This is a genomic window from Mycobacterium sp., assembly GCF_965230835.1.
GTDB lineage: Bacteria > Actinomycetota > Actinomycetes > Mycobacteriales > Mycobacteriaceae > Mycobacterium.
Genome location: NZ_CBDDLW010000002.1, coordinates 2882189 through 3112874 on the forward strand (window position 1 = coordinate 2882189; position 230686 = coordinate 3112874).

General features: G+C 62.7%; 214 protein-coding genes, 5 tRNA genes, 8 pseudogenes and 3 riboswitches (2 of these 230 cut by a window edge). Of the genes and pseudogenes, 122 read left to right on the forward strand and 105 right to left on the reverse strand.

All coding sequences use genetic code 11. The annotated features are described in order from the left end of the window. The 4 genes in view from ACO07W_RS13675 to ACO07W_RS13690 are tightly spaced (at most 35 nt apart) and all read right to left on the reverse strand, a layout consistent with a single transcriptional unit that may run on beyond the window. Positions 1–624 carry the 5' portion of a DUF58 domain-containing protein gene (locus ACO07W_RS13675; RefSeq protein ID WP_421843939.1) on the reverse strand. It extends 249 nt beyond the left edge of the window, so 624 of the gene's 873 nt are visible here — the first part of the coding sequence; its start codon is at positions 622–624; its stop codon lies beyond the left edge, outside the window. Positions 625–630: 6 nt separating this feature from the next. Continuing rightward, a complete protein-coding gene (locus tag ACO07W_RS13680; protein ID WP_421843941.1) occupies positions 631–1632 on the reverse strand; it encodes an AAA family ATPase in 1002 nt (333 codons plus the stop codon). A 35-nt stretch (positions 1633–1667) separates the two neighbouring features. Next, positions 1668–2909: a hypothetical protein gene (locus tag ACO07W_RS13685; protein ID WP_421843943.1), complete on the reverse strand. Its 1242-nt coding sequence runs from the start codon at positions 2907–2909 to the stop codon at positions 1668–1670. A gap of 31 nt (positions 2910–2940) precedes the next feature. Beyond that, complete coding sequence (locus ACO07W_RS13690) at positions 2941–3162, reverse strand: sensor domain-containing protein (RefSeq protein WP_421843945.1); 222 nt, start codon at positions 3160–3162, stop codon at positions 2941–2943. Positions 3163–3256: 94 nt separating this feature from the next. Here ACO07W_RS13690 and ACO07W_RS13695 point away from each other — a divergent pair, with 94 nt between their 5' ends. Then, a complete protein-coding gene (locus ACO07W_RS13695) occupies positions 3257–4531 on the forward strand; it encodes an IS256 family transposase (RefSeq protein WP_421845918.1) in 1275 nt (424 codons plus the stop codon). A gap of 80 nt (positions 4532–4611) precedes the next feature. On the opposite strand, the pseudogene ACO07W_RS13700 reads toward ACO07W_RS13695, so the two are convergent. Both ACO07W_RS13700 and ACO07W_RS13705 read right to left on the reverse strand, forming a co-directional pair. Then, positions 4612–5115: pseudogene (locus tag ACO07W_RS13700) on the reverse strand (sensor domain-containing protein); the annotation flags it as partial. Further along, positions 5116–5697 carry a sensor domain-containing protein gene (locus tag ACO07W_RS13705; RefSeq protein WP_421843947.1) on the reverse strand — a complete coding sequence of 194 codons (582 nt, stop codon included), beginning with the start codon at positions 5695–5697 and terminating at the stop codon, positions 5116–5118. 883 nt (positions 5698–6580) lie between these two features. Here ACO07W_RS13705 and ACO07W_RS13710 point away from each other — a divergent pair. The 3 genes and pseudogenes from ACO07W_RS13710 to ACO07W_RS13720 all read left to right on the forward strand — a co-directional run. Further along, a pseudogene (locus tag ACO07W_RS13710) lies at positions 6581–6817 on the forward strand (mammalian cell entry protein); the annotation flags it as partial. Positions 6818–6834: 17 nt separating this feature from the next. Next, positions 6835–7560 carry a mammalian cell entry protein gene (locus ACO07W_RS13715; RefSeq protein WP_421845985.1) on the forward strand — a complete coding sequence of 242 codons (726 nt, stop codon included), beginning with the start codon at positions 6835–6837 and terminating at the stop codon, positions 7558–7560. Beyond that, a complete protein-coding gene (locus ACO07W_RS13720) occupies positions 7560–8051 on the forward strand; it encodes a mammalian cell entry protein (protein WP_421843949.1) in 492 nt (163 codons plus the stop codon). Before ACO07W_RS13715 ends, ACO07W_RS13720 begins: the two co-directional genes overlap by 1 nt. 63 nt (positions 8052–8114) lie before the next feature. Here ACO07W_RS13720 and ACO07W_RS13725 read toward each other — a convergent pair whose 3' ends face one another. The 4 genes from ACO07W_RS13725 to ACO07W_RS13740 form a co-directional block, all read right to left on the reverse strand. After that, on the reverse strand, positions 8115–8693 hold the full coding sequence (locus tag ACO07W_RS13725; protein ID WP_421843951.1) for a hypothetical protein: 579 nt from the start codon (positions 8691–8693) through the stop codon (positions 8115–8117). 126 nt (positions 8694–8819) lie between these two features. Beyond that, positions 8820–10286, reverse strand: coding sequence for an alpha,alpha-trehalose-phosphate synthase (UDP-forming) (locus tag ACO07W_RS13730; protein WP_421843953.1), 1467 nt, complete (start codon positions 10284–10286; stop codon positions 8820–8822). After that, on the reverse strand, positions 10287–10451 hold the full coding sequence (locus tag ACO07W_RS13735) for a hypothetical protein (protein WP_421843955.1): 165 nt from the start codon (positions 10449–10451) through the stop codon (positions 10287–10289). Positions 10452–10514: 63 nt separating this feature from the next. Then, a complete protein-coding gene (locus tag ACO07W_RS13740; protein ID WP_421843957.1) occupies positions 10515–10817 on the reverse strand; it encodes a PadR family transcriptional regulator in 303 nt (100 codons plus the stop codon). A gap of 173 nt (positions 10818–10990) precedes the next feature. Between ACO07W_RS13740 and ACO07W_RS13745 the strand changes: the two genes are divergently transcribed. Further along, the gene (locus tag ACO07W_RS13745) at positions 10991–11758 is read left to right on the forward strand and encodes a sulfite exporter TauE/SafE family protein (RefSeq protein WP_421845987.1); all 768 of its coding nucleotides are present in this window, start codon (positions 10991–10993) and stop codon (positions 11756–11758) included. A gap of 22 nt (positions 11759–11780) precedes the next feature. On the opposite strand, the gene ACO07W_RS13750 is transcribed toward ACO07W_RS13745, so the two are convergent. After that, the gene (locus tag ACO07W_RS13750) at positions 11781–12533 is read right to left on the reverse strand and encodes an AraC family transcriptional regulator (protein ID WP_421843959.1); all 753 of its coding nucleotides are present in this window, start codon (positions 12531–12533) and stop codon (positions 11781–11783) included. 54 nt (positions 12534–12587) lie between these two features. Between ACO07W_RS13750 and ACO07W_RS13755 the strand changes: the two genes are divergently transcribed. Both ACO07W_RS13755 and ACO07W_RS13760 read left to right on the forward strand, forming a co-directional pair. Beyond that, on the forward strand, positions 12588–13157 hold the full coding sequence (locus ACO07W_RS13755) for a class I SAM-dependent methyltransferase (protein WP_421843961.1): 570 nt from the start codon (positions 12588–12590) through the stop codon (positions 13155–13157). 138 nt (positions 13158–13295) lie between these two features. Further along, positions 13296–13787, forward strand: coding sequence for a PAS domain-containing protein (locus tag ACO07W_RS13760; RefSeq protein WP_421843963.1), 492 nt, complete (start codon positions 13296–13298; stop codon positions 13785–13787). Between the two features lie 48 nt (positions 13788–13835). On the opposite strand, the gene ACO07W_RS13765 is transcribed toward ACO07W_RS13760, so the two are convergent. Then, a complete protein-coding gene (locus ACO07W_RS13765; protein ID WP_421845988.1) occupies positions 13836–14273 on the reverse strand; it encodes a DoxX family protein in 438 nt (145 codons plus the stop codon). A 123-nt stretch (positions 14274–14396) separates the two neighbouring features. Here ACO07W_RS13765 and ACO07W_RS13770 point away from each other — a divergent pair, with 123 nt between their 5' ends. The 4 genes and pseudogenes from ACO07W_RS13770 (at position 14397) to ACO07W_RS13785 (ending at position 17879) form a co-directional block, all read left to right on the forward strand. Continuing rightward, positions 14397–15092: a phosphate ABC transporter ATP-binding protein gene (locus tag ACO07W_RS13770; RefSeq protein ID WP_421843965.1), complete on the forward strand. Its 696-nt coding sequence runs from the start codon at positions 14397–14399 to the stop codon at positions 15090–15092. Next, complete coding sequence (locus tag ACO07W_RS13775; protein ID WP_421843967.1) at positions 15089–15907, forward strand: ABC transporter permease; 819 nt, start codon at positions 15089–15091, stop codon at positions 15905–15907. The genes ACO07W_RS13770 and ACO07W_RS13775 overlap by 4 nt, the downstream gene beginning before the upstream one ends. A gap of 122 nt (positions 15908–16029) precedes the next feature. Then, positions 16030–16965 carry an enoyl-CoA hydratase gene (locus ACO07W_RS13780; RefSeq protein WP_421843969.1) on the forward strand — a complete coding sequence of 312 codons (936 nt, stop codon included), beginning with the start codon at positions 16030–16032 and terminating at the stop codon, positions 16963–16965. A 71-nt stretch (positions 16966–17036) separates the two neighbouring features. Beyond that, positions 17037–17879: pseudogene (locus ACO07W_RS13785) on the forward strand (SDR family oxidoreductase). 49 nt (positions 17880–17928) lie between these two features. Here ACO07W_RS13785 and ACO07W_RS13790 read toward each other — a convergent pair. Both ACO07W_RS13790 and ACO07W_RS13795 read right to left on the reverse strand, forming a co-directional pair. Further along, on the reverse strand, positions 17929–19452 hold the full coding sequence (locus ACO07W_RS13790) for an LCP family protein (protein WP_421843971.1): 1524 nt from the start codon (positions 19450–19452) through the stop codon (positions 17929–17931). 270 nt (positions 19453–19722) lie between these two features. Continuing rightward, positions 19723–19965 (reverse strand): hypothetical protein, encoded by a 243-nt coding sequence (locus tag ACO07W_RS13795; RefSeq protein ID WP_421843973.1) that lies wholly within the window; start codon positions 19963–19965, stop codon positions 19723–19725. Positions 19966–20291: 326 nt separating this feature from the next. Here ACO07W_RS13795 and ACO07W_RS13800 point away from each other — a divergent pair, with 326 nt between their 5' ends. From ACO07W_RS13800 to ACO07W_RS13840, 9 genes are all read left to right on the forward strand, one after another. Then, positions 20292–20981, forward strand: a complete 690-nt coding sequence (locus tag ACO07W_RS13800) for a GAP family protein (RefSeq protein ID WP_421843975.1) — start codon at positions 20292–20294, stop codon at positions 20979–20981. 280 nt (positions 20982–21261) lie between these two features. Beyond that, positions 21262–22065: an MFS transporter gene (locus ACO07W_RS13805; RefSeq protein ID WP_421843977.1), complete on the forward strand. Its 804-nt coding sequence runs from the start codon at positions 21262–21264 to the stop codon at positions 22063–22065. Between the two features lie 60 nt (positions 22066–22125). Then, positions 22126–22407, forward strand: a complete 282-nt coding sequence (locus ACO07W_RS13810; protein ID WP_421843979.1) for a transposase — start codon at positions 22126–22128, stop codon at positions 22405–22407. 29 nt (positions 22408–22436) lie between these two features. After that, a complete protein-coding gene (locus tag ACO07W_RS13815) occupies positions 22437–22607 on the forward strand; it encodes a hypothetical protein (RefSeq protein WP_421843981.1) in 171 nt (56 codons plus the stop codon). 56 nt (positions 22608–22663) lie between these two features. Continuing rightward, positions 22664–23808, forward strand: a protein-coding gene (locus ACO07W_RS13820; protein WP_421840069.1) for an IS3 family transposase whose coding sequence is annotated in 2 segments (ribosomal slippage) — positions 22664–22931 and positions 22931–23808 — 1146 coding nt in all. Because the reading frame shifts where the segments join, the coding sequence is not laid out codon by codon here. Positions 23809–23843: 35 nt separating this feature from the next. Beyond that, positions 23844–24557 carry an IS3 family transposase gene (locus ACO07W_RS13825; protein WP_421843983.1) on the forward strand — a complete coding sequence of 238 codons (714 nt, stop codon included), beginning with the start codon at positions 23844–23846 and terminating at the stop codon, positions 24555–24557. A gap of 61 nt (positions 24558–24618) precedes the next feature. Then, a complete protein-coding gene (locus ACO07W_RS13830) occupies positions 24619–25197 on the forward strand; it encodes an MFS transporter (RefSeq protein WP_421845990.1) in 579 nt (192 codons plus the stop codon). 40 nt (positions 25198–25237) lie between these two features. Continuing rightward, positions 25238–26248, forward strand: coding sequence for an agmatinase (gene speB / locus ACO07W_RS13835; RefSeq protein ID WP_421843985.1), 1011 nt, complete (start codon positions 25238–25240; stop codon positions 26246–26248). A gap of 223 nt (positions 26249–26471) precedes the next feature. Continuing rightward, complete coding sequence (locus ACO07W_RS13840; RefSeq protein ID WP_421843987.1) at positions 26472–27698, forward strand: aminopeptidase P family protein; 1227 nt, start codon at positions 26472–26474, stop codon at positions 27696–27698. A 36-nt stretch (positions 27699–27734) separates the two neighbouring features. On the opposite strand, the gene ACO07W_RS13845 is transcribed toward ACO07W_RS13840, so the two are convergent. Next, positions 27735–27806 (reverse strand) — tRNA-Thr (locus ACO07W_RS13845). A 21-nt stretch (positions 27807–27827) separates the two neighbouring features. Then, a complete protein-coding gene (locus tag ACO07W_RS13850; RefSeq protein WP_421843989.1) occupies positions 27828–28562 on the reverse strand; it encodes a hypothetical protein in 735 nt (244 codons plus the stop codon). Positions 28563–28720: 158 nt separating this feature from the next. Here ACO07W_RS13850 and phoP point away from each other — a divergent pair, with 158 nt between their 5' ends. Then, positions 28721–29443 carry a two-component system response regulator PhoP gene (phoP, locus tag ACO07W_RS13855; RefSeq protein WP_421843991.1) on the forward strand — a complete coding sequence of 241 codons (723 nt, stop codon included), beginning with the start codon at positions 28721–28723 and terminating at the stop codon, positions 29441–29443. A 49-nt stretch (positions 29444–29492) separates the two neighbouring features. Then, positions 29493–30992, forward strand: coding sequence for a sensor histidine kinase (locus tag ACO07W_RS13860; protein WP_421843993.1), 1500 nt, complete (start codon positions 29493–29495; stop codon positions 30990–30992). Here ACO07W_RS13860 and ACO07W_RS13865 read toward each other — a convergent pair. Continuing rightward, a complete protein-coding gene (locus ACO07W_RS13865) occupies positions 30964–31368 on the reverse strand; it encodes an HIT family protein (protein WP_421843995.1) in 405 nt (134 codons plus the stop codon). The genes ACO07W_RS13860 and ACO07W_RS13865 overlap by 29 nt on opposite strands. A gap of 345 nt (positions 31369–31713) precedes the next feature. Here ACO07W_RS13865 and ACO07W_RS13870 point away from each other — a divergent pair, with 345 nt between their 5' ends. Further along, positions 31714–32388, forward strand: coding sequence for a maleylpyruvate isomerase family mycothiol-dependent enzyme (locus ACO07W_RS13870; protein ID WP_421843997.1), 675 nt, complete (start codon positions 31714–31716; stop codon positions 32386–32388). Between the two features lie 59 nt (positions 32389–32447). Here the strand turns inward: ACO07W_RS13870 and ACO07W_RS13875 are convergent, their stop codons facing one another. After that, on the reverse strand, positions 32448–33641 hold the full coding sequence (locus tag ACO07W_RS13875; RefSeq protein ID WP_421843999.1) for an NAD(P)/FAD-dependent oxidoreductase: 1194 nt from the start codon (positions 33639–33641) through the stop codon (positions 32448–32450). Between the two features lie 113 nt (positions 33642–33754). On the opposite strand from ACO07W_RS13875, the pseudogene ACO07W_RS13880 reads away from it, so the two are divergent. The 3 genes and pseudogenes from ACO07W_RS13880 (at position 33755) to ACO07W_RS13890 (ending at position 37588) form a co-directional block, all read left to right on the forward strand. Continuing rightward, positions 33755–35029, forward strand: a pseudogene (locus tag ACO07W_RS13880) (IS256 family transposase). A gap of 365 nt (positions 35030–35394) precedes the next feature. Next, positions 35395–36732 carry an IS256 family transposase gene (locus ACO07W_RS13885; RefSeq protein WP_421844001.1) on the forward strand — a complete coding sequence of 446 codons (1338 nt, stop codon included), beginning with the start codon at positions 35395–35397 and terminating at the stop codon, positions 36730–36732. Between the two features lie 49 nt (positions 36733–36781). Beyond that, positions 36782–37588 carry an SDR family NAD(P)-dependent oxidoreductase gene (locus tag ACO07W_RS13890; protein WP_421839996.1) on the forward strand — a complete coding sequence of 269 codons (807 nt, stop codon included), beginning with the start codon at positions 36782–36784 and terminating at the stop codon, positions 37586–37588. A gap of 157 nt (positions 37589–37745) precedes the next feature. On the opposite strand, the gene ACO07W_RS13895 is transcribed toward ACO07W_RS13890, so the two are convergent. Together ACO07W_RS13895 and ACO07W_RS13900 are read right to left on the reverse strand one after the other, a co-directional pair. Continuing rightward, a complete protein-coding gene (locus tag ACO07W_RS13895; protein WP_421844003.1) occupies positions 37746–38369 on the reverse strand; it encodes an AAA family ATPase in 624 nt (207 codons plus the stop codon). Positions 38370–38453: 84 nt separating this feature from the next. Continuing rightward, positions 38454–39728, reverse strand: a pseudogene (locus ACO07W_RS13900) (IS256 family transposase). Between the two features lie 303 nt (positions 39729–40031). Between ACO07W_RS13900 and ACO07W_RS13905 the strand changes: the two are divergent. Continuing rightward, complete coding sequence (locus ACO07W_RS13905; protein ID WP_421844005.1) at positions 40032–41480, forward strand: hypothetical protein; 1449 nt, start codon at positions 40032–40034, stop codon at positions 41478–41480. Positions 41481–41486: 6 nt separating this feature from the next. Here ACO07W_RS13905 and ACO07W_RS13910 read toward each other — a convergent pair whose 3' ends face one another. From ACO07W_RS13910 to ACO07W_RS13945, 8 genes are all read right to left on the reverse strand, one after another. Further along, positions 41487–41915, reverse strand: a complete 429-nt coding sequence (locus ACO07W_RS13910; protein ID WP_421844007.1) for a ketosteroid isomerase family protein — start codon at positions 41913–41915, stop codon at positions 41487–41489. A 28-nt stretch (positions 41916–41943) separates the two neighbouring features. Continuing rightward, positions 41944–43071 carry an NDMA-dependent alcohol dehydrogenase gene (locus tag ACO07W_RS13915; protein ID WP_421845991.1) on the reverse strand — a complete coding sequence of 376 codons (1128 nt, stop codon included), beginning with the start codon at positions 43069–43071 and terminating at the stop codon, positions 41944–41946. Between the two features lie 81 nt (positions 43072–43152). After that, a complete protein-coding gene (locus ACO07W_RS13920; RefSeq protein ID WP_421844009.1) occupies positions 43153–43746 on the reverse strand; it encodes a nuclear transport factor 2 family protein in 594 nt (197 codons plus the stop codon). Next, positions 43743–43955, reverse strand: coding sequence for a ferredoxin (locus tag ACO07W_RS13925; RefSeq protein WP_421844011.1), 213 nt, complete (start codon positions 43953–43955; stop codon positions 43743–43745). The genes ACO07W_RS13920 and ACO07W_RS13925 overlap by 4 nt, the downstream gene beginning before the upstream one ends. Beyond that, positions 43952–45328, reverse strand: coding sequence for a cytochrome P450 (locus ACO07W_RS13930; protein WP_421844013.1), 1377 nt, complete (start codon positions 45326–45328; stop codon positions 43952–43954). The genes ACO07W_RS13925 and ACO07W_RS13930 overlap by 4 nt, the downstream gene beginning before the upstream one ends. Beyond that, positions 45325–46155 (reverse strand): SDR family oxidoreductase, encoded by an 831-nt coding sequence (locus tag ACO07W_RS13935; RefSeq protein ID WP_421844015.1) that lies wholly within the window; start codon positions 46153–46155, stop codon positions 45325–45327. Before ACO07W_RS13935 ends, ACO07W_RS13930 begins: the two co-directional genes overlap by 4 nt. After that, positions 46156–47373, reverse strand: coding sequence for a cytochrome P450 (locus ACO07W_RS13940; RefSeq protein WP_421844017.1), 1218 nt, complete (start codon positions 47371–47373; stop codon positions 46156–46158). Next, positions 47370–48017, reverse strand: coding sequence for a TetR/AcrR family transcriptional regulator (locus ACO07W_RS13945; RefSeq protein ID WP_421844019.1), 648 nt, complete (start codon positions 48015–48017; stop codon positions 47370–47372). Before ACO07W_RS13945 ends, ACO07W_RS13940 begins: the two co-directional genes overlap by 4 nt. Positions 48018–48227: 210 nt before the next feature. Between ACO07W_RS13945 and ACO07W_RS13950 the strand changes: the two genes are divergently transcribed. Genes ACO07W_RS13950 through purD form a run of 5 tightly spaced genes read left to right on the forward strand, consistent with a single transcriptional unit; the run spans position 48228 to position 53186 of the window. Further along, positions 48228–49706 (forward strand): aldehyde dehydrogenase, encoded by a 1479-nt coding sequence (locus ACO07W_RS13950; RefSeq protein WP_421844021.1) that lies wholly within the window; start codon positions 48228–48230, stop codon positions 49704–49706. 11 nt (positions 49707–49717) lie between these two features. Then, positions 49718–50482, forward strand: a complete 765-nt coding sequence (locus tag ACO07W_RS13955; protein WP_421844023.1) for an SDR family oxidoreductase — start codon at positions 49718–49720, stop codon at positions 50480–50482. A gap of 45 nt (positions 50483–50527) precedes the next feature. Then, complete coding sequence (locus tag ACO07W_RS13960; protein WP_421844025.1) at positions 50528–51430, forward strand: NAD(P)-dependent oxidoreductase; 903 nt, start codon at positions 50528–50530, stop codon at positions 51428–51430. Between the two features lie 12 nt (positions 51431–51442). Next, on the forward strand, positions 51443–51886 hold the full coding sequence (locus ACO07W_RS13965; protein WP_421844027.1) for a carboxymuconolactone decarboxylase family protein: 444 nt from the start codon (positions 51443–51445) through the stop codon (positions 51884–51886). A gap of 31 nt (positions 51887–51917) precedes the next feature. Continuing rightward, the gene (gene purD, locus ACO07W_RS13970) at positions 51918–53186 is read left to right on the forward strand and encodes a phosphoribosylamine--glycine ligase (RefSeq protein ID WP_421844029.1); all 1269 of its coding nucleotides are present in this window, start codon (positions 51918–51920) and stop codon (positions 53184–53186) included. On the opposite strand, the gene ACO07W_RS13975 is transcribed toward purD, so the two are convergent. Together ACO07W_RS13975 and ACO07W_RS13980 are read right to left on the reverse strand one after the other, a co-directional pair. Further along, entirely contained in the window at positions 53183–54766 is a 1584-nt protein-coding gene (locus tag ACO07W_RS13975; RefSeq protein WP_421844031.1) for a gamma-glutamyltransferase family protein, read from the reverse strand. The genes purD and ACO07W_RS13975 overlap by 4 nt on opposite strands. A 101-nt stretch (positions 54767–54867) precedes the next feature. Beyond that, positions 54868–55779 (reverse strand): alpha/beta hydrolase, encoded by a 912-nt coding sequence (locus ACO07W_RS13980; RefSeq protein ID WP_421844033.1) that lies wholly within the window; start codon positions 55777–55779, stop codon positions 54868–54870. A gap of 42 nt (positions 55780–55821) precedes the next feature. On the opposite strand from ACO07W_RS13980, the gene ACO07W_RS13985 reads away from it, so the two are divergent. Beyond that, on the forward strand, positions 55822–56457 hold the full coding sequence (locus ACO07W_RS13985; RefSeq protein ID WP_421844035.1) for a TetR/AcrR family transcriptional regulator: 636 nt from the start codon (positions 55822–55824) through the stop codon (positions 56455–56457). 4 nt (positions 56458–56461) lie between these two features. Here ACO07W_RS13985 and ACO07W_RS13990 read toward each other — a convergent pair whose 3' ends face one another. Continuing rightward, entirely contained in the window at positions 56462–57199 is a 738-nt protein-coding gene (locus ACO07W_RS13990; RefSeq protein ID WP_421844037.1) for a DUF429 domain-containing protein, read from the reverse strand. A gap of 55 nt (positions 57200–57254) precedes the next feature. On the opposite strand from ACO07W_RS13990, the gene purB reads away from it, so the two are divergent. The 3 genes from purB (at position 57255) to ACO07W_RS14005 (ending at position 61833) form a co-directional block, all read left to right on the forward strand. After that, positions 57255–58682 carry an adenylosuccinate lyase gene (gene purB / locus ACO07W_RS13995; protein ID WP_421844039.1) on the forward strand — a complete coding sequence of 476 codons (1428 nt, stop codon included), beginning with the start codon at positions 57255–57257 and terminating at the stop codon, positions 58680–58682. Positions 58683–58804: 122 nt separating this feature from the next. Next, the gene (locus ACO07W_RS14000; protein WP_421844041.1) at positions 58805–59698 is read left to right on the forward strand and encodes a phosphoribosylaminoimidazolesuccinocarboxamide synthase; all 894 of its coding nucleotides are present in this window, start codon (positions 58805–58807) and stop codon (positions 59696–59698) included. After that, positions 59695–61833 (forward strand): S9 family peptidase, encoded by a 2139-nt coding sequence (locus ACO07W_RS14005; protein ID WP_421844043.1) that lies wholly within the window; start codon positions 59695–59697, stop codon positions 61831–61833. Before ACO07W_RS14000 ends, ACO07W_RS14005 begins: the two co-directional genes overlap by 4 nt. A 24-nt stretch (positions 61834–61857) precedes the next feature. Here ACO07W_RS14005 and ACO07W_RS14010 read toward each other — a convergent pair whose 3' ends face one another. Further along, positions 61858–63471 (reverse strand): DHA2 family efflux MFS transporter permease subunit, encoded by a 1614-nt coding sequence (locus ACO07W_RS14010; protein ID WP_421844045.1) that lies wholly within the window; start codon positions 63469–63471, stop codon positions 61858–61860. Between the two features lie 232 nt (positions 63472–63703). Here ACO07W_RS14010 and ACO07W_RS14015 point away from each other — a divergent pair, with 232 nt between their 5' ends. Both ACO07W_RS14015 and ACO07W_RS14020 read left to right on the forward strand, forming a co-directional pair. After that, positions 63704–64408, forward strand: a complete 705-nt coding sequence (locus tag ACO07W_RS14015; protein ID WP_421844047.1) for a DUF2334 domain-containing protein — start codon at positions 63704–63706, stop codon at positions 64406–64408. A gap of 45 nt (positions 64409–64453) precedes the next feature. Then, positions 64454–66127, forward strand: coding sequence for an FAD-binding dehydrogenase (locus tag ACO07W_RS14020; protein ID WP_421844049.1), 1674 nt, complete (start codon positions 64454–64456; stop codon positions 66125–66127). 37 nt (positions 66128–66164) lie between these two features. Here ACO07W_RS14020 and ACO07W_RS14025 read toward each other — a convergent pair whose 3' ends face one another. After that, positions 66165–66803 carry an MBL fold metallo-hydrolase gene (locus ACO07W_RS14025; RefSeq protein WP_421844051.1) on the reverse strand — a complete coding sequence of 213 codons (639 nt, stop codon included), beginning with the start codon at positions 66801–66803 and terminating at the stop codon, positions 66165–66167. On the opposite strand from ACO07W_RS14025, the gene ACO07W_RS14030 reads away from it, so the two are divergent. The 3 genes from ACO07W_RS14030 (at position 66780) to purQ (ending at position 68481) form a co-directional block, all read left to right on the forward strand. Continuing rightward, positions 66780–67505, forward strand: a complete 726-nt coding sequence (locus ACO07W_RS14030) for an ATPase (RefSeq protein ID WP_421844053.1) — start codon at positions 66780–66782, stop codon at positions 67503–67505. The genes ACO07W_RS14025 and ACO07W_RS14030 overlap by 24 nt on opposite strands. A 65-nt stretch (positions 67506–67570) precedes the next feature. After that, the gene (gene purS / locus ACO07W_RS14035) at positions 67571–67810 is read left to right on the forward strand and encodes a phosphoribosylformylglycinamidine synthase subunit PurS (RefSeq protein ID WP_421844055.1); all 240 of its coding nucleotides are present in this window, start codon (positions 67571–67573) and stop codon (positions 67808–67810) included. Beyond that, on the forward strand, positions 67807–68481 hold the full coding sequence (purQ, locus tag ACO07W_RS14040) for a phosphoribosylformylglycinamidine synthase subunit PurQ (protein ID WP_421844057.1): 675 nt from the start codon (positions 67807–67809) through the stop codon (positions 68479–68481). The genes purS and purQ overlap by 4 nt, the downstream gene beginning before the upstream one ends. Before the next feature lie 34 nt (positions 68482–68515). Here purQ and ACO07W_RS14045 read toward each other — a convergent pair whose 3' ends face one another. The 3 genes from ACO07W_RS14045 to ACO07W_RS14055 all read right to left on the reverse strand — a co-directional run bounded on the left by ACO07W_RS14045 (position 68516) and on the right by ACO07W_RS14055 (position 71391). Continuing rightward, positions 68516–68995: a hypothetical protein gene (locus tag ACO07W_RS14045; protein WP_421844059.1), complete on the reverse strand. Its 480-nt coding sequence runs from the start codon at positions 68993–68995 to the stop codon at positions 68516–68518. 259 nt (positions 68996–69254) lie between these two features. Continuing rightward, the gene (locus tag ACO07W_RS14050; protein ID WP_421844061.1) at positions 69255–70733 is read right to left on the reverse strand and encodes a flavin-containing monooxygenase; all 1479 of its coding nucleotides are present in this window, start codon (positions 70731–70733) and stop codon (positions 69255–69257) included. A 109-nt stretch (positions 70734–70842) separates the two neighbouring features. After that, the gene (locus ACO07W_RS14055) at positions 70843–71391 is read right to left on the reverse strand and encodes a hypothetical protein (protein WP_421844063.1); all 549 of its coding nucleotides are present in this window, start codon (positions 71389–71391) and stop codon (positions 70843–70845) included. A gap of 63 nt (positions 71392–71454) precedes the next feature. Here ACO07W_RS14055 and ACO07W_RS14060 point away from each other — a divergent pair, with 63 nt between their 5' ends. Then, a complete protein-coding gene (locus tag ACO07W_RS14060; RefSeq protein ID WP_421844065.1) occupies positions 71455–72048 on the forward strand; it encodes a hypothetical protein in 594 nt (197 codons plus the stop codon). Between the two features lie 153 nt (positions 72049–72201). On the opposite strand, the gene ACO07W_RS14065 is transcribed toward ACO07W_RS14060, so the two are convergent. Both ACO07W_RS14065 and ACO07W_RS14070 read right to left on the reverse strand, forming a co-directional pair. Continuing rightward, positions 72202–73233 carry a TIGR03619 family F420-dependent LLM class oxidoreductase gene (locus ACO07W_RS14065; protein ID WP_421844067.1) on the reverse strand — a complete coding sequence of 344 codons (1032 nt, stop codon included), beginning with the start codon at positions 73231–73233 and terminating at the stop codon, positions 72202–72204. Positions 73234–73498: 265 nt separating this feature from the next. Then, positions 73499–73954, reverse strand: a complete 456-nt coding sequence (locus tag ACO07W_RS14070) for a cupin domain-containing protein (protein ID WP_421844069.1) — start codon at positions 73952–73954, stop codon at positions 73499–73501. A 640-nt stretch (positions 73955–74594) separates the two neighbouring features. On the opposite strand from ACO07W_RS14070, the gene ACO07W_RS14075 reads away from it, so the two are divergent. The 5 genes from ACO07W_RS14075 to ACO07W_RS14095 all read left to right on the forward strand — a co-directional run bounded on the left by ACO07W_RS14075 (position 74595) and on the right by ACO07W_RS14095 (position 81303). Next, positions 74595–75707 (forward strand): ATP-binding protein, encoded by a 1113-nt coding sequence (locus ACO07W_RS14075; RefSeq protein ID WP_421844071.1) that lies wholly within the window; start codon positions 74595–74597, stop codon positions 75705–75707. Then, positions 75700–76101: a hypothetical protein gene (locus ACO07W_RS14080; RefSeq protein WP_421844073.1), complete on the forward strand. Its 402-nt coding sequence runs from the start codon at positions 75700–75702 to the stop codon at positions 76099–76101. The genes ACO07W_RS14075 and ACO07W_RS14080 overlap by 8 nt, the downstream gene beginning before the upstream one ends. Positions 76102–76187: 86 nt before the next feature. Next, positions 76188–77462 carry an IS256 family transposase gene (locus tag ACO07W_RS14085; protein WP_421840071.1) on the forward strand — a complete coding sequence of 425 codons (1275 nt, stop codon included), beginning with the start codon at positions 76188–76190 and terminating at the stop codon, positions 77460–77462. Between the two features lie 169 nt (positions 77463–77631). Beyond that, positions 77632–78912 carry a helix-turn-helix transcriptional regulator gene (locus tag ACO07W_RS14090; protein WP_421844075.1) on the forward strand — a complete coding sequence of 427 codons (1281 nt, stop codon included), beginning with the start codon at positions 77632–77634 and terminating at the stop codon, positions 78910–78912. A gap of 30 nt (positions 78913–78942) precedes the next feature. Beyond that, complete coding sequence (locus ACO07W_RS14095; RefSeq protein ID WP_421844077.1) at positions 78943–81303, forward strand: ATP-binding protein; 2361 nt, start codon at positions 78943–78945, stop codon at positions 81301–81303. On the opposite strand, the gene ACO07W_RS14100 is transcribed toward ACO07W_RS14095, so the two are convergent. Together ACO07W_RS14100 and ACO07W_RS14105 are read right to left on the reverse strand one after the other, a co-directional pair. After that, on the reverse strand, positions 81223–82530 hold the full coding sequence (locus ACO07W_RS14100) for an ISL3 family transposase (RefSeq protein ID WP_421843061.1): 1308 nt from the start codon (positions 82528–82530) through the stop codon (positions 81223–81225). The genes ACO07W_RS14095 and ACO07W_RS14100 overlap by 81 nt on opposite strands. 212 nt (positions 82531–82742) lie before the next feature. Further along, entirely contained in the window at positions 82743–82940 is a 198-nt protein-coding gene (locus tag ACO07W_RS14105) for a hypothetical protein (protein ID WP_421844079.1), read from the reverse strand. A 165-nt stretch (positions 82941–83105) separates the two neighbouring features. Here ACO07W_RS14105 and ACO07W_RS14110 point away from each other — a divergent pair, with 165 nt between their 5' ends. Then, positions 83106–83630: a hypothetical protein gene (locus ACO07W_RS14110; RefSeq protein ID WP_421844081.1), complete on the forward strand. Its 525-nt coding sequence runs from the start codon at positions 83106–83108 to the stop codon at positions 83628–83630. Positions 83631–84087: 457 nt separating this feature from the next. Beyond that, positions 84088–85509: a WS/DGAT/MGAT family O-acyltransferase gene (locus ACO07W_RS14115; protein WP_421844083.1), complete on the forward strand. Its 1422-nt coding sequence runs from the start codon at positions 84088–84090 to the stop codon at positions 85507–85509. A 41-nt stretch (positions 85510–85550) separates the two neighbouring features. Here the strand turns inward: ACO07W_RS14115 and ACO07W_RS14120 are convergent, their stop codons facing one another. The 5 genes from ACO07W_RS14120 to ACO07W_RS14140 form a co-directional block, all read right to left on the reverse strand. Further along, entirely contained in the window at positions 85551–87305 is a 1755-nt protein-coding gene (locus ACO07W_RS14120) for a patatin-like phospholipase family protein (protein ID WP_421844085.1), read from the reverse strand. Beyond that, positions 87302–88297: an ATP-binding cassette domain-containing protein gene (locus tag ACO07W_RS14125; RefSeq protein ID WP_421844087.1), complete on the reverse strand. Its 996-nt coding sequence runs from the start codon at positions 88295–88297 to the stop codon at positions 87302–87304. The genes ACO07W_RS14120 and ACO07W_RS14125 overlap by 4 nt, the downstream gene beginning before the upstream one ends. 3 nt (positions 88298–88300) lie before the next feature. Then, positions 88301–89350, reverse strand: a complete 1050-nt coding sequence (locus tag ACO07W_RS14130; protein ID WP_421844089.1) for an ABC transporter permease — start codon at positions 89348–89350, stop codon at positions 88301–88303. 367 nt (positions 89351–89717) lie between these two features. Continuing rightward, a complete protein-coding gene (locus ACO07W_RS14135) occupies positions 89718–90488 on the reverse strand; it encodes a hypothetical protein (RefSeq protein WP_421844091.1) in 771 nt (256 codons plus the stop codon). A 575-nt stretch (positions 90489–91063) separates the two neighbouring features. Beyond that, positions 91064–92566: a hypothetical protein gene (locus tag ACO07W_RS14140; protein ID WP_421844093.1), complete on the reverse strand. Its 1503-nt coding sequence runs from the start codon at positions 92564–92566 to the stop codon at positions 91064–91066. Between the two features lie 488 nt (positions 92567–93054). On the opposite strand from ACO07W_RS14140, the gene ACO07W_RS14145 reads away from it, so the two are divergent. The 8 genes and pseudogenes from ACO07W_RS14145 (at position 93055) to ACO07W_RS14180 (ending at position 105640) form a co-directional block, all read left to right on the forward strand. After that, positions 93055–94329: an IS256 family transposase gene (locus ACO07W_RS14145; RefSeq protein ID WP_421840071.1), complete on the forward strand. Its 1275-nt coding sequence runs from the start codon at positions 93055–93057 to the stop codon at positions 94327–94329. Positions 94330–94615: 286 nt separating this feature from the next. Beyond that, positions 94616–95233 (forward strand): annotated as a pseudogene (locus ACO07W_RS14150) (PAS domain-containing protein); the annotation flags it as partial. 12 nt (positions 95234–95245) lie between these two features. Beyond that, positions 95246–96523: a putative bifunctional diguanylate cyclase/phosphodiesterase gene (locus ACO07W_RS14155; RefSeq protein WP_421845992.1), complete on the forward strand. Its 1278-nt coding sequence runs from the start codon at positions 95246–95248 to the stop codon at positions 96521–96523. A gap of 255 nt (positions 96524–96778) precedes the next feature. Beyond that, on the forward strand, positions 96779–100033 hold the full coding sequence (locus ACO07W_RS14160; protein WP_421844095.1) for a LuxR C-terminal-related transcriptional regulator: 3255 nt from the start codon (positions 96779–96781) through the stop codon (positions 100031–100033). Positions 100034–100253: 220 nt separating this feature from the next. Then, the gene (locus ACO07W_RS14165; RefSeq protein ID WP_421844097.1) at positions 100254–101555 is read left to right on the forward strand and encodes a M18 family aminopeptidase; all 1302 of its coding nucleotides are present in this window, start codon (positions 100254–100256) and stop codon (positions 101553–101555) included. A gap of 86 nt (positions 101556–101641) precedes the next feature. Next, a complete protein-coding gene (gene purL / locus ACO07W_RS14170; protein ID WP_421845993.1) occupies positions 101642–103942 on the forward strand; it encodes a phosphoribosylformylglycinamidine synthase subunit PurL in 2301 nt (766 codons plus the stop codon). A gap of 25 nt (positions 103943–103967) precedes the next feature. Continuing rightward, positions 103968–104609 (forward strand): CPBP family intramembrane glutamic endopeptidase, encoded by a 642-nt coding sequence (locus tag ACO07W_RS14175; protein ID WP_421845994.1) that lies wholly within the window; start codon positions 103968–103970, stop codon positions 104607–104609. Positions 104610–104683: 74 nt separating this feature from the next. Next, the gene (locus ACO07W_RS14180; protein WP_421844099.1) at positions 104684–105640 is read left to right on the forward strand and encodes a phosphodiesterase; all 957 of its coding nucleotides are present in this window, start codon (positions 104684–104686) and stop codon (positions 105638–105640) included. On the opposite strand, the gene ACO07W_RS14185 is transcribed toward ACO07W_RS14180, so the two are convergent. Together ACO07W_RS14185 and ACO07W_RS14190 are read right to left on the reverse strand one after the other, a co-directional pair. After that, positions 105555–107183 carry a stealth family protein gene (locus ACO07W_RS14185; RefSeq protein ID WP_421844101.1) on the reverse strand — a complete coding sequence of 543 codons (1629 nt, stop codon included), beginning with the start codon at positions 107181–107183 and terminating at the stop codon, positions 105555–105557. The two genes, ACO07W_RS14180 and ACO07W_RS14185, sit on opposite strands and share 86 nt — an antisense overlap. Before the next feature lie 453 nt (positions 107184–107636). Beyond that, positions 107637–108845: an MCE family protein gene (locus tag ACO07W_RS14190; RefSeq protein ID WP_421844103.1), complete on the reverse strand. Its 1209-nt coding sequence runs from the start codon at positions 108843–108845 to the stop codon at positions 107637–107639. 19 nt (positions 108846–108864) lie between these two features. Here ACO07W_RS14190 and ACO07W_RS14195 point away from each other — a divergent pair, with 19 nt between their 5' ends. The 3 genes from ACO07W_RS14195 (at position 108865) to purM (ending at position 112102) form a co-directional block, all read left to right on the forward strand. Continuing rightward, entirely contained in the window at positions 108865–109254 is a 390-nt protein-coding gene (locus ACO07W_RS14195) for a sterol carrier family protein (RefSeq protein ID WP_421844105.1), read from the forward strand. A 142-nt stretch (positions 109255–109396) separates the two neighbouring features. Further along, positions 109397–110944, forward strand: coding sequence for an amidophosphoribosyltransferase (purF, locus tag ACO07W_RS14200; protein ID WP_421844107.1), 1548 nt, complete (start codon positions 109397–109399; stop codon positions 110942–110944). A 63-nt stretch (positions 110945–111007) separates the two neighbouring features. Further along, positions 111008–112102: a phosphoribosylformylglycinamidine cyclo-ligase gene (purM, locus tag ACO07W_RS14205; RefSeq protein WP_421844109.1), complete on the forward strand. Its 1095-nt coding sequence runs from the start codon at positions 111008–111010 to the stop codon at positions 112100–112102. 110 nt (positions 112103–112212) lie between these two features. Here the strand turns inward: purM and ACO07W_RS14210 are convergent, their stop codons facing one another. Together ACO07W_RS14210 and ACO07W_RS14215 are read right to left on the reverse strand one after the other, a co-directional pair. Beyond that, complete coding sequence (locus ACO07W_RS14210) at positions 112213–112407, reverse strand: DUF3073 domain-containing protein (protein ID WP_421844111.1); 195 nt, start codon at positions 112405–112407, stop codon at positions 112213–112215. 148 nt (positions 112408–112555) lie between these two features. Further along, entirely contained in the window at positions 112556–113659 is a 1104-nt protein-coding gene (locus ACO07W_RS14215) for a YgfZ/GcvT domain-containing protein (protein WP_421844113.1), read from the reverse strand. A 76-nt stretch (positions 113660–113735) separates the two neighbouring features. Between ACO07W_RS14215 and ACO07W_RS14220 the strand changes: the two genes are divergently transcribed. Then, complete coding sequence (locus tag ACO07W_RS14220; protein WP_421844115.1) at positions 113736–114626, forward strand: aminodeoxychorismate lyase; 891 nt, start codon at positions 113736–113738, stop codon at positions 114624–114626. A 257-nt stretch (positions 114627–114883) separates the two neighbouring features. On the opposite strand, the gene ACO07W_RS14225 is transcribed toward ACO07W_RS14220, so the two are convergent. The 7 genes from ACO07W_RS14225 to lmeA form a co-directional block, all read right to left on the reverse strand. Further along, complete coding sequence (locus ACO07W_RS14225) at positions 114884–115546, reverse strand: FABP family protein (protein ID WP_421845995.1); 663 nt, start codon at positions 115544–115546, stop codon at positions 114884–114886. Between the two features lie 155 nt (positions 115547–115701). Continuing rightward, positions 115702–116004 carry a DUF1416 domain-containing protein gene (locus ACO07W_RS14230; protein ID WP_421844117.1) on the reverse strand — a complete coding sequence of 101 codons (303 nt, stop codon included), beginning with the start codon at positions 116002–116004 and terminating at the stop codon, positions 115702–115704. Between the two features lies 1 nt (position 116005). Continuing rightward, entirely contained in the window at positions 116006–116839 is an 834-nt protein-coding gene (locus tag ACO07W_RS14235) for a sulfurtransferase (RefSeq protein WP_421844119.1), read from the reverse strand. Continuing rightward, positions 116799–117062: a DUF4395 family protein gene (locus ACO07W_RS14240; RefSeq protein WP_421845997.1), complete on the reverse strand. Its 264-nt coding sequence runs from the start codon at positions 117060–117062 to the stop codon at positions 116799–116801. Before ACO07W_RS14240 ends, ACO07W_RS14235 begins: the two co-directional genes overlap by 41 nt. Before the next feature lie 181 nt (positions 117063–117243). Next, positions 117244–117312, reverse strand: a complete 69-nt coding sequence (locus ACO07W_RS14245; RefSeq protein ID WP_421845998.1) for an Ms5788A family Cys-rich leader peptide — start codon at positions 117310–117312, stop codon at positions 117244–117246. A gap of 50 nt (positions 117313–117362) precedes the next feature. After that, the gene (locus tag ACO07W_RS14250; RefSeq protein WP_421844121.1) at positions 117363–117794 is read right to left on the reverse strand and encodes a thioredoxin family protein; all 432 of its coding nucleotides are present in this window, start codon (positions 117792–117794) and stop codon (positions 117363–117365) included. Beyond that, the gene (gene lmeA, locus ACO07W_RS14255; RefSeq protein ID WP_421844123.1) at positions 117791–118603 is read right to left on the reverse strand and encodes a mannan chain length control protein LmeA; all 813 of its coding nucleotides are present in this window, start codon (positions 118601–118603) and stop codon (positions 117791–117793) included. The genes ACO07W_RS14250 and lmeA overlap by 4 nt, the downstream gene beginning before the upstream one ends. A gap of 195 nt (positions 118604–118798) precedes the next feature. Here lmeA and ACO07W_RS14260 point away from each other — a divergent pair, with 195 nt between their 5' ends. The 4 genes from ACO07W_RS14260 to pstB all read left to right on the forward strand — a co-directional run bounded on the left by ACO07W_RS14260 (position 118799) and on the right by pstB (position 122809). Beyond that, the gene (locus ACO07W_RS14260) at positions 118799–119563 is read left to right on the forward strand and encodes a winged helix-turn-helix transcriptional regulator (protein ID WP_421844125.1); all 765 of its coding nucleotides are present in this window, start codon (positions 118799–118801) and stop codon (positions 119561–119563) included. Then, positions 119560–120519, forward strand: coding sequence for a mycothiol synthase (mshD, locus tag ACO07W_RS14265; RefSeq protein WP_421844127.1), 960 nt, complete (start codon positions 119560–119562; stop codon positions 120517–120519). Before ACO07W_RS14260 ends, mshD begins: the two co-directional genes overlap by 4 nt. Before the next feature lie 330 nt (positions 120520–120849). Beyond that, on the forward strand, positions 120850–121971 hold the full coding sequence (gene pstS / locus ACO07W_RS14270; protein WP_421844129.1) for a phosphate ABC transporter substrate-binding protein PstS: 1122 nt from the start codon (positions 120850–120852) through the stop codon (positions 121969–121971). Between the two features lie 61 nt (positions 121972–122032). Next, positions 122033–122809 (forward strand): phosphate ABC transporter ATP-binding protein PstB, encoded by a 777-nt coding sequence (gene pstB / locus ACO07W_RS14275; protein WP_421844131.1) that lies wholly within the window; start codon positions 122033–122035, stop codon positions 122807–122809. Here the strand turns inward: pstB and phoU are convergent. From phoU to ACO07W_RS14300, 5 genes are all read right to left on the reverse strand, one after another. Next, positions 122806–123465: a phosphate signaling complex protein PhoU gene (phoU, locus tag ACO07W_RS14280; protein ID WP_421844133.1), complete on the reverse strand. Its 660-nt coding sequence runs from the start codon at positions 123463–123465 to the stop codon at positions 122806–122808. The genes pstB and phoU overlap by 4 nt on opposite strands. 56 nt (positions 123466–123521) lie before the next feature. Then, on the reverse strand, positions 123522–125729 hold the full coding sequence (locus tag ACO07W_RS14285) for an LCP family protein (protein ID WP_421844135.1): 2208 nt from the start codon (positions 125727–125729) through the stop codon (positions 123522–123524). Positions 125730–125922: 193 nt separating this feature from the next. Beyond that, positions 125923–127056, reverse strand: coding sequence for a tRNA dihydrouridine synthase DusB (gene dusB / locus ACO07W_RS14290; protein ID WP_421844137.1), 1134 nt, complete (start codon positions 127054–127056; stop codon positions 125923–125925). A 6-nt stretch (positions 127057–127062) separates the two neighbouring features. After that, positions 127063–128085, reverse strand: coding sequence for an acyl-ACP desaturase (locus ACO07W_RS14295; RefSeq protein WP_421844139.1), 1023 nt, complete (start codon positions 128083–128085; stop codon positions 127063–127065). A gap of 196 nt (positions 128086–128281) precedes the next feature. Further along, positions 128282–128887 carry a TetR/AcrR family transcriptional regulator gene (locus ACO07W_RS14300; RefSeq protein ID WP_421845999.1) on the reverse strand — a complete coding sequence of 202 codons (606 nt, stop codon included), beginning with the start codon at positions 128885–128887 and terminating at the stop codon, positions 128282–128284. A gap of 144 nt (positions 128888–129031) precedes the next feature. On the opposite strand from ACO07W_RS14300, the gene ACO07W_RS14305 reads away from it, so the two are divergent. After that, positions 129032–130015: an oxygenase MpaB family protein gene (locus tag ACO07W_RS14305; RefSeq protein ID WP_421846001.1), complete on the forward strand. Its 984-nt coding sequence runs from the start codon at positions 129032–129034 to the stop codon at positions 130013–130015. 39 nt (positions 130016–130054) lie between these two features. Here ACO07W_RS14305 and ACO07W_RS14310 read toward each other — a convergent pair whose 3' ends face one another. The 6 genes from ACO07W_RS14310 to ACO07W_RS14335 all read right to left on the reverse strand — a co-directional run bounded on the left by ACO07W_RS14310 (position 130055) and on the right by ACO07W_RS14335 (position 134909). Further along, positions 130055–130258 carry a zinc transporter Slc39a7 gene (locus ACO07W_RS14310; protein ID WP_421844141.1) on the reverse strand — a complete coding sequence of 68 codons (204 nt, stop codon included), beginning with the start codon at positions 130256–130258 and terminating at the stop codon, positions 130055–130057. A 48-nt stretch (positions 130259–130306) separates the two neighbouring features. Continuing rightward, entirely contained in the window at positions 130307–130687 is a 381-nt protein-coding gene (locus ACO07W_RS14315; RefSeq protein ID WP_421844143.1) for an ArsR/SmtB family transcription factor, read from the reverse strand. Between the two features lie 50 nt (positions 130688–130737). After that, the gene (locus ACO07W_RS14320) at positions 130738–131238 is read right to left on the reverse strand and encodes a nucleoside deaminase (protein ID WP_421844145.1); all 501 of its coding nucleotides are present in this window, start codon (positions 131236–131238) and stop codon (positions 130738–130740) included. 214 nt (positions 131239–131452) lie between these two features. Continuing rightward, entirely contained in the window at positions 131453–132265 is an 813-nt protein-coding gene (locus ACO07W_RS14325; protein WP_421844147.1) for a TIGR04255 family protein, read from the reverse strand. Positions 132266–132768: 503 nt separating this feature from the next. Next, positions 132769–133752 carry a TIGR03617 family F420-dependent LLM class oxidoreductase gene (locus tag ACO07W_RS14330; protein WP_421846002.1) on the reverse strand — a complete coding sequence of 328 codons (984 nt, stop codon included), beginning with the start codon at positions 133750–133752 and terminating at the stop codon, positions 132769–132771. Continuing rightward, a complete protein-coding gene (locus ACO07W_RS14335; RefSeq protein WP_421845748.1) occupies positions 133683–134909 on the reverse strand; it encodes an IS110 family transposase in 1227 nt (408 codons plus the stop codon). Before ACO07W_RS14335 ends, ACO07W_RS14330 begins: the two co-directional genes overlap by 70 nt. 377 nt (positions 134910–135286) lie before the next feature. Between ACO07W_RS14335 and ACO07W_RS14340 the strand changes: the two genes are divergently transcribed. The 4 genes from ACO07W_RS14340 to ACO07W_RS14355 all read left to right on the forward strand — a co-directional run bounded on the left by ACO07W_RS14340 (position 135287) and on the right by ACO07W_RS14355 (position 139310). Then, positions 135287–135466: a hypothetical protein gene (locus ACO07W_RS14340; RefSeq protein ID WP_421844149.1), complete on the forward strand. Its 180-nt coding sequence runs from the start codon at positions 135287–135289 to the stop codon at positions 135464–135466. A 259-nt stretch (positions 135467–135725) separates the two neighbouring features. Then, the gene (gene solA, locus ACO07W_RS14345; RefSeq protein WP_421846003.1) at positions 135726–136922 is read left to right on the forward strand and encodes an N-methyl-L-tryptophan oxidase; all 1197 of its coding nucleotides are present in this window, start codon (positions 135726–135728) and stop codon (positions 136920–136922) included. 33 nt (positions 136923–136955) lie between these two features. Next, on the forward strand, positions 136956–137636 hold the full coding sequence (locus tag ACO07W_RS14350; RefSeq protein ID WP_421844151.1) for a sensor domain-containing protein: 681 nt from the start codon (positions 136956–136958) through the stop codon (positions 137634–137636). 399 nt (positions 137637–138035) lie between these two features. Continuing rightward, positions 138036–139310: an IS256 family transposase gene (locus ACO07W_RS14355; RefSeq protein WP_421840071.1), complete on the forward strand. Its 1275-nt coding sequence runs from the start codon at positions 138036–138038 to the stop codon at positions 139308–139310. A 282-nt stretch (positions 139311–139592) separates the two neighbouring features. On the opposite strand, the gene ACO07W_RS14360 is transcribed toward ACO07W_RS14355, so the two are convergent. Continuing rightward, positions 139593–139665: transfer RNA gene (locus ACO07W_RS14360), tRNA-Lys, on the reverse strand. Between the two features lie 124 nt (positions 139666–139789). Here ACO07W_RS14360 and ACO07W_RS14365 point away from each other — a divergent pair. The 3 genes from ACO07W_RS14365 (at position 139790) to ACO07W_RS14375 (ending at position 140076) form a co-directional block, all read left to right on the forward strand. After that, positions 139790–139862, forward strand: a tRNA-Glu gene (locus tag ACO07W_RS14365). A 37-nt stretch (positions 139863–139899) separates the two neighbouring features. After that, positions 139900–139976: transfer RNA gene (locus tag ACO07W_RS14370), tRNA-Asp, on the forward strand. Positions 139977–140002: 26 nt separating this feature from the next. After that, positions 140003–140076, forward strand: a tRNA-Phe gene (locus tag ACO07W_RS14375). A 35-nt stretch (positions 140077–140111) separates the two neighbouring features. Here the strand turns inward: ACO07W_RS14375 and ACO07W_RS14380 are convergent. Further along, positions 140112–140629: pseudogene (locus tag ACO07W_RS14380) on the reverse strand (site-specific integrase); the annotation flags it as partial. An 85-nt stretch (positions 140630–140714) separates the two neighbouring features. Here ACO07W_RS14380 and ACO07W_RS14385 point away from each other — a divergent pair. Then, the gene (locus ACO07W_RS14385) at positions 140715–141656 is read left to right on the forward strand and encodes a hypothetical protein (RefSeq protein WP_421844153.1); all 942 of its coding nucleotides are present in this window, start codon (positions 140715–140717) and stop codon (positions 141654–141656) included. A 44-nt stretch (positions 141657–141700) separates the two neighbouring features. On the opposite strand, the gene ACO07W_RS14390 is transcribed toward ACO07W_RS14385, so the two are convergent. Both ACO07W_RS14390 and ACO07W_RS14395 read right to left on the reverse strand, forming a co-directional pair. Continuing rightward, positions 141701–142903, reverse strand: coding sequence for an exonuclease domain-containing protein (locus ACO07W_RS14390; RefSeq protein ID WP_421844155.1), 1203 nt, complete (start codon positions 142901–142903; stop codon positions 141701–141703). 235 nt (positions 142904–143138) lie between these two features. Next, complete coding sequence (locus ACO07W_RS14395; RefSeq protein WP_421844157.1) at positions 143139–143804, reverse strand: hypothetical protein; 666 nt, start codon at positions 143802–143804, stop codon at positions 143139–143141. Positions 143805–144140: 336 nt separating this feature from the next. Here ACO07W_RS14395 and ACO07W_RS14400 point away from each other — a divergent pair, with 336 nt between their 5' ends. Further along, positions 144141–144827, forward strand: coding sequence for a hypothetical protein (locus ACO07W_RS14400; protein ID WP_421844159.1), 687 nt, complete (start codon positions 144141–144143; stop codon positions 144825–144827). Positions 144828–144932: 105 nt separating this feature from the next. Here ACO07W_RS14400 and ACO07W_RS14405 read toward each other — a convergent pair whose 3' ends face one another. Beyond that, entirely contained in the window at positions 144933–146423 is a 1491-nt protein-coding gene (locus ACO07W_RS14405) for a rolling circle replication-associated protein (protein ID WP_421844161.1), read from the reverse strand. 285 nt (positions 146424–146708) lie between these two features. Here ACO07W_RS14405 and istA point away from each other — a divergent pair, with 285 nt between their 5' ends. The 3 genes and pseudogenes from istA to ACO07W_RS14420 all read left to right on the forward strand — a co-directional run. Continuing rightward, positions 146709–147944, forward strand: coding sequence for an IS21 family transposase (istA, locus tag ACO07W_RS14410; RefSeq protein WP_421839994.1), 1236 nt, complete (start codon positions 146709–146711; stop codon positions 147942–147944). Further along, on the forward strand, positions 147944–148735 hold the full coding sequence (gene istB / locus ACO07W_RS14415) for an IS21-like element helper ATPase IstB (protein ID WP_421839995.1): 792 nt from the start codon (positions 147944–147946) through the stop codon (positions 148733–148735). The genes istA and istB overlap by 1 nt, the downstream gene beginning before the upstream one ends. Positions 148736–149018: 283 nt before the next feature. Beyond that, positions 149019–149270 (forward strand): annotated as a pseudogene (locus ACO07W_RS14420) (IS256 family transposase); the annotation flags it as partial. Between the two features lie 88 nt (positions 149271–149358). Here ACO07W_RS14420 and ACO07W_RS14425 read toward each other — a convergent pair. Then, positions 149359–150387, reverse strand: a complete 1029-nt coding sequence (locus tag ACO07W_RS14425; protein WP_421844163.1) for a hypothetical protein — start codon at positions 150385–150387, stop codon at positions 149359–149361. A gap of 352 nt (positions 150388–150739) precedes the next feature. Between ACO07W_RS14425 and ACO07W_RS14430 the strand changes: the two genes are divergently transcribed. The 3 genes from ACO07W_RS14430 (at position 150740) to ACO07W_RS14440 (ending at position 153752) form a co-directional block, all read left to right on the forward strand. Beyond that, the gene (locus ACO07W_RS14430) at positions 150740–151210 is read left to right on the forward strand and encodes a hypothetical protein (RefSeq protein ID WP_421844165.1); all 471 of its coding nucleotides are present in this window, start codon (positions 150740–150742) and stop codon (positions 151208–151210) included. Positions 151211–151888: 678 nt separating this feature from the next. Then, entirely contained in the window at positions 151889–152812 is a 924-nt protein-coding gene (locus ACO07W_RS14435) for an SAM-dependent methyltransferase (RefSeq protein ID WP_421844167.1), read from the forward strand. Between the two features lie 136 nt (positions 152813–152948). Continuing rightward, positions 152949–153752 (forward strand): class II aldolase/adducin family protein, encoded by an 804-nt coding sequence (locus ACO07W_RS14440; RefSeq protein ID WP_421844169.1) that lies wholly within the window; start codon positions 152949–152951, stop codon positions 153750–153752. Between the two features lie 56 nt (positions 153753–153808). On the opposite strand, the gene ACO07W_RS14445 is transcribed toward ACO07W_RS14440, so the two are convergent. Further along, positions 153809–155371, reverse strand: coding sequence for a multicopper oxidase family protein (locus tag ACO07W_RS14445; protein WP_421844171.1), 1563 nt, complete (start codon positions 155369–155371; stop codon positions 153809–153811). Positions 155372–155496: 125 nt separating this feature from the next. Next, positions 155497–155751: a CBU_0592 family membrane protein gene (locus ACO07W_RS14450; protein WP_421844173.1), complete on the reverse strand. Its 255-nt coding sequence runs from the start codon at positions 155749–155751 to the stop codon at positions 155497–155499. 19 nt (positions 155752–155770) lie between these two features. Continuing rightward, positions 155771–155838: riboswitch (guanidine-III (ykkC-III) riboswitch) on the reverse strand. A gap of 96 nt (positions 155839–155934) precedes the next feature. Between ACO07W_RS14450 and ACO07W_RS14455 the strand changes: the two genes are divergently transcribed. Next, complete coding sequence (locus tag ACO07W_RS14455; protein WP_421844175.1) at positions 155935–156714, forward strand: M15 family metallopeptidase; 780 nt, start codon at positions 155935–155937, stop codon at positions 156712–156714. A 97-nt stretch (positions 156715–156811) separates the two neighbouring features. Further along, the gene (locus tag ACO07W_RS14460; RefSeq protein WP_421844177.1) at positions 156812–157624 is read left to right on the forward strand and encodes a methyltransferase domain-containing protein; all 813 of its coding nucleotides are present in this window, start codon (positions 156812–156814) and stop codon (positions 157622–157624) included. Positions 157625–157633: 9 nt separating this feature from the next. On the opposite strand, the gene ACO07W_RS14465 is transcribed toward ACO07W_RS14460, so the two are convergent. Both ACO07W_RS14465 and ACO07W_RS14470 read right to left on the reverse strand, forming a co-directional pair. Next, positions 157634–158506: a proline iminopeptidase-family hydrolase gene (locus ACO07W_RS14465; RefSeq protein WP_421846004.1), complete on the reverse strand. Its 873-nt coding sequence runs from the start codon at positions 158504–158506 to the stop codon at positions 157634–157636. 198 nt (positions 158507–158704) lie between these two features. Further along, positions 158705–160219, reverse strand: coding sequence for a multicopper oxidase family protein (locus tag ACO07W_RS14470; RefSeq protein WP_421844179.1), 1515 nt, complete (start codon positions 160217–160219; stop codon positions 158705–158707). 166 nt (positions 160220–160385) lie between these two features. Here ACO07W_RS14470 and ACO07W_RS14475 point away from each other — a divergent pair, with 166 nt between their 5' ends. The 3 genes from ACO07W_RS14475 to ACO07W_RS14485 all read left to right on the forward strand — a co-directional run bounded on the left by ACO07W_RS14475 (position 160386) and on the right by ACO07W_RS14485 (position 163395). Beyond that, positions 160386–160799, forward strand: a complete 414-nt coding sequence (locus ACO07W_RS14475) for a hypothetical protein (RefSeq protein ID WP_421844181.1) — start codon at positions 160386–160388, stop codon at positions 160797–160799. 158 nt (positions 160800–160957) lie between these two features. Next, a complete protein-coding gene (locus tag ACO07W_RS14480; RefSeq protein ID WP_421846005.1) occupies positions 160958–162106 on the forward strand; it encodes a PLP-dependent cysteine synthase family protein in 1149 nt (382 codons plus the stop codon). Then, on the forward strand, positions 162106–163395 hold the full coding sequence (locus tag ACO07W_RS14485) for an MFS transporter (RefSeq protein WP_421844183.1): 1290 nt from the start codon (positions 162106–162108) through the stop codon (positions 163393–163395). The genes ACO07W_RS14480 and ACO07W_RS14485 overlap by 1 nt, the downstream gene beginning before the upstream one ends. A gap of 54 nt (positions 163396–163449) precedes the next feature. Here the strand turns inward: ACO07W_RS14485 and ACO07W_RS14490 are convergent, their stop codons facing one another. Then, positions 163450–163938: a winged helix-turn-helix transcriptional regulator gene (locus ACO07W_RS14490; RefSeq protein ID WP_421844185.1), complete on the reverse strand. Its 489-nt coding sequence runs from the start codon at positions 163936–163938 to the stop codon at positions 163450–163452. An 89-nt stretch (positions 163939–164027) separates the two neighbouring features. Between ACO07W_RS14490 and ACO07W_RS14495 the strand changes: the two genes are divergently transcribed. The 3 genes from ACO07W_RS14495 to ACO07W_RS14505 are packed head-to-tail and all read left to right on the forward strand — an operon-like array spanning position 164028 to position 166690. Continuing rightward, positions 164028–165188, forward strand: coding sequence for an acyl-CoA dehydrogenase family protein (locus ACO07W_RS14495; RefSeq protein ID WP_421844187.1), 1161 nt, complete (start codon positions 164028–164030; stop codon positions 165186–165188). A 57-nt stretch (positions 165189–165245) separates the two neighbouring features. Further along, positions 165246–166262 carry an NADP-dependent oxidoreductase gene (locus ACO07W_RS14500; RefSeq protein ID WP_421844189.1) on the forward strand — a complete coding sequence of 339 codons (1017 nt, stop codon included), beginning with the start codon at positions 165246–165248 and terminating at the stop codon, positions 166260–166262. Continuing rightward, the gene (locus tag ACO07W_RS14505; protein ID WP_421844191.1) at positions 166259–166690 is read left to right on the forward strand and encodes a hypothetical protein; all 432 of its coding nucleotides are present in this window, start codon (positions 166259–166261) and stop codon (positions 166688–166690) included. Before ACO07W_RS14500 ends, ACO07W_RS14505 begins: the two co-directional genes overlap by 4 nt. Before the next feature lie 42 nt (positions 166691–166732). Here ACO07W_RS14505 and ACO07W_RS14510 read toward each other — a convergent pair whose 3' ends face one another. Continuing rightward, complete coding sequence (locus ACO07W_RS14510; protein WP_421844193.1) at positions 166733–167569, reverse strand: SDR family NAD(P)-dependent oxidoreductase; 837 nt, start codon at positions 167567–167569, stop codon at positions 166733–166735. 193 nt (positions 167570–167762) lie between these two features. On the opposite strand from ACO07W_RS14510, the gene ACO07W_RS14515 reads away from it, so the two are divergent. Next, positions 167763–168938 carry an acyl-CoA dehydrogenase family protein gene (locus ACO07W_RS14515; protein ID WP_421844195.1) on the forward strand — a complete coding sequence of 392 codons (1176 nt, stop codon included), beginning with the start codon at positions 167763–167765 and terminating at the stop codon, positions 168936–168938. A 118-nt stretch (positions 168939–169056) separates the two neighbouring features. On the opposite strand, the gene ACO07W_RS14520 is transcribed toward ACO07W_RS14515, so the two are convergent. The 3 genes from ACO07W_RS14520 to ACO07W_RS14530 all read right to left on the reverse strand — a co-directional run bounded on the left by ACO07W_RS14520 (position 169057) and on the right by ACO07W_RS14530 (position 173391). Further along, entirely contained in the window at positions 169057–170403 is a 1347-nt protein-coding gene (locus tag ACO07W_RS14520) for a PPE family protein (RefSeq protein WP_421844197.1), read from the reverse strand. Between the two features lie 479 nt (positions 170404–170882). After that, positions 170883–170969: riboswitch (Fluoride riboswitch) on the reverse strand. A gap of 184 nt (positions 170970–171153) precedes the next feature. Then, positions 171154–172695 (reverse strand): long-chain-fatty-acid--CoA ligase, encoded by a 1542-nt coding sequence (locus ACO07W_RS14525; RefSeq protein ID WP_421844199.1) that lies wholly within the window; start codon positions 172693–172695, stop codon positions 171154–171156. Between the two features lie 120 nt (positions 172696–172815). After that, positions 172816–173391, reverse strand: a complete 576-nt coding sequence (locus ACO07W_RS14530; protein ID WP_421844201.1) for a TetR/AcrR family transcriptional regulator — start codon at positions 173389–173391, stop codon at positions 172816–172818. Between the two features lie 51 nt (positions 173392–173442). Between ACO07W_RS14530 and ACO07W_RS14535 the strand changes: the two genes are divergently transcribed. The 3 genes from ACO07W_RS14535 (at position 173443) to ACO07W_RS14545 (ending at position 176192) form a co-directional block, all read left to right on the forward strand. After that, a complete protein-coding gene (locus ACO07W_RS14535; protein WP_421844203.1) occupies positions 173443–174297 on the forward strand; it encodes a phytanoyl-CoA dioxygenase family protein in 855 nt (284 codons plus the stop codon). Positions 174298–174736: 439 nt separating this feature from the next. After that, positions 174737–175180: a universal stress protein gene (locus ACO07W_RS14540; RefSeq protein ID WP_421844205.1), complete on the forward strand. Its 444-nt coding sequence runs from the start codon at positions 174737–174739 to the stop codon at positions 175178–175180. A gap of 382 nt (positions 175181–175562) precedes the next feature. Then, positions 175563–176192: a fatty-acid--CoA ligase gene (locus tag ACO07W_RS14545; RefSeq protein ID WP_421846006.1), complete on the forward strand. Its 630-nt coding sequence runs from the start codon at positions 175563–175565 to the stop codon at positions 176190–176192. A 198-nt stretch (positions 176193–176390) separates the two neighbouring features. Here the strand turns inward: ACO07W_RS14545 and ACO07W_RS14550 are convergent. Both ACO07W_RS14550 and ACO07W_RS14555 read right to left on the reverse strand, forming a co-directional pair. Beyond that, a protein-coding gene (locus ACO07W_RS14550) for an IS3 family transposase (RefSeq protein WP_421840069.1) occupies positions 176391–177535 on the reverse strand; the annotation gives its coding sequence in 2 pieces (ribosomal slippage) (positions 176391–177268 and positions 177268–177535; 1146 coding nt in all). A gap of 40 nt (positions 177536–177575) precedes the next feature. Further along, positions 177576–179246, reverse strand: coding sequence for an alpha-keto acid decarboxylase family protein (locus ACO07W_RS14555; protein WP_421844207.1), 1671 nt, complete (start codon positions 179244–179246; stop codon positions 177576–177578). An 83-nt stretch (positions 179247–179329) separates the two neighbouring features. On the opposite strand from ACO07W_RS14555, the gene ACO07W_RS14560 reads away from it, so the two are divergent. The 4 genes from ACO07W_RS14560 to ACO07W_RS14575 are packed head-to-tail and all read left to right on the forward strand — an operon-like array spanning position 179330 to position 181894. Then, positions 179330–179770 (forward strand): SRPBCC family protein, encoded by a 441-nt coding sequence (locus ACO07W_RS14560; protein ID WP_421844209.1) that lies wholly within the window; start codon positions 179330–179332, stop codon positions 179768–179770. A 22-nt stretch (positions 179771–179792) separates the two neighbouring features. Then, positions 179793–180872 (forward strand): CaiB/BaiF CoA transferase family protein, encoded by a 1080-nt coding sequence (locus ACO07W_RS14565; protein ID WP_421844211.1) that lies wholly within the window; start codon positions 179793–179795, stop codon positions 180870–180872. A 59-nt stretch (positions 180873–180931) separates the two neighbouring features. Beyond that, positions 180932–181399, forward strand: a complete 468-nt coding sequence (locus ACO07W_RS14570; protein WP_421844213.1) for an SRPBCC family protein — start codon at positions 180932–180934, stop codon at positions 181397–181399. Positions 181400–181438: 39 nt separating this feature from the next. Further along, on the forward strand, positions 181439–181894 hold the full coding sequence (locus ACO07W_RS14575; protein WP_421844215.1) for an SRPBCC family protein: 456 nt from the start codon (positions 181439–181441) through the stop codon (positions 181892–181894). On the opposite strand, the gene ACO07W_RS14580 is transcribed toward ACO07W_RS14575, so the two are convergent. After that, positions 181887–183107 carry a pyridoxal phosphate-dependent aminotransferase gene (locus ACO07W_RS14580; protein ID WP_421844217.1) on the reverse strand — a complete coding sequence of 407 codons (1221 nt, stop codon included), beginning with the start codon at positions 183105–183107 and terminating at the stop codon, positions 181887–181889. The two genes, ACO07W_RS14575 and ACO07W_RS14580, sit on opposite strands and share 8 nt — an antisense overlap. A gap of 188 nt (positions 183108–183295) precedes the next feature. Between ACO07W_RS14580 and ACO07W_RS14585 the strand changes: the two genes are divergently transcribed. The 4 genes from ACO07W_RS14585 (at position 183296) to ACO07W_RS14600 (ending at position 190687) form a co-directional block, all read left to right on the forward strand. Beyond that, entirely contained in the window at positions 183296–184507 is a 1212-nt protein-coding gene (locus ACO07W_RS14585) for an acetyl-CoA C-acetyltransferase (protein ID WP_421844219.1), read from the forward strand. A 42-nt stretch (positions 184508–184549) separates the two neighbouring features. Next, positions 184550–186697 carry a 3-hydroxyacyl-CoA dehydrogenase NAD-binding domain-containing protein gene (locus ACO07W_RS14590; RefSeq protein WP_421844221.1) on the forward strand — a complete coding sequence of 716 codons (2148 nt, stop codon included), beginning with the start codon at positions 184550–184552 and terminating at the stop codon, positions 186695–186697. Positions 186698–187043: 346 nt separating this feature from the next. Beyond that, complete coding sequence (locus tag ACO07W_RS14595) at positions 187044–189620, forward strand: heavy metal translocating P-type ATPase (RefSeq protein ID WP_421846007.1); 2577 nt, start codon at positions 187044–187046, stop codon at positions 189618–189620. A 77-nt stretch (positions 189621–189697) separates the two neighbouring features. Then, positions 189698–190687 (forward strand): LLM class F420-dependent oxidoreductase, encoded by a 990-nt coding sequence (locus ACO07W_RS14600; RefSeq protein ID WP_421844223.1) that lies wholly within the window; start codon positions 189698–189700, stop codon positions 190685–190687. A gap of 21 nt (positions 190688–190708) precedes the next feature. Here the strand turns inward: ACO07W_RS14600 and ACO07W_RS14605 are convergent, their stop codons facing one another. Beyond that, entirely contained in the window at positions 190709–192358 is a 1650-nt protein-coding gene (locus tag ACO07W_RS14605; RefSeq protein ID WP_421844225.1) for a DNA repair helicase XPB, read from the reverse strand. Positions 192359–192418: 60 nt separating this feature from the next. Continuing rightward, positions 192419–194683, reverse strand: a complete 2265-nt coding sequence (locus ACO07W_RS14610; protein WP_421844227.1) for a helicase-associated domain-containing protein — start codon at positions 194681–194683, stop codon at positions 192419–192421. Positions 194684–194754: 71 nt separating this feature from the next. On the opposite strand from ACO07W_RS14610, the gene ACO07W_RS14615 reads away from it, so the two are divergent. The 4 genes from ACO07W_RS14615 to ACO07W_RS14630 are packed head-to-tail and all read left to right on the forward strand — an operon-like array spanning position 194755 to position 196396. Then, positions 194755–194955 (forward strand): hypothetical protein, encoded by a 201-nt coding sequence (locus tag ACO07W_RS14615; protein WP_421844229.1) that lies wholly within the window; start codon positions 194755–194757, stop codon positions 194953–194955. Between the two features lie 9 nt (positions 194956–194964). Next, positions 194965–195495 carry a cyclic pyranopterin monophosphate synthase MoaC gene (gene moaC, locus ACO07W_RS14620; RefSeq protein ID WP_421844231.1) on the forward strand — a complete coding sequence of 177 codons (531 nt, stop codon included), beginning with the start codon at positions 194965–194967 and terminating at the stop codon, positions 195493–195495. Next, a complete protein-coding gene (locus tag ACO07W_RS14625) occupies positions 195492–195974 on the forward strand; it encodes a MogA/MoaB family molybdenum cofactor biosynthesis protein (protein WP_421844233.1) in 483 nt (160 codons plus the stop codon). The genes moaC and ACO07W_RS14625 overlap by 4 nt, the downstream gene beginning before the upstream one ends. Further along, positions 195971–196396, forward strand: coding sequence for a molybdenum cofactor biosynthesis protein MoaE (locus tag ACO07W_RS14630; RefSeq protein WP_421844235.1), 426 nt, complete (start codon positions 195971–195973; stop codon positions 196394–196396). The genes ACO07W_RS14625 and ACO07W_RS14630 overlap by 4 nt, the downstream gene beginning before the upstream one ends. A gap of 107 nt (positions 196397–196503) precedes the next feature. On the opposite strand, the gene ACO07W_RS14635 is transcribed toward ACO07W_RS14630, so the two are convergent. The 4 genes from ACO07W_RS14635 to ACO07W_RS14650 form a co-directional block, all read right to left on the reverse strand. Then, positions 196504–197679, reverse strand: a complete 1176-nt coding sequence (locus ACO07W_RS14635; RefSeq protein ID WP_421844237.1) for a transglycosylase family protein — start codon at positions 197677–197679, stop codon at positions 196504–196506. Between the two features lie 9 nt (positions 197680–197688). After that, a riboswitch (cyclic di-AMP (ydaO/yuaA leader) is annotated at positions 197689–197869 on the reverse strand. A gap of 239 nt (positions 197870–198108) precedes the next feature. Next, complete coding sequence (locus ACO07W_RS14640; protein WP_421844239.1) at positions 198109–198387, reverse strand: MoaD/ThiS family protein; 279 nt, start codon at positions 198385–198387, stop codon at positions 198109–198111. Positions 198388–198390: 3 nt separating this feature from the next. Then, positions 198391–199485, reverse strand: coding sequence for a GTP 3',8-cyclase MoaA (gene moaA, locus ACO07W_RS14645; RefSeq protein WP_421844241.1), 1095 nt, complete (start codon positions 199483–199485; stop codon positions 198391–198393). Between the two features lie 8 nt (positions 199486–199493). Then, positions 199494–199886, reverse strand: a complete 393-nt coding sequence (locus ACO07W_RS14650) for a YccF domain-containing protein (protein WP_421844243.1) — start codon at positions 199884–199886, stop codon at positions 199494–199496. Between the two features lie 163 nt (positions 199887–200049). On the opposite strand from ACO07W_RS14650, the gene ACO07W_RS14655 reads away from it, so the two are divergent. Together ACO07W_RS14655 and ACO07W_RS14660 are read left to right on the forward strand one after the other, a co-directional pair. After that, entirely contained in the window at positions 200050–200457 is a 408-nt protein-coding gene (locus tag ACO07W_RS14655; RefSeq protein ID WP_421844245.1) for a cold-shock protein, read from the forward strand. Between the two features lie 310 nt (positions 200458–200767). Continuing rightward, entirely contained in the window at positions 200768–202687 is a 1920-nt protein-coding gene (locus ACO07W_RS14660; RefSeq protein ID WP_421844247.1) for an acyl-CoA dehydrogenase family protein, read from the forward strand. Positions 202688–202861: 174 nt separating this feature from the next. On the opposite strand, the gene ACO07W_RS14665 is transcribed toward ACO07W_RS14660, so the two are convergent. Further along, positions 202862–203491: a TetR/AcrR family transcriptional regulator gene (locus ACO07W_RS14665; RefSeq protein ID WP_421844249.1), complete on the reverse strand. Its 630-nt coding sequence runs from the start codon at positions 203489–203491 to the stop codon at positions 202862–202864. A gap of 98 nt (positions 203492–203589) precedes the next feature. Here ACO07W_RS14665 and ACO07W_RS14670 point away from each other — a divergent pair, with 98 nt between their 5' ends. Both ACO07W_RS14670 and ACO07W_RS14675 read left to right on the forward strand, forming a co-directional pair. Next, complete coding sequence (locus tag ACO07W_RS14670; protein ID WP_421844251.1) at positions 203590–204702, forward strand: 2Fe-2S iron-sulfur cluster-binding protein; 1113 nt, start codon at positions 203590–203592, stop codon at positions 204700–204702. 19 nt (positions 204703–204721) lie between these two features. Further along, positions 204722–205975 carry a ferritin-like domain-containing protein gene (locus ACO07W_RS14675; RefSeq protein WP_421844253.1) on the forward strand — a complete coding sequence of 418 codons (1254 nt, stop codon included), beginning with the start codon at positions 204722–204724 and terminating at the stop codon, positions 205973–205975. Positions 205976–206083: 108 nt separating this feature from the next. On the opposite strand, the gene ACO07W_RS14680 is transcribed toward ACO07W_RS14675, so the two are convergent. Next, entirely contained in the window at positions 206084–206572 is a 489-nt protein-coding gene (locus ACO07W_RS14680; protein WP_421844255.1) for a DUF2771 domain-containing protein, read from the reverse strand. 11 nt (positions 206573–206583) lie between these two features. Next, complete coding sequence (locus ACO07W_RS14685) at positions 206584–208224, reverse strand: MFS transporter (RefSeq protein WP_421846008.1); 1641 nt, start codon at positions 208222–208224, stop codon at positions 206584–206586. 137 nt (positions 208225–208361) lie between these two features. On the opposite strand from ACO07W_RS14685, the gene ACO07W_RS14690 reads away from it, so the two are divergent. Further along, positions 208362–209180 (forward strand): DUF3027 domain-containing protein, encoded by an 819-nt coding sequence (locus tag ACO07W_RS14690; protein ID WP_421844257.1) that lies wholly within the window; start codon positions 208362–208364, stop codon positions 209178–209180. Here ACO07W_RS14690 and ACO07W_RS14695 read toward each other — a convergent pair. Next, positions 209177–209632 carry an SRPBCC family protein gene (locus tag ACO07W_RS14695; RefSeq protein ID WP_421844259.1) on the reverse strand — a complete coding sequence of 152 codons (456 nt, stop codon included), beginning with the start codon at positions 209630–209632 and terminating at the stop codon, positions 209177–209179. The two genes, ACO07W_RS14690 and ACO07W_RS14695, sit on opposite strands and share 4 nt — an antisense overlap. A gap of 43 nt (positions 209633–209675) precedes the next feature. Beyond that, complete coding sequence (locus tag ACO07W_RS14700; RefSeq protein WP_421844261.1) at positions 209676–209951, reverse strand: DUF2530 domain-containing protein; 276 nt, start codon at positions 209949–209951, stop codon at positions 209676–209678. Between the two features lie 100 nt (positions 209952–210051). On the opposite strand from ACO07W_RS14700, the gene ACO07W_RS14705 reads away from it, so the two are divergent. Genes ACO07W_RS14705 through ACO07W_RS14715 form a run of 3 tightly spaced genes read left to right on the forward strand, consistent with a single transcriptional unit; the run spans position 210052 to position 211639 of the window. After that, entirely contained in the window at positions 210052–210483 is a 432-nt protein-coding gene (locus ACO07W_RS14705) for a MarR family transcriptional regulator (protein WP_421844263.1), read from the forward strand. Continuing rightward, on the forward strand, positions 210480–211346 hold the full coding sequence (locus tag ACO07W_RS14710; RefSeq protein ID WP_421844265.1) for a TrmH family RNA methyltransferase: 867 nt from the start codon (positions 210480–210482) through the stop codon (positions 211344–211346). Before ACO07W_RS14705 ends, ACO07W_RS14710 begins: the two co-directional genes overlap by 4 nt. A gap of 11 nt (positions 211347–211357) precedes the next feature. Then, positions 211358–211639: a DUF2537 domain-containing protein gene (locus tag ACO07W_RS14715; protein WP_421846009.1), complete on the forward strand. Its 282-nt coding sequence runs from the start codon at positions 211358–211360 to the stop codon at positions 211637–211639. Here ACO07W_RS14715 and sepH read toward each other — a convergent pair. Both sepH and serC read right to left on the reverse strand, forming a co-directional pair. Beyond that, positions 211636–212484: a septation protein SepH gene (gene sepH / locus ACO07W_RS14720; RefSeq protein WP_421844267.1), complete on the reverse strand. Its 849-nt coding sequence runs from the start codon at positions 212482–212484 to the stop codon at positions 211636–211638. The two genes, ACO07W_RS14715 and sepH, sit on opposite strands and share 4 nt — an antisense overlap. 170 nt (positions 212485–212654) lie before the next feature. Continuing rightward, positions 212655–213779, reverse strand: coding sequence for a phosphoserine transaminase (gene serC / locus ACO07W_RS14725; protein ID WP_421844269.1), 1125 nt, complete (start codon positions 213777–213779; stop codon positions 212655–212657). Positions 213780–214028: 249 nt separating this feature from the next. Here serC and ACO07W_RS14730 point away from each other — a divergent pair, with 249 nt between their 5' ends. Further along, the gene (locus tag ACO07W_RS14730) at positions 214029–215051 is read left to right on the forward strand and encodes an AurF N-oxygenase family protein (protein WP_421846011.1); all 1023 of its coding nucleotides are present in this window, start codon (positions 214029–214031) and stop codon (positions 215049–215051) included. Positions 215052–215073: 22 nt separating this feature from the next. Beyond that, the gene (locus ACO07W_RS14735; RefSeq protein WP_421844271.1) at positions 215074–216765 is read left to right on the forward strand and encodes an FAD-dependent oxidoreductase; all 1692 of its coding nucleotides are present in this window, start codon (positions 215074–215076) and stop codon (positions 216763–216765) included. Positions 216766–216816: 51 nt separating this feature from the next. Here ACO07W_RS14735 and ACO07W_RS14740 read toward each other — a convergent pair whose 3' ends face one another. Beyond that, on the reverse strand, positions 216817–217938 hold the full coding sequence (locus ACO07W_RS14740; RefSeq protein WP_421844273.1) for a citrate synthase 2: 1122 nt from the start codon (positions 217936–217938) through the stop codon (positions 216817–216819). A gap of 103 nt (positions 217939–218041) precedes the next feature. Between ACO07W_RS14740 and pdxH the strand changes: the two genes are divergently transcribed. Both pdxH and ACO07W_RS14750 read left to right on the forward strand, forming a co-directional pair. Beyond that, positions 218042–218668, forward strand: coding sequence for a pyridoxamine 5'-phosphate oxidase (pdxH, locus tag ACO07W_RS14745; protein WP_421846012.1), 627 nt, complete (start codon positions 218042–218044; stop codon positions 218666–218668). Between the two features lie 218 nt (positions 218669–218886). Then, positions 218887–220182 (forward strand): citrate synthase, encoded by a 1296-nt coding sequence (locus tag ACO07W_RS14750; protein WP_421844275.1) that lies wholly within the window; start codon positions 218887–218889, stop codon positions 220180–220182. A gap of 17 nt (positions 220183–220199) precedes the next feature. Here ACO07W_RS14750 and ACO07W_RS14755 read toward each other — a convergent pair whose 3' ends face one another. Further along, positions 220200–221807: a phytoene desaturase family protein gene (locus ACO07W_RS14755; RefSeq protein ID WP_421844277.1), complete on the reverse strand. Its 1608-nt coding sequence runs from the start codon at positions 221805–221807 to the stop codon at positions 220200–220202. A 175-nt stretch (positions 221808–221982) separates the two neighbouring features. Here ACO07W_RS14755 and ACO07W_RS14760 point away from each other — a divergent pair, with 175 nt between their 5' ends. The 3 genes from ACO07W_RS14760 to ACO07W_RS14770 are packed head-to-tail and all read left to right on the forward strand — an operon-like array spanning position 221983 to position 223688. Then, the gene (locus ACO07W_RS14760) at positions 221983–222981 is read left to right on the forward strand and encodes an OmpA family protein (RefSeq protein WP_421846013.1); all 999 of its coding nucleotides are present in this window, start codon (positions 221983–221985) and stop codon (positions 222979–222981) included. Positions 222982–222993: 12 nt separating this feature from the next. Then, the gene (locus tag ACO07W_RS14765; protein WP_421844279.1) at positions 222994–223146 is read left to right on the forward strand and encodes a hypothetical protein; all 153 of its coding nucleotides are present in this window, start codon (positions 222994–222996) and stop codon (positions 223144–223146) included. 47 nt (positions 223147–223193) lie between these two features. Further along, entirely contained in the window at positions 223194–223688 is a 495-nt protein-coding gene (locus ACO07W_RS14770; protein WP_421846014.1) for a hypothetical protein, read from the forward strand. A 22-nt stretch (positions 223689–223710) separates the two neighbouring features. On the opposite strand, the gene ACO07W_RS14775 is transcribed toward ACO07W_RS14770, so the two are convergent. From ACO07W_RS14775 to ACO07W_RS14785, 3 genes are all read right to left on the reverse strand, one after another. After that, positions 223711–225051: a HAMP domain-containing sensor histidine kinase gene (locus tag ACO07W_RS14775; RefSeq protein WP_421846015.1), complete on the reverse strand. Its 1341-nt coding sequence runs from the start codon at positions 225049–225051 to the stop codon at positions 223711–223713. A gap of 34 nt (positions 225052–225085) precedes the next feature. After that, complete coding sequence (gene prrA, locus ACO07W_RS14780) at positions 225086–225796, reverse strand: two-component system response regulator PrrA (protein ID WP_421844281.1); 711 nt, start codon at positions 225794–225796, stop codon at positions 225086–225088. A gap of 171 nt (positions 225797–225967) precedes the next feature. After that, positions 225968–226408, reverse strand: coding sequence for a MarR family winged helix-turn-helix transcriptional regulator (locus ACO07W_RS14785; protein ID WP_421844283.1), 441 nt, complete (start codon positions 226406–226408; stop codon positions 225968–225970). Positions 226409–226715: 307 nt separating this feature from the next. Here ACO07W_RS14785 and ACO07W_RS14790 point away from each other — a divergent pair, with 307 nt between their 5' ends. Then, positions 226716–227396, forward strand: coding sequence for a hypothetical protein (locus ACO07W_RS14790; RefSeq protein WP_421844285.1), 681 nt, complete (start codon positions 226716–226718; stop codon positions 227394–227396). Positions 227397–227631: 235 nt separating this feature from the next. On the opposite strand, the gene ACO07W_RS14795 is transcribed toward ACO07W_RS14790, so the two are convergent. Further along, positions 227632–228480, reverse strand: a complete 849-nt coding sequence (locus tag ACO07W_RS14795; RefSeq protein WP_421844287.1) for a hypothetical protein — start codon at positions 228478–228480, stop codon at positions 227632–227634. Between the two features lie 96 nt (positions 228481–228576). Further along, entirely contained in the window at positions 228577–230070 is a 1494-nt protein-coding gene (locus ACO07W_RS14800) for a carboxyl transferase domain-containing protein (protein WP_421844289.1), read from the reverse strand. A gap of 26 nt (positions 230071–230096) precedes the next feature. Here ACO07W_RS14800 and ACO07W_RS14805 point away from each other — a divergent pair, with 26 nt between their 5' ends. After that, a protein-coding gene (locus ACO07W_RS14805; RefSeq protein ID WP_421844291.1) for an enoyl-CoA hydratase crosses the window boundary here: on the forward strand, positions 230097–230686 show its 5' portion. 142 nt of this gene lie beyond the right edge of the window; 590 of the gene's 732 nt are visible here — the first part of the coding sequence; its start codon is at positions 230097–230099; its stop codon lies beyond the right edge, outside the window.

Sequence of the window (230686 nt, forward strand, 5' to 3'; positions counted from 1 at the left end):
GTCGGAGATCATTGCCCACATAACCTCGTGTCGTCCGAAAAGCCCCTGCAGCGCTGTGGCTAGTCGATCATCGACGTCTGGTTCGTCGGAGACCACGATGATTAGCATTCGGCGCCGGTAACCGGTTGCTACGTAGTCGATTTGGGTGGTGATGTCGCTGGTGGCCGGCTGGCTGAGGGTATGGTTGTAGAAGCGGTGTAGTAGGTGTTCGATATGCGTTTCGCCGCGGCGCGCGCGAATAATGGCGCTACCGCGTGAATCTCCGAAAACCATGCCGAGCTCATCGGATCGACCTAGCGCGATCAGGCCAAGGGCGCCCATCACGTGCAAGGCGATGTCGCGTTTGAATTCTCCGCTGGGCGCCAGCGCAGCCGTGTTCCGGCCCGCGTCAGCAATCAACAGGATCTTGTGGTGCTTTTCGGAGACGTAGCGTTTGATCAGCACCGAGCCCGAGCGCGCGGACGCTTTCCAGTCGATGTCACGGATATCGTCACCGGCGACATAGGGTCGCAGGTCGTCGAATTCGAGGCTGCGGGTATGCAGCAACGTGTAGCGGCCTCCTTCGAGAAGGCCGCGGGTGTCGGTGCCGAAATACATCTTGGCTCGATTGAGGTGTTTGCCCATGATGAGCTACGGCACCCGAACGGCTTGTAGCGCCGCGTCGACGACGACGTGGGGGGTGATTTTCGCGGCGCTGGCCTCAAAGCTCAATATCAGCCGGTGTCCGAGGACCCGGTGGGCCAGATGCTGAATGTCCTCGGGGCGAACGTGGTTGCGGCCTCGCAGCAAAGCTAGGGCACGCGCGCTTTCACAGAATGCGATCGTGGCTCGTGGGGAGGCCCCGTACTCAAGGACCCGGGCCAGCTGCGGCGGCAGCGATTGCGGGGTACGAGTGACAGCCACCAGCTGGCTGGCATACTGCATCAGCAGCGGATCCATGTGAATGCTGCGCACCACCGTTTGCAGGCGGCGCACATCTTCCAAGCCGATCACAGCATCGACGGTGCGTTCTTTGTCGTAGACCCCGGCATCGCGGCGCACCATTACCTCCACTTCCTCTTGGGCGGTGGGGTAGCGCAGGATGTCTTTGAGCATGAATCGATCAGTCTGCGCCTCGGACAATGGATAGGTGCCCTCTTGATCGACCGGGTTTTGAGTGGCGATCACCAAGAACGGCTGTGGGATCGGGTACACGGTTCCCGCGATCGTCGTCTGGCGTTCCTCCATGGCTTCGAGCATCGCGCTCTGGGTCTTCGCGCTCGATCTGTTGATCTCGTCGAGCAACACGATGTTGGCGTGCACGGGGCCCAGTTGAGTAGCAAAAGAATTGGTCGCTGACTCATAGACTTGGGTGCCCAAAATATCGCTGGGCAACAAATCCGGAGTGCATTGGATACGCTGGAACTGACCATGGATCGACTCCGCGACCACGCGTGCCGCGGTGGTTTTCGCAAGCCCAGGGACACTTTCGATCAAGATATGGCCACCGGCCAGGAGCCCGATCAGCAGGGACTCACGTAGATTGTCTTGGCCCACGACCTTGCTGGTAAAGGCCTGCGCCAGCGCTGCCAGGCTGCGCTGGGCGGCATCAATGTCCTGTTGGCTGGGTTGAATTCTTGTAGCAGTAGTCATCGTGGCCTCTCACCAACAAACGAATCGGATAAGGTTCATCGGAATTTCAGTTCTGGCGGACTTTTCGCCATGTCAGCTGTTCCCGAAACGAACTTTGTAGCGTCGCCCTGCTTGGTTGTGCCGCGGGTGGTCTCGACGGTGATCGGTACGGTGATCTCCCCCGCAAAGTTCAACACGAGTCGGTAGGGGTCAAAGCTGTCGAAATTGACTCCGCTGATATTGGCTGGTCCCCACGTGGCCGTCGCTTCGACAAGCCCGTAGGAATCCAGGTGTAGCGGGCAGCCGGGCGGCGCCAGCAGGTTCGACTTTTGGCAATCGGACATTGCGGCTTTCAGCTGGTCTCGTGCTGCGTCGCGCCCCTTATCGGACAGCGTGAATTTCGGTTGTACCCATGTTGCGCTCGCCAATGAAATCTGGTCGAGCAAAAGGGGTTTAGCTGCCACCGTCATGTATGGGTTGGTGCTGCCGATGTCGATCCAACCGGGAAAGACGTACACCGTGGAGTCGCCGGTTGGCTTGCCGAAGAACGTGACTGTCTTCCCGGCCGCATCGCCACCAACGATCGCGCTGGGCGCGATCTTGATCGCTGCCGAGGCCAGTTTCCAGCGCCCGTGGTCCTTTTTTACTGACAGGGTGGTGTCAGAAACTTTTTCGCCGAAGTTGGCGACCACATGCACCTGAGCAAAACCCACCGCCGCGGCTGCACCCGCCGAGTCGTCGCTGAGGACTCTAACGTTGCTGATCGGCCACTGCGTGGTCTGCTTTTTCAAGATCGCGTCGGAAAGAAACTCTTTGCTCGCGGGCTGATCGGCGCCGTAGCTGAGCGCCGCCTCGGCGTTACCGCGAGCCAGCGCCTGCAGGTAGCCTTTGACCGCATCGCCGGCCGAACCGCCACCGCCGGAGCCACCCCGACCAGTCAATGTGATCACTAAAACGATGGCTACGACCACGAGCACTGCGCCGCCGGCCGCCAAAGTGACCCACAACGGTTTGCGGCTCTTGGCCAACCCCGGCGGTGGCCCCTCCGGCGGGTACCCATAGGCTGGCTGGCCCGACGGTGCAGGCGCTGCCGGCCCCGAGTGCCACCCGACCCCGGCGGTAGGCACCGATGGCTGAGGTGCGTTGTGCCCTTGCGGTTGCCAGGCGCCCGCGGCAGGTGGTGGTTGCTGCGGCGGCCCCCACCGGCCTTGAGCAGATCCCGAAGATTGCCAGCGATCCGCTGCCGGATCAGAGCCACCCACCGGGTTCGGGCCCCCGAACCGCGACCCATCAGTCACATCAACCTCCACAGCTAACGAGCACAAATTTTCAGTGCGGCATCTTGTTTGCTATTGCACTCACCACCGCCGCAGGTTGAGTGGCGGTGATTCCTATGCCGCAGACATAAACATCAATCACAACGTTGGAGCGCGATGTGATCGCGCGTGCGCACACATAGCCCTCGGCCCCCTCGGCCGTGTTGACGACTGTGGCGGTGTCGCCTGAAGCTGATGGAAACGGTCGCGTCTCATCGCTGGTGTAAATGGTCACGGGCGTAGGTTCCGTCGCAACCGACGAAAGCTATGAAGGAGGGGCTACGCCCGTGACCAAGCGAGTATCGCCGATTGAGCGTGTGCGTGTTGAGATGGATCAGTTGTTCGCCGCGACCGAGCGGCCGTTGACCGAGATTTTGGAGGAGGTCGGGCGGTTATCGGTGCGTCTGGTGTTTCAGGTCGCCGTGGAGGCCGAGGTAGAAGCAGTGTTGGGCCGAGCCCGTCACCAGCGTCGGGTTCAGGACGGCCCGGGCGGGTACCGCAATGGGTATCAACCGCCGGCGACGGTGAAGACCACGATGGGCTCGGTCGAATTATGCCGCCCGAAACTACGCGACACCGACGAGCGGTTCTGTTCGCGGCTATTCGGTGCCGGGGTGACGCGCACCCACGCTCTGGAGGCGTTGGTGATTTCGGGATGGGTGCGCGGTTTGTCGGATCGCGACATCGAGGCCGCGTTGGCCGAGGTGCTGGGCTCGCAGGCGGCGTTGTCGCGCTCGACGGTGAGCCGGATTTGTGCGGCCATCAAAGACGAGTTCGCTGCGTGGTCGTCTCGACGCCTTGATGAGCTGGTGTTGGACTACCTGTTCTTGGATGCCTCGAACTTTCGGATGCATCCCAACGCCCCGGCCGAGCCGGTGCTGGCCGCCTGGGGCATCTGCACCGACGGCAAGCCCCTGTTTATTGGGCTGGCCCCAGCCGCAGCGGAGTCGGCTGATGCGTGGGCCGGCTTCTTGGCTGACCTGAGGAACCGGGGACTACGCCCGCCGCTACTGGGCATCTCCGACGGGGCGCCGGGCCTGATCGCCGCATGGGAGACCACGTTTCCGGCAAGCCTGCGTCAGCGGTGTCTGATCCATCGCTGCCGTAACGTCATCGCCAAGACACCTGTCGCGGTCCAGGACGAGATCAAAGCCGCGTTCTGGTCGATCTTCGATGACATTGACCAGCCACCCGGCCAGCAGGCCGTGGATGAAGCCACCCGCCGCGCCGAGGAGTTCACCACCACATACCGCGGGCTCTACCCAGCCGCGGTCGCTTGCCTGGCCAACGACTTCGCCTCGCTGAGCGTGCATTTGCGCTTCCCCCGCCAACACTGGACACGCATCCGCCATTCCAACCTCATCGAACGCACCTTCGGAGAATCCCGTCGCCGGGTCAAGGTCATCGGCCGCCTACCCGGCGAAACCAGCTGTCTGTCGCTGGTATGGGCCGTCCTCGACCGCGCCAGCCGCGGCTGGCGCGGAGTCACCCAAACATCAGCGACCAGCCGCCACCTCCAAGAACTACGCCACCAACTGCTCGAGCCACCCCGCCCACTGCATCCCCCCACCACAACAACCACGACCGACACCACCGCCGCGTAACATGACCACCAGGAACATGCGCCCAGCGTTTTTACACCAGTCCTAAGACGCCACCATGGAAACCCTACTGTGTACCAAGAGGTTCTAGAGTCCGGAGGCGGCGATGTGTCGCTAAGATGCGCATCGGCGCAGCGGTCCCAACCCAGCTCAGTCTGCACATCGAACCGCATCGCTGCATCCGCGCTCGGAAACGAAACAACTCCTTGATCGACTTCGTGGGCAGCGTTGTCGCCGGGCTCGTCCAACTTGCGACCTGCAGCCCCTGTGTAGCCACTGCCGTTGTAGGCAGTCCACATGGTGTTAAACAACGTCTGCGCACACGCTGGCTCGGAAAAGCTTTCCCCGGCCGGTGGCGTGATGCCCTCATAGGTATGAAAGGTTTTCAGACCGTCCGCGCCGACAACATCGCTGACCCTCGCATCAAACAACAGCAGGTCGCCCAAGTCGGCGGGCGCCACCAACGGTGCTCCACTATCGCGAGCCGGTTGCACGTGCGCTGTGCCTGACACAGTCGTCGAGCACCCCGAAACAAAGCAGGTGATCACCACCGCCGCAGCCCGCGCTGATATCGGGAACTGTCGCATCTAACTCACCGGCACCTTCCTGGCGAGCGCTGTGGCGACCGTTTGTCCCTGGTCGGCTACATCCTCTCCGCACACATTCACATCGATCACAACGTTGTTGCGAACGGTCAGCGCCCGCTCGCACGCCCATCGGCCGTCGGTATCTTCCTGGGTGCGCGCCATCGTCAGTGTTCCGTCATGCTCGGTGGCCTCGCTGATCTTCCAAAAAAAGTCCGGTGACCTAGCCTCGTCAAGATCGCGCGCTTCAAGATGGCGGTCATTGCACGTGGGCCACGCGGCGACCTGTTTACGGAAAAACGCATTGGCATCCACCGGCAGCGGAAACGACACCACCGACTGAAAAACCTTGATTGTCGCCCTCGAAGAGGCAACCGAATCGTTGAGGTACTTATGGCGTACCGCCACCCACCCGCTGCCGTTGTACGCCGGGCCCCATGCTGTCCAGATGCTGCCGCCGCAATCGTTGGCAGTAGTTTGGCTGTGATACATCACTTTCTTGGAAGTCTGCACTGCCAGTCCGGTCGTTTTCAGCAGCGAATTGAGCTGTTCGGGGGGCAGCAGTAATCCATCCAGCGCAGCCACCGGAACCAGGGCAGGCGAACGCCCCAAATCGGCCGCGGGGACCGCTATCCCACCAACCACCGAAGTACAGGCGGATAGCAGCCCCGCAATCACGATCGGCGCAGCACACCGGCCCGCCCTGACTGGCCAGCGACCGACTCGATTGCTGGACATCTTGCGTGGGTTCGTCAAGATCGGTCGCAGCCGTAGTGCATACATCGATACGACCCACCTCTGCTCGGTCATCCAAACCTCGACGCTGATATCACGGTGCGCCGCTAGTGCCGGTCCTTGAAACGGAATGTCTATCGCGGCGCCCCGTGCGGATGCTTTCGTCAACCCATCTACTACTGCGCCAACTTCGAACCCCGCCCACCGTCGATGCTGTACGGGATTAGCGTGGGCAACACCCTATCGAATTTCGGTCAGTCCGGTATTCAGCAGCGACGATAATTCGACATTCTGCGGCCTCGGCTGCTGTTGAACCGGCGGATAATAGAACGCCGCCATGTCTCGGTAGTCGATGAGGTTTCTGCCCCGTCTACGCACTGCAATACCATTCCGCTTCGATATAGCTCGCAAACCTGTCAGTAGCTTCTTTCCTGGGAACAGATCTACAGCAGTTAACTAGTGTGATCAAGGCCGCCTCGCGAAGGAGCGGCATCCACGCGGCGTCGCAATCACGCGGAATGATTGTGGTTGGGTCACGATCCGCGGGTGCAGGAAAGCTTGGCTGGGTAACATCCTGGGTGGGGTGAACGTCTGGTGAGTGGATACACCGATGATGATGGGGCGGTTTCTGACGGTGGTAACGAATCTTGAACGAAAATATTCTGATGGCTGCGTGCTTGCCCACGAGTCTCCTGTTGAGGCCAACCCCGTTATTTCCCGCCGATCAGTTGCCGGACACCCGCCCAAACGACCGCAGGTTCCATATCCGGCCAGCATCCCGCCGCCGCCACCGCCGGAGGGCACCGGACCGGCGCCGCAGGCAAGCGGACCCGCTTACACCGTCTACGACCAAAACACCGGACGCTTTGCCGATCCGACCGGTGGTACTGGTATCTTCGCGCCCGGCATCAATGGCGCGTCGAGCGCCGAGAATTGGGTGGACCTAATGCGTGATCCGAGGCCGATGTAGTGGCAGACGAGCAGTCGATGCCGCGACGGGTGCGTCGGCGGGCGTCCCGCGCGGCCGGCCCGGCGAAAGGCGAGTCGAGCGAGACAGCTGCCGATAAGGGCGCCAATCAGAGCACCGTGCGGATAGATGCGACCGGCGAGTCGAAGCGGGCGGCTAAGCGCTCCGGGAGAGACAGGCGCGTCAGGGCGGCTGCCGCTTCGGGGGCAGTCAAGCCGCCGCGACGGCCCGCCCACCGCTCCCTGGTCGGCTGGATCTCACTCGCGGTCGGCGTTGTGTTCATCGGTGTGCTGGCCTGGGGCGTGACCACTCTGATCGTCGAGCAACGGAGTGCCGAACTCAAGCAAGCTCGTGAACAGCGCTTTGTTGACACCGCGACGCAAACCGTGGTCAATATGTACAGCTACACACCGGACAATATCGACGAGTCCGTGGACCGGTTCTTCGATGGCACCAGTGGACCGCTGCGAGGCATGCTCAGTGCCAACAACAACGTTGACAACATCAAGGGCTTGTATCGTGCCACCAACGGCACATCGGAGGTCGTAGTCAACGGTGCGGCCTTGGAAGGCATCGACCCGGTCAGTGACAACGCCTCGGTGCTGGTTTCGATACGGGTGACCGTCGCTGACATCGACGGTGTCAACAAGCCTTCCAGGCCGTACCGGCTGCGGATCATCGTGCACGAGGACGAGACCGGGCGAATGACCGGCTATGACCTGAAATATCCGAATGGGGGCAACTGATGCGGCGAAAGCGGTGGGTGATTGCCGCTCTAAGCAGTTTGCTGATCGTCGTCATCATCGGGTTGTCGGGGGTAGGGGGCTGGTTCTACTGGGACCGGGTACAGACTCAGGGCCAGGAGTCGGCGCGGGCGGTGTTGCCCAAGCTTGCTGAAACGGAGATACCCGAGGTCTTCGCCTACGACTACCAAACTGTTGAGCGTAGCCTCAACGAGGCGTATGAGTTTCTGACGCCGCAATATCGTCGCGAGTTCCAGAAGAGCGCCAACACACAGATCATCCCGGAGGCAAAGAAACGCGAAGTGGTCGTTCAGGCCAGCGTCGTCGGCGTGGGAGTCATGGCCGCCAAACGAGATTCGGCGTCGGTGATGGTCTACATGAACCGCACTGTGACCGACAAGGCGCGACAACCGCTCTACGACGGCAGTAGGTTGCGGGTGGACTTCGAGCGGATAGATGGCAAATGGTTGATCGCCTATATCACGCCGATCTAGAGGTGAATCCGGGCAGCTGCAGATCGCGCCGCGGCTGCCAACACTGGTTAGTCTCCGACGGACTCAGTTGCACATAGCAATGGCATTGCATTCCAGCGGGTAGCGGCGCACTGGGCTGGGTGGGGGACCGGTGAGTCGCAGCGAAAATGGTTGTTTGCTCATCGCTGGCTGCAGGCCACACACCGCACCGTGCAGGGTGGTATGAGTGCCAGTGAGTGTCTCGTCGCTGAAAGCGTACGTCTCGGTGGACGGGGCGGTGCCGCCGTTCGGGCACGAGACGCCGTCCGCGTGTTGGACCTGGAACGTCCATAACATGCTGGACATCCGAGCCCGGCCGCTGAAATTCAACAGCTTGTCGGCGCGGGTGATATTCCTGGGGGTCGTACTGGTCACATTCAGAGCACATTGGAACGCCCAAACGATGGGATCTGAATAGTCGTTCATGTTGCGGGTTCCAGATGGCTGCTCGCACAGCGCGCTGATCGTCCATGTCGCTGCGGGGGCGCCTGGTTGGCTGAACGAGTAATTGCCGTCCGCGGGTGGTCCCAGCGCTCTTGCGGGGTTGACCGATTGCAGTCCGATTCCCAGCGCGACTGCTGAAAAAATGCCGGCGCCAGCAGCCAGCCCGCGACGGATGTTCACGCCTTCCTCCCTTACGGTGGCGTACCGGGCATCGGTGTCGGGGTCGTCTCCTCGTTTCCGGAACGCAGCATTGATTATCACAGCGTTTCGGTGCGAACACCATGGCTGTCCACTTGTTAGGGGTGGCTAGCTGTGGTCTGGTCCGTTGCCTGGATGCGCTTCGGCGAGTGCGTCGAGAAATGACCGCGCCCAGCGATCGACGTCATGGGTGAGTACCTGGCGCCGGAGCGGCCGCATCCGGCGGCGGCCTTCTTCGACCGTCTGATTGAGAGCTTCCTCGATTGCATCTTTGATGCCTTCAAGGTCATGCGGGTTGGCCTGGTAGGCGTGCCGAAGTTCGGCAGCGGCCCCGGTGAACTCGCTGAGGACCAGCGCACCACCGAGATCGCTGCGACAGGCGACGTATTCCTTGGCCACCAGGTTCATCCCGTCGCGCAGCGGGGTGACCAGCATGACGTCGCTCGCCACGAAAAAGGCGATGAGTTCCTCGCGCGGGACCGGGCGGTGCAAGTAGTGGACCACCGGATGGCCGACTTCACCGTATTCGCCATTGATGTGACCGACTTGGCGCTCGATGTCGTTTCGCAGGATTTGGTAGCTTTCCACGCGTTCGCGGCTCGGTGTCGCCAGTTGGACCAGCACGGTGTCGTCGCGTTTCGCGCGCCCCTCGGCGAGTAACTCGGAGAACGCTTTCAGTCGGACATCGATGCCCTTGGTGTAGTCCAGCCGGTCGACTCCGAGGAGAATCTTGCGGGGATTGCCCAGCTCACTGCGGATCTCGGCGGCGCGCCTTCTGATGTTGCGGTCGCGGGCGGCGCGATCAAGCGCACCGGAGTCGATGGAGATGGGAAAGGCGCCTACGCGAATTGTGCGGGACCCGAGTTGCACCTCGCCGAACCGCGATCGCACCCCGACCGTTCCGCGAGACGTGTCGGTTCCGACCAGACTCCTGGACAGGTAGAGGAAATTCTGGGCACCGCCGGCCAGATGGAAACCCACCAGGTCGGCGCCGAGCAGGCCCTGGATGATCTCGGTGCGCCAGGGCAGCTGCATGAACAGTTCTACCGGTGGAAACGGGATATGCAGGAAGAAACCGATGGTGAGGTCGGGTCGCAGCTCGCGCAACATTTTTGGTACCAGCTGTAGCTGGTAGTCCTGCACCCACACGGTTCCGCCCTGGGCAACGACGGCCGCGGTCGCTTTGGCGAACCGGAGGTTGACGTCGACGTACCGTTCCCACCACGCCCGGTGGTAGAGCGGTTTGACAATGACATCGTGATACAGCGGCCACAAGGTGGCGTTGGAAAATCCCTCGTAGTATTGTGCGACATCCTCAGCGGACAGGCGCACCGGGTGCAGGCGCAGCTCGTCCTGGGCGATGGGAGCGTCCTGCACGGTAACGTCGGATTCGACGACGCCGGGCCAACCGATCCAGGCACCGCGGCGGCGCCGCAGCAGCGGCTCTAGGGCGGTGACTAAACCACCGGGGCTACGTTTCCAGACTGTGGTGCCGTCAGGGAGTCGCTCTAAATCGACGGGCAGTCGATTGGCGACAACAGCAAAGTCGGAGTCCCGGGAGCCCTCGGGAGCCATTTAGCTCTCGTGCTTCGCCGGTCCAATACCGAGCATCGACAAGAAAATCCGGCACTCATCGGCATCGTTCGCATACGCGGCGACGACGTGTCTGGCCTGGCGCGCAGTGCTGTCGGTCGGCGGTTCGACATCGCCAATGTCGTGATGGTCAGTTTTGGTAGGCATCACACAACTGTAAGCCAAGTCCACCTGACGTGTCGGGGACGCCCGGCGTATTCGCGGCGATCTTCATGCCTCGTCGTCGAGGATTTCTCGGACCAGCTCTCGCAGCGCACGGCGATCCTCGGCCAATGCCGCCTGGCCGGCCGGAGTGGCTCGGTAGACGCGCCGCGCGCGGCCATTGACGACCTGTTGTTGGGATACCAGCAAGCCATCGGCCTCGAGCCGGTGCAGAGTCGGATACAAAGTGCCAGGGCTTACCTTGTATCCGTGGCTGCGCAATTCCTCGGTCAGCCAGGCGCCGTGGACCTCGTCGTCGACCGCGTGATGCAGGATGTGCAGCCGCACCGCGGCACGCTGAAATTCCCGCATAGCCGCTACCTCCGTAGGACTCGGTGACGAAAACCGATATCGGGTTTTGATTCTACGGCGTTGGTCGGCGAGGCACGAAAGTCTTCAGCAAACGTGGCGCCATCGATCCGGCTGCTCCGGCGCAGGTGCTCGTACGGTAACCGAGTACTCTCGCGCCGGTGCCGGTTTCCCACATGATTTTGATCGCGCTGGCCGGAGTCGGTGCCGGTGCGATCAATGCCGTGGTCGGCTCGGGCACCCTTATCACGTTTCCGACCCTGGTTGCGTTGGGGTTTCCGCCGGTATCGGCGACGATGTCCAACGCGGTCGGTTTGGTGGCCGGCGGTGTATCGGGCACGTGGGGGTATCGACAGGAGCTGCCCGGCCAGTGGCGCCGGCTGCGGTGGCAAATCCCGGTGTCGCTGTGCGCTGCCGGTGTAGGGGCTTTCCTGCTGCTGCACTTGCCGGAGAAGGCATTCACCGCGGTGGTGCCGGTGTTGCTGATCGTGGCGCTGATCTTGGTACTGGTCGGGCCGCGGATCCAAACCTGGACGCAAAGTCGGGTCCCGACGTTGGGTGAGTCCGCGGACCATTTGTCGGTGCCGCGCAAGACGGCGTTGGTGTTTGCTACCTTCGCGATTGGGGTTTACGGTGGCTACTTCACCGCGGCGCAGGGCATCCTGATGGTCGGGGTTATGGGCGCCTTGTTGCCGGATTCGCTGCAGCGGATGAACGCGACGAAGAATCTGTTGACATTGCTGGTGAACGTCGTGGCGGCAACGGCGTACACGGTCGTCGCGTTCAAGCGCATCAACTGGGTGGCGGCCGGATTGATCGCTGGCGGTTCGTTGTTCGGCGGATGGGCGGGGGCGCATTACGGCCGACGATTGGCGCCGGGTGTGTTGCGCGCGACGATCGTTGTTGTGGGTGTGATTGGTCTTTTCCGGTTGCTCAGTGTCTAGGTCGGGTGCGGCTATTGAGGCCTCAGCCGCTGCGAAAGTACTCGGCGGGTGTCGTCCCGATCTCACGGCGAAACGCCGCGACGAATGCGCTCGCCGTCGCGTAACCCACCTTTCTGGCGGTGGTCCCGACGGGCACCCCGGCGGCTAGCAGGGGCAGTGCGGCGGCTAGGCGCGCCGTCGTCCGCCACCGCTCGAAGCCCATGCCGGTCTCGGCGAGAAATAGCCGGGCAAGTGTTCGTCCGCTGGCGCCTACGTTGCGGCCCCACGCGTCGAGGGGCCGATCGTTGCTGACGTCGTCGAGCAGCGCGTTGGCCACTGACCGGGCCCGCGTGTCGTTGGGCATCGGCGTGAACAGGGTCGTCACGGGCAGCGGCGTAATCAGATCCCATATCAAGGCTTCGGCCCGCTGTCGTTGCGCTACGGGCAAGTGTGGCTGGGCCAGATACGCGATAAGCTCGCTCAGCAGGCCTGACGCATTGACGACAGTCGGCTCGCCCCATTTGAGCGGGCAATTGGCGGGGTCAAAATAGGTGCTTAGCATCGTGGTCTGCTCCGATGCGGCCACCGAGTGACGGACTCCCGCGGGGATCCACAACGCCCTGGTGTGGGGCAGCACCCACGACCGGTCAACCCCGCTCATGGTCAGCACGCCCCGCGCGGCAAGCGCTAGTTGGTGGCTATCGTGCACGTGGAGCTCGATCCCCTCGTGGCGCGCGAGCTCGATCGTGAGCCCCGGGGGAGGTGTCCGCCCCACAGATTGTCGGTTTGGCGACATAGGTTGTCAGGATACGTGGTTTTAGACAAGCCGATCCCTTTATACGGTTTAGTTGTGAACAAGGGGCACTTGGAAAGGCTGGTCAGCGACGAGTGGCGCCAGGAGCTGCGAGATGTCATCCTGCCGAACGCGCTTGACGGTATCCCGCTTGGTGGCGACGTACTCGAAATCGGTCCCGGACCTGGATTGACGACGGATTTTTTGCGTTTCGACGTCGCGCATCTGACCGCGATCGAACTTGACGTCACGCTTGCCGCGGCGCTCGCTACCCGCTTCACCGGCACGAATGTCGATGTGGTGCACGCAGACGCCACGGCGATGCCATTCGACGACTGTTGTTTCACCGGCGCCGTGTCGTTCTCAATGCTGCATCACGTCCCGACGGCCGAGTTGCAGGACCGCGTATTCGCCGAAGTTGCCCGCGTGCTGTGTCCGGGTGGTGTCCTCGTTGTCGCGGACAGTCTGGCCAGCGACGCGCTCGCTACTTTCCATGAGGATGACATCTACAACCCCGTCGAGCCTGACACCGTCCTCGACCGGCTGGCGGCGGCGGGTTTCGTCGATGCTGACATATCTGTAAACGGCTCCCGCTGGTCGGCTCGTGCGCGAATGCCTGCGTCTTAGGGTCGGCGCGTCCCGGTGGGCTTTGGATTCGTCGGCGGGCCCACCTGGGCTGCTGACATGGTCGACGAACCGGAGCGACCTGCTCGGCGGACATGATCGCATTCCGCTCGGGCAAGACTCGAACAAAGGGAAACTGTGATGGCTTCAATCGATCGCCAGAATTCTCATCTACCGGAATATCGCGAAGAGCGGATCCGTCCTGATTGGGCGCTTTCGTTGTGGGCCGACCGCATCCTGGAGGAAGCGGGCATCGGCGTAACCATCCTGGACCGTGACGGCGTGGTCCTCTATTACAACCGCTGGGCCGCACTGTATCTCGATCGTAAACCCAGCTACATCGCTGACGATGTGCGCAATCGTCACGGTAGGCCGATAACCAACCCGCGGCTGGACGCCATGTTCGCGCTGTTCAAGGAGGGCCGGACGGAGCCAGTCCGCTATGTGGCGCACCCGCCGGGTATGCGCGCGCTTTTGGTTACCGTTTCACCGATTCATCAGGACGATGAACTTGTCGGATATTCGCAGCTGGTTCTTTTCAAGGAAGAAGTGCAGGAGCTGTGTCAAAGGTTTGACGCTGAGGGGCGGACCCCCTTCGAGAAAGACATGCTGCCCGACGGCTGGCAGCGGTAGTCGCCAACGCCTATCGCTGCCGTTGCGCCTACCCCCGCAGGTTCTGGTCTATTGCTCGCCTCGTTTGGCGAGCCAAGCATCCAACGACCAACGGCCCGGGCCGATCCACAGCAGGAAGACAAGTCCGAGAAACATCGACAAGTCGGTGCGTGCGTCGTGGGCCATGCCCCAGAAGCCCTCAACCCCGAGGAACCCGCCCGGCTGTAATTCTCTGAGCTTGGTCAGCGCGAGTGCGCCGGAAATATCGACAAGCAGCGGAACGGCCGCGATGCGGGTCACCAGCCCGAGGAGGACCAGCGTGCCGCACAGGATTTCGACGACCCCGTCGAGATTTGCGAAGAACGTTGCGGCGGGGATTCCGATCCGCTCGAAGCGGCCCGGCCCTAGCTGGTGCGGGTACAGGAACTTCTGGATTCCTTCGCTCAGAAAAACCAGCCCCACGAGCAGCCGTATGCAGACAATGGCGGGTGGCCCATCGGCGCGCAGCAATCGACGCCATGAAGTTCGGTCCCAGTTTCCAGAAGCCATATCATACCCCGATATCGTATTCCGATAACATCTTCTTGAGGCTACAGGATTCTCGGGCCCGGGTGGCTGGGAGGCGTCGGAGTGGACCATGAGTCGGTGTTCGAATTCGTCGATGTTGTCGTAGAGCAAGATCGACGTCGAGTCTTGGACTACTTCACCGCCGCAATTCCCGGCCGGGGAGTAACAGCGGTGTTCGGCCCGTCGGGCGCCGGCAAGTCGACCGTGCTGCGCCTGTGCAATCGACTGTGTGTACCGACGAGCGGTCGAGTGTTTTTCCGCGGCAGCGGCATAGACGAAATTGACCCACTGTGGTTGCGCCGTCAGGTGGGAATGTGCTTCCAGCGGCCAACGCCGTTTCCCGGCACGGTGGCCGACAACCTGCGTGTCGTCGAACCCGAGGCGTCCGACGCGTGGCTGCGCGAAACGCTGGAGCAGGTGGCCCTCACCGGATCGGGAAATGAATCATGGCTCAACCGTGATGTGACCACGCTGTCGGGCGGGGAGGCGCAGCGCCTGTGTCTGGCTCGGACGTTGATGGCACAACCGCGTGTTCTGTTGCTGGATGAACCAACTTCGGCAGTCGATGCTGACACGGTCCGGATTATCGAGAACGCTGTGCACGACCTGGCCGACGAGGGGATTCCCGCCTTGTGGGTCACCCACAACTCCGCGCAGGTCGAAAGAATCGCCGATCGGGTCTTGTTGATCGACCAGGGCCGCTGCACCGGGCTCGATCCAGTTGTATCCAATTCCGATAACGGGCCTGTGAAGCCATGACCAGTCAGGTCGGCTGGATCGGGTTGGCGACATCGCTGACCTTGGTGTTTTTCGCTGCGGCGATTTCGTTGTGGCAGCGGTTGGGTCTGCACCGTCAGGTGGTGTGGGCGGCGGCGCGCGCCCTGATCCAGTTGCTGCTCGTGGGTGCGGCGCTCACCCTCTTGGTCGAGCCGGGCCGTTCGTTGTGGTGGTCGTGGGCTTGGGTTGCCGGCATGGTCGCCTACGCTGGAGATGTCGCCCGCAGACGAGCGCCCGAAGTGCCAGGGCTGGGTCTCCTGGCGGTCGCTGGGTTCGCCGCGGCGACCGCGATCAATCTGGGCGTGATATTCGGGCTGGGAGTGTTTCCGCTGCTTGCTCGTACCCTAGTGCCGATCGCTGGCATGACGATCGGCAATTCGATGACCGCGATGGTGCTGGTGGCTCGACGGCTGGTTGACGAGCTGCGTGACAAACGCGACGAAATCGAAGCCAGGCTTGCCCTCGGCCAGCCATCACAACGGGCCGCCGCCCCTTACTTACGGATAGCGTTACGGTCGGCGATCTCCCCGCAGGTCGAAACCACCAAAGCCGCCGGACTGGTGTTCCTGCCAGGGGCAATGACCGGGCTTATCCTGGCTGGGGTCCCCCCGGTGCAGGCGGTGCTGGTACAGGCGGTCGTGATGTTCCTCGTGCTCGCCTCCGTTACGGCCACAACCGTTATCGTCGCGCTCGGCTTGATTCGGCTCGTGTTCACATCCGACCATCGGCTACTGCCGCTTAATCAGCGACCCGCGACCGCGATCCGGGCTTTCCGCGCCCGTCGAGCCAAGGCATGAACTGGAATGCCGTTGTACTGTCCACCCACCGCGGACCCGGCTACCGAATGGTCGTAGCGTGTAAAGAATCGGATCCGGCTACGGATCGACAACCAAGCCTGACAGCAAGCGAGGTGGGCGGAATGACGATCTCCGACCAGGCCGGCACCGCGGCGGACAGCACTAGCGCTGGTGAGCTCGTGGACTACGAGTTGCTCGACGAGGGGCGCATCGCCCGGATCTGGCTTAACCGGCCCGACGTCCACAACGCGCAGAGTCGCACTCTGCTGGTTCAGCTCGACGAGGCATTCGGCCGCGCCGAGGCCGACGACATCGTGCGGGTGGTGATTCTGGCCGCGCGTGGCAAGAACTTCTCTGCCGGCCACGACCTCGGGTCGGAGGCGGTAATGCTGGAACGGCGACCTGGACCCGCGCAGCATCCGACCTTTCGTTCGCACGGAGCCACTCGTGATCCGATCGCGGAGAGGACATATCTGCAGGAATGGCACTTCTTTTTTCAAAACACTTACCGTTGGCGCGATCTGCGCAAGATCACTATCGCGCAGGTACAGGGGAATGCGATTTCCGCGGCTTTGATGCTGATCTGGGCTTGCGATCTGATTGTTGCCGCCGATGATGCGAGGTTCAGCGACGTGGTCGGTGTGCGACTGGGCATGCCGGGCGTCGAGTACTACGCCCACCCTTGGGAGTTCGGGCCGCGAAAGGCGAAAGAGCTTCTCCTAACCGGTGATTCGCTCGATGCTGAAGAGGCATACCGGCTTGGCATGGTGTCCAAGGTTTTTCCGGCCGGACAGCTGGAAGACAAAACCTTGGAGTTCGCGCGTCGTATCGCCGAGCGGCCCACGATGGCGGCGTTACTGATCAAGGACTCGGTGAACGCTGCCTCAGACGCGATGGGATTCACTGAAGCGCTGCGGCACGCTTTTCATATTCACGAACTGGGCCACGCGCACTGGGCAGCCCACAACGAGAATAGATACCCGCTCGGCATGCCGCCCGACGTCGAGGACTGGCGCACCGCGAAGCCGACCAAGATAGCCCGCCGCGATACGCCCTAGTCGGGTTTGAGGCCAAGTGCCTATGGTTCGATAGCCAGAATCTCTTTTCAGTTTGGCCGTGAGGGGTTCGCGTGCAGCTTTCATTCCAAGATCGGACGTACCTGGTTACCGGCGGTGGCAGCGGAATCGGTAAGGGGGTTGCCGCCGGGCTCGTCGCGGCCGGGGCCGCCGTCATGATCGTCGGGCGCAACCCGGACAAGCTGGCGGCGGCCGTTAACGATATCGGTGAGTGTGGGGCAGCCGCTGGAAACGGCGGCTCGATCCACTACGAGCCTGCTGACGTCACCAAAGAGGATGAAGCTGCGCGTGCCGTGGATGCGGCGGCGGCGTGGCATGACCGGCTGCATGGCGTCGTGCATTGTGCGGGTGGGTCAGAGACCATCGGACCGATTACGCGAATCGACTCGGATGCCTGGCGACGCACGGTCGATCTCAACGTTAATGGCACCATGTACGTGCTCAAGCATGCCGCGCGGGAGTTGGTGCGCGGCGGCGGTGGGTCGTTTGTCGGGATCTCGTCAATCGCGGCTAGCAACACCCACCGCTGGTTCGGTGCCTATGGGGTAACCAAGTCTGCTGTCGACCACATGATGATGCTGGCCGCTGACGAACTGGGCGCCTCGTGGGTGCGCGTCAACAGCATCCGCCCGGGGCTGATTCGCACCGATCTTGTTGCACCGGTGACTGATTCGCCGGAGCTCAGCGCGGACTACCGGATGTGTACGCCGCTGCCGCGGGTGGGTGAGGTGGAGGACGTTGCGAACCTGACAATGTTTCTGCTCAGCGATGCGGCCAGCTTTGTGACCGGATAAGTGATCAACGTCGATGGCGGTCAGATGTTGCGAAGGGGTCCAGACTTCACCGCAATGCTGGAACCGGTGTTCGGACCTGATGGGTTGCGCGGAGTGACCTGAGCTCCTCATCGTCGACGGTCCATCCGCCCGCCGCGCCCGATGTGTTGCGCTAGTTGACGCAGGGGACGCCGCCACCGTCTATGGGGGCCCCTTGATCTGGCGGCGCATATTCGGTGTCGTCGCCGTACAGCGAGTCCGTGCTGGTCTCGGTTGAGGTCGTGGTGGATTCGTCGGACGGGGGCAAGGAGTAATTGGCATCCACGATCACTCGGATGTGTCCGGGCTCGATATCGGAATCCGGTTGGCTGGAGGCGTCGACGCCGAGCAGCGTTGCTACGTTCTGCGCGTCAGTCTCGGCGCCCTTGCCGTAGGCGATCGCGGTGGTCGTCGGTTCATCGGAATTACGGTCGCGGATCTCACCGGCGGTGTAGCCGTGGTTTCCGAGTGCGTTGGAAACCCGGCTGGCCAACCCGTCGATGGTGCCGGCGTTCACCACGTCGACAACAGTCGACGGATCCGGTTTGGGAGGCGTGGACGTTGGCGATGTGTCATCGGTGCCGACCGCCGCGGACACCTCGGCCCGGATCGCGGACCGGTCGATGATGTTGACGTCCTGTCCGTCGATGTTGTCGTAGCGCACCACGGGAAGCGTCCGGAACTCGACGTTGCCGCCGGCAAGGTCGCCCATGCGGCGGAATAGTTTCTCGTCCCAACCGCTCGACAGCACGATGTCCTTGCGCGCCACAGCCATCAGTCTGTTGAGCCTGTCCAAGTTGGTGAAGCTGCCTGAATCCTGGAGTTCCCGCATGACCGACGACAAGAAGGCTTGCTGGCGATGCGTGCGGTCTAGGTCCCCGTTGTCCAGTCCATGGCGTTGGCGCACAAACGCCAGTGCCTCTGAAGCGTTGAGCCGCTGGCGTCCGGCCGGGAAGTTGGCGCCGGAGAACGAGTCGTACACGGCGTGCTTGAGGCAGACTTCCACGCCGCCCAAGGCTTGGGCCAAATCGTAGAAACCGGCCAGATTGACCTCCGCGAAGTAGTCGATGGGAACACCGGTCAGGCTGCGCACGGCGCGTAGCGTCGCGGCCCGTCCGGCTTCTCGGCCGCGGCTCTCGAGTTCTCGTTGGCTACTCACACCCCGATCGACGAGGTTCTGTGCGACGTACTGTTTGGTGAGCCCATAGGCTTCTTTGATTTTGATGTTGGTGTATCCGGGTACGCCGGTGAATGGCACCCAGTCGTCACGGGGAATCGAAAAAGCCACAACTCTGCCGTCGGAGCCGACGTGTACGAGGATCAGGGTGTTTGTGTTGTACCCGCCTTGGTCGGAGTCGCCCGCGTGCAGCTTTTTCAAGATCGACCACGGCAGGTCGTTGCCTTCTTGGTCTTTGCGGGAGTCTAGTCCGATAAGCAGGATGTTCACCGTATCGTCGGTGGACCGCGGGTCTTCGGAGGTCAGGGCTTGGGAGACGGTGATGCCGCTCAGCGTGCCGCGAGCTATCCAATATCCAAACCCGGTCAACAACAGCGCGACCACCGATGCCAGGGCCATAAAGCTTCGGGTCAGCCGCTCAAGAATCCGCGACGGCTGACGCGTAGCGCGATGACGATGCCTGCCGGTGGAGGTCGTCATCGCACCCCGCGAACAGACAGCACGAAACCAGCTGGCGTCAGGCCAGTGGTTTGTGGTGCTGTCGCATGTTGCATGGCGTCCAGTATGGGGCACGGTGCTGTGAAGCCTGATATCAGTTTACCGGGTGTGGTCAGGCTCACGGGACCCCGTAACGGTACTTCCTAGCTCGAATGTTTGCATTGCAACCGTTGGCACTTCGACCTTGCCGACAATCGCTTTCCCGCAACATTGTGCCGCGCCAGGCCCGGTCGAAGCGGTTCACCGCAGAAGCTATCGGACCTTCACGCCTTCCACGCCGGACGTGTAATAGACGGAGATGTTCGAGCCCAGCAGGTGTTCGATGATGACAACGCCAAGCGGTTCAATTTCGTAGTAGTAGCGAAGGTTGCCATCCCGATCCAGAGTGGTGGCGCATTTGCGGGCCGGAGCGCCGCAACTCTGTTTGACCGGCAACGCGAGCACGACGCACACCAGTGCCAGGGCGGCCACGGTGACAAGTGGCGCTCTTTTCACGTGCGAACCTCGTTTCCACAGGATGCTCCGCGGCAGGCAGTGTATGCGACGCAGTCACGTACCGCCGATTGCGTGACGCCCCACCGTGATGGGGTTGTCTGGTCTCCGGTGCGGCGTCGCTGTGTGTTGTCACTAGGCGATTCCCAGTGGGTTCACAATCGCCATGGTGGTGAGGTCGAGGAGCAGACCGCCCGTGGCACCTTGTGATACCGCAATTCGGGACGCCGCCGCCCAAACAATCGGAGCTATTCATCATGCGAAGCGCAAGCGGTGCCCGGTGTAGTAAATGTTCCGGGTAGTCTTCGGGTAGTCAATGTGCGGGGTCAATGCGAAAATTGCCACCTGTGACAGGTAGTTGGGGATCGGTGTTGACCGGGCTGACTCCACTGGCGTTGGTCATCGCGCTTTCACCGCTGTCGATCATCCCGGCGGTATTGGTCTTACATGCACGGCGGCCGCGACCGACTGGCCTCGCCTTCCTCGGTGGCTGGTTGCTGGGCCTGGCCGCGGTGACCGCGGTCTTCGTCGCGGCCTCCGGAGTGCTTGGAGGTGTGCATAAGGGGCCGCCGACCTGGGCTTCTTGGCTGCGCGTGGCCCTTGGCTTGGTGTTGATCCTGGTTGGCGTCATCCGGTGGCTGACTCGGCACGGTAAAACCGAAGCACCGTTTTGGATGCGCTCTTTTTCGAAGTTCACACCGGTACGGGCGGCGGTAACCGGGGTGGTGCTGGTGGTGGTCAGACCCGAGGTGCTGATCATTTGCGCGGCGTCCGGAGTAGCTATCGGCACCAGCGGCCTAGGGCTGGCGAGCTGGTGGATGGCCGTTGCGTTCTTTACAGCCGTCTCCGGCTCAACAGTCGCGATCCCGGTGTTGGCCTATGTGGGTGCCGGCGACCGTCTGGACGGTCCGTTGACGCGGCTCAAAGACTGGATGCAACGCAACAACGCGGCGCTGGTCGCGGTTGTGTTGGTCATCATCGGCTTGTTGGTGCTCTACAAAGGAATTTCCGCGCTCTAGCGCAGTGTGCGGTGCGAGTCGCACCTATTGAGTACCGAGCGTCGTTGGCCACGATCAAACTCACCCACAGGTGTTGGTTGGCGGTCCATGTCCACGTTGGGTGGCTGGGCATCGTGAACTACGGTGAGCGTGGGCCTGTCTTCTCGAACCAGCGCGACCACGCCGGATCTCGATCAGAACTTGGACTTTCAGATCACCTCGCGACGATGCGTCCCCTCTTTTACACGCCAGCGCGCCAAGGCCTATCCACAAGTTCTGATCGGTGGTCCTAGGAATTTTCATGGCACGTGCTGCACACCTTATCGACGATGCGCCGATCACTGCGTTCCACAAGAAGCTCACCCTGTTCTCTTCCGGTGGGCCGTTCATTGATGGCTATGTTTTGTCGATCATCGGCGTCGCCCTGATTACGTTGAAGCCGGCGATGGGTTTGAGCGCGACAGAGGTCGGGCTGATCGGTGCCTCCAGCCTTATTGGCATCTTCGCCGGGGGAGGCCTTTTCGGATACCTCACCGACCGCATTGGACGGCACGTGATGTACATCGTCGACCTCGTCGCACTAGCAGTGTTCTCGATCTTGTCGGCGCTTGTCGACCAGGCATGGCAGATCATCCTGCTGCGCTTCCTGCTGGGTGTCGCGATCGGCGCTGACTACCCGATCGCGACGTCACTGCTCGCCGAGTTCTTGCCGAAGAAGCAACGCGGACGGTTCCTCGGGGCGATGTTCGTGGTTTGGGCCGTCGGCGCCGCCGCAGCCTACGTTGTGGGTTACGCGCTGAGGAACTTCGGGCCCGATACGTGGCGAATCCTGCTCGCGAGCCCAGCGCTATTTGCGATTGTCACGTTGTTGGCTCGACTTGGTACACCGGAATCGCCCAGGTGGCTGCTTAGCAAACGGAGGATAGACGAGGCCGATGCGGCGATCAAGAAGGCTTTCGGGCCGCAGTACAGCGTGGATGATCTCACCGAAGAAAACACCGGTAGTACGTCATTCACTCGCGTCTTCAAGCCGCCCTATCTGAAGCGCACGGTTTTCGTTTCGGTGTTCTGGACGGCCCAGGTGATACTGGCGTGTTCCCCGTGAATGAGTCCAGCTTGTTTTAGAGTCTCGTGGCCCTAAACGTGGGCTGGAAGGGACAAGGAAATGGCTGGTCGTAAGAGGTATGCCGCCGAAGACATTGTGCGCAAGCTGCGCCGAGCTGATGAGCTGGCCGCCGGCGGCAGCTCCGGTGAGCAGATCGCTGCCGAGCTGGGGGTATCGGCGGCCACCCTGTACAACTGGCGCCGAGCCTACGGGGGAATGGATCTCGATGCGGCCCGCGAGCTCAAGGAACTGCGCGAGCAAAACGGGCGGCTCAAACGGCTGTTGGCCGAGGCCGAGCTCGTCAAAGACGCCCTACGTGAGGTGGCCAAGGGAAAATTTTGAGCCCAGCCGCCAAACGCCGCGCCGTGGACATGCTCACAGAAGTCAAGGGCATCTCAGAACGGTTGGCGTGCCAAGCGGTTGGGCTGGCCCGCTCAACCTACCGACGTGTCCGTATCGACCAGACCCCGGCGGACCCGGATGCCGATCTGCGGGCCTGGCTGCGTTCCTACGCCCGCAAATGGCGTGTTCCCCGTGAATGAGTCCAGCTTGTTTTAGAGTCTCGTGGCCCTAAACGTGGGCTGGAAGGGACAAGGAAATGGCTGGTCGTAAGAGGTATGCCGCCGAAGACATTGTGCGCAAGCTGCGCCGAGCTGATGAGCTGGCCGCCGGCGGCAGCTCCGGTGAGCAGATCGCTGCCGAGCTGGGGGTATCGGCGGCCACCCTGTACAACTGGCGCCGAGCCTACGGGGGAATGGATCTCGATGCGGCCCGCGAGCTCAAGGAACTGCGCGAGCAAAACGGGCGGCTCAAACGGCTGTTGGCCGAGGCCGAGCTCGTCAAAGACGCCCTACGTGAGGTGGCCAAGGGAAAATTTTGAGCCCAGCCGCCAAACGCCGCGCCGTGGACATGCTCACAGAAGTCAAGGGCATCTCAGAACGGTTGGCGTGCCAAGCGGTTGGGCTGGCCCGCTCAACCTACCGACGTGTCCGTATCGACCAGACCCCGGCGGACCCGGATGCCGATCTGCGGGCCTGGCTGCGTTCCTACGCCCGCAAACACCCCTGTCACGGGTTTCGCCGTGCGTGGTCGGCGTTGCGCTACGACGAGCATCACCAGGTCAACAAGAAGAAGATCCACCGGCTGTGGCGCCAAGAGGGACTGCAAGTCGCCGTCCGCTCCCCACGCAAACGTGGTGGTGTGCCCTCAGTGCCGCCGATCATCGCCGATGCCCCCAAGGTGGTGTGGGCGCTGGATTTTCAGTTTGACTCCACTATCGACGGCAGGTCGGTCAAGATCGCCTCGATGCTCGATGAGCACACTCGCGAGTCGCTGCTGGACATGACCGCACGCTCCATCACCGCCGAGGCGCTGGTCGACGAGCTCGAGCGAGTGTTCACCACTGCCGGGGGTCCGCCCACGGTGCTGCGCATGGACAACGGGCCGGAGCTGATTTCTCAAGCGTTGCAGCAGTTTTGCGACGGAAAAGTCGGGCTGACCTATATCCCCCCAGGTCAGCCCTGGAAAAACCCCTACATTGAATCCTTTAACAGCCGCTTACGAAAGGAGTGTCTGAACCGCAACTACTGGACTGACCTGCTCGAAGCCAAGGTGGTGATCAGCGATTTCAAACACGAGCACAACCACCGCCACCGCCACTCATCGCTGGGTTATCGCACTCCGGCCGAATACGCTGCCCAATGCAGCCACACCCATCACCCCATAGCCTGCGACATCAACTAAAATCCAGATCAACAACAACCTGGCTCTAATTCCAGGTGGACCCGATATCGGGGACCAGCCACAAACACCCCTGTCACGGGTTTCGCCGTGCGTGGTCGGCGTTGCGCTACGACGAGCATCACCAGGTCAACAAGAAGAAGATCCACCGGCTGTGGCGCCAAGAGGGACTGCAAGTCGCCGTCCGCTCCCCACGCAAACGTGGTGGTGTGCCCTCAGTGCCGCCGATCATCGCCGATGCCCCCAAGGTGGTGTGGGCGCTGGATTTTCAGTTTGACTCCACTATCGACGGCAGGTCGGTCAAGATCGCCTCGATGCTCGATGAGCACACTCGCGAGTCGCTGCTGGACATGACCGCACGCTCCATCACCGCCGAGGCGCTGGTCGACGAGCTCGAGCGAGTGTTCACCACTGCCGGGGGTCCGCCCACGGTGCTGCGCATGGACAACGGGCCGGAGCTGATTTCTCAAGCGTTGCAGCAGTTTTGCGACGGAAAAGTCGGGCTGACCTATATCCCCCCAGGTCAGCCCTGGAAAAACCCCTACATTGAATCCTTTAACAGCCGCTTACGAAAGGAGTGTCTGAACCGCAACTACTGGACTGACCTGCTCGAAGCCAAGGTGGTGATCAGCGATTTCAAACACGAGCACAACCACCGCCACCGCCACTCATCGCTGGGTTATCGCACTCCGGCCGAATACGCTGCCCAATGCAGCCACACCCATCACCCCATAGCCTGCGACATCAACTAAAATCCAGATCAACAACAACCTGGCTCTAATTCCAGGTGGACCCGATATCGGGGACCAGCCAATACCACTTTTCGTCGTTTACACGTTTGCGCCAGATTTGATGGAATCGTTCGGGCTGCATGGTGACTTCAACTTGTACGGCGGCTCTTTGCTGGTGGCGCTGCTATTTGTGGTCGGAGGCGTCCCAGGACTGTGTCTTGTTGACAGAATTGGGAGGCGGGCACTGCTGATCTGCTCGTTCGCGGTTATTTTTGTGGCGCTTGCGGTGCCTGCTTTAGTGCCCAGTACGCCGCCAGCGGTGTTCTTCCTGGCGTTGGCTATCTACGCAGTGACTTCTGGGGCGTCGAGCTTCCTCGAAATCGTCTATCCGAACGAATTGTTCCCGACGGAGGTTCGCGCGACCGCTGTCGGCGTTGGGACCGCGATAAGCCGCCTTGGATCGGCGGGCGGGACGTATCTGATGCCAATCGTGCTAGTGTCGGCCGGGCCCAGCGTGGCGCTCGGCATTGGAGCCCTGGTGGCTGCGGTCGGACTGGTGACGTCAATACGGATGGCGCCCGAAACACGCGGTGTTCCCCTCAACGACAGCGCGGTCTCCAACGAAGGCTCGAGCACGACGGAGCCGGTAATCGCACCGTGAACTGGTCCACGGGCGGCGGCATATTCTGCGGGAGCAACAGATGGTCACAAATCCCCTGGTCGGGGCCGTGCCAGCCACCCAAGTGCCGCGCTACGCTGGCAAAGGTACGTTTGCGCGGATCGCTGACATCAACGAGGTAAGCGACTACGACATAGCGATCGTCGGTGTGCCTTTCGACGGCGGCACGTCGTACCGGCCGGGCGCTCGATTCGGTCCGATGGCCGTTCGGCAGGCCGCCCGAACGCTTCGGCCCGGTTACCATGTCGAACTCGGTGTCGCGCCGCTACAACATGTCCAGGTTGTCGATGCCGGCGATGTGGCCGTAACGCCCTACGACATCGCCGACGCCTGCCGCCAGATTCAGAACCACGCTGCTGAGATCCTGGGCGGCGCGAACCGTCGGATCGTCGCAATCGGCGGCGACCACACCATCGCGCTGCCGAACCTCAGGGCGCTGCACGCCGTGCACGGCCCGGTCGCGTTGGTGCACTTTGACGCGCACCTCGACACGTGGGACACCTACTTCAACGCCCCGGTAACGCACGGCACCATTTTTCGGCGGGCCTTTGAAGAGCACCTGCTACTTGAGGATCATTCGATCCACGTCGGAATCCGCGGACCCATCTACGATCAGATTGACCTTCGCGACGACGCGGACATGGGGTTCAAGATCATCCGCGCAGGGGACTTGGATGTGATCGGCGTTGAGGCCGCGGTCGACACGGTACGTCGTCGTGTCGGTCAAGCGCCGGTCTATCTATCGATCGATATCGACGTGCTCGACCCGGCATTCGCGCCAGGCACCGGCACCCCGGAGGCAGGTGGCCTTACCTCGCGCGAGCTGCTGCGGATGCTTCGGATGCTGGGCGCGCTCAACATCGTTGGTGCCGATGTCGTCGAGGTTGCCCCGGCGTACGACCACGCAGAGATCACGTCGGTGATAGCCGCGACAGTCGTCTTCGATCTGGTGTCGCTGATGGTCACCCGAGCCGATGCATCCCCCGCGCCGCCGGTCCTTGATCACGAGGCGCCGGTGGTGTCACCGCCATAGCGACGGCGGCGCCATCACCATCAACACAAGAACTTTTGGCGCATGGCTGGGTTCAGGGCAGAACCACGTGAAACAGGGCTGACCCGCCACGGACACGTTCGTTGGCTTGCGGCTCGGCCAGCGCCGCGGTCGAGACGACGACCCGGTCCGGGGTGGCCCAGCTGCGGCAGGGCCGCAACGTTGGCTCGGCCACCCCGATGTTTACTCACCGATGGGAGATTCAATGACTGTTCGTTTGGAAAGGGAGAAGCGGATTCGCAACGGGGTCAAAGCCCAGCAGACATTCTCTCCTGAAGAAATGGCTCGACGAATCGCTGGACTCCGACAGGCGATGTTCGACCTGGGGTTCGACGTTGCACTGCTCACCTCTTATCACAACGTCAAATACTTCTCCGATTTCCTCTACACGTCCTTTGGTCGGCCCTACGCCATGATTATTACGCCGGAAGAGGAATTTACCGTTTCGGCCAACATCGATGGCGGTATGCCATGGCGGCGTTCCATCGGCGACAACGTCGTGTACACCGACTGGCACCGCGACAATTACGTCGCGGTCATTGCCGAGCGGCTCAAGGCCATGAATCTTGCCGCGGGACGCATCGGTGTTGAAGACGACACGCTGCCACTGCAAATGCGTGACAAGTTCGCCGCAGCGCTGCCCGACGCCGGGTTGGCCGACATCTCGGCTGCCGCTATGGGTCTGCGGATGATCAAGTCCGCCGAAGAAATTGACCTCATCAAACAAGGAGCCCATATCGCCGATCTAGGCGGCGAAGTGATCCGTGATGCCATCTGCGAGGGAATCACCGAATACGAGGTGGCTCTCGCGGGTACTCAGGCAATGGTGCATGAGATCGCCCGGGTCTTCCCGCACACCGAGATTCGAGACACGTGGGTGTGGTTTCAATCCGGCATCAACACCGACGGCGCCCACAACTGGCCAACGACGCGCGCCTTGCAGCGCGGCGACATTCTCAGCCTCAACTGCTTCCCGATGGTCTCGGGCTACTACACGGCGCTCGAACGCACGCTATTCCTTGGTACACCCGCCGAGCGGGCGCTGGAACTGTGGAACATCAATGTCGAGGTCCACCGTCGGGGTTTGGACCTGATCAGGCCGGGAGTCAGCTGCGGTCAAATCGCGGACGAACTCAACACGATCTACGAAGACGCCGGACTGATGCCCAACCGCACGTTCGGGTACGGACACTCATTCGGCGTCCTTAGCCACTACTACGGCCGCGAGGCCGGCCTGGAGTTGCGCGAAGACATAGAGACCGTGCTGCGTCCCAACATGGTCGTATCGATGGAACCCATGATCATGATTCCCGCTGATCAGCCTGGCGCTGGCGGCTACCGTGAACACGACATCCTGGTCGTCACCGAGACAGGAGCCGAAAACATCACCAAATTCCCGTTCGGCCCGGAGCACAACATCGTCGCGAACTAGTCGGCAGACGTCAGGGTTCGCCGCCGAAACGGGGAGAGCCTCCTGTCAGGATTGAACTGACGACCGCTCGCTTACAAGGCGAGTGCTCTACCACTGAGCTAAGGAGGCCGGGGTTGACCGGGTGCAAGCCTAGTCGGAGTCGTCGCTGTCCACGACGCGTGGCGAACGTGCGCCCCGCGGCGACGATCGGCGCGGGGCGCGGCGGCCGGGCAGCGGGATCCGGTCAGCGATATTACTCAGCGGGTTCACCACCATGGTCAACGAGATGACTGCCTCTTGCAGGGTGGCGATGGCAGGCTCAAGCGCCTCCATGCCGGGCGCCAGCCTGGCCAGGGTGTCGGCGACGTCGGCGAGCTGTTCGAGGGGCCCGTTTCTCGCGGTCAGTTTGTCAAGTAAGCCGCCGTCAGCGAGCAGCCGGTCTGCCAGGCCGTCTTCGGCCAGCACTCGTTCGATCATCCCGTCCGCGGCCAGCAGTTGATCCGCAAGCCCGCCGGGCTGCAGTGCGCGCTGCAGCCCGCCGCCCTCGGCGGTCAATCGGTCGAGCAATCCGCCGGGTGCGGTCAGCAGGTCGACCACGCCCCCAGGTCGCAGCATTCGGTCCAATGGCCCGTTGGCCGCTATTGCACGACCCAGCGGTGTATCCTCGTCCAGCAGCTTGGCCAGCCGGTTTGCCCGCGAAATCGCGTCGTCGAGTCCCAATACGTTGGCCATCGTGTTGGCCCCGCCGGGGTTGCCGGCATCGCCCAGGGCTTGCTTCGCGAAGCCAACCGCTGTGCTGGCGAGGTTCAAGCTGGCGTCGGCAGCGGCAACTCCGATGCGTGCGGGCGTAGTGGCGATGGCCACGATAATGTTGCCGACATTCATTCTGTGAGTGTATTCACGGCGCGGCAGTTTATCCCGCTCGGTCGCAGGCGGCACGATGGTTCCTGGCAGACTGCTAGCAGGCTACTAGCAACCGTCTTTCAGTAACTACACAATGGGTAAGAAGCTAACATACAAAGAATTACAGGGGAACTGAACTTATGACAGCTGGAACCCCAGTCGAAGACTCCACTCCGGAGGCTCGCGTCCTCGTGGTCGACGACGAAGCCAACATCGTCGAATTGCTTTCGGTGAGCCTCAAGTTCCAGGGATTTGAGGTCTTCACGGCGACCAATGGGGCGGCGGCGCTCGACCGTGCCAGGGAAGCCAAGCCTGACGCGGTGATCCTCGACGTGATGATGCCGGGAATGGACGGCTTCGGAGTGCTGCGGCGGCTTCGTGCCGACGGTATCGATGCCCCAGCGTTGTTTTTGACGGCGCGGGACTCGTTGCAGGACAAGATCGCGGGTCTGACCCTGGGCGGCGACGACTACGTGACCAAGCCTTTCAGTTTGGAAGAGGTCGTTGCTCGGCTACGGGTCATTCTGCGCCGAGCGGGCAAGGGCATTGCGGAACCGCGCAATGCGCGCCTGACCTTCGCCGATATCGAACTCGACGAAGAGACCCACGAAGTGTGGAAGGCCGGTGAGCCGGTGTCTCTGTCGCCCACCGAGTTCACTTTGCTGCGCTACTTCGTCATCAACGCAGGAACGGTACTGAGCAAGCCAAAGATCCTCGATCATGTCTGGCGCTATGACTTCGGCGGTGACGTCAATGTCGTCGAGTCTTACGTCTCGTATCTGCGCCGCAAGATCGACACCGGCGATAAACGGCTGCTGCACACGTTGCGCGGGGTGGGCTATGTCTTGCGGGAGCCGCGATGATTGAGCGCCTCGTCTGGCGCGATAGCCGGCGTTAGCGCAGAGTACAGATATGGCCCAAGACTCTCGACGCGGATTGCCACTCAAGGTCAGCCTGGTCGCGGCGACCCTGGTTCTGGTGGCCTTCGGTCTGGGAGTCTCGGGAGTCGCGGTCACAACGATGTTGCAGACCCGCCTGATCGGTCGGGTCGACGAGGATCTACTCGAAGCGTCAAAAACATGGGCACAGGCCCCCTGGAAGCAGGTGCCCGTCAACGTGGATGGCCCACACCCGGGCCGGCCGCCCTCTGCTTTCTACGTACGCGGTATCAGCCCCGCCGGACGTACGTTTGTGGCCATCAACGACATCAATGCCGAACCTGACTTGCCGGCGAACAATGACGTGGGACCCGTGCCGATAACGCTGCCGTCGGTCAGTGGCAGTGATATTCAGTGGCGCGCGGTAACGGTACGGGTGCCGCACGGCGGACTGACCACCGTTGCCATCGATCTGTCCGACGTCAAGCACACGGTCCGTTCGCTGGTCCTGTTGCAGGCCGGGATTGGGGTGGCGGTGCTCGTCGTGCTCGGGATCGCTGGTTTCGCGATGGTGCGTCGTAGCCTGCGACCGCTGGTCGAAGTCGAGCAAACCGCTGCAGCGATTGCCGCGGGCCAGCTGGATCGCCGGGTTCCAGAACGTGACCCTCGTACTGAGGTGGGCCGGCTGTCACTGGCGCTTAACGGAATGCTTGCGCAAATCCAGCGGGCGATGGCGTCGTCGGAGTTTTCGGCTGAACAGGCTCGCAGTTCAGAGAACCGGATGCGGCGGTTCATCACCGATGCCAGCCACGAATTGCGTACCCCGCTGACCACCATTCGCGGTTTCGCCGAGCTATATCGACAAGGTGCGGCTCGCGATGTGGGCGTGCTGATGTCACGGATCGAAAGCGAAGCGGGCAGGATGGGCCTACTTGTCGACGATTTGCTGCTCCTTGCCCGTCTGGATGCGCAACGGCCGCTCGAACGCCATCGAGTGGATCTGCTGGTGTTGGGCAGCGATGCGGTGCACAACGCGCGGGCGATGGATCCTGCGCGCACGATTACCCTGGAGGTCCTCGACGGTCCGGGCACCCCGGAAGTGCTGGGCGACGAGCACCGGCTCCGCCAGGTGCTCAGCAACCTTGTGGCCAACGCTTTGCAACACACACCTGAAAGTGCCGACGTCACGGTGCGCGTCGGTACTGAGGGTGATGACGCCGTGCTTGAGGTTAGTGACAAGGGTCCGGGTATGAGCCAGGAGGATGCGTTGCGGGCATTCGAGCGGTTTTATCGCACCGACTCATCGCGGGCGCGAACCAGTGGCGGTACCGGACTCGGACTGTCGATCGTCGACTCGTTGGTGCAGGCTCACGGAGGGGCGGTCACGGTGACGACAGCGCCGGGAGAAGGGTGTTGCTTCCGCGTCACGCTGCCTCGGGTCAGCGAGATGCCCGCCCCGGCGCTGAGTCATGCGCTTGGCTCTGAGCTGGCCGGTGATGGCGACGTCACCCCAGCTGAGTCAATGCGGCCTTAATCTTGGCCTGCGCCTCATCCAGCGATTTCGGGGATGGGTTGCGGTCGACGTTGGCAAAGCCGAAGTCGCTGAGGCTGCGGGTGGGGAAGACGTGGACGTGTAGGTGGGGCACCTCCAGCCCGGCGATGATCACTCCGGCGCGCTCCGCTTTGAATGCCCGGCACACGGCCTTTCCGACCAGCTGGCTAACCGCCATGACGCGAGCGAAGACCGCGGCATCGACGTTTTGCCACTGATCGATCTCGGCGCGCGGCACCACGAGGGTGTGGCCTTGTGTCATCGGCTCTATCGTCAGGAACGCGACGACCTCGTCGTCCTCGTAGACGAAGCGGCCGGGCAGTTCGCGGTTGATGATCTTGGTGAAGATCGACGCCATGCACTAAGCATATGTTTGGCGAAATCGGTTCCGGGCGGCGCGTGGCCGCGCTCGGTCCATTCCTTGGATTCCGGCCAATTGGTGTACCTGGCCGGCCTTGCCAGGCATGGTCACCTCGTGAAAAGGCCTGGATAGGACGGGGGATCTGCAACGGCCCTGCCGACGCGTGGCGGTTGGGAGCACGCTGTCGCACGGTTTGTATACCCGGCTCTGCACCTGACCTCAGCCGCGCCCAGCTCTTATCTTTGGCCCATATTTCTCTTATTGTTCTTATATTGTGGTCTACGGTGGGTGTTCGTGCGACGAACTGATGGGACGTTGCGCCTGGTGTAGAAGGGGAGGCAAATGCTCGACAAGTCCTATCGAAATACCCGCACTCGGGTCCGCGACCTGGCGTCAACGCTCAGCGTTGAACAGCTTCAGGCGCCCGTGCCTGCCACACCACGATGGACGGTGCGCGAACTGCTGGCGCATCTGGTGGGAGGTGCCGCCGATTCGGTGAGTGGCCGGCTCGACGGAGTGACGAGCGAACCGTGGACTGCCCGCCATGTAGGGGAACGCCAACATCATTCCGTCAGCGAGCTTCTCGCAGAGTGGGCCCGCGTCGGTCCCGCGGCAGAGTCCGCACTGATCAGCGGAGAGATCTTCGGCCCCAACCTAGCCGCCGACGCAATCTGTCACGAAGCGGATCTGCGCGAAGCGCTGGGGCTTGCTCGGATCGAGCGCGAGCACTGGCAACCGTTCTTAGAAGTGATGATGCTTCATTTACAAAGTCAGCTGCAGGAAGCTACAGCTGTTCTGATCCGTGATGAACACGGGCAGCAATGGAAGTGCGGACCCGGTGAGCCGACGTCGGAGGTACGAGCCGACGGCTACGAATTGCTGCGCGCCATGTTCAGCCGCCGTTCCCGACGCCAAATTGCCGGATGGGCTTGGACTCTTACTCCCGATGAACGGGTGATCGAGTGCATCGGGTTTTTCGGCTCACGCGACGACGACCAACCCGTTCCCATTGCGTGAGCCGCGCGGCAGATATCGGCCGTGGCGTCACCGATCTAGATCTACGGGGACCACGCCATCTAGTTCGCAAATCGCTCAGGAAATAAGCGTTTGGGCGCTATCCCCAGGCGAATGAGGTCGGCTGGGGTCTGTTCGCCCCGGATGAGCGCCGCGCCCAGGCGGGCTACTGCCGGCGCGGTCTGGATGCCATAGCCCCCCTGGGCTGCACACCAAAAGAACCCGTCCACATGCGAATCCGGACCGACAACCAGATTCCCGTCCGGGCTGAACGTACGTAAACCCGCCCAAGATGACCGGATTGAACGAGGATCAAGGATGGTGGTTTCGCGGATCCGTTCCAGCGCGCGAGCTATCTCTAGCTCGTCTGGTTTGACGTTTTGCGGCTCGCACGGTGTCCGGTCAGCGGGCGAGCACAGCATTTGCGTGCCTTCGGGCTTGATGTAGAAGGATTCGTCGATGTCGTAGAGCATCGGAAGCTGCTCATAAGCAAGTGCCTTGTCGTCGTCCACGGCGATGGTGAACGCCGTTCGCCGAAGCGGAGTCAGTCCGACTGGAGCGCAGCCAGCGGTCTCGGCGACGCAATCTGCCCAGGCGCCAGCTGCGTTGACGATCAGCGCAGTGACGTAGGTGGCCTCGGCGCAGTGCACTCTCCATCCACCGGGCACCTTCTCGAACCGGTCGGCTCGGCTGCTCCGTTGGATTGCCGCCGCACGCGCACGCAGGCCACGGATGTATCCCTGATGAAGAGCATGGACATCAAGCTCTTGGGCATTGGGCTCTAGCAGTCCGCTTTCCACGGCCTCGGTTCTAGCAATGGGGCAGAGTTCTTTTACTTGATCAGCGTCTAAGAGTTTCAGGTCTCGCCCAGTTGGGTTGAAGCTGAGTTCGTCAAAGAGTTCTTGTACCCGAGCTCCGCGGCCCGGAGCGGCGAACTGCACCATCGCTCGCGGCGTCATCAACGGTGTATCGAAGCAACCCGGTGGCTCTTCGAAGAAGGCCCGGCTCGCCGTCGTCAGGGCTCTTATGTCGGATCCGCCATAGGTTTCCAAGAACATTGCCGCCGACCGCCCGGTCGCGTGATACCCGAGCGAATCTTCCATCTCTATCACCAGTACTTGCCGGTCTACGGCGAGTTCGTAGGCAAGCGAGACGCCTGCAATTCCGCCACCGATGACCACAACATCAACTGCACCATTGTCCGTTGCGGGCCGATCCGCATCGCCTGGCGTCCGCTGTGGATGGTCGCGTCTCATCGCTGGTGTAAATGGTCACGGGCGTAGGTTCCGTCGCAACCGACGAAAGCTATGAAGGAGGGGCTACGCCCGTGACCAAGCGAGTATCGCCGATTGAGCGTGTGCGTGTTGAGATGGATCAGTTGTTCGCCGCGACCGAGCGGCCGTTGACCGAGATTTTGGAGGAGGTCGGGCGGTTATCGGTGCGTCTGGTGTTTCAGGTCGCCGTGGAGGCCGAGGTAGAAGCAGTGTTGGGCCGAGCCCGTCACCAGCGTCGGGTTCAGGACGGCCCGGGCGGGTACCGCAATGGGTATCAACCGCCGGCGACGGTGAAGACCACGATGGGCTCGGTCGAATTATGCCGCCCGAAACTACGCGACACCGACGAGCGGTTCTGTTCGCGGCTATTCGGTGCCGGGGTGACGCGCACCCACGCTCTGGAGGCGTTGGTGATTTCGGGATGGGTGCGCGGTTTGTCGGATCGCGACATCGAGGCCGCGTTGGCCGAGGTGCTGGGCTCGTAGGCGGCGTTGTCGCGCTCGACGGTGAGCCGGATTTGTGCGGCCATCAAAGACGAGTTCGCTGCGTGGTCGTCTCGACGCCTTGATGAGCTGGTGTTGGACTACCTGTTCTTGGATGCCTCGAACTTTCGGATGCATCCCAACGCCCCGGCCGAGCCGGTGCTGGCCGCCTGGGGCATCTGCACCGACGGCAAGCCCCTGTTTATTGGGCTGGCCCCAGCCGCAGCGGAGTCGGCTGATGCGTGGGCCGACTTCTTGGCTGACCTGAGGAACCGGGGACTACGCCCGCCGCTACTGGGCATCTCCGACGGGGCGCCGGGCCTGATCGCCGCATGGGAGACCACGTTTCCGGCAAGCCTGCGTCAGCGGTGTCTGATCCATCGCTGCCGTAACGTCATCGCCAAGACACCTGTCGCGGTCCAGGACGAGATCAAAGCCGCGTTCTGGTCGATCTTCGATGACATTGACCAGCCACCCGGCCAGCAGGCCGTGGATGAAGCCACCCGCCGCGCCGAGGAGTTCACCACCACATACCGCGGGCTCTACCCAGCCGCGGTCGCTTGCCTGGCCAACGACTTCGCCTCGCTGAGCGTGCATTTGCGCTTCCCCCGCCAACACTGGACACGCATCCGCCATTCCAACCTCATCGAACGCACCTTCGGAGAATCCCGTCGCCGGGTCAAGGTCATCGGCCGCCTACCCGGCGAAACCAGCTGTCTGTCGCTGGTATGGGCCGTCCTCGACCGCGCCAGCCGCGGCTGGCGCGGAGTCACCCAAACATCAGCGACCAGCCGCCACCTCCAAGAACTACGCCACCAACTGCTCGAGCCACCCCGCCCACTGCATCCCCCCACCACAACAACCACGACCGACACCACCGCCGCGTAACATGACCACCAGGAACATGCGCCCAGCGTTTTTACACCAGTCCTAAGACGCCACCCTGTGGATAGTTCACCCGCTCAATCACCTTTCTGTCGCCCCTCTTCCCTGTGTACCAACCTTCACGTTCATTTCCGCTGTCGCCGGCGGCACGCTGACACGTCGGTCGAACGCATCGGGTCGACCCGTCTGCAGCCAAGCAATATGACCGTTGGACAGCCTAGAGGTATCGATGTTTGAGTAGATCTCGGTCAAGGGCTCTGACCACGAAAAGAACGGCCCGGGTCGTGTCCGGGATCCGGTGTAAATAGGGAGCACGCGCGTAGGTTCCGCTTCACGACCTGCAAGTCTGCGAAGAAGGAGTCACGCCCGTGCCTGTCCGCGTATCAGCGACCGACCGTATCCGCACCAAAATCGACGCCCTGTTCGCCGAGGATCGGGAACTGCCTGAAATCCTTGAAGAAATCGCCCGCCTCGGCGCCCAGCTACTGATGCAGGCGGCCCTGGAGGCTGAGGTCACCGAGTTCCTCGGTCGTGAACGCTACCAACGTACCGCCGCCTGTGCCGACGCTAACGGCGGTTCGCGCAACGGATATCGGCCGGTGACCATCAAGACCACCACAGGTGCGGTCACCTTGGAGCGGCCGAAACTGCGTGGCACCATGCAAGCGTTCGCCTCTCGGCTGTTCGGTAAGCATGTGACGAAAACCAACGCCCTGGAAACGCTGGTGATCGCCTCGTTCATCCGCGGCCTGTCCGTCCGGGATGTCAAGGCCACCCTCGCTGAAGCGCTCGGCGATCAGGCGGCGATCTCCAAGTCCGCGGTTTCGGAAGTCTGTAAGGCGATCCGGGCCGAATACCAGGCGTGGGCTCGTCGCCCACTCGGTGAGATCGCTCTGGACTACCTGTTTTTGGACGCCAGTTTCTTTCGGATGCATCCCGGGTCGCCGGCCGAGCCTGTGCTCGCCGCCTGGGGCGTCACCACCGAGGGCAAACCCGTGTTCGTCGGATTGTCACCCGGGACCGGAGAGTCCACCGACGCGTGGTCCGACTTCCTGACCGACCTGCGCGAACGCGGTCTTGCCACTCCGCTGCTGATCGTCTCTGACGGCGCCAAGGGACTGATCGCAGCCATCGAACAAATCTACCCAAAAGCGTTGCGCCAGAGATGTCTTATTCATCGCCTTCGCAACGTGCTTGCGAAGATCCCCACCGGGATGCAAGTCGAGGTCCGTGACGGATACTGGGCGATTTTTGATACCACCGGCCTGGGTATCGAGCCGGGACCGCAGCTGGTTGAGATCGTCGACAAGCGGATCGAGGCGTTCGCCGCTAAATACTCCGACCTCTACCCGGCGGCTATGCGGATCCTGCTCACCGACAAAGCAGGGCTGACCGCCTATCTGCGGTGTCCGGTTGAACACCATGGCCGCGTTCGGCACTCAAATTTCATTGAGCGCTCCTTTGGAGAAACTAAGCGACGGACCAAGGTCATTGGCCGATTCCCCGGCGAGACCAGCGCCATCAGCCTGGTGTGGGCCGTGCTCGACCGCGCCTCGGCCGGTTGGCGCGGCCTCACCATGACACCGGTCGGCACCCGACTGCTGCAAGACCTACGCCGATCCCTGCTCGACTCACCCCGCCAACTGCGACCGCCTCAAAGTCAAGCACCTACCGGCCAGGCAGATCCCGTCTCCGCCACGGCGTAGCGAGGCGCACGCACGCGTGACGACGCCCACCCGGTCCCAGTAAGGGGAGGTGAGGGAAACCGTTTGCCACGGCGGCGTGGCCGTGGTCGATAGCCTGCACAATGTGGATCTGAATGGGATGACAGCGGTGGTGACCGGCGCAGCTAGTGGCATCGGGCGCGCGTTGGCGCATGCACTGGCCGACCGTGGAGCCAACCTCGTGCTCGCCGACATCGACACCGTCACATTGAGCGAAGTTTCGCAGTCACTGGGGGCACAAGCGGTTCCCACTGACGTTGCCATGCCGGATGCGGTCGAATCGCTCGCTGAAGCCGCCGGCGACGCCCGGGTCGTGTGCCTGAACGCCGGAATCACCGGTAGGAGCTTTGGTGCTCCGTGGGAAGTGGCCGCTCCTGACTGGAACAGGGTGTTCGCGGTCAACGTCGGTGGCGTTGTCAACGGCTTGCGTGCGTTCGTACCCAGACTGCTGGCCGCGAACCAGCCCGCGCACATCCTGATCACCGGCTCATTGGCTGGGGTGCTGACCTTTCCCAGCGGCGGCGCTTACGGACCCTCCAAGCACGCCGTCGTGGCCGTGGCCGAACACACCGCGCTGGCACTGGCCGACACGCCGATCGGCGTGAGCATGATCTGCCCCGCCCTGGTCTCGACAGGCATGTCCACCGACGGCATCGACCCCGCCGAGGTCGCTGCACAGGCGCTGGCCACTATCGACCGCGGAATCTTCGCTGCGGTCCCACCCGACTGGCAGCGCACCCTCATCACCGCGGCATCGCGTCGCGCCACTGGTCAGCGTCCCGAATCGCCTGCGGTCGCCACCTCGACCACGCAGAAACAACCACCAGCGCCCTCATAGCCCAAACATCGCCGGCGCACGAACCACGACCGGCCCGTACAACCCCCAACCCGCGAATCGACCTGCCGCCGAACCAGACGCCCGTATGCTAACAGCGGAGCGAAACTGGCCCTGCCTTTTACACCGGCATCTGGACGCAGCCACGGCCCGGTGCGCTTCACTCACGGGGCTTGGCTGGGTAGCTCAGCGGGTCTTTTGTCCGACGGCGCCGCCGCCGGAATATGTTGTGGCGTTTACGGGTAGACGCAGACCGTGCACGGATTGCCGCCGTGATATCTTCGGCCGCTTTCTCGGCACCCCAAGCGGAATCAACACGCAGCACCGGCGTTTCCCACGGCTCGTACTCCCGGCTCTGAACCTGGGCCCAGGTTGGAACCGTCAAACCCGTTAGATCCGATCTCCGTGTTTCCACCCTGCTGCGGTGAAGTTCCACGTCGCTGCAAACGACCTCGACGTCGATAGCCACTGCCCTGGCGCTGTTGGCCACATTCGCCCAGGAACTCCGAGTGATCTGCAGCGGGTTGACGCTATCGGCGATAACGACATGTCCGGCACGCAGCAGGTCGGCGGCGAGCCCGTAGGCAACACGGTAGCCCGCGTCCGGAACGCAATCCCATCCACCGGCGGCAGCAACAATTCCCGACTCGACCATGGCAGCTTCGATGGTGTCGATCCGCAGATGAACCCCGCGAACAGCACGACCCAGCTTGCGCGCGATCGTCGTCTTGCCGACGCCAGGAAGCCCAGATAGGACCACGAGCACACCACTGTGCCCAGCCATCGCCATGCCAGCATCCTAGGTTCGGATTTGGTGGCGTCTTAGGACTGGTGTAAAAACGCTGGGCGCATGTTCCTGGTGGTCATGTTACGCGGCGGTGGTGTCGGTCGTGGTTGTTGTGGTGGGGGGATGCAGTGGGCGGGGTGGCTCGAGCAGTTGGTGGCGTAGTTCTTGGAGGTGGCGGCTGGTCGCTGATGTTTGGGTGACTCCGCGCCAGCCGCGGCTGGCGCGGTCGAGGACGGCCCATACCAGCGACAGACAGCTGGTTTCGCCGGGTAGGCGGCCGATGACCTTGACCCGGCGACGGGATTCTCCGAAGGTGCGTTCGATGAGGTTGGAATGGCGGATGCGTGTCCAGTGTTGGCGGGGGAAGCGCAAATGCACGCTCAGCGAGGCGAAGTCGTTGGCCAGGCAAGCGACCGCGGCTGGGTAGAGCCCGCGGTATGTGGTGGTGAACTCCTCGGCGCGGCGGGTGGCTTCATCCACGGCCTGCTGGCCGGGTGGCTGGTCAATGTCATCGAAGATCGACCAGAACGCGGCTTTGATCTCGTCCTGGACCGCGACAGGTGTCTTGGCGATGACGTTACGGCAGCGATGGATCAGACACCGCTGACGCAGGCTTGCCGGAAACGTGGTCTCCCATGCGGCGATCAGGCCCGGCGCCCCGTCGGAGATGCCCAGTAGCGGCGGGCGTAGTCCCCGGTTCCTCAGGTCAGCCAAGAAGTCGGCCCACGCATCAGCCGACTCCGCTGCGGCTGGGGCCAGCCCAATAAACAGGGGCTTGCCGTCGGTGCAGATGCCCCAGGCGGCCAGCACCGGCTCGGCCGGGGCGTTGGGATGCATCCGAAAGTTCGAGGCATCCAAGAACAGGTAGTCCAACACCAGCTCATCAAGGCGTCGAGACGACCACGCAGCGAACTCGTCTTTGATGGCCGCACAAATCCGGCTCACCGTCGAGCGCGACAACGCCGCCTACGAGCCCAGCACCTCGGCCAACGCGGCCTCGATGTCGCGATCCGACAAACCGCGCACCCATCCCGAAATCACCAACGCCTCCAGAGCGTGGGTGCGCGTCACCCCGGCACCGAATAGCCGCGAACAGAACCGCTCGTCGGTGTCGCGTAGTTTCGGGCGGCATAATTCGACCGAGCCCATCGTGGTCTTCACCGTCGCCGGCGGTTGATACCCATTGCGGTACCCGCCCGGGCCGTCCTGAACCCGACGCTGGTGACGGGCTCGGCCCAACACTGCTTCTACCTCGGCCTCCACGGCGACCTGAAACACCAGACGCACCGATAACCGCCCGACCTCCTCCAAAATCTCGGTCAACGGCCGCTCGGTCGCGGCGAACAACTGATCCATCTCAACACGCACACGCTCAATCGGCGATACTCGCTTGGTCACGGGCGTAGCCCCTCCTTCATAGCTTTCGTCGGTTGCGACGGAACCTACGCCCGTGACCATTTACACCAGCGATGAGACGCGACCTCGGATTTAGGTCCCCGCGCCAAGGTAGTGCCAAGGTCGTGGAAACAAGACTGCCGGCGTTGACGCCGGTGTCGCGACGCTTTGCATTCTGCAGCAGAATCGTTAGCGCAACGTTGCTGTGTCGTTCTTTGCGATCGCAATAATCCCACCTGACCCAATTCGCGGGAGGGGGCCGGTGTGCGGTTTCCTGCGACGTTGCTGGCGATTCCGGCAGCATGTTTGACCGCATGTGCGTTGTCTATCGTCCCAGCGTTTCCACCTGCGGTCCCATCGGCGCGGGCCGCTGCGGCTTTTGGGCCGCTGGCACCGCCTAACCCGTTCATGGCGCCAAATGGCCTGGCTTCCATGCACAACGACGCCGGCTCCGCGGACGCGGGAACGCTGCCAGGGCCGGGTGCGCGTTTCAGGCCCATCTTCCCGTACCCACTGCTGGCCGCTTGTCCGTCGATTACACAGGGCACCGACGGCCTGGTACTGGCGCTGTGCACCACGGTTGTGGGTCAGAATCCGACCATCCACTTGATCGACCCCAGTGGCGTTCTCCCGCGCATCATCCCACTGGCCAGTCTGCGGGTAGCCAAAGGTGGCCTACTGGGCGGGGTCTATGCCTATTTGGACGACGCCAATGAGCTGGTGATGATCGACGGAACCAACCACCTGCTGCGCATCGCTCACGCCAGGGATGCGCGCGGCCACTGGCATCTCAGTGTCGCCGAATCCACCGACCTATCCGCGGTAATACCGCCCGGCGACCAATCGGTTGGCGTGGTCCCCGACTACTTGGGCAACGTCTGGTTCGCCACTGACACCGGCGTGGTGGGGGTGGCAAAAACAAGCGGCGATGTGACCAGCCTGCACTTGCCGGCGGGGGAGCGGGTTGCAAATAGCATTTCAGCCGCGCCGAGCAATCGCGTCGCGGTGGCCACCACCTCTGCCCTCTACGAGGTGAACCTCGACGGCGGCGGCAACGCACAGATACTGTGGCGCCAAGCCTATGATCGTGGACCGGCGCGCAAGCCCGGACAGCTGAGTTGGGGTACCGGTTCCACCCCCACGTATTTCGGTCCGACTGGGGCCGATTACCTCACCATCGTCGACAACGCCGAACCCCAGGTCCACGCGTTGATCTACGAATCCGGTACCGGCAACCTGGTGTGTCAGCAACCCGTTCTCACCAAGGGGGGTCCAGGCAGCGAGAACTCGCCGATCGGGGCTGGGAAATCGATGTTCATCGCCAGCACCTACGGCTACCCCTACCCGGCGGTTCCGGCAGGTGCGGGGCCCGCAGTTCCCCCGAAAGCACCCTTCGTGGGCGGGATGACCCGGGTTGACGTCGATAATCCGGGCTGTCACACGGTGTGGGACAGTGACGTTCGCAGCGCGGCGTTGCCGCACCTATCCGTCGCCGATGGCCTGATTTACACCATCACCCGGTGCGGATTCGACAAGACGACACCGCTCGACATCTTCTCCTTTGCCGTCGTCGACCCCAACGACGGGCACGTCATATTGCAGCAACTGAAATCGGCCACCATCCTCACCGATCCGATACAGACTGCCACCATGGTTCTGATGGGCAACAAGATCATGCAGGGCAGTGTCACCGGCTTGGCGCGAATCGGCTGATACTGCCTATTCCTGCTCTCCGAAGGTCATCATCTCGAGGTTCCAGTACCCGCGCATGTTTGTGAGCAGGCCGGCGTCGTTCACATGATAGGTGAACACGCCGCGGACCTTACTGGTGAATCCGCCATCAAACTTGCTGTGCAGCACCAAGATATGGGCGATTTCGTTGGGCGAACTCGATGGGAAGGTTTCCTCGCAGGTGATGGTTAGGTTGTTCGGCGCGATGTTGGTGTCGAAGAAGGCGCTGACGGCCTCCTTGCCGCGGACGCCCTGACCATCGGGATTGGTCACGGACTTGCCGATCGGGTCCTCAATGACAACGTCATCGGCCATCAGCGCCAGCCAGCCGTCCCGGTCGTGCGCTTGCGCGCATCGCCACGACGACTGCGATGCGGTTAACGCTGGGGTTTGGGCGGTTTGGGCGGTTTGGGTCATCGTTGCACTCCTTCAGCGCCGCAATTTCTTACCGGTCGGCGTCTGTGTAGCGGATGATTCCGCGAATATTCTTGCCTTCCAGCATGTCTCGGTAGCCGTCGTTGATCTGCTCGAGCTGATACTGGCAGGTCACCATATCGTCTAGGTTGAGCCTGCCAGCCTTGTACATCGACAATAGTTGGGGGATGTCGTAGTGCGGGTTGCCGCCGCCGAAGATGGTTCCCTGCAGGTTCTTCTGCAACAGGGTGAGCATCGCCAGGTTGAGAGTCACCTGAGTGTCGACCAGGCTGCCGATAGCGGTCAGCACCGTGGTGCCGCCCTTAGCGGTGATGTTCACATAGCTGTCGACGTCGGCTCCTTCGAGTTTGCCGACGGTGACGATCACCTTGTGGGCCATTAGGCCGTAGGTCACCTCGGCGATGCCCAAAAGTGCGGCCTGGATGTCCGGGTAGACGTGGGTGGCGCCGAATTTCAGAGCTTGATCCCGCTTCCACTCCACCGGTTCGATGGCGAAGATGTAGCGTGCGCCGGCGGTCACCGCACCCTGCAGTGCTGCCATGCCGACACCGCCGATGCCGACGATGGCGACGTCTTGTCCAGGTTGGACGCCAGCGGCGCGAGTTGCCGAGCCGTAGCCAGTGGTGACACCACAGCCGACCAGACAGGCGACCTCGAACGGTACCGATGGGTCGATCTTCACCACCGAGCTTTTGTGCACCACCATGTACGGTGCGAATGTCCCCAACAGCGTCATCGGGTAGACGTCCTGGCCACGGGCTTGGATCCGGAATGTGCCGTCGCTTACCGACGTTCCGCCAAGCAGTCCGGCGCCTAGGTCGCACAGATTGCGCAGGCCCGCCTGGCAAGACGGGCACTTGCCGCACGACGGTATGAAGGCCAGCACCACGTGGTCGCCGGGTGCCAGGTCCTCGACGCCTGGACCGACCTCGGTGACGATGCCGGCGCCCTCGTGTCCGCCCAGGACGGGGAACCCGGCCATTGGGATCCCGCCGGTGACCAGGTGGTGATCAGAGTGGCACATGCCCGCTGCTTCCATCTGGATCTTGACCTCGTCTTTGCGGGGGTCGCCGATCTCGATTTCCTCGACTGACCACGGTTGGTCGAATCCCCAGATCAATGCACCCTTAGTCTTCACCGTGAACCTGCTTTCATCGTCGGACTTCGTTTGCGGGCCGTCCCGTTCATCCACCGGGCAGACTGTTTGTATGGGTGTAGGTCAGGGAAGCGGCGGTGTTTGCCACAGCGGTACCGGAGTCTCGCCGATCGGATAATAGCCAGGTACTTTGTCGCCTGCCAGGGCGCGTTTGATCCGCTTGTGCAAGCCCTTGGAGAATTCTGGGAGCTTGTCCGTCTTGAGTAGCTGGGTGTAGAGCGCCGACACATGCCCGAAGTCGAAGAAGTCGCGTTGCCAGTTCCACTTCCCGCTGCCGGCGTAGCGGAACCAGCTGCCGCCGATACCATGAACCTCAAATTCGTGAGTGTCAGTCGCCGGGTCGGCGTGACCTGTGACTTGCTTCCAGAAGCCGACTACTTCGCCCTGTTTGTCGTCGATGACGACCCGCTGGTATGGGTATCTCCAGCCTCGTAGGCCCTCCATTTCCTGGCCCAAAGCGATGTCGCGGATCTCGTCGATCCCGACGCACATCACATCGTCTTTGGGCCCGATGTTCCAGCCATAAGTGGCATCGTCAGTGTAGAAGTCGGCGAGCAGCCGCCAGTCGCCGCTTCGCTCGGCATCTCGGTTGGCCTGCAGCCACCGTGCCACCACATCTTCGAGTTCTGCTCGGGAGAATCCCGCTGCTTGTGTCATCGCGGATCTCCTGTTTCCTGGATGGACAGCGCCTGGGTGGGACATTCCCGCACGGCACGCGCGATTTCGTCGCGGACCTCGTTGGGCGGGTTGGTGTCGAGAATGTGGACCTGGCCGCGTTTGGGCACCCGAAAATAGTCGGGAGCCTCCAGTTCGCACATTGCGTGTCCCTGACACAAGTCAAGGTCAACGAGCACGTGGTAACTCATCGTCGTTGTCCCGTGGTGCCCGTCGCTCTTCTTCGGCGATAACGCACCCGGGCGGGCTGGGCCAGTTGTACCACCATCTTGGAGTGGTCGTTGCGGTAGCTTTCCGGCTCCTGAGCCATCTCAAATTCGTACGTGCGCAGCAACACCGAGAAGATTGCTTTGATCTGCATGGTGGCGAAAGCCGCTCCCACACAGCGATGCCGGCCCGCGCCGAACGGGATCCACGTCCATCGATTGATCAGATCCTCTTGACGCGGCTCTTCGTAGCGTTCGGCTAGGAAAACGTCGGGGTCGGGGAAATCCTCGGGGATTCGGTTGGAGATCGCCGGGGAGGTCGCAACCAGATCGCCCTCGTTGATCGTATGGCCCTGGACCAAGAAGGTGTCCTTGGCCACCCTCATCAGGATGATCAGCGGCGGGTGCAGCCGCAGCGTCTCCTTCAAAACGTTCTCAAGCCGCGGAATCTGACGCAGCGCATGGAAACTGACAGGTTGACCGTCTGCATAGAGGTCGTCGAGTTCTTTGATCGCGGCGTCATAGACGTCGCGATGGCGCATCAACTCGATCAGTGTCCACGATGCCGTACCGGAGCTCGTGTGATGTCCGGCGAACATCATGGAGATAAACATGCCGGTGATCTCGTCGGCGGAGAACCGTGGATTGTCTCTTTCGTCTTTGACGGTGATCAGCACGTCGAGCATGTCCCGGTCGCTTTTGTCGGTCGGCGGGTTGGCCAGTCGGTTGTTCATAATCTCCTGCACCAACCCGACCAGTCCATTGCGGGCGTTGTCGCGACGGCGAAAACTCTCGATGGGGAGATAGGGATTCACATAAGCCAACGGGTCGGTGCCGCGCTCCAGATCGTGATAGAGCCTGGCGAATCGACTATCCAGTTCGGCTCGAAACTTTCTGCCGATCAGGCAAGCCGATGAGGTGTAGATGGTTAACTCGGCGAAGAAGTCCAGCAGATCGATTTCGCCGCTGTCGCCCCAATCGGCAATCATTCGCCGGACCTCGCCCTCAATGGTTACCGCGTGGCCCTTCATCTGTTCGCCGCGTAGCGCGGCGTTGTGCAGCATCTCCTTACGCCGTTCGGGGCTGGCGTCGAACACCACGCCCTCGCCAAAGATCGGCGTCATAAACGGGTAGGCCTCGGCTTGGTCCAGCTCGTCGTCGCCTGCGCGGAAGAAGAACTCGTTGGCTTCGGCTCCGGACAGGAATATGACTTGCTTGCTGGCTAGTCGGAACGTACCGACGTTGCCGCATTCGTCTCGGGTGCGTTGCATCAGTCCGATCGGGTCGGCGCGGAACTCTTCGAGATGGCCGTGTTCGCTTGTTCCGCCGGAAACTTGCTGAACAGCAACGTTACTCATAGTGTTGGCATTCCATCTTCGCCCAATTGCAGTTCTCGACGATGAGCCGGAGCCTCGCTCAGCGGTGCTTCGGGCTGGATTTCCATGTTCATCACTAGTGAGCCGCGCGGTGTTTCGGCGACGAATGCGATGGCCCGAGCCACATCGGCTGGTCGCAGGAAGTAGTTATGCCGAGCCTGACCCCATTTCGCCCAGTCCTCAAGCATTGGGCCGACCTGCTCAGCGGACAGCTGCCAGCCCATGCCGGTCAGCGTCGGGCCAGGATGCACGATCGACGCGCGAACGCCGGTTCCTTCCAGCTCCATTTGCAGATTGGTGACCATGGCAATCAGGCCGGCTTTGGCCGCTCCGTAGGCGCCCATATGCGGCCGTTGCCGCAGCGCGACATCGGACCCCACAAAGATGAGGTCACCACGACGGCGCGCCACCATGTCCGGCAGCACCGCCGTGGCCAGCCGGTTGGCGCCGACGAGATGTACCTGAAGTTGCTCGGTGAAGGTGTCCGTGCTGATCTCGTGCAACCGTCCCGGGTACATATCTCCAGCGCCGGACACCAACAGCTCCACCTCGCCGAGCGCCTCGACCGTCTGTGCCACAAATGTCTTAACCGACTCGTGATCGGTGACGTCTAGAGCGAAGGCCACTGCCTCGCCGCCGTCGGTGCGGATATCGTCGACAAGTTTCGCTAGCTTGTCGGTGCGGCGGGCGCCCAGCGCGACCGGATAGCCGCGGCCGGCAAGCTCGGTTGCGGCGGCCGCGCCGATACCTGAGGATGCGCCGGCTACGATCGCCGGGCGGCGGGCCGGATGTGGCTCGAAGCGAGGCATCTACGTGGCCTTCACGGTCATCGGGAGATGGGCGAATCCACGGACATTGCTCGAATGGACGCGCACAGCGTTGTCTTCGTCCACTTGGAAATCGTGGATCCGTTCGAACAGTTCGCCCAGCGCCACCCGGGCTTCCATGCGAGCCAGATGGGCTCCTAGACAGAAGTGCGCGCCGCTGCCGAAACTAACTAACTTCGAGCCGATTTCACGGCCTATGCGGTATTCGTCGGGAGCGTCGAACACCCTGTCGTCGCGGTTGGCTGACCCGGGTAGCAGCAGCAACACATCGCCTTCGCGCATGGTGGTGTCGTACAGTGTGAGTTCTTGCGCGACAGTCCGAGCCAGAATCTGACTGGAGTTGTCGTAGCGCAGGGTTTCCTCTACCCACAGCGGAATCCGCGAGTGATCGGCAAACACGCCGGCCAGCTGGTCGGGGTTGCGCGCCCCCCAATACGCCGCGTTGGCAAGCAGCTTGGTAGTGGTTTCGTTGCCGGCTATCACCATCAGGAACAGGAACGCCATGATTTCCTCGTCGCTGAGCCGGTCTCCGTCGAGTTCGGCGGCAAGCAGCGCCGAGGTCAGATTCTCGCCAGGATGCTTCCGGAACTCCGCGATCAGGTCGACGTAGTACGCCATTAGATCGAGCGAAGCCTGAACAGCTGACTGCGGGACGTCGGCCACGCCGTCCTCGCGGTGCACCACCCCATCGGCCAGGGCTCGGATGCGAGCCCGGTCTGGTTGGGGGACGCCCATCAGCTCGGAGATGACGTCCATCGGCAGCTTGCCGGCGAATTCGGCAACGAAATCAAAGGTGTCGCTCTGCATGGCCGAATCTAGATGAGCGCGGGCCAATGTGAGCACCTGCGGTTCCAGCTCGCGGATTCGCCGGGGTGTGAAGCCTTTGGATACCAATGCGCGCATCCGCAAGTGTTCGGGATCGTCCATAGCCAGCATCGACATCACGCGGTAGGCCTCGGAGGTGCGCGAGGACGGATCCAGCGACACGCCATACACGTTCGATAGTGCGGTGCTGTTGCGAAAACCCTGCAGAACATCGTGGTGACGCGACACCGCCCAGAACTCTCGTTCCTCGTTGCGGTACAGCGGGGCTTCATCCCGCAGCCGCCGATAGTACGGGTACGGATCTTCGTGGAAGTCGTAGTCGTAAGGATCGAGAACTAGCTCGGGCGCTTCCCAGAAAGTCTGTCGGCCGCTCATCGCTCGTGGCCGCCTGACTGTTCGGGGCCGGCCTGTTCGGATCCGGCCAGGATGAGACTGACGACGTTGGCCAGCCGATCAGCAATCTCGCGATAGGTGAAAACGCCGCTTCCGGCCTGCACCAAGGCGCCAAAGAAGGCCATCTCAAGGGCGGAAACGATGGCCGGGTTGGCGCTCGGGCCGATAGCCGATGTAATGCGGCGGTGAATTTCTGCGCCGATCCTGTCGCGCGCAGCGCTTACTGCTGGGTCGGCGCCGCCGTCCAGCAGGGCGGCCGTCGACGCGGCACCGATCTCAGGTTCGTCGGCGACCACCAACGCCAGATGGCGCAATGCGTTCTGGACTCGCGTGGTCAGCGGGTCGTTGACATCGGTGAAGTAGGGGACCCGCCGGACCAAGTCCAAGTAAACCTCGGCGATCAGATGGTTTTTCGACGAGAAGTAGGTGTAGGCGGTAGCCGGAGCCACTTTGGCTCGGGCGGCCACTGTTCGCACGGTCAGCTCGGCGTAGGACTTCTCCCGCAGGGTGGCCATGCCGGCCGCTAGCACCTTGCGGAACGTTTCCTCCTGCCGGCGGTTGCGTGCCGGTTGCGGGGGCTGCGACTCAGCCTCAGAGGCGGCGGCAACTAATGCATTGCTGGACACGTGTCCAAATTAGCGGATGGCTGCGATTTTAGGCAAGCCGATTCGGCAAACATGCTCTTTATCAGGAATGTTATTCCGCCGTATGGCGGGTATGGGGAGTCCATCCTTGCGTCTTAGGCAACCTGGAAGCTAGGGTTCTACCGAGTTAGATCAGACAGATGTCCAATCAAGTGCCAGTAGTCACTCCTCAACTCGAGACGGGAGCGAGAGATGACCGAAACTGCCCTGCTGGCTAACGGTGTTGGCGCCTTGTTCATCGACGGCAAGTTGTGTGAAGGCGGCGCGGGAACCTTTCCGACGGTCAATCCGGCTACCGAGGAAGTGCTCGGCACTGCCGCCGACGCCGACGCCGACGACATGAGCCGCGCTATCGAGGCCGCGCGGCGGGCTTTCGACGAGACTGACTGGTCGCGCAATACCGAATTGCGGGTGCGGTGTGTTCGGCAGCTGCGCGATGCGCTGCAACAGCACACCGAAGAACTGCGAGAATTGACGATCTCCGAGGTTGGCGCGCCGCGACTGCTCACTGCCAGCGCCCACCTTGAGGGACCTGTGTCAGATTTGGGGTTCTCGGCAGATACCGCAGAGTCTTACGAGTGGACCCAGGACCTCGGCCGGGCATCGCCGATGGGAATCACTACCCAGCGCACTATCGCGCGCGAAGCTGTCGGTGTTGTGGGAGCCATTACGCCCTGGAACTTTCCGCACCAGATCAATCTCGCCAAGTTGGGTCCGGCGCTGGCTGCGGGCAACACCGTCATACTCAAACCGGCGCCCGACACACCGTGGTGCGCTGCCGTGCTCGGGGAGATCATCGCTGGACATACCGACTTCCCGCCCGGCGTGGTCAACATCGTCACCTCGAGTGATCATGGCATCGGCGCGCAGCTTGCGAAAGACCCTCGGGTGGACATGATTTCGTTCACTGGCTCCACGGCTACCGGCCGCGGTGTGATGGCCGATGCTGCCGCCACGATTAAGAAGGTGTTCCTTGAGCTCGGGGGAAAATCAGCGTTCGTCGTACTCGATGACGCCGACTTGGCAGCTGCCAGCGGAGTATCGGCGTACTCGGCGTGCGTACACGCCGGCCAGGGATGCGCGCTCACTACCAGGTTGGTGGTGCCGCGTTCCCGCTACGACGAGGCTGTCGCCGTCGCGGCAGCGACCATGTCGGCGATCAAGCCCGGCGATCCCAATGACCCGGGAACTGTCTGTGGGCCATTGATTTCGGCGCGACAGCAAGATCGCGTTCAGGGTTACCTCGATCTGGCTATCGCCGAGGGCGGCACGTTCGCTTGCGGTGGCGGCCGGCCAGCGGGCAGGGAAGTCGGTTTCTTCATTGAACCCACAGTGATCGCGGGTCTGAGCAACGACGCGCGATCGGCCCGGGAAGAGATTTTCGGACCGGTGCTCACCGTAATCGCCCACGACGGAGACGATGACGCGGTACGCATTGCCAACGATTCGCCATACGGACTGTCGGGCACTGTGTTCGGCGCTGATCAGCAGCGGGCCGCGGGGATCGCCGCGCGGCTGCGCGTGGGCTCGGTCAATGTCAACGGAGGCGTGTGGTATTCCGCGGACGCGCCATTCGGCGGCTATAAGCAATCTGGGAACGGCCGCGAGATGGGGCTGGCTGGCTTCGAAGAGTATTTGGAAACCAAGGTTATCGCTACAGCGGCACATTAGAGGAGCGCGGTGTGGGACAGTTCGGCACGCAATTCGAAAACAAGGTAGCCATCGTTACCGGGGCGGCTCAGGGAATCGGGCAGGCATATGCCCAAGCCCTGGCCCGGGCGGGCGCGTCGGTTGTGGTCGCCGATGTCAACGCCGACGGCGCCGAAGCGGCCGCCAAACAGATTGTCGCTGATGGCGGCGCGGCTATTCATGCGCCCGTTGATGTTTCCGACGAAGATTCCGCCAAGGCGATGGCCAACCGCGCCGTCAGTGAATTTGGTGGTATCGACTTTCTGGTGAACAACGCCGCCATCTACGGCGATATGAAACTCGACTTGCTGTTGACTGTACCGCTGGACTACTACAAAAAATTCATGAGTGTCAATCATGACGGAGTGCTGGTATGCAGCCGGGCGGTCTACAAGCACATGGCCAAGAGGGGCGGTGGCGCGATCGTGAATCAGTCATCGACTGCTGCCTGGCTGTACTCGAACTTCTACGGCTTGGCGAAAGTGGGCGTCAATGGGCTCACCCAGCAGCTTTCCCGTGAGTTGGGCGGGATGAAGATCAGGATCAATGCGATCGCGCCCGGACCGATCGACACCGAAGCCACCAGAACCGTCACCCCCGGTGAGTTGGTCAAGAACATGGTGCAGACCATCCCGCTATCCAGAATGGGCACCCCAGATGACCTGGTGGGAATGTGCCTTTTCCTGCTCTCGGATTCGGCATCATGGATTACCGGCCAGATCTTCAATGTCGATGGTGGGCAGATTATCCGGTCATGATCACCAGTGATGATGCGCAGCGGCGCGATCAGGAGGAGCGGCGTTGTGACCCAGACCCCAGCTGAGCAGCCGGCCCGCCTGGGCTATATCGGCCTCGGCAAGATGGGCGCGCCGATGGCCCAGCGCTTGCTCGACTGGCCGGGCGGGCTGATCGTCTTCGATGTCCGTGCTGAGGCTATGGGCCCGTTCGTGGACGGCGGCGCTACCGCAGCGGCGACGGTCGCCGACGTCGCAGCGGCAGACATCATCAGCATTACCGTGCTCGACGACGCGCAAGTCCGCGAGGTGGTCACCGGGGATGGCGGATTGGCGACCCACGCCAAACCCGGCACCATTATTGCCATTCACTCCACCATCAGTGACACCACTGCCGTCGATCTGGCCCAACAGCTCAAGCCGCGCGGGATACATATCGTTGATGCGCCGATCAGCGGCGGCGGAGTGGGGGCGGCCAAGGGCGAACTGGCGGCCATGGTGGGCGCCGATGATGAGACGTTCGAGCTGATCAAAGAGCCTTTCTCGCGGTGGGCGTCGGTGGTTATCCATGCCGGCCAACCAGGCGCGGGCACCAGGATGAAGCTGGCTCGCAACATGCTCACATTTGTTTCGTACGCAGCCGTCGGCGAGGCACAGAAGCTTGCTGAGGCATGCGGTCTAGATCTGGTTGCGCTCGGCAAGGTGGTGCGGCACACCGACGCCCTGACCGGCGGCCCCGGTGCGATCATGTTCCGCGACACGACGGCCGTGATGAAGGCTGACGACCCGGTGCGGCCACTGCTCGAACACACGCGTGGCCTTGGGGAGAAGGATCTCAGTTTGGCGCTGGCGCTGGGTGAGGCGGTCTCGGTCGAACTACCGCTGGCCCAGCTGGCGCTTCAGCGATTGGCAGCTGGTCTTGGGGTGCCGCATCCCGACGCGGAAGCAAAGACCCCCGAACAGCTCCGATAGAAAGTGGAAGTCATGGACGAATTGCGCCGGGCCGGCCTGGACAAACTGAACGAGGTCTATGCCTGGGAGATGCCTGACATGCCGGGCGACTATTTTGCCCTCACCGTTGATCACCTTTTCGGCAAGATCTGGACTAGGCCCGGACTGTCAATGCGCGATCGACGGATGGCCGTAATCGCCGTCTTGACCGCCCAGGGCCAGGTGGACCTGCTGGAGGTCCAAGTCAACGCCGTCCTGCAAAATGAGGAATTCTCCCTTGATGAGTTACGTGAACTTGCCGTGTTCATCACCCACTATGTTGGGTTCCCGCTCGGTTCGAGGCTGAACAGCGCGATTGAGCGGATCGCGGGCAAGCGCGCCCGGGCTGCGGAGAGCGGCACTCGGCCCGGCCAGAAGGCGGAAAAAGAGGCCAATGTCGCCGAAGTCCTCGCCAGGGAATCCGGTAAATCCAGCTAACCCGGAGCGATCCCCGCTAGTCTGACGTGTCGTGCGCGTCCTGGTGATCGGTTCTGGTGCTCGTGAACACGCCTTGCTGCTGGCGCTCGCCAGAGATCCGCAGGTGACGGGCCTCATCATCGCTCCCGGCAACGCCGGCACTGCCCGGCTGGCCGAGCAGCGGGCCGTGGACATCACTTCCCGCGAGGATGTCGTAGCACTGGCTCGCGAGGTCCGAGCCGACCTTGTCGTCATCGGCCCCGAGGTACCGCTTGTGCTCGGAGTTGCCGACGCCCTACGCGCAGCCGGAGTCGTGTGTTTTGGGCCCAGTAAAGACGCAGCGCGCATCGAAGGTTCCAAGGCGTTCGCCAAAGAGGTCATGGCAGCGGTGGGTGTGCGCACGGCTGCCAGCGAAATCGTCGATAACCCGGCTCATTTGGATAGCGCACTCGACCGGTTCGGGCTCGGTGCCGGTGACCCGGCGTGGGTTGTCAAAGACGATCTACTGGCCGGAGGAAAGGGTGTGGTAGTGACTCCGGATCGCGACGTCGCGCGTGCCCATGCTGCCGGCTTGCTCGATGCCGGGCACCCGGTGCTGCTGGAGTCCTATCTAGACGGGCCCGAGGTATCGTTATTCTGCGTTGTCGATGGCCGAACAGTGGTTCCGCTGCTACCAGCGCAGGACTTCAAGCGTGTCGGTGCGGGCGACACCGGACCGAACACCGGTGGGATGGGCGCGTACGCGCCGGTACCGTGGCTTCCCAGTGACGTGTACCGAGAGATCGTCAGCCGGATCGTCGAACCAGTTGCAGCCGAGATGGTCGGGCGTGGTAGCCCGTTCTGCGGATTGCTATATGTTGGTCTTGCGATTACCGCAAACGGACCGGCTGTGGTCGAATTCAACTGTCGGTTCGGCGATCCGGAGACGCAGGCGGTGTTAGCGCTGCTTGATTCACCGCTTGGGCAGCTGCTTCACGCGGCCGGCGCCGGCAAGTTGGCTAGCGTGGGAGAGTTACGTTGGCGTACTGGCGCCGCAGTTGCGGTGGTGCTCGCCGCCGAAAACTACCCTGGACGTCCCCGCTTGGGTGACGTCATCGTCGGTTCCGAAGCCGAAGGGGTGCTGCACGCCGGCACGTCCCGGAGAGACGATGGCGCGATCGTCTCAGCGGGCGGCCGAGTGCTATCGGTGGTGGGCACCGGCGCCGATCTGTCCACGGCACGTGCGTGTGCGTATGACATTCTCGGATCAATTCGGCTGCCCGGCAGTCATTTCCGTCCGGACATCGGCCTGCGCGCGGCTGAGGGCAAGATCAGTGTCTAGAACGCTGCGGCTTGACCGTCTCGGCGTGGGTCGCTAGCTGCCACGTAGCCATCGTCCAGCCGCCAGATCGCCTGGCAGCTGCCGAACCGGTTGTAGTCCTGCACCACGGCGAGGTCGTGCCCACGCTGGTGCAGGTCGTCCAGGGTCGACTGCGGAAATCCATTTTCGCAGTCGACCTGTAGGCCGTGTACCCACTGGAATCTGGGACCGTCGCAGGCCGCTTGCGGATTTTGGCCGCAATCGGCAATTCGCACCACGATCTGCGTGTGACCCTGCGGCTGCATCATGCCGCCCATGACGCCGAAGCTCATCACCGGTGCGCCCCGCTTGGTCATGAAGCCGGGAATGATTGTGTGGTAAGGACGCTTGCTGGGCCCTACTTTGTTCGGGTGGTCTTTCGCCGCAGTGAACCCGGTACCGCGGTTTTGCAGAGATATTCCGGTTCCTGGAACTACCACACCGGATCCGAAGCCCATATAGTTCGACTGGATCATCGACACCATCCTCCCCGCGGCGTCGGCGGTAGTCAGATACACGGTTCCCCCCTTCGGAGTTCCAGCGGTTGCCGGCTTGGCCTGGTTGCGGTCGATCAGCCCGGCTCTCTGCTTCAGGTAGTCCGGCTCGAGAAGGCGCTGCGGTGACACCGGCATGTGAGCTATATCGGCGACATAGGCTTGGGCATCGGCGAATGCCAGCTTCAGCGCCTCGATCTGCAGGTGCACACTGTCGGCTGAATCCACTGGTAACGAGGACATTTCGAACTGTTCCAGGATTCCCAGAGCGATCAAGGTTACTATTCCCTGGCCGTTCGGGGGCAATTCGTGGATGGTGTATCCGCGATATGTTCCGTTGATGGTGTCGACCCACTCTGGGCGATGGGCGGCGAGGTCCGTGGCCCGGAAGACGGCACCGTTGGCCGCCGCATGTGTTTCGAGTGTCGTCGCCAGCTCCCCGCGGTAGAAAGCCTCGCCGCCGGACGCCGCGATCTTCTCCAGTGTGGCCGCGTGTTCGGGAAAGGTGAACAGCTGACCAGGTTTCGGCGCCCGTCCGCCGGGCATGAACGCCTCTGCAAAACCTGGCTGGGACTTGAGCAGCGGTATTTGGGCTTCCCACTGTGCCGCGACAGTCGGCGACACCAGAAAGCCGTTGTAACCGTAGGAGATAGCAGACTCAAAGAGACGATCGAACGGGAGCTTGCCGAACTTGGTGCGCAGTTCGACCCATGCCGAAACCGCGCCGGGCACTGTTACTGAGTTCCAGCCGTGCGCTGGAACACCGTTGTGGCCGAAGTATTCCGGTGTCCACGCTTCGGGGGAGCGTCCGGACGCGTTCAATCCGTGCAGTTGCTTGCCGTCCCAGACGATGGCGAACGCGTCCGAGCCGATACCGTTGGAGACCGGTTCTACCAGCGTTAGGGTGATTGCGGTGGCAATGGCCGCGTCGACCGCGTTCCCGCCTTCGGCGAGCATCCGAAGACCCGCCTGGGCAGCCAGCGGTTGTGATGTGCAGACGACGTTCGCCGCCAGGACGGGTGTTCGCGGCCAGCCATAGGGCAGGCTCCAGGTGAAGGGCGTGGTCACGGAGGGATCGTTGCACGGCTTTCGGCAAGGCTCAACGGCTCCGTCGAGCGGCCCGATGCTGGGGCCGCCGCTGGTTTGGGGTTCGATCCGCGGCAACCGGCTCAGGCTGTGAGCAGCGGCGCGATCCAGGTCAGCTCTGCCGGTAGTTGCTCGCTCCAGAACGCACCGTTGTGGCCCCCGGGTGAGAACCCGCCCGCGGGCGGGTTGGGCAGCTGAGCAACGAACTGCTTCGTCGCGGCGTAGAACGGATCGCTGTTGCCGCAATCGACTCGGATTGGAATGGAGTCGAGCGCGGGCAGACCGAACACCGAGTTCGCCGACCAGTCGGCGGAACTGTCGAAGGCGCCGGGTGCGGTCGCCCCGCCGGACAGCCACAGCGCTGGGCTCACCGCGCAGATCGCCGCTGTGCGGGCGGGGCCGAGCCGGTCGCCGAGCAACAGCGCGCCGTAGCCGCCCATTGACCAGCCTAAGAAGGCTACCCGCGAGATATCCAGATGCTGTGTTTGCAGCATCGGAATGAGCTCGTTGAGGACCATAGCCCCGCTGTCCTCGCCGGACGCCCGTTTGTGAAAGTAGCTTCTGCCGCCGTCTACAGAAACGACAGCGAATGGTGGCAGCCCGGCGTCGACTGCCTGCGCCAGTCCTTGCTCGACGCCTCCGTCCATCACGCTGGACGCATTGCCGCCCAATCCGTGCAGGGCGATCAACGGTCGCAAGCTACTGGTCTGGCCAGGCGGGCGCGCAATCGCCCAGTTAGTCGTCTTCCCGCCGCGTGCCGCCGACACGAAGGACCCGGTTGCCATCGTTGGCGCTGCCTGAGCAGGCGGGGCGGGATCCAGTGGCGCTGCTGGCGCCAGCGGGACCGTGCTGCCGCTCACCGTCGCGGGCATGGCCTGCGATGTTCGGGACGAAAGCAGTGTGTCGAGCGCGTACGCGCCCACCGCGCCAATAGCCACACCAGCGCCTAGACGGAGCGCCGAGCGCCGACTCACGTCTGCCACGCGGGCCATCATGCCATGGCCGTTTGGCGAAAATAGCAATGCAGTACCGCATTGATGGCAGCATGGCTAGGCGTGACGGCAGCGGTTACTCCAAAAGGAGAACGTCGGCGGTATGCATTGGTCAGCGCTGCCGCCGAACTGCTGGGCGAAGGTGGGTTCGAAGCGGTGCGCCATCGGGCGGTCGCTCGTCGGGCGGGCCTGCCGTTGGCGTCTACCACCTACTACTTTTCGTCGCTGGACGATTTGATCGCCCGCGCCGTCGAACATATGGGCATGGTTGAGGTCGCGCAGCTATGGGCTCGAGTCAAGGCTCTGTCCCGGCGCCGCCGCGGGCCCGACACAACCGCTGATGTGCTTGTTGAGCTGCTCGTGGGGGATCTGTCTGGTTCGGGACTTGCTGAGCAGTTGATATCGCGCTACGAACGCCACATCGCCTGCACCCGGTTGCCCGCATTACGTGAATCCATGCGCCGCAGCTTGCGGCAACGAGCCGAGGCCGTCGCCGAGGCCGTTGAACGATCGGGTCGTTGTATGCACATCGATTTGGTGTGCACTTTGATCTGTGCGGTTGACGGTTCGGTGGTCTCTGCGCTCGTCGAAGGTCGCGATCCGCGTGCTGCCGCTTTGTCTACCGTCGGCGACCTGATCGACGTGCTCGCACCGGTCGATCGAGGAGCGGTGCAGGTTTGACCTCTCAGTCGCGATTTTTTAACGCGGGAGCCAAGTCTGGTGGAAGCGTCGGTGTCACGATGTAGCCGGTCGCCGGGTCCCCGTAGATCGTGATATCGGTGGGGCGGCGCTCGGCATACAATGCCACGTAGGCGCAGACCACGGCGTCAATCGGATCCTCGGCACGGCGCAGCTCGGCCCAGTCCGTCGAGCCGCCTGAACGAGCCCCATGAAGGTGCAGGGGCACCGCAGCGTGTGCGAATCCTTCGACACCGTCCATCAGCCGCAACATCTCCGACTTAAGCCGGTTGACGTCGCGGCCAGGCTTGGCTTTGTACTTCAACGTGCGTGATAGCCGAAACAGTGCCACCGTCGCCGGGTGCGGATACACCTCGATTGCCCGCCGGGCAGCCGATGAGTATGGGTCAATGTCGAGGCGAAGTCGGCGAGCCAGTCGCGCGGCGCGCGGGCCCTCCGCGAACTCTGGTTTCCCGGTGTTGGCGGGGTGAGCGCCGGCCTCAAATCTCCGGAAGTCGCGGTTGAGCGCAGTTTCGGCCGGGCGTTGGCCGGTTGGGTTGTTCACCACCAAGGGCGCGTCGAAGGCGACCAGGCAATCGTCTTGAACGTGGGGACCTAACGTCGCCATCAGCTCGGCGTCGTCGCCGGCGGCGCCAACCCGGACCAGACAACCGTCGGTGTCGATGACCGCGATTCCAGTCGGGTTGCGACCGGCCCAGGCGAGGTCTATCCCAACGAAGTACACCGGCTGAGGGTACGACCAACCAATCAGGACGGCGCGAACCGTAAGCTAAGTCCTTGTGGGTATTCCGAACGTGCTGGCCAGCCGGTACGCCAGTGCGGAGATGGTCGCGATTTGGTCACCCGAGGCCAAGGTGGTCGCGGAGCGGCGACTATGGCTGGCGGTGATGCGGGCACAAGCAGAGCTGGGTGGTGAAGGCGCCGCGCTTCCTCCTTCGGTTCTTGCCGATTACGAACGCGTGCTCGACGAGGTCGACTTGGCCTCGATCGCGTCCCGGGAGCGGGTGCTTCGTCATGACGTCAAGGCCCGCATCGAAGAGTTCAACGCGCTGGCCGGTCATGAGCATGTTCACAAAGGGATGACGAGCCGCGATTTGACTGAGAACGTGGAACAGCTGCAGATCCGGCGGTCGCTGGAAGTTGTTTTCTCTCATGGGGTGGCTGTCGTGGCGCGGCTCGCGGAGCGGGCGAGAACCTATCGTGACGTGGTCATGGCCGGGCGCAGCCACAACGTCGCCGCGCAGGCCACCACTTTGGGCAAGCGATTCGCCTCGGCAGCAGAAGAGATGCTGATCGCACTGACCAGGCTGCGGCAGTTGATCGACCGATACCCATTGCGCGGCATCAAGGGGCCCATGGGAACTGCCCAGGACATGCTTGACTTGCTGGGCGGTGACGCGGCGGCGCTGGCTGAACTCGAGCGACGGGTCGCTGATTTCTTAGGCTTCGCAACCGTTTTCCAAAGCGTTGGGCAGGTGTATCCGCGATCGCTAGACTACGATGTCGCCTCCGCTCTGGTGCAGCTGGGTGCGGCACCCTCTTCGCTGGCGCACAGCATTCGGTTGATGGCCGGGCACGAACTCGTCACCGAGGGATTTGCGTCGGGCCAGGTGGGTTCGTCGGCGATGCCGCACAAGATGAACACGCGTAGTTGCGAACGGATAAACGGGCTGCAGGTGGTATTGCGCGGGTACGCCTCGATGGCCGCGGAGCTGGCCGGGGCCCAGTGGAACGAGGGTGATGTGTTCTGCTCGGTGGTGCGCCGGGTTGCGTTGCCGGACAGTTTCTTTGCGATCGACGGGCAGATTGAGACGTTGCTGACCGTACTCGACGAGTTCGGCGCCTACCCGGCTGTGATCCAGCGCGAGCTGGACCGCTACTTACCATTTCTGGCCACTACGAAGGTGCTGATTGCGGCGGTGCGGGCAGGTATGGGCCGCGAGTCGGCGCACCACGTGATCTCCGAGCACGCGGTGGCTACGGCGCTGGCAATGCGTGAGCATGCAGCAGAGTCTGACTTACTGGACCGGTTGGCCGCCGATCCGCGGCTGCCCTTGGACAGGGCGGGGCTAGACGCGGCGCTGGCCGACAAGACGGCATTCACCGGTGCCGCGGCTGATCAGGTCGACGAGGTGGTCGCGAAGGTGGACTCGTTGGTGGAACGTTTCCCGGACGCGGCGAAATACACGCCAGGCGCGATCCTGTGAGCAGCTGGGCGGCCACGCGAAGAGGGCTGCTGACGTAGGGCAGAAACCGCATGGTCATGGCACCGATCCCAGCGCAGCTTCCCGCGCAGGGATGATCTCGGGTTGACCGATAGGCTAACCCGATGCGTCCTGCGTTGTCCGACTACCGGCACTTGGCCAGCGGCAAAGTCCGTGAACTGTATCGCATCGATGATGACCACCTGTTGGTGGTCGCCACCGATCGGATCTCGGCGTACGACTATGTGCTGGACAGCACTATTCCGGACAAAGGTCGCATCCTGACGGCAATGAGTGTGTTCTTCTTCAATCTTGTCGACGTCCCTAACCATCTGGCGGGTCCGCCGGATGATCCGCGGATCCCCGAAGAGGTTATTGGCCGTGCCTTGGTCGTGCGCCAGCTGGAGATGCTCCCGGTGGAATGTGTCGCGCGCGGCTACCTCACTGGTTCGGGGTTGGTGGACTACCGGGCTTCTGGGAAGGTCTGTGGTGTCGCGCTGCCGCCGGGTTTGGTAGAGGCTAGCAAGTTTGTCGAGCCGCTGTTCACGCCTGCGACGAAAGCCGCGCTGGGAGCGCACGACGAGAATATTTCGTTCGACCGAGTGATCGAGATGGTCGGTGAGGTTCGCGCCGAACAGCTGCGCGAGCGTACCCTGCAGATCTATACGCAGGCCGCCCAACACGCTCTGAATAGGGGAATTATCGTTGCGGACACTAAGTTTGAATTTGGTGCCGATCGTGACGGAAATCTGCTGCTAGCCGACGAGATATTCACGCCGGACTCGTCACGGTACTGGCTGGCAGACGGTTACCGGGTTGGTGTGGCTCAGGCCAGCTTCGACAAGCAGTTCGTCCGCAACTGGTTGACCAGCCCGGAATCCGGCTGGGACCGCGGCGGTGACCGCTCGCCGCCGCCGCTTCCGGATGACATTGTCGCCGCTACCCGCGGCCGCTACATCAATGCCTACGAATGGATTTCAGGCTTTAGATTCGACGACTGGATCGGCCGCGGCGCATGACCGACGTGCCGCCCGTACCCCCTGTCGCCAAGCGAGTGGAGACGCGAAGAGAGTTCCACGGTGACGTATTTGTCGACCCTTACGAATGGTTGCGTGACAAAACCAATCCGGAGGTCGTCGCCTACCTTGAGGCGGAAAGTGACTACGCTGACCGTGCTACCGCCCACCTTGAGCCCTTGCGGCAGAATATTTTTGACGAAATCAAAGCTCGTACCAAGGAGACCGATCTATCGGTTCCGACTCGACGTGGCGATTGGTGGTACTACGGCCGTACTTTCGAGGGCAGTCAATACGGTGTTCATTGTCGTTGTCCAGCAACTAATCCCGACGACTGGAACCCACCGGAGTTTGACGAGCATACTGAGATAGCCGGTGAACAGATTCTGCTCGACGAGAATGTGGAGGCAGACGGCCACGACTTCTTTGCGTTGGGTGCGGCCAGTGTCAGTCTGGACGGCAATCTATTGGCGTATTCCGTCGACTCTGTTGGTGATGAACGCTATACGTTGCGGTTCAAAGACTTACATACCGGCGAGGGCTATCCGGACGAAATCGCTGATATTGCGGCCGGAGTAACCTGGGCAGCCGACAACCGTACCGTGTACTACACAACGGTCGATGCGTCCTGGCGCCCCGACAAGGTGTGGCGATACCGTCTTGGCTCCGGCGAATCGCCGGAGCTTGTCTATCACGAAAGCGATGAACGGTTTTGGCTTGGGGTTGGGCGCACCCGAAGCGATGCTTACATTCTCATCGCGGCAGGTTCGTCCATCACGTCCGAGGTCCGCTATGCGGATTCCGCGCAACCGAGCCCGGAATTCACGGTCGTGCTGCCGCGCCGCGACGGTGTCGAGTACTCGGTGGAGCACGTGGTGGTCGGCGGACAAGACCGGTTCTTGATCCTGCACAATGACGGCGCGGTCAACTTCACCCTGGTGGAGGCGCCGGCGGACGATCCGACACGGCAACACACGCTCATTGCCCACCGTGACGACGTGCGGCTCGATGCAGTGGACGCTTTCGCCGGCCATCTGGTGGTCAGTTATCGACGCGCGGCGCTGCCCCGGCTTCAGGTGTGGCCCATTGCGCCGGAAGGGGGCTACGGAGAACCCGAAGAGATCCCATTCGACTCAGCGTTGATGTCGTCTGGCTTGGCGGCCAATCCGAACTGGAACTCAGCCAAGCTTCGGGTCGGTGCGGGATCTTTCGTCACCCCCGTGCGGATCTACGATATCGATTGGGCTACTGGCGAGAGAACTCTGCTGCGCGAGCAGCCGGTGTTGGGGGGCTATCGGCGCGAGGACTATGTCGAGCTTCGCCACTGGGCTCTCGGAGACGATGGCGTCGAGATCCCCGTCTCCATTGTGCATCGTGCGGATATCGAATTCCCAGCACCCGCACTGCTCTACGGCTATGGCGCCTACGAGATGTCCGAGGATCCTCGGTTTTCCATCGCTAGGCTGTCGCTGCTGGATCGCGGGATGGTGTTCGTCATCGCTCATGTTCGCGGCGGCGGCGAGATGGGTAGATCCTGGTACGAACGGGGAAAGCTGCTGGACAAGAAGAACACTTTCACCGACTTCGTCTCGGTAGCAAAACATCTGGTCGACTCTGGCCTGACACGCCCGCAACAGTTGGTTGCCTTCGGTGGCAGCGCGGGCGGTTTGCTAGTGGGCGCGGTAGCCAATATGGCGCCGGAGCTGTTCGCTGGAGTTCTGGCCCAGGTACCGTTCGTTGATCCGCTGACCACCATCCTGGATCCCTCGTTGCCGCTGACTGTCACGGAGTGGGATGAGTGGGGAAATCCGTTGAGTGACAGCGGTGTCTATGCATATATGAAGTCCTATTCGCCTTACGAGAACGTCGAGGCTAAACGGTACCCGGCGATCCTGGCGATGACGTCATTGAATGACACAAGGGTCTGCTATGTGGAGCCGGCGAAGTGGGTTGCGGCGCTGCGGCACGCTAAGACCGACGGTAATTTGGTGCTGTTGAAGACCCAGATGAACGCTGGCCATGGCGGAATCAGCGGACGCTACGAGCGCTGGAAAGAAGTCGCCTTTCAATATGCCTGGCTGCTTGCTGCAGTTCGCGACGATTCCTCCGAGGCCGGCATTGGTGGCACTGCGCGGTGATGACGTAGCAATTGTGCGGCGTGGCTATCCGCGGGATAGCGCTGGCTGCTTGGTAAGCAGCAGTGCGGCCGGAACGATTGTCAATGCGACGAGTGCGAGCGCGAGCATGAAAACGGCTGTGTAGGCGTGTGAAAGGTCACGTAGCACGTTGTCCGCGAAGTCGGGGGACAACGCCTGCCCTGGCATCGTCGAGGGGGCAACTGGCGCACCAATTTTGTCGGCGTTTTGTTCCAAATCCGCGGTTGTCTGGGCGGTGGAGATGTTGTCACTCTGATTGAGCTGACTGGTTAGGATCATCGACATCAGCGCGGTCCCTATCGATCCACCTACTTGCTGGCTGACGCTGATCAGCGTAGAGCCGCGCGCGATTTCATGTGGAGCAAGCGCTTGTACTGCCGCGCCGGATAGCGGCATCATTGTGCAACCCATGCCCATACCCATGATTGCCAGCCCGACAAGCAAAGTTGGTTGGTAGGGCGCGTGCTCGGCGACACCACCGGTGAACAGGCCTAATCCCGCGGCGACGAGCGCGATGCCTAGCAGCACGATCTTGCCTGATCCGCGTTTGTCCATGAGCACTCCCGCAACTGGCATGGTCAGCATCGCGCCGAGCCCCTGCGGGACGATGAGTAAACCGGATTCCATCGGGGTCTGGCCCAATACCTGTTGGAAGTAGCTGGGGAACAGCAGGCTGGTGCCGAAGAATGAGACGGCGAACACCAGCATCGTCACGTTGGCTCGGGTGACTACCCGGTTGGTAAAAAGTCGCAGGTCGATCAGTGGGTTATCGGCGCGGTACCACGCGTGCAGGACGAACGCTGTGGTGAGCACCAGGCCGGTTATCGCCGGTATCAGTACGTGGCGATCTGCTATCGTCCCGCGACCTGGTATAGAGGACACTCCGAATAGGAACATGGCCAGGCCGGGCGAAAGCAGCAGCGCGCCGATGTAGTCGAATGTTTCCGACAAGACCGGCCGATCCCTCGGGAACACGATTGCGGCCAGGGCCAAAGCGATGAGGCCGACCGGCAGGTTGATCCAGAAAATCCACTGCCAGCTGTACGCGCCGATGAGCCAGCCGCCGAGGATTGGCGCGCCGATCGGGCCGAGCAGCAACGGCACACCCATAACAGCCAATAGCCGGCCGAGCCTCCGCGGGCCCGCGGCGCGGACCAAGATCATGTATCCCAGCGGTAGCAACATGCCGCCACCTGTGCCCTGTAGAACGCGAAATAAAATGAGAGACAGTATATTTGGCGCTAGGGCGCACAGCAGCGACCCTGCCGTGAAGGCTAGAACCGAGCCCATGAAGAGGCGTTTGGTGCCGAATCGATCAGCTGCCCAACCGGCCATGGGGATAACGGCTGTCAGCGCGAGCGTGTAGCCAGTCATGGTCCAAGCGACAATGGCTTGCGTGGAGCCGAACTCAGCGACGAAAGTGCGTTGCGCGACGCTTACGACGGTGGCGTCTAGGGCCGCCATCACCGAGGCCAGGGCGCATACCCCGGCGATGCGGAGGAGCCCGACGTCGAGTTTGTCGGGATAGCTCTCTGTGCCGGGAATCGACTGCCCCCTTGTGGTGGGCAGCGCGGCGCCGGCAGTATTAGTCCGCGCCTCATGCATGGCGTTGCTGAGCATATCGGTACCGATCGACTGCCTGTGTGGATACCGCTGACAACGATTCGAATCGGTTGTTGGTTGGACTGTTAACGCAAGAATTGGACACCAATTTCGCGGTTTTTCGGTGTCGGTTGGTAATCGCGAATTCGGCTTATATTGGTTCGTCCGTGGTGGTCAGGGCACGTGGATATATGTCTGCTGTCTGCGTGTTCTTCACCGTTAGGAAACCTCGGATCGGCAGAATGATTGCGTGTCTGGAAAATTGATCGTCTCGGTCTCGGGTATCGGCGACCGCACCTTGGACGACGTCGACGCGTTTTGCGCCCAGATGGATGCACGCTCGGTGCCGCTTTCGCTGTTAACCGCTCCGCGGTTGCGCGGCGACTACCGGCTCGACCGTGACCCGCACACCGTCGAGTGGTTGGTCGGGCGGCGCGGCGGCGGTGACTCCATCGTATTGCACGGGTACGACGAAGCGGCCACGAAAAGGCGCCGCGGCGAATTCGCCACGTTGCACGCCCATGAGGCCAATCTACGTTTGAAGGCGGCAGATCGGGTGCTCGAGCACCTCGGCCTACGCACCCGCTTGTTCGCCGCACCAGGCTGGACAGTTTCGCCCGGCGTCGTCAAAGCCCTGCCGCAGAACGGCTTTCGCCTGTTGGCTGATCTACACAGGATCGTTGATCTGGTACGTAACGACACAGTGCGGGCCCGCGTGCTCGGCATCGGCGAGGGCTTTTTGGCCGAGCCATGGTGGTGCCGGATGGTTGTGATGTCCGCGGAGCGGATCGCGCGGCGCGGCGGTGTCATCCGGGTCGCGGTCGCGGCTCGTCAGTTGCGCAAGCCCGGCCCGCGGCAAGCGATGCTGGACGCTGTCGACTTAGCTCTGCTGCATGACTGCACACCAATGGTCTACCGGTGGCGGCCGGGTCGGGCAGTTCTTGACGCGGCGTGACGCTGCGGATGGAGTCTGTGGACCGGGCGATTACCCTGTACCGGCATGAGCGATTCTTCGGCAGGCTCGGACGGGTTCACTGCTGACGCGATAATTGTTGGGGCCGGCCTGGCCGGCCTGGTCGCCGCCTGCGAGTTAGTGGATCGCGGCCTGCGGGTGCTGATCGTGGACCAAGAGAACAGCGCCAACGTAGGTGGGCAGGCGTTCTGGTCGTTCGGCGGCCTATTTTTTGTCGACAGTCCCGAACAGCGCCGTTTGGGAATTCGGGACAGTCACGAACTGGCTTTGCAGGATTGGCTGGGAACGGCGGCTTTCGACCGGCCCCAGGACTATTGGCCGGAGCGATGGGCACATGCCTATGTAGATTTCGCCGCAGGTGAGAAGCGTAGCTGGCTTCGTGAGCGGGGTTTGAAGATATTTCCGCTGGTGGGCTGGGCCGAGCGGGGTGGCTACGACGCGCAGGGGCACGGCAATTCGGTGCCGCGTTTCCACGTCTCGTGGGGGACCGGCCCGGCGCTGGTCGAAGTATTTGCCCGTCAGCTGCGAGACCAGTCTGCGGTGCGTTTCGCTCATCGTCATCAGGTCGACAAATTGATCGTCGAGGGCGGCGCGGTGACCGGTGTCCGGGGGACCGTCCTGGAACCTTCGGCACAGCCGCGTGGGGTTCCCTCATCTCGGCAAGCGGCAGGCAAGTTCGAGTTCCGTGCTTCGGCGGTAATCGTGGCTAGCGGGGGGATCGGCGGCAACCACGATCTGGTGCGCAAGAACTGGCCGCGGCGGATGGGCCGCGTTCCCAAAAACCTGTTGTGCGGCGTGCCGGCCCATGTTGACGGCAGGATGATCGGCATTTCACAACGGGCTGGCGCGCGGGTGATCAACCCGGACCGGATGTGGCATTACACCGAGGGGATCACAAACTACGATCCGATCTGGCCGGGTCACGGTATCCGGATCATTCCGGGCCCGTCGTCGCTGTGGCTTGATGCCGATGGCAAGCGGCTGCCGGTTCCGCTTTATCCCGGTTTTGACACTCTCGGAACCCTGGCGCACATCACCAAGTCTGGGTTTGATTACACCTGGTTTGTGTTGAATGCCAGGATTATCGAGCGCGAATTCGCGCTCTCCGGTCAGGAACAGAACCCCGATTTGACCGGCCGGAGCGTGCGTGAGCTGCTGCGCTCTCGGGTGCGGTCCGGTCCACCAGGACCAGTGCAGGCCTTCATCGACCAGGGTGTGGACTTCGTCAGCGCGAACTCGCTGCCGGACCTGGTGTCGGCCATGAATGAGCTGCCTGATGTGGCACCACTGGACTTTGCGACAGTCGAGGCTGCGGTCACCGCGCGTGATCGGGAGGTGGCCAACAAGTTCAGCAAAGATGGTCAGATCACCGCTATCCGGGCTGCGCGTGGCTATCTGGGTGACAGGCTGGGCCGGGTGGCGGCGCCGCATCGCTTGGCTGACCCAAAGGCCGGGCCCTTGATCGCGGTAAAGCTGCATGTCTTGACCCGAAAGACGTTGGGCGGGATTGAGACTGACTTGGATGCTCGGGTCCTCAAGTCCGATGGCACTGCGCTTGCCGGGTTGTACGCGGCGGGTGAAGTGGCGGGGTTCGGCGGGGGCGGCGTACACGGTTACCGGGCCTTGGAGGGCACTTTCCTTGGTGGGTGCATTTTCTCCGGTCGGGCCGCCGGCCGCGGGGCTGCCGAGGACATCACCTAGCCGTGTGGGGTTAGTTAGGGTCGGGTCTGCTCGCGACCTAGAAGGTGACCGCGCTTTCCTCGGGCAGCACGTGGAAGTCGGCGTTGGTCATCTCGCTGAGGCGACCGTAGTAGACACCTCGGGCTTCGGGGGCGACGATCCCTTGGTGTATCGGTACCGCGCGCGCTGGGGCTACGGCGCGCAGATAGTCGACGGCCTCCGATATCTTCATCCACGGGGCTGCGGCCGGTGTTGCCAGTACGTCCACCGGTTGGTCTGGGACGAACAGCGCGTCGCCCGGATGCATCAATCGTGCGCGATGTTCACCATCGTCCACGAGGTATGAAATATTCTCTACCACGGGAATTTCCGGGTGGATCACCGCGTGCCTGCCACCTGCCGCCCGGATGGTGAGTTCGCCGATCGGCAGTTCGTCGCCGACGTGTACCTCTCGACACGGTGTGCCCAGCTGAGCCGCGGTTTGCGGATCGGCGTACAGCGCGGCATCTGGGTTGGCTTCAAGCAACGCGGGCAGTCGTGCGATATCGACGTGGTCGGGATGTTGGTGGGTAATCAGGATCGCCGATAGGCCGGTGATCCCCTCGAAGCCGTGGGCGAAGGTCCCCGGATCAAAAAGCACCTTTGTTGGACCGAACTCGGCGAGTAAGCAGGAATGGCCGAAATGCGTCAGTTGCATGTCTACGATTGTGCCTTTATGGGGTCGGTGCAGATACGGGTGATCTTGGCGGCGACACTGGTTGCTGGCTGGTTAGGAGGCGTTGCTGCGGCGGCGCCTGTACGTGGTGAGCCGGAGACTTGCCCGCCGCTGTGCGATCAGATCCCCAACACGGCGTGGATCCGTCGACAGGCCGTGCCCTTGGATTCGGTGTATGGATGGCCTCCGCTGGCCGGCGCGGCCGTCCGGCTAGCCCGGACGACGCCGCAATTTCGGTTCGAGCAGGTATGCGCCACCCCATCGTTCCCGCAAGACATCCGCAGCTCCGCGGTGGCGAGTCGGGCGGTTGTGGTCCACCCAGATGGGCAATGGCAGTTGCAGGCTCAAGTGCTGCACTGGCGCGGTGATACAGCCCGTGGCGGCGAGATTGCCGCCACGGTGTTTGGTGCCGCGGTTGCCGCTGTGCGCGGTTGTCAGTTGGGGTCGCCGCTGCAGTCGCCGTCGGTCACCGAAGACGAGCCGAACCGGATAGCCGCGGTCATTAGTGGGCCGGTCGTGATGCATGTGTACTTGGTCGCGCACGTTGTCAGCAGTACCATCAGCGAGCTAGCGCTATGGACGTCAGGTCCACCGCAGGTGCCGTGGCCGATGATCGTAGACTCCACGGTTCTGGACTCAATGATCACTCCATTGTGTGAGGCCTATATTGCCTCGTGCCCGTGACTCGGTGCTTAACCTACCGCCGGTAGAGTTGGCGCAAAGCGAGTCAGATTCGAGGAGGAGCGTCAGTGGCCCGGGTGGTCGTGCACGTGATGCCCAAGGCGGAGATTCTCGATCCGCAGGGTCAGGCAATAGTCGGTGCGCTGAACCGGCTTGGACACCCCGAGATCTCAGATGTTCGCCAGGGCAAGAGATTCGAGCTTGAAGTGGACGATGCGATGGACGACTCGGCGCTTGCCGAAATCGCAGAATCCCTGTTAGCGAACACGGTGATCGAGGACTGGACGATAAGCCGGGACGGCCAATGACGCCGCGTATTGGCGTTATCACTTTCCCCGGGACACTCGACGACGTTGACGCGGCGCGCGCGGCTCGGCAGGTGGGAGCCGAGGCGGTTGGTCTGTGGCATGCCGATGCTGACCTCAATGGCGTCGACGCGGTGGTGGTCCCCGGGGGATTTTCCTACGGCGACTACTTGCGGGCCGGTGCGATTGCCAAATTCGCGCCGGTAATGGGGGAAGTTTTGGTGGCTGCGGCCCGCGGCATGCCAGTCTTAGGGATTTGCAACGGATTTCAGGTGCTATGCGAGGCCGGGTTGCTGCCCGGCGCCCTGACCCGCAACGCGGGTTTACACTTTATCTGCCGCGATGTTTGGCTACGGGTGACGTCGACTTCGACCGCGTGGACATCGCGTTTCGAGCCGGGTGCTGATTTGTTGGTGCCGCTGAAGTCCGGGGAAGGCCGCTATGTGGCATCGGACAAGGTACTCGATGAGCTTGAAGGTGACGGCCGCATCGTGTTCCGCTATCACGACGACGTCAACGGATCGCTGCGTGACATCGCCGGCATCAGCTCAGCCAACGGTCGTGTCGTTGGGCTGATGCCGCATCCCGAGCACGCTATCGAAGCACTCACCGGTCCTTCCAGCGACGGCCTAGGGTTGTTCCATTCGGCGATAGACACCGTTTTGGCGGCCTGAGGTTGCCCGCCTAGGCGCGCCCCGCGGCAGCGGCTCAGCCAGCGTCGCGTAGCAACGGCGCAGTAGCTGTGGGTAGTTCGACAACGGCGGGCAACTCGCTTAAGAGGTCGATCGCAGCTGCGATGGTGCGGTCAGCAAAGGCGGCAAAGTCGTCGAAACGGACAGCGCCCTCGAATCGTTGCGATTGAACCGCGGCGACACCGATACGGTGCGGGTCGGATGACTTGTGCACGATCGCGGCGACTTCACTGTGTTGCCGGTTCCACGTATCGGCCAACTGTGCGAGCGCGGCCTGGTCGCTGGTTGGGAAGAAGCAGGCGGGCGTCACCCGGATCGTGAACACGTCGCGTTGCGTGGGGGAGATCTCCAGGTGTACGTGCAATCGTTGCGGACGTGTGTTGGTTACGAAGAAGAATTCGCGGTCGTGCTGGCCGGAGAAGTACCGCCTCCCGCGAGTGCGCAGGTAGCGTTCGACCAGGTTGGTGTGTAGCGGCTCGGTCGCTGGCCTAGTCATATATCCATACTGCGGCCTGCGCCTATGGGGATTCTTTGCGGAAAGGTGGGGGATTTCGCAAAATCTGCTGAGAATTCGCTGAGTGATTTTTTGGTGGGTCGGTGTTACGTGCTCACGGCGCTGGCATTGTTGCTATGGGTGCAAGCGGTCGGTGACCGGCCTAGCTTCCGCTATTGCGCAGGCTGGGGCCTGTCCGGGGTTGCACAATTTGGGCAACGCCGTCGCATTCCGGCCGGCACGGCTTGCCGAAGCTGGGTGGTCAGGTGATCTCGTAGTCGCTGAGGGGAAAGCTCATGGCTTCCTGTACGGCGTTTCGCGTCGATGTGGGTCGAAGCAGTGTCGCTTCCCCGCTGGGGTTGAAGTAGTAGGACCGCGCTGAGGCGCAGTCGCCGCGATTGAACACTGAGCTGTCGAGCAGGTGGGTCATTCGACCAAGGAATCGGTCATTGGCCTCTTCGGTGACTTCGAAGGTGGTTGCGCTCCTGCGGTTGACCTCGGCCAGCAGCCGGTCCATGTGCCGCATCTGGTATTCGATGGTGTTGAAGAAGGACAACCCCGAAAAGGCAAATGGGCTGGCCAAGCTCAAATAGTTGGGAAAGTACGGAACGGATAAGCCCTGGTAGGCTTGAAAGCGATTCTCGCGCCACCATTTTCCTAAGTTTCGACCTTCGCGGCCAATTATCTCGATGGCGGGAAAGTTGGCGTCCCACATGTCAAATCCGGTGGCCAGAACCAGGGTGTCGATGACCGTCTTGCGTCCATCGGCAGTAGCGACACCGTCCTGCTCGATCTGCTGGATCGGGTTCGTCTCTAGGTGCACATGCGGTTTGGCGAAGGCGCGATAGTAATCGTTGGACCAGGTGGGCCGCTTGCAGCCGCAGTCGTAGTCTGGTGTCAACTTGCGGCGCAGTTCCTTGTCTCGGATCGCTACGAATCGATTGATTTTGGCCAGATCGGCCGCGGCGATGTTTCCTCTTCGGAATTGCCGATAGCGCAGCACGCCGATGACCATAATCAGCTCGAAAATGTTGTCGGTCACCCAGCGAATCGCGCGCTGTACCAAGGGCAGTCGAGCGAACAGGCGTTGCATCGCGGGGGGAATCGCGAAATCGATCTTGGGCAGTACGTGGATCGGGGTGCGTTGGTAGACGGTCAGATCGGCGACCTCTTTGGCCAACTCAGGGATGAGTTGCACCGCGGTCGCACCCGTTCCGATGATCCCCACCCGCCGGCCCGCAAAACGGTGGCTGCTATCCCACGCAGTGGTATGGATGATCTTGCCCTCGAAGTTTTCGACTCCCGCTATATCTGGCGTCCGCGGTTGCGAGAGGAAACCGGTTGCGGTGATGAGCACGCGGGTTGTCAGGCTTTCGCCGCCGGCCAGCGCGACTCGCCATACTTGGGTGTCCTCATCCCATTGAGCACCTTCGACGGTGGTGTTGAACCGCATGAAGCGGCGCAGGTCGTACTTTTCGGCGATGTGTTCGGCGTAGCCTTTGAGCTCGGCGCCCGGCGCGAACATCCGTGACCAGTACGGATTGGGCTCGAACCAGTACGAGTAGGTGGTCGATGGGATATCGACGGCCACGCCCGGGTAGCGGTTGACATGCCAAGTCCCGCCCAGGTCGGCCTCGCGCTCCAGGATGGTGATGTTGTTGTAGCCCAGTTTTCTCAGCGAGATCGCGGCGCCGATACCCCCGAGACCGGCCCCCACGATGACCGCGTCGAATAGTTCCATGCTCACAGGCCCCCCTGCGCCCCGACAAACCAATATCCCTTAGTGCGTCTACGATTACCCGTTTCACCGGCATACATGGAACGGTTTTGTGATCAAGATCGCATGTCGCCTACCGGGGTGAGTTTTGGTGGATCGAGAAAATGGCACACCGGCCGTGGTTGCCGGAGAAGCTGTCGTTTGATACCTCAGGTGCTTTTTTGTTGACAACGGCTCTGGTTGGGTTTAGCTGTAACAGCAGATATTTGGGTTGCATTGTCGAGATTGCTGAGGGCTGCGTATGGGGTTTCTGCCTGGCCGGAAGCCGCCGGGCGGTGGTCGTGATGATCTTGCTCCTGGCCAGGGTGGGCAGGCGTTTTTTGCGGGCTTGGGCGCCAACAATGCTGCGTTTCGTGACACGATGGCCCGCTTTCACGCCGATCTTGCTGAACACAGCCAGGCTCAAGTTGGCATAGCCGGCCAGCAGATCAATGAGTTCGGTTATCAGTCCTTGTCCTATTCTCGGGCGGCAGCTGAAGCCGCCGCGGATGCCGCCCAAGCCCGCCAGAAAGCCCAAGAAGCTCGAGTGCGCGCTGAAAGCGCTGAACCGCAACGGCATCGGGTTAAGGCCGAACAGTACCTGCGAGAAGCTGGGCAACACGATGAGCGAGCTGGAGTCCATAGCGCGCTGGCGAATGACTGGGAGCGACGTCGGACACACACGCGATATCTGGGACAAGCTTCCGTGGATGAGGCGCAGTATCAGCGTGGCCTAGCAACGAAGCTCGCCGAATATGCGCAAGATAGTCGAGACCGAGCGCAGCGTGAACTCAATAGAGCTGCACAGGCCGAGGCCGATGCGGCCTCGGCCCGCGTTGAAGCGCACAAGCTTGACGCGCAGGCCGATGAGCTTGATGTGCGCTCGCGGCAGTTGGCTGAGCAGGCTAAACAGGCCCGCTCTCAGGCGCGTGCGTTGCTTCACCAGCAAGCCCGCGCCGTTGATCAACGTGGCCAGTCGCAACAGCGGGCGCAGGACTATCAGGGGCGCGGTGCTGGTCAGGTGGTCTATGACCACGCTGGTATCGAGGCGGCGATCGTTGATTTGCAGCGGGTTCTCGACCGCGCGCAGGCCAATCTTGATGGTTGTCGCCAGGTGAGGTTGTGGCTACAACACGCTGCGACGGGTGCTTCGGCGGCGGCTTCTCGCGACAGGCTCTTACGGCTCGAACAGATCAACCAACAAGTTATCGACGCGGCTCGAAGCGCGTTGGCCGAACTCGGCGTAGCCAATCACGACATGGCCCGAATCGAGCAGCAGAACGCCGCCGGGTACAGCTAACCCCACCGCAAAAACGGCCACCAGCCGATGACAAAGAGGTCCAGCCAGCAAGGCAGTCCACAAGTTTTGGCAGCATCTCGGCCATGGTCAGTTCCGCCGCTGTTGGTCACCCGCAGATGGGTGTTTCTCGTACGTGCCGTGAAGTCTGGACTCCTATTTGATCTGCGCGATGATGTCGCGCCCGACCACGTGGAGATAGTCGGATTCCGCGACATGCGGAATTGTGAAGAGGAAATGATCGACGCCGTGGTTCTGGTAGTCGCGGATGCGCTCCACGCAGCTATCCGGGGAACCGACGATCATCCCTGACTCCGGAATCGAAGCGAACTCGGCTCGAACTCGCGCTTCGTCCTCGCCGGAGTCGGTTGGTGCCAGCAGGAGCGTTACGGAAAGTCGCAGACTGTCTGGGGCGCGCCCGGCCGATTCGCAGGCTCGGCTGAGAAAGCTCCTGCGCTGGCCGACCTGCTGTGGTGACCACCACCGCACATTCAGGCCCTGTGCCGACTTGGCGGCGATTCGTGTGACACGGTCGCCTTCGCCGCCGATCCACAACGGGGGATGCGGTCGCTGTACCGGTGGTGGATCGCAGACTGCTCCGTTCAATGTGTAGAACTGACCGGTGTAGGTGGGGTTCGGTTGGGTCCAGATCGCACGAATAACCTCAAGAGACTCGGCAAGTGCAGAAACTCGGTCGCGTGCCGGCGGAAATGGAATACCGTACGCTTCGAACTCGCGTTGAAACCACCCGGCGCCTAATCCGAGGTCGAGCCGACCCTCGGAAATGACATCCAGCGTGGCTGCCATTTTCGCCAGCACGGAAGGATGGCGGTAAGAATTGCACAGCACGCTGGTGCCGAGGCGTAAACGGGTGGTATCGCGCGCCAGTGCGGTCAGCGTCGTCCACCCCTCGAGTAACGGCAGTGAACTAGTTGGGGCGCAATCGTTTCCCCCGTCAATTTCGGCGTTAATACCGGCGTCTTCCATGTAGGAGACGTACTCGTCGGGATTTACTGTGAGGAAATGATCGCATAACCAAACCGAATCGAATCCGTATTCCTCTGCGGTCCGGGAAACGGTCACCATATCGCTGTATGCGCTTACCGCGAGCCCGTTTAGTGTCAGGGCCAATATTAACCCTACGTGGGTCGATTCTGGGGTGTGGCTAGCGGGAGAGTCTATTTGCATTTCGTCCTCTCGAAAAATCCTGCACTGGGCATGCGCATTGTTCGTTGCAACGTTGCTGGGAAACGGTATCGCTCCGGCCAAAGGCTGAGTGCCGCGACTTCGAAGGTGCGTCTAGGGCATATTGGTGAACCAGCTGGCTTTGGCGCTCGAGCGGGCCAATCGCTGCGCGCGGGGTCGCCCGACTCAATCCGGTGTGGCCCCGTAACTGTGACCGCACTGGGCGGGTCATGGCGATGGTCCAGGCCCCGTTCAACGAGGCCTCTGGCTAGAGCGGATACAGCTCCGGCAGGTTGACCACGATGGCTTCCTGGGTAGTGCGCGCAACGACGACCTCCGCGGGTGTGGTCGGATCGGGGTTCTCTTCCCGGTGTGGCAGGTACGGGGGAACGAAGATGTAGTCGCCGGGTTTGGTAGCGATGCGCACCTCTTGGATTCCGTCGTGAAACACGAACTCCGGGTGCCCGCTTCGTACGTATATCGCTGTCTCCGACTCGCCGTGATGGTGGTTGTGTGACGCTGTCTCGGGGGCGACATGCGCTTCGCCCATCCATAGATTCGCGGCGCCGACTGACTGACCGTTGATGGCGGCGAAGCGTTGCAGTCCCTCGGTTTGCGCGGTGCCCGGGTCGAGGTGTCCCGCTTTGATGTGATGCACACGGTTGCGCTTTGCTTGTCGATCCTGTGCGTTGAAATCGGGATGAAATCCATCCGAAGTTGCCATGAAAACTCCTGTTGTCATTTTCTGCGGCTTCCGATGCCGTCGCATCACATCCGAAATGGCTGCCTAAGCGAAAATGTAGAACGAATTCCGATAGGCATCAAGAAATTTCGGCTATACTTCACTGGCTGGCGGGAAGAAGATTGTTTGCCTTGACCCGACGGCCGGCCTGTTCGGGCTGTTTGGTGGGCAGTTCTACCGTAGCTAGCTAGGGTTCGAAGGAGATGCGTGCCACAGTGCGAAGGCGGCGGTGTCCCGCTTCACATCGCTCTGGCGGTGCGCCACCAACTGGGAAAACGCAATGGCACTATCTGATGAGTTGTCGGAATTCTGGAAAACATGACTAGGCAGGCTTGCCTGGCAGAAGCAGGATGCGCTTGCTCCGGTGATATATTTACGCGCTATCGCTGATGATCTTTGGTGCGAGAAACCGCATGGTTAGATGTGTGCGCTTTGCTTACCCTCCTGCGGCAAAAACCGGCTACAACCACCCATACGGCCGCGTATCCGTGTGCACACCTAGAGTGTGCGGCTACGCGATGACGGCATCATCCCTGGTACTACGGCTGGCCGCAGTGCGCGTCGGCGCTACCTCGCGTATGCACGCCAGACTGCGCTGTCAGCCGCTACACGTGCGTTAGCCATGGACCCGCTTCCGGCCGACAGTTGGTTGACCGACCTTGGTGGCTATTCCCTGCCGTCGCCCGCGCACCGCACCGAACGCGTTATCCAACTGAGCCATTGCGAGACCGAAAGCACATATTCGCTGCCGCGAACACTGGTTGCCGCCGAATCTAACCTCCCGGTGCAGTTCACGACCCTTGTGGGTCGCGATGCGCAGATCCTCGAGGTGGGAGAGCTGCTAGCCAAGAACCGGTTGGTGACTCTGCATGGCGAAGGCGGTGTGGGCAAGACTCGTCTTGCGATCCAGATTGCGGCCACATCGGAATTTCGCGACGATGCCCGTTTCGTCGATCTGGCCTCGATCGCCGATCCCGCTTTGGTATTTGTTACCGCGGCTCACGCTATGGGGATGATCGATCAGCCGAACGGCGCAACACTGGACGCCCTTGGTCGTCTCATCGGAAATCGGCACATTCTCATGTTGTTGGACAACTGTGAGCATCTTCTGGATGCGTGTGCCGAACTCATCGTTGCGCTCTTGGGCACCTGCCCGGGGTTGAAGGTGCTGGCGACAAGCCGTGAGCCGATTGCCCTGGCCGGTGAAGTCACGTGGCGGGTACCCGGGCTGTCACCTGACGATGCGGCGATCGAATTGTTCACTGACCGGGCGCGCCTGGTTAAGCCCGCTTTTGAAATCACCGACAAAAACTCCAAGGCGGTTCGTGAGATCTGCCAACGGCTAGACGGGATACCTCTGGCGATCGAGTTGGCTGCCGCGCGCGTACGGTCGCTGTCGGTAGCCGAGCTAGCCAGCGGTTTGGATGACCGGTTCGGATTGCTGACGAGCAGTGCCCGCGCGGTGGTGCGTCGCCAGCGGACACTGCGGGCATCGCTTGACTGGTCGTATGCGCGTCTCACGCAGCCTGAACAAGTGTTGTTTCGCCGACTGGCGGTGTTCACAGGTGGGTTCGACTTCGCTGCAGTAGTCGAAGTCGTTGCCGCGCGCAGCGACGACCTCGTCGAGCGCTATCAGGTTCTTGATCAACTGACTCTGCTCGTCGACAAATGCCTGGTAGTGGCCGAGGATTGGCGGGGGGCGTACGCGATACCGGTTGCTGGAAACGGTGCGTGAGTATGCGTGCGAGAAGCTCAACAAATCTGAAGATGGCGAACGTGTGCGCCTACGGCACCACGCTCACTACACAACCATCGCAGCGAAACTGAGTGCGCCCGGCGGCACCGGCCATGAACAACGCCTGCAACAGGCTGAAACCGAAATCGACAACCTGCGGGCGGCATTCACCTGGAGCCACGATAACGGCGATATCGCCTCAGCGCTGCAGCTCGCGTGCGCGCTGCATCCGCTGTGGTCCCAGGGACGCGTGCGCGAGGGGCTCACCTGGCTCGACTCCATCCTCGAAGGCAAGGACAGCAGTCACCTCGCCGTCCCAGCGGGCATTTGGGCGCAGGCACTTGCCGAGAAGGCGGTCGCGTCTCATCGCTGGTGTAAATGGTCACGGGCGTAGGTTCCGTCGCAACCGACGAAAGCTATGAAGGAGGGGCTACGCCCGTGACCAAGCGAGTATCGCCGATTGAGCGTGTGCGTGTTGAGATGGATCAGTTGTTCGCCGCGACCGAGCGGCCGTTGACCGAGATTTTGGAGGAGGTCGGGCGGTTATCGGTGCGTCTGGTGTTTCAGGTCGCCGTGGAGGCCGAGGTAGAAGCAGTGTTGGGCCGAGCCCGTCACCAGCGTCGGGTTCAGGACGGCCCGGGCGGGTACCGCAATGGGTATCAACCGCCGGCGACGGTGAAGACCACGATGGGCTCGGTCGAATTATGCCGCCCGAAACTACGCGACACCGACGAGCGGTTCTGTTCGCGGCTATTCGGTGCCGGGGTGACGCGCACCCACGCTCTGGAGGCGTTGGTGATTTCGGGATGGGTGCGCGGTTTGTCGGATCGCGACATCGAGGCCGCGTTGGCCGAGGTGCTGGGCTCGCAGGCGGCGTTGTCGCGCTCGACGGTGAGCCGGATTTGTGCGGCCATCAAAGACGAGTTCGCTGCGTGGTCGTCTCGACGCCTTGATGAGCTGGTGTTGGACTACCTGTTCTTGGATGCCTCGAACTTTCGGATGCATCCCAACGCCCCGGCCGAGCCGGTGCTGGCCGCCTGGGGCATCTGCACCGACGGCAAGCCCCTGTTTATTGGGCTGGCCCCAGCCGCAGCGGAGTCGGCTGATGCGTGGGCCGACTTCTTGGCTGACCTGAGGAACCGGGGACTACGCCCGCCGCTACTGGGCATCTCCGACGGGGCGCCGGGCCTGATCGCCGCATGGGAGACCACGTTTCCGGCAAGCCTGCGTCAGCGGTGTCTGATCCATCGCTGCCGTAACGTCATCGCCAAGACACCTGTCGCGGTCCAGGACGAGATCAAAGCCGCGTTCTGGTCGATCTTCGATGACATTGACCAGCCACCCGGCCAGCAGGCCGTGGATGAAGCCACCCGCCGCGCCGAGGAGTTCACCACCACATACCGCGGGCTCTACCCAGCCGCGGTCGCTTGCCTGGCCAACGACTTCGCCTCGCTGAGCGTGCATTTGCGCTTCCCCCGCCAACACTGGACACGCATCCGCCATTCCAACCTCATCGAACGCACCTTCGGAGAATCCCGTCGCCGGGTCAAGGTCATCGGCCGCCTACCCGGCGAAACCAGCTGTCTGTCGCTGGTATGGGCCGTCCTCGACCGCGCCAGCCGCGGCTGGCGCGGAGTCACCCAAACATCAGCGACCAGCCGCCACCTCCAAGAACTACGCCACCAACTGCTCGAGCCACCCCGCCCACTGCATCCCCCCACCACAACAACCACGACCGACACCACCGCCGCGTAACATGACCACCAGGAACATGCGCCCAGCGTTTTTACACCAGTCCTAAGACGCCACCGAGAAGGCAATTCTGAATACCTGGCTGACCACGAGTTCGGCAGGGTTCTCTGACAGCGCCGCTGCCGTCCAAAAAGCTCTTGCGCTAGCGCACGACGCAAGCGATTCGGCGGTTATGGTTCGAGTCATTGTTGCCCGCGGTTGCAGCAGTGGGTACAGCTTGGAGGCGGCGCAGCCGTACTTCAGCGAGGCTATGGAGCTCGCGCGTGCCATTGACGACAAATGGACCGTCAGTGAAATCCTCTATTGGCAACTAGTTGCTGCTTGCCGGGCGGGGCAGCCAACTGCTGTGCGAACAGCGGCCGCAGAAGCCCAAGACTTCGCCGAAAGCATCGGAAATCTGTTCGTATGTCGTCAATGCCGCATTTTTCGCAGCCTGGCGAAGCTGTGGGAAGGTGATTTGACCGGCGCGCTCGCGGCGTCGAGCGAGGCTATTGCCGCGGCCGAGGTTGATGCGCCTAGCGATACGGTCACGAAAACGACCGGGTTGTTTATCCGATCCCAGATACTGGCTTACAGCGCACCCAGCGCGGCCGGCGCCGCGGCAGACGCTGCCTTGGAAGCCGCCGCCGAACTAGGTGGGGTATACGAAGGCATGGGCCATGCCGCGATGACTCGCGTGGCATTGGCCACGGGCGATACCGCGGCGATCGAGACCAGCGCTGCGAATTGGGATTCTGGGGATCAACGAAACACGGCCAAAGAGCACCTTCAACTCATAGCGCAGTCGGCGCTGGCGCGAGGCGACGTGGTCGATGCGCGAGATCTCGCCGACGCCGCAGTCTTGGGGAGCAAGGGATGGCATCGAATGGCGGCGTTGATCGTGCGAGCGCGAATCGGGATCGCGAAGAATAGGCTGGCAGAAGCACGCGACGACGCGCATGCTGCGCTAGCACACGGCGTCCTCGTGCAGACATACCTTGGCATGCCCGATGCCATTGAGCTCCTCGCCGGTTTGGCCGCTGAGTCCGGCAGCCACCAGGAAGCAACGCGCCTTTACGGTGCGGCGGCAGCGCAGCGACAGCGAACGGGTGAGTTCCGTTTCAAGATCTGGGATGCCGGCCACAAAGCCGCCGTGGTGGCGCTTCGCGACGCGATGGGTAACGATTTCAACGCGGGCTGGGCCGAAGGAACCGCCATGACCCTTGACGAGGCGTTGACCTATGCGCAGCGCGGTCGTGGCGAACGCAAACGGCCAGAACGTGGTTGGGATTCACTGACCCCGACCGAACATAACGTGGTGCAGCTGGTCATCGAAGGACTGCCCAACAAAGACATCGCGACAAGGCTTTTCATCTCGCCGCGCACTGTCCAAACACACCTGACCCATATTTACGCGAAACTTCATCTCACCTCCCGCGTCCAGCTCGTGCAAGAAGCGACGCGGTACAGCTGACGACTCCGATCGGCATGGGGAAAAAAAATCGTGGCAAATCGTGCTGAAAAAATTCGGGAGCTAAACGACGCAATCGATGCGCTCGAGGCGCAGCGGTCCACGTTACCGGCGGTCGCGGTGGAGTCCGGATTGGCGGCGCTACGCGGGCAACTCGCCGACTTGGAGAGTGGCACCGCCGGCGCCGATTCGGGAGAACGGTGTCGCGCGACGATTCTCTTTTCCGATCTCTGCGGGTACACGGCCATGAGCGAGCGCCTAGACCCTGAAGACGTCGAAGAGGTCATGGGCCGCGTCAAGGCAGCGGCGGTTCGTATCGTGGAAAGCCGTGACGGGACTGTTAACCAGTTCGTTGGGGATGAAGTGGTTGCGCTTTTTGGTATCCCACACGCCCATGAAGATGACCCATGCCGCGCGGTCGACGCCGCGATGGAACTCCACGCGTTTGTTCGCGAACTAAGCGCAGAGATGGCAACGAAGGTTGGTCGACCACTGCGAATGCACACCGGGATCAACACCGGGCTCATCGTCACCAACGTGCGCGATCAGCGAGACGGAACGTTTGGCATCACCGGAGACGTTGTCAATACCGGTGCTCGTTTGTTGGCCGCAGCCGACAGCGACGAAATATTGGTCAGCCCGTTAACTCGACAACTGGTTGCGCCTTACTTCGAGTTCGGGGCGGTCGGCTCCATCACGATGAAGGGCAAGTCTCATGCCATGGTGCCGTATCGCGTTGTGAAGAAGACGGCTATTCAGACGCGTATTGAGGCGGCTGAAATCAAAGGATTCACGCCGTATGCGGGTCGCGAAAAAGAACTGGTTTCGCTGCGCGCGGCCTACTCGAAAGCGAAAGCAAGCCAAGGCCAATTTGTGGCCGTTCGCGGCGAGGCGGGTGCGGGCAAGAGTCGCCTGGTCGCCGAGTTTCTGCAACGGGTGAAGCCCGACGTAGTGGTTTTGAGCGGCCGTTGCCAATCGCACGGCCAACACGCCGCCTACCTTCCCTTTACCGGTGTGCTGAGGGCGGCGTTTGGGATCGACGAACTCGATTCCACGACAGCAATGCAGGAAAAAGTGGTCAACGGCGCGTTGGCGCTGGGCTCGGCGTTCAGTCAGCATTTGCCTGCCCTGCTGCGCGTCTTGTCCATTCCCAGCGACCGTTATCCCGTTCCCGATGAGCTTTCTGGTGAAGGGCTGCAATGCAGTATTCATGCCGCGTTGGCGGCCACCGTTTCCGCGGTGGGGCGCCAACAACCCTTGATTGTGTTGCTCGAAGACTGGCAATGGGTAGATGAGGGGTCCGAGGCGGCCTTGAAACACATTGTGGATACCGTGCGCGCTGATTTGACGCTGCTCATCGTGAACTACCGATCAGAGTATGACCCGGCGTGGACTGGCAGCGTCGATCTGGGCATCGAACTCGGGCCGCTGGACGCAACGAACGGACGGTCGATGATCCAGGCGATCTACGGCGCCGACGAACTCCCCGAGACGCTGGTGGTTGGCATCCTCGAGCGCGCGGGTGGCAATCCGTTCTTTGTCGAAGAATTGTGTGGTTTCTTGTGGGACCAAGGCATCGTTCGTGTCGCGGGCGGGCGAGTGACGCTCCAAGAACGTCTCGACGATGGTTGCCTCCCCGAAACTGTCCATGCCGTCATTCGTGCCAAGGTGGATAGATTGGATCCCCGCTCCAAGTCACTCTTGCGTCCGGCGTCGGTGATTGGTCGCGAGTTTCTCGTACCAGTACTTGATCGGGTGCTGAAAGACAGCGCGAAGTTAGAGCCTCTTCTGCAGAATCTCACGAGTGAAGATCTGATCCGGTTGTTTCGAAGCAGCCCGGAATTGTCGTACCAGTTCAAGCATGTGATTACGCAGGAGGTTACCTACGAGACGATTCTGCGCCGGCAGCGCGCTGCGCTTCACCTGCTTGTCGCTGAAGCTATTGAAGAACTCTATTCAGCGCGTCTCGAAGAACATCTTGAAGTGCTTGCGTTTCACTACGATCGAAGCGATGAATCTGAACGGGCAATTCGGTATCTTGAGCTAGCCGGAGACAAGGCGACCAAACGCTTTGCGCTGGTGGATGCGCGAGACTACTACCAGCGCGCACTACGACGCATCGATTCGGCCGAAGACGCTGAGGAGGAAAGGCGCAAGCGGGTCGGGCTCACGTTGAAGTGGGGTGAGATCAGCGTCTATTCCACACCTCCGCAAGTCATCATTCCGTTGCTGGAAACCGCAATCGGGGATGCTGAGAGCATCGGTCTCAACGTTGAGGTTGCGCAGTTGTCGCGCCTGCTAGGATTCCTGGCTCTACGCAACCAACCTGGGTTGGCGGGTTCTGATCGGTGTTGGTTGTTGATTGTGGTGGATGCGGCCGTGGTTGAGAAGTAGGCGGAGCCGGTAGTTGCTGAAGTTGCGGAATCCGCGTGCGGTGCGTTTGGTGTTTTTGATCTTGAGGTTCAGCGCTTCGGTGGGTCCGTTGGTGATGGCGGGGTTGGTGAAGGCGGCTAAGAACTCTGCTCGCCAGGTGTGCAGGGTGCGGCCGAGTTTGGCCACCTCGCTAACCGGACAGTTGCGGGCTTCCTCAATAAGTTCGGCGGCGGCTTCGGCGTTGTTGCTGTGGTAGCACCACATCAGGCGTTGAGCGATGATCCAGGCCACCGTGACCGCCCAGTCTGGGTCCCCCGCCTCCAAACCGCAGTCCAAACGCTTTCTGGCGTGGTCAGGCAACCGGTCGACGCGTGTACGCAGGGTGCGCCGAATCCGGTAGAGCGGGTCGCCGCGTCGTCCACGATGGCCCAACACCTGGTTTTGCACGCGTCGTCGAACCTCATCGAGTGCTGCCAGTGCGAGTTTGACGACGTGAAACGGGTCCAACACGCGTACCGCATCGGGCAGATGAGCAGCCAACGCAGTCGCGTAGCCGCGAAACGCATCCAGTGCCGCATGGGTGATGTGCTGTTTCCAGTTCTGGTCAGCGTTGGCTAGCCACGCCCCCAGGACCGCACCTGATCGCCCTAGCGTCACATCGAGTAGCCGTGCTGGCTGGCCAGCGGTGATATCGGCGATGCCGGTGGCATAGATCGTTGGATGCGTCGCGGTCGCACGCAGAAACGAGGTCTCATCAACCCCAACTGTGCTCACAACATCTACCCGTTGCGGGTCATCGACAAGACGCCGACCTGTGACAACAACGATATTGTTGATCGTGGCCCAGCTGACACCGAGGTCGGTGGCCACAGCAGACACCGCGCGATCATGTGTACCGACCTGCTTGAACGCCCACATACGGGCACGTTCGGTCAGACACACCCGCGCCGGGATCGCCGTGTGCTGCTCAGTCCAGGTGTTTTGCCCACACCGCCGATACGGGCAACACCAGATGCGTTTGTGCCAGCACAACACCACCGGGCGTCCAGCGATCGGCAAGTCACGCACCCAGACTGGGCGGCGATCCTTGGCCCGGGCCACCACACCGCACTGCGGACACGCAACGACTGTGGCCGTCGTCTGGACCATCAGCTCCAACTCACCATCAACCTCGACGGCCCCGATCAGCTCAAACCCGTCCAGCCCGAACAACACACCAACAACCGAACTACTAGCATCGACAACCAACCTGGGACTCCTGTCTGATCAGTGAGTAATTTGCTGAAACACACCGATCATTGAAGTCCCAGGCCCACAACCAACCCGACACAAGGCCCCAGTCCCACCACCCGCACCCAGCTTCGTCACGAAGAGCCGGATTCCTGAACATTTTCGCCGGGAACTTGCCCGATGCCAGGCGCCTCTACGCCCGGTGTCGGGCAATAGGACAGCACGTCAACTCAAAGGCGCTCGAAGCCCACGGCGTCACAGGTCTTGGGTTCGTTGCAAATCATGCGGGAGAATTTCAGGATTCGGTGAAATTCCTTGAGGCTGGATATGTTTTGCACGGAGAAGTAGGTGAACTGCTGGGCCGTGCCCACGCAGCGGATCTTTTGAACAATAGCTACGCGCACCTCGGGGAATTCAAAAAGGCTCATGAAGCGACGGAACGAGCCTTGGAGTCTGCGCGCGCGTGTCACGGACTGACTCGACAATGGATTGCGCACTATTGGTCCGGATTGACGTTTTTTCTGCAGGGCAAATGGCATTCGGCTGTTCAGGCAGCCGCCGGAGCCCTTGCTTACGCACGCAGCGTCGACAATATGTTTGTCGTCAGCGTAGCGGGTGCGGTGCTGGCTCAGGCCCAGTTCATGCTGGGGGAGCAGCGCAAGGCCATCGCCGCTTTGGAGGAGATGGCCGAGATCGCTCAACAAGGAGCCGTCTACGAGCTGTATTCGCGGGCGTTCGGCCCGCTGGCGCTCTGCTACGCCGAAATGGAACAGAACGAGGAGTCTTTGCAGGCCGCGCAGTCGTGCTTGCTGGGCAACGCGCGTGCCTGCGCGGGATACGAACATTGGGCGTACTGGGCGCAAGCGCTCGTTGCATCGAACACAGGGGCCCCGCCTGAGGTCGTTGACCAGCACATCCAGCGAAGCATCGACCTTGCTACGGCTAGAGGGCAGCAACCGTTTTTGGCGCAAGCGCACTTCTATCATTCGAGGATACTTGTGCGGCGTGGCGACACGGCGGCGGCTGGCGCCGCGCTGCACCGGGCCACGGATCTGTTCGAGCGGATAGGTATGCCCGGGTGGTTGGCTCAAGCGCGTCGCCTGACGTTGGCGGTGTGAACCGCGCCTGCCCCCAACTAAATCCGTAACGTCAACTGCGCCAAGCGAGTTCGTCGTGTGCGGCCGGTCCTCGGGATGGGCGGCTCCGGGCAGCGGGAACGCGGAATTGGTTTACCGCACCTCCGCGTCCTCCCGCTTCGGTCGATATACGACCCACAAGTAGGCAGTTTCCGCATTTTGGCTGAGGTCTTTTTCTCGCAGAATCGGCAGGCTAAACAGGTCTGGAATAGCGGCGTCAGCCAATTTGACTGATGCCTAAGCGTTCGCGGAGTGAGTCGCTCTGTTTTGGATGACGCTGCGGCGATGCTCCGGGAGGAAAAATGACGGCCTATCCGACCCTGGGCGGACATAACGGGCGGCTCGGAGAGCGTGCTGCATTTGTGCCGGGCTTGCGTGCGCGGGCACTACGCGGAATAGGGGAGCGTTGGGTTAGCGCTCCCACGGAAGGCATTTGTCAGTGAATCGACTCACGGCGCTAGATGTCGGGTTTCTTAAAGCCGAGGATGCTGATCGGCATGTGAGCCTGGCGATGGGTGGGCTGGCCACAATTCAGGGGCCGTTGCCCGATAGCGACACCCTGATGTCGACATTGACGCGGCGGATACTTGCGCTCCCGCCGCTTGGCCAGCGGCTGCGGTTGAGCCCTTTCGATCTGGGTGCTCCCGAATGGGTGAGTGATCCGGAGTTCGACGTCGCCCGGCATCTGTTTCGGGTGGCCGTGCCGCAGCCCGGTGACGACCAAGAGTTGTTTCGTCTGGTTGCTGATGTCATGTCGCGGCGCTTGGACCGGGACCGGCCGTTGTGGGAGATCTGGATTATTGAAGGACTCTGCGATGACCGATGGGCGATGCTGGCGAAAGTTCACCACTGTATGGCTGATGGGATCGCAGCCACGCACCTGCTGGCAGGTCTGTTCGACGATGGCATCGGCGAGAGTTCTAGACCGGGTATGCGTGCTGTCAAGGGCGGTCACCGGGTGGGGCCACGTGATGGGGTAGCGGCGAGTAGTCCGCTGGGCTGGTTGGGCCGGCTCTGGAACGCTTCGACCACGATCGCGACGGCCGCTACTCGCACTGCTGTGGGGGCTGCCGATATCACCGCCAGTCTGGTTCGCTCGTCGAGCTCGCCGCTTAACGGGCCGATTGGCACTCGGCGTCGCTATTGCGCGGCGCGCGTATCGCTCCGTGATGTTGAACGAGTTTGTAAGAAGTTTGGCGTCACCATCAACGATGTAGGTCTGGCCGCGATTACGGAAAGTTACCGCAACGTCTTGATCCGCCGCGGCGAGCAGCCGACCGCCGATTCGCTGCGCACGTTGGTACCAGTTTCGGTGCGTTCTGCCGACTTTTTCGACAGAACCGACAACCGGCTCTTGGCAATGTTGCCCTGCTTGCCTGTCGAGGAGGAAAATCCCGTCCAGCGGCTCCGGTTGGTCCACGCCAGGATGGGTCGGGCAAAGTCCAATGGACAGCGTCAAGCCGGAAGCATTCTCGTATCGCTGGCCGACAACATTCCGTTCCCGCTTACCGCCTTCGGGGTTGGCCTGTTCACGCGGTTGCCGCAGCGCGGAGTGGTCACCCTGGCGACGAATGTGTGTGGACCACCCGAGCCACTGCAGATGATGAATTGCACAGTGCTCAGTCTGTTGCCGGTGCCTCCCATTGCGATGCAACTGCGAACCGGCGTGGCGATGCTGAGCTATGCTCAGGACCTTTTCTTTGGAGTCTTGGCCGACTACGACGCCGTCGCTGACGTCATCGAATTGGCCAAGGGAATCGAAGTGGCCATCGCCCGGTTGGTCGCTATCAGTAGCAGGCGGGCGTCACCGCGACGCAACCACTCCGTCTTTGCGATACCAACGTCAACGGGCCGCAGATGAGGGTGCGGCTGTCGACTCGATGGCCCCGCGTTCATCGCCGGTCAGCCAACGAGCTGCGGCAGCGCTTCAATCGTTGAGCGGGCCGCGATCCGGCCGGCATCGACGGCCGCATCGATCTGGTTGAAGTTCAGCGGACCGATGGCCGAGACGTCCGGCTCGATGATCGCGGCGACGCGAGGGAGCTCGCGGAGGTTCATCGTGGAGGCCGCTAGGTCAAAGGCGCGCAGCAGTGTTTCCTGCAGTGGTGGTAGCGGGACGTCGGTGCCGGTGACGAGCTGCCGTACGAACCCAGGAAGTGGCACGATCGGTGGCAGTAAACCAAATCCTTTTGATGGAACGTACTTTCGACGCAGATCAACACATATCACCTCGCCGTCTGGGTCGGCGCACATCACGTCGGCGGGGAGGTTGTTCAGCAGCAGACCGTCAACGAGGACTTGTTCACCACGCTGGACCGGCGGAAGGAGGCCGGGGATCGAGATCGACGCGCGCACGGCCACCGTGAGAGGTCCACTTCGGTGGACGATCTCATCGCCGGTAATCATGTCTGCGGAGACGCAGAAGAATCCTTTTGGCAGATGCTCGATCAAGGTCTCACCGAAGAATTTCTCTGCCAAACGATCGAGGCGTCCACCTCGAGTTAGTGCTACCGCCGGGATCGTGTAGTCGCCGAGTGGGTTGTCTTGTGCGATGAACTCTCGTGCGGCAGTCGTCGCATCCTGGCTGTTCATTCCGAGTGCGAACGCGGCGGCGGCGATAGCGCCGGCACTCGTTCCCCCAAACCGATCGATGACAACGCCTGCTTGGGTCAGCTCTTCGTAAACACCGAAGTGCGCAAGTCCCCGAGCGCCGCCTCCGGCCATCACCAGGCCGAGGGATCGGCCAGCGATTCTGCGGGCCAAGGCCCCAATGCCGTCGTCGTCGGCGGGGTGGTGCGACACCGGTTGCAGCAGATCCCACCAACGCGGATCGGGATTTGGCACGCGCATGATCAGATGCACTGGTCCGCGGTTTGCAAAAGGACCGAATGTTTCGGAGGGATGCGGTTCATCCACCGTGACCACGAGCCGGTCGCTTTGTGCGGCAATGTAACGGCGCCACAGATCGCCTGAGTCGCGTTCGGCCACCAGCAGGACCCAATCATTGCTTCGCTCTGCCCGCTCAAGGGTTTCGGTGAATTCCTCAACGAGCTCGCCGCGGTCCTGAGTCGCTTTGGTGGAATCGACGGGTGACGTGATCACCGCGGTCTGGCCATAAGCCCCTAGTCGGGTCGCAATGGCGTCGGCGATCGGGACGACGTTGGCGCCCTCACCGGCCGACAAGATACCCACAACTCGAGGGCGCCGAGAAATGTTGGTAGAACGTGACTCGCGCAGCATCGTCGCCATGGCCCGCAGCATCACCGACTGCAGTCGCGGAGTCGTCTCCAAGACCTCGCTGAACGTGTCAGCGTCGATCCGCCAGACGACGCCATCCCTAAGAGCACGTACTCCCGCTGAGCGAGCGGCACCGGCGATCACGCCCAGCTCGCCGATTGAGTCACCGGAGGTCATCTCCCGAATGACCAGTCCAGCGCCACTGACAGCCGCGAACCGGCCCGAATCAACGATATAGATCGCGTCCGAGGGGTCGCCCGCGCGAAAGAGCCATTCATTGGCCGGGATGCGATGGCGCTCTACGGTGTTCGCGAGCACATCGAGTTGTTCGTCGGCAATATCGGCAAGTAGTGAAATGTTGCGCAGTGCGGCTCGCTGGTCAGCATCACTCTGCGTTGGCTGCCGCTGGTTGGGATTCACGCGTCTCTGCTCAGTGCGCGGTGCTCGATCAGATCGCGCAGGCCGCCCGCACCGAGCTGCTCTCGCATCGCCTGAGCGGTGTAGCCGACGACTGTCGCGTTGGTGCGCGCGCGCACAGTCGCCGAGCGCGGCATATGAAACAGCACACCTATTTCACCGAAGTAGTCCCCTTGCCCGGCTACCTTGACCAATTCCTGGCCACCGTCGGCCATTTCGCGAACAATCTCGAACTCCCCATTGGACACGACGTAGATCAGTTCGCCCATGGTGCTCTGCTCGAACAGCACGTCACCGGCCGCCAGCTGCACAGTCTCGGGTGGCCGATTCGTCTCCACGGACGCGGGGGTGAGTTCTACGACGCGATCGGCCATCGGCAGCATGCGGCTGTCGTGAGTCGCGACCACCACTACCCGCTCACCGTCGGCGAGTTCGCGGATCAGCCGCAGCACCTCTTCGACCTGGATGAAATCAAGGTGGGCGGTCGGCTCGTCGGCGAGGATCAACGGTGGGTCCAGTGCGATCGCGCGCGCGACTGCGACGCGTTGCTGTTGTCCACCGCTCAAGTCGCCGGGGCGGTGTTTCATGCGGTCACCAAGGTTGACTCGTGTCAGCAACTCCTCCGCGCGCTTGCGGGCGACCGAGCGTGATATACCGGCCGCGCGCATCGGAATCATCACGTTCTCGATGGCGTTGAGGCTTGGCACGAGGTTAAACGCTTGGAAGACAATGCCAACCTTGTGGCGCCGATACATCGCCAGCTCACTGCGTTCCACGGCGGTGACATCAATGCCGTCGAAGCTGATCGCACCCGATTTCGGTCGCAGAATACCGCCGAGGCACGAGAGCAGCGTGGTTTTGCCGCAGCCACTAGGCCCGAGCAGGATCACCAACGATCCGGCTGCCACGTCCAGGTTCAGGCCGTTGATCGGCCGCAGGGCGTAGCCGCCGCTGGAGTACTCGACGACGAGGTTCCGAATGCTGAGATCGCCCACCGTTTAAGGACCTCCGAAAGCGACTGCTGGATCAACCGATACTGCGCGCCGCAATCCGGCAACGCTGGCTAGCAGACCGATCAGAATCGCTGCTATCGGTAACGCCAAATAAGCGCCGGCAGGTACGACGACGTTCATCGGGAACAATCTGGCCAATACCAGCGATAGGACAACGCCAAGCGCGGCGGCGAGCAGCGCAACGATGACCGCCTGGAGCGCCAGCCCCGCCATGATCGAGCGAGTCGGTGTGCCAATCGCTTTGAACACCGCGAAATCACGAAGACGCTCAAGGGCAGACAAATACACCACTGATCCCACGATCAGGGCGGCCACAATCCAGAGCAGGACAGCCACGATCGAGATCGAGTTCACCGCGACTTTCAGCGGGCGTAGCAGGTCGTTGACACCAGCGGCTTTGTCGAGGGTCTGATATCCCTCCGGGAGCTGTCGGGGTGTGCCGGTTATCCCGATCGACGTGATCATCGGCTGTCCGTTGTAGACCAGCCGCTGCAGGCCTTCGGTGGTAAAGAAGATATTGGGGACCTTGGGTAGCGCGGTCGAATCGGGCACAATCCCGACAATCCGCAACGTACGTGAGCCAACCCGCAGTTCGTCGCCCAATTGACGCCCGAGCATACTTGAAACGGCGACCTCTTCTGTTGTCGACGGCGCCCGGCCGTGCGTGACTCGCGGCATACCAGGTCCGTGCGTCGGGGCTCCGAAGGCCGTGGCGTTGCGGGTTGACGAGCCTTCGCTGATCGTCGTCGGCGCACAGGCCAGCGGGGCCGCCTCCAACACGCCGCGCGCGGCGGCGACTCGGCGCACATCACTTTGCAGAAATGGTGTTGCGCCGAGGAATGGTCCAGCTGCGCCGGCCTTGACCACGAACACATCAACGCGCAGAGAATCGACGGTTTGTTGAGCTTCGACTCGGAATCCGTGCGCAAGTCCGGTGAGAACTAGTGTCATGGCGAAGATCAATCCGGTGCTGACGACTGCGATAACTAGGCGCCGTACCCGCCATTGCATGTCACGTAAAGCTGCAAGCAGCATGCTTGACGACGCTACGGCGTCTAAGCGTCGCGCACTATACGCGTCTAAGCGTATCTTTCCGAGCATGCGCTTCGACGGTCTAATCCGCTATTGGCAGGACCACGCATATTTTTCTTGCACGATCTGCTTAGAGATCTGTCAGCCCCGCGCGGAATCGGTGTGCTATTCCTGCGATTACTTTCCGCGGCGGCCCTTGGGGTAAGGACGGGAAAGCATTTTGGACGGAAGCGACCTCGTAGGTGGTTGGTAATGATCTACCATTATGCTCAGGTTTTAAAGCCATTGCGTTGGTTGATATCGGCCGCCGAAATTCGGCATGGCCGGGGTCGCTTGCGGTTGCCGTCACCGACGGTTCATGTTGGCCGTTTCAATGCCCAACCGCGACCCAGGCGGAGAGCGCACTGGTGTATTGGTGCAGTATCTGCATTGTGTCGCTGGTGTTGCGCATGATGACCCGATCGGCTCCGTCAAGCATTTGTCGTACTAGATCAAGTTGCGCGCACCACCGAACCTTCAGCGGCTCCGGAAAGCGTGGCGGATCAGCGGCTTGCGCTGTCCCCCCGGGGGAATTCGTCTGACTTTGCAGTAGCGTTAGGCAGTTGTTGTCGTCGTCGACGTGTAGATTATCTGCGTATTGAGCCGTCTCGATTCGGCAGACTTCATACACGATCTGATTGCTGATCCACCGCGCGAACGCCGCCCCGGCGATCAGTTGTGCTCGATCAGCGCGGGCTGCTGTGGCCCGGACGCGCTCATTATTGATGCGGATGCGTTCGTGACGCGCTTGCTGCAGGTTTATCGTCCGACGTTGCATCCGGGCCAATTTCTCGGCCTTTTTCATATCGCCATCGAGTTTGTCGGCGATCTGCAATAGCATCTCGCGGCAATCTAACAACAAATCCGCCGCGAATCGTCCATACCACAATGAATAAATCGCGCGTTCGGTTGCCTCTTCGTTTTTGCTGGAGATTTGCCGGTTGTAGTGATGCCCGGCATTGATCACTGCTTTGATGTGTGAGCTGTATCGAGTTTCGCTGCACGTGGCTGCCGAGTTACTTGCGGGTGCGCTACCAGGGTTTTCCGGTTGGTAGATGACGTCTTCGATCCCGCAGTTTCGACTGCTCGGGAAGGTCGTCATGTGTCCTCCTACATATCGATGCCGGCGCCCCGGACTGTCCGGCCTGGCTGGCCAAGTGACTGCCGCGCCTGGCGCAACTGCCGGAAATGGCCGCGAACGGACAGCACGTTGTGATTAATCCTGCGTTAATGCGGGGCAAAGAACATCGATCAAGATGCGTAAGCTAGACGCGTAAGTTTCGTAGGTACCGCCTAAGCGGACCAAATTATTTTGCGCGGCAAGATTTTGTGTAGACGAGTGATCACGCAATGGCGGAGTAGGCCTAGGCCGTGTTTCGAGCGTCGGCAAAGTGGCGTATTCTTTGCCGTTTCCTCGCGGGCCGGTTTGCGACATGCTTGCAGTCGTGGGGTTGAACTCTGGGAAACCAGGTGCTCGGTTGCTCGCACTGCGCCGAAATGTCCTCTGCTCAGCCGTCTAGCCAAGCCTCGTATGAGACATTTCGGCGCAGTGCGTGAACAACATGTGGTTAGCTGGCTTGCCGTCCAGTGTTTTGCGGTGCGCCAGCAGCTCCGGAAAACAAGCCTTGTGTGCTACGACCTCCGATCAATCGGGTCGTACAGGCCGCGCACGCTTGACTATGCAGAATCCGGTTGGGCGTACTTTCCTGCTCGGGCAATTGCGTAGGACCGCCAGAGTTGTCGCTCCATTGAGTCGAACACATGGTTGGTGATGCTTTTCGCCACTGCTAGTTGATCGGCCGTCAGCGGCGCGGGCGGTGTACCGTCGCCCCCGGTGTCTTGCGCGGTTGCCGGCGGATCGTGGCGGCCGGCGAGATAATCCAATCGTGCTCCGGTTTCGGCTTCGGCAGCCAGCGCGAGCGGCCGCGTTTGGGTGAAAAATTCTTCGCCGGTGGATTCGAGTGCGACCATCATCCACCAGCGCAGCGCCGGATCGTCATGGCGTAGAGCGATCTTGGCGAACTCGATCATGTTTTCTCGATGTAGATCCATGTCTGGGTCGAGGAATAGCCATTCCAGCGCATCACTGGCGGTGTGGTCGAGCATGTGATCGAGCCCTAGTGCCTGCCAATCGGACAGGAACAGTCTGCTGTGTCGAGACAACCGTGACGCCCACGCGTTGACTGCGGTTTCAGCGACACCGACAGGCGCGTCGTAGGTCAAGGCGTACTTGGTCAGATCCCGGTAGCCGAGGATGTCCATCACCCACATTGGTATGAACCTTCGGAGCCGGTCGGTTGGGTGCTGCTGGTCTTGACGCAGCCACTCGTAGAAAGGATGTGCGCGCAGACGTTTCTTGTGCTCATCGATGTGGCGGATCATCTCGGTGTCGTGGGAGTCGCACGGGATGATCTCAAGTGGAGGTGCCACCCAGTGATCGCCGGCATTTGGGGGGGCTTGCGGGGGCTGCGGGGTGGTGCCGGTGTCGACATAGGTGGTCGCATAATGCAGAAAACCGTCGAAGACGTCGTCGAAGATATCGAACATGCGTTGACACAACTGGCTGGTGTGTTCCCGGCGTTGAGCATCAAGGACGACAGTCTCAAAGACGCCTTCGGTGTTCGCGACGTGACCAGATTCCAGATCCAAGTGGTAAGGGCCGAAATAGCTGTATTCGAGTCCGGTTTCGTTCGACAGTTCCGTTGCCACTCGCGCGGTGTTGGACAGCATGACATGGCCGGTGGCCTCGCCCGCCTCAGAGTGGCCGAATCGGATAAGGGCATCGTCGCCGTCTTCGACGGCCAGCCTCATGAACTCGATTCCGTTGCGCCGGTAGCGTTCCTGGTCCGGTGACAAGAACAGCCACCACAGGATGTCGCTAGTGCGCCACCCGAGCCTGGTGTCCAGGCCGAGCTTGCGCCAGTCCTTAAGGAACATCCTAGAGTGCTTCTCGTCTTCGAGAGTGCCGAGATTGATCACCCATTCGTACTCGGTGCGAGGTTCAGAAAACCTTAGGACCCAACGGTTCATGTCTCGGAACTGCATGATGAACAACGCTCCGGCCGGGCACATGGCCAGCCGGTCCTGAGCGGGGATCCGTTCGGTAGAAAGCCAGTCAAAAAATGGGTGTCGGGCCGCCTTGTCCTGGCATGCGTCGCGCAGCTTCATCACTTGTTCCATGCGAAAGATGATTCCCTTCGTGTCGTGATTTCACCGGTAGGTAGCCGCCAAGACGTGCATTACGCGCTTTCCCTATAGGGAGACAGCAAAATGAGACACGGCGACAGCTTTGTTGGTCGACGTGTCCTAAACGCGTAGTTGGTGCTGGGTCGTCGGTTAGTCGTAGGTTCTGGATCGTTCCTCAAGGTTTTTTCGAGGAAGTCTGTAGGCGGCTGCGGACGACAGTAGCGGTCGTTCGGTTCCCGGCTGCGGTCCCGCGCGACGTTTTACGCGACGCGACGCACAAAGTTACGCGTAATCGCTGAGATTATTCTCTGGGTCAATTGCCACACTGTTCGGTGTAGCGTTGTGAGTTGGGGGGGGGTCGCGTCTCATCGCTGGTGTAAATGGTCACGGGCGTAGGTTCCGTCGCAACCGACGAAAGCTATGAAGGAGGGGCTACGCCCGTGACCAAGCGAGTATCGCCGATTGAGCGTGTGCGTGTTGAGATGGATCAGTTGTTCGCCGCGACCGAGCGGCCGTTGACCGAGATTTTGGAGGAGGTCGGGCGGTTATCGGTGCGTCTGGTGTTTCAGGTCGCCGTGGAGGCCGAGGTAGAAGCAGTGTTGGGCCGAGCCCGTCACCAGCGTCGGGTTCAGGACGGCCCGGGCGGGTACCGCAATGGGTATCAACCGCCGGCGACGGTGAAGACCACGATGGGCTCGGTCGAATTATGCCGCCCGAAACTACGCGACACCGACGAGCGGTTCTGTTCGCGGCTATTCGGTGCCGGGGTGACGCGCACCCACGCTCTGGAGGCGTTGGTGATTTCGGGATGGGTGCGCGGTTTGTCGGATCGCGACATCGAGGCCGCGTTGGCCGAGGTGCTGGGCTCGCAGGCGGCGTTGTCGCGCTCGACGGTGAGCCGGATTTGTGCGGCCATCAAAGACGAGTTCGCTGCGTGGTCGTCTCGACGCCTTGATGAGCTGGTGTTGGACTACCTGTTCTTGGATGCCTCGAACTTTCGGATGCATCCCAACGCCCCGGCCGAGCCGGTGCTGGCCGCCTGGGGCATCTGCACCGACGGCAAGCCCCTGTTTATTGGGCTGGCCCCAGCCGCAGCGGAGTCGGCTGATGCGTGGGCCGACTTCTTGGCTGACCTGAGGAACCGGGGACTACGCCCGCCGCTACTGGGCATCTCCGACGGGGCGCCGGGCCTGATCGCCGCATGGGAGACCACGTTTCCGGCAAGCCTGCGTCAGCGGTGTCTGATCCATCGCTGCCGTAACGTCATCGCCAAGACACCTGTCGCGGTCCAGGACGAGATCAAAGCCGCGTTCTGGTCGATCTTCGATGACATTGACCAGCCACCCGGCCAGCAGGCCGTGGATGAAGCCACCCGCCGCGCCGAGGAGTTCACCACCACATACCGCGGGCTCTACCCAGCCGCGGTCGCTTGCCTGGCCAACGACTTCGCCTCGCTGAGCGTGCATTTGCGCTTCCCCCGCCAACACTGGACACGCATCCGCCATTCCAACCTCATCGAACGCACCTTCGGAGAATCCCGTCGCCGGGTCAAGGTCATCGGCCGCCTACCCGGCGAAACCAGCTGTCTGTCGCTGGTATGGGCCGTCCTCGACCGCGCCAGCCGCGGCTGGCGCGGAGTCACCCAAACATCAGCGACCAGCCGCCACCTCCAAGAACTACGCCACCAACTGCTCGAGCCACCCCGCCCACTGCATCCCCCCACCACAACAACCACGACCGACACCACCGCCGCGTAACATGACCACCAGGAACATGCGCCCAGCGTTTTTACACCAGTCCTAAGACGCCACCGTTGGGGGGGTCGCGCCCTTGTGAGGGGAGGAACTACCGAGCGTGGTGTTGGTAACGGGGTTACAAGGCCGCGATGACTTGAGCAGCGCGCTCACGCACGCATTGCGATTCGGTGGTGTGGAGCACCCAGAGTCAATCGTCGAGCGGCTCGCGACTGCGCTGCAGCGGGCGTGCGTTCAAGATGAGCTGGAGGGCCAGGAGGGTCCGGATCTGGCGCTCGGCCTTGCCGAGATGGCAGAGGAGATCGGAGCGGCGTTGGCTGCGCTGGACGCTGATCTTGATCCTGCCTGCGTGCTGGGTCGGGTGGTGGGCGCCGTCCAGGACTACTACGGGACTCATGGGTCGGCGGCGGCATTGGGGGCGCTATTACAGCGTCTCTGCGTCGGTTACGTCGGCGCGTTGCGGGGTAGCTTGAGGGACAGGCAGAGCGCGCCGCCCGATGAAGACACAATCGAACACGTTCTGGCTGGTGGGGCCGGTGGTCGTGACGCGCGGCTGCTGCGGGCAGTGTTCGCCCAGTCCGGTATCGGGGTCGGCATATCCGACATAACCGGTCAAATCCTCGTGGTGAATTCCGCTTTTGCGGCAATGTTCGGCTACAGCGTCAGTGAATTCGTCCAGTTCAATATCACTGACCTGCTCGTCCATCCCGATGACACACCGGAAGTGTGGAGTCAGTACGCAGCATTGATGCGAGGCTCGATCGAGAGAGTGAGCCTAGAGAAGCCGCATTTGCATCGCGATGGCCACACAATTTGGCATAGCATCAACGTCTCGCTCATTCGCGACCAAAAAGGTGCGCCTGTTTACACGCTGGCACTGTTTGAGGAAGTCACCGACCGGCGCCACCTTGAAGAACGGATGCGTTATCAGGCGCTGCACGATCCGCTTACTGGGCTGGCGAATCGTTCCCAGTTCTTCGATAGCCTTGCCAAGGCATTCGAAAACCCGGATTCGCGAGTCGGTGTCTGCTATATCGATATGGACGGTTTTGAAACCGTTAACGACACGCTCGGTCACGATGTTGGTGATCGGCTTCTTGTCGAGGTCGCCGACCGGTTGGGGTTGTGTTTGCGGCGGCCGAACCAGCTCGCCGCGCGTATGGGCGGCGACGAATTCATCATCCTCATACCGCAATCGCATGGCTCAGGCGAGGTGACTCAACTAGCCGACGCACTGCTGCACACCGTGACTTCGCCTGTCGATATCGATGGGCGCTCGGTGACGGTGTCGGCCAGCGTCGGCGTCATGGAAGACCGCGCCGGCGACACCTCCCCGATCGACCTGATGAAAAACGCCGACACCGCGCTAGTGCGGGCCAAACAAGCCGGCCGAAACCAGTGGGCGATCTATGACCGTGATGACGAGAATCTCAACCCGCCCGCGTTCTCGCCGATGCGCGAGGCGCTTGAGCGCAGCGAGTTTTACCTGGTTTATCAGCCGGTGGTGCGGCTCAGCGACAACTGCATCATCGGCGCTGAGGCCCTGCTGCGGTGGGCGCACCCGACACTGGGCACGCTGCTGCCGGGCCGGTTCATCGCTTTCGCCGAATCCAGTGGCTTGATCGCGTCGCTTACCGCTTTCGTGCTTGAGGAGGCGTGTCGCCACGTCCAGATTTGGCGCCAAAACAGCACCGACCCGCAACCGTTTGTCAGTGTCAACATCTCTGCAAGTTGCGCGCGCGATGCCGACTTTTGTTCGTTGGTCGAACGGGTGCTTGCCGACGCCGATCTGCCTCCTCAGGCGCTGCAGCTCGAAATCACCGAGAACGCGAACCTCAGCAAAGACGAGACGACACTAAGTGGGCTGCGCCGTCTGTCTACGCTGGGTGTCAGCATCGCCATTGATGACTTCGGCACTGGATTCTCCAGCCTGGCCTACCTACGCACCCTCCCCGCGAACGTTGTCAAACTCGCTGGCGAGTTCGTTGCGAACCTAGATCTTGATACCCACGATCGGTTTGCCGACGAGAAGATCGCCCGAGCAATCATCGACCTCGCTCACGCACTGGGGTTGACCGTCACCGCCGAGCGAGTTGAAAGCCCCAGCCAAGCCGCACAGCTGCGTGCCCTTGACTGCGACACCGCACAGGGCTGGCATTTCGCGAAACCACTACCGGCGAACTTTTTCAGTGAGTAGGCCACAGTGGTGGGCGCCCACCAGGACGTACAGCCAGTGGCCCTGCCCCTTCCGGTTGGCAGGAACAGCTGACTGCTGCGGCAAGGGTGTTCTGCACGCGGAGCAAGCCTGACGCGTGCTGGCAGTTCTACGGGGCGCTCCGGCGCCACTCTTTCTCGGGCATCATCGGTAAGGCGTGGGTTCGTTGTGAATGGAGGTTCGGGTGCTTTTCACCGGCAACGTGCGTGTTGCCCGTATGAAAGGATTGATCCGAGCTTGAGCGCATCGCTGCCGGTCGGCACGATGACGGTGCTGCTGGCTGTCATCGAGAGATACACGGGGTTACCTCAGCTAAGCCAAGCCACGACAATGGCGGCCGCGATCGCGCACTTACATAGCACTATGGCCGACATTGCTGCGACCCATGGCGGGGTACGACTGATTGGGCGCTACGACAGCAGAAGCTTCGTTGCGGTTTTTTCGCGTCTCGGCGATGCTGCCGCATGCGCGTTGGATCTGCGGCAGGGCCCGCTGCAGTCGCTGCAGCTGCGCATAAGTCTTCACACCGATGAGATCAGCTCAGCGCGCGAAACCAACCTCTATGAGCCAGCGGTTGTCCAGAGCGTGCGTCCGTATAAGCTCGCCCGCGACCGCAAGACCGTCTCGTCGATCAGGGCAACCGATCTCGCCGCTGAACGGCTGCCGGTCGACGGCTGGCTACGCGATGTCGGCGTCCGTACCTTGTGCGATACCGGTGGCGCTGCACGGATTACGGAATTGCGCCCCGGTTCCCCTTCCGGCGAGGAGCCTACGGCCTTAGCGAGCGCCATTGGCCCAGATCACCGTTGGTTGCCGCTGACGAGATTTATCGGTCGCGATACGGAGATTCATCGGGTACGCGAACTGTTGACCGAGAACCGGATGGTGACCCTGACTGGCCTGGCTGGTATCGGCAAGACGCGTTTGGCAGTTGAAGTCGCGACCGCAGCCGAATTCCGTGACGGTTGGTGCGTTGTCGATCTGGCGCCGATCACCGAGTCGGCAAGCGTGCCGGCCAGCCTGGCGCGGGCCATGGCTCTGCCGCAGCAGACCGATCACTCAATAAACGAGAGCCTTCGGACGTTTATCGGAAACCGCCGCATGCTCATCGTGCTGGACAGCTGCGAGCGTCACGCAACTGCGTGCGCCGCCTTAGTGACTGAATTACTAGCCGCCTGCCCGCAGTTGACTTTTCTCGCGACGAGCCTCCAGCCGATAGGGGTGGCAGGTGAACGGACGTGCAGAGTACCTCCGATGGTGCCGGTGTGCGAGGCAGCTGAACTATTCCTAGACCGTGCCCGCCTGACCCAGCCTGATTTGCGGATCAACGTCGACAGCGCGGCGCATGGCGTTGTGACCGAGATTTGCCAGCGATTGGACGGCATACCCTTGGCGATCGAGTTGGCGGCAGCACGAGTGTCCTCGTTGTCGCTACGCGAGATCGCCGATTGTCTTGCAGACCGGTTCGGGCTGCTGACCCGCGGTACCCGTACCGCCGCGCCGCGTCAGCAGACGTTGCGCGCATCCATGGATTGGTCCTACGCCCTGCTGGCTGGCGAGGAGCGGGTCCTGTTTTGCCGACTGTCGGTGTTCGTCGGCGGATTCGATCTCGCAGCGGCGCAGGCTGTAACTGGTCACGATGATCCCGACGAGCCTCATCGTATTGTGGATCAACTGTCGCTACTGGTGGACAAATCGCTGGTGGAGGCCGAGAACAGCCAGGGCCGTATGCGTTACCGGATGTTGGAAACGGTGCGTCAATACGCTCTCGAAAAGCTCAGTGAGGTTGACGCCCCCGAGCTCCGCGCCCGACATCGAGCTCACTACGCGGATTTGGTTGCCTTGCTGGACTCTCCCGCACACGAGGACCGGCAATGGTTGGTAGAACAGGCCAAAGCCGAGATCGACAACGTGAGAGCCGCAATTGCATGGAGCCGCGAGCGCGGAGATGTCGCTGAGGCCCTGCAACTAGTCTGCTCGCTGCGCCCCGTTTGGTTCGGATACGCGCCGCAGGAGGGGATGGGCTGGCTCGACTCGATTCTCGACGCCGAGAATGTGGATCGTCTCGCTGTGCCAGAACACGTTTGGGCGCGCGCAGTCGTTGACCAGAAAATGCTCAAACTACTGCTGGCCATCGACCCCGTGGGTACTTCCGCTACCGAAGCGCAAGGCCAACAGGCCTTGGCGCTAGCCCGTGCCGCGGGTGATCCCGTGGCAGTGGTTCGTGCGCTCATTGTCTGTGGATGCGGCATGGGCTGCAAATCCGAGGCCGCGCAACCCTACTTCGCCGAGGCGGCCGACCTCGCGAATGCGATCGACGATCCCCAGATAAGGTGCGACCTTCTCCTTTGGCACGGGGTCCGAACCGTTTTCTCCGGTGAGCCTGGTGCGCTAACAACAGCCGCCAAGGAATGCCGGGAACTTGCTGAAGCTATCAACCACGCGTTTGTTGTGCGTCAGTGCGACTGGTGGCTGGGCTTGGCGCAGTTGTGGCAGGGCAATTTGGCCGACGCGGTCACCCGATTCCGCCAGGTCGCCGCCGAGGCCGAGGCAGCCAACGATGCTGTCACACTGGTTCTTGCTCTTTATAGCGAAGCGCAGGTACTGGTCTATCGCGGTGCCAGCCAAGCGGGCGTCCCCGCGGCCGCCGCGCTTGAGGCTGCAGCTCCGTTGGGCCCGCTTTATTCAAGTATTGCCTACACCGCGCTCACGTACGTGGCGCTGGCCAACGGTGATGTCAAGGCAGCTGTCCAGGCTAGCAATTCGACTAAGCAGAGCCGCGGTCCCCAGCAAGAGGTCGCGACGGTCCATCACGGTCTCGCAGCCGAGCTGGCGCTGGCGCAAGGTGATGTGATAAGTGCGCAGCGCCACGCCGACAACGCCGTTGTCGGAGCCAACGGCTGGCACCTGACGGTGGCCTTAACAACACGCGCCCGGGTGGCAAAAGCTCGCAACAAGACACAGCAGGCCCGTAAGGATGCCTATGCGGCGCTGGCCGCTAGTGCCGAAGCCAGCATCTACTGTGGCATGCCGGATACCCTGGAAATACTGGCGGAGCTGGCCGGAACCGACCGCGCCGCGGCCTGCTTGTTTGGGGCCGCCGACGCGCTGCGACAGCGCACCGGACAGTTGCGCGCCAAGTTGTGGGAAGCCGACTACAACGCTTCGGTAGCTGCGTTTCGCAAAAGCATGGGTGGCGGGGAGTTTGATTCTGCGTGGGCAGTCGGTGCCGACTGGTCCACCGATGAGGCGATTAGCTACGCCCAGCGCGGTCGTGGGATGCGGAAACGGCCCACCACCGGGTGGTCATCGCTCACTCCAACGGAGCAACATATCGTGGAGCTCGTTTGCGAAGGGTTGACCAACAAAGACATCGCGTCGCGACTTTTCGTCTCGCCGCGCACCGTGCAAGCTCACCTAACCAACATCTACGCAAAACTCGGTCTGAGCTCTCGGGTCCAACTCGTGCAAGAAGCCGCGCACCACGCTTGACCGAAGAACGCCAGGAGCTCGGCTGCCCGGGAAACATCGGTGGCCCTTCGCAGGGCAGTACTTTCGCGTCCAAAAAACGTTGCTGTGCGCAAAGTTTCGACCACCGTGCAATCACGTTGCTGGCGAGGCGTTTTAGGGCGAGATCGTGGTGGTCGTCGAAAAAGACACTCAGGCACGACCCCCATGTGTTCGCGGTCATGGTGATGCTAGACATGGCTATATGGCGGCTACGGCAACCGGTCTTTGTGACTTCATCGACGCGTCCCCATCCCCGTTCCACGTCTGCCAGACGGTGGCTCGTCGGCTGCTTGATGCTGGATATACCGAGCTGAGCGAGGCCAGCCAATGGCCAGACCGGCCGGGCCGCTTCTTCACCGTTCGGGCCGGCTCGCTGGTGGCTTGGAACACTGGGCATGGCAGCCGAACTGCCAACGCCCAAAACGGGTTCCGAATCGTCGGAGCCCACACCGACAGTCCCAACCTGCGGGTCAAGCAGCACCCAGACCGACTAGTGGCCGGATGGCACGTAGTGGCGCTGGAACCGTACGGGGGAGCCTGGCTGAACTCCTGGTTGGATCGTGATCTGGGCATCAGTGGGCGCCTGTCGGTGCGGTCGGAGCGTGCGAACACCGGGGTCGCTCATCGGCTGGTCCGGATAGATGATCCGATCCTGCGTGTGCCGCAACTGGCCATCCACCTAGCTGAGAATCGCAATTCCGTCACGCTGGATCCGCAGCGCCACGTCAACGCGGTATGGGGCGCCGGAAGTTCATCGGATGGCGCGGACGCCTTCGTCGACTATGTGGCGCGGCACGTAGGTGTAGCAGAGGTCGATGTGCTGGCCGCCGATCTCATGACGCATGATCTCACCCCGGCGGCGGTGATCGGTGCCGATGCGAGCCTGCTCAGCGCGCCCCGATTGGACAACCAGGCTAGTTGCTACGCCGGGATGGAAGCATTACTGGCTAGCGAGCCGGGAGGCTTCGTGCCCGTGCTGGTGCTTTTCGATCATGAGGAAGTTGGCTCAAACTCAGACCACGGCGCCCAGTCGAACCTGTTGAGCACCGTTCTGGAACGCATTGTCTTGGCTGCTGGAGGCACCCGTGAAGACTTTCTGCGGCGGTTGCCCGGCTCGATGTTGGCTTCGGCCGACATGGCGCACGCCACCCACCCCAACTATCCCGACCGCCACGAGCCGAGCCATCTGATCGAAGTCAACGCGGGACCGGTGTTAAAAGTGCACCCCAATCTGCGGTATGCCACCGATGGACGAACCGCCGCGGCGTTCGCCCTGGCCTGTCAGCAGGCCGGGGTCGAGTTGCAGCGTTACGAGCACCGGGCCGATCTGCCGTGTGGCTCGACGATCGGACCATTGGTGTCTGCCGGGACCGGAATTCCGACGGTTGATGTCGGTGCGGCTCAGCTCGCGATGCACTCGGCCCGCGAACTGATGGGCAGTCACGACGTTGCGGCTTTCTCCGCGGCCTTGCACGCTTTTCTTGCCGCGGAGCCGGTGAAGTAGGTCGTTCTGCGTAACGTCACCAGTCGCGGCCAAGCGGAGGTGGCCTGGGACTCTACACTGGGTCCGTGACGTCCGGGCTCACCCATGTGATTGACACCGTCGAACATGCCGCCAACACCGGTGACCAACCCCAACCGTACGGTGAACTGGGCCTTAAGGAAGACGAGTACCAGCGGATTCGCGAGATTCTCGGTCGTAGGCCCACAGACACCGAGTTGGCGATGTACTCGGTGATGTGGAGCGAACACTGCTCATATAAGTCCTCCAAGGTTCATCTGCGCTACTTCGGTGAAACCACCACCGACGAAATGCGCGCCGGGATTCTCGCCGGTATCGGCGAAAATGCGGGTGTTGTCGATATCGGCGATGGCTGGGCCGTCACGTTCAAGGTCGAGTCGCACAACCATCCGTCCTATGTCGAGCCGTACCAGGGTGCGGCTACTGGCGTCGGCGGCATTGTTCGCGACATCATGGCGATGGGCGCGCGGCCGGTCGCAGTGATGGATCAGCTTCGGTTCGGCGCCGCCGACGCCCCCGATACCCGCCGCGTGCTTGACGGGGTGGTGCGCGGTATCGGTGGATACGGCAACTCGCTCGGCTTGCCCAACATCGGCGGTGAGACCGTCTTCGACCCGTGCTACTCGGGCAACCCGTTGGTCAACGCGTTGTGCGTCGGCGTATTACGCCAGGAAGATCTACATTTGGCCTTCGCCTCCGGCGCTGGCAATAAGATCATTCTGTTCGGAGCGCGCACCGGGCTGGACGGCATCGGTGGAGTGTCGGTGCTGGCCTCCGACACTTTTGACGGCGACGTCGCGGGGCCTGGATCGGCGAAACCATCCCGCAAAAAGCTTCCCTCAGTTCAGGTGGGCGATCCCTTCATGGAGAAGGTGCTCATCGAATGCTGTCTCGAGCTCTACGCGCAGGGCCTGGTGATCGGTATCCAGGATCTTGGCGGGGCCGGATTGTCTTGTGCTACCTCGGAGCTCGCATCGGCTGGAGACGGCGGGATGGCGATCCAGCTTGACACCGTGCCGTTGCGCACCCCAGAGATGACACCCACGGAAGTGCTCTGTAGCGAGTCGCAGGAACGCATGTGCGCGGTGGTTGCGCCCGAAAACGTGGATGCGTTTATGTCGGTGTGCCGCAAGTGGGAGGTGCTGGCCACGGTGATCGGGGAGGTCACTGACGGCGACCGGCTGCGAATAACCTGGCACGGCGAGACGGTGGTGGATGTGCCACCACGCACGGTGGCCCACGAAGGCCCGGTCTACGAGCGTCCAGTATCTCGCCCCGAATCGCAGCAGTCCTTGAACGCTGACCGCTCGGTCGGGCTGCCCCGGCCGGTCACCGGTGATGAACTGCGCGCGACCCTGCTTGCGTTGCTGGGCAGCCCACATCTGTGCAGCCGTGCGTTCGTCACGGAGCAGTACGACCGCTATGTGCGCGGCAACACCGTGCTGGCTGAGCATGCAGACGGTGGCGTATTGCGCATCGACGAGTCCACCGGCCGCGGAATCGCGTTGTCAACTGATGCCTCGGGACGTTACACCCTGCTCGATCCCTATGCCGGTGCTCAGCTCGCCCTGGCCGAGGCGTTTCGCAACGTCGCTGTCACCGGCGCCACTCCGGTCGCGGTAACCAACTGTCTCAACTTCGGTTCGCCCGAAGACCCCGGGGTTATGTGGCAGTTTTCGCAGGCGGTGCGTGGCCTGGCTGATGGCTGTGTGGCCCTAGGGATTCCGGTCACTGGCGGCAATGTGAGTTTCTACAACCAAACGGGTTCGTCGGCTATTCACCCCACACCGGTGGTGGGGGTACTTGGAGTGCTCGACGACGTGACCCGGCGCATTCCGACCGCGTTGGGTCGAGAACCGGGCGAAACCCTGCTTCTCCTAGGGGAAACGCGTGACGAGTTCGACGGCTCTATCTGGGCCGAAGTGACTGCCAACCACCTGGGTGGATTGCCACCGGTCGTCGACTTCGCTCGCGAGAAGCTCATCGCCGATGTGTTGAGCTCGGCATCACGGGACGGGTTGCTGTCTGCGGCGCACGACCTATCCGAAGGGGGTCTGGCTCAGGCTTTGGTCGAGGCAGCGCTGGCAGGACAAACAGGTTGCCGCATCGTGCTCCCAGAGGAATTTCAGTCAGGCACAGGGCCATTCACGTTCCTCTTTTCGGAGTCGGCGGGCCGGGTTCTGGTCGCCGCACCTCGTAGCGAGGAAAGTCGTTTTCGTTCCATGTGCGAGGCACGGGGATTGCCGGTCGTTCGCATCGGTGCTGTTGATCAGGGGTCCGACGCACTAGAGTTCCAAGGCCTTTTCACCGTGTCCCTGGCGACGTTACGCGCGACGTCGAAGGACGTGTTGCCGCGACTATTCGGCTGACTAGCCGCACTGATTGCCAATCCTGATGCGCAATAGAACTTTTCGTCAGATCACAGCTCTCGGGCTAGGCGCCGCGCTGGTTGGCTGGAGCGTTGTCGGTCCGCGACTGTCGCCGGTACGGCGAGTACCGGTGCAGGCGGGTATGGGCGGACTGCTGGTTTTGCTGACCCGCGCGCCGTTGGGATTGGTTCCGCCGCGCCTGTTCAGAGGCCTGCGGTTGGGGTCAATGGCCGGTGCCGCGGCCACCGCCGCGATTGCAGCGACGACTCCGGTTCCCGCGGTGCGGTTGTCGATGTCCACCCGCGAGCTGCCGGCGTCGGTGTCGAGCTGGCTGGCTTTGCGGATACCGCTGGGCACAGTGTGGGCTGAGGAGACCGCTTTTCGAGCGGCGCTGGCAACGGTGGGCACGGCGGCTTTCGGTCATACCGGTGGGCGGTTGCTGCAGGCCGGTGCTTTTGGCTTGTCTCATATCGCGGATGCCCGCGCGGCAGGCGAACCGGCGGCGGCCACCGTGCTGGCTACGGGTGTCGCCGGCTGGCTCTTCGGTTGGCTCGCCGACCGGTCTGGCAGCCTGGCGGCGCCACTCATAGCGCACCTCGCCATCAACGAAGCCGGGGCAGTCGCCGCGGTGATTGTGCAACGTCGGTGCGGCTATCAGGGCGGGTAGTTTTCCCGGCTCGGCTATAATTGACGAGGATCTACGTCCAATCGATCACTCGACCGAGGGGGTTGGCACCGCAGGTGCACAGACTCAGGGCCGCGGAACATCCGCGGCCGGATTACGTTCTTTTGCATATCAGTGACACACATCTCATCGGCGGGGAAGACCCACTGTACGGTGCGGTAGACGCCGATGGCAGATTGTGCGAGCTGCTCGACCAGTTGAAAAGCTCTGAGATGCGGCCGGATGCGATCGTATTCACCGGTGACCTCGCCGATGCCGGCGAGGCTGATGCCTACCGTAAGTTGCGCAGCCTGGTTGAGCCTTTTGCCGCCGAACTTGGTGCCGAACTGATTTGGGTGATGGGCAATCACGACAATCGGGCCGCTATGCGTAGATTCTTGCTGGATGAGGCGCCTTCGATGGCACCGCTAGACCGTGTATGCACAATCGACGGGCTTCGCATCATCACCTTGGATACCTCGGTGCCGGGACATCACTACGGGGAAATCACCAGGTCGCAATTGGAGTGGCTTGCCGCGGAGTTAAAGAACTCAGCGCCGCACGGCACTATTTTGGCGCTACATCATCCGCCAATTCCTAGTGTTTTAGACCTGGCCGTCACGGTAGAACTGCGCGACCAGGCTTCGCTCGGCGAGGTGCTTAGAGATAGCGATGTCCGCGCAATTTTGGCTGGGCACCTCCATTACTCGACGAGTGCGACGTTCGTTGGAATTCCGGTGTCGGTGGCATCAGCAACCTGCTACACGCAAGATCTCACCGTTGCCGCCGGAGGAACCCGCGGCAGAGACGAAGCCCAGGGTTGCAACCTGGTACATGTCTACGAAGACACCGTTGTGCATTCGGTGATTCCGCGGGGAACCGGAAAAACCGTCGGCACCTTTGTCTCGCCTGGACAGGCGAAACGAGAAATTATCGAAAGCGGCATGTTCATCGAGCCTTCTCTGCGGGATTCATTGTTTGCGCATCCGCCGTTGGTTCTGACCCCGACAGCACCGAAAAATCAGGCCGACTGACGTCTGCGGCAACCTTCTCCCAAGGTGCCGGTATGGGGAAGTAACGCTCCAGGAAACTGGTGACCTGATCGGATCGTTGCTGAGCCGAGACTTCGGGAAAACTGCCGTCGTTGAGGCAGAAGAAGTCGTATCCGCGTTGTCTCCGCAGCTCGGGAAGTAACCTGAGGCCCGCATGGCTGGTGGTGTCCACGTAGAGGACTTTGGCTTTCTCTTGCTGCACGGCACGGCCGGTCATCAGCGCGTAGTAGTGATACAACGAGTTCGTCACAGAAATGTCAGTTCCAGAGCGAAACGCACTGGCCTGGGTGCGGGCGAATTCCTCCGGAAACTCCTGCTCCATCTCGATCAGCACGCTTTTTCGTAGCGGCACGGCGGCGTGCTCGAGATGGCGCGTGATGACCTGGCCGAACCGGTCGAACAGTAGTTGCCGGTTCACTCGCGCGGCATTCTCAAAGCCGCTGCGCGTCGGATCGTTGGTTCCAAGACCGATCCGGGTTTTGGCCTCGATGAATCTGGTGACGCCGCCCGGAGAGAAGAACATGCTGGCGTCGAGCGGCCGGCCAAAGAACATGTCGTCGTTGGAATAAAGGAAATGCTCACTTAGCCCTGGAATATGGTGAAGCTGACTCTCAACGGCATGCGAATTGTAGGTCGGCAATGCGGCCTTGTTCGAAAAGTGCTGTTCGGCGGGGACGATTGTGATCTTGGGATGCTCGGCCAGCCACTGCGGTGGTGCGGAATCGGTCGCGATGAAGATACGGCGTATCCACGGAGCGAACATGTTTACTGATCTCAGTGCGTATTTTAATTCGTTGATCTGCCGAATCCGTGCTTCGGCGTCGTCGCCTTCACCCACCACGTGCTGCGCCATTCGCGCCGCGCGCCGGGCCCGAAACTCGGGATCGCTGCCGTCGACCCAAGAGAACACTAGATCGATATCAAAAGTGACGTCGCTTGAGTGCGGAGTAAACATGCCATCGAAGGTTTGCCATTTATAGCCATAGAGGTTGACAGTCTCCGGTGTAACTTCGTCAAGCAGCAGGGTTTTGCGGGTAAGAGAGTTTTCCACTGGGCAGCGGATCACGGCTTCCTCGAATACCCAGAATTGGAGTTCCACGCCGAATTCCGGCCCGTAACGAAATCCTCCGGGCGCGATCCGACGGCGGTAAAGTCGCAGAATACGCGGATCGACCAGCTTCGACAGGTGTCCGTTGGCGACCAAAACGGGACTAATTCCACGCTCATCAATCGTTTTGGCGTACATCGGTTCTGCGACGCACGCAGCCGCAAGAGCACGTTCGACTGCTGGACGTAGTTCGATATTGATGCCAAGCACGGGCCGGCTCTTGTGGTTGCGGATCAGCAGAAAAGGAATGTCAGCTTTGTCGAGTACCTTCCGCAGAAAGATCAGATCCTCGATCTGCGCCTCGTGTGGGGTCAGGCTTGATTCCAGACGCGCAATCTTGCCGCTTCGGGTAGCGATGATGGGCTGCACAGGTCGTTGGGCGGGCCGAACGCCGCCGCGCGAAGAGAATTTGGGCATCGAAACACCGCCTTAGTAAATGTGGGTATTGCGATCGAGAATGTCACAACTGGGACGTTGGCGCAGGGCGGAGACGGTCGGCGACAAGGATTCACATGAAGTTGTGCGGTAGGTCGACAACTGGTTGCGCGACAAAATATTTGACGGCGACTAACCCGGTGGCGCAAACCTGTTCTCGCGACGCTGGCCAAATTCTGTCGCCGTGCCGCTTGCGGCCAACCAGTTCACCTGGGTGTCGATCGCCAACCGGCGAGCAGCTGAGCTGTCCATGCCTTGGCGGGTGTGCAGCGTCCGATGGGTATATCTAGCGAACACAGTTGCGCTAGATAGAGTTTCGCTGCCGGTGTAGACCGAGGCTAGCGCGTCGGCGCATATGGCATCGGTGCCGGTGGGTAGCGGTCGGCTAGGGCCGCGGCCGCCGAAGCCGCCCCACCCCAACAGAATCCAAATATCTTATGGGTTGATGGTGTAGTCGCCGATTTGGCGGCCCCACACGTAGTCGACGAACAGCGGTGAAGCGATTTCGACGTGGTTGTATGGCGCCATGCTGGCGCCGACGTCCATGACGAGAAACGGCGCGGGCCATAAGTTGCGAGTGATCGGTTGCCAGCAGCCTGGTCGGCCGCCGGGTCCCCCAGTAGCGTTGACCCGCGGGAGATTCTCCGGATAGATATACGGGTTGGGTGCACCGGTGATGCTGCCGCCACCATGTACCCCCAGCGAGTAGCCACTGTCACCGCCGAGCGCAGCGTGGATGCGCGGCCCGACATCGTGGAAGTTTCGGATAGTGCAGAAGATCTCGGGACTGTATTTATCGAGTAGCTGGCTGCTGGGCACCAGGTCGGCGGCCCCCCGCGCCAAGTACGGTCCGCTCCGCCCGAGCACGGCAGCCCCGGTGTTGCCCAAGCCGGCTGCCGCCAGCAACGTCGCATCCAATTCGCCGCGCTGCCGGTTTATGGTGCGTGCCGTGGTCGCCGCGCGGTCAAGAGCGTCCCACAGGTCTGGCGAGGCGTCGGTGTAGGTGTCGGCCAAGTCCGCCACGTGCTCAATGTCGCGGCGGAGCTGCGGCATCTGGGGGTTCACATCGTCGAGGATCGTGGTGCCATTGATCAACGCGATACCGAACTTGTCGCCCAGGCCGGTCAATGCCCTGGTGGCTGCACTGAGCGTCAGATTGAGCTTGACCGGATCGACCTTGTCGGCGATCGCGGTCAGCGTTTCAAACAGAGTGTTGAATTCGGTGGTGACCGAAGTTGCATCGATAGGTGTAGCCGGCGTGACGCGTTGGGTGGTCGGATTACCCGGCGACGCCAACGACACGTACTTGTTGCCGAACACCGTCGTCGCCTTGATCGTTGCTGCCACATTAGCTGGAAGCGTCGCCACGTACTTAGGATCGACGTCCAGCAGTAGTTTGGCCGCGGGTACGCCGTCATGGGTGACTTCCGAAATGCTCGACACCCGGCCGATCTGTACGCCGTTGTAGGTGACCTTGGCGCCTGGATCTGTCACCAGACCGGCCCGGGGAGCGATCATCGTCAACGTGGTCTTGGGGATGAAATCGCCGCGGAACTGCGAGTACACCAAAAAACCGACCAGCCCGATGACCATCAGCGCCCCCAGGCCGATGGTCCTGTACGGTGGCCGCCCCCGCGGATCCATGATTCTGACACTCTAGGGTATGGCCGTACGCGACAGCGCCGATCCGGCAAGGCTTCGCCACATTGTGCTGGCCATTGCGGACTGGCTACGAGATGAGACATGCCCGGCGCCGGACCGGGCGACGCTGGGGACAGCGGTTCGACTCACAGCACGCGCCCTCGCGGGGCGAGCTCCGGGCGCCAGCGTGGAGGTTCGCGTTCCCCCGTTTGTGGCAGTGCAGTGTGTGTCGGGGCCCCGGCACACACGGGGTGCGCCACCCAACGTCGTGGAGACCGATCCGCGCACCTGGCTGCTGCTCGCGACCGGGCTGTTGGCCTTGGCGGACGCGAACGCCAGCGGGGTCCTCGACCTGCACGGCGCGCGTGCCGGTGAGATTGAACTCTGGCTGCCGCTGATCGGGCTCAGCTGACTGCGGCGGACCGATCTGCGTGTATGCGAGTAAGCGGGCGCTTCTGGCCAGTCAACACGCCAGGTTGATTCGGCGGCGGGGCTGCCGTGGTCGTAGACTGCGTAGGCGTCACCAAAACTGCGCCCCAGGGAGCCGTCGAATCGTGACCGTTGAGCAACCCGAGCAGGATCTGAGTTCCCCCCGTGAAGAGTGCGGTGTATTCGGGGTGTGGGCTCCCGGTGAGCAAGTCGCCAAGCTCACCTACTACGGCTTGTACGCACTGCAGCACCGCGGCCAGGAAGCCGCGGGGATCGCGGTGGCAGATGGCTCCCAGGTACTGGTCTTCAAAGACCTCGGCCTGGTCAGCCAGGTGTTTGACGAGCAGACCCTGGCCGCGATGGAGGGCCATGTCGCCATTGGGCACTGTCGTTACTCCACCACCGGCGACACCACGTGGGAAAACGCGCAGCCGGTGTTTCGCAACACCGCGGCAGGTACGGGGGTTGCTTTGGGGCATAACGGGAATCTTGTCAATGCGGCGGCCCTTGCCGCGCGTGCCCGCGACGCCGGGCTGATCGGCACGCGCTGCCCGGCCCCCGCCACAACCGACTCCGACATCCTGGGTGCGCTGCTGGCCCACGGTGCGGCGGACTCCACCTTGGAACAGGCGGCGTTGGAACTACTACCGACCGTGCGCGGAGCGTTCTGCCTGACTTTCATGGATGAAAACACGCTCTACGCGTGCCGCGACCCGTATGGGGTTCGGCCGCTGTCGCTTGGACGGCTGGACCGTGGCTGGGTGGTTGCATCCGAAACGGCCGCGCTCGACATTGTCGGCGCCTCATTCGTCCGCGACATCGAACCGGGCGAACTGTTGGCGATCGACGCCGACGGTGTGCGGTCTACCCGCTTCGCCAACCCCACGCTCAAGGGATGCGTTTTCGAATACGTCTATTTGGCGCGGCCTGACAGCACGCTCGCCGGGAGGTCGGTGCACGCCGCCCGGCTGGAGATCGGTCGCCGGTTGGCTCGCGAATGCCCAGTTGATGCCGACCTGGTGATCGGGGTGCCGGAATCGGGTACCCCTGCGGCGGTGGGATACGCGCAAGAGGCCGGGATCCCGTATGGCCAGGGACTGATGAAGAACGCTTACGTCGGGCGCACATTCATCCAGCCCTCTCAAACCATTCGCCAGCTCGGCATCCGGCTGAAGCTGAACCCGCTCAAAGAGGTGATCCGCGGCAAGCGACTTATCGTCGTAGACGATTCGATTGTGCGAGGGAACACGCAGCGCGCGTTGCTACGCATGTTGCGCGAGGCCGGTGCCATCGAAGTGCACGTGCGTATCGCCTCACCGCCGGTGAAGTGGCCCTGTTTCTACGGCATCGACTTCCCATCGCCGGCTGAGCTGATCGCCAACGCAGTCGAAGATCAGGGGGAGATGCTCGAGGCCGTACGGCACGGTATCGGCGCCGACACGTTGGGCTACATCTCGCTGCGCGGTATGGTCGCGGCCTCCGATCAGCCAGCCTCACGGTTGTGCACCGCCTGCTTCAACGGCGTGTATCCCATCGAGCTGCCCGGCGAGACGGCCCTAGGCAAGAATGTCATCGAGCAGATGCTCACCAAGGCGGCGCGCGGAGCCGCGCTTGGTGACCTCAGTGCTGATCCAATGGCTGCCGAGGGCAGCGTTACGCTGCCACAGCCATAATCGGGGCACTTCGCGGCGTGAGCCAATACCGCTGGTGAATGCCGCCCGGTAGCCTTTATCGCGATGACCGATCCCGGAGCAAGGCCCCGATCACACGTTGGCAGCCGCGGCATCACCTACGCGTCGGCGGGGGTGGACATTGAAGCCGGTGACCGTGCTGTTGAACTATTCAAGCCACTGGCCTCGAAGGCCACCAGACCTGAGGTCCGTAGCAAGCTAGGCGGGTTTGCCGGACTGTTCGAGCTTCGTGGTGATTACCGTGAACCGTTGTTGGCGGCATCCAGCGACGGGGTGGGCACCAAGCTGGCTGTTGCCCAGGCGATGGACAAGCACGACACGGTCGGACTTGACTTGGTTGCGATGGTCGTTGACGACCTGGTCGTGTGTGGCGCGGAGCCGCTGTTCCTACTGGACTACATCGCGTTGGGCCGCATCGTCCCAGAGCGGCTCAGCGCGATCGTCGCCGGGATAGCCGAGGGGTGCAAGATTGCGGGTTGTGCGTTGCTGGGCGGTGAGACAGCCGAACACCCAGGTCTGATCGAACCGGATCACTATGACATTTCTGCCACCGGTGTGGGAGTGGTCGAGGCTGACGATGTGCTGGGGCCAGATCGGGTCAAACCCGGCGATGTCATCATCGCGTTGGGCTCGTCCGGGCTGCACTCGAATGGGTATTCGCTGGCGCGCGCGGTGCTGCTGGACATCGATCGGATGAACCTGGCTGGTTATGTGGAGGAGTTTGGCCGCACGTTGGGCGAAGAACTGCTGGAGCCCACTCGCATTTACGCCAAAGATTGCCTGGCACTAGCTGCTGAAACTCGCGTACGTACGTTCTGCCACGTCACCGGTGGGGGGCTGGCAGGAAACCTGCAACGTGTGATCCCGCATGGCTTGGTAGCGGAGGTCGACCGCAGTACCTGGACGCCGGCACCGGTGTTCGCCATGATTGCGCAGCGCGGCCGTGTCGCACGTGCCGAGATGGAAAAGACGTTCAATATGGGTGTGGGCATGATCGCCATCGTTGCTCCCGAAGACACCGACCGTGCCTTGGCGATACTGACCGCGCGACACTTGACCTGCTGGGTCTTGGGAACGGTGGGTAAGGGCGGCAAGCAGCGCCCGAGGGCCAAACTGGTCGGGCAACATCCCAGGTTCTAAAACAGAGGTAACGCTCTTCCCTGAAGACCTGGGCTACCCGCCCAGTGCGCATACACTGCGAAAAATTGTCCGCATATTCGCAGTGAGTTCACCCGAGACGAGGTGCCCGCTCAGCGGCGCCAGTCGTCTGCGTCATTCCAAGAGTCACCGGCCAACGGTCGGTCGTCGCCGTCCAGTTGGTCGGATTCATTTTTCCCCGTACCCGACAGCTCGCGCTGAAGCCGCTGGAAGTCGGTCTCCGGGGAGCTGTATTTCAGTTCTCGAGCAACCTTGGTCTGCTTAGCTTTAGCCCGGCCCCGGCCCATGGGGGAACCCCCTCGCGCAATAACGGAGCGGCCCAACAAGTAGGCGGCTCCGATCTCTTGGTGTCATTGTCCTGTTGATAGTTTACCGTGCCGCATGGCTTACTGCCGGCGCGCCCTGCCCGCCGTGGTGGACAGCATCATGGGTTTGTCAGTCGTCTTCGGGCGGCCGGGCTCGTAACCGTTCTACCGCTAGCCGCCCAGCGCCCACCTCGTCGGCGGGCGGCAAAGACTCCGCATCGATCGTTGCCGCGACCTCGGCTTGTGGGCCTGTTGCAAGGTCGGTGTCGGCCGGTACCCCCCGCTTGACCAAGGCCAGCGCCACCGTCCCAAGATCGACGTGCTCGATCACTGTTCCGAGTCGTCCCACAGCACGACTGCCGGCCAGCACCGCGTCGCCTGGGGATGGCCGCTGCACCGAGCTGTCGAGGTGCAGCAGCACCATTGCTCGGGGTGGCCTGCCCAGGTTGTGCACCCGCGCGACGGTTTCTTGGCCCCGGTAGCAGCCTTTATCCAGGTGCACCGCACCTGCGCCGGGACCACCGATCCAACCCACTTCGTGGGGAATGGTGCGTTCGTCGGTGTCGACGCCGAGCCGTGGTCGCAGAGCCGCCACCCGGTGGGCTTCGTAGGCCCACACACCAGCTGGCCGAACCCCCGCTTCGGTGAGACGGTGGTGCCACTGGGCCGAATCGCGACGAGGTATCACCATGTCGACTTCGACCTGGCCGGCGGCAGCGCCGGGCATCCGACGCACAAAGCCACCGCCGTCGAGCGGCACTGCGGTCAGCTCGGCCGGCAAGGTATCCAGGCGCAGCGCATCGAGAACCGGCTGGTCGGCTAGCCGCGGCCCCAGCAGCGAGAACACCGCCATGTCGGCGGTGTCGGGTACCACATCCGACCAGAACACCATCTTGCGCAGATACGCCAGGAGCGGCTCGCCGCGCCAGGGCTCGGTATCGAGGCAGGTGGTACCGCGGAGCTCGGTTTGTATCCAGTGATCTTCGACACGGCCCTGCCCGTCGAGGCTGAGATTCTGCGTGCTGGCGCCGTCGGGTAGTTCACTGACGTGCTGCGTCGAGATGCTGTGTAGCCAGGTCTGCCGGTCGCCGCCGGTTAGCGTGAGTACGGCCCGGTGCGAACGGTCCACCATGACGGCGTCGGTTTCTGCCGCCCGCTGCTCACCCAAGGGATCACCGTAATGCCAGACTGCGCCCTTGTCGGGTCCGGCATCTGGGGCGGGGACAGCAGACACAGATCAACTCTACGGACCGCGCGACCCGCTGCGCCGGGCGCAGCCCCGCTTGCGTTCACAACTAGGCTCCTGGGGCATGGCTGATCCGACAGGTGTAGTTGTCACCCTGGACGGTCAGATCCTCGAGCCGGGGGCACCCCTGCTATCCGCCGATGATCTGGCCGCAGTCCGCGGCGACGGGGTCTTTGAGACGCTTCTCCTGCGCGACGGCAGGGCGTGTCTCGTCGAGCCGCACCTGCAGCGGCTAACCCAGTCGGCCAAGTTGATGGATCTGCCCGAGCCGGATCTGAGCAGCTGGCGGAACGCGATTGAGCTGGCGGCGCAGCGTTGGGCGAAGGGTACTGGAGCCGACGGCGCGCTGCGATTGATCTATAGCCGAGGTCGGGAGAACGGTTCGGCGCCGACGGCCTATGCGATGGTCAACCCCGTCCCCGATCGGGTCGCTGAGGTTCGTCGTAAAGGCGTATCGGCCATCACACTGGATCGCGGGCTACCAGCGAACGGCGCCGACTCAATGCCCTGGCTGCTGGCCGGTGCCAAGACACTGTCGTACGCGGTCAACATGGCCGTCTTGCGTCACGCGGCTCGGCAGGGCGCCGGCGATGTGATCTTCGTCAGCTCGGACGGCTACGTCCTCGAAGGCCCGCGGTCGACGGTCGTCATAGCCCGCGGCACCGAGGGCGAAGACGCCGGCAACGTGTGCCTGCTGACGCCACCGCCGTGGTATCCAATCCTGCGCGGCACCACCCAGCAGGCGCTCTTCGAAATCGCACGGGCAAAGGGCTACGACTGTGACTACCGATCGTTGCGAGTCGCCGATCTCGTTGAGGCACAAGGCGTCTGGCTAGTATCGAGCATGACTTTGGCTGCCCGCGTACACACTTTGGACGGTCAGCACCTACCGGGTTCGCCGATCGCCGCTGCCTTCGCCGAGCTTGTTGACGCCGCTATCGTCAGCGACCGGTAAGCCCGCTAATTCTGTTGTGGCAAAGCCTGAGCGGGGGTACGGTCAGCCGTACACAGGAGAGGAGGTGGTCCGCGAAATTGATAGCTTCATGGACATGTGAGGTGGCTGCGCGCTAGCTGCTGTGGCCCGGAAGAGCTAGCGGCCAACACGCGCTGGCTAATTCCCCGCAGTCACCCGGCCCTCGAGCTTCCGGTCTGTCCAACCGGGAAGCCGCTCGGGGGCCGCTCCATGTCGGGGGGCTGCGGGTAGATCCGCCGCTATCCGGCGAACCGCGACAGTCGCGCTGATAGATGTGGCACCAGCCCGCCGTCAGCATCCACCCGCTCCTCGACGTAGGCGAGATCGCCGCCCTCGACGATTCCGTAGAGGCGTTTGGCCCCGCCGACGAGTACCCCCGACTTGCTCCGGGCTAGCGCGTCGGTGACTAATTCCCACGAGGACGCGTTGCGCGGCTGCCCATAAAACAATTCGACATAGCCGGCCGAATGCGCCAGTAACAACTCGATCGCCTGGGATTCGGTAGGGTCGTCCGGATCGCTGATGAAACGCCAGAAGCCTGTCTCGCGCAGGCTTGGCTCCTGATAGCTGCCGTCGTCGTTGAGCCGCCAGGACCTCGCTTCCCAATTGAGATAGTCGCCGCCGTTGTGTGAAACCACAATCTGCTGGCCGAACCGGTAGTCGCTATCGGGTCCGCGGCCTTCGCCTTCGCCGCGCCACACACCCACCAGGGGCAGCAACGCCAGCAGGGTGTCGTTCAGGTTGGCGCCTTCGCGCAGGTTGGCGGTGTCGGCGGGCAGCGGTAGGTCGTCGAAGGCGGGGATGTTGCGGGCCGAGGTCGCTTTGGCGCGCTGCGCAGCGGCCGCGACCGCGCGGTCACCGGAGCTTGCCGGGTCGTCAGATCTCTGGTCTGGGGTCACGATTCGTCGGTGATGAGCCGGTACAGCGCGTACAGCGTGAACCAGGAGATGACCACGACCGCCACAACCAGCATGATCTCGAAGAACAGCACCACGTGGACGAGTGTATGCGCCTTTACTCGTCAGTGGCGGCTACAGAGACAGCTTGTCGGGGGCTGTCAGCTGATCTTGACGTCGACCTCGTGGATGCCCGCGCCCGACGGAGACACCACGGCGTCGCCGTTGCCGGCTCTTGATAACGCACGCAGCGTCCAGGAGCCCGGCGCGGCGAAGAACCGGAAGTCGCCGGTGGCCGACGCGACGACTTCTGCGGTGAACTCGTCAGACGAGTCCAACAAACGCACGAACGCCCCGCCCACAACGTGCCCGTCGGCGTCGACCACACGACCGGTGATCACCGTTTCCTTTTCTAAGTCGACGCTGGCAGGCAACGTCAGGCCTTGCTTCGGTGCTGTGCACATATCAGCTTCCCAACTCGATCGGGGCGCCCACCAGGGAGCCGTATTCGGTCCAACTGCCGTCGTAGTTTTTAACGTTTTGATGTCCGAGCAATTCGCGAAGCACGAACCAGGTGTGTGAAGACCGTTCCCCGATTCGGCAGTACGCAATCGTCTCCTTGGCGCCGTCTAGACCCGCGTCGGCATACAGCTTGGCCAACTCCTCATCGGACTTGAAGGTGCCGTCTTCATTGGCGGCCTTGCTCCAAGGAACGTTGATCGCACTCGGGATATGCCCGGGTCGCTGGCTCTGCTCCTGCGGTAGGTGCGCCGGTGCCAAGATTTTGCCGGAGAATTCATCCGGTGAGCGCACATCGACCAAGTTCGCGACGTTGATAGCGGCGACAACCTCGTCGCGGAACGCCCGGATCGTGTTGTCTGGTGGCGCCGCGCTGTATGAGGTCGCTGGCCTGCTTACCGTGTCGCTGGACAGCGAGCGGCCGTCGAGTTCCCACTTCTTACGGCCGCCGTCGAGCAGCTTGACCTGGTCGTGGCCGTACAGCTTGAAGTACCAGTACGCATAAGCGGCGAACCAGTTGTTGTTTCCGCCGTAGAGGATCACGGTGTCTTCGTTGGAGATGCCGCGGTCGCTCAGCAGTTTGGAGAATTGCTGAGCGTCGACGAAGTCGCGCTTGATCGGATCCTGCAGATCGGTGCGCCAGTCCAGTTTCACCGCGCCGGGGATGTGATCATCGTCATATGCGCTGGTGTCTTCGTCCACTTCGACGAAGACGATGTTGTCGGCGGTGAGATTGCGCTCAGCCCAGTCGGCCGAGACTAGGACGTCGGAGCGTGCCATAGTGAGGATCCTTTCGATGTCGTCTGACGAATGTGGTGTGCAACAAGAAGAAGCCAACCAACTGGGCGAACTTCGGCAGCGCTGCCGGTTCCTGCTCTTGGACCTGTCCCAGCTTGGGCGCCACGAACGTCGCGAACACCAAGTCGCAAGGATGCCTGCGCGGTCCACTGAGGGCTTCTATTATCGCGAATATCGCGAAGACGAGGGCTTGCGAGCCCAGAATAGCGGCGGCTGGCGGATTTCAGGCGGCAACGCCCGCCGAAATCCGCGCCATCGCGTGCTGCGGGGGAGTTACTGCGTGACACCATTACTCCTAGGTAAGCCTGTTGCGCGGACACACGGCGAGACACACCACGGCAGAGCTCCGAAGCTGTTTCGAGCACTTCGCGGAATTACGCGGCTGCTCAGCAGCTACAGCAACAGCTACAACCCGCGGTACGGCACAGATCAACTGCGCGGCGCTTAGTGAGCATGGGCTCGATGCGGGCTGCCACGCCGGATAGCTTACCGAATGGGGCGGTGATCAAGCCAACAGCGGCTTCAGCGCGGACCGCAGCTCGACCGGACGGGGAATCCTAGAGCTTCGGTAACGTTGCCGCCCCTGCCTATCGAAGATCAACGTCGTTGGCAGCGACAGCACCGAAAATCGGCGCGCGGCCTGCGGATTGGCGTCCAGGTCGATCTCCACGTGGGCCACGTTGCCCAGGTCGCCGCACACCTGATGGACCACGTGACGCACTCGGTCGCAGGGGCGGCACCAGGGTGCGCTGAAATGGACGACAGTCGGTCCGCTTCCGGAAAGGCCCAGGTCCACGAGGTCGAGATGGTCAGGGTGGGTACTTGGCGCTGGCTGCGACCCACTGCTGTGGACACGATTTGAACGGCGGATGAGCAACCAACCGGCAATAGTTGCCACGGCGCCCGCGGCTAGCATCGCGACGAGCGCTGTCGTCATGACTGTTTGAAGCCGTCCAGAGAGATCGTCACCTCGTTGGTAATGCCCTCGATGATGACATCCGAACCGCGTGCTCCCAGGCTGGTCGGCAACACTCCGAACGGAAGTACTTGGTCATGGAGTACGCCGCTGAAGGCATGCAGCACCGCTTCGCGCTTTTCTTCGGGCACATGTTGGTTCGCGGTGTTGGGTCCAGTCAAAATGCCGGTTGGGGTGACCACCATTGTGGCTGGGTCGTTGTCGGCGATGGACAAGTCCACTGAGACGCTGACCCGGCGAGTGAAGCCAGTCGATTCCGGTGTGCCGCTGAAGACGAGCCCGTGGTAGCCGGATATGCCTGATTCGGTGGTGCCGCCGGTGGCGTCGTTGGTTTCCGCAGGCGGGGCGTCAACCATCAGGTCGCTGATCCCCAGGTAGCGGCCAAGGTGCATCGAGTCGATGATGATGCGGCTCTCCAATTTGCCAACCGGGAGTTTCGCGTGGGGCCTGATCAGCCAGGACGCGTAGGTCAGGTCGATGGAATGCATGGTTGCTTCGAGGGTGGCCTTGCTCACAACCGCGTGATCGACGGCGTGGGCCTTGATTTCCAACTCGGCGTAGTGGTCGCGGAGCGCTTGCGGGATGAACGGAAATCCCAGGATCGCGACGAAGGGATCCGACCCCAGATTCGCCGCCTTCCGGACGTTGGCGGAGAGGCGGTATTCGGCGTAGATGCTGGTACCGAAGTCGACGCCGATGGTACCGACGGCGATGACGGCGACAGTGAGCGCGACCGCGGCCGAACCGATCAGCACCTTGCGCATCCGCATATTGTGACTGAGGCGGCATCGGGCCGAGTTGCAGCCACCGCATTGCATGCTGTCCGGACCGCGACCAAACCATGCCTGAACCTGAACGCGCGCTAAAGATCAGGCGGCAAGTTATCGTTATGTGTGCTGGCCGCTATTGTCTCATAACGCGATGAACTTGGGATATGCCTTGCCCTACGACGCTGGAGGGGCTCGTTGGAGCTACTACTGCTGACCACGGAGCTGTACCCGGATCCGGTCCTGCCGTCGCTGTCGCTGCTGCCCCACACTGTACGCACGGCGCCGCCGGAGGCGTCCTCATTGCTTGAGGCGGGATCCGCGGACGCTGTTCTCGTCGACGCGCGGCACGACCTGTCGTCCGCGCGTGGTCTTTGTCGGCTGTTGACGACAGCTGGCCGTTCGGCGCCGGTCGTGGCGGTGGTCACTGAAGGCGGTCTGGTTGCGGTCAGCGCGGACTGGGGGCTAGACGAGATCCTGTTGCCCGATACCGGGCCCGCCGAGATCGACGCCCGGCTGCGCTTGGTGGTTGGGCGGCGGGGCGGGCTGGCTGACCAAGAGAGCTTGGGGAAGGTGAGTCTGGGCGAGTTGGTGATCGACGAGGGGACGTACACCGCTCGGCTGCGGGGGCGCCCACTTGACCTCACCTACAAAGAGTTCGAACTGCTCAAGTACCTGGCCCAGCATGCTGGCCGGGTATTCACCCGCGCGCAGCTGCTGCACGAAGTGTGGGGGTACGACTTTTTCGGGGGCACCCGGACAGTCGATGTGCACGTACGGCGACTGCGAGCCAAGCTCGGCGCTGAGCATGAAGCGTTGATTGGCACGGTGCGCAATGTCGGTTACAAGGCGGTTCGACCGGCGCGTGGTCGAACCTCGGCCGCTGAAGCCGAGCGGGAAGCCTCCGAGCCCGATCCCGAAGGCCTCCAAGACCCACTACCTGACCCGTTGCACAGTCAGTGACCTGGGCTGACTGGCGGTCGGTGCTGACCGGTGACGAACAACAGGGCGTACATGAACTCGTAACGGCGGCAACCAGATTCGATGGAGTCGCTCCCGTAGGCGAACAGGTGCTGCGGGAGCTTGGTCACGAACGTACCGAGCACCTCCTGGTCACTGGTTCGGTGCCGGGCACGGCGATCGTTGGATATCTCAATCTCAGCCTCCCGCGCGATGGAGAGGCGGCGATGGCCGAACTAGTGGTGCATCCGGAGGCCCGGCGACGCGGTGTTGGCGCCGCGCTGGCCAGCGCAGCGTTGTCCAAGACTGCCGGCAGTAACCAGTTCTGGGCGCATGGCACGCTGGAATCGGCGCGCGCGACAGCGTCCGCGCTGGGCCTGGTACCGGTTCGAGAACTGGTCCAGATGCACCGATCGCTGCGCGGTATCGGCGAGCCGGAGATCCCTGACGGGGTGCGAATCCGTACCTATGCTGGCGCATCCGATGATGCCGAACTGCTGCGGGTCAACAATGCCGCGTTCGCCGAACATCCCGAACAAGGCGGCTGGACGCCGGCCCAGTTGGTCGAGCGGCGCAGTGAACCGTGGTTCGACCCGGCGGGCCTTTTCCTTGCTTTCGATGATTCGGCAGGTGGGCAGAGCGACCGGCTGCTGGGTTTTCACTGGACGAAAGTGCATCCAGACCATGCCGCCTTGGGCGAGGTTTACGTCGTAGGCGTCGACCCGTCGGCGCAGGGGCGAGGTCTGGGGCAGCTGTTGACCGCAGTGGGTGTCGCTTCGCTGGCGCGGCGGCTCGCCGGCTCAGGGAAACCCGACAGCCTCAATTGTGCAGACGCGGCTGAACCCACCGTGATGCTGTACGTGGAGGCGGAGAATGTCGCGGCGGTTCGCACATACCAGCGGCAGGGCTTCACCAGCTTCAGCGTGGACACCGCCTACGCACGCCCTAGCGCCAGCTGACCGACCCGGGCTCGCGCGAGTCAAAATCAGCAAGCAACCCACCGCTAGTCATATGTGATTGCTGTCACTTCCTTGGGGTTGCGCCAACGGCAGCGCCGCGCCGCGGCTTGGCCGCCGCCGCATGACTTGTGCCACTCGCTAGCCAACAAACACGAGTCGCAGCCGAGCGCGGCTACTTGTCTTGACTATCGTCTACCGCAGTGACAAGCGCCGTTGGACTGGCGTTTTCCGTTCGCGGCGCATAATTTCCTTGTGACGTCGCAATCGCCCTGCGGGAGACCGCGCGCAGCGCCGGCAACCGTCGACAAAGCGTTCGGAAAGAGAGATTCGGTGAGGCTCGACAGGGTGGGTAGGTTAACCGCGATTGCGGCGACAGCGGCGATATGCGTTGGGGTTGCCACAGCCTGCGGCAGTGGTGGCATCAAGGGTGGCTCCTCTACGGCGATCGCTGGCGCGGCCGCTGGCCAGGCGGCATGTGCGGGCCGCAATGAGCTGAAAGCCGAGGGCTCGACCGCTCAAGAGGAAGCCGTCGCATTGTTCAACAAGGCATGGGCAACGCTGTGTCCGGGCAAGAAGGTGTCATACAGCGCGACCGGGTCGGGTGCTGGTCGCGAACAGTTCATCGCCGGTGATGTCGACTTCGCCGGATCGGACTCGCCGCTTGTCGCCGCTCAGATCAGCCCAGCGGCCAAACGCTGCGACGGAAACGCCGCCTGGGACCTGCCGATGGTGTTCGGGCCGATCGCATTGGTGTACAACCTGACCGACGTTGGTTCGCTGGTTGTTAATGCCGACACGCTGGCCAAGATTTTCAGCGGCGCGATCCAGACGTGGGACGACCCTATTCTGCGCAGTCTCAATCCTGATGTGTCCTTACCTGACACCAGGATTACGCCCATCCATCGCACAGATTCGTCGGGAACCAATGACAACTTTCAGCGGTACCTGACCGCCGCCGCGCCGCAGAGCTGGACCAAAGGCGTGGGTGGTGAGTTCCACGGCAACGTCGGCGATGGCGCTCCATTGTCGACGGGCGTGATCGAGGCGGTGCAGTCCACACCCGGTGCCATCGGCTATGTCGCGAAAGGCTTCGCTGATCGCGCCGGTGTTCCCTACTCGCGGATCAATACCGGCGCTGGTGTGGTTGCGCTTACCGAGGAAACGGCCCGCAACGCCGTTGAGGACGCTACGTTTGCGGCGAACGGCAATGACCTTGTGTTGGAGCTGGACCGAGTGTATGGCATCCATGAACCGGACGTTTACCCCTTGGTGCTGGCCAGCTATGAGATCGTGTGCTCGAAGGGATACGACCGGGACACCGCAGCGGCGATCAAGGCCTTCCTCATCACCGCGGCCAACGAAGGTCAAAACGGTCTTTCGGCGGCCGGCTACGTTCCGGTGCCGGATAAAGTCAAAGAGCGCCTGGTCACCGCTATCGACGCGATGGAGTAACAGAATGACCACCGATGTGACGGGATCGACGGGATCGCAGAGTCCTAGGCGGGAGCGTTAAGTGGCCAAGCGGTTGGACCTCAAGGACGTCAATATCTACTACGGGACGTTTCACGCGGTCGCCGAGGTGTCGCTGTCAGTGCTGCCGCGCAGCGTCACGGCGTTCATCGGCGCTTCGGGCTGCGGCAAGACGACGGTGTTGCGCACGCTGAACCGGATGCATGAAGTGATACCCGGCGCCCGCGTCGAAGGCACCGTGCTGCTCGACGACGAAAACATCTACAGCCCGGGCGTCGACCCGGTAGGTGTGCGCCGGGCAATCGGGATGGTGTTCCAGCGTCCGAACCCGTTTCCCGCGATGTCGATTCGCAACAACGTGGTTGCCGGCCTCAAGCTTCAGGGTGTGCGCAACCGCAAGGTGCTCGATGACACCGCCGAACATTCATTGCGTGGCGCCAACCTCTGGGATGAAGTCAAAGACCGGCTAGACAAGCCTGGCGGCGGATTGTCGGGGGGACAGCAGCAACGGTTGTGCATCGCACGGGCCATCGCCGTGCAGCCCGATGTTCTGCTCATGGACGAGCCATGCTCAGCGCTGGACCCCATCTCGACGATGGCGATCGAAGATCTGATCAGCGAGCTAAAGCAGCAGTACACCATCGTCATCGTCACCCACAACATGCAGCAGGCTGCTCGGGTAAGTGATCAGACGGCGTTCTTCAACCTAGAAGCTGCTGGTAAGCCGGGGCGCCTGGTAGAGATCGACGACACCGAAAAAGTCTTCTCCAACCCCACCGAGAAGGCCACCGAGGACTACATCTCCGGCCGCTTCGGCTAGGTCGGTGTTTCGTCGTCGGGGAATCTACCGGTTGCTTGGAAGATGACGCGGCGCGCCACTTCAACCGCGTGATCGGCGAAGCGTTCGTAGAATCGGCCCAGCAAGGTCACGTCGACTGCGGCTGCCACGCCGTGTTTCCATTCACGATCCATCAGCACACTGAACAAGTGCCGATGCAAATCGTCCATCGCGTCGTCTTCTTCGTGAATCTTGGCCGCTTTCTCCGGGTCGCGCGATAGCACCACTTCTTGCGCGCTAGTGCCCAACTCGACTGCGACCCTGCCCATCTCGGAAAAATAGCCGTTGACTTCTTCGGGCAACGCGTGCTGCGGATGCCGACGACGGGCAATCTTGGCGACGTGCAGGGCCAGTGCGCCCATCCGGTCGATATCGGCCACCATCTGGATGGCGCTCACGATGGCCCTGAGGTCACCGGCGACTGGCGCCTGCAAGGCCAGCAGCACAAAAGCGCTTTCCTCGGCGTTGGCGCTGCGCGTCGCTATCTTTTCGTGGTCGGAGATCACCTGTTCGGCGAGGACCAGATCAGCTTGCAGTAAAGCCTGGGTTGCCCGCTCCATGGCGATTCCGGCCAGCCCGCACATCTCGCCGAGTCGCTCGGACAATTCCGTGAGCTGCTCATGGTAGGCCGTACGCATGTGATCAAGCCTACGTTCTTGCTAGCGGAAAGGCCCGATACACGCTGCAGGGTCGCTCATTTACAGGTGGTATCGGCGGCGTTGGTGAGCGTCAGGTCCTCTGGCAGTTTGACTGGTGTGCCGTCTGAGTCGCGGGTTATCTGCAGGTTGACCGAGGAGCCGCTGGGCGGGGGAGCGTTTACCGAGCCAAAGTCGAAGTCTGGGCCGAGCACCACCTGAACCACGTGGCCAATTCCGGTGATTCGGGCGACTTTTGACGTGGCGAACGACGACGCGACCGTGGCGGCAGCGTGTTCGTTGCCGGGTGAAAAGAACACCGTCGTGGCCTGCAGCGAACTCGGATAGTCGTCGGGCGTTTTCACGTTGAAACCGTTTAGCTCTAGTTGCTCAGCGGCCGAGGCGGCCAGACCGGTGGTACCGGTCCCATTCGAGACCTGCACGGTGACGTCTTGGGGTGAGGTTGTGGTTACCTGACGGGTTTGATTCTCGGTGGTGAGGTCGGCCTGAGGCGTCTTGGCGGTGGTGGTGGCTGTGATGGTCGGTGTCTTGCCGAGCCGCTGGGCGTTTGCATCGTTTTCCAGCGGCAGCGGATCATCGTTGATGATCGCCGAAAACAGTGCCTTCATGTCGGCCTTGCGCGGGGGTTCGTCGCCGTTCTCGTCGGTCACGCCTGTTGGCACGGTGACAAAAGTGATGTGTCCAGCGGCAATGCCCTGCAGCGATCGCCCCAGTTTGATCAGGTCCTTGGTTCTGATGTTGTCGACATAGCTGTCGCCGATGAACATGTTGACCACATTGTTCAGCTTGTTGGGGCTAAGCAATGTGTTCTCGGAGATCAGCGAGCGCAACAGTGACGACAAGAACAACTGCTGGCGTTTGATGCGCCCGTAGTCGCCGTTGACCTCGGTGGTGACCTGGCGAGCCCGGACGTAGTCCAATGCTGTTGCGCCGTTGATGACCTGCCGTCCCGCGCGTGCGAGCACTGTGCCCAGTTCGTAGTCCCGCAGCGGGGTGGTGCTGCACACCTCGACGCCGCCGAGGGCCTCGACCATCTTTGCGAATCCGACGAAATCCACCGCGATGAACCGGTTGATGCTCAAGCCGGACAGCTTCTGAATTTCCTTCACCAGACATTTCGGGCCGCCGAAGGCGAACGACGAGTTCAGCTTGGTTTCGGTATAAACCATTCTGGGGCTGTAGGTTCCCGTCTGCTCGTCGTAGAGGGAGCCGTACTCGCCGGTATCGGGGTTCCAGGCTTCGCATTTGATTGGGGTGGTTGCCAGGTCTCTGGGGAACGACACCACGACAACGCGTTTGCGGTTGGCCGGAATGTTGACCAGCATCACGCTGTCCGAACGGGCCCCGCCGGCGTCACTCGCGTCGCCGGCGCCGATGTTGGCGTTCGCGCCGGCACGCGAGTCCATGCCGACGATCAAGAAGTTCTCATCGCCGTACTGCCCGCCGGGGTCGACAATGTCGTCTGAATGTGGATCTAGCGCGCTCACGGTGTTCAACCGGTTGTTTTTCGATGTGCTCCATTGCCATGCTCCGCCGGTCACGGCCAACGCCAGCGCCGCGACCAGGGCTGCCAGCAAACGCCCGGCCAGCAATATTGAGCGTCGCGACTTTGGCTTGCGTTCGGCTGTCGAGGGCGCGGGAACCGCCGTGGCGCGGATCCGCGCCGGCGCCACCCGTGCTGCCGAGCGCCGCAGCTTGCTGGCGGGCGTGGTCTCAGAGTGGTCTTCGTCGCTATCCGGGTCGCCGGGGCGGTGCGCGGTGCCCAGGTCGGGTAGCTCAGCGAGGAATTCGAGTGCGTGGGTTGGGATCTTGATCGAATCGGTGTCTTGTTCGTCGGTGTCGTCCGAGACGTGCCGGTTCATGTCAGGCTCGTCTTCCGGCGCGCCATGACGAGAAGCGGGCTGGGTAGACGTGGGGGTGCCCAGTTTGCTGATCAGGTCGGCGACGCTGACGGTGCCGCTGATGTGTAAGCCCACAGTTTCTGCATCGTCGGTTTCTGAATCGCCGGCTTCAGGAGCACTGGGGGACCGGGGTGCCTCGCCTTCAATATCTTCAGTGTCTTCAATATCTTCAATGGGTGGTTGCACTGGCCATTGCCGGGTGTCTTCTTCGTTCGGCTTTTCGGAGAACCATTCCCACGGCACGGCGGCTGACTGCGGCGGATTTGGGGTACCGCGTTGGTCGTCGGGCCCACCGCCGCGTGTGCTGCGGCGGTCAGGAGTGGCGTCATCCCCGCCGTCACTCATGTTCTACTGGCCTCCGAAAGTCTGGCGCGGACCTCAGCGGCGTCCGTGCGCGCAGGTCAGCGCCGCGCCGCGGGTTTGCTGGGTGAAACCCGGCAAGGCTTCATATCGTACTGACTTATTGGCGACGGCGCGATTTCGAGAATGTCTCGTTTTCGCCGCCATCGCTCGATTTGTCCACTGCCGTCGTTCGGATCTATCCGCCAGAGTGCATGACGTCTGCTCCGTGCGGCACCTGGCAGTCGTCGCGGTCGTCGAGCCAACCCTCGGGAAGTGCCACCCGGGCAGGTGAACCTTGCCGACCCCGTGGGCCGGTCGCGGCTTTCGGGAACGGAACTGAGCGGTCCAACTGGTCGAGCAGGCAGTCCAGCTCGTCGAAAGTCTTCACCAGAGCCAGTGCGCGCCGCAGTTCAGATCCGGCCGGGAAGCCATGTAGGTACCAGGCGATGTGTTTGCGGATATCGCGCATGCCCTTATCGCCGCCGAAGTGTGCGATGAGCAGCTGGCCATGCCGACGAATGATGTCGGCGACCTCGCCGAGCGTCGGCGCGGTCGGTGCCGCGCAGTTGGTGAACGCGGCCGACAACTCGGCGAAAAGCCATGGCCGGCCTAGGCATCCGCGACCGACCACAACGCCGTCGCATCCGGTGGTGGCCATCATCGTCAGTGCATCGCTGGCATCGTAGATGTCCCCGTTGCCGAGTACCGGGATGGTCGTCACGTGCTGCTTGAGCTGGGCTATCTGCTCCCAGTCGGCGGTGCCGGAGTAGCGCTGTGCCGCGGTGCGCGCGTGCAACGCGACCGCGGCCGCGCCTTCGGCCTCAGCAATGCGGCCAGCGTCGAGGTGCGTGTGGTGATCGTCGTCGATGCCGACGCGGAACTTAACGGTCACCGGAATGTCGGTGCCTTCGGTGGCGCGCACCGCCGCGGCGACGATGCGGCCGAACAGCCGCCGTTTGAACGGCAACGCCGCGCCGCCGCCGCGCCTGGTCACCTTGGGCACCGGGCAGCCGAAATTCATGTCGATGTGATCGGCGATGCCTTCGTGAGCGACCATCCGGGCAGCAGCGTATGTGGTGTCAGGGTCGACGGTGTAGAGCTGCAACGAACGAGGCGACTCGTCTGGCGAGAAGGTCGTCATATGCATGGTGACCGGATGCCGCTCGACGAGCGCCCGCGCGGTCACCATCTCGCAGACGTACAGTCCGCTGATCGTGCCGACCTTCGCCTGCTCGATTTCACGACATAGCGTGCGGAACGCGACGTTGGTCACGCCGGCCATCGGAGCCAAGACAACCGGGCTGGCGAGCTCGATCGGGCCGATGCGCACCGCTTGCTACCGGCCGCTCATTTTCAGCGTCCCTTTGGTGGTGAGCACTTTGCGGGCGGTGTTCTTACTGTTCTCGGACCGCTTGGCTTCACGCTCAAGATAGCGTTGCTTGGAGACCTCGAACTTGTCGCAGGCAGCCTCGAGTTCCTCGATGTGCGCACCGATGTCGTCGCGCATCCGGGCGGCCTCGCCAGTGAAGTCTTCGCGCTCGAGAATTCGCCATTTCTTCAACACCGGCATGACAACGTCATCGAGGTGGATGCGGATGTCGTAGACGCCGCCAACAGCGATCATCACCGCTTTGCGCCGGAACTCGGGCACCAGGAAACCGGGCATCTGGAAATTCAGCAGGATCTTGTGCAGCGATTTCATTGCCGTGTTGGGCGCCAGTTCGATACCGGCTTCGCTGACGTCCCGGTAGAAGATCATGTGCAGGTTTTCGTCGGCCGATATCTTAGACATCAGCTGTTCGGCGATCGTGTCGTTGCAGGCTTTGCCGGTGTTGCGGTGCGAGACCCGGGTGGCTAGCTCTTGAAACGAGACGTAGAGGATCGAGTCGAACAAGCTCTCGGCGAAGAGCCCGCCCTGATGATTCTGGCCCGGGCTGAAGCCCCGGTTGACCACCTCGATGCGAAGCTTCTCCAATTCGACTGGGTCGACAGCGCGGGTCACCACGAGGTAGTCGCGCAGCGCGATTCCATGCCGGTTTTCCTCGGCGGTCCAGCGGTTGACCCACTGCCCCCAGGCGCCGTCCATTCCCATGTTCATCGCGATCTCGCGGTGGTAGGACGGCAGATTGTCTTCGGTGACCAGGTTTTGGACCATCGCCACCTGGGCGACGTCGGAGAGCTGGCTTTGCTCGGGCTCCCAATCTTGCCCGCCGAGAGCGTAGTAGTTTTTACCGTCTGACCACGGGATGTAGTCGTGCGGATTCCAGTTCTTGTGCATGTTCAGGTGGCGGTTCATGTACTTCTCGACTACCGGTTCAAGCTCATGCAGCAGCTGCAGATCGGTCGGCTCAGCTGGCATGGATCCTCCGGATATCTGTGTCGATGGGTTGCATTCAATATATCTGTGTACTGAGGTATCAACAAGCTGGTGCCCGGCGTGGTGCGCTGGACGCGCCGACGGCCTGGAAGGTTTATTTTGCCTGGTTATCGCGGAGATTCTTGGGGCTTTGCTGTGCGGGCTCAGATTGGGTGCAATGAGTCCGCGGTGGGCACGTTCAATCGCGTGGCCCGGACGGCATCCGGCTTGCGGCTGTGCTGAACAGCAGGTCGACGCAGTAGTCGATGAGCTGCTGGCGGGTAGTTCCGAGTTGCCCGTTCAGGTAGCCGGTAAACAGGGCGGTAAGAGCACCGATCAAGCTGGTGGCTACCAGCTTTTGCATAATCGGATCGTCGATGCGCGACAGCTTGCACTGCAACAATTCAATGAAGCCACTCATCCATTCCGAACCGGACTGGGTCAGTACCGGCTCTACCTCGGGGGACAGCAAGAGCACACGTCCGCGCACCGGGTCGTCGACCATCAACGCGACGAATCGCTCGACGGCTTCGCGTGGCGTTTGCGCGGCGGTCAGGGTTGTCATTGCCTGCGCGCAGACGTCGTCGTAGACCGCGCGGACAAACTGGTCGCGGTCGGCGAAGCTCTCGTAGAAGTAGCGTTCGGTCAGCTCGGCTTGCCGGCAGACTGCCCGAACCGTCAGCGACGGCCCGTCTTCGCTGCCGAGCAGCCGCACGCCTGCGGCTATCAGATTCTCGCGGCGTACGGCGAGGCGACTCTCCAGGGGGACACCAGACCAGCGGCCCCGTCTTTGACCGGTGGGCACATCGCTCCTAAACTCCATAGTGACAGCGTGTGTAGTCAGAATTTCAAAGCCAAGGAATATCCTGTGACTCAAGACACATCCGCTCCTCATCCTCTTACCAGTTCCGCGGCGGGTTTGGGGTCGTTTTCGGCGGCCGCCGAAGAGATTTCGGATGCCGGTCGGTCTGATGGTGTGTCGGCGGGCTGTCCGGTGTCGCCGTTGGGCTATGCGGCGCCGCCGCTGCCGTTGGGCCCGCACTCATTGACATGGCGGTATTTCGGCGACTGGCGGGGCATGCTGCAGGGTCCGTGGGCGGGATCGATGCAGAACATGCACCCCCAGCTGGGCGCGGCGGTCGAGGACTACTCGACGTTCTTCAGGGAGCGCTGGCCCCGGCTGCTGCGGTCGTTGTACCCGATCGGCGGCGTTGTGTTCGATGGCGACCGTGCCCCGACCACCGCCGCTGAAGTGCGCGACTATCACGTCGATATCAAGGGTGTCGACGCTGTTGGCCGGCGTTACCATGCGTTGAACCCCGACGTCTTCTACTGGGCGCATGCCACCTTCTTCGTTGGTGCACTTCACGTAGCCGAGCGGTTCTGCGGCGGCGTGACCGAGGCGCAGAAGCGTCAGATGTTTGATGAACACGTTCAGTGGTACCGCATGTATGGGATGAGTATGCGCCCGGTGCCGGCGTCGTGGGAGGAATTCCAGGCCTACTGGGATCACATGTGTTGCAACGTGCTGGAGAGCAACACGGCGGCGCGTGCGGTGCTTGATCTGAGCGAACTACCGAAACCGCCATTTGCCCAATGGATTCCGGATTGGTTGTGGGCGGCGCAACGCAGACTGCTGGGCCCATTCTTTGTATGGCTGACCGTTGGTCTCTACGATCCACCGGTGCGGACTCTGATGGGCTATCAGTGGTCGAGGCGCGACGAATGGCTGCATCGACGGTTCGGCGACATTGTCCGCGTCGTTTTCGCGTTTGTTCCGCGCCGAATGCAGAAGCATCCGCGGGCTCGTGCCGGCTGGGATCGTGCAACCGGGCGCATACCTGCTGATGCCCCGTTAGTGCAGACCCCGGCACGCAACCTGCCTCCGCTCGATGAGCGGGACAACCCGATGCACTACTGCCCCGAGGTATAGCCCGAAGCCGTTGTGTCGCTGGGGGCCGCGGGTGCTGCCTTACGCGTGGGCGTGACTGTGCATGTGTTCAAGGCCGACCTGATGGAGGTGTCGGTGGCTGTGCTCGGTGCCGTCGGCGTGCACGTGCTGGTGTTCATGCGTGACGTGGTCGTGTTCGTGGGTTGTGTGCGCGTGCGTATGAGCTGATCCGCCATGTGGATGCTCGTGGGTGTGCGGTGCGTCGTGGCTGTGCTCGGTTGTCATGGCGGTTATCTCCTTGTGTGAATTATGTTGTGCTCCGCGTGGATTGGTTTAGCCGGCCCGTGATGGGTCAGCTACTGCCTGCGGCTTGTCGCCGCGGTGGTGACGCGGGATTCCGGGCCCGGCGTGCTCGGCGTTGTAGACGGCATCGACGACGAGCTGGCGCACGTGTTCGTTTTCCAGGCTGTAGAAGATCGTGGTTCCGTCGCGGCGGGTGCTTACCAGCCGCGCCATTCGAAGTTTCGCCAGATGTTGCGACACCGAAGGCGCGGGTTTGCCCACATGCTCGGCGAGTTCGTTGACCGACATTTCTTGGTTCGTCAGCGACCACAGAACCTGCACGCGGGTGGCGTCGGCGAGCATCCGGAAAACTTCGACCACGAGACCGACCTGGTCCTCAGGTAGCCGCAATGGCCCATTATCTGCGTGCATACGCAAATAATAGCTGGAGCGCGCCGCGGCGGGGTCAAGACCGGAGGTGCTTAGTCTGGTGGAACCACCGTCGCATTGCGCTGGCCGCCGTTGTATTCCTGCCAGAACCGGTAGACGTCGACAGCGGCTTCTCGCGGCTGGTAGCGCATCGGCAGGCGGCGCTGTTCCCAGGATTTAGTGAATTCGCCGTAGAACGTTGAGAGCTCGAAGTATTTGCGGTCGTCGAGGTAGTGCGGCTCGTAGGCGTCACGCGAGGTCAAAAAGACGACCTCGTCGGGTGAGCAGTAGTAGAGCGATCCCAGGCACATCGGGCACGGATGGGCCAGCGTGTAGATGATGGTGCCGACCAGATGTTCGGTGCCCAGCTTGATGCATGCCGCACGTATGGCGAGGATCTCGGCATGCGCGGTGGGGTCGTTGGTTTGGGCAACTTTGTTGGCGCTCTCGGCGAGAACTTCGCCCGCCTTGACGATGACGGCCGCGAAGGGGCGACCACCCTCGGTGACGTTTTGGCGGGCGAGGTTAATTGTTCGCTGCGCGAAGTCGGTCATCGGTTTGGTTCCTCCGGTCCGCTGGCGCCGGCAGCTTCAGATGGCGCTAGTCCAGATGATGTGAAGGGTAATCCGGGGTGCGCAAAATTGCCCGTTCGACCGCGGGGATTTTGCGACCAGGGGTGGGTGGCGCAGCTATGCGCGCCCGGTAGCGGCCACCAGCGGGCGACGCGGACTTGTGGTGGCTCGATGCAGGCTTCGCGACACTGCCGGGCTATTGGCGAAGAAGGTCCTCTTTGAGGCGATCGGTAAGCGTTTCCTGAAACACCGTCTGGGCCGGGCCGTACAGATTCTGAAATGTTGACACCAGCGCATCGCGGTTGTATTCGGGAATGGATCCGGTTGGAGTCCAAAAGCTGTCGATGTCCATCAGAAAGAATGGTCCATTTTGGGCAGGCGTTGATCGGCGCAGATGGTAATTCGGATCGAGCGCCTGGCCGACTCCGGGGCCGTAGCGCACGATGAGCGATTTGCCTGGCTGGGCCTCTCGGTAGACGGCGGCGCCCTGCCATTCGGTGAGGAGCAGCCCGCCAGGAGTGAGGCGATGGGGCCCGAGGAGCTGCTCGTCGATCCAATTGCTCCACTCGATGCGGCCGTCGACTCCCGCTGGGACGCGAACCTCAAGAACATATCGCAAGCCGATGCGTTCGACTCCGACGATGGATGAGACTCGGGTGCGGGCATCCGCGACCCGCATTACCACTTCACAGAAAGCGTCGAAACTGCTGTAGGCGGTAGTTTCGACGACGATCGCCTGGTCTTTCAGGGAGGCGGCAAGGGTGTTGTCGCGGTTGACGTAGCGGACGAATCGATTTGTGACCGGGCTCGGCGCCGCTCCAGGGGCCGTTACCCCCCAATTGGTGTCCTGCGCCTGGCGTTCGATCGGCAGGTCGTCGGCGAGCAGCTGTTTGAGTTCTCGGCTTGCTGTCTCGCTGAGCGCATCCGCGGTCGGGTGGCGGACTTCCATTGTCACCAGGGCGACGGGCGCGTTGGGCTGGGCGTCATCCTGATTAGTTTCGGGAAGCATGTTCGGAAGCATAGCGAAGCTGTCGCGAAAGCATGGCTAACTGGCGCTATGAATTAGCGGTCGTATCTTGTGCTCGCAGCGTGTCGAAATTCGACGGTAACCTGCCCGATCATCGGGTGCGTCCGGTAGTGGGGCGTTAGCAGGCTGGCGGTGGGCGTTGGTGTGCCCCAGCAGGACTCGGCCCGGCGACTGCGGGCGTATTGCCCGCGGTAAAGCTGACGTCATGTGTTGTGTTTCGCCGTGTGAACCGTATCAAGGCGGGTGCATAGGGATCATGGATTGGCCACATCGGCCATCGTTTGGACACCGGTTGGACACAAATCCGGGTGACGTAAAACGCAAACGCCGCACCACGGGGTCGGTGGACTGTTGTGCTGTACCAACGGCGCATGTGCCGATCAAGACTGCAAAGCCTCGAAGCAGGTTCCCGGCGACGCCGAAGTCATTGCCTTGCAAGACGAAGCTGTGTCACTGGCCGTTGCCGTTACCATCGCGGGGGACGGCTAGCGGCTTGGGCTCAGGGCGTCGACCAGCGCGCGGATGTGTTCGATCGCAATGTCGTAGCCCGGAAAATACACACAAACACGCTGCGCGACCGCGCCAAAGCGGCGCCGAATCTCGTCGGCGCACTGCTCGGGTGTGCCGCAGATCGCGAGTGTGGTCAACACGTCATCGTCGATGAGCTTGGTCATTTCGTCGATCTGCACCTTTTTGGACAACGCGTTGAGGCGCGGCTGCAGCTCGCCGCGTCCCTCGACGTCAAGCACGGGGCGGTAGGCCGGTGTTGACCCGTAGAACGCCAGCAGCATGCGCACTCCGGCCGCCGCGGCGGCCTGTTCCTGCTCGGTGCGGCCCATGGCGAGGATCGCTTGGGGCACAATCTCGAAATCGGCTTCGTCGCGCTGCGCCCGAGCCAAACCCGCCCGCACCGCCGGCAAGGTGCGATCGTGGAAGTGGCGAGCGGAATTGAACGGCATCACCAACAGGCCGTCGGCCACCTCGGCGGCCGTTCGCGTCATGACCGGCCCCAGCGCCCCCAGGTAGATCGGGGGCATCCCGTACGGGTTTGGTCCCGGGTTGAACATCGGCGGCATCAGGGTGTGCTTGGTGAACTCGCCCCGGAAGTCGAGTCGCTCGTTGTGCTGCCAGGCGGCAAAGATCGCCCGTATCGCCAGAACGGTCTCGCGCATCCGCGCGGCAGGCCGATTCCAGGTAGCGCCGTAGCGGTTCTCGATATGGGGGCGGATTTGCGGGCCCAGTCCGAGCCGGAACCGTCCACGGGAAAGCAGCTGCAGATCGTAGGCGATGTGAGCCAGGTGCATCGGGCTGCGGGGCAGGGCGATCGCGACGTTCGTCATGAGTTCGACGTTGGTTGTGGCGGCGGCCGCTAAAGGAAGACATCTCACGAAGTTAAAAGTCAAGCCACGAGCGAGGGAGGAGGTGGAAAGGCTAGATGTTCGGTGTAGTGCTGGCCGGTTTGCAGGCAGTGGTGGAGTTGGCCGAGGAATTTGTTGAACAGATGTCGTTGGGCTTGGTGGTTCCAGTCTCCTGCGGCGCGGCGGGTGTCGTAGTGGCGACGGGCGCCCGGCGAGGCGCGCAGCGATGCCAAAGCCCAGATGGGACCCACGGCGGCCAGGCGCCGGTTCTTGATATGGCGGTGCAACACGAGGGTTTTCTTGCCGCTGGCGCGGGTGATCGGCGCGGCTCCGGCGAATGCTTTCAGTCCGCGGGCGTCGGTGAAGCGGGCGCGGTCATCACCGATCTCGGCGAGTACCCGGGCACCGGCCAGGTTCCCCAGTCCGGGGAAGCTGGTGATGATCGTGGAGTCCGGGTGCTGCTCAAAATGGGCGGTTGCCGCCTCGGCGAGATCAGCAGCAGTGGTGCAGGCAGCCTCGAACTGACCCAGCAGCCCTGCCAATTGGATACCCATCGCGTTCTCCACGACCGGTGGTTGGTGCAGGTAGGTGTCGGTGAACACCTCCCGCAACCGTTCGATGTCACGGTCGAGATGGCGGCGGCGGCCGGCCTTGGCCAGCAGTCGGCGCAGTCGGGCCGGGGTCAGCTTGGTCGCCTGGGTGGGGGTTGGTGCAGCAGCCAAGATGGTGCGCGCATCTCGACGAGCCAGCCCGCCCTCGGGCAGGTCGGCGAACGCGGTGATGGCCGCCGGGTAGAAATCTTTGAGCACATCGCGAATCTGGTTGCCGATGTGTTGACGTGCCCATACCGCGTCTTGCTGAGCGCGGGCCAGCACCCGGATCGCCTGGGCCAACTCGGTGTCGGCGGGCAATGGGCGGTGCGCGCCGGGGTCGGTGCGCACAATATTGGCCAGCAGCACCGCGTCGGCACCATCGGATTTGGCCCCCGACACCGCATACCGTGCCCGATACCGCGAAGCCGCCAACGGGTTGATCGGATAAATCACCCGGCCAGTTTCTCGCAGCGCCGCCACCCACAGGCCACGATCAGTTTCCATCCCCACTGGTATCGGATCAGCGGCACTGTCACCGGCCTCAGCCAGCAACGTCAACAGCTGCGCGAACCCGGCCGCATCATTGCCCAGCCGTGCACGGGCTACCACCCTCCCGTCGTCATCAACCACAGCAACATCGTGATGCTCAGTAGCCCAGTCGATTCCACAAAACAAGCCCAAGACGTCCTCACTTTTTCGTCGGTGGATGGTTGCGCCGTTACCGGTGGACTCACGCGGCGCCCTAATCGCGGGACTCCAAGGTCCGTCATCTCACTAGCCGTCCGTGACTCCAGCACATCGCAGGACTTCGTTCTGTCGAAGAGCTCAAGGCTCGAGAACAACCATCAGGAAGTCACCCCTGCGACGGGCTCGGGCAACGGAATCTCACCACCAACCCGACAAGACCTGCCGCCAGACGCGCCGCTCTTTCTCAAGTCGTCGAACGACGGGAACACCAGACGTCACCTGACGGCAGATCCCGCAAGAAACAGGCCCCGGTCACCAACACCCGGACCGGTAACCAATCCCTACTAAACGATTAGGAACACATCGTGTGGGCCCTCAAACGTGAACAGGCCGCGGATGCCCGCACCGGCCAGTTCGTGTGCGCGTTCGACGGCATGATCGGGTCGCCCGTCGAGCTGTACGTGCACAAACAACGTCCGAGAACCCCCTATGCCGTGCCCAGCGGCTCAGCGCGATTGATCCTCCACCTCAACGAGACACGTTAGCCCATGTGTGTGGCCGAAGCCGGCCCGCTGGGTGGGCTGTGGGGTGATCCGGCCCGGTGGGTGGCTTCGCGGTGCGGCGACCACGCGATCGCGCTGCGGTGCAGCCGCGGGAGTGGCATGCTTCGCGGCAATGCGCCAACATCCCCGCTGCCGCGGGGGTAATGAGTACTCTGCGTTGTTATTTGGCTGCATCACAGAGCAGTGGGCCGTATTGCGGAAAATTCATGGCGCCGTTTCGGATTGGACCGGAGGACCGCGAATGGCCAACTCTAGAGTTTATGATGCAATCGTTGTCGGGGTGGGAGCGATGGGCAGTGCTGCGCTCTACCAGCTGGCGAAAAGGGGTAAACGCGTTCTCGGTATTGAGCGATTCGATTCGCCGAATAACATGAGTTCGCATTTTGGGTATACCCGCCTGATTCGACGCACTCACTCAGAAGATCCCGCGATGGCTCCGTTGTCGACCCGTGCCTATGAGCTGTGGCGTGACCTCGAACTCGAGTCCGAGAAGGTGAACCAGCTCCTGCATTGCAATGGTGTCGTTGATTGGGGACTACCCGACAATTCACTGGTGGTCGGTAGTCAGACGGCCTGCCGGGTGAATAATTTCGACTTCGAAGTGCTCGATGGGCAGAGCCTGTCGCGGCGATTTCCTGGCTTTGGCCTGCACCCGGAAATGATTGGGGTATATCAGCCCGAGGGAGGGTTTCTGCTTCCAGAGAAGTGCATCGAGGCATTCGGATTCCAAGCGCAACGGTACGGCGCGGAGCTGCATACCCACGAGTGCGTGCTGGACTGGGACACCACACCTGATGGAGGGGTGCGGGTAAGGACCGACACGTCGGCATACGAGGCGGGCTCGTTAGTGATCACGGCGGGACCGTGGGTGAGCACGCTTCTTCCGTCGCTCAAAGGCCAGTGCCTGCCCCAGCGGCAGGTGCTTTCCTGGTTTCAAACCGAACGGCCGGCCATCTACACTCCGCAGCGATTCCCCGTCTTCAACCTCGCGATTGACTCAGGTCCGCTGCAAGGCCATTACTACGGATTTCCCGAGGTTGGTGTTCCCGGCTTCAAGATCGGCCGCATGAACCATTTAGGTGGAAGTGTTGACCCGGATAGCGTCAACCGAGAAACGGACAGCCGGGACGTAGAGCTGCTGAGGGAGACCACGGCCAAATACTTTCCCAAGGCGGCGGGTAAGACGTTGTCCACCTATGTCTGCCTATGGACCAACACGCCACCGGCCATGAGCCCGGACTTTGAAACATCGTGGCGAGCATTGTTCATTATCGATACCCTGCCCGAAGCTCCCCAGGTGTCCTTCTTCGCCGGAGACGTTGGCAAAGGATTCAAGTTCTCCAGCGTGGTCGGTGAGATTCTTGCTGACCTAAGCAGCGAAGGTGAAACCTCCCATGAGATCGCGATTTTCAGATCACTCAGTAAGGCAACGGGATGAGCTTTCCCGCGGCGTCGTCCGGTGAAGGTGCTGGTGGTATCTCACTTTTCGATCACCATGGCCGCAGCCCCGCGAAAGGCGCCGATGAGTGAGCGTGTGTCCGCGATCCGCCGTGCGGTGGCCATCTTGGGCTGCTGCGTTGCGATGTCCGCTTGCGGCGCGACACGTACTGAGCCAGTGTCGAGTGGCAGCATCGACTCGTTGACCGTCAGCGTCGATGACGTGCGTCGCATCGCCGGCTTTGACGGCCTCTGGTCGAAGCCGGGGTCAGAGCAGCGTTCGCCGCGTCATTTTGATTCGGATGCTCCGGCCCCATGCCGGGCAGTGTTCGGGCGAGCCGTCGCGTTTGGCAGCGACTGGGCGCAGTTTCGGTCGGTGACGTATGACGGAACAACCAACACCGGCCCTGGCCAATTGCACCTGATGGCTGTGGTCGGCCAGGCTGTCGGAATCTATCCCAGCGAGCACGCGGCGCGTAACGCGTTTGATCGGCTCATACCGCCGCTTACGGCATGTTCAAAGCTGAACGTCAAGCACTACGATTTCACCATCAACAACCTGGATTCCTCCACCGTGGCGCTCAACTCCGATCTGTGGAATGTCATGTATCGCGTGCAGTCTTCGGTGTTGATTGACGTCTCGGTGTTGGGTATTCAAAACTCAGAGCAGACTGCTCATAACGTGCTGGGGGCGATCAGCGATCGCCTTGGATAGTTTCGCGACTCGGCCCCCGCGGGATGGCCACATGAACGCAAGTTTTCGTGCTGACGGTATGGGTGTCGCCGTGCGGTTGGGAATCTATGGTCGTCGAGGCTGCGACGATGATCAGGCACGAAGGCTTCGAGCACTGTGGCGATCGCCACTTCGACCAGAATCAGTGTTGTGGCGTTGCCCCAGGCCTTAAGCGCCGTCTTGGATGCGTCGTTCCTGTGGCCACGCCAGCTCGGCGGCCTTGGCGAGGGTCGCATTCGTTGTTGCAGCCGTCTCGGTCGCGTCTCATCGCTGGTGTAAATGGTCACGGGCGTAGGTTCCGTCGCAACCGACGAAAGCTATGAAGGAGGGGCTACGCCCGTGACCAAGCGAGTATCGCCGATTGAGCGTGTGCGTGTTGAGATGGATCAGTTGTTCGCCGCGACCGAGCGGCCGTTGACCGAGATTTTGGAGGAGGTCGGGCGGTTATCGGTGCGTCTGGTGTTTCAGGTCGCCGTGGAGGCCGAGGTAGAAGCAGTGTTGGGCCGAGCCCGTCACCAGCGTCGGGTTCAGGACGGCCCGGGCGGGTACCGCAATGGGTATCAACCGCCGGCGACGGTGAAGACCACGATGGGCTCGGTCGAATTATGCCGCCCGAAACTACGCGACACCGACGAGCGGTTCTGTTCGCGGCTATTCGGTGCCGGGGTGACGCGCACCCACGCTCTGGAGGCGTTGGTGATTTCGGGATGGGTGCGCGGTTTGTCGGATCGCGACATCGAGGCCGCGTTGGCCGAGGTGCTGGGCTCGCAGGCGGCGTTGTCGCGCTCGACGGTGAGCCGGATTTGTGCGGCCATCAAAGACGAGTTCGCTGCGTGGTCGTCTCGACGCCTTGATGAGCTGGTGTTGGACTACCTGTTCTTGGATGCCTCGAACTTTCGGATGCATCCCAACGCCCCGGCCGAGCCGGTGCTGGCCGCCTGGGGCATCTGCACCGACGGCAAGCCCCTGTTTATTGGGCTGGCCCCAGCCGCAGCGGAGTCGGCTGATGCGTGGGCCGACTTCTTGGCTGACCTGAGGAACCGGGGACTACGCCCGCCGCTACTGGGCATCTCCGACGGGGCGCCGGGCCTGATCGCCGCATGGGAGACCACGTTTCCGGCAAGCCTGCGTCAGCGGTGTCTGATCCATCGCTGCCGTAACGTCATCGCCAAGACACCTGTCGCGGTCCAGGACGAGATCAAAGCCGCGTTCTGGTCGATCTTCGATGACATTGACCAGCCACCCGGCCAGCAGGCCGTGGATGAAGCCACCCGCCGCGCCGAGGAGTTCACCACCACATACCGCGGGCTCTACCCAGCCGCGGTCGCTTGCCTGGCCAACGACTTCGCCTCGCTGAGCGTGCATTTGCGCTTCCCCCGCCAACACTGGACACGCATCCGCCATTCCAACCTCATCGAACGCACCTTCGGAGAATCCCGTCGCCGGGTCAAGGTCATCGGCCGCCTACCCGGCGAAACCAGCTGTCTGTCGCTGGTATGGGCCGTCCTCGACCGCGCCAGCCGCGGCTGGCGCGGAGTCACCCAAACATCAGCGACCAGCCGCCACCTCCAAGAACTACGCCACCAACTGCTCGAGCCACCCCGCCCACTGCATCCCCCCACCACAACAACCACGACCGACACCACCGCCGCGTAACATGACCACCAGGAACATGCGCCCAGCGTTTTTACACCAGTCCTAAGACGCCACCGCCGTCTCGGCGTTGAACTGCTGTTGGGCTGCTGTGTCGTCCGGGTCACCGTCATCGACGCTTGTGGGTTAGAGACCGATATCGGCGGGGCCGGGCTTGTTAGAAGATGCCACGCAAGGCGCGAACAGCGTAAAGCTGGGTTGGGCCGGCTGATCGGGCCGCTAGCGGTGTGCCTTGGTTAGCCTGCATTTATGCTCGCCGACTGAGCCGCATAGAACCATGATCTGTGCCCCCACCAGGACTCGAACCTGGGACCTGCGGATTAAAAGTCCGTAGCTCTACCAACTGAGCTATAGGGGCGCGGTGATACAGGATACTGCGTTGGAAACCGAGGCTCGTTTGAGGATTGGACACCCGATAACCTAAGCTGACGTGGCTCACAACGCTAACCACGTTGCGAGTACCCCGGAGAGATTCGGTTCTGGCCCCCTTCGTCTAGCGGCCTAGGACGCCGCCCTTTCAAGGCGGTAGCGCGGGTTCGAATCCCGTAGGGGGTACCTGCGACCTGGCGTCGCGGAGTAAGCAACACAGCAAGGCCCTGTGGCGCAGTTGGTTAGCGCGCCGCCCTGTCACGGCGGAGGTCGCGGGTTCGAGTCCCGTCAGGGTCGCCAACGCAGCGAGGTACACGCTGCCTTCCGGCCAGGTAGCTCAGTCGGTACGAGCGTCCGCCTGAAAAGCGGAAGGTCGGCGGTTCGATCCCGCCCCTGGCCACACTGTTTGACCTGCACGGACATGGTGACGGCACTCTATGGATGGTTGGTTATGTCCGGTTCCTGTCCGCTGACTTTGTTGGTTGCGGAGTCGTGGAGCCGGTCGAGGTTTGTGGCTACGTGATCGAGTTCATCGGCGTAGAGATCAGTGCCATGTGGCGGCGCCAATTGTTTGATCTAAGGAAACCGCCGTTCGGTCCGGTAATCGCTTGCTCTCCGGGGGCGCGTCCGGCAGTTCGTGTCTTGAGTGCGTCGACGACGAGTTGGGGGACTGGGACGGTTCGCACTGCTGCCCGCGTTTTCGGCGGACCGACGATGATTCGGCCTTCCACGTCTGGCGCGGCCTGGCGGACGTAGAGCCGGCCCTCAAGGTCGACATCGCCGACGCGCAGCCCGACAAGTTCCGACCAGCGCAGGCCGGTAAAGGCCAGGATCGTGACGACGTCGCCCTGGTCGCCACATGCTGCTGCCAGGGCCACGATCGCGACTAAGCTCGTCCCAGCCGATACACGACGTTGGCGGGTAGGCGGCAGACCACCGTCGTCACGCGCAACAGCGCAACCTGGGGTTGGCGGCATCAGAGCTTTGTGAATATTCCTGTAATAGCATTTGGGCCGCCGAGCTGGTGAGAATGTAGGCATGGAGGTCAACGACACCGCGAGAGCCGAAGCGGAGATGGCGGTAGCAAAGCTCTCCATCACACGGGAAACGTTGAGCGCAGCGAAAAACGCCATTCCGAATCCCGGGTTGTTCCGTCGACGAGCCCGCATACGGGCACACCAGGCTCTCGACGGCGCACAACGTGAGTTCCGGCACGCGCTCGAGGGAGTCACGAGGGCCCGCGTCGGTGCGCTCCCAATGTGTTGGGGATTGCTCAGCGATGACATCGAGGAGACCCTTGAGCGCTACGTCGACTTCGCCCCAGAGAGCGCCATCGGGCCAGAGCTTCGCGCGCTGGTCGAGCACATCCGCTCCGAGCTTTTCGCCGCTAGGATTTGCGCACATAACGGTGACCGTGCCCTCGAACAGAAACTCACCCGCGAGCTCGTGCAATGCGTGAATTTGGAACCCCGCGCTGAGCACGCACGGCGACTCCTACACCATCTGCCCGGATCGCAGCGACCAATCCCGGGAGTCGACTTAGGTGCTGTGCGGCGGGCCCTCCAATCCGGACGAGATGTCCCCTTCGCCGACCGTTACTTCCACTACTTGGATACGCCGGGTCTTCTGCGAACACACTTCCTGCGCACTTTCACGGTGTCGTTCAAGAACTCTGACACGCTGGAACTGCACGACATCATCGTCGGGAGCAGCTATGAGAAGCAACACCAGCCGCCGCGCGGCAGAGGACTCGGAACAGCCGCGTTACAACATTTGTGCCGTAGTGCCGACCACTACGGGCTCAACATCGTTGGAAAAATCATGCCCGGAGACCGTACGGAACACTCCGCCGCCCGATTGGCAAAGTGGTACACGAGCAGCGGATTCACCGTTACGCAGCAGACTACGGGCGAGTTCCTGTGGGCCACACTGCATCGGAAGCCGAGAACTGGCGAACAGTGGAATTCGGTCCAGATCTAAGCCGCGCTGCACGGCTTAGCGTTCCAGTCCGAGAGTGGGCAGCATCAGCTGCGTGCTAGTAGGCGGGTGAGTGCGTCCTCGTTGATAATGGGGATACCGTATTCGCGCGCCTTATTGGCCTTGCTGCTGATCGAGTCGGGATCGGCTGCGATCAGGACTCGCGTTCTACGGGTGAGCGACCCGACCAAGATGCCGCGCTGGCCGAGTTCTGCCTCCCATTCGGACCGGGGCCGGCGCATTGCTCCGGTGAGGCACAAAACGTCACCTGCATTGAAAGCGAACTCGGCGTTCGCTTGACGCGCGGGCACAATGGCCAGCGCGGCGTCAACGTGGTCGGGAGTCAATCCGATAAGTTCGGCGACCTGAAGTAGTTCGGCGCGCTCATCATCAGTGACAACCCCATCGGCAAGTGCAACTCTCGCCATCGATCGCAGATATTCCCGATGGATCTCGTCGAGCACCTGGCGTGCCAGGCTGAGCTCCTCAGCTATTTCCACGAGTGCTTCCTCTTCGTGTCGCGATAGGTAGTGATCGAGAAGAGCTGACTCGAGAACCTCGAGATAGGACTCGATCTGGATATCGTCGTGTAGAGGCATGCGCGCGACGATGCGATCAAGCCATGCCGCAGGGCGGCGCTGGGGCTGAGTCCCGCGGACTACCAGTCGCACCTCCGAACCGGTGACGTCCGGCCACTGGAACTCATCGGCGCCGGAGATGTCCCGCGCCCAGGGCGGTGGGGTTCCGCCGATTTTCAGCAGGTGTCTCAGCAGATCTGCTGCGGCGCGGGCATCTGCGAGCGCGGAGTGGGCGTCGGCAAGGACGACGCCGGCGGCATCGCAGCAATCTTGTAGTTTTCGGGACGCGGCCGGAAGCAGGCGCCCAGCCCACTTCATCGTGCAGAACCCTGTGCACCACGGGTTGTCGAGCGCGATGCCGGCACGCCGCAACTCTGCGCCCAGGAAGCGTAGGTCGAACGCGAGGTTGTGGCTGGTCAAAATCCGCCCGCGGAGGTCTCTTAACAACTTTGGAACGACCGAAGCGAAGGTGGGTGCGCCAAGTACGTCGCCCGCACTGATCCCGTGGATGTCAGTACGGCCGACGTCACGGCCGGGATTTAGCAAACTTGACCACTCGTCTTCGATCTCGCCGCCCGACGAAAGCAACACGACACCCACTTCAACCACACGATCGTGGTGGTTGGCAGCGAATCCGGTGGTCTCGAAATCGAGGACTGCGAAGCCGGCCACGTCCACTCCTTTGCTCGCGGCGATCTGTCTTCCGCACAGTAAACGGGAACTTCACAGAAAGCTGGCTGTCCGGCGATCTTGTCTTGGCTGCACCAGCTTCTCGCTTTTGCTCATACCCCCACGCTGAGGGAGGTCGTTGATCCTCCAGCACTGGCGACCTGAGTATTCGGTTTTGAGCTGAGTGCAGGACGCATGCGACTTCATGACGGCAATCGTCGCAGTGGGTGGCTTGTCGCTAGTCGTCGTCGTGCTGGTAGCGATACCACTTGCTTTCGTCGGGATCCCAATAAGCCTGTTCGGTGCCCGGCTCAAAATGATGTCGATATCGGCCGACAGGAGCACGAAGGCCCTCAGTCGGATGCGTTGGAGGCTGACCCCATCGTCCGTCCCACCACGGGATCCAATGAAAGTCCCAAATGTCGTCGTCGGATGGTTGCATCTCCCTAAACATTGCGCCGAGGTTGAAGATGATGTGCAGCATCTTGCGTGCCTCATCGACATCACGGAGTGCTCTAACTAGATCCTCTTCTCGAATCTGTTCGTTGTACCTGTGCTGTAGCCATTTGCCATCTTCGTACTTTTCGAAGCCCTTGCTGCGGACGATGGTCATCACCCGGTGTGGCTGTTCTCCCTCAATCGACTGCACCTCGATCATGTGTGCGAGCTTGTCGCGGACCGCCTTGGCTTCCTTGTAGATCTCGGAGAAGACCTCTGGGAATGCAACTCCCCAGACGCGACGGACAATCTTCTTGTACTCCTTGAGGATGTAGTCGTCGGCATACTTGCCCCTATTCGCGTACGCCACCGCATCCTCACCTTCGAGCGCCAACAACGTGTAGTCCTTCATCAGCGATTGAAGGTCTGTCCACCTGGCGAACATCTTGAGGGCCATCCGTTCCATGCGTGTCATCGTGGCACTGACTGTGGCTAACACATCTGAACGTGTCGCTGAGGGCGTGGCGTCGTATGTACGTGATCGACTGGCGCGCGATGCGCGCGATCAAGATTGACGACAGCCCGCTGCCCAGCGAATTTTTCAACTACACAGGACCTCGGGCCGAAATCTCGCGGGTATACCCGACTCGCACGGCGTTTCGCGCGATCCGAGTTGCGTGTCGGTGCGATCATCCGCAGCATGGAGGCAAACCCGGGTACGGGATCCACGGCTGGGAGCGACCAGCCTGCGGGGTGGCGTCGTGCGATTGGCTGGTGTCGTCGCAATTTGAGGCTATGGAGTGTGCGGTGGTGGACCGAAGTGTTGGCCGGAGAGTTCTTCCTCAGGGTGTGGCCCAACGGCGGGACGGCGATCTTCGTTCGCACACTGTGGATCGCATCGCTCATGTACACCGGTGCGTTGTTGCTTCGCGCGGTGGGATACACCGACTGGTCGTGGGGCATCGACCGGCACAAGCTGCGGGAAGAAATCGCAGCCACCACGACTTGGTTGGGTGCCATCGCCGGTGCTGTGTATACCGCGCTGTATGCCCGCTTCTCCTCCCAGTGGACCTACCTGGCGAATGTTTACAACCAGATAAAGAATGCGATCGTCTCCGCTCCTGGCGAACTCGGCGAGGAGCGAAGGCATGAAATCAGCTATTGGAAGGCCGCTTTCGTCGAGGACGCCCAGGACCTACATTTGGTGCGAAAGAAGATGTTCGCGATGGCGGCGTGGGCATGGCTGCAAGAAGCTCCCGTGGCCGAAAAGTTTGACTCGTACACGGTCGGTGGCACGGCGCGCAGGATCAGACTTCAGAAGCTGCTGAGACACGAATTGCAAAAACAGGATCCGAACTTCCCGCATGTAAGCGCTGATGCACCAGCGCCACCCGGCGATGCATCAATGTCTCCACCTGCAGCAACAGGCCCCCACACGGAGGCCGCGCAGGATCGCCCGCAACAACCCGGAGGCCAGCAAAGTCGGTGACTCCAACCAAGCGCTAGAGGCCGCGTGCAATTGAGCCAACGGGGTCGGCGAACGTTCTCAAAAGGACCGCAACCGATCGAGCGGGGGAGGTCTGCTGACCGGCCGCTAGGCGGCCTTTGCAGTACGGAGCGGCATCGCACGCCAGCCTAAAGCGCCCGCAAGTTGGGATGCGAACGCTGGTCCGTCATTCACGAGCGCGTAGCCACCGGAGAGTCCGCCTTGGCTGCACAGGCTTCGTCGTCGCCGGACCCTTCGTTGCCGCACTTTTCCGGTCGCGACCTCGACGCGCTGGACCGCGCGGTGGGCCGTCCGTGGCGCGACCGCGGTTGGGAAGCGACTGGTGCAATCGCCATATACGGCCTGCGAGCGCGACCAGCGGCGAATGATCCGACGCGCTGCCGAGTACGCGTCTTGCACGATCTCCACGATTACGGTTGCTCGTTGCAACCCGTGAACCCCCCAAAAGCGGCCGGGTCCGTGGCCCGGCTGACGCCAGGCGTGGGGGACGATGTGCTGGTACTCCTTGTTGCCCAACTGGTTCGGTGATGAATGCTTGGTGAAGTAAATCGCCAATCGTTTGGGGTCGCAGGCGCGCAGTCCGTTGCGGATGTCGACGGCGGTGCCGGCGAGTGAGTGGCGTGCGCGTTGATCGGGGTCTGGATGGGCGACGATGTCCGCCCATTCTTGTGACGGCCAGTCCCTGAACTTGCGGCCTGATCGACCGACGGCATGTGGTGGAGCCATCCACAGGTGGATGTGTGGGGCGCCACGGCGTTGAAACTCCAGCTTCCAGATGTAGCGTGCAGGCTCGCCCCACTCGCGATGGAACCGTTTGCGCCACAGCACCATGTGCCGTTTCACGCTGGCCCCGTCTGGCGCTACACATTCCCAGTCGCCGGGGTAGGTCAGTGTCACCATCGCGGGTACACGGCCGCTCTCCACCAGCGGCGTGTAGTCGAGCTCGGCGAAGGTGCGGCACATCGCGGCACGCGACTTACGGGACCATTCGGTGATTTCCCGGTCTGGCGGTTCTGGCCCATCACGACCGGCCTTAATGCGGTCTACCTCGTTCGCCACGTCGAGGCGGCGCCGTTTGATTGCCCGCTTGGACGAGTTTTCCGCGCGAACGGGTCTGGTCCAGCCGAGGCGGACCACGCCGGGGCCGATCGTAATGCGGAACCGGCCAGACTCAGGTTCCGCAGCTAGCCGGTCTCGCCCGTGAACCCATGGCTGCGCCCGTTCAAACAGGGCTGCCGCGGAGGCCACCTTGTCGGGACTAGGGAACCGGAGCCCGAGGGCATCCGTGACCGACAGTTCCGCACCAAGGCCACCCTTGGAGGTGTCGCGGACACTTTTGGCACATATAACAAGCCCGCAATTCCCAGTCGAAGCGCGGCCTCCACCGCGGCCGCCGTCCGACCGACCGCTATCGCTCTCGCGCCCTGCGGCCTTGGCGGCCTCGGGAGCTCGCGGTCTCCCGGCGTCCGCGGCTCCGGCCGCGCTTCTACTGGCCGTACGGGTTGGGTCCAGCCGTGAAGTGGGTCGCTCCGCAGTGGTGGCGTTGGCGCGTACGGTCGACCCTGCGATGCTGGGCATCGGGTACCTACTCCCCGGGAGCCCTCCGCGCGCACCACCAAGTGATGGGCGATCAAAGGTTCCCTGTCGGGAGTGCTGTCACCGTGTCCGGTTTGTGTCCGACCGTCTGAAGGGCGGTCTGCGTCAGGGGTGCTCAGCGCGCCGCATTGGACGCACAAACCACCAAGAACCGCAGGTCAACGACCCTTCCGTCTGTCGGCGGCAACTGAATACTGACCAGTGGGCGGCAATTGAAAATTGACCAGCTTCCTAGAGTGCCTTGGCTATGTGTCAAGGAGGAGGCAGGTGTTGAACGTGGAGGATTGGGCTGAGATTCGCCGGTTGCGCCGGTCGGAGCAGTTGCCGATTGCCGAGATTGCGCGGGTGATGGGTATTTCGCGGAATACGGTGAAGTCGGCGTTGGCTTCTGATGGGCCGCCGAAGTATCGGCGTGCGGTGAGGGGTTCTGTTGCTGATGAGGCCGAGCCGCGGATTCGGGAGTTGTTGGCGGCCTATCCGCGGATGCCGGCGACGGTGATTGCTGAGCGGATCGGTTGGTCGTATTCGATCCGCACACTGAGTGGGCGGGTGCGTGAGTTACGGCCACTGTATTTGGCGCCGGATCCGGTGTCACGGACGACGTATGTGGCCGGTGAGGTCGGGCAGTGTGACTTCTGGTTTCCCGATGTTGTGGTGCCGGTGGGGTATGGCCAGGTTCGTAGGGCGGCGACGTTACCGGTGTTGACCATGGTGTGTGGGTATTCACGGTGGGCTTCGGCGCTGTTGATTCCGACACGCGCTGCCGAAGACTTGTATGCCGGTTGGTGGCAGCATCTTTCGACGTTGGGTGCGGTTCCACGGGTGTTGGTGTGGGATGGTGAGGGCGCGGTCGGGCGGTGGCGGGCACGCCGACCAGAGTTGACCCCGGCATGTCAGGCTTTCCGCGGGACCTTGGCCACCACGGTAGGGATCTGTAAACCCGCTGATCCTGAGGCCAAGGGTCTGGTTGAACGGTTCCATGACTATTTGGAGCGGGCGTTTTTGCCGGGGCGGGTGTTTGGCTCCCCAGCCGATTTCAACATCCAGTTGCAGGCCTGGCTGGTGGGGGCCAACCACCGCCAGCATCGGGTGCTGGGATGCCGGCCAGCAGATCGCATCGCCGCCGATACCGCAGCGATGCTGGCATTGCCGCCGGTTGGGCCCAGCATCGGATGGCGACGCTCAACGCGGTTGCCTCGCGATCATTACGTGCGCCTCGACAGCAACGATTACTCGGTGCATCCGGCCGCGATCGGCCGCCGTATCGAGATCATCGCAGATCTAAACCGGGTGCGGGTCTGGTGTGACGGCACGCTGGTCGCCGACCACGACCGGATCTGGGCCAAACATCAAACGATCAGCGATCCCGAACATGTCCAGGCCGCGAAACTGCTGCGGCGCAAACGGCTCGAGGTTGTTGGTCCACCGCATCACGTGGAGGTCGAACAACGCCGTCTCGCTGATTACGACGCCTTGTTGGGCCTTGACGGGCCGGTGGCGTGATGGCTGCCAAGACCGCGACCAGCAGCCGTGATGTCACCGCCGAGCTGGCGTATCTGACCCGGGTGTTGAAAGCCCCGACGCTGCGTGAGGCCATCGAACGTCTCGCTGAGCGCGCCCGAACCGAAGCGTGGAGCTATGAAGAATTCCTCGCGGCGTGTCTGCAGCGTGAGGTGTCGGCTCGGGAATCTCACGGCGGCGAAGGGCGCATCCGCGCTGCCCGCTTCCCATCACGTAAATCGTTGGAAGAGTTCGACTTCGATCATGCCCGCGGTCTCAAACGCGACATCATCGCCCATCTGGGCACCCTGGACTTCGTCACCGCTAAAGACAACGTGGTGTTCCTCGGCCCACCAGGGACCGGCAAGACCCACCTGGCGATCGGGATTGCGATGCGCGCTTGTCAAGCAGGTCACCGCGTTGCGTTCGCGACCGCTTCGCAATGGGTTGATCGTCTTGCTCGCGCCCATCACAACAGCACCCTGCAAGCCGAATTGGCGCGGCTGGCCCGCTACCCCCTGCTGGTTGTCGATGAAGTCGGCTACATCCCGTTTGAACCCGAAGCCGCCAATCTGTTCTTCCAACTCGTGTCGTCGCGTTACGAACGGGCCAGTCTCATCGTCACCTCGAATAAGCCCTTCGGGCGGTGGGGCGAAGTGTTCGGCGACGACGTAGTCGCCGCCGCCATGATCGACCGACTCGTCCATCACGCCGAAGTCATCGCCCTCAAAGGAGACAGCTACCGCATCAAAGACCGAGACCTCGGCCACACCACCACAGCCGAGGACCAATGAAACCAAGCTGGTCAATTTTCGATTGCCGAAACCTGATCAGTTTTCACTTGCCGTTGACACCGTCCAACTGAAAAGCGGAAGGTCGGCGGTTCGATCCCGGCCTTGCTATCTGCGAAGTCACTCGCTCCCGGGGTGGGGCTTTTCGCCTCGTCTACTTGGTGCTTCAACGATCCACAGTATCCGGCTCACACGCGTATCCGTGGTTTGCAAGGCGATGAATTTGCGGCTTCGGCGGGCGTAGTTGCCGCCGATTCGGGTAAGGAAGGTGGGAGCGCGCTAGGCCGAGCGGCCTTTTGGGGAGGCCAAGCGACGGGCTAAGGGCATAGGCCGATTCCCTGGCGAGATCAGCGCCATCAGCCTTGTATGGGCCGTACTCGACCGGGCCTCGGCCGGCTGGCGTGCTCTCACCATGACACCGGCTGGCGACCAACTGTTGCAAGACCTACGGCGATCACTCCTCGACTCACCCCGTGAACTGTGCCCGCCGTCCTCCACCACGAGTAGCGACACCGACCGCGCCGGTCCCATCTCGGCCGCCGGGTGGCGGCCTCTGGTCGCGACGCCTGGTCGTCTTAGGAAGAGATTGTTCAACGAGACGCGGTGGGGTGCATTGCTAGTTGGTGCTAATTGTTGACGAGGCCGGTGATGAAGATGGTGAGTGCTTGGTGGAGTTGATCAAGCAGGGCGTTGTCGGGTTGGAAGGTCAATGCTGTGCCGCTGCTGCGGAATTGGTTGGCGACGTCACAGGAGATGCGCAGCCATCCATCGGTGTCGGCGGTGGGGCGGGTCAAGCTGGCGTGCACGCTGCCGCACCAGGTCGTCACCGTGGCCGTGCAGTCTTCGAACAGCTTGGCTGCAGCATCGGCGATGAGAGTGTCTAGCCAGCTTGGCGTGCGCAACTGGATCGGATCCTCGGGGCGAGCCGGCAAGGCTTCCAAGCGCGGATCGGCCAGCACCGCCTCGATCAACGGCGCTGGGCCACCGAGATAGGTCCACGGCAGATCGATCTCACTGGCCACGCACCAGCCGTGATGCTGCGGCCACCACAGGTTTGGGGTTTGGCCCGGGTCCTCAATGAAGGTCAGAGCGGCATGGACCGTACCGGTGTAGAGAAAATACTCTCGTTGCGGCAGCCGTACCCGCGGGCCGGAACGCACCCATTCTGGTATCGGGTCGGGCAGCAGCGTCGGTCCCGGCGGCGGAGCGGGGCCGGTTGTGGCACTCACGGAAACGACGCGGTCCCAGCCGTAGCCGTCCCAAACACAAAACCAGCATTGCTGCAGATCAGGGGTGTGTGCGGCCAGCAGTTCGACCAGCACGGCCGCGTCGTCGGCGGGCAAGCTGCCTTCGCCCGGCCCCTGACTGTCCCACGGCGCGGTCTCGGCCGGGGCCTGCCGAGGCAAGGCGATGTCGGGGAACTGCGTGGTTCGTTGCAGCGCGGTCCCGCTCCAGGCGGCCACTTCCCGCCACCGCACCAGGTGCTCGTTCTGGTTCGGCGTACAGCGCCAAACAGGATGCAACAAGCGCGCGTAGGCCGCGAAACCACCCGGGATCACCGAATCAACACGATCGGCGCCAAACGGTGATAACCGCGGCTTGACCCACGACGCCTCTTCGGTCGCTGCGCTCCACCGCACGTCGGGGCCAGTCACGCACCTATCTCACCACGCGGCTGCTGCTGGTCGTTCACTGAGCCGAACGCCCAGCAGCAGCTGGTAACTGGTACACCCGAGTTAGACGACAGCAGCGTTGCAACGGGTTATCTCTTGGAGCGGCAGTGTCTGTCGGAGGGGTGAAGTCTCAGATGCCTGGTCCGAATTGGTTCTCGCTCAGCCCCGCTAGGTTTGACACCCGCAGGCGCAACTGTGAAGGAGACCGGCCGCACCGAGCCCGGCCGCTCGTATGCTAGCAGCGAAGCTGCCGACTTTGGCCCGGCTATTACGCCAGGGGCTGGGCGCAACTGGCGAGGGGCTTTGTGTCGGCGCCAGGCTGCATAGTCGGCGCATGAACATGTTAAGCGAAGTGCCTTACACGGTGATCAGCACGCTTGTTGGAGTAGTGATTCGCTCTTTTGTCGCGCTATTTTTTAACTATACGAGAAAGCGAATGACGACAAAGGCTGATCGTCAGAAGCTCAAAGAAGAGCTGGAACTAGCTAAGGGACTTCCCGAAGCAAGTAGTGCCCGGGAACACCTTCAAGCCTCGATCGAGGAACGTGTAATCCGGCTGTCTTACGAGAAGATTTTCAACGGTTTAATCAATAGCCTTGTGGCCTATATTTTGCTGACCGTCTTGTGTGGTGGCGCTTTCACTACGGCCTTTGCCGTTGCGAGTAAACCGGAGGCGAGAGGTGCGGTTATAGCAACTTCTACTACGATGTGGCTCGTTGCGTTAATTATAATTGAATTTATTCTGGTAGTAGGGGCTTTGATGGACATGAAGATAATGAATCGGCAACGCGAAGAATATTTCTAAACGGGGAGATATCCCAATCCTTTTGAGACTGGATTTTCCAAATTCTTTCGACGGAGTAAAGTTGCGCGACTCGGTGCGTTATTAATCGAAAAGATTAAAGAAACTGTACGAACGTCGAAGACGGCCGTCGAACCTCTTTGAACTGTACGACACAGCGTTGCGTAGCGACCGTGCATGCAACCGGAATCTGAAACCACGGCCAGTTAGCGTCGACGTGAGTCGTCCGCATATCTAGAGGGTTCGCACGTTGGGGAATGGCTAGGCCATGATGGTTGCCGTCATCGCGCGTCTCCCAAGATCGTGTAGTGCCAAACAAGGCGACTTCGGGTTCAGACTTGAGGCCCAGTGCATCCGCGGCACCCCGCAGATTGTCGCTTTGGCGACACAGGTTGTCCGGGTACGTGGTTTTGGAAGTGGTCGTCCGTCCATAGCGTGTGATCATGAACCGCGATCACTCGGCACTGCTCGCCGGTGATGAGCGGATCCGTAGTTGCAAGTGGTGATTGTTGCCAACACGCGGCACCGTCGCCGTGCAGCGTCACCGACGAGCCGCCCGGCTATCGGTATCCCGTCGTGAGGTAGTGGGGCAAAGACCATAAGCCGCCGTGCGTGCTGGCGGCACCGAGAAAGAAACCGCGCACCCCGCCGGCCACCAATTCGATACACGTGAGGTTGTAGATGCGCCACACCGACAACGACACATGGGATTTGGCGACAAGCGTCGGGGCAACCGCGACGATGGTCGCCGCGGCCCGGGCTGTGGCCACCAGGGCGCAAAACCGGATCATTGTCGATCCCTTTGCCGAACCGTTGGTTCGTGCGGTGGGAATCGACTTCTTCACTCGCTGGGCCAGCGGGGAACTCGACTCGGCCGATGTAGATATCCCCGGCGCGCCATGGGGATTGCAGCGAATGTCTGATGCCAACGCCGCCCGAACCCGCTATTTCGACACGCTATTGCTCGATGCTGTCGCCGCGGGAATTCGGCAGGTGGTCATCCTGGCTTCTGGCCTCGACGCACGCGCCTACCGGTTGCAGTGGCCTACGGACGTCAGGCTGTTCGAGATCGACCAGCCGCAGGTGGTCGAGTTCAAGATGGCCACCATCGCCCAGCTGGGCGCCGAGCCGACGGCCGAGCTCAACGTGGTGCCAATCGATCTCAGACATGACTGGCCGGCGGCGTTGCTCAACACCGGCTTCGACCCGAACAAACCCGCCGTTTGGATAGCAGAGGGTCTGCTGGGGTTCTTGCCGCCGCGGGCTCAAGATCTGCTGTTGGGCAACATCACTGCCCTCAGTGCTGCTGGCAGTCGACTAGGTGTCGAGGTCTTTCTTAACGTGCACGACAATGCGGCCGGGCAGTCCGAAGCCATCTTGTCGTCTACCAGCCAGCGGTGGCGCGAATTCGGGTTCGACATCGAATTTGCCCAGCTCGGCTTCGAAGGCGAGCGCAACGATGTCGCGACGTACCTCGACGAGCGAGGCTGGCGGTCGACCCGCACGACGCTAGGGGCGTTGTTGGCAGACAACAGGTTACCGCCGATCCCGCTCACCGACGGCCCGACGTTTGGAAACAACTATTACTGCACGTCCACCCGCTAGTGCCGAGGAGATCGAACGAAACCCGAGCGAAAACCCAAACGATGCTCAATGTCTTGCACCATTGAGGCAGGACATTGAGAAGAAAACCGAACAACCGCTGGAGGAGCTGATGACTTTCGCTGCGCCTGGATCTGGTGTGTCGGCGCTCGACGAGCTGCCTGACGTGGAGCCCGAGCTGCTCGATGATCCAGAACCCGACAAACACGTACAGCGCACGGTCGAGGAGGAACGCCAACACCGCAAAATCCAGCTCGCGACGGCTTTTCGCATCTTCGCGCGCCACGGCTTTGACGAGGGCCTGGCCGGACACATCACCGCGCGCGACCCGGTGTGGACCGACCATCTTTGGGTCAACCCGTTCGGCATGCACTTCTCCCGCATCAAGGCCAGCGACCTTCTGCTGCTCGACAACACCGGCAAGGTGGTAGCCGGCGGTTCGCGCCGCACCAACAAGACCGCTTTCGCGATCCATTCCGCCATTCACGAAGCCCGCACGGACGTAGTCGCCGTGGCCCACGCGCACACAATCCACGGTCGAGCCTGGGCGTCGCTGAGTCGACCGCTGGATCCGATCATTCAGGAGTCCTGCGCGTTCTGGAACGATCACGTTGTCTTCGAGGACTACCGCGGCCTGGTGCTCGACACAGCCGAGGGGGCGGCGATCGCCCACACCATGGGTGGTGCCCGTGCGGCCATTTTGCGCCATCACGGACTGTTGACCGTGGGCCGCTCGGTGGAAGAGGCCGCGTGGTGGTTCATCACCATGGACCGCGCGTGCCAGATGCAGCTGCTGGCCGAGGCGGCCGGTACCCCGCGGGTAATGACCGACGAGGAAGCCAAGCTGGCGCACCGCCAGTTCGGCAACGCCAACCAGGCCCGCCTGAGCTTTAATCTGCTCGCTGACATTGTCCGTGCAGAAGAGCCCGAGGTAGTCACCTAGCCGGATCGGCCGAACGGGCCGGCGCACTCATCAGATGCCGGCTGGGGAAGTCTCGCTCACACCAGCTCAACTTTTTGCATCATCCCCTTGTCCTCGTGCTTGAGGCGGTGGCAGTGCACGACGAAGACGCCGGGGAAATCTTCAAACCGTGCCTCGCAGACGATTTCGCCGCCGGCGGGGATCATCGCGGTGTCGCGCCACAGCGGGCGAACCAGGGGAGCGCCGTTGACCGAGATGACCCGAAACGGGCTTTGGTGGATGTGGAAGTTGTGGCTGCCGTTGTTCGCGGTGAGGATCCAGCGTTCGCTGACATCGAGGTGGAATACCTCGTCGGTGCGAGTGACGTCGAATAGTTTTCCGTTGATCTTGTACCGTTCGCCGGCCTTGTCGAAATGGAAGCGGCGATCGGTGGAAATCGGGGAGGCCTCGATGGCGGGGAGACCGGTTGGTTGCGGAAGCGACGACGGCAGCGCCATCGTGCGTTGCTCATCGACGACCTCCACGGTGGCCAACAGAATTCCGTCCCGGATTTCTGCTGATTGCTTGTCCGCCAAGGGCGGGGGATCGCCGGCGAACTCGAATTCGTCGCGTAAGTCGTAGGCGGCGGTGCGCAGCTCATAGCGGCCGGGGCGGTCGTTTGCTTGCACAAGCACATCCGCGCGGCCCCCCGGGGATATCGCGAGCACCTCAAGCGGGCGCATCGCGGGCATGGTGATCCCGTCGGCCGCGATCTGGTGCAGCGCGTGCTCTTGCAACCGGATGCCCATGGCCAGCTCGAAGTGCGCCTGAATGATGCGCCAGCGCTGAACTTCTCCTCGGCGCATCTGAATCGTCGGGGCGTGTTTACCGTTCACGGTGATCACGCGGTCGTCGTGGGCGGCAAGTTGGTGCTCAAAGTCTTCGACAACGCCGATCCCCTCGTTGAGGGCGAACGGGATCTCTTGAAGAACCAAAATGCGCTCTTCGGCGCTGCGCAGCTCGTCGGGGACCTGGGTGTCGTCTGGTTCTTCGATGATCAGCGCGCCCGCCATGCCGCTGGCCACCTGCAGCGCGGTCGCGCCGTGTCGATGCGGGTGGTACCAGAAGGTCCCGCTGGGGTGGTCGTCGGGAAGCTGCAGCATGTAGTCGAACCGGCCCAGGTAGGCGTCGGGATCGCCTGCGGGCAAGGCAGTCCCATCCGGCAGGACACCCAGGAGCACGTAGTCGGCCGGCTTGCGCGGAGACACGTGAAGCCCATGGGTGTGCAGATTGGTCGTATTGAAGTTATGCGGGACATTCATGTCCGCTGGCATGTGATCGGGGTTGAGCGGCAGGTTATTCACCAGCGCGATATGCAGGGTGTCGCCCGGCTTGGCCCGCAGGGTGGGGCCCACTACCGCGCCGTTGAAGCTACGCAGCCGCATCGGGTGGCCCTGCAGCGTGACTTTGGCCGGGTCGGTGTATTGCACCCGCAGCTCCGTTTCCAGCACGCCATTTCGCGAATACTGCGCCACGGGCTCGTGCCAGCCGGCCGACGACGGTGATGGGGCACGCCGCAGGCCCGAACAGCCGACGGGGCCAAGGAACATCGAGGCCGCGGCCCCAGCACCCGCGGCCAGCAGAGTGCGACGGCGGATCACCGGAAAACCTCGCCGAGGACGTCGTTCATCAACCGCCGAGACTATCCAAGATTTGCCAGATCATCGACGGTACGGCCAGATTGCTCATGTTGCGCTTATCCGGTCCACAGCAGAAACGGGCCCGCTCACTGCGACACCGATCGCGCGGTCGCGCCGCGCAGCACCGCGAGCAGGCCCGCACCAGACACCAGGGCCCAGACGCCTTCGAGCAACAGGAATCCCCATTGCGTTTCGACGGCAGCGTCGACCGCCAACACCGATGATCCGCCGAGGTTCAACACCAGATAAATCTTGGTTCTGGGCTGCAACCAGCCTCGCTGTGCGGCCGAAAAAGCGGCCAAAACCAGCAGCGAACCGATAATCTGCACCGCTTGTCCCATGACGACCCAGCTCCTTAGTGAAGCGTCGTCTTGGCGGTCCGGGTACGGCGCACATCTCGTCCGGAACCGCGCGTTGGGCGCGGTGTAGCTCAATGGTCTCACACCTGTGCCGAAACCCCAGGGCTGATCGACTGCGGCCCCGCGGTCGCATCACCTGGCGCCCAACCGCGGGATAATGCCCAGATGGGTCGTAGCACACGTTTTCTGTTCATCGCGTTGGCTGCCGGGTTGCTGGCTGGCTGCCATGCTTCTGACCAGTGGCCGGCATCTACGGGTGCTTCCCGTGATTCCAAGACCGCCACACCGTTGCCGGTGCAGCCGGTCAACACCACAGCCCCGGCTGGTCCTGAGATTCCGCCGGTGAGCGCGGCCGCACGCGAAGCTGGACTGGTCGACGTGCGAACCGTGGTCTCGGATGCGATTGTCGACCTGCGTTATGCGACCGCCAACAATTTCACCGGCGTGCAGCTCTATCCCGCCGACGCCCGCTGCTTGGTGCACCAATCGATGGCCCAAGGTTTGGCCGCGGCCGCTGCGGCGTTACGCACGCAGGGCCAGGTGCTGGTGTTTTGGGATTGTTACCGGCCGCACGAGGCTCAGGTCAAGATGTTCGACGTGGTTCCGAACCCGGCCTGGGTGGCCCGTCCCGGCCAATACGCGCGTAGCCATGTGGCCGGGCGCTCGGTTGACCTGACGTTCGCCAGCGCGGCGCAGCAGTGTCCGCCGAACCGGCAGCAAGGCCGGCTTTGCCTGGCCGACATGGGCACTGGTTTCGACGACTTCACCTCAAGAGCAAAAGCTTTCGCAACTGAAGGGGTCAGCGCTGAGGCGCAGGCGAACCGTGCGCAGCTGCGGGCTGCAATGAATGCCGGTGGTTTGAGCGTGTACTCCGGTGAGTGGTGGCATTTCGATGGCGCCGGCGCCGGTGTCGACCGCCCGTTTCTCAACGCTCCGGTCAACTAACGCCGTTGTTTCACATAGTGAGATTCTAGTTTCATTATCTGTACATCGTGTCGTATTCTCTGAGCCGGAACCATGCGTTGAAGCTCAGGAGGACACGGTGAACCGCGAGCGTCAAGCCATCTACCCGCACGGCCACCACGAATCGGTGCTGCGTTCGCACCGTTGGCGCACCGCGGAGAACTCGGCGAGCTACCTGCTGCCGCAGCTGCGTCCGGGGATGTCGGTCCTGGACGTGGGGTGCGGACCCGGAACGATCACCGCTGACATCGCCGCACGAGTCGCACCCGGTGAGGTCACCGCCGTCGAGCCCACCGCTGGCGCCCTTGATCTGGCGCGTGCTGAGGTTCAGGCGCACGGCCTGTCGAACGTCTCCTTTGTGACGTCGGATGTGAGCGCACTGGACTTCCCCGACGACACCTTCGACGTTGTCCACGCCCACCAGGTGCTGCAATACATCATTGATCCAGCGCAGGCGCTGCGCGAGATGCGGCGGGTGTGTGCGCCCGGTGGGCTCGTCGCGGCCCGAGACGCCGACTACGCGGGGTTCACCTGGTTTCCGCAACTACCAGCGTTGGATCGATGGCTAGACCTCTACCAACAGGCCGCGCGCGCCAACGGCGGTGAACCAGACGCCGGTCGGCGCCTGCTGGGCTGGGCCCGCGCGGCGGGATTCGACACCATCACGCCCACCGGCAGCATGTGGTGCTACGCGACACCCGAAGCCCGTGACTGGTGGGGCGGCATGTGGGCGGACCGTATTCTGCACTCCGATCTGGCGCGTCAAATAGTGGACTCCAAGCTGGCCTCAGCCGACGAACTGCACGAGATCTCGGCGGCTTGGCGATCCTGGGCGGCCGACCCCGACGGCTGGCTGGGGATCCCGCACGGGGAAATCCTCTGCCGAAAGTAGCGCGTCCGCTCAACGGGATTCGTTGTGCCGCAGGAAGTCGCGCATCACCTGATCGAATCGCTCTGGCTCTTCGATAAACGGTAGGTGGGCGGTTGATTCGAACAACTCAAACCGGGAGCCGTTAATTCGCTGGTGCATGTCATGCATGTGCTCCGGTGAGCATTCGTCGTACCTGCCCGCCACAACCAGAGTCGGCACGGTGATTTCGGGCAGCCGGTCGACCACATCCCAGCTGCGAATGTTTCCGACAACGTGAAAATCGCTTGGCCCAAACATCGTCTCGAAGATCTCCATTCCCGCGTTCTCGCACGCGTCGAACAGTTCCCGGGGCCAGGGGCGAGTGCGGCACAGATACGTCTCGTTCCAGATCGTGATCGCCGCCTGGTACTCGGCCGACTGGGTCGTGCCGGCAGCTTCATGACGGTTCATCGCCGACAGAGTCGCCGGGTCCAATGCTGACTTCAACCGGGCCACGTTTGCGGAGAACGCCGGCATCGATGCCGTGCTATTCGAGATGGTGAGGCTGGCGACCCCCGAACTGGCGTCGAGGACGTATTGCTGTGCCAGCATCCCGCCCCACGAGTTGCCGAAAATGTGGAAGCGTTTTACGTCCAACGCCCGCACGACAGCATCCATTTCGGCCACCGAGCGATCCATGGTCCACAGCTCCGTGTTGGACGGGCGCTCAGAGTTGCCGCAACCGAGCTGGTCCCAGAAAATGACCTCTCGCTCGTCGGCCAGCCGTTTCAGCGATGTCAGGTAGTTGTGTGGCAGCCCCGGCCCACCATGGACGACCAGCAGCGGAAGACCAGCTCCCTGGTCAGCTCGGCCGTCGCGCGTGAACCACACATTTCCGCCCGGTACCGCAATTGTCCCGTCCATGATCGGCATGGCCTCCTGTCGCGGGTGACTCTGGGAGAGACGCTCCGCCGCCGCGAACGGCAAGCAGGCGCAGAATCACATGATTCGACTCGGTTATATGCGATTCTGCGTCGGCCCGCGAGCCCACGGCGGCATTTCTCGACTCGCGGTCTTGCCACCTGCGCGCCCGGTGCTGTTCGCCGGCGCACCGTGGCGCGGTCACAGTGCGTAGTTCAGCTGGGTTCGCATCCCGGCGGCCAGGTGGTAGTCGTTATGGCAGTGCAGCGCCCACACTCCGGGGTTGTCGGCGATGAGCAGGGTACTGATTTTCTGCCCCGGGAGCACGGCGAGGGTGTCTTTGCGCGCTCCTGGGCTGCCGTCGGGTTTGATCACCTGGAACGTGTGGCCATGCAGGTGCATCGGGTGCCACATCATGGTGGCGTTGTCATACGTCAGCACGGCTCGCTGGCCCTGCCGAACCTGCAGCGGCTTGGTGCTGCGGTAGGGCTCGCCGTTGATCGTCCAGTCGTAGCGCATCATGTCGCCGCCCAGCACGGCCGAGAGGTTGACATCTTGTTCGGGCGGACCCAAATCGACGTCCGGTGTCGCGGTAAACATCTCGACCGTGCCAACCCGTCCGGTGAGCTCGGTAGGTCGAAATTTCGGATCGGGCGCAGTGCCCGCTCCGGTGGACAGCAGCGCACGCGCCAGGTCATTCTTGCCTTCGGCCGCTGCCACCAACGGGTAGACGCCATCGGCGGCGGTCACAATAACGTCGTAGCGTTCTGCCATACCTATCAGCAGCGCGTCGACTTCGACCGGTTTCACCGGGTAGCCATCGGTATGGGTGACCGTCATCGAATGGCCGGTGAGAGCAATACGGAAGGCGGTGTCGGCGGCGCTGTTGATGAACCGGATTCGGATCCGCTGGCCTGGCTTGGCGCTGAAAACACTTGCAGCCGCCGGAATTCGACCGTTGATCAGATAGTAGGGGTAGGCGATATCCCCGGCATCGCCACCGAGCAGGTTGCTGTCGTCGGCTGTGCCGGTCGGCCGGTCGGGCATGTTCTGCGTGTTGTGCGGGCTGGTCAGGGCGCCGAAAAGCTGTCGTGGTGACTTGCCGACGCCAACGGTCCAGTCGTCGAGCACGACAATCCATTCGGCGTCGTAGTCGCCCGGCTCGGTCGGGTCGTCGACGATGACCGGCAAATACAGTCCGAAGTCGGCCTCCAGTCCGACGTGCGGATGCGCCCAATACGTGCCCGGATTCGGGACGGAGAACCGGTAGGTGAAGTCATGCCCGGCATCGATATTCGGGGTCGCGGGCGCAACGCCGTCCATGTCGTTGCGCAGCGCGATGCCATGCCAATGCACCGACGTTGGACGATCGATCCGATTGGCCACCGAGACCGAAAGCTCGTCGCCGACGCTGGCCCGGATCAGCGGTCCCGGGACCGTGTTGCCAAACGCCAACGCGCGAACGGTGGGTCCGCCCAGGTCGATCGTTGTCAGCTGGGGGGTCAGGGTAGCGGTCACGGTGCGGCCGCTATGTGGACGGGCCGCCTCGGCTGCGTCGATCGCGGCCGTCAGCCGGGCCGCACCATCAAGGTGGTGGGTCTTGGGCTGGCCGCACCCGGCCAGCGCGAAACCACTGGCGATGGTCGCCGCAACAAAGGCGCGTCGGGTAAGCCGCGGCCCCGCGAACGGGATTCCGCTCGCGGGAAGTACGGGCATTGACCGCTCCTCGTCTGCATCGTGTGCCATCGGCGCCCTCGACCCTGATCGAGGACGAGGCGTTTCGCAACCAAGATGGCCTGGTACGAGCTTTCTCCGGCCGCTTGGCTTCGGGCCCCGCTGTTCACCACGTCACACTTTACACCATACCCGTAGGGGGTATACAGTGGGCGGCGTGACGAACCGACGCACGGTATGGATGCGATCCGCGGGTGCCGCGGTCGCTCTGGTGTGGGTCATCGCCGTGCTCACCGCCCAATGCTGGGTGCCGCAATTCGATTCCCAACCCGCGCATCCGAACCACCCGTTGGTCACCGCACTGGGCAGCGAGTTCTCGATCAACGTCGACCACGGGCATCTGGCCGACAACTCCCATCCGCTGTGTTCCGAGCATGCGGCCACCGTGGCGCTTCCCGAACAAGGTGTCGCGTCGTTCAACGCTGCCTCGATGGCAGCGGCAGACACCAGCGCAAGTGCGCATACCCATCCCGTTGTGTCTGTCGGACGCGGTCCGCCGGGGCGCGAGCCCCCTCACACCGGTCAAGACCTTCTGACCAGGTTCTGCCTGTCTCGTCGCTGAGTTGTCAGCACCAGGCCGTCGTGGCTTGCGCCCCGGCCGGTGACCGCTGACCCCACATCAACGTGCCGCGTGAGTTCGCGGCCAGACGCAGAAGCGACGATCACATGAATAACAACGTGCCCACCACCGGCATCAACTCCAACAACCCACGGATAGTCATTCCGAACAGGTCGCACCCCACCTCAGTACGGTCGCCACAGACCCGGGACGGCCGCCGCCTCGGCGCTGAGCGGTATCGTCCGGCTCCGGGACGAAACCGCCAGCCGGGCAGCATGGTTGGCAATACCCCAGTGTTATGGATCCCCGAGATGTCTCATCTGCCCGTCACGGGCGACCGCGGCTTCTGGGCCAAGCTTGAAAGCTTCAACCCCGGCGGTATGAAAGATCGCCCCGCCCTGCACATGGTCGAACGAGCCCGTGCCCGCGGCGACCTCAAACCTGGCGGAACGATAATCGAATCGACAAGCGGGACGCTGGGGCTGGGGCTAGCGCTGGCCGGCAACGTCTACGGGCATCCGGTCACCCTGGTCACTGACCCCGGTCTGGAACCCATACTTGCGCGCATGCTCTCCGCCTACGGGGCCCGCGTCGAGGTGGTCGCCGAGCCGCACCCGGTCGGCGGCTGGCAGCAGGCTCGCAAAGACCGGGTCGCGCAGCTGCTGGCTGCCGACTCTGGTGCCTGGAATCCCAACCAGTACGGCAACCCCGACAACGTCGAGGCCTACCGGTCGCTGGCGCTGGAGCTGATCGCCCAGCTGGGAAACGTCGATGTGCTGGTCTGCTCGGTTGGCACCGGCGGGCATTCGGCAGGCGTTGCCAAGGTGCTGCGCGAGTTCAACCCGGACATGCGGCTGATCGGTGTAGACACAATCGGCTCAACAATATTCGGGCAGCCCGCGTCGAGCAGGCTGATGCGCGGGCTCGGCTCGAGCATCTACCCCGGCAACGTCGACTACGGCGCGTTCAACGAAGTGCACTGGGTTGCACCCGCCGAAGCCGTGTGGGCTGCCCGCGGCTTGGCCGCGACGCACTACGTCAGCGGCGGGTGGAGTGTCGGGGCGGTTGGCCTGGTCGCCGGATGGGCCGCGCGCAACGCGGCGCCGGATACCACCATCGCCGCGGTGTTCCCCGACGGGCCGCAGCGCTACTTCGACACCATCTACAACGACGAGTACTGCAACCGGCACGGGCTGCTCGGCGGCGAAGCTCCCCGCCAGCCCCGTGAGATTGCCTCGTCTTCAGAGGGTGTCGTCACCCGATGGACGCGCACCACCACCGTGGTCAACCCGACTCTGATGGTGGCGTGATGAAATTCGTCGCTGGATTCCGCAGTTTCAACCGACCCAGCCGCGTGCTGATGATCAACCAGTTCGGTATCAATCTCGGCTTCTACATGCTGATGCCGTACCTGGCTGACTATCTTGCCGGGCCCCTCGGCTTGGCCGCGTGGGCGGTGGGCCTGGTGCTGGGCGTGCGCAACTTTTCTCAGCAAGGCATGTTCTTCGTGGGCGGCACCCTCGCTGATCGGTTCGGCTACAAGCCACTGATCGTGGCCGGATGTCTGCTGCGCACCGGCGGATTCGCGCTACTGGCCGTTGCGCACTCCCTGCCCAGCATTCTGATCGCCTCGGCGGCAACAGGTTTCGCTGGCGCCTTGTTCAACCCCGCGGTTCGCGCCTACCTCGCCGTCGAGGCTGGCGATCGAAAGATCGAAGCGTTCGCCATGTTCAATATCTTTTACCAGGCCGGGATATTGCTCGGTCCGCTCGTCGGATTGCTGCTGTTGGCCACCGACTTCCAGATGATCGTCCTGGGTGCTTCGGCAGTCTTCGCTGTGCTGACCGTCGCACAGCTGCTCGCCTTGCCGCAGCGCCAAGCCGATCTAGAGCGAGATGAGGGTGCGACGACCTCAATACTCCACGACTGGAGGACGATCGTCGGCGCGCGGCCGTTCCTGCGGTTCGCCGCCGCCATGACCGGATGCTACGTATTGTCGTTCCAGATCTATCTCGCGCTGCCCATGCAGGCGTCGATTCTTGCCCCGAACAACAAATCTGCGTTGATCGCGGGAATTTTTGCGCTGTCGGGTCTGATCGCGATCGCCGGGCAACTACGCATTACCCAGTGGTTCTCGGCGCGCTGGGGATCCGAGCGCAGTCTGGTGGTCGGGGCGATGATTCTGGCGGCGGCTTTCGTGCCCATCATGGTCGCCCCGAACGGTGGACGATTCGGAACAGGAGCCGCGATCGCGGCGCTATTGCTGTCGGCGATTTTGCTCGCCGTCGCTTCCGCCGCATTGTTTCCGTTCGAGATGCGTACTGTTGTCGCACTGTCTGGCAACCGGCGGGTAGCGACGCACTACGGGTTCTACAGCACCATCGTGGGGGTGGGAATCCTCGTCGGCAATCTTGGCGTCGGGTCGTTGCTGAGCATTGCACGACGCTTGAATGCAGATGAGATTGTTTGGGGCGGTTTGACTCTCGTGGGCGTCGTCGCGATAGTCGGGTTGCACCGCCTGAACAGCCGCACCGCGGATTGCCAGCAGCAAACCCCATGTTGGGAGCCGCGAGCGCAGCTGTGTCGTCAGGCCGCGTGACGACGAACGGTGGGCGTTCTCAACGCCGCGATCTCGATGACGCTGCTGACCCCGCTAGCCGAGCTTGTCGGTTGGCTGCCGCGCGCAAAACCCCGGTCCTGGCTCGGGAGTGACGTTGCGCGCGGTGATCTCGGTGCCGCAGTGCGCGCAGGTCAGGTGCGGGTCGGCGATCTTGCCGCAGGTGTCGTGGCGAAGCTCGATCGGGACACCGTCGGGGTGCGGCAAATGTTCGTCGCCCCAGCGCATCAACACCACAATCGCCCCGAACAACTGCAGGCCGGCCTCGGTGAGCCGGTACTCGTGCCGGTCGGGATCGCGAGAATACGGGACTCGATCGAGCAGACCGACCTCGACGAGCATCCGAAGCCGTGCCGAAAGCGTGGGCCGGGGAATGCTCAGGTTGCGCGCTAGTTGCCCGAAGCGGCGCACCCCGAAGAACGCCTCGCGCAAGATGAGCAGCGTCCACCGCTCGCCGACCAGTTCGAGAGCGCGACCAACAGACTCGCCCTCGAAGCGGTGCGAAAGATCAGTAGAAGCCGGCATGGTTCAATAATCATACCGGTTCACTGACTGAACCATCACTGGTAACGTTCTTGAACGACGTCACGTCAAACCTGAATGTCGAGGCCCCGATGAGCGAGACGGACACAACGATCACCGCGCCGAATCACGTCGAAAGCGACATCACGGCGGTTGCCCAGCACATCGCGGAGGTGGCCCGGCCCCTGTGGGGCGAGATCGACAGCGGCCGGTGCCTTCCCGGCGAGTTGCTCACGGCACTCGGGGAATCCGGCCTGCTGCGCGCGGGTGCTCCGGCCGAAGTCAACGGTTTGGAACTGGCGCCCGGTAGCGCGCTGCGGGCGGCCGAAGAGATCGCACGCGGGGACGCCTCGACCGGGTGGTGCGTGTCGATCGCGATCACCAGCAGCCTGCTGGTCGCCTACCTGCCCGCCACCGCCCGCGCGGAGCTATTTGGCGACGGGCGAGCCGTCGCGGCGGGCGTGTGGGCGCCACGCGGCACAGCGCGGTCGGTCGACGGGGGCATGGTGGTGTCGGGGCGGTGGGCATTTTGCAGCGGAATCGGCCACGCCGACACGATGTTCGCTGGATGCATGCTTGATGATCGCAAGGTGCCATCGGTGGTCGCGCTGGCCAAAGACGACCTCACCGTCATCGACACCTGGCGCACACTCGGCCTACGCGGAACAGGCAGCCACGACACCGTGGCCGACGAGGTCTTTGTTCCGGCCGATCGGGTGTTCTCGCTGTTCGATGGGCCCACCATAGACCGGCCGTTGTATCGCTTCCCGGTGTTCGGGTTCTTCGCGCTGTCCATCGCGGCCGCGGCCCTGGGCAACGCGCGGGCAGCCATCGACGACCTGATCGAGCTGGCCGGCGAAAAGAAGGAGCTCGGATCTCGGCGGACACTGGCCGAACGCTCGGCCACACAGGCCGCCGTTGCCGCCGCCGAGTCGGAGATCGGCGCAGCGCGGGCGCTGTTCTATGAGTCGATCGACGCTGCCTGGCAGGTCAGCCGACGCGGCGACGTAGTGTCTGTCGACATGCGAAACCGGTTGCGCCTGGCCGCCACCCACGGTGCGCGGACGTCAGCCGACGTGGTGCGCTCGATGTACGACCTGGCGGGCGGCACCGCCATTTACGACGATGCGCCCCTGCAGCGGCGATTTCGCGACGCGTTCACCGCCACCGCGCACTTCCAGGTCAACGAAGCGTCGCGAGAGCTACCCGGCCGCATTCTGCTCGGCCAGCAGGCCGACATATCGATGCTCTGACCGCAACGGACCGGCCATGTTCACGCATGACCGGACTACCAACTAAGGAGTGGGATCGTGACGCGAGTCAACACTCAATGCCGGCTCGCCGCGCGACCAGTAGGCCTGCCCAAGTCTTCGGATTGGGACGTGGTCGATGAGCCAGTTCCCGAGCCCGCCGAAGGGCAGTTCCTCGTCGAGGTCGAATACCTATCCATCGACCCGGCGATGCGCGCCTGGATGAACGCGGGCCGCACCTACATATCCGCCGTCGAAATCGGCGAGGTCATGCGCGCGCTTGGCACCGCACGCGTCATCGAGTCGCGTCACCCCGACATCACCGTCGGCGACCAGGTATCCGGACTTTTCGGTGTTCAGCGCTACGCGCTATCGGATGGACGCGACGTCACCCGGTTGGACACGGCCCTCGCGCCGGCCCCGGTGCACCTCGGCGTTCTCGGGATCAGCGGCCTGACCGCCTACTTCGGCCTGCTCGACGTTGGGCGACCCGAACCTGGCCAGACCGTGTTGGTCTCAGGCGCGGCCGGCTCGGTGGGCAGCGTCGCCGGGCAGATCGCGCGGATCAAGGGCTGCCGGACGATCGGTATCGCCGGCGGCGAGCGGAAGTGTCGCTGGCTCACCGACGAACTCGGGTTCGACGCCGCGATCGATCACACATTGGGCGACTTACGCCGCCAGCTCAAAGAGCATGCCCCCAACGGCGTGGACGTCTTTTTTGACAACGTCGGCGGCGAAGCGCTCGAGGCGGCACTGGCGCGCCTGGCGCGCGGCGCCCGCATCGTGCTGTCCGGGGCGATTTCGCAGTACAACACCTCCGATCTGAACCGCGGGCCCGTCAACTACATGCAGCTGCTGGTGGCGCGCGCATCGATGACCGGTTTCGTGATCTTCGACTACGAGGACCGCTACGCCGAAGGCGTCGAACAACTCGCCGCGTGGTTGCGCAGCGGAGAGTTGGTGTCTCGAGAGCACGTGATCCACGGCGACGTCGCGGACTTTCCTGAAGCACTGCTGCGGCTTTTCCGAGGTGAGAACACCGGCAAACTGATCCTCGCGCTGCCCAGCAGCCGGTGACTCGAAACGCCGCCGCGGCAGGCAGATTCATCGCACGTTTTATCCTCGGCTGCTTCCTCGTATTCGCCGGGGTCGGTCATGTGAGTTTCGCTCGAACGTCTTTCTACGCACAGGTGCCGCCGTGGCTGCCGTTGAACGCCGACCTGGTTGTGGTCGCCTCGGGTGTGGTGGAAATCGCGCTCGGAGCCAGCCTGGTGTTGGTGACCCGGCGGAAAGTACTGTTGGGCTGGGTGGCGGCGGGCTTCTTTGTGCTGATATTTCCCGGCAACATCTCCCAATTTGTCACGCACACCGACGCTTTCGGGCTCAACTCTGACCTGGCCCGCGGCGTCCGGTTGCTATTTCAGCCGCTGCTGGTGATCTGGGCGCTGTGGTGCACGGGTGCATGGGCGGCTCTGCGGGATCACAGATCCCGCACTGCGAACTAGCGTCTGGGTGTGGTCCACCAGCGGATCGACGTGCCGGCCGAGCTAGTGATGCCAGCCGTCGGCGGCTTGCTCGTCGAAGGTGCGATCGATGCGCTCGAACCTGCGGCGGATCGAATCGCGGGCGGCCGCGTGGGGGAGTATGTAGAGCCGGTTGGCCAGAATCGCGTCGGCCGTCAGGCGAGCGATGTCGTCGATGCTCATGCTGTCGTCCTGCTGGGCGATGGCCGCCGGCGTCTGGGCGGCGTCGGGCGTCGACGATTCTTCGCTGTCCCCGCTGCGGATTCGCCGAGAGTTTGTGGCGAGGTTGGTTTCGATGACCATCGGGCACAGGACCGACACTCCGATCCCATCGGTTTTGACCTCGCGGGCCAAGGTCTCGGCGAGGCCGACGACGCCGTACTTGGCCACCCCGTATGTGCCGAGGCCCGCATTGGGTACCAGCCCGGCGAAAGACGCGGTAAAGATGATGTGGCCGCCGGTGCCTTGCTCGAGCAACCTCGGTAGGAACGCTTCGACGGCATGAATCGAACCCCACAGGTCGATGTCGATGACCCAACGCCAGTCGTCATGGGTCATCTGCGCCATCGGACCCGCGACGACAATGCCGGCGTTGCTGAACACGACGTCGACGCGGCCCAGTCGTCGGAAAGCTTCGTCTGCGAGATGAACGACGTGACTCAGATCCCGCACGTCGCAGGTGACTCCATGCGCGTCGTATCCCTCAGCGCGAAGCCGCGCCACGGCTTTGTCCAGCGCGGACGCATCGATGTCGCCCAGCACCACCCGGGCGCCGCGACGGGCGAACTCAACGGCGGTAGCCAACCCGATGCCGCTGGCGCCGCCGGTGATGACCGCTCCGCGTCCTTGGAATCCGTCCACGAACCGAACCCTATTTCAGCGCGTCCGGTCTCAACCGGCAGGGTGACGCCGGCGCGGCAGCGACGGGTTGTGCCGGCATTGCCGCTAAAGGACAAAGCCGGGGAAGGTGTTGTGCGACACTAATAGCGTGACCACCGTGCGCGAAGGACTCGTCGGTAACAAGGACTGAGACGCACTCGTGCCCGGCGATGGAATGAATTTCGAGCTGACCGACGACCAACAGCTGATTCGCCGGTCGGTCGCGGAGCTGACGCGACAGTTCGACGATCACTACTGGATGGAAAAAGATCGCGCGCACGAGTTTCCGACCGAGTTCTACCGGGCGATAGCCGACGGAGGATGGCTGGGAATGACCATTCCGCCGGCCTACGGCGGTCACGGCCTCGGCATCACCGAAGCCACCCTGCTCCTCGAAGAAGTCGCCAGATCCGGCGGCGCCATGAACGCTGCCAGCTCGATCCACCTGTCGATATTCGGGATGCAGCCGGTGGTTGTGCACGGCTCCGAGGAACTCAAGCGCCGCACGCTGCCCCGCGTCGCGACCGGCGATATGCACGTGTGCTTCGGGGTGACCGAACCTGGTGCAGGGCTCGACACGTCACGCATCACAACCTTTGCCCAACGCCAAGGCGATCACTATGTGGTCAACGGTCGGAAAGTATGGATATCCAAAGCGGTGGAGTCCGACAAGATCCTGCTGCTCACCCGCACTCGGCAGTACCAAGTCAGCCAGGAACAGTCCAAGAAAACCGACGGGATGACGTTGTTCCTCACCGACCTCGACCGCAACCGGGTCGAGATCCGGCCGATCCGCAAGATGGGCCGCAACGCGGTTGGTTCCAACGAGTTGTTCATCGACAACCTGGAAGTTCCCGTTGAAGATCGAGTCGGCGAGGAAGGAAAGGGTTTTCAGTACATCCTCGACGGCCTGAACCCGGAACGGATGCTGATCGCGGCTGAAGCGCTCGGGATCGGCAGGGTGGCGCTGGACAAGGCGGTGACGTACGCCAACGAGCGCGAGGTGTTCGATCGGCCGATCGGAATGAATCAAGCGATCCAGTTCCCGCTCGCGGACTCCCTGGCGCGGCTAGACGCCGCGGAACTGATGTTGCGCAAAGCCACCTGGCTCTATGATCACGGCAGACCCTGTGGGCGCGAAGCCAATACCGCCAAATATCTGTGCGCCGATGCCGGCTTTGCTGCCGCGGATCGGGCCTTGCAAACCCACGGCGGTATGGGCTACTCGGAGGAGTATCACGTCGCGCGCTACTTCCGTGAGGCCCGACTGCTGAAGATCGCCCCGATCAGCCAGGAGATGATCTTGAATTTCCTCGGCGCGCATACCTTGAAGTTGCCGAGAAGCTACTGAAACACCGATGCATCTCTGCCGACAGCCCCAGGCCTGCCGACCTTTCCGCGGTGGTCGGTGACTTCCTTGTCGCATTAGCGGCCGGTGCGGTCCATTTGACGATGTCGGTGAAAGGCATCTAGTCGGGGAAACGTTGCCGTTGTTCGATGACTTCGGCGTTGGTCATGAGCCCAGAGTTGGCGAGCTTGGCCAGGAGCGACTGCGCACGTTCGGCGAGCTCACGCAACTCGGTTGCTATTTCAGTCGGCTCCTCGGGTCTTTGCCGTTGTAGCGGCCTCAGCCTGCCCTGGCCGGCTGCCCTGAAGCGCTCGTCGCTGCCCATGGTGTATCCGGCCGCACCGGCAAGCGCCATGCCAGGGAACAGGCTCCCACTGGTGGCTGTAACTGCTGGGGGAGAAACCGCTGGCCCGGTGCTCGGCAGTGCATAAGCGACGGAGCGTAATGCCGGCGCCGCCACAGTCCAGGCCGACGGCACCGACAGCTTGCCCACGGCGTTTCCTTGGCCCATGCCGGCGCTCACCGGTGGCGCGGTCGACGGTCCGCCGAAGAGCCACTGCGGCAGCAGGTGTCCACCTGGCCCGTGGCCGGTGAACGGTCCGTCGCCTTTTGCGAAGTCACGGTCGGCGTTGATCTCTAAGCCTCGCACCGTCGTTCCTGCCGATGTCAGTGATGCCGTCGCACTAGTCGCCGACGCGGTGGCGCTGGTAGCCGCTATGGGCAGGTCGATCGCTGTAAGGGGAATAATGATCAGCGACAAGATTGTCGACAATCCGGCCAACCCGGAGCCACTCACCAAGGGCGACAAAGACGATAGTGGCAATGCCGATGCTGCGGGTGTTGCCAGCGCCTGCAGTGCCTGGGCTAGCGCGCTGATCACCTGCGGGCCATCGGCGATGATGGATTGCTCCACTGCAGCCGCCTGGCCAGCAGCCCCGGTGAGGTTGGTGGTCAACGGAACCGGGCTGAACGGCGTCAACGCCGACGCTGCCGCCGATTGGCCAGCGTAGCCGTACATCGCGGCGGCATCCTGGGCCCACATCTGTTCGTATTGGGTTTCGTTGGCTGCGATTGCCGGTGTGTTCTGCCCCAGAATATTGGTCGCAACCAGCGTCATCAGCAAACTGCGGTTGGCCGCAATCACCGGCGGCGGTATCGTCATCGCGAACGCCGCCTCATAGGCGGCTACCGCCGCTTTGGCTTGGGCTGCGGCTTGCGTGGCGCGCGCGGCACTTGCGTTGAGCCACTCGATATATGGTGCGGCGGCTGCCTCCATCGAGGCCGACGCGGGACCCAGCCAAGGACCGGCCGCCAACCCGGACACTGTCGCGTCATAGGAAGCCGCCGTTGAATCGAGTTCGGCAGCCAGCTCCTCCCAGGCCGTCGCCGCCAGCAGCATCGGCCCCGAGCCGGGGCCGGTATACATTCTGCCGGAGTTGATTTCCGGCGGTAACATCGCGAAATCCATAGCCGTGTTCCCTCCCTACCTGTGTGACCTCGCGTTGGCGGCTTCGGTGGGCCTGGCCTTAGAACTTCACCCACGCCTGGCGGGCATCGACGCTGACTAGCAGCGAGGGCCATGCTGGGGACATCACGATGTCGGCTACGAGCGGTGGCGTGTCAGCTCGGTTCCGCCGTGGCTGTTCGGAGCCCCTACGTGCAGAGTGGCTAGATCGAAATAGGGCAGCACATGTTGCGCCCAACGCTTCTTGGCCCGGCTCGCTGCACCGACCGACGCGCATACGAGCCACTACATTCGTGGCGTTTGTGCTGTCGGGGCCGCGCGCGGTCGCAGTGGCCGGGTGGGTGCAGCAACAGGACGGCGTCGCCGCGCCAATAAACGTGGCCCATCGCGATTCGACCGACGACTCGTTGGCAGTATTGGCCGTTGAACGCCAACGCAATTCAAAGGTAGCTCCACAAAGACACATGTCACCTGCGACTCCTTAGTTCGCAGGCGCCATCAGCCTTAAGGCGGTTTGGAAGGTGTTTGGCGACATCACCTTCCGGGCGGACACCATCACCCAGTTACAAACTTGCTATCAGTTAACTAACCAGTTAAGCAACGCTATGCGAGTTGGTCAAGCCGACCACGTGTCTAACCTGGTTTGGGTGCGTTTCAGCTGCTGCCCTAGCGCGAGGGTTTTCGGATCGATTCGAGTCGATTTCGCGCGAAACACGCTCTCTGTCACCAGGTTTAGCAGGCTTTGAACGCCCACTATGCGCCAGCGGCGTATTGCTCGCGGAGTATGCGTTTGAGCGCCTTGCCAGTCGGGTTACGCGGGATCGTATCGATCCACTCGACCCGAACCGGCTGTTTGAATCGGGCGAGGCTGTGTTGGCAAGCGCCCAGGATCGCGTCTTCGGTGACGGTCTCGTCGGCACGTACAACGATGGCGAGTGGGCTTTCACCCCATTTTTCTGAGGGGATCCCGATCACCGCCGTGTCCTGCACGCCGTCTACGCCGAGAATGACGTTCTCGATCTCCGCGGGGTAGATGTTCTCGCCGCCCGAGATGATCATGTCCTTCACGCGGTCGCGGATGTAGATGAACCCTTCCGCGTCGCGTGCTGCGATGTCGCCGGTCTTGAGCCACCCGTCGACAACCGTGTCGGCGGTGGCTTCTGGACGGTTCCAGTAACCGACCATGATGTTCGGGCCTTTGACCAGGACTTCACCGGGGACGTCCACTGGCGCTTCGAGGCCGTTGTCGCCTACCACCATGACCTCGGTATGGAAGAACGCTTTGCCGGTGGAACCGGCTCTCGCTATGGCGTCGTCGGGGTCGATAAGGCACGCTGGACCGCCCACCTCGGTCAGGCCGTAGACCTGATGGACCTCGATCCCCATCGAGGCGTAGGTCTCGATCAGGTTCACCGGAACTGGCGAGGCACCACTCATCACCCAACGCAACGACGAGTAGTCATGGGTTTCTTTGTCAAGCGTTTGGAGCATGGCTTGCAACATTGCAGGTACGGCCAGGGTGCCCGTGGCCTGTTCGGTGCTGAACAACTCCCAAATCTGCTGAGCGTCAAACTGATTCATGATCAAGCAGGTGCCGCCCAAATAGATCATGCTCATGAGTGGGGTGAGGGCACCGACGTGGAACAAGGGTAGGCAGATGACGAAGCGGTCGCGCTTGCGGAAATCGGCGGTTGCCGAGGTCGTGATCAAGGCCCACAGCATGCTGCTGTGGCTGTGCATCACACCCTTTGGTAGCCCGGTTGTGCCCGACGTGTACATGATGAAAAGTAGGTCGTCGTCCGCGGCGGCAATCTCTGGTTCGGCGTGACTGGCGCCGGCCAGAGCCGTCTCATAGTGTTCGGCCCATTCGGGCGTGTCGGCAGGCGCACCGACGTGGAGCCAACGTGTGATAGCCGTTCCGCCAGTGCCTCGAGCGTGCAGCTCGGCGCAGATCGCGGTGAACGGGGTGGCAAAGATCATCGTTTCTGCGCCACTGTCTTTGAGGATGAACGAGAGTTCGTCTGCAACCAAACGCCAGTTGAGCGTGACAATGACCCCGCCGACTTTCGCCACACCGTAGAAGGTCTCGACGAATTGGTAGCCATTCATGAGCAACGTGGCAACACGGTCGCCAGGGCGAAGCCCTGCCCCGGTAAGAGCATTGGCGACTTGGTTGCAGCGGGCGTTCGCCTCGGCGTAGCTGAACCTGGCACCGGTGTTGACGTCGACGACCGCCTCACGGTCGGGGTTGAGCAGTGCACGCTTTTTCAGGTGTAGGCCGAGGTTGTTCTTCACGGTGACTCCTTTGGCGGGTGCTGGTTGTCGCTCGACGCTAGCCCGGCCCGATTTCTGAGAACACACGATGGGTGTTACTGCACACCGGCGGCTAATCGACGAAGCCACTAGCAGTGCTTATTAGCAAAGTCCGAGGGTTGCCGCGATGAGCCGCCAGAGTCGTTCGGCGGCTTGGTCGATCTCCGGACGGGGTGTGAGGCGTAGTTGCTGCGCGATGCCCTGACGGAGGCCGCCGATGGTGTAGTGGCCGGCGCTGTCTGCATCGACCGCCGCGGCAATGTCCCCCGAACGCTGGCCGCGGCGAATGTTGGTCGCCGCCAGGTCTCCGAGGTTCCGGATGTAGACAGCCTCGATCTCGGTCAGCGCGGGGTCAGGGGCGACGCGATTGACCAGCAGCGGTGCCAACGGCTGGGTGAAGTGATAGGCGACGAAATGTCGGGTGCGCTCTTGCTCGCGGCTGGCCCAGTCGGTGTCGGGGAGCCGATCATCGGCGATTGCCTGGCTGAGCCCTTCGTAGAATGCATCCCAAATTGCCACTAGCAAACCGGCTTTGGAGCCGAAGTGGTGATAGACGGCGCCGGTGCTCAGGCCAGCGCGACGGGTCACGCTGGCAAGCTCTAGTACCCCGTTGCTGTCGACCAGTTCGTGGCGGGCGGAATCGAGGAGTTGTTGACGCCCGATCGGTGCCCGTGCCACACTCGAATAATAACAGAATTAGATTATGTTTTAATCCGGAAGGGCGCTCCCGTGGGTGCAGAAGTATCTTCAGTAAACGATCTGGGTGAAGACTTGGCGACCACCTATAAGTGGACACCAAGCAGCGGCGAAAGCGTCGATCCCGCGGTCGCCGACGCAGACCTGGAAGCGGTGCTACGCGACGGTTACCTCGTTCTGCACGACATGCTGACCCCGGAAGAGCTCATCGAAATCCGGCGCAGCGTCGCGCCGCTGCTCGATCGGTTCGGCCGCAACAACTTCGAAGGCCACCGCACCCGCAGGGTCTACAGCGTGCTGAACAAGACCCGCGCCTGTGATCGGATCGCCGATCATCCCCGGGTGTTGGCATTGCTGGATCGATTGTTGCTGCCAAACTATCTGCTTTCGATGCTACAAGTCATCGATATTTTGCCGGGCGAGCAAGCGCAGCTGCTGCACACAGATGAAAGCTTCTACCCGCTACCGCGTCCGCGCAAAGCGTTGGGCGCAGCCACAATTTGGGCGATCGACGATTTCACTGCCGACAACGGCGCCACAGATATCATCCCGGGCAGCCATCGCTGGGGCGACCGCCTGCCCGCAGATGCCGATCGCGAACCGGTGATCATGCCCGCCGGGTCCTGCGTCTTCTTTCTCGGGACACTGTGGCACGGTGGCGGGGCCAATCGGTCTAGCGATTCCCGCCTAGCGCTCACGGCCCAGTATTGCGAACCGTGGTTGCGCACCCAGGAGGCATTCGGGCTATCGATGACCCGAGACACCGTGCGCGCCGTCTCCGAAGACATCCGGCGGATGCTTGGTTACAGCATTCATCCGCCCTTCATTGGCCAGGTGGACGGAATGCATCCCAAACGTCTGCTCGAACCGGGCGTGGCACCGGTATGAGAGCTGTCGGCTAGTCGACGGCGGCGCGCCCGGTTGGCAAGCCGGCCGTGTTCGACCTACTTGACCGACGCCCCTCGACGCGGCCCTCGTCGTGGGATTGGTTGGTGCGGCAGTTTTCCCGGGCAACAGCTCTGACGTGATCTGCATCACCGTGCTTGTTCTGTTGGCGATTACGCCACACTGGCGTGCAATTGGCCGAATTTGCCTGCACCATGGAACTGCAAGATCTGTTACAGATGTGATCATCGTGACTCTTGCCTGACTCTGCGGGGCCAACCGTCCCCGCCCTTCCTGGCTCGTCGCAGCGCCAACCATTGCCAGCAATCTGGTGCCAGCCAGCAGAACAAGACCTGTACATAGCCGCCAACAAAACCGCACGCGCTGGGCTACCGGCGTATCCCGGGACGCCGGCGGCAGCGTTACTCAGGAGGACCACGACATGACCGCCTATCAAACCCTTGTGGTGGGGACAGACGGCTCGGAGACTTCGATGCGTGCGGTCGACCACGCCGCCGCGATAGCCACCAAGTCGAACGCCAAGCTGATCATCGCGATCGGACACCTGTCCGACGCGGCGGATCTACGTGCGGCGGACATCCTCAAGAGCGAGGGTTACAAAACGCTGGGCAATGCGCCCATCTACGAGACGTTACGCGAAGCCAGGGAGCGGGCCAGGGCCGCGGGGGCCAAGAACATCGATATCCGGCCAGTTCACGGCACTCCGGTGAAAGCACTGGTCAACGTCGCTGAAGAGTCCAACGCCGATCTGCTGGTGGTGGGCAATGTGGGACTCGACAAGACCCTTGGGCGATGGTTCTCCCTACCCGCCAATATCTCGCGGAAGTCCAAGACTGAAGTCTTGGTCGTGAACACCACGGGATAGCGCAGCAACTCCAATTAGCCCGTATCGGCCTGGCGTGCGGCGTCTGTAGCTAGCCGTTTTCCGGTCACAGCTTGGTTCACTGGCGAGTACGGTCCGTAGCCGAGCGTTGCCTGTCGTTGCACTGCGGCCCGCGGGTGCGGGGGGCGACATCGGTTGGCGAGTAGAGTGTTATCCGGCTATACCTCGACGATCCAGCTGCTACTCGGAGGCGATCGATGAGGAGGGGTGGTTATCCGCCACCGGTCTGGAGCGCCCGCCGATCGGCTGTGGATCGACGCGGCGCAAGGCGGCCATGCCCATCGTGGGCGGCATCAACACGTCTGGTGTTCCGGGCGGGCTGCCCTGTCGTTTCGCCGGAAATCTGTCGAAGGACACAAGCGCGTTGACAGCCACCGACATTCATTCGCTGCTGATCGCTTGGGACTACCGCGTTCCGGATCCGAGCGCGGTATGGGAATTGCTGGAACAGAACAAGGCGGCTCTGGCCGACATCGGCGCCTACCACGTGCTGGTCTACACCTCCACGCACGACTATGGCCGCCTGTTGGTGATGATCGGCGTGCACAGTCGTGAGCCGATCGTGGAATTGCTGCGGTCGCGAGTCTTCTTCGACTGGTTCGACGCGTTCGGGGCCGACGACATTCCGGCCGTGTTTGCCGGAGAGCTTTTCGAGAGATTCGCTGCGACGCCTTCGCCGGTCAGCGGCCCACCCGGAGTCGTGATGGCCGCGTTCGCGTCGGTCGACGACGTGTCGGCTCTGACCGCGGAGATCAGGATGGCATTGGACAAGTTCACGACCGCCGGTGTCCGAAAGATGTGGATCTACCACGCTTTTGACAATGCGGACGAAGTTCTGGTCCTGCAGGAGTTCCCCGGCGAAGACAGCGCCCGGCAGTGGATCGACCATCCGGACGCCGCCGCCCAGTGGATGAGCCGAGTGGGGGTAGGCGCCTACCCGCCGTTATTTGTCGGCAGGTTCTTCGACTCGATGCGGATCGAGGCGCCGCGGTGAGTGGGCCGCTCGCTGCCGATGGGCAAAGGGCTTGGCTGCACGGCTGATTCAGCGGTTTGGGTCGCCTTCCGGCGACAAGTCTCCGACGAGTTGGCCCAGCAGGTTCGGGATTTCGAGCCGCGGCAAGACGGCCTCCATGGCTGGTCCCCGATATCGGGTCCACCTGGAATTAGAGCCAGGTTGTTGTTGATCTGGATTTTAGTTGATGTCGCAGGCTATGGGGTGATGGGTGTGGCTGCATTGGGCAGCGTATTCGGCCGGAGTGCGATAACCCAGCGATGAGTGGCGGTGGCGGTGGTTGTGCTCGTGTTTGAAATCGCTGATCACCACCTTGGCTTCGAGCAGGTCAGTCCAGTAGTTGCGGTTCAGACACTCCTTTCGTAAGCGGCTGTTAAAGGATTCAATGTAGGGGTTTTTCCAGGGCTGACCTGGGGGGATATAGGTCAGCCCGACTTTTCCGTCGCAAAACTGCTGCAACGCTTGAGAAATCAGCTCCGGCCCGTTGTCCATGCGCAGCACCGTGGGCGGACCCCCGGCAGTGGTGAACACTCGCTCGAGCTCGTCGACCAGCGCCTCGGCGGTGATGGAGCGTGCGGTCATGTCCAGCAGCGACTCGCGAGTGTGCTCATCGAGCATCGAGGCGATCTTGACCGACCTGCCGTCGATAGTGGAGTCAAACTGAAAATCCAGCGCCCACACCACCTTGGGGGCATCGGCGATGATCGGCGGCACTGAGGGCACACCACCACGTTTGCGTGGGGAGCGGACGGCGACTTGCAGTCCCTCTTGGCGCCACAGCCGGTGGATCTTCTTCTTGTTGACCTGGTGATGCTCGTCGTAGCGCAACGCCGACCACGCACGGCGAAACCCGTGACAGGGGTGTTTGCGGGCGTAGGAACGCAGCCAGGCCCGCAGATCGGCATCCGGGTCCGCCGGGGTCTGGTCGATACGGACACGTCGGTAGGTTGAGCGGGCCAGCCCAACCGCTTGGCACGCCAACCGTTCTGAGATGCCCTTGACTTCTGTGAGCATGTCCACGGCGCGGCGTTTGGCGGCTGGGCTCAAAATTTTCCCTTGGCCACCTCACGTAGGGCGTCTTTGACGAGCTCGGCCTCGGCCAACAGCCGTTTGAGCCGCCCGTTTTGCTCGCGCAGTTCCTTGAGCTCGCGGGCCGCATCGAGATCCATTCCCCCGTAGGCTCGGCGCCAGTTGTACAGGGTGGCCGCCGATACCCCCAGCTCGGCAGCGATCTGCTCACCGGAGCTGCCGCCGGCGGCCAGCTCATCAGCTCGGCGCAGCTTGCGCACAATGTCTTCGGCGGCATACCTCTTACGACCAGCCATTTCCTTGTCCCTTCCAGCCCACGTTTAGGGCCACGAGACTCTAAAACAAGCTGGACTCATTCACGGGGAACACGCCATCCACGAGCACCATCCGGTCCTGGTTTTCGGCGGCGGCGGTGAGTGCTTCGTCGAGCTCGCCGTAAGTCTGCACCCGAAAGGCTAGATGATCGGTGATTCCCAGTGCCTCGGGAAGCTGGGTCCACTTCCAGCTGACAATGTCGTTGTACGGGGCCGTCTTTCCGTGAATCGCCCGTTCGACGGTATACCCGTCGTTGTTGACCACTATGATGACCGGCGACAGTCCCTCGCGGGCAAACGTGCCAAGTTCCTGCACAGTCAGCTGCGCGGCCCCATCGCCGATCAGCAAAACCGTCCGGCGGTCCGGATGCGCCACTCCGGCTCCGAGGGCCGCAGGTAGCGTGTAACCAATTGAGCCCCACAGTGGTTGGCCGATGAAGGTGACTCCATATGGCAGCCGGTGATCTGCCATGCCGTAGAACGACGTCCCTTGATCGGCGAGTACCACGTTTCCCGGGGTGAGCGCTGCGCACAACCGGTCCCACAGCGCGCGCTGGGTAATTGCTTGGTTTTTCTTTGGTGCTTCGATGGCCCGGTTATCGGGCAGCGGCGCCACCGGCGGCGAACTTATGCCGCGCCGGACCAGGATCCCCGACAACGCTTCGAGTGCGGCGCCCATTTCCAGCGGAGCGAAGACCTGACCGGCCACGCTGCTCTGGTACTGGGCGACGTCGATGGTCTTGGTGGGGTCGATCCGCTGGCTGAAGAAACCGCTGACCATATCGGTAAACACCACCCCCGCGGTCACCAGCACCGGCGCCTGCTCGATGGCAGTGCGTACTGGTTCGGCGCTGGCCGAGCCGGCATAGATGCCCAAAAAGTTCGGTGAGCTTTCGTCGAGCAGACTCTTGCCCCACATCAAGGTGGCGTGCGGCACCACGTCGGCCGCGAGCAACGCCTCGAGCTCCTTGACCGCTTGCAGGCGGTGGACCAGTAGGTCGGCGAGCACTGTTAACTGGTGGTCGGCGATGAGTTCAGTGGCGGCGTCGATGAACATCGACAACGCTCGTGGGCTGGTGCCGCCGGTGTAGCGGGCCAGCGGCGTGCCGGGCGGTTCGGTGGGGAAGCGTGCCACGTCGCTCGACAACAGCAGGTATCCGGGCCGCTTCTGCTCGCGTACCTCGCTGAGCACCCGGTCAATCTCTCTGCAGGCTGTCGCTGTCATGAGATTGGCTTGCGCGCAAGTGATTTCGCGACTAATGCGGAAGAAGTGCTCGAAGTCGCCGTCGCCGAGCGAATGGTGCAGTGCTCGATGGGTCCCCTGAGCGTCTTTGGTGGGACCGCCGACAATGTGCACCACTGGCACGTGTTCGGCATAGTTGCCAGCGACCGCGTTGACCGCCGATAGCTCGCCAACTCCGAATGTCGTTACCACAGCTGCCATTCCGCGCAGACGCCCGTATCCGTCGGCGGAATAGCCGGCGTTCAGTTCATTGGCGCTGCCCACCCACCGAATATCGGGATGAGCGACGATGTGGTCGAGGAATTGCAGGTTGTAGTCGCCCGGAACCCCGAATATCTCCGAGACGCCGAGTTCGGCCAAGCGGTCGAGCAAGTAGTCGCCCACGGTGTAACCGGAATTATCGGGGGCGTACGAGGCCGTGGCCGCGTCATTCGTCGTCGCACTAGTCACGGAGACGACGGTACGCGTTTGTCTTGGTTGCCCCGCAGTCGAAACCCTTCTGGGAGACAACGCGCTGCGCTATCGTCCCAGCTATGGCAGTCAACGAGTCACGCGGAGTAGTCATCGAAGCAAGCCCGGAAGAGATCCTCGCTGTCATCGTGGACGTCGAGACAATGCCGGACTGGTCGTCGATCCACGAGAGCGCTACAGTGCTCGATCGAGACGAGCACGGTCGACCCCTCCGCGCTCGGATGAAGGTGAAGATCGCCGGTGTTAGCGACGAGATCGTGCTCGCGTACACATGGCACGACGACGGCGTCAGCTGGATTCAGGAGAGTTCGAAAGCGTCTCGTTCCCAGGAGGGCCGCTACACGCTGACCCCGCAGGGCGACAAGACGCACGCGAAGTTCGACCTGAAGGTGGACCCCATCGTGCCAATGCCTGGTTTTGTGATGAAGCGCGCCGTCAAAGGGGTCATGGAGCTGAATACGGACGGGCTGCGCAAGCGGGTGCTCAAAGTCCGGGGCGGCTGAGCGCGCCGCTACTGTGCAGAGCGTGACGGAAACAGGATCCCTGGCCGGGGTGAAGGTCATTGAGCTCGGCGGTATCGGCCCTGGCCCGCACGCGGGAATGGTGCTCGCTGATCTTGGCGCCGACGTCGTGCGGGTTCGTCGCCCCGGAGGCCTGACCATGCCGTCCGAGGATCGCGACCTCATGCATCGCGGCAAGCGGATCGTGGATTTGGACGTCAAGACGCAGCCCGAGGCGCTGCGCGAGTTGGCCGCGAAGGCAGATGTGCTGCTGGACTGTTTCCGGCCTGGAACTTGCGAGCGACTCGGCATCGGGCCCGATGACTGTTTGGCGGTCAACCCCCGTTTGATCTTCGCGCGTATCACCGGCTGGGGCCAGGACGGGCCGATGGCCCCCACCGCGGGCCACGACATCAACTACCTCTCACAGACCGGGGCGCTGTCGGCGCTCGGCTACGCCGATCGGCCGCCGATGCCTCCGCTGAACCTGGTGGCCGATTTCGGCGGCGGATCGATGCTGGTGCTGTTGGGCATCGCGGTCGCGCTCTACGAGCGGGAACGGTCAGGCAAGGGCCAGGTTATCGATGCCGCGATGGTCGATGGGGTCAGCCTGCTGGCCCAGATGATGTGGACCATGAAGGCCACTGGCAGTCTGCGTGACAAGCGCGAGTCCTTCCTGCTTGATGGCGGCGCCCCGTTCTACGGTTGCTATGAGACCTCCGACGGCAAGTACATGGCGGTAGGTGCTATCGAGCCACAATTCTTCGCGGCCATGCTGGCCGGGCTCGGCCTGTCGGCGGACGATGTGCCCAATCAACTCGATTTTGCCGGTTACCCGCAGCTGCGTGCTGTGCTCGCCGAACGGTTTGCTAGCCGCACGCGTGACGAATGGACGCAGGTTTTTGCTGGCACCGATGCGTGTGTGACGCCAGTGCTGACATGGAGCGAAGCCGCGGGCGGCGGACACCTGACCGCACGAGCGACGATGACCACCGTGCATGGCGTCGATCAGGCAGCACCGGCGCCGCGCTTCTCTCGCACCCCGGCGGGACCGGTCCAGCGACCTCCGGCCGCGACCACACCTCTCGCCGATATCGGGTGGTAGCGGGTTGTTCTGCGCCCAACGCCGCGCGGGAACACAGCAGCATTGCTAGCTTGAAAGCAGTGGCCGTAAAAGCATCGCGGGAATTTGTCATTGACGCGCCCCCGGAGGTGGTGATGGAGGCGCTGGCCGATGTTGGTGTCTTGGCCGACTGGTCGCCGCTGCACAAGCATGTCGAAGTGATCGACTACTACCCGGATGGGCGACCGCACCACGTGAAGGCCACCGTCAAGATTCTGGGGCTCGTGGACAAAGAAATCCTGGAGTACCACTGGGGCAAGGACTGGGTGGTTTGGGACGCCGACCGGACCTTCCAGCAGCGCGGCCAGCATATCGAATACACCGTTAAGCCCGAAGGTATCGACAAGACGCGGGTGCGTTTCGATATCACCGTCGAGCCAGCGGGACCAATTCCGGGCTTCATCGTCAAGCGGGCAAGCGAACATGTCTTGGACGCCGCGGCGAAGGGATTGGCCAAGCTGATCGCCGGTGGCGGCACATCTGGCTCGGGTGGTACGGCGAAGTCTTGACACCGCCGCGAGCGCCGTGCTGTTGCTAACTTGGTAACGATGGCCGTGCAAGCATCGCGCGAAGTCGTGATCAACGCGCCCCCTGACGCGATCATGGAGGCGCTGGCCGACATGGACTCAGTGCCATCCTGGTCTTCGGTGCATAAACGAGTCGACGTCATCGACACTCATCCCGACGGGCGCCCACACCACGTTAAGGTCACCGTGAAGGTGACCGGCATCGTCGACACTCAGTTGCTTGAATACCACTGGGGACCGGACTGGATGGTGTGGGACGCTCACAAGACCGCCCAACAACACGGCCAGCACGGTGAATACAACCTGCGCCGCGAGGTTGACGGCGCAACGCGAGTGCGCTTTTCCATTACGGTTGAACCCTCGGCGCCGCTGCCTGAATTTTGGATCAACCGAGCCCGAGAAAAGATCCTCCACGCCGCTTTGGAGGGGCTACGAACGCGGGTGATCGGGGCCGAGGAGCAAGGCCCGGCTACCTAGCCGGTTGATCGCGCAGCGCGGCCAGCCGCTGTATCGCCTCGTCGAGGGTGTCGTCGTTCTTGCAGAACGTGAAGCGCACCAAGTGGTTCCACACCGAATCTTGGCTTGCCGCGGGCTTCGGCTCGGTGCCGCAGAACGCGGACATCGGGATAGCCGCCACTCCGACTTTCTCGGGCAGCGAAGCGCAAAATGCGGTGCTGTCGTGGTACCCCAGCGGACGCGGGTCGGCGCACAGAAAATAGGTGCCATAGCTGTCGTGCACGCCGAACCCGATCTCGGTCAAGGCGGACGCGAGTCGGTCTCGTCTGGCCTGCAACGAACGTCGAAGAGCGGCCACCCAGCTGTCTTCGGTATCGAGCGCCAAGGCCACCGCGGGCTGGAACGGAGCACCCGCGACGTAGCTCAGATACTGTTTCGCCGCGCGCACTCCGGCGACGAGTTCGGCTGGGCCGCACGCCCAACCGATCTTCCAACCGGTGCAGTTAAACATTTTGGCGGCGCTTGAGATGGTGATCGTGCGCTCGGCCATGCCATCGAAGCCGGCCAACGGCAGGTGTCGGGGGACCTCGGTGTGGTGCTGGCCAGCAGGTGCGGGAAACACCAGATGCTCGTAGACCTCATCGGTGATTACCAGCAGGTCCGCGGCCACCGCGATCTCTGCGATGGCCGACAGCTCGGTGGCGTTGAGCACCGCCCCGGTTGGGTTGTGTGGCGAGTTGACGATCAGCGCGCGGGTCCGTGGTGTGACCGCGCGCCGCAGCGCGTCGGTGTCCAGCGCGAAGCCGCGCCCATCCGGGGTTAGCGGTACGGTAACTCGCCGCGCGCCGGCCATAGCCACCACTGGTGAGTAGGAGTCATAGAACGGCTCGATCAGCAGCACCTCTGAGCCGGGTTCCACCAGGCCGAGCACGGCCGCGGCAACAGCTTCGGTGGCCCCGACGGTCACCAACACTTCGCTGTCGGGGTCGTACTCGATACCGAAGTGCCGCCGACGCTGGGCAGCGATAGCGTGCCGCAAAGCCGGGATACCGATTCCCGGTGGGTACTGGTTGACGCCGTCGGCGATGGCCTGCTGAGCAGCCTGCAGCATCGCCAATGGCCCGGGCTCGTCGGGAAAGCCCTGTCCGAGGTTCACTGCGCCGATGCGGGTGGCAAGCGCTGACATTTCGGCAAAAACCGTGGTTGTAAAAGGCCGTAGTCGCGACACCGTCATGGGGGACGAGCCTATGACGGCGGCCATGCGGCCGGAACCGCCGGGGACTGCTCGAAACTCCACTCTTGGCCGCGGTGGCAAAGCGCCGACCAACCAACAGGTTGGCCGAGAACCCTGCTACTGTGGCCCCTACTGGACCACATCGTGAATACGGATCCGTATCCCTTCTTTCCGAATAGGAAGTCGACATGTCCGAAGAAGCTTTCATCTATGAGGCCATCCGCACCCCGCGTGGCAAGCAAAAGAACGGATCGCTGACCGAGGTCAAGCCATTGAGCCTGGTCGTCGGCTTGATCGACGAGCTACGTAGACGCAATCCGGACCTCGACGAGGATCTGATCAGCGACGTCATCCTCGGCGTGGTTTCTCCGGTCGGGGACCAGGGCGGTGACATTGCCCGTGCCGCGGTGTTGGCCGCCGGCTTGCCCGATACCGCCGGTGGAGTGCAACTTAACCGGTTCTGTGCATCGGGTCTTGAGGCCGTCAACACGGCTGCACAGAAGGTGCGCTCGGGCTGGGATGACTTGGTGCTGGCCGGCGGCGTGGAGTCGATGAGCCGGGTACCAATGGGATCCGATGGCGGCGCCATGGGGCTAGACCCAGCAACCAACTACGACGTGATGTTCGTGCCGCAGGGAATCGGCGCAGACCTTATCGCCACTATCGAGGGCTTCTCCCGCGAAGACGTCGACAACTACGCATTGCGCAGCCAGGAGAAGGCCGCCCAGGCGTGGTCGGGCGGTTACTTCGCGAAGTCGGTGGTGCCGGTTCGCGACCAGAACGGCCTGCTGATTCTCGACCACGACGAGCACATGCGCCCCGACACCACCAAAGAGGGTCTAGGCAAGCTGAAGCCGGCCTTCGAGGGCCTTGCCGCGCTGGGCGGCTTCGACGATGTGGCTCTGCAGAAGTACCACTGGGTGGAGAAGATCAACCACGTGCACACCGGTGGCAACAGCTCCGGCATCGTAGACGGCGCGGCGCTGGTCATGGTCGGGACCGAGGCCGCCGGGAAATCGCAGGGGCTAACTCCGCGGGCTCGCATCGTCGCCACCGCCACCAGCGGGTCCGACCCGGTGATCATGCTGACCGGGCCGACACCGGCCACCCGCAAGGTTCTGGACCGCGCCGGACTGACCGTCGACGACATCGACCTGTTTGAGCTCAACGAGGCTTTCGCTTCAGTGGTGCTCAAGTTCCAGAAAGACCTGAACATCCCCGACGAGAAGCTCAACGTCAACGGCGGCGCCATCGCGATGGGCCACCCGCTGGGCGCCACCGGCGCGATGATTCTGGGCACCATGGTCGACGAACTGGAGCGGCGCGACGCCCGGCGTGCGCTCGTCACGCTGTGCATCGGTGGCGGCATGGGCGTAGCAACCATCATCGAGCGCGTCTGACGATCGCTTGACTACTGCCGGGAAGGAAAGCTGAGAAAACAAATGGCGGACAACACAATCCAGTGGGACAAGGATGCCGAAGGCATAGTCACGCTGACGTTGGATGACCCCTCAGGGTCAGCCAACGTGATGAACGAGGCGTACATCGAATCGATGGGCAAAACCGTAGACCGCCTCGTTTCCGAAAAGGATTCGATCACCGGCGTGGTTATTACCAGCGCGAAAAAGACATTCTTTGCTGGCGGAGACCTCACCGCGATGATTAATGCCGGGCCCGAAGATGCCGGCGACTCCTTCGACACTGTCGAGACGGTCAAGAAGCAGCTGCGCACGTTGGAGACGCTGGGCAAGCCGGTTGTCGCCGCGATCAACGGAGCCGCACTCGGTGGCGGCCTGGAGATCGCGCTGGCCTGTCATCACCGCATTGCCGCCGACGTCAAGGGCAGCCAGCTAGGCCTGCCCGAGGTGACGTTGGGGCTGTTGCCGGGCGGCGGCGGGGTAACCCGCACCGTGCGGATGCTTGGTATTCAGAATGCCTTCGTGTCGGTGTTGGCGCAGGGCACCCGGTTCAAGCCGGCCAAGGCAAAGGACGTCGGGTTGGTCGACGAGATCTTGCCGACGGTCGCGGAGCTGGTGCCTGCCGCCAAGGCATGGATCACGGCCAATCCCGCAGCCTGCGAGCAGCCCTGGGACAAGAAGGGCTACAAGATGCCTGGCGGCACTCCGTCGTCGCCGGCGCTGGCAGCCATCCTGCCGTCGTTCCCGTCGAACCTGCGCAAGCAGCTCAAAGGTGCCCCGATGCCCGCGCCGCGGGCGATCCTGGCAGCCGCGGTCGAGGGAGCACAGGTCGACTTCGACACGGCTAGCCGGATCGAAAGCCGCTACTTTGCCCAACTGGTCACCGGGCAAGTGGCCAAGAACATGATTCAGGCCTTCTTCTTCGACCTGCAGGCCATCAATTCCGGCGCGTCGCGGCCGGATGGCATCGGCAAGACGCAAATCAAGAAGATCGGTGTGCTCGGTGCCGGCATGATGGGCGCCGGCATCGCCTTTGTTTCGGCCAAGGCCGGTTACGACGTTGTCCTCAAAGACGTCACTCTAGAAGCCGCGCAGAAGGGCAAGGGCTACTCGGAGAAGCTGCAAGCCAAAGCGCTGGAGCGGGGCCGCACCACCGCGGAGAAGTCCAAGGAGCTGCTGGATCGGATCACCCCGACAGCCGACGCCTCCGATTTTGCCGGCGTCGACTTCGTCATTGAGGCGGTGTTCGAGAATCAGGACCTCAAACATAAAGTTTTCCAGGAGATCGAAGACGTCGTCGAGCCCAACGCGCTGCTTGGGTCGAACACGTCGACGCTGCCGATCACCGGCCTGGCGACCGGGGTCAAGCGGCAGGAAGATTTCATCGGGATTCACTTCTTCTCGCCGGTGGACAAGATGCCGCTGGTCGAAATCATCAAGGGCGAGAAGACTTCTGACGAGGCGCTCGCTCGGGTGTTCGACTACACCCTGGCGATCGGCAAGACACCGATCGTTGTCAACGACAGCCGTGGTTTCTTCACCTCACGCGTCATCGGCACCTTCGTCAACGAGGCGCTGGCGATGCTTGGTGAGGGGATTGCGCCGGCCAGCATTGAGCAGGCCGGCTCGCAGGCCGGCTACCCGGCGCCGCCGCTGCAGCTGTCCGATGAGCTCAACCTCGAATTGATGCACAAGATCGCCGTCGCGACTCGCAAGGGTGTGGAGGATGCTGGTGGCAGCTACGTGCCGCACCCGGCTGAGGCGGTTGTCGAGAAGATGATCGAACTCAAACGGTCGGGGCGTCTCAACGGTGCCGGTTTCTACGACTACACCGACGGAAAGCGCACCGGTCTTTGGTCCGGGCTGGGCGAAACGTTCAAGTCCGGCAGTTCGCGCCCACCGTTGCAAGACATGATCGACCGGATGTTGTTCGCCGAGGCGCTGGAAACGCAGAAATGCCTCGACGAGAACGTGCTGACGAGTGTCGCCGACGCCAATATCGGGTCGATCATGGGTATTGGCTTCCCACCCTGGACGGGCGGCAGCGCTCAGTACATCGTTGGCTACCAAGGTTCGGCCGGAACGGGTAAGGAGGCCTTCGTGGCCCGAGCCCGCGAGTTGGCAGCCACCTACGGTGACCGTTTCCTGCCGCCGGAGTCCCTGTTGAGCTAGCCGCTGTGGGAGAAAACGCATTAAGCCCCCAAACATGTTGGGGGCTTAATGCATGCCTACGGTAGGCAACCAGCGCGGGCTTGGGCAGTGTTGGTCGTCGTGGGAATCTTCGGCGGGCCAACATGTTCGCCGGCATCTGTCAGTTTCGATGCCACGGCCAGTTCAGCGCCTCGGGGCAAGCGACGTAGCTCGTTGCTCAGAAGGGATATGCTGACCTCATGCTGGGCGGGACGGCGGTCAGCGCCCGGCCGTGCCAGTATCGCATCAAAGGCGTTGTTCCACTGGGTTTTCTGGAGTACCAGCACGGTGCTGCGTCTGATCGGCATTGCCAGGCGAGGAGGTCATGGTGTCGAGCGTTGACGTTGCGGTCGTTGTCGGTGCGGTCTTGGCCATCGCCGGCTTGGCGTGGTACTTCTTTGCCCCCCGCAGCGCTCATGCCGCGGCGCTAAGCGGCGGGGTTCAGCGGGTTCAGGTAACCGTTCGCGGCGGGTACAGTCCCAACGTCGTACAAGTGCGCCAAGGCATTCCGGTTGAGATCGAGTTCGACCGGCAGGAAACCGGGGACTGCAGCTCCCGGGTGGTCTTTCCCGATCTTCACCTTTCAGCGGCGCTGCCCGCGCATCAGCGCACCACGGTCCGGTTCACCCCACATCAGGCGGGGTCATTCGGGTTTGTGTGCAGCATGAACATGATCAGCGGCACCCTGGTGGTCATCCCCGACGCCGAGCACACCGGGTCCGTCGAACCCGCTGGGGCCGATAGCGTTCTCGACGGCACGCCGGCGGCCGGTATCGAGGAGCCGGTCGCCGCCGACGTTGAAGCCGCACAAGCCGCAGAACGGCAAGCCGAAATCGCCGACCTGATTCGCAGGGTGCTGATCGGCGCGGTACTTACCGCGCCGGTGCTGTATGCGGTGATGGCGCGCCCATTAGGCAGTCATTGGGTGCCGGCGGTATTGCTGAACAATTGGGTTCAGCTGGCACTGATCACCCCGGTGATGTGCTACGTGGGCTGGCCAATCCATCGCACCGGCTGGCTGGCGCTGGCGCATCGCAGCGCCGACATGAACAGCCTGATCACGCTGGGTACGCTCGCAGCCTACGGATATAGTGTGCTCGTCACGGTGGCTTCCACCGCCCTGCCGGCCGAAGTGCGCGATGTGTACTTCGAGGCCGTCGGCGTCATTCTCACCCTCATCATGCTGGGGCGACTCTTGGAAGCCCGAGCCAAGGCCGGCACTGGAGAAGCGATCCGCGCCTTACTTGGCCTGCAGGCGCGTACCGCGCGGGTGCTGCGCGACGGCGCCGAAACGGAGATACCCATCGAAGATGTCGTCGTCGACGACGAGATTCTGATCCGGCCCGGTGAGAAAATCCCGGTCGACGCCACGGTGTTGTCCGGACAGTCCGCCGTCGACGAGGCCATGGTCACGGGAGAATCGATGCCGGTCACCAAACACGCCGGCGACGCCGTCATTGGTGCCACCGTCAACACCACCGGATCGTTGCGGGTACGTGCGGCCAAAGTTGGCGCCGACACCATGCTGGCCCAAATCATCCGGATGGTGCAGCAAGCGCAGACATCCCGAGCCCCGATCCAGCGGCTCGCGGATGCGATCTCGGCGTACTTCGTTCCGGTCGTCATGGCGATCGCCATCGCCACCTTTGCGATCTGGTTTGTCGTTGGTCCGGCACCGGCACCGGCATTGACGCAGGCGCTGGTGTCGGCGGTGGCGGTGCTGATCATCGCCTGCCCCTGCGCGCTGGGTCTGGCCACCCCGCTGTCGATTATGGTCGGCACCGGAAAAGGGGCCGGCGCGGGAATTTTGATCCGCTCGGCCGAAGCGCTGGAGACCGCGCATCGGCTCGACACCATCGTGCTTGACAAGACCGGCACCGTCACCGCTGGCAGACCGACCCTGACCGATATCGACGGTGCTGGAACGTTTGCGGAGAACGACCTGCTGGCCCTGGTTGCGGCCACGGAAGCCGAAAGCGAACACCCAGTTGCCGGTGCTGTGGTGCAGGGCGCCCGGGATCGCGGCATCGACGTGTCCACTGCCAAAGACTTCGTTTCGATCACCGGAAAAGGGGTTCGGGCCACCGTCGGAGACAGCGAAGTGCTCGTCGGGACCGCCAGCCTGTTGGCTGAAAACGGCATCGAGACCGCCGAACTCGAGCGTAAAGGCGCCAATCTCGCCGCCGCAGGAAAAACACCGATCCTGGCCGCTGTCGACGGCCGGCCGGCCGGAGCGCTTGCCGTCGCCGACACGGTCAAAGACGATTCCGTCGCGGCGATCGCGGCGTTGCAGAAGCTGGGACTACAGGTGGTGATGATTACCGGGGACAATGCCCGCACCGCCGCGGCGATCGCGCGCCAGGTGGGCGTGTCACGGGTGCTCGCCGAAGTCCTACCCGAACATAAAGCCGGCGAGATCCGTCGGCTGCAAACCGAGGGACGCCGGGTCGGGATGGTCGGTGACGGCATAAACGATGCACCAGCCCTAGCTCAAGCCGATGTCGGGCTGGCCATCGGCACCGGTACCGACGTGGCTATCGAAGCAGCTGACATCACCTTGATCTCCGGGTCGCTGGCCGGGGTGGTCACCGCCATCCGGCTGTCGCGCCTCACCATGCGAAACATTCGACAGAACCTGTTTTTCGCCATGGTCTACAACGCGGTCGGCATCCCGCTCGCCGCCGGCGTCCTATACCCGCTGCTCGGGCTGCGGTTCTCGCCCATGATCGCCGCCGCTGCCATGGCTTTGTCCTCACTGTCGGTGGTGGGCAACGCCAACCGGCTTCGCCGGCACAGTGTTGAACCGCTGTCTCCGGCCCAGGCGACCACGATTGAACGTGTTGAACCTGAGGTGCAAGTCGGGGCTTCCCAACGCGAACCCTCCGCCGGTTCGGCGTGCGGCTGACGTTGCCGCTGGCGCACACCTCTGCGATCTGAGCCCACTCGTCCAAGCTGTCGACGAGGCGCCTAGAGTCGCACGTTATGCGCTTTGGTCTGTTCATTCCGCAAGGCTGGCGAATGGATCTCGTCGGCATCGAACCTGAGAAACACTGGACAGTGATGCGCGACCTCGCCCGCTACGCGGACGAAGGCGCCTGGGACTCACTGTGGGTCTACGACCACTTTCATACTGTTCCAATGCCGACCGGCGAAGCCACGCACGAGGCATGGTCGCTGATGGCGGCCTACGCGGCGAGCACATCGCGGATCAAGCTCGGCCAGATGTGCACAGCTATGAGTTATCGCAATCCCGTCTACCTGGCGAAGGTGGCAGCCACCACCGATCTCATCGCTGGTGGCCGAATTCAAATGGGTATCGGCGGTGGCTGGTACGAACACGAGTGGCGAGCTTACGGTTACGGTTTCCCGTCGGCGCGTGTGCGGTTGGCGCGGCTGGATGAAGGTGTGCAGATCATGCGTGCGGCGTGGCGCGACGGCACCGTCAGCTTCGACGGCGAACACTACCAGGTCGACGGTGCGATCGTGGCCCCGAAGCCATTGCAGGACAGTGGTATTCCCCTGTGGATCGCGGGTGGGGGTGAAAAGGTGACCTTGCGGATCGCGGCACAATATGCCCAGTACACCAACTTCGCGCCAGAGCCCACCGCATTCGCCCACAAGTCGCAGGTGCTGGCCCAGCACTGCAGCAAAGTGGGCACCGACTTCGACGCGATCGTGCGCTCGGCCAACTTCACGGCCGTAGTCGGCGCATCGGAAGCTGACGTGCAGGACCGAGTGCGGCGGGTACGCGACCGCATCGTCGACTACGTGCCCGAATCCGTGGCGGATGCAATGATCGCGGGCGTCGCCGGCCCGGATTCGGCGACGGGCACAGTCCAACAGGTGATCGACCGGATCGCGAAGATCCGCGATCTCGGCTGCGAATACGCGATTTGCTACTTTCCGGAGGCCGCGTATGACCGCTCTGGCCTCGAGTTGTTTGAACGTGAAGTGATTCCCGCACTGAGCTAGTGCCCGCGTGGGTCGCTCCGCCTAAATCGCCGGCCCCAACAAATCGTCGGCGTCTCGAATGATGTAGCCGTAGCCTTGCTCTGCCAAGAATCGCTGCCGATGCGCGGCGTAGTCGGCATCAAGGCTGTCGCGGGCCACCACTGAGTAGAAGATAGCGCCGCCGCCGTCGGACTTGGGTCGCAACAGCCGGCCCAGCCGCTGCGCCTCCTCTTGGCGTGAGCCGAACGTGCCAGAGACTTGCACCGCTACAGCTGCTTCGGGCAAGTCGATCGAGAAGTTAGCGACTTTGGACACGACCAGTGTGGACAACTCGCCGCGGCGAAAGGCGTCGAACAGAGCTTCGCGTTCTCGCGTCTTTGTCGACCCTTGGATCACCGGAGCGTCCAGCTCGGTGCCAAGCTCCTCGAGTTGATCCAAATAGGCGCCGATCACCAGCGTCTGGTCGCCGGGGTGTTTTTCGAGAATCGACTTGACCACAGCAACCTTGGTGTGCACCGTCGAACACAGCCGGTAGCGTTCTTCTGGCTCGGCTGTGGCATACATCATCCGCTCACTGTCGGTCATGGTGACCCGGACTTCGACGCACTCGGCCGGCGCGATCCAGCCCTGCGCCTCGATATCCTTCCACGGCGCGTCATAGCGCTTCGGGCCGATGAGGGAAAACACGTCACCTTCGCGACCGTCCTCGCGGATCAAGGTCGCGGTCAAGCCGAGCCGCCGCCTGGACTGCAGGTCGGCTGTCATTCGGAACACCGGCGCCGGCAGCAGATGCACCTCGTCGTAGATGATCAGCCCCCAGTCGCGGCTGTCAAAGAGCTCGAGATGCCGGTACTCGCCTTTGCTTCGGCGAGTCACCATCTGATAGGTCGAGATGGTGACCGGCCGGATTTCTTTGCGTTCTCCGGAGTATTCGCCAATCTCGTCCTCGGTCAAAGAGGTACGTGCGACCAGCTCCCGTTTCCATTGCCGGGCGGCCACGATGTTGGTGACCAGGATCAGCGTTGTGGCAGCAGCTTTGGCCATTGCGGCCGCGCCCACCAAGGTCTTGCCGGCGCCGCAGGGCAGGACCACCACCCCGGAGCCGCCGGACCAGAACGAATCGGTGGCCAGCTGCTGGTAGTCGCGCAGTTTCCAGCCGTCCTCGCTAAGGCTGATCGGGTGCGCCTCGCCGTCCACATAGCCGGCGAGATCCTCTGCAGGCCAGCTGATTTTCAGTAGCAGCTGCTTGACCCGGCCTCGCTCGCTGGGATGGACGATGACGGTGTCGTCGTCGATCCGTGCGCCCAGCATCGGTGCGATCTTTTTGTTGCGCAGCACTTCCTCCAGCACGGCGCGGTCCAGGCTGACCAGGGTCAGCCCGTGTGCTGGGTGCTTAACTAGCTGTAGTCGCCCGTAGCGCGCCATGGTGTCGACGATGTCGACCAGCAGCGGCTGCGGGACCGCGTAGCGGGAGTAGCAGACCAGCGCATCGACCACCTGTTCGGCGTCGTGTCCGGCCGCGCGGGCATTCCACAGCGCCAGCGGGGTAATTCGGTAGGTGTGCACATGTTCGGGTGCGCGTTCCAGCTCGGCGAACGGTGCGATGGCGGCACGCGCCGCCCCGGCCAGCTGATGGTCGACTTCGAGCAGCACGGTCTTGTCCGACTGCACGATCAGCGGGCCGTCAGTCACAGCGCCGCTCCTTCTCATCGCTTCGCTCTGCATGGTCGCTAGCGCGGGTCATGGCGTCCATTATTGTTCGTCGGCGGGCAGCACTGACGTGATGCGGTGGATGGCGAAGTCACGCAACTTTTCGGCGCCAGAATCGAAGGCGACGAGGTGCCCGCCCCGCACGCTGATCGGCGATATCACCCGCTGGGTGGCCACCCCGGCGGCGTCGAGGTAGCCGATCACCAAAGTGGTCTGATCTGCCGCTGCGCGCTGTAGCAGCGACATCGTCTCCGCCGGGTCGACGCGGGTATTGCCGAACGGCGCGGAGGTCACCTTGCGGAGTACCGCGACGACGGCATTGAGGGTCTGCCCGCTCGGGCGTGGCGACGGCCGGTACGGCCGGCGTTGCTGCGGTGTGGGCACCCGGGCGCCGCGCTTCCGGATGTCGACAACCGCGCCGGTGGAGTCTTCGGCGGCCGGGGCGAATCCGGCAGTCCGCAAAGCAACGAGCACTTCGGCGATCGGTGCCAGGGACACCGCGACCGTCGGGGCCAGCGCCCGTAGCCCTAGTTCCTCGGAGGCCGCCGCTGTGGCTTGGGCCAACAGCGCCGGATCTTCGCACCGCACGAACGACGCGGCCATACCTATCCGGAGCTGGCCGTGCCGGCGCGCGACGTCATCGATCAGATATGTCAGCCCTTGCGGCACCGGAGTTTTAGAGTGCCTAGTGAAAAAATCCTGCATCCAGTCACGGGATTTCCCGATATCGAGCGCGTGGCGGATCGAAGACTCGCTGATGCGGTACACCATCGCCGTGCCGGCCGATTCGACAGTGGCCACAGTGGCCAACTCCTCGGCAAGCTCGCGCTGCAACGGCCCGGGAACCACAACGGTCAGGTCGGCCTGTACCAGGAAATGGTCGATTGGTTCGGGTAGCGCGCGCGTCATCGCGGCAACCACGACTGCCGGGTCGGCGTCTTTTGGCAGCAATGCTCGCCCGGGGGCGCTCAGTGCTCCGCGGCCGACCAGGCCCAACGCTTGTGCTTCGGCCAGCAGATCCGCGACGGGTCCCGGCTGCAGCCGCCGGGCCCAACGCGGGCGCCGCCATATTAGGGCGGCGGATGCTTCGGCGGCGTTGACTCCCGCCCCGGCGGGCAGTTCGGCGAGCATGCCCAGCAACAGTCGGCGATCCAGGGGGGCTGCCGTTGAGAACAGTGAATTCGACAGGGCGCCATAGGGCTTGGAATCGGGACCGCGGCTGCCGATCAGTGCCGGCCGCCCGGGCAGGTCAAGCCAGGTGCCTGCCAGCAGGTGCCAACGCGCTGCCGCGGCCATCCCGATGAACCGGTCGGCCGCCGCTGTCGGCGCCCAATACGGGCTCTCGGTATGTTGGGCCTGCGGTGGTTGGGGATCAGGCGTGCCGCTGGCGATCAGTCCGGCTGCAGCCGATACCTCGAGGATTAGGCCCAGGCGCTGTTCGTCGATCCCTGTCGACTTGGCTAGCCGTTTGACCTCGCGAACCCCCAGACCACCGCTGCGTAGCTCGACAACTGGTGTGACACCCAGTGTTTCGAGCAGCACGTCAAGCTCGCGGAGCAGATCGATGACGGCCCCGGCCGCCGCCGCGTCGGCGTCGGCGGGCGTGGTGGTAGAAACCACCGGGTCGGGCGCCGTCAGCTGCAACGGACCGGGCTGCTCGTCGCGCAGCACCTGTCCGACGTGGCGGGGCAAGATCACCGTCTCGGCATCGATGCGTCGCAACAGGCCCATCGCCAGCAGCTGCGGTACCGGCCGGTTTGGTGGCGCACCGGGGGCGGCGTCTCGGGTGCGGCCCATCGGGGACCCCTCAAGCAACTTGTCCAGCACATCCCGCTGTGCTGGTTCGAGCTGGTCGATCAGAGCCGTGATCTGATCGACAGTGCCGAGGCTGTCTTCGAGTGTGACCTGTCCTGGATGCCACGGCAGTGCCATGCCGGCGTCGGCCGCCACCCGTACCGCGGCCTGGCCCCAGGCCAGGGCACGCTCTTTGAGGTCGGCCAGTGCCTGGTCTACCTCGGTTTGGCTGGCGCGGTCGCCGATCAGCGACAGCAGCTTCGATACCGGCACCGGCGTGGTGTCGGCATGCAGCACCAGCAACGCATCGAGCACCGCCAGCGCCAAAAAATTGAGCTCGTCGGTGGCAGCCTTGACCGACTGACGGGCCTGCGCGCGAGCAGCCAGCGCGGCGATATTGCCGGGCGGCGGTTGCGCAAGGTCTGGCCGCAGCTCCAGGAGCCGGATCAGCCGCTCGTCGGGCAAGTCGGCAAGCCAGGACCCCAGCGGGATATCCGGGGTGTGTTCGGTCATCGCTGATCAGCGTAGGCCGCACCTACAGCCTTGCGCCGCGGGCACGTGCTCGACCTGTCAGAATGAACCACGTGGCTGACATTGCTGAAGGTAAAACGCGCAAGAACCGGTACGTCGATAACGGCTGGCCGACCACGGACCCGGATGACCACGCGGTAAGCGAACTCGCATCCGACCGCACGGGTGCCCTGTCGCCCTTCGGTGAAGTGGTTTTTCCGGTGCCCTCCGGCGATCTGCCTTATGTCCACCCGGTGACGGTCGTCAACTGGTAGGCAGCCGCGATGGCCGAGGTTCCCCAGGCATCCAACGCCCCGGTGGCGGGTGACTCGGGCGATCACTGCGGCGGTGTGCTTTCGCACCTCGATGAGCGAGGGGCGGCTCAGATGGTCGACGTGACCGAGAAAAAAGCAACCAAACGCACCGCTGTTGCCGCGGGTGTCTTGCGTACCGTTCCGGAGGTGGTAGCGCTCATTACGGCCGGCGGCCTGCCCAAGGGCGACGCGTTGGCTACTGCTCGGATAGCGGGAATTTCAGCGGCCAAACGCACCAGCGATTTGATCCCACTGTGTCATCAGCTGGCGCTCACCGGCGTCGACATCGATTTCGCCGTGGGCGAGTCGGATATCGAGATCACTGCAACGGTGCGAAGCACCGACCGAACAGGCGTGGAGATGGAGGCGTTGACCGGCGTTAGCGTGGCCGCCCTGACGCTCTACGACATGATTAAGGCTGTTGACCACGCAGCACGTATTGATGACGTGCGAGTGCTCCGTAAAGAAGGTGGCCGTAGTGGGACCTGGACGCGACGATGAGCGCGCGATCCGCACGAGTCATCATTGCCTCTACCCGATCGGCTGCCGGTGCGTATGCCGACCGTTGTGGGCCGATTATCGCTGAATGGCTCGCAGAGCGCGGGTTTTCGCTCGCACAGCCGAAGATCGTCGCCGACGGCAACCCAGTTGGCGAGGCCTTGCAACACGCGCTTGCCGAGGGAGTGGACGTGGTTGTCACCTCCGGTGGTACCGGCATCTCACCCACTGACAGCACCCCAGAGCAGACCGTTGCGGTCCTCGATTACACAATTCCGGGGTTGGCCGACGCGATCCGCCGCGCAGGGCTACCGAAGGTGCCGACGTCGGTGCTCTCACGCGGGGTGTGCGGTGTGGCCGGTCGGACCCTGATCATCAATCTTCCGGGTTCACCCGGCGGTGTACGGGACGGCCTGGGGGTGCTCGCCGACGTGTTGGACCATGCGCTCGATCAGCTCGCTGGCCAAGATCACCAACGATGACATCGATTCTGCGCACCGCGGTGACTGAGCAGCCGATTTATCTGGCTGAACACCAGGAGCTGGTCAGCCACCAATCGGCCGGTGCCGTCGTCGGGTTCGTCGGCATGATCCGTGACCACGACGGCGGACGTGCCGTGTTACGGCTCGAGTATTCTGCGCATCCGTCGGCTGCCAAGGTTCTTGCGGATGTAGTGGCTGAGGTTGCTGCCGAGTCCAGCGGGGTGCGGGCGGTGGCCGCCAGCCACCGCGTCGGTGTGCTGCAGATCGGAGAGGCAGCCCTGGTTGCGGCTGTCGCGGCTGACCATCGACAGGCAGCTTTCCAGGCTTGCGCGCACCTGGTGGACACCATCAAAGAGCGGCTGCCGGTGTGGAAGCACCAGTTCTTCGAAGACGGCACCGAAGAATGGGTGGGTTCGGCCTAGCGGGCGGAACGCCGAGTGGGCCGCGTGATCAGCAGGCTCACGTCAGTCGCGGCGACGCGAGCACTTGGTGAGGCCGCCGGGGCGGCCTCGGCGCGACCACGTGTGTATCAGCCGAAGGTTGGCGGCTGGGCGAGCGCGTCCAGCGCGTTATTGCCGTTCACGTCCTCTGCCTGGATCGCCGCCCACAGTTTCTTGGTGTATGCGACATCGGAGGCCCGATGAACTTCTCCGGGGGGTACCGCGTTGTCGCCGGGAACTGGCGGCGGTTGCAGGCCCGGGTCGCCGATTGGCGGGGCGTCTGGGCCAAGTGGACCGCCGGGCGGGGGTGCGAAGTTCGGTGGTGGGGCTGGTGGCAGGCCGGCTGGGGGTGGTGGGGGTGCCGGGGGTGCGAAGTTCGGTGGTGGGGGTGGTGCTGGGGCGCCGAATGGTACGGGTGCGCCGTTGCCGGAAAGGTCGATTGGGAGAGGTAGGGGAGCTGGCGGTGGTGGTGGCGGTGGAGGTGGTGGAGGTGCTGGCCAGCCGAAGGGGGCAGGCGGCCCCAGCGGTGCCGGTGCGGTATTGCCGGCGAGTTCTACCGGGGGAGCTGGGGGCGGTGGGGGTGCGAAGTTCGGTGGTGGGGCTGGTGGCAGGCCGGCTGGGGGTGGTGGGGGTGCCGGGGGTGCGAAGTTTGGTGGTGGGGCTGGTGGCAGGCCGGCTGGGGGTGGTGGGGGTGCCGGGGGTGCGAAGTTCGGTGGTGGGGGTGGTGCTGGGGCGCCGAATGGTACGGGTGCGCCGTTGCCGGAAAGGTCGATTGGGGGAGGTAGGGGAGCTGGCGGTGGTGGTGGCGGTGGAGGCGGTGGAGGTGCTGGCCAGCCGAAGGGCGGAGGCGGCCCCAGCGGCGCGTCCATTGGGGCAGGAGGGGGCAAGACTTCGCGGGGTGTTGCGCCCGACAGTCCGTGGCCACACACCGGCCAGGCGCCCCGACCTTGGGTCGCCAGAACTCGCTCGGCAACGGTGATCTGCTGGTCTCTAGTGGCGAGCTGCGCAGATGGCGCGAATTCGCCACCTCCATGGGCTGCCCAGGTGCTCGGGGAGAACTGCAGGCCACCTTGGTACCCGTTGCCGGTGTTGATCGACCAGTTGCCGCCGGATTCGCAGCGGGCTACCTGATCCCACTCGCCGTCAGTGGCGGCGGCCGCATTGGCGGCCAGAGCCATGCTGCCGCTACCAAGCACAGCGCCGGTAAAAGCGATCTTGGCGACACTGACGCTGGAGGTGGTCGGTTTGCGGTGACGTCCGCTCATCTGCGATTCATTTCCTCTCGGTACACGCCTACGAGGTCAGCTGTCGGGTTCGGGCGGAGGGGCTGCCCGGCCGACATCGTCACGTGGTGAGAGGTCGGCTTCACCCCAAGGAGCCGCAAGCGGCCCCGGTCCGATTTCGGTGGACTTGGTGGGTCCCCCGTCTCCATCCGTGTGTCGGTATTCCCCGCCTATTGGATGGAGCTCGGCGCGTAATAGGTTGGGAGGCCCACCACGCCGGTCAGCTTGGCGAGCTGCCGGAGACGGTAGCCGCTGTAGATGATCGGGTCACGTAGGAATGAATCCGGCGATTCCGTCACAGAGGATGCACGAAAAGTCAGGAAATAAGACTATTTCTGCAGGTCAAAACCTATGAGCCCCAAGCGTATCCGGGTCGCTACCATTCCGCTACGTGAGGAAACTCACAGTTGTTTAGCCACCCGAAAAGGGCGGCAGTATGTCAACGGTGGCGCCTGTGGGTAGGGCCGTGGTGCGGTCGCGAACCGCGACTCCATCGCATAGAAATGAGCATCGGTTCAGCACCGTCGCGAGGGAAACGCCCCGCGACGCTAGGCTGTCTACCAACTCGGCCACTGTGGCCCCGGCGGGCAAAGTCACATTTTCTGACTCTGCCCCGGCAGCTGCCCGGGCCGCCGCGAAGTAGCGGACAGCCACCTGAATTGCGTCCGATTCGTTGGTCGCTTGAGGCATCGCTCAGCCGCCGATCGCGCTCATCGGCCGATCTGGCTGAATGAAATCAGGTTCGTTGATGCCGTGGCCGGCAGGTTTGCGCCACATCGCCAGGCGCCATGCCGCCTCGATGGCAGCGTCGTCGACACCGGTGTGCAGCAGGCCGCGAAGGTCGGTCTCCCGGGTGGAGAATAGGCAGCTGCGAAGTTGGCCGTCGGCGGTGAGCCGGGTGCGGTCGCAGGCCGCGCAGAACGCGTGCGACACCGAGGCGATAACTCCAAACTTGCCAGTCGGTGTGTTCGGGCCGGTATCGACTAGCCAGAGCTCGGCCGGGGCGGAGCCCCGTGGTGCCGGGTCCGGTCGTAGCCGGAAGTGCGGCCGCAGTGCCGTCAACACGTCATCGGCGCACGGCGCGGCATCCCGGCGCCACTCGTGTCCCGCGTCTAGCGGCATCTGCTCGATGACCCGCAGCTGATACCCGTGCGCCAGGCAAAAACGCAGGAGCGTGACGACGTCCTCACGGCCGGTGGTGGGGTCGAGGACGGCGTTCACCTTGACCGGCGTCAGACCGGCCTTTTCGGCTGCGGCCAGGCCAGCCACCACATCGGCCAGCCGGTCTCTACGTGTGATCGACGCGAACCGGGCTGGGTCGACGGTGTCCAGCGACACGTTGATCCGGTCTAGGCCCGCTTCGGCGAGCGCGGCGGCTCGTCTGGCCAGCCCCACGCCATTGGTGGTCAGCGAGATCTCTGGCCGGGGCTGCAAGCCGGCTGCCTTCGCGACAGCCTCCTCCAGGTTGGGAGACAGCAGCGGCTCACCGCCAGTGAACCGCACGCTGGTGATGCCTAGCCGGTTGACCGCGATTTTCATCAGCCTGGCCAGCTCGTCGATCCTGAGCAGTTGCTGGTCAGGAAGCCAATCGAGGCCTGCTGCCGGCATGCAGTAGCGGCACCGCAGATTGCAGCGGTCGGTCAGCGATATTCGGAGATCGGTGGCAACCCTGCCAAATGTGTCCAGAAGCGGGCCGTCGATTGGTGCGTCCCGAGTTGCCTCCGGGTCGTTTTCGCGGCCCGCGACCTGGCCGCGTACCGTCGGTACGCCCAGCGCGGTTAGTGTCATGCCTCCACCTAGTCGGATCGGGCTAGTGAGTCGGTGGGAACAATGTCCTTGCCCAGCGGCACCAGAGATACGGGGATCAGCTTGAGGTTAGCCAAGGCGAGCGGAATGCCGATGATCGTGATCGCCATCGCGGCCGCGCTCACCAGGTGTCCGATGGCCAGCCATATCCCGAAGAGCAGCACCCAGATGACGTTGCCAATCAGGGCGCCAGTTCCCGCGTTGGGCTTCTCGACGATCGTCCGGCCGAACGGCCACAGCGCGTACGACGCGATGCGAAGTGCCGCGAAACCGAAGGGGATGGTGATGATGAGCACGAAGCTGACAAGCGCTGCGATCAGGTATCCGAGTGCCAGCCAGAGGCCGCCGAAAACCAGCCAGATAACGTTCAGGATTAGGCGCACATCTCCTCCAGCTGTTGGGTCAGCTTACTTGGTAACCGGTAAACGGGGGTGCTTGGTGGGCAATCATCCGAGTAGGATCTGAGATCGTCATCGCGTCCTGCGCCGGCGGGACGCGTCTTCTGTTGCCAATCCTAATGACTCGTCAGACAAGCAGGTGAGAGCAGTGCCGACCGGCAAGGTGAAGTGGTATGACTCCGACAAGGGGTTCGGCTTCCTGTCGCAGGAGGACGGCGAGGACGTCTACGTCCGCTCCTCAGCGTTGCCTGCGGGCGTTGAGGGGCTCAAAGCGGGGCAGCGTGTGGAGTTCGGCGTTGCTTCTGGCCGTCGGGGACCGCAGGCATTGAGCCTTAAGGTGCTGGATCCGCCGCCGAGCTTGTCCCGGACGCGCCGTGAGGCACCCGTTGAGCACAAGCACAGCCCAGACGAGCTGCACGGCATGGTCGAAGACATGATCACGTTGCTGGAGGGCGCGGTGCAGCCGGAACTGCGCAAGGGGCGCTACCCGGACCGCAAGACGGCTCGTCGGGTCTCCGAGGTGGTCAAAGCAGTGGCCCGGGAACTCGACGCCTAGCTTGGCGACGATTCGCGCCGCGGGGCGGCGTGGGGAGGAGCCGAGCAGTCGAACCTAGCTTGGCGACGATTCGCGCCGCGGGGCGGCGTGGGGAGGAGCCGAGCAGTCGAACCTAGCTTGGCGACGATTCGCGCCGCGGGGCGGCGTGGGGAGCAGCCGAGTAGTCCAACCCTCTTGGCGGCCTGAACGCGCGTTGCGAACGGGTGTAACGAAGCTGCCGAACCGGCCATTTCCCCGAGGCTTGGGCCGTAGTATTTGGGCAGGCAGCGGGTATTCAGGCCGCGTTGTGATTCGTGGCGAGGAGGCGGCGATGGCGCAGCAAGCTCAGGTTACCGAGGAGCAAGCGAGGGCCCTGGCCGAGGAATCCCGGGAAAGCGGATGGGACAAGCCGTCGTTTGCCAAAGAGTTATTTCTCGGTCGATTTCCGTTGGAACTCATATACCCCTTTCCCAGGCCCTCGGACGAAGATGAGCAGCGGATCAACGCGTTTCTCGGAAAGCTTCGGGACCTGCTCGGGACCATCGATGGCAGTGTCATCGAACGAGACGCCCTGATTCCCGACGAATACATCAAGGGCTTAGCTGAGCTGGGTTGCTTCGGTATGAAAATCCCGTTCGAGTACGGCGGCTTAAACATGTCGCAGGTGGCATACAACCGAGCCCTGATGATGGTGTCGACGGTCCATCCCAGTCTTGGTGCACTGCTGTCGGCGCATCAGTCGATCGGGGTACCCGAGCCGCTCAAGTTGGCTGGTACTCCTGAACAAAAGCAGAAGTTCTTGCCGCGTTGCGCCGCCGGCGCTTTGTCGGCGTTTCTGCTGACCGAGCCGGATGTGGGCTCTGATCCGGCGCGATTGGCCTCTAGTGCGACGCCAGTCGATGATGGGCAGGCCTACGAGCTGGACGGCGTGAAGTTGTGGACCACCAACGGCGTGGTCGCCGAGTTGCTGGTGGTTATGGCTCGGGTGCCGCGCAGTGACGGACACCGAGGAGGAATCAGCGCCTTTGTGGTGGAGGCTGATTCGCCAGGGGTCACCGTAGAGCGGCGCAACACCTTCATGGGCCTACGCGGGATCGAGAACGGCGTGACCAGGCTGCACCGGGTGCGGGTTCCTGCTGAGAACCTGATTGGCCGTGAAGGCGACGGTCTGAAGATCGCGCTGACCACGCTTAACGCCGGACGGCTTTCATTGCCGGCAATGGTGACTGGGTCTGCTAAATGGTCGCTGAAGATTGCGCGGGAATGGTCCGGTGAGCGGGTGCAATGGGGCAAGCCAGTCGGCAAACATGAGGCGGTGGCCAGCAAACTCGCTTTCATGGCTGCCACCAACTACGCACTTGATGCGGTGCTGGAGCTGTCCGGTCAGATGGCTGACGAGGGGCGAAATGACATCCGGATCGAGGCCGCGTTGGCCAAATTGTGGTCCAGCGAGATGGCCGATCTGATCGGCGACGAGCTACTGCAGATTCGTGGCGGCCGCGGATACGAGACCGCGCAGTCTCTCGCCGCGCGCGGTGAGCGGGCAGTTCCGGCAGAGCAGGTGGTTCGGGATCTGCGGATAAACCGCATATTTGAAGGGTCCAGCGAAATCATGCGGTTGCTCATCGCGCGTGAAGCTGTAGACGCGCATCTGACCGCTGCCGGTGATCTCGCGAATCCCAAAGCCGATTTGCGGCAGAAAGCCGCGGCGGCGGCAGGCGCGAGCGGATTCTATGCAAAATGGTTGCCGAAATTGGTTTTTGGTGAGGGGCAGCGGCCCAGAGCGTTCAATCAGTTCGGCTCGCTGGCGTCCCATGTGAGGTTCGTCGAGCGCTCTAGTCGCAAGCTTGCCCGCAATACCTTCTATGGGATGGCGCGCTGGCAGGCCAGTTTGGAGCAACGGCAAGGCTTTCTGGGGCGCATCGTCGACATTGGCGCCGAGTTGTTTGCCATGTCGGCGTCGTGTGTTCGGGCCGAGGCTCAGCGGGCCGCAGATCCGGTAGTCGGACAGCAAGCATACGAATTGGCCGAAACCTTCTGTCAACAAGCGACGTTGCGGGTTGAAGCGCTGTTCGAGGCCTTGTGGAGCAACACCGACAGCAGCGATGTCCGCCTGGCCGACGCTCTGTTAGAGGGCCGATACGGCTGGCTGGAGGCCGGCATTATCGATCAGTCTGAAGGCACCGGACCGTGGATTGCGCACTGGGAGCGGGGTCCTTCCACCGAAGACAATCTGGCCCGGCAGATCTAGGCGCCGTTCGCTTTCGGCTGGGCGCAACACGGGGGCTGCGCGGACGATCGGTGTGCAGGCTCAGCGGGATGCTTGCCTTGCCGGCCTACGCGAGCGGCATGTTCTAGACGTCAGGTTCCGGCGACGCGTTGACGACTCTGTTGCTGCCGGATAGGGATATGAGCCCGGTCGGCGTCACAAATCGTCGCGCACGGTCCGCGCCGCGGCCACCGACATCTGAGCCACTTCGTCGATGAGATCTTCGCGGGACACGGTGAGCTTTCCGTCGAGCCAGCTCGTGACGGCCTGCGCGGTGCCCGCCACGATTACCAGGGCGGCCAGCTGCAGCCGATCACGCTGGCTTTGCGTGCTTTCGGTCCCCGCCAGCAGCAGCTCGGTGAGCAGCTGGGCGAGGGTGTGTTCGGCACCGCCGACGGTGTCTTTGAGCAGCTCGCTGCCGATCACGTCGGTGAAGAACCGGGCCTTGCGCGGATCGTCGGTCAATGTCGTGATCACTCGGCCGATTCCCTTGCGTGCGCGATCCACTAGACCCGGGGCCGAGTCGGATATCGAATCCACGATGTGATCGGAGATTTCGGCGAGCAAACTCTCTGCCAGCGCGACGAAGAGTTCGTCGCGGCTGCGGAAACTTTCGTAGAAATATCGTTTAGACAGGCCGGCCTGCCGGCTGACTGCTTCGATTGTCGTCGCGGCGGTTCCGCTGGCGCCGACACTTTCCAGGCATGCCTCGAGCAGTTGGTTGCGGCGATGGTCGCGCCGTTCGTCTGCGCTGATTCCTCGGAACGGTCGGACGACATGAGGCATGGGTATATCTTGACACGCCGTCGTGCCACTTTTATATTGTTGGAACGGACTAGTTCCTACTTCGTTGACCAAGGGACCCAATGTCGAGTCTTCTTAGCGTGCCGAGGTTTTTGGCGCAACGGACCGCCCACTTCAATCGGGCCAAGCCGTATCCGGCTACTGTGCCGCGGCCCGACGGACCGTCCAAGCGCTGGGGTCGGTCCTTGGCTGTGCTGGCGCGGAGGCGTGTCCGGGTTGTCGACGTTGCTCGTGAAACTGACGACGTGGTGACCCTGCATCTTGAGGCGACTGATGGGCAGCCAATCCAGTTTCTCAGTGGTCAGTATCTGACGCACTGCTTCGAAATCGGAGGAGTCACGGTCAAGCGCGCTTATTCGATTTGCGCCGCCGAAGGGGATCGGCTGGCGTGCGCCGTGAAAGCGATCGACGGTGGGGTCGTATCAGGCTTCATGCATCGGAGCGTGGCGGTCGGGTACGAATACACCGTCCTGGGGGCTTCGGGGGATTTCGTCCTTCCGCGGGACGACTCTGTGCCGCTGGCATTCTTGGCGGCGGGCAGCGGCATTACGCCAGTGATCGCCATGATCGAGACGGCGCTGCGGCGCTCGCCCACGCGCGTCATCTCGCTGGTCTACGCTTCGCGCCGACAAAACCAGATCATCTTCGCTGATCGGCTGTCCGCGTTGGTCAAAAAGCATCCGCAGCTGCAGGTCGTGCATGTGCTGTCGCAGCCAAGGGCAGGATGGTCGGGCGAGACCGGGCGACTCACCGGTGAACGTGCCGCGGCTCTGCTGGCCGCAGCGCCCGGTGCTCAGGTGTTCCTCTGCGGTCCAACGGAGTTGATGGATGCCACCGAGACGGCGTTGGCAGTCCTAGGCATTGGCGCAGACCTCATCCACCGAGAACGGTTCTACGCGGCGCCGCAACACACCCGAGCCTTACCGACGGAACCGTACTCGGTGGAATTTCGCGCCTCCGGCCGCACCGTCAGCCAGCGGCCAGGTGAGACGATTCTTGACGCCGGTCTAGGCGGCGGGTTGAAGCTCGATTTCAGCTGCACCGTCGGCGGTTGCGGAGCGTGCAAGCTCAGAGTGCTTAAAGGAGCCGTCACGGTCGACGAACCGAATTGCCTCACCGATCAAGAACGATCCGACGGCTACATCCTCGGCTGTTCTGCCTACGCCCACGAAAGCGTCGTCCTCGACGCATGATTGCCCAAGGAGGCGCACGATGCGCAATTCGGTGAAAGCTTCGGTGGACACAATGCTGCGCGGACTACCGTTGAAGGCGCAGAACAAAATTCACGCAACGCTTGACAACGTGGGCATGATGCTGTCGGTGGAGAACCCGAAAGTTGCTGCTGCCATGGCGCCCTCGGCGATTCGTGGCTTGGTGATGGGCAACGGCAAGCGTGGCGATCACGTCGACATGCCTGCTCACCACGATGCGCATTTCACGTTGACCTACCAGGGTGACTTCAACGAAATGTACGAGTTGTATCGCCGCGCGGTGTCCAAACAATGGGACGGCGACAGGGACCTGCCGTGGGAGTTGGATGTCACCCCGGACAATCCGAACGCGCAGATTTTGCCGCGCAGCTTCGTGCCGTTCGACGCGGTTGAGGGATTCGGCGTCAAGCTCAACGCGGCAGAAGAAAGCCAGCTGACGTGGGACGTGGCGGCGTGGATGCTGAGTCAGTTCATGCACGGCGAGCAAGGCGCGCTGTACGCGGCAGCGCAAGTAACCGAGTCGGTGCAATGGACTGATGGAAAGCTATACGGTGCAACACAAGTTATGGATGAGGGCCGTCACCTCGAAGTGTTCTTGCGTTACCTCGAAACGAAGCTGGAAAAGATCTACACCGTCAATGACAACTTGTTCGTCATCATCGACGACCTGATGACCGATGGCAGGTGGGATTTCAAATTCCTTGGCATGCAGATCATGGTGGAGGGGCTCGCTCTCGGTGCGTTCACCACCATGTTCCAGCAGACGCGCGAGCCGTTGCTGAAACAGTTACTCAGGATGGTCATTCAGGACGAAGCCCGCCACGTCCACTATGGCGTACTGGCCTTGCGTGAACACATCACTAAGAACATCTCGGCCAAAGAGCGCCGCGAGCGCGAGGACTGGGCCTACGAGGTGGCGTTGCTTATGCGCAACCGCTTCAAGATGCGCGAAGTCTACGAAGAATGGTTCTCGCACAAGGTGTCGCTGAAAGCTTGGGACGAACAAATGCTGCACGCGCCGAGCATGCTCAAGTTCCGCAGCATTATGTTCGAGCGGCTCGTCCCCAATCTCGACTACATCGGACTGATGAGCGACAGGATCAAAGGCCACTACGAAAAGTCAGGCCTCACCCAGTATCTAGGTGGAAAAAACGCCACGCAGCTCACAGAGGACGATCTGACGGTCGAAGCGGCTGCCGAACACGACGAAGAAACGATGCCCGAGGAGCTAAAGGAGTTGGCCGCTCAGGCGTAGCGTCCTGGCGGGTAATCGGGCGTTCACAGACGCCTCCAACGGGGCCGTAGTCGTTTCAGCGCCTGAGGGCTGACGTGGCTCGACAACTCGATTTCGGCATGGCCGGCTTCAGAAATCCAGGCGAACGGACCATTCCGCGTGCGGTGCGTCGCGCAGTTCACCGGAGCTGTCGACGACGAGCGTGAGCAACTGCACAACCAGCCCGGTCAGGCGCCCGCGCTGCGGGTCGACCGTGGGGATAGTGACCGCGAGTCGAGTACCCGGCCGGAACAAGGCGGCAGTGGTGTTGGCCGGGTCCTCGTACACCTGGAGTAGTCGCCAGGGTGCCCTGGAAATCGGCCCGGGAACGGAGAGCTGGACCGGAAATTGTTCGGTCACCGGCAGTTGTCCCTGGGTGTGCGGTGTCTCACAGTCGTTGAGATCGAGCACGTTGCAGTACATGTACGGTCCTACCCGGGTCAGGTGGCCATGCGAGTATGCGCTGATCGCGGGCCGATGTGGCCCATGGCCTCGCGCCAGCAGCCATGCGCCGACCCCGGCCCCGGCGGAGAGCAGCGCGACCCCAATAACGAGCAGCGCGACTAATACGCGTTTCATGGCGGCTCCGCTCACGTCGCTGAAGCACCCTGGCGCCGGTCCTCCTGCTCGACCATGACGGGGCGATTACCGCCAAGGCCGGGGATCAACGAATGACCCCGGAAGCTAACAACAGTCTGTGCTAGCCCCAGGATTAGCAGCGCGCTGATGGCGGTGAAACCGACCCACAATTCCGTGTAGACCAATACGCCGACCGCGCCGCCGAGCACCCATGCCAGCTGCAGCGTCGACTCCGAACGTCCGAAACCCGACGCCCGCGACTCTTCGGGCAGATCATGCTGCAACGATGCGTCCAACGAGGCCTTTGCGATTGCGCTGGAGCCTGAGGTGAAAAGCGCTGCGAGCGCCGCTGCGAGGAGGCTGCCGGCCACCGCGGCCATCAGGGCGAACATACTTACCACTACGGTGCAGCGCACCACCACCACCGCCGGTCTGCCCAGTTGCAGGCGTGCGCTGGCGAAATTGCCGGCGAAATTGCCGACCGCGGCAGCTGCGCCGATTAGCCCGAGTATGCCCAGTTGGACCCAGCCGTCGGCATCATGGGCTTTGGCGACGAACGCCGGATACAAGGTCAGAAAGCCGACCATCACCTTGATGGTGCAGTTGCCCCACAACGAGGTAATGATGTTGCGGCCCAGCGGTTGTCGAAGCGTTCCGCTGAGGTTTTTGACTTCCTCCGGCCAGCTTCGCCGCTGCTTGCCAGTGTCCTGGTGATAGCTGAGCGTGGCCGGAACCTCGCCGGTGGTGACTTCGACCCAGCGCGGAATCCGCATCGAGAGGGTGGCGCCGGCGATCGTGACTGCGACGACAACGAACAAAGCACCCGGCAGCTCGAACAAGCGGGTACAGGCGAACTCGACGGCGGCTGCAACGGCGCCGCCTGCGATGGTGCCACCGAGCAGGCCGAACACTGTCAGTCGGGAGTTGACTCGCACCAAATCGATCGTTGGCGGCATCACCCTCGGCGTCACCGCGCTCCGCAGCACGCTGAATGACTTCGAGAGCACCATCATGCCCAGCGCGCACGGGTACAACACCCAGGACGGGAATCCGCCGGTGGCGCCGTCGTAGTTCATGATCAGCAGCACGGCCAGCGCGGTACGAAGCCCAAACGACAGCGCGAGCGCGACGCGACGCCCGTGCTGCAGGCGGTCGAGTGCTGGACCGATAAGCGGCGCGATGACGGCGAACGGCGCGATGGTGATGAGCAGATACAGGGCCACTTTCGACTTGCTCTCCCCGCTGGCGGCCGCGAAGAACAAGGTATTGGCTAATGCGACGGCCATCGCCGAGTCGACCGCGAAGTTGGCCATTGCCGGCCAGGTCAGCGCTGTGAGTCCAGACTTGTCCGCACCGTCGGCAGTGGCCGCCCGCTGGACGAGCCCGTACATCCGGGAACCCATTTCACGGCTTCGCATCGCCGCGGCGCGGGTGACGGTGATCCGCTCGCCGGGGTACACAGTCCGCGGCGGCATGTTCTTGTGTTCGGGTTCTGGTTGCTCGCCCAGCGGGGGCAGATAGCGGTTGGAGCTGGGCATCGGCGGAGGACGGCGCGACCGCCGATAACTGGGCTCGTCGGCCGGGTAATTGGCCATACCCGGATGCTCGTTGACCGTTTCGTTTCGGGTTCCGCCGCCCGGGGGTGGGGGCATGCGGCCCGGATGTTCACGCTGCCGTCCAGACACGATTCAATTCTGTCCTATGCCGACTCCCAGCGTAGTCAACCGGGTGTGGCTCGGCAGCCGTGTCTTACGGCAATATTGACTATGCATTGCAGAGAGGGAGCAGCATGACCGGACCTGACGAGGAATCCGCGGTGGCGACTGTGGCCGAGTGGCCCGAAGTGTCGGCAACGCTACTGACAGCTGCTGTCGACCAGGCCAGGATGGCGGTCGAGGAGTTCAGCGGCCCGGAGACGGTCGGAGACTACCTGGGCGTCAGCTATGAAGATGCCAACGCCGGCACGCACCGGTTCCTGGCGCATCTTCCTGGCTACCAGGGATGGCAGTGGGCCGTCGTGGTCGCCGCCTACGGGGGCGCCGAGCACGCCACCGTCAGCGAGCTGGTGCTGGTTCCAGGGCCGACTGCGCTGCTCGCGCCCGAGTGGGTGCCCTGGGAACAGCGGGTGCGTCCGGGGGATTTGAGCCCCGGCGATCTGCTGGCGCCGGCAAAGGATGACCCGCGGCTGGTTGCGGGGTACTGCGCCAGTGGTGACCCGCAGATCGACGAGACCTCCGCCGAAATCGGGCTGGGTCGGCGTTGGGTGATGAGTCCGTGGGGCCGCTCCGCAGCGGCCGAGCGATGGCACGACGGCGACTACGGCCCCGGATCGACGATGGCGCGTTCCACCAAACGAATGTGCCGCGATTGCGGTTTCTTCCTGCCGTTGGCCGGATCGCTGGGCGCAATGTTCGGGGTGTGCGGCAACGAACTCTCCGCCGACGGGCATGTTGTGGACAAGCAGTACGGTTGTGGAGCTCACACCGACACCCCGGCTCCGCCGGGGAGCGGGTCACCGATGTACGAGCCATATGACGACGGAGTGCTCGACATTATGGATAAGCCAGCAGCGAAGCCGGACGATCCTCCCGCGGAGCCGCCCGCCTAGTCCCTTTCTGCGGCGGCTTTGATGTTCTCTAGCGAGGCGTTCATGCCCTCAACCAGTTCACGTTCAAAGTTTGAGTTCCCGCCCAAAAAAGCGTTTACCGAGAGGCTCGAGAACGCGCTGACGCCGTTTTCGGCATGGCGGCTTTCGATCACCCGGGTGGTCTCGCCATTCTGTTCAAGCTCGTAGCTCCAGATGGTGCGGTTGGAGTTCACTCGGAACGCCAGCTTCTTCTCCGGGATGACTTCGATAACCGTGCTCGTGGTAGGCCAGAAGATACGGTTGCGTCGGTTGAGATTGAACGTGCGGGTGCCGCGGCGCAGCGGGCCAAATGCCTTCATCCAGCGGCATTGTGGGCTCCACTGCGGCATTCGCCGAAAATCGGATATTAGCGCCCATATTTTTGAAGCCGGGGCGTTGATGTCAATCTGCGCTTGTAAGAGTGGGGTTGCCATTCGTCCTCCCGGGTGTACACGTGTGGTTCCAGTCCGTCAAAACTCACTTAGGGTCGAGATGGGTTTCCAGTCCGGCTTGCGCGCCTCGCGCACCGCGGCGGGCGGCAGCGAGTTGCCACACGAACAGGCCCGTGCCGAGTAGCCCCACGCCCAGCCCGGCCACCGTGACTGGACGCCAACTTTCGAGTTCGGGCACCAGGAACGCGGCCGCTGCGGCGACCAGCCAGGCCAACGCGCCGACCGCGATGAACGGCCACACCTCCAGCAGCGCGCCCGGTAGTGGCGGCGCCTCGGGGGTCTGGCCAGGTTCGGCAGTCATCGCACTTCAACATAGCTCGGATTACGTAGTAGGTGACACCGCGGTTCACCTGTCGCCGTTTCAGGTGCCCTGTTCTCGAGTTCCGTTGTAACCTCGCGCTGTGCCTGACAGTGATGCGCGACTGGCCAGCGACTTGTCGTTGGGCGTTCTACGGCTAGCGCGGCAACTACGGTTTCGGAACCCGTCATCGCCGGTGTCGCTGTCGCAGTTGTCGGCATTGACGACCTTGGCCAACGAGGGCGCGATGACGCCCGGTGCGCTAGCGGTTCGCGAACGAGTCCGACCGCCGTCGATGACCCGGGTGATCGCTTCCCTGGCCGACATGGGGTTCGTCGATCGCACCCCACACCCCGTCGATGGTCGCCAGGTGCTGGTGTCGGTGTCCGACTCTGGGGCCGAATTGGTCAAGGCCGCCCGGCGCGCCAGCCAGGAATGGCTGGCAGAACGGCTCGCAACGCTGGACAGTGATAAGCGTGACACCCTGCGCGGCGCAGCCGATCTGATCCTGGCACTAGTAGACGAAAGCCCGTGAGTGCGCAGAATTTCGCTGCACGCATCGACGTTCGGGACGTCAGCGATCCCGACGACCCGCGGCTCGACGATTTCCGTGATCTGAACAGCGTCGACCGCCGGCCCGATCTACCCACCGGCAAGGGGCTGGTCATCGCCGAGGGCGTGCTGGTCGTGCAGCGCATGCTGGCGTCCCGCTTCATCCCGTTGGCCTTCCTGGGCACCGACCGCAGGCTGGCCGAGCTCGAGGATGATCTTGTTGCCGCCAGCGGCGCCAGCGGCGCCGGGGGCGCCATTGCCCCCTACTACCGCGTTTCCGCCGATGTCATGGCCCAGGTGGTTGGCTTTCACCTCAACCGGGGTGTGCTGGCGGCTGCGCGCCGAGCACCGGAGCCGGCTGCTGCACAGCTGATCAGCGGCGCTCGTACCCTGGCGTTGCTCGAAGGGGTAAATGATCATGAGAACCTGGGCGCGATCTTCCGCAACGCGGCCGGGCTGGGCGTAGACGCGGTGCTGTTCGGCACTGGCTGCGCCGACCCGCTTTACCGTCGCGCGGTGCGGGTCTCTATGGGGCACGCCCTGCTGGTCCCGTATGCCCGGGCAGCCGACTGGCCCGCCGAACTGATGATGCTGAAGCAACACGGTTTTCGGCTGCTGGCGTTGACTCCGCGCAGCGATGCGTACTCACTGCCGGAAGCGATGGCCGCGGTGGTCGACGAACCAGTTGCGTTGCTGGTCGGTGCTGAAGGCCCGGGATTGAGCGCGACCGCATTGCGGATCAGCGATATGCGCGTCCGCATCCCGATGTCGCGGGGTACCGACTCGCTGAACGTCGCAACTGCGGCCGCACTGGCCTTTTACGAGCGAGCTAGGCTCGCCCCGTGAACGACGACTTCATCGAATGCGATGAGTCCGGGCTCTGGATAACAGGTTTGGTGGTGGCGGGCTTCGTTGCAGTTATGACCGGAGTCGCCGTTGTTGTGCTCGGCCTCGGACTGATCCGGGTGCACCCGTTGTTGGCCGTCGGACTCAACCTGGTGGCGGCTGGAGGCCTGGCGCCCACTTTGTGGGGGTGGCGGCGCACTCCGGTACTGCGCTGGTTCGTACTTGGTGCCGGAGTAGGTGTATGCGTTGCGTGGCTGGCTCTACTTGCGTTGGCGATGTTGGGCGGTGGCTAGCCTCGGCCGCTCGTACGTACCCCAAGTAACACATCTTCCCAGGCCGGAATCGCTGGCTTGCCTCGTCGGCTGCTGGCTGGTTTGTCGCGTGGTGGTGTGACGGGTGCCGGTTTTATCGGCTCTTCGAAGTCCAGGTGTGCAATCGGCGCCAACGGCCGCAAGGGGCGGTTGAAGTCGGGGTCGATCAACTCGTTGGCGGCGTCGTCGATAGCAGTGGCTATGCCGCCGTGCGCGCCGGGAGTAAAGCGGAAATGCGCGACATTATCGGAGCGGCCAACTTTCCAGGCAAGCTGGACCGTCCATCGGCCATCCTTGTTGCGCCAGGCGTCCCAGGCGAGATTTTGGGTGCAGAGGCCACGTGTTGCTAGGGCGTCAGTGACCGTGTCGAGCAGGGTCAGTTCTGCTGGGCCGTCCGTGAGTACTGGATGGGCGGCAGTTGCCAGCTCGGCGGCGCGCTCTCGTTCCAGTAGTACGGGATGGGCGAACCGGCGAATTCGCCCGATATCAGTCTCCGACGACTTCGCGAGCTGCTCCACCGACGCGCCGGCGCGGATTCGGGCCTGAATTTCTTTCGGGCTGATCATGCTGGAGACGTCGATGTCGAGCTGCGTCTGCTGGACTGACACGTCGGTGCAGGTCTGGGGCGACGTCTCTTTCGAGCTGGTCGTGGTGGTGTCGTCGTCGAGCGGCGATTGTTCCTGTAGTTCCTGAAGCGCATCGCCACCGCGTAGCGCCGCACGTAGGTGATCGTCGGCCGGCAGAGTGAATCTTTCGGGTGGGGTGCCTCCCTCGCAGATAATGTTTGCGCCCTCGGCGTCGAGGCCGACTACTTTGAGTTCCCTCATGACGTCTCCTGGCAGGCTCCGTGCTGCTCAGCAGCGGACCTGTTACGTGCGCACTCTAGTGCGATCAATGCCGTGAACCTGGTTGACACGCTGGCGGGTCGCCCGAAGAAATGGCGGGACACGTCCTAGAAGTGTGTGGTCTGACGACGGCCCAGGGGGGTCATTGCTAGCTAGAGGCGCTCCACAACCCAGTCGACGCACTCCGTAAGCGCACTGACGTCGTCGGGTTCGACTGCGGGGAACATCGCGACTCTGAGCTGGTTGCGGCCAAGTTTGCGATACGGCTCGGTGTCGACGATGCCGTTGGCCCGCAGGGCGGCGGCCACGGCCGCGGCGTCGACGTCATCGGCGAAATCGATCGTGCCGACCACCTGAGAACGCAACGCCGGGTCGGAGACAAATGGCGTGGTGTAAGGCCGTTCCTCGGCCCATGAGTACAACCGCTGCGACGAGTCGGCGGTGCGTTTGACCGCCCAGTCCAGGCCGCCGTTACCCAACAGCCAGTCGATCTGTTCGGCTAGCAGCGCCAATGTGGCGATCGCTGGGGTGTTGTATGTCTGGTTTTTGAGGCTGTTCTCAACCGCGATCGGTAGCGACAGGAAGTCGGGAACCCAGCGACCCGACCCTGCGATGGCCTCGACTCGGGCCAGCGCTGCTGGGCTCATGATGGCCAGCCACAGCCCGCCGTCGCTGGCGAAGTTCTTCTGCGGCGCGAAATAGTAGGCGTCGGTCTCGGCGATGTCGACCGGCAGGCCGCCGGCGCCGGAGGTGGCGTCGATGGCCACCAGGGCAGGGCCCGCGGGGCGACGGATCGGGACGGCCACTCCGGTCGATGTCTCATTGTGTGCCCAGGCGACTACATCGACCGACGGGTCGGTCTGCGGCTCCGGGGCGCTGCCTGGATCCGATGTGATGATGATCGGATCGTCGACAAACGGGTTCTTGCTGACGGCGGAGGCGAACTTCGCGCTGAACTCACCGTAGGTCAGGTGCAGCGAGCGCTTGTCGATGAGTCCGAAGGCCGCGGCGTCCCAGAACGCTGTCGCGCCGCCGTTGCCGAGAATGACCTGATAACCGTCCGGCACAGAGAAGAGGTCGGCCAGCCCCGAACGTACGCGGCCCACCAGATTCTTGACCGGCGCCTGGCGGTGCGATGTGCCGAACAACGTCGACGCCGTGGTGGTCAGCGCTTGCAGTTGCTCGGGCCGGACCTTGGACGGGCCGGACCCGAAGCGCCCGTCGCGGGGCTTGAGGTCGGCGGGAATCTGAAGAGAGGTCGTGAGCTGGTCAGCCATGGCCATCAGGGTAGTGAGCAATCCTAGCCAGCGACTGTACGGCCTGGCTGGGTCGAACGCGTCGCTGACGTATAACCCCAGGCTAAGCTGCCGAGTCGAGACAACGGCTGTGATTGAGCACACATGTTGACTGGTTATTCGGGCTGGATCACAGTGCCGCGCGGCTATGGATAATTACCGGTACCAGCGGTACCGTGTGCAAAACACGTCTGAATGTAAACCTCATTAGGAGGTCTGCTCATGGCTCCAATGGCTGGGACGCGCATGGTTCGGCGGTGGCGTCGCAATATGGAGGTGTCGGAGGACACCGAGTACGTGAATATGCTCGCCACGCTGTCCGAGGGGTCTGTGCGGCGAAACTTCAACCCGTATGTCGATATCGATTGGGATTCGCCGGAGTTCGCCGTCACCGACAACGATCCCCGGTGGATCTTGCCGGCGGCCGACCCATTGGGTCGCCATCCCTGGTACCTGGCGCAGTCGGAAGAACGCAAGATCAAAATCGGGATGTGGCGCCAGGCCAACGTGGCCAAGGTTGGGCTGCATTTCGAGTCAGTTCTCATCCGCGGCCTGATGAACTACACGTTCTGGGTTCCGAACGGGTCACCAGAATACCGGTACTGCCTGCACGAATCCGTTGAAGAGTGCAACCACACCATGATGTTCCAGGAGATGATCAATCGTATCGGCGCTGATGTACCGGGGATGCCGCGGCTGCTGCGTTGGCTCTCGCCGTTTGTGCCGCTGATGGCTGGCCCGCTGCCGGTCGAGTTTTTCATCGGTGTGCTCGCCGGCGAAGAGCCCATTGATCACACCCAAAAAAATGTTCTGCGCGAAGGCAAGTCGCTGCATCCGATCATGGAACGGGTGATGGCCATTCACGTGGCCGAGGAAGCGCGCCACATCTCCTTCGCTCATGAGTACCTACGCAAGCGGATACCGCACCTGACCCGGTTGCAGCGGTTGTGGATCTCGCTGTATCTCCCGCTGACGATGCGGTTGCTGTGCCAAGCGATCCTCGTACCTCCCAGGCCTTTCTGGAACGAGTTCGATATTCCGCGTGCGATAAGAAGAGAGTTGTTCTTCCGGTCGCCGGACTCGCGAAAAGGGTTGCGCGACATGTTCGCCGACGTCCGAATGCTGGCCTACGACACCGGTCTGATGAATCCGGTCGCCAGGGTCACGTGGCGGATCTGCAAGATCGATGGCAAGCCTTCCCGCTACCGCAGCGAGCCACAACGCGAACAACTGTCCGCGGCGCCGGCCGCGTAATACGACGCGATTTGTAGCCCACATGCCGCACGTCATCACTCAGTCGTGCTGCAACGATGGGTCCTGCGTCTTCGCGTGCCCGGTGAATTGCATCCATCCGACACCGGACGAACCCGGCTTCGCGACCTCGGAAATGCTCTATATCGACCCGGCGGCCTGCGTGGACTGCGGCGCGTGTGTGGGAGCCTGCCCTGTTGGGGCCATCGCGCCAAACGCTCGGCTCGAGCCCAAACAACTACCTTTTGTTGAGATCAACGCATCGTTTTATCCGGACCAGCCCGCTCACGCGACGTTGCCACCGACGTCGAAGCTGGCACCGGTGATTCCAGCGACCGCTGTGCGTGCGAGCCACCAGCCGTTGACCGTCGCGATCGTCGGATCTGGGCCTGCGGCGATGTACGCCGCAGATGAACTGCTGACCCAGCGCGGCGTCCAGGTCAGGGTGTTCGAGAAGCTGCCCACGCCCTACGGGCTGGTGCGTGCCGGGGTTGCTCCAGATCACCCGAATACCAAAAGGATCACCGATCTGTTCGACCGGGTGGCCGACAATCGCCGCTTCCGGTTCTATCTCAACGTCGAGATAGGCAGGCATCTGAGTCATGCCGAGCTGATGGCCCACCATCACGCTGTGCTGTACGCAGTCGGTGCGCCCGATGACCGTCGGCTGCAGATCGACGGGATGGGTCTCCCCGGTACTGGCACCGCTACCGAGTTGGTGGCATGGATCAACGGTCATCCCGATTTCGCTTATCCGCCAGTTGATCTCAGCAACGAACGAGCCGTGATCATCGGCAACGGCAATGTCGCCCTGGACGTGGCGCGCGTGCTCAGCGCCGACCCGAACGACCTCGTCCACACCGACATCTCCGACGATGCGCTGCAGGCGCTGCGCCTTTCAGCGATCCGCGAGGTGGTTGTTGCCGCCCGTCGCGGACCCGCTCACTCGGCGTTCACCCTGCCCGAGCTGATCGGGCTCACGGCCGCATCCGATGTTGTGCTCGACACAGTCGACCACCAGCGGGTGCTCGATGATCTGGCAACCGTTTCGGACCCACTGACCGTGAACAAGCTGAGGATTTTGGCGACATTGGGCGACGGCTCCGGCCCGGCGACGCGTCCTCGAGTTCGGTTGGCCTACCAACTCACGCCGCGGCGCGTCCTCGGTCAGCAGCGGGCCGGCGGCGTCGAGTTCGTCAGCACCGGCACCGACGAGGTACGTCGGCTTGACGCGGGCGTGGTGCTGACGTCGATCGGGTACCGCGGCAAACTGATTCGCGATTTGCCGTTTGACGATGCCAAGGCTGTGGTCCCCAATGACGGCGGCCGCGTCGTGGACCCCACCACTGACGCGACGGTACCCGGCGTTTACGTCGCGGGCTGGATCAAGCGTGGGCCGACCGGGTTCATCGGTACCAACAAATCCTGCTCGCTGCAGACCGTTCAGGCCGTGGTGGACGACTTCAACGCTGGCAAGCTGGCCGACCCGGCAGCCAAATCGACGGAACTGGCCAAGCTGGTGCACGCTCGCCAGCCCGACGCTGTCGACGCTGCGGGATGGCGCGCCATCGACGCCGCCGAGATCGCTCGCGGCAGCCGTTGCGGTCGACCGCGCAGCAAGTTCACCCACGTCGCAGACATGCTTGCCGTGGCTGCCGCGGGGAATGCGGTACCACTGCGGCATCGGCTGCTGGCGCGGCTGCGTGACCTGCCCTAGCTGATCGCGACATTCTCACTGCCCGGTCGGTGGCAGGCATCGGCCGGGTTGCTAGGCGGTAGTGAGAACCCGGTCCCAGCCCTCGACCGATTCCACGCTACGCGGCCCCGGTCCCACGTAGATGGCTGACGGGCGGACCAATTTCCCGAGCCGCTTTTGCTCGAGAATGTGGGCGCACCACCCCGCGGTGCGCCCACAGGTGAACATCGCAGGCATCATGCCTGCCGGCACCCCGGCGAAATCCAGAATGACCGCGGCCCAGAACTCGACATTGGTCTCGATTGCCCGGTCGGGTCGGCGCTCTCGTAGCTCCGCCAAGGCGGCCTGTTCCAGCGCGACGGCAACCTCGTAGCGTGGTGCGCTCAGCCGCTCGGCGGTCGCCCGCAGCACCCGTGCCCTGGGGTCTTCCGCCTGGTAGACGCGGTGCCCGAAGCCCATGAGCTTTTCGCCGTGATCCAGAATGCCCCGAACCAGGCCGCGGGCGTCGCCGGTGTGCTCCACCTCTTCGAGCATCGGAAGGACCCGGGCAGGCGCGCCGCCGTGCAGCGGCCCGCTCATCGCCCCGATTGCCCCCGACAGCGACGCGGCAACATCGGCACCGGTCGAGGCAATCACGCGTGCGGTGAACGTCGATGCGTTCATGCCGTGCTCGGCGGCGGTCACCCAGTAGGCGTCAATTGCCTCGATATGCCTCGGATCCGGCTCGCCCTGCCAGCGCGTCATGAAACGCGCTGTAACGGTTGAGCATTCATCGATTACCCGTTGGGGTACCGCCGGCTGATAGATACCACGCGCCGACTGCGCGACGTAAGACAGCGCCATTACCGATGACCGGGCTAATTGTTGGCGCGCGGTTGCGTCATCAACGTCGAGTAAGGGCGCGTACCCCCAGATTGGGGCGAGCATTGCTAGTCCCGCTTGCACGTCGACCCGTACATCGCCGGTGTGAATCGGTAGTGGGAACGGCTCGGCCGGGGGCAGGCCGCTACCGAATGCGCCGTCGACCAGCAACGCCCAGGTGTCACCGAACGTGACCCGCTGACTCACCAGATCTTCGATGTCGACGCCGCGGTAGCGCAGCGCGCCGCCGTCTTTATCCGGCTCGGCAATCTCGGTGGTGAAGGCCACCACGCCGTTGAGGCCGGGGATAAAATTCTCTGGGACCGCCGTCATAGGAAAATTCTCGCACCCCGAGTCCGGACTGCCGCTATCGGCTGCTAACACCCCCGGTAGCGTTGGTGCTGTGGAAGGACCAGAGGATCCGCAGCTGGCCGGAATGCGGGTGGAGTACGGCTCTGGCGAAAAGGACGGCAGCTCGGACCTGGACACAGACTGGCTCGCTGACGGTTGGCTTGCGCTGTTCCGCAGGTGGCTCGGCGACGCCGAGCGCGCTGGCATCGCCGAGCCCAACGCGATGGTGCTGGCCACCGTCGCGGCGGGCAGGCCGGTGAGCCGATCGGTCTTGTGTAAGAGCGCGGATGAAACCGGGATCACATTTTTTACCAACTATGCTTCGGCTAAGGGCGAGGAGCTGGCGGCGACTCCCTACGCGTCGGCGACATTCCCCTGGTACGGACTCGGACGGCAGGTGCACATCCGTGGCCCGGTCAGTCGGGTTGAGCGCGAGGTCACACAGGACTACTGGTCCATGCGGCCGCGCGGTTCGCAGTTGGGTGCATGGGCGTCGGACCAGTCTCGCCCCATCGCGTCGCGGCTGGCGTTGCTTGAACAGCTTGCAGCGGTGACCGCGCGCTTTGCCGACTCAGAACCCGTTCCGGTGCCGCCGGACTGGGGCGGGTATCTCATCGCGCCTGATGTGGTGGAATTCTGGCAGGGACGAGAAAATCGGGTGCATAACCGGATTCGGGTTATCGGCTCTCGAATAGAACGCCTCCAGCCGTGAGTGTGCCTTGCTGATCGCCGCGATTGCCGCGCCGGCGTTCGTCACCTGCGTCGCGCCAGGAGGCGGCGTATAGAAACACAGGCGAGGGCCTACCTGGCCGATGGCTGCCGGATCGGTGGACCTGACCCCGGGCAGGCGCGCCGTCGCGATAACGACTACCTTCACCTATACGCACCTAGTGCGGGCAGCCATATCAGCCAGAGCGCAAAGGGGTTCTCGTGGCCGACACCGACGACACCGCTAGCCTTCGGTATCCCGGGGGCGAGACCGACCTTCAGGTGATCCACGCCACCGAAGGAAATGACGGCATTAACCTGGGCCCGCTGCTGGCCAAAACCGGTTACACCACCTTCGATGTCGGCTTTGGCAATACTGCGCCTACCAAGAGCGCCATCACCTACATCGACGGTGACGCCGGCATCCTGCGTTATCGCGGTTACCCGATTGAGCAGCTCGCGGAGAAGTCCACGTTCATTGAGGTCAGCTACCTGTTGATTTACGGCGAGCTGCCGAACACCGAGCAACTGGCCGAATTCACCCACCGGATTCAGCGGCACACGATGCTGCACGAGGACCTCAAACGGTTCTTCGACGGCTTCCCGCGCAACGCGCATCCCATGCCGGTGTTGTCCAGCGTTGTCAACGCACTGTCGGCGTACTATCAGGATGCGCTGGATCCGATGGACAACGGCCAGGTCGAGCTTTCCACGATCCGCCTCCTGGCCAAGCTGCCCACGATCGCTGCCTATGCATACAAGAAGTCGGTTGGCCAGCCGTTCCTCTACCCGGACAACTCCCTGACGTTGGTCGAGAACTTCCTGCGGATGACCTTCGGTTTCCCGGCCGAGCCTTACCAGCCCGATCCAGAGGTGGTGCGGGCTCTGGACATGCTGTTCATTCTGCATGCTGACCATGAGCAGAACTGTTCGACGTCGACGGTGCGCTTGGTGGGCTCGTCGCGAGCCAACCTGTTCACCTCGATCTCCGGCGGTATCAACGCACTGTGGGGCCCGTTGCACGGTGGTGCTAACCAAGCGGTGCTTGAGATGCTCGAGAACATCCGCGAGAGCGGCGACGATGTCGGTGAATTCGTCCGCAAGGTGAAGAACCGCGAAGCCGGTGTGAAATTGATGGGCTTTGGCCACCGCGTCTACAAGAACTACGATCCCCGAGCGCGGATCGTCAAGGAGCAGGCTGACAAGATCTTGGCCAAGCTCGGCGGTGACGACGACTTATTGGGCATCGCCAAAGGGCTCGAAGAAGCGGCATTGACCGACGACTACTTCATCGAGCGCAAGCTCTACCCGAACGTTGACTTCTACACCGGCCTGATCTACCGGGCCCTAGGGTTCCCAACTCGGATGTTCACCGTGCTGTTCGCGCTAGGCCGGTTGCCGGGCTGGATCGCGCACTGGCGTGAGATGCACGATGAGGGTGACAGTAAGATCGGCCGTCCACGCCAGATCTACACCGGCTACACCGAACGCAACTACGTTGCCATGGACGGACGCTAGTCAGCGTTACGCTGCTTTCACAGCGAGGACAACACGGCCATCGCGGCATTATGACCGCCGATACCTGACACCGCGCCACCACGACGGGCGCCGGAACCGCATAGCATGATCTGGTCGAGGTTGGTGGCCACTCCCCACCGTCGCGCCGGCGTATCGAGCGGGTCGTCGTCATCAGCGAACGGCCAGGACAGTGCGCCGTGGAAGATGTTGCCTTCGGGCATCTTCAGCGCGCGCTGCAGGTCCGATGTGGTTGTGGTTTCAATACACGGCTGGCCGTGCGCATCGGTCATCAGCAGGTCCTGAATCGGCTCGGCTAAGACGGAGTTCAGCGAGCTCAACACCGACTCGGTCTGCCGGTCGCGCAGGACGTTGGGATCTGCCTCGAACTTCGCGGAGCCGAAGACCGAGTGGGGCGTGTGCAGCCCGAACACCGTCAATGTCTGAGCGCCCATGTCGTGCAAATCGGCTGACAAGATGGTTGGGTCGGTCAGCGAATGGCAGTACGCTTCGCACGGCAGCGGAGCGGGGAGTTCTCCGCCGACCGCCTGCGTATACGCGGAATCCAGTTGCGTCCATGTCTGGTTGGCATGGAAGGTTCCGGTGAACGCCTGCTCGGGTGTGACGGTGCTGTCCCGCAGCCGAGGCAGCCGTCGCAGCACCATATTCACCTTGACCTGCGCGCCGGGGGCCGTCGGCGGTACTTTGTCGCAAACGGGCGATGCCCCTGCGTCGCCGAGTAGTTCGCCCAGCACCGCTGGCGCGACAGCAGACAACACGAACCGGCCACGGATGCGGTGCTCGGCGGCTCTGTTTCGGTAGCTCACCTCACCGCTCGGTTCGATTGCGAAAACATCGGCACCGGTGGTTATTTCGGCGCCATGACGCGCAGCTGCCGCGCCCAGGGACGACGTCACCGAGCCCATTCCGCCGACCGGTACGTTCCAGTCGCCGGTGCCACCGCCGAGCACGTGATACAGGAAACAGATGTTCTGCAGCAGCGATTGGTCATCCATGCGAGCGAACGTGCCGATCAGCGCGTCGGTGGCGATCACACCCCGCACCAGGTCGTTGGCCACTGCGGCGGCGATAGCCCGGCCGATTGGCTCATCGACCATGGCTTGCCACGCGGCCGCTGCCTCGGGAGCGTTGCCTTCGACGACATCTCGGCGGGCCTGTTCGCGGGTACGGAGTGGTTCGAGCAGCGTTGGCCACACTCGTTCGGTCACAAGCCGGCAGTGTCGGTAGAAGTTGGCGAACCCGTGCGCGTCGCTGGCAGCGCCGACCGCTGCCAGCTGGTCATGAACACGTCCGCCGTACGGCCCGAGGAGTAGGCCGGAGCTGCCGGCGGTTGCCGGATCCGGGGTATACGATGCGAACTTCCGCCGGGACAGCGGCACCGAAATGCCCAGGTCACTAATGATGCGCGACGGCAGCAAGCTGACCAGGTACGAATAGCGGGACACCCGGACCTCGACACCATCGAAGGCCTGCACGGACACGGCGGCGCCGCCGATGTGTTCCAGGCGCTCAAGCAACCGTACCCGGAGGCCAGCCCGGGCCAGATACGCGGCCGCTACCAGACCATTGTGGCCGCCGCCGACGACGACTACGTCGTAACTCTGCATGGTCCCTGCAGCTGTGTCGGGTGTGTGCTGGTCGGTGTCGCCCGCGACACATTCTCGCAACCCATTGCACCAGTGTGCCCGACTTGAGCCGTTGCGCCGCCGCCGACTCGGTAGGCTGCATATCGCCTGGAACGCGAAAAAGCATTCTCCGACGATCCAGGGAGGAGGAGTTACGGTGGGTTCAAAAACCGGTTTAGATAAATCGCCGGCGCCCGCCGCTGCGCAGGCAACTTCGAAATTCCAGCGTGGCTCACCAGGTATTCCCTGGCTTATTGGCCTTGTGGTTATTCCGTTGCTGCTGGCCGCAATCGGTTATGGTGCATTCGACCGTCCCCAGCCCCAGCCTGTTACTGGGCCGACCGGAGCTTTGCCGACGCTTACAACTGGTAGTGGGGCATCGCACCACCTAGGTCCGTCGTTCGCGCTGCTTTCAATTAGCCGTAGTGGCAACAACGTGACTCTTATCGGCGAATTTCCTGACGCTGGTGCTAAAGCGGCGCTAATGAAGGCGCTCGCGGGCTTGCGGACTCCGGGCCTCAATGTTATTGACCAGACCAAAATCGATCCGCTTGTCAATTCGCTTGATTTTTCAGGAGCGGAAGTAGTTTTCAATGCCAGCCGCTCCATTCCCGATTTCAATCTCAACGTCGAGACGGACACTGTCATACTGACGGGAACCGCCGTATCGCCCGAGCAAAGGAACGCGGTTGAGCGCGCGGCCGCGAACACCTGGTTGGAATTGAATATCGAGAACAACATTGTGGTTGCCGGAGCTCCGGGTTCGGCGCCGCCCGGCGGTGAGCGTGTTGGGCCGTGTGTCGACTTGCAAGCCGCTATCAATGCCGTAACAGGCGGGCAGATTTCTTTCGGGGACGGCGGCCTGAGGCTGACGCCGGCGGCCAAACAGACTCTGACTCGGGTAGCGAACAAGCTCAAGGAGTGTCCGGATGCGCGTGTGACAATCAACGGCTATACAGACAACAGTGACAGCGAGGGCATCAATATTCCGTTCAGTGCTCAACGGGCTGCCACCGTCGCGGACTTTCTCGTCGCCCAAGGTGTTGCCGGTGATCGCGTTTCCAGCGCTGGTCTCGGTTCGGCAAATCCGATCGCCAGCAATGACACACCCGAGGGTCGCGTCAAGAATCGCCGCGCCGAAATCGCGGTCAGCTAAGGAGAACCCGGCATGGATTTCGTGATCCAGTGGTTGTGCTACGTGGTTGCCTTCGTCGCGGGTTCAGCGGTTGCCTGGGTGATCGCCACGGTGTCGATCAGGCGTAGGCACGAACAAGACACGGTGGATGCGCCCCAGCCGGACGGGGCGGGGGCGGCGCAGTGACAGATCAGGTGCACTGGTGGTTGGTTGGTGTCGCGTTTGGGCTCGGCATGGTTCTGACGTTTGCGCTGGCGGTCCGCCCCGTGAAATATCAGCTGCCGGTGGGTGCGCCGGCGCGCGGCGCGGTCCGAGCGGAGGCGAAACCCAAACGGTCCCCGGTGAAGAAAACCGCCGCTGCGAAGAAGACTCCAGCTGCGAAAAAGCCGGTCGGGAAGAAGAAAGTCGTTACGAAAGAGCCTGTGGCCAAACAGATCACCGAGGTGAAGGAGTCTCCGGAGGAGCATCTGCCGCATCCGGCGGAGCCACTCACGGCGCAACTTCCCAAGGTGCCGTTTGCGCCGTACGGACCGGGTTCCGCCCGCGCCGGAGCTGATGGCAGCGGGCCGGCGGGATGGCTGGTGAAGGGGCGCTCGGATACCAGGCTCTACTACACTCCCGAGGATTCGAGCTACGACCCGACTGTCGCCCAAGTCTGGTTCGAGGATGAGGCGTCCGCTGCGCGGGCTTTTTTCAGCCCGTGGCGCAAGAGCACCAGAAGGAAGTGAAGGTGCTGTGTCCGTCGCTTGGCTAGCTCGGGCCGGGCAGGTGCAATAGCAGCCTCGCGCCGCCGAGATGGCTATCTTCCAACGACGCGGTCCCGCGGTGCAATTCGGCCTGCTGGGCCACCAACGCCAGCCCCAGACCGGAGCCAGATTGCGAGGCCGTTGACCCGCGCGCGAAGCGTTCGAACACCACTTCGCGCTCCGGTTCGGGAACCCCGGCGCCGTTGTCGTCAACGGCAATATCCACGCCAGCCCGTGAGCTGACAGCGGACAGTTGAACCCGGGTGGCGCCGCCGTGTTTGATCGCGTTGGCAATCGCATTGTCGACGGCCAGACGCAGCCCAGCCGGCATGCCGACGATGATGCATGTCGGCGACGGCACCAGCGAAACATCGACATGGGGGTAGACGCGAGTCGCGTCGTGCGCGGCACGGTCGAGTAGATCAGTGATGTCTACGGTCACGTGATCGTCGGATGTGGATAGTTCGCCCTGCGCCAACCGCTCCAGTGCGCTCAGGGTTGCCTCAATCCGGGACTGAGTGCGGATCACGTCGTTGATCACTTCTTTGCGCTGGTCGTCGGGCAGATCCAAGGTGGATAACACCTCAAGATTGGTGCGCATCGCGGTCAGCGGAGTACGCAGCTCATGCGAGGAAACCGCCGCGAAGTCCCGAGCTGAGGCCAGTGCCGCCTGGGTTCGGGTCTGCTCATTCCAGATGCGTTGGAGCATGCCTCTCATCGCCTCGGCGATTTCAATGGCTTCGGTGGCGCCGTGCACTTCGACCCGCGGTGCCTCGTCGCCTGCGTTGATCGACCGGGTCTGCTTGGCAAGCTGTTTGAACGGGCGCACCGCGAACGCGGCCAGCAGCCACGCGAAAACCGCGGCAGCGCCGACGGCTAAAGTGCAGATCAGGATTACCTGGCGGTGGTAGTTGTTGGTTTGAGCGATGGTGTCGTCGTAGGTCGCCCCGACAGCTACCGATGTGGGTTGCGGCGCGGGGATCTCCACCGTACGCACTCGGTATCGCACCCCGTCGACTTCGGTGTCGGCGTAGTCCTCCCGCAACTTCGGCAGCGTGATGTCGGAGTTTGATTTGACCTGATCGCCGCGTCGGATTGTGATGACGGTGTCGCGGGCGTTCGGCGAGCGTGGGATCTCGTCGAGGCCGCGCGGCACGAACGGGATCGCGAAGCCGGCGGCCTCGTCCAGCCGTCTGTCCAGCCGTTCCTTGCGATCTTGGGTGATTCCGACCCAGACGATGGTGCCCACGATAAGAACCGGAATCGCCGCGCCGATAGCCGTCGCGACTACCACCCGGGTTCGCAGCGATGGGGTACGGGCGAAGATCCGCGAGAGAATATTCATAAGCTTCGTGAGTTTCATTGGTAGCAGCTGGGCCTTACTGCATCCGTAGTACGAACCCGACTCCCCGGACGGTGTGCAGCAGCCTGGGGCCGCCGCTGGCCTCCAGCTTGCGCCGCAGGTATCCGATGAATACGTCGACGACATTCGTGTCGGCGGCAAAATCGTAGCCCCATACCAGTTCTAACAGTTGGGCGCGGGACAGCACGGCTGTCTTGTGCTCTGCCAACACTGCGAGCAGGTCGAACTCTCGTTTTGTCAAGTCGACGTCGAGACCGTTGACCCGTGCTCGCCGACCCGGAATGTCTACTTCCAGCGGTCCTACGGTGATGGTTTCCGACGAGGACGTAGCTGCTGCGCCGCGGCGGCGCAGCAGCGCCCGCACTCGTGCGACCAGTTCGGCCAGCACGAAGGGTTTGACTAGATAGTCGTCAGCACCGGCTTCCAGGCCGGCTACTCGGTCGTCGACAGAGCTGCGTGCGCTGAGTACGCAGACTGGGACATCGTTGTCCATCGCGCGTAGGGCGGTCACGACGCTGACGCCGTCCAGAACGGGCATGTTGATGTCGAGCACGATGGCGTCTGGCCGGGATTCGGTGGCGCTGCGTAAGGCTTCGGCGCCGTCCACCGCAGTCGCTACCTCGAATCCGGATAGCCGCAATCCGCGTTCCAGCGAAGCAAGCACATCGGAATCGTCGTCGACGACCAAGACCCGAGGTGCGGTCACACCAGTGTCCATTTCTCCCATTTTGCCCGATTGTTGCTCGCTATCGTCGGAAGGTGCCCTGTCGGGTCGTGGGGGAGCGGGCGTCGGCACGAGAGCGGGGGTGGTTTATTGGCCCGCGCATCAGTGAGTAACGGACTCAGCGAATGCTCTCGATGGCTGACCGTGTTGCTGAATTACGTTCCCAGCCTCGCGCTAGGTGGCGCTTTCGTTGTTAGCGGGGTTTGCCGCCGCAAAGAGCAGTCGCCTGAGTTCGTGCTGGTCGGAGGGGGGTAGGTGGGCCAGAATGCGTTGGTCGGCCTTGTGTGCGGCGGCGGTCGCCGCCTTGAGCAGGGTTTTGCCGTGTTTGGTGAGTTGTGCCGGCATCCGCTGGTTCGGTGGCGTCGTTGCCGGGCGGGTCACGGCGCCGAGAGCTTGCAGCGAAAGTAGCACCCGGTTCATCGCCTGGGCCGAGACGTTCTTGCCGCGGGCAAGTTCAGCGCTGGTCAGCCCGGGAGTTTCGGCGAGCATGCGCATGCAGGCGACCTGCGGCAAGCTCAGACCGAGCGGTTGCAGTTCGGCGCCAACTTCGGGTTTGAGTCGTGACGCGACGCTGTATAGCAGGAAGCCCAACGGCTTGTCGTCGGATTCGGTCATGCCCCCCATGCTGTCACGTAACGTTTGGCCGGCTCGGAGTTAAGCAGAGCCCGATCCGGTGCCCGATGTAATCCTCAGTTGCGACGACCTGAGCTGGCGTTGCCGGCTGCGCCGCCGACGCGACGGTCGACCGACGTGATCCTGGGCAATCGCGGTCGCGACTGGCAGATCAATCCCTCTCTCTTAGCGGTAATTGTTTTCTCGCCAACGGATATGGCGCACTTATCGTGGCCTTCTATCAACTTTGTTGACAGGTCTTGCATGCTGCTGTATCAACGATGTTGATAGCAATTTTGGCGACTGGCGGATGCCAGGCGTCATAGCGAGAAGGAGCGCAATTGTGTTTGGTGGCAAATTCTTTGGTGGACCGGGATCGGGCGGACCTGGGTTTGGCGGACCTGGTTTCGGGGGCCCTCCCGGTTTGGGGCATGAGTTCGGCGGCGGATTCGGTGTTCATCAGGGCTGGGGCCCGGGTCTTGGAAGTCCGGGTTTCGGCGGCGCCGGTTTCGGGCACGGCTTCGGCCCTGGGTCGGGCATGCCGCTCAAGCGGGCAGCTATCGGTACAGCCGCGATGTTGCTCGATGGACCGGCCGATGCCAGCCAGGTAGTTCAGCGAGTTTCTGACAAGACAGACGGCGCCCTAACTCCCCCTCAGGAGATGGCAGAACTGGCGATTGGAGTGCTAGCCGGGCGCGGCATAGTGACCGTCGATGACGGTGTGGCTACCCTGACCGAACTCGGCGAGAATTTATTGGCCTGGCGGGGTATCAGCAGCGAGACTGCGCGGGCCTTCCTGGCGCGCGCTGCCCAGTTCAGCGACGGCTTCAAGATCCGCAAAGAGCTGTTCCACATCGCGGGACTGGCCCGAACGATCGTATGGACAGGCACCGACGAGCAGAAGCAAAAACTCGCCGACGCTAGCGCCAAGGTCCTTGAAGCAGTCACTGCCGCTCAAAAATCGCTGCACGCTGCGCTGGCCGAAAGCTAGGGCAAACCAGCCGTCGACGTGGTGCGTGCGGTCGGGCGACCGCGGTGGCGTTTCCGCTCAACACGATCGCAGCCGGAGTCCCGAGCAAGCTATCGGTCTGCGCGGTTGAGTCGGACCCGCCTCGCGGCAGCCCTATTTCATCTAAGGGTGGCCCTCGGGAGGAGCGGGGCGGGGCTGCAACCGATCGTCGAAATCTAAACCACCGCGACCCGGCTCGGCGTGTCTTCGCAGCCAGTTAGGTGTCGCGGTATCCGCGGCGGCGCAGAGCGTTCCGAACCCGGCGCACCACGTCGTCGGGGTGATCTTCAGCAACGACCCTGACGACAATCCAGCCGCAGTTGTCCAAACCTTCGAGCCGGCGCACGTCGCGCACATACTGTCGCCGGCTGCTGCGGTGTTGATCACCGTCGTATTCGGCGGCGACTCTGAACCGCTCCCAGCCCATATCCAGCAGGGCCACGGTTTGATACCGAGCAACGACCGGTATCTGTGTTTCCGGGGCTGGCAGTCCCGCGTCGATCAGGTGTAGTCGCAGCCAGGTCTCCTTCGGAGACGCCGCACCGGGATCCACCCGCGGGAGTACCGCCCTAAGCCGCCGTAGACCGCGGGCGCCCGAATGCTGCTTCGCAAGTGCCAGCACATCCTTGCTGGCGAACGGTTTAGCCCGGGCCAGGGCATCGAGTCGCGCCACCGCTTCCCCAGCGGGTAGGTGCCGTGCCAGGTCGAACGCCGTTCGTTCAGGTGTTGTTACAGGAAGGCTCGCCACGTGAGCGATCTCGCCGTCCGCTATGTGTTGGTTGCGGGTAATCACGCCGGCCGGGGGATGCGAGTTTCGCCAAATCAACTCGACAGGGGCGTCGTCGTCGATCCAATCCGAGCCGTGTAGCGCTGCTGCGGCAAACCCGGCCAGGATGCCGCGTCGACCAGACCAGAGCCACGCCGCTGCTGAACGTGTTCGTAGCGTGGGTACGGCCCAATTGGTCAGGTAGACATCGGGATAGATTGCACGGAAGCGGGTTCGCAGCCGATACGGGCTCACGTCGCCTCGCCGCAACGCTTCGCTCCCCACAAAAACGTCGTCCATGTACGAAAGCTGCCATGTTGGACTGACACTTCGTCGAGAACGAAACTGCTGCGCCCCGTCCTGGCGTGTCTTCTCAGCCAGTTATGTGTCGCGGGGCTAGCCGTCGGCCGCGGGCAGTCCGATGCTCCGGTAGCGCCGAAGGCGGGCGGAGGCGCGTTCGGCAGCAGGCATCTCGCGCAGCCCATGCACCGCGGTGGCTATTGCGTGGGATAGGCGTTGGCAGAATTCAATCGGCTCGTCAGCGGCGTCGGGATGCTCGGGCACGATGACGTCGACAATTCCGGAACTCAGCAGGTCTGCGGACCGGATACCCTGGTCCGCCGCGAGTTCGGCGGAATGCGTGGTGTCTCGGAACACAATTGCGCTTGCTCCCTCCGGTGGCAGCGGCGCCAGCCATCCGTGTAGTGCGGCCAGTACCCGGTCGGCCGGTGCCATCGCCAGCGCAGGACCGCCGCTGCCCTGGCCCAGCAGCACCGACACGGTCGGAGTATCCAACGTGACGAGCTCGGCCAGGCACTGGGCAATCTGACCGGCCAGCCCGCCCTGCTCGGCCTGCGCCGACAGCGCGGGTCCGGCGGTGTCGATCACCAGCACCAGCGGTAGGCGCAGCTGTGCGGCCAGCGCCATCCCGCGCCTGGCCGCGCGCAGTGCAGCCGGCCCCACAGTGGTCCCGGCGCCGCCCGGCGCCCTCTTCTGGCCTAGAACCACCGCGGGCTGGCCGGCGAATCGGGCCAAGGCCAACAGCGTCGTGGCAGCCTCTTCGTGACCGGTACCCGACAACAGCACCCTGTCGGTGGTGCCGTGCCGCAGTAGCTGCCCCACGTCCGGCCGGTCGGGCCGGCGCGACGCCAGCACGGAGTCCCATGCCAATACGTCCGGTATTGGTTCGCGCGGCAACGGCGCTGGTAACGGGGCCGCGCTGTCGGTGATCACCGTCAAGGCCCGATCCAGCGCATGCCGTAGTTCCCCGATGGCGACCACTCCATCGATAACCCCGTGTCGCTGCAGATTCTCGGCAGTTTGGATACCGGTTGGGAAAGGTTCGTCGTAGAGCAGCTCGTACACCCGAGGGCCCAGGAATCCGATTAAAGCGCCGGGCTGGGCGACGGTGACGTGGCCCAGCGAACCCCAAGATGCGAAAACCCCGCCGGTGGTCGGATTGCGCAAATACACCAGGTAGGGCAGGTGCGCCTGTTTGTGGAGTGTGACGGCCGCGGCGATCTTCACCATTTGCAGAAACGCGACCGTACCCTCTTGCATGCGGGTGCCGCCGGAGCTTGGCGACGCCAGCAGCGGCAGTCGCTCGTCGGTGGCCCGCCGGACGGCCGCGACGATCCGCTCTGCAGCGGCCACGCCTATCGAGCCTCCCAGGAAATCGAACTCGCAAGCCAGCACTGCGACGCGGCGACCGAATACGCGACCCTCGCCGGTCCGCACCGATTCGTCGAGGCCAGTGGCGGCTCGGGCGGTGGCCAGTTCGCGGGCATAGGAGTCCGACGCCTGTGTTGTCAAAGGTGCGGCATCCCAGCTCAGGAAAGAGTCTTGGTCGAGTACCGCGTCGCGTAGTTGGTCAGTCGTGATATGAGTCACGCGAAGAGGCTATATAGGCTGGGACCATGATCGGTATCACTCAGGCTGAAGCCGTCATGATCATCGAGCTGCAGTGCCCCGAACGGCGCAACGCCTTGAACTCCCAGCTCGTCGAGGAACTGCGGGAGGCTATGCAGAATGCCGACGCCGGCTCGACCCGAGTAATCGTGTTGACCGGCCAGGGCACCGCGTTCTGCGCCGGCGCGGACCTCAGCGGAGACGCGTTCGCGGCAGACTATCCTGATCGGCTCGTTGAACTGCACCGGGTCATGGATGCGGTTCCGATGCCCGTGATCGGCGCGATCAACGGGCCCGCGATCGGCGCGGGCTTGCAGCTGGCTATGCAGTGTGACCTGCGGGTTGTCGCGCCGGAAGCGTTTTTTCAGTTTCCGACGTCGAAGTACGGTCTTGCCCTGGATAACTGGAGTATCCGCCGGTTGTCATCGCTGATCGGTCATGGACGGGCTCGGGCCATGCTGCTGACTGCGGAGAAGCTGACTGCGGAGATGGCCCTGCACGCTGGAATGGCCAATCGGATCGGGAGCCTGGCTGATGCCCAGCAGTGGGCCGCTGAGATCGCCGGCCTGGCGCCATTGGCGATACAGCACGCCAAGCG

Excerpts from the sequence above, each read along its gene's own strand:
- ACO07W_RS13680 (WP_421843941.1), bottom strand. The coding sequence starts at position 1,632 with ATGACTACTGCTACAAGAATTCAACCCAGCCAACAGGACATTGATGCC.
- ACO07W_RS13695 (WP_421845918.1), top strand. The coding sequence starts at position 3,257 with ATGGATCAGTTGTTCGCCGCGACCGAGCGGCCGTTGACCGAGATTTTG.
- ACO07W_RS13715 (WP_421845985.1), top strand. The coding sequence starts at position 6,835 with ATGCCGCGACGGGTGCGTCGGCGGGCGTCCCGCGCGGCCGGCCCGGCG.
- ACO07W_RS13720 (WP_421843949.1), top strand. The coding sequence starts at position 7,560 with ATGCGGCGAAAGCGGTGGGTGATTGCCGCTCTAAGCAGTTTGCTGATC.
- ACO07W_RS13730 (WP_421843953.1), bottom strand. The coding sequence starts at position 10,286 with ATGGCTCCCGAGGGCTCCCGGGACTCCGACTTTGCTGTTGTCGCCAAT.
- ACO07W_RS13735 (WP_421843955.1), bottom strand. The coding sequence starts at position 10,451 with ATGCCTACCAAAACTGACCATCACGACATTGGCGATGTCGAACCGCCG.
- ACO07W_RS13740 (WP_421843957.1), bottom strand. The coding sequence starts at position 10,817 with ATGCGGGAATTTCAGCGTGCCGCGGTGCGGCTGCACATCCTGCATCAC.
- ACO07W_RS13745 (WP_421845987.1), top strand. The coding sequence starts at position 10,991 with ATGATTTTGATCGCGCTGGCCGGAGTCGGTGCCGGTGCGATCAATGCC.
- ACO07W_RS13750 (WP_421843959.1), bottom strand. The coding sequence starts at position 12,533 with ATGTCGCCAAACCGACAATCTGTGGGGCGGACACCTCCCCCGGGGCTC.
- ACO07W_RS13760 (WP_421843963.1), top strand. The coding sequence starts at position 13,296 with ATGGCTTCAATCGATCGCCAGAATTCTCATCTACCGGAATATCGCGAA.
- ACO07W_RS13775 (WP_421843967.1), top strand. The coding sequence starts at position 15,089 with ATGACCAGTCAGGTCGGCTGGATCGGGTTGGCGACATCGCTGACCTTG.
- ACO07W_RS13780 (WP_421843969.1), top strand. The coding sequence starts at position 16,030 with ATGACGATCTCCGACCAGGCCGGCACCGCGGCGGACAGCACTAGCGCT.
- ACO07W_RS13790 (WP_421843971.1), bottom strand. The coding sequence starts at position 19,452 with ATGACGACCTCCACCGGCAGGCATCGTCATCGCGCTACGCGTCAGCCG.
- ACO07W_RS13800 (WP_421843975.1), top strand. The coding sequence starts at position 20,292 with ATGCGAAAATTGCCACCTGTGACAGGTAGTTGGGGATCGGTGTTGACC.
- ACO07W_RS13805 (WP_421843977.1), top strand. The coding sequence starts at position 21,262 with ATGGCACGTGCTGCACACCTTATCGACGATGCGCCGATCACTGCGTTC.
- ACO07W_RS13810 (WP_421843979.1), top strand. The coding sequence starts at position 22,126 with ATGGCTGGTCGTAAGAGGTATGCCGCCGAAGACATTGTGCGCAAGCTG.
- ACO07W_RS13815 (WP_421843981.1), top strand. The coding sequence starts at position 22,437 with ATGCTCACAGAAGTCAAGGGCATCTCAGAACGGTTGGCGTGCCAAGCG.
- speB (WP_421843985.1), top strand. The coding sequence starts at position 25,238 with ATGGTCACAAATCCCCTGGTCGGGGCCGTGCCAGCCACCCAAGTGCCG.
- ACO07W_RS13840 (WP_421843987.1), top strand. The coding sequence starts at position 26,472 with ATGACTGTTCGTTTGGAAAGGGAGAAGCGGATTCGCAACGGGGTCAAA.
- ACO07W_RS13850 (WP_421843989.1), bottom strand. The coding sequence starts at position 28,562 with ATGAATGTCGGCAACATTATCGTGGCCATCGCCACTACGCCCGCACGC.
- phoP (WP_421843991.1), top strand. The coding sequence starts at position 28,721 with ATGACAGCTGGAACCCCAGTCGAAGACTCCACTCCGGAGGCTCGCGTC.
- ACO07W_RS13860 (WP_421843993.1), top strand. The coding sequence starts at position 29,493 with ATGGCCCAAGACTCTCGACGCGGATTGCCACTCAAGGTCAGCCTGGTC.
- ACO07W_RS13865 (WP_421843995.1), bottom strand. The coding sequence starts at position 31,368 with ATGGCGTCGATCTTCACCAAGATCATCAACCGCGAACTGCCCGGCCGC.
- ACO07W_RS13870 (WP_421843997.1), top strand. The coding sequence starts at position 31,714 with ATGCTCGACAAGTCCTATCGAAATACCCGCACTCGGGTCCGCGACCTG.
- ACO07W_RS13875 (WP_421843999.1), bottom strand. The coding sequence starts at position 33,641 with ATGAGACGCGACCATCCACAGCGGACGCCAGGCGATGCGGATCGGCCC.
- ACO07W_RS13895 (WP_421844003.1), bottom strand. The coding sequence starts at position 38,369 with ATGGCTGGGCACAGTGGTGTGCTCGTGGTCCTATCTGGGCTTCCTGGC.
- ACO07W_RS13910 (WP_421844007.1), bottom strand. The coding sequence starts at position 41,915 with ATGACCCAAACCGCCCAAACCGCCCAAACCCCAGCGTTAACCGCATCG.
- ACO07W_RS13920 (WP_421844009.1), bottom strand. The coding sequence starts at position 43,746 with ATGACACAAGCAGCGGGATTCTCCCGAGCAGAACTCGAAGATGTGGTG.
- ACO07W_RS13925 (WP_421844011.1), bottom strand. The coding sequence starts at position 43,955 with ATGAGTTACCACGTGCTCGTTGACCTTGACTTGTGTCAGGGACACGCA.
- ACO07W_RS13930 (WP_421844013.1), bottom strand. The coding sequence starts at position 45,328 with ATGAGTAACGTTGCTGTTCAGCAAGTTTCCGGCGGAACAAGCGAACAC.
- ACO07W_RS13935 (WP_421844015.1), bottom strand. The coding sequence starts at position 46,155 with ATGCCTCGCTTCGAGCCACATCCGGCCCGCCGCCCGGCGATCGTAGCC.
- ACO07W_RS13940 (WP_421844017.1), bottom strand. The coding sequence starts at position 47,373 with ATGAGCGGCCGACAGACTTTCTGGGAAGCGCCCGAGCTAGTTCTCGAT.
- ACO07W_RS13950 (WP_421844021.1), top strand. The coding sequence starts at position 48,228 with ATGACCGAAACTGCCCTGCTGGCTAACGGTGTTGGCGCCTTGTTCATC.
- ACO07W_RS13965 (WP_421844027.1), top strand. The coding sequence starts at position 51,443 with ATGGACGAATTGCGCCGGGCCGGCCTGGACAAACTGAACGAGGTCTAT.
- ACO07W_RS13980 (WP_421844033.1), bottom strand. The coding sequence starts at position 55,779 with ATGATGGCCCGCGTGGCAGACGTGAGTCGGCGCTCGGCGCTCCGTCTA.
- ACO07W_RS13985 (WP_421844035.1), top strand. The coding sequence starts at position 55,822 with ATGGCAGCATGGCTAGGCGTGACGGCAGCGGTTACTCCAAAAGGAGAA.
- ACO07W_RS14000 (WP_421844041.1), top strand. The coding sequence starts at position 58,805 with ATGCGTCCTGCGTTGTCCGACTACCGGCACTTGGCCAGCGGCAAAGTC.
- ACO07W_RS14005 (WP_421844043.1), top strand. The coding sequence starts at position 59,695 with ATGACCGACGTGCCGCCCGTACCCCCTGTCGCCAAGCGAGTGGAGACG.
- ACO07W_RS14010 (WP_421844045.1), bottom strand. The coding sequence starts at position 63,471 with ATGCTCAGCAACGCCATGCATGAGGCGCGGACTAATACTGCCGGCGCC.
- ACO07W_RS14020 (WP_421844049.1), top strand. The coding sequence starts at position 64,454 with ATGAGCGATTCTTCGGCAGGCTCGGACGGGTTCACTGCTGACGCGATA.
- ACO07W_RS14030 (WP_421844053.1), top strand. The coding sequence starts at position 66,780 with ATGGCCGAAATGCGTCAGTTGCATGTCTACGATTGTGCCTTTATGGGG.
- ACO07W_RS14025 (WP_421844051.1), bottom strand. The coding sequence starts at position 66,803 with ATGCAACTGACGCATTTCGGCCATTCCTGCTTACTCGCCGAGTTCGGT.
- purQ (WP_421844057.1), top strand. The coding sequence starts at position 67,807 with ATGACGCCGCGTATTGGCGTTATCACTTTCCCCGGGACACTCGACGAC.
- ACO07W_RS14045 (WP_421844059.1), bottom strand. The coding sequence starts at position 68,995 with ATGACTAGGCCAGCGACCGAGCCGCTACACACCAACCTGGTCGAACGC.
- ACO07W_RS14050 (WP_421844061.1), bottom strand. The coding sequence starts at position 70,733 with ATGGAACTATTCGACGCGGTCATCGTGGGGGCCGGTCTCGGGGGTATC.
- ACO07W_RS14055 (WP_421844063.1), bottom strand. The coding sequence starts at position 71,391 with ATGGACTCCAGCTCGCTCATCGTGTTGCCCAGCTTCTCGCAGGTACTG.
- ACO07W_RS14065 (WP_421844067.1), bottom strand. The coding sequence starts at position 73,233 with ATGCAAATAGACTCTCCCGCTAGCCACACCCCAGAATCGACCCACGTA.
- ACO07W_RS14070 (WP_421844069.1), bottom strand. The coding sequence starts at position 73,954 with ATGGCAACTTCGGATGGATTTCATCCCGATTTCAACGCACAGGATCGA.
- ACO07W_RS14075 (WP_421844071.1), top strand. The coding sequence starts at position 74,595 with ATGGACCCGCTTCCGGCCGACAGTTGGTTGACCGACCTTGGTGGCTAT.
- ACO07W_RS14085 (WP_421840071.1), top strand. The coding sequence starts at position 76,188 with ATGGATCAGTTGTTCGCCGCGACCGAGCGGCCGTTGACCGAGATTTTG.
- ACO07W_RS14090 (WP_421844075.1), top strand. The coding sequence starts at position 77,632 with ATGGTTCGAGTCATTGTTGCCCGCGGTTGCAGCAGTGGGTACAGCTTG.
- ACO07W_RS14105 (WP_421844079.1), bottom strand. The coding sequence starts at position 82,940 with ATGAGCCTTTTTGAATTCCCCGAGGTGCGCGTAGCTATTGTTCAAAAG.
- ACO07W_RS14110 (WP_421844081.1), top strand. The coding sequence starts at position 83,106 with ATGTTTGTCGTCAGCGTAGCGGGTGCGGTGCTGGCTCAGGCCCAGTTC.
- ACO07W_RS14130 (WP_421844089.1), bottom strand. The coding sequence starts at position 89,350 with ATGCTGCTTGCAGCTTTACGTGACATGCAATGGCGGGTACGGCGCCTA.
- ACO07W_RS14135 (WP_421844091.1), bottom strand. The coding sequence starts at position 90,488 with ATGACGACCTTCCCGAGCAGTCGAAACTGCGGGATCGAAGACGTCATC.
- ACO07W_RS14140 (WP_421844093.1), bottom strand. The coding sequence starts at position 92,566 with ATGGAACAAGTGATGAAGCTGCGCGACGCATGCCAGGACAAGGCGGCC.
- ACO07W_RS14145 (WP_421840071.1), top strand. The coding sequence starts at position 93,055 with ATGGATCAGTTGTTCGCCGCGACCGAGCGGCCGTTGACCGAGATTTTG.
- ACO07W_RS14155 (WP_421845992.1), top strand. The coding sequence starts at position 95,246 with ATGCGTTATCAGGCGCTGCACGATCCGCTTACTGGGCTGGCGAATCGT.
- ACO07W_RS14165 (WP_421844097.1), top strand. The coding sequence starts at position 100,254 with ATGGCGGCTACGGCAACCGGTCTTTGTGACTTCATCGACGCGTCCCCA.
- ACO07W_RS14175 (WP_421845994.1), top strand. The coding sequence starts at position 103,968 with ATGCGCAATAGAACTTTTCGTCAGATCACAGCTCTCGGGCTAGGCGCC.
- ACO07W_RS14185 (WP_421844101.1), bottom strand. The coding sequence starts at position 107,183 with ATGCCCAAATTCTCTTCGCGCGGCGGCGTTCGGCCCGCCCAACGACCT.
- ACO07W_RS14190 (WP_421844103.1), bottom strand. The coding sequence starts at position 108,845 with ATGGATCCGCGGGGGCGGCCACCGTACAGGACCATCGGCCTGGGGGCG.
- ACO07W_RS14195 (WP_421844105.1), top strand. The coding sequence starts at position 108,865 with ATGGCCGTACGCGACAGCGCCGATCCGGCAAGGCTTCGCCACATTGTG.
- purM (WP_421844109.1), top strand. The coding sequence starts at position 111,008 with ATGACCGATCCCGGAGCAAGGCCCCGATCACACGTTGGCAGCCGCGGC.
- ACO07W_RS14210 (WP_421844111.1), bottom strand. The coding sequence starts at position 112,407 with ATGGGCCGGGGCCGGGCTAAAGCTAAGCAGACCAAGGTTGCTCGAGAA.
- ACO07W_RS14220 (WP_421844115.1), top strand. The coding sequence starts at position 113,736 with ATGGCTGATCCGACAGGTGTAGTTGTCACCCTGGACGGTCAGATCCTC.
- ACO07W_RS14230 (WP_421844117.1), bottom strand. The coding sequence starts at position 116,004 with ATGTGCACAGCACCGAAGCAAGGCCTGACGTTGCCTGCCAGCGTCGAC.
- ACO07W_RS14235 (WP_421844119.1), bottom strand. The coding sequence starts at position 116,839 with ATGGCACGCTCCGACGTCCTAGTCTCGGCCGACTGGGCTGAGCGCAAT.
- ACO07W_RS14250 (WP_421844121.1), bottom strand. The coding sequence starts at position 117,794 with ATGACGACAGCGCTCGTCGCGATGCTAGCCGCGGGCGCCGTGGCAACT.
- lmeA (WP_421844123.1), bottom strand. The coding sequence starts at position 118,603 with ATGCGGATGCGCAAGGTGCTGATCGGTTCGGCCGCGGTCGCGCTCACT.
- phoU (WP_421844133.1), bottom strand. The coding sequence starts at position 123,465 with ATGCGTACGGCCTACCATGAGCAGCTCACGGAATTGTCCGAGCGACTC.
- ACO07W_RS14285 (WP_421844135.1), bottom strand. The coding sequence starts at position 125,729 with ATGAGTGACGGCGGGGATGACGCCACTCCTGACCGCCGCAGCACACGC.
- ACO07W_RS14295 (WP_421844139.1), bottom strand. The coding sequence starts at position 128,085 with ATGCCAGCTGAGCCGACCGATCTGCAGCTGCTGCATGAGCTTGAACCG.
- ACO07W_RS14310 (WP_421844141.1), bottom strand. The coding sequence starts at position 130,258 with ATGACAACCGAGCACAGCCACGACGCACCGCACACCCACGAGCATCCA.
- ACO07W_RS14315 (WP_421844143.1), bottom strand. The coding sequence starts at position 130,687 with ATGCACGCAGATAATGGGCCATTGCGGCTACCTGAGGACCAGGTCGGT.
- ACO07W_RS14320 (WP_421844145.1), bottom strand. The coding sequence starts at position 131,238 with ATGACCGACTTCGCGCAGCGAACAATTAACCTCGCCCGCCAAAACGTC.
- ACO07W_RS14325 (WP_421844147.1), bottom strand. The coding sequence starts at position 132,265 with ATGCTTCCCGAAACTAATCAGGATGACGCCCAGCCCAACGCGCCCGTC.
- solA (WP_421846003.1), top strand. The coding sequence starts at position 135,726 with ATGGCCAACTCTAGAGTTTATGATGCAATCGTTGTCGGGGTGGGAGCG.
- ACO07W_RS14355 (WP_421840071.1), top strand. The coding sequence starts at position 138,036 with ATGGATCAGTTGTTCGCCGCGACCGAGCGGCCGTTGACCGAGATTTTG.
- ACO07W_RS14385 (WP_421844153.1), top strand. The coding sequence starts at position 140,715 with ATGGAGGTCAACGACACCGCGAGAGCCGAAGCGGAGATGGCGGTAGCA.
- ACO07W_RS14395 (WP_421844157.1), bottom strand. The coding sequence starts at position 143,804 with ATGGAACGGATGGCCCTCAAGATGTTCGCCAGGTGGACAGACCTTCAA.
- ACO07W_RS14405 (WP_421844161.1), bottom strand. The coding sequence starts at position 146,423 with ATGCCCAGCATCGCAGGGTCGACCGTACGCGCCAACGCCACCACTGCG.
- istB (WP_421839995.1), top strand. The coding sequence starts at position 147,944 with ATGGCTGCCAAGACCGCGACCAGCAGCCGTGATGTCACCGCCGAGCTG.
- ACO07W_RS14430 (WP_421844165.1), top strand. The coding sequence starts at position 150,740 with ATGAACATGTTAAGCGAAGTGCCTTACACGGTGATCAGCACGCTTGTT.
- ACO07W_RS14435 (WP_421844167.1), top strand. The coding sequence starts at position 151,889 with ATGCGCCACACCGACAACGACACATGGGATTTGGCGACAAGCGTCGGG.
- ACO07W_RS14450 (WP_421844173.1), bottom strand. The coding sequence starts at position 155,751 with ATGGGACAAGCGGTGCAGATTATCGGTTCGCTGCTGGTTTTGGCCGCT.
- ACO07W_RS14455 (WP_421844175.1), top strand. The coding sequence starts at position 155,935 with ATGGGTCGTAGCACACGTTTTCTGTTCATCGCGTTGGCTGCCGGGTTG.
- ACO07W_RS14465 (WP_421846004.1), bottom strand. The coding sequence starts at position 158,506 with ATGGACGGGACAATTGCGGTACCGGGCGGAAATGTGTGGTTCACGCGC.
- ACO07W_RS14470 (WP_421844179.1), bottom strand. The coding sequence starts at position 160,219 with ATGCCCGTACTTCCCGCGAGCGGAATCCCGTTCGCGGGGCCGCGGCTT.
- ACO07W_RS14485 (WP_421844183.1), top strand. The coding sequence starts at position 162,106 with ATGAAATTCGTCGCTGGATTCCGCAGTTTCAACCGACCCAGCCGCGTG.
- ACO07W_RS14490 (WP_421844185.1), bottom strand. The coding sequence starts at position 163,938 with ATGCCGGCTTCTACTGATCTTTCGCACCGCTTCGAGGGCGAGTCTGTT.
- ACO07W_RS14495 (WP_421844187.1), top strand. The coding sequence starts at position 164,028 with ATGAGCGAGACGGACACAACGATCACCGCGCCGAATCACGTCGAAAGC.
- ACO07W_RS14515 (WP_421844195.1), top strand. The coding sequence starts at position 167,763 with ATGAATTTCGAGCTGACCGACGACCAACAGCTGATTCGCCGGTCGGTC.
- ACO07W_RS14520 (WP_421844197.1), bottom strand. The coding sequence starts at position 170,403 with ATGGATTTCGCGATGTTACCGCCGGAAATCAACTCCGGCAGAATGTAT.
- ACO07W_RS14540 (WP_421844205.1), top strand. The coding sequence starts at position 174,737 with ATGACCGCCTATCAAACCCTTGTGGTGGGGACAGACGGCTCGGAGACT.
- ACO07W_RS14560 (WP_421844209.1), top strand. The coding sequence starts at position 179,330 with ATGGCAGTCAACGAGTCACGCGGAGTAGTCATCGAAGCAAGCCCGGAA.
- ACO07W_RS14575 (WP_421844215.1), top strand. The coding sequence starts at position 181,439 with ATGGCCGTGCAAGCATCGCGCGAAGTCGTGATCAACGCGCCCCCTGAC.
- ACO07W_RS14580 (WP_421844217.1), bottom strand. The coding sequence starts at position 183,107 with ATGACGGTGTCGCGACTACGGCCTTTTACAACCACGGTTTTTGCCGAA.
- ACO07W_RS14585 (WP_421844219.1), top strand. The coding sequence starts at position 183,296 with ATGTCCGAAGAAGCTTTCATCTATGAGGCCATCCGCACCCCGCGTGGC.
- ACO07W_RS14590 (WP_421844221.1), top strand. The coding sequence starts at position 184,550 with ATGGCGGACAACACAATCCAGTGGGACAAGGATGCCGAAGGCATAGTC.
- ACO07W_RS14600 (WP_421844223.1), top strand. The coding sequence starts at position 189,698 with ATGCGCTTTGGTCTGTTCATTCCGCAAGGCTGGCGAATGGATCTCGTC.
- ACO07W_RS14610 (WP_421844227.1), bottom strand. The coding sequence starts at position 194,683 with ATGACCGAACACACCCCGGATATCCCGCTGGGGTCCTGGCTTGCCGAC.
- moaC (WP_421844231.1), top strand. The coding sequence starts at position 194,965 with ATGGCCGAGGTTCCCCAGGCATCCAACGCCCCGGTGGCGGGTGACTCG.
- ACO07W_RS14625 (WP_421844233.1), top strand. The coding sequence starts at position 195,492 with ATGAGCGCGCGATCCGCACGAGTCATCATTGCCTCTACCCGATCGGCT.
- ACO07W_RS14630 (WP_421844235.1), top strand. The coding sequence starts at position 195,971 with ATGACATCGATTCTGCGCACCGCGGTGACTGAGCAGCCGATTTATCTG.
- ACO07W_RS14635 (WP_421844237.1), bottom strand. The coding sequence starts at position 197,679 with ATGAGCGGACGTCACCGCAAACCGACCACCTCCAGCGTCAGTGTCGCC.
- ACO07W_RS14640 (WP_421844239.1), bottom strand. The coding sequence starts at position 198,387 with ATGCCTCAAGCGACCAACGAATCGGACGCAATTCAGGTGGCTGTCCGC.
- moaA (WP_421844241.1), bottom strand. The coding sequence starts at position 199,485 with ATGACACTAACCGCGCTGGGCGTACCGACGGTACGCGGCCAGGTCGCG.
- ACO07W_RS14660 (WP_421844247.1), top strand. The coding sequence starts at position 200,768 with ATGGCGCAGCAAGCTCAGGTTACCGAGGAGCAAGCGAGGGCCCTGGCC.
- ACO07W_RS14665 (WP_421844249.1), bottom strand. The coding sequence starts at position 203,491 with ATGCCTCATGTCGTCCGACCGTTCCGAGGAATCAGCGCAGACGAACGG.
- ACO07W_RS14675 (WP_421844253.1), top strand. The coding sequence starts at position 204,722 with ATGCGCAATTCGGTGAAAGCTTCGGTGGACACAATGCTGCGCGGACTA.
- ACO07W_RS14680 (WP_421844255.1), bottom strand. The coding sequence starts at position 206,572 with ATGAAACGCGTATTAGTCGCGCTGCTCGTTATTGGGGTCGCGCTGCTC.
- ACO07W_RS14685 (WP_421846008.1), bottom strand. The coding sequence starts at position 208,224 with ATGCCCCCACCCCCGGGCGGCGGAACCCGAAACGAAACGGTCAACGAG.
- ACO07W_RS14690 (WP_421844257.1), top strand. The coding sequence starts at position 208,362 with ATGACCGGACCTGACGAGGAATCCGCGGTGGCGACTGTGGCCGAGTGG.
- ACO07W_RS14695 (WP_421844259.1), bottom strand. The coding sequence starts at position 209,632 with ATGGCAACCCCACTCTTACAAGCGCAGATTGACATCAACGCCCCGGCT.
- ACO07W_RS14700 (WP_421844261.1), bottom strand. The coding sequence starts at position 209,951 with ATGACTGCCGAACCTGGCCAGACCCCCGAGGCGCCGCCACTACCGGGC.
- sepH (WP_421844267.1), bottom strand. The coding sequence starts at position 212,484 with ATGAGGGAACTCAAAGTAGTCGGCCTCGACGCCGAGGGCGCAAACATT.
- serC (WP_421844269.1), bottom strand. The coding sequence starts at position 213,779 with ATGGCTGACCAGCTCACGACCTCTCTTCAGATTCCCGCCGACCTCAAG.
- ACO07W_RS14730 (WP_421846011.1), top strand. The coding sequence starts at position 214,029 with ATGGCTGGGACGCGCATGGTTCGGCGGTGGCGTCGCAATATGGAGGTG.
- ACO07W_RS14735 (WP_421844271.1), top strand. The coding sequence starts at position 215,074 with ATGCCGCACGTCATCACTCAGTCGTGCTGCAACGATGGGTCCTGCGTC.
- ACO07W_RS14740 (WP_421844273.1), bottom strand. The coding sequence starts at position 217,938 with ATGACGGCGGTCCCAGAGAATTTTATCCCCGGCCTCAACGGCGTGGTG.
- pdxH (WP_421846012.1), top strand. The coding sequence starts at position 218,042 with ATGCGGGTGGAGTACGGCTCTGGCGAAAAGGACGGCAGCTCGGACCTG.
- ACO07W_RS14755 (WP_421844277.1), bottom strand. The coding sequence starts at position 221,807 with ATGCAGAGTTACGACGTAGTCGTCGTCGGCGGCGGCCACAATGGTCTG.
- ACO07W_RS14765 (WP_421844279.1), top strand. The coding sequence starts at position 222,994 with ATGGATTTCGTGATCCAGTGGTTGTGCTACGTGGTTGCCTTCGTCGCG.
- ACO07W_RS14770 (WP_421846014.1), top strand. The coding sequence starts at position 223,194 with ATGGTTCTGACGTTTGCGCTGGCGGTCCGCCCCGTGAAATATCAGCTG.
- ACO07W_RS14775 (WP_421846015.1), bottom strand. The coding sequence starts at position 225,051 with ATGAATATTCTCTCGCGGATCTTCGCCCGTACCCCATCGCTGCGAACC.
- prrA (WP_421844281.1), bottom strand. The coding sequence starts at position 225,796 with ATGGGAGAAATGGACACTGGTGTGACCGCACCTCGGGTCTTGGTCGTC.
- ACO07W_RS14785 (WP_421844283.1), bottom strand. The coding sequence starts at position 226,408 with ATGACCGAATCCGACGACAAGCCGTTGGGCTTCCTGCTATACAGCGTC.
- ACO07W_RS14790 (WP_421844285.1), top strand. The coding sequence starts at position 226,716 with ATGCCAGGCGTCATAGCGAGAAGGAGCGCAATTGTGTTTGGTGGCAAA.
- ACO07W_RS14795 (WP_421844287.1), bottom strand. The coding sequence starts at position 228,480 with ATGGACGACGTTTTTGTGGGGAGCGAAGCGTTGCGGCGAGGCGACGTG.